The following is a 228,012-nucleotide window of genomic DNA, read 5'->3' as shown; positions in this document are numbered from 1 at the left end:
CCGGATGGGTTCGTTCCGCCGTCGTCACCGTACTGGGAGCGGCTTGGCTGCTGTTTTTCCCGAATGCGCCCTATATCGTTACGGATCTGATCCATTTAACGCTTCAGAAAGCTTGGTATGTCGAGGCCGGCCGGTGGACGTTCCGCTACTGGTATGATTTTCTGGTGATGCTGCTGATCTCATGGAACGGATTTTTGCTTGGCTTCGGCTCTGCCTATTTGGTTCAGTATCAGGTCATGAAGAGGTTTGGGGGCGCCGTTTCGTGGCTGTTTGTGGTTGCGGTGTCCATGCTGGGGGGCTACGGGATCTTGCTCGGACGCGAATACCGGCTGAACAGCTGGGATGCGCTGACCGACGCGAAAGCGCTCTGGAGTCTCATCGGGGAAAGCTTGAACGGGCAGTCCGTGCCGTTCTGCCTACTGTTCGGCGTGGTTATTCTGATCGTTCATGGAACGTTCTATTATGTCATGAATGGGGGCTGGCATACGGAAGACCGCGATTACCCTTCGACCTACCGCTTATGATACCGGCTTGCTGTGGCAAGGCGGTTTTTTTGCATGCGCGGGCGAAGAAGCCGGACGATGGCGCCCGGCCAGGCTGTTGAGAAAGTGGGTTTTTTACGAAAAAAGAGATGTATACGGAGGTGGGGTATCTACTGGAGAAGCGATAGCGCTCGCCTTTGTCTGCGGGAAATACCCGCTGTTAAGCGGCTTCAATTAAAATTTCCCGCTGACAACAGCGATCGGAAGTAGATACCCCACCCCCTCGTACACCTCTATTACTTCAATTCACCACTTTCTCAACAAGCTCCCGGACGATGGCGTCCGGCCTTGGATCGCGGATGGAAAATTCGAGGTGCGTTAGGCCAATGGGCTTGCCGGCTGCCCGGCAGTCTCTTCGAGCGGCATCTCCCACTCCAGCCGGTTCCACAGGCTGTCGGCATTCAGGAGCAGGCTGCGGACATAGCCCGCCATTTTCTGGGCGCTTGCCGCCGTGGGCTGCGCCCACCAAAATTGCCTTCCGGCCAAATAGCCGGTTCCGTACTCGCGCCAGCCGGAATACGATTGCTGGGCAGCGGCAATGATCGGTTTCACAAGCTCCAGCGATTGTTCCTGCGAGATGTAGCCCATGACAGCGCCTTTTCGGCTCAAATACGCATATCTGCCCAAGTCCCAAGCGGCGATCCCCGCAGCCGGGAGCCGGTTCATATACGCTTTTACAATTTGATGCTTTCGGTACCTGTCCGTCGTTTTCGGGATCGATTCGATATATTTCGTTTGTTCGGCTTCAGACAAGGCGGACAGAAAGGACCGGATCTGATTGAACGACTCGCGATGCCCCTCTTCGGCCAGCCACTCAAGATTTCTCCTTAAATCTTCCGCGCTCTCGATCCCCCAATCCCGTTGAAAAGACTGCTTATGCATTTCGATATTTTTTGCGGACTCCCATTCGTCGTCGTCTCCGGGGTCGAGCCCGTTCATTTTGTATAACACGGCGCATAACGAGATACTCCATAGTTCGGTCAGATTGGATTCGCTTTGACGATCTCTATTCATCTTCTTCATCCCCATCCTCATCTTCATCCAGCATAAAATGCAAGGCGTGCACGTCGCCCACATCCTGATGCTTCAGGAAAAGCGTCTTAGGAATGCGGAACTTCTTTTTGATGCCGAAGAGCCCCCAAAGCGACTTTTTATCCGTCTGATCTTGAAGCCGGTTATAAAACAACCGGTACTCCTCGTTATCCGGATCTTCCTGACAAGCCTGCAGGGCGTAGGACAACGCTTCCGCCATCCGTTCCAGCTTGACGTGCGCCATGCTTAAGTAAATGCTGACGCTTTTTCTTTCTCCAAGCTCATGCGCGCGTGTCAAGCTCTCGATGCTTTCCGCGTAGTTTCCCTCGTGGTAATAAGCCACCCCGGAGTACAGCCAAATCAAGGAATCATAAGAAGGGTCGTCGCTGCAATTCGCAAAATAAGTTTTCACCAGTTCGGGGACATGTTCCCATAAATCCGTGTTGATCATAAACTTGAGGCGTTCAAGCTGCACCCATGTATCGTTCGGCCAGCCAGCGGCAAGACGGCGGATAAAGGCAGTCATTTGCTTGCCTGTCACCACTTTCCATTCCTTCAGAAGGTAATACAGCGCCAATTGGGTCGGATAATAATCGTCCTTAAACAATTCCGCCGCCTCGAAATAGATTTCCTTCGCCTTGGCCTCATCGCCCATAGCACGGTAAATATCGCCCTCGATCATATATCCGATTGCATCGTCGGGATGAGCACGTTTGTATTTACGGATTGCCTCAAGAGCGGCCTTGTAATCGCGATTCAGAAAACATGCGCCGGCCACATAATAGTAGGAATCCTCCTCATGATTCCAAGCCATCTCGGTCTCAAAGCATGTAATCGCTTCGGGATATTGGCCCAGACGCAAATGCAGCATCCCTTTCCGGAACCACGCTTCGTCAAAATCATATTCATGCTCCACCACCACGGCATGGTCGTTGAGAGCTTCCCTATTGTTATTCAAATGATAGTGGCAGAGGCCTCTGACGGAATAATAATGCCAGTTGGACGGATCGATGGCGATGGCGCGATCGGCAAACCCGATCCCTTCCTGCCACTGCTTCTCCTTCAGGAAGATGCTCGCCAAATGACCGAGAACGACAGCATTATACTCGTTCATCCGCAGTGCGTCAGACAGGTCGCGGACCGCAAGCTTCGTGTTCTTCGCTTTCAGGTAAGCTATACCTCGATGAACGAGGATTTCGTAGCCGTTGACGCCTTCGTTCTGCGCTGCGCTCCATGCTTTTTCGAATAATTCGAAGGCCTTGTTCTTCAATCGCCGTTTAAATGACGCACGAGCCCACAGCAAATACATGTCGGAGTTCAATGCGGTCAAAGTCTGAATGATGTCAAACACCTTGCAGCAGGGGTCAAACTGTTCCAAATCAAAATAAATTTGGGCCAGCGCAAATTGCAGCTCGGCCTGTTCGGGCGAAAGGATCAAGTCCGTGCGTATTTTGCCGGCCAACTGCTTGTTCACATCCATTAGCCGGATGCGCGAATCGAGGTCGAACGGATACTGAGCGATGATGAGCTCGAGCAGCGACTTGGCTTCGGCTAACTTGTCATAGGCTATGTAACAGCGTGCCAGTCCGCTGAGAGCTTGCAGATCGTCAGGCATGTGCGACAAAACATGCTGGTAGTCGGAGAACGCCTGTCTTAGATTCCCTGCTTCCAGCGACAGGGCGGCACGGTGAATAAATCCGTCGAGATCTGCGGGATGGAGTTCAATCAAGCGACTGTATGCCTGGAGCGCTTGCTCCAAGTCGCCTATGCGTACGTAAAAGTCGCCGGTCAATCTGAGCAGGTCCGGGTCATCCGCAAACAAATCCCGGGCCGCAGCCAGATACGGCCTGGCAGACGTCAGATTGTTGTGCATCAGCGCATGCTGGGCCGCGTTCCGGTATCCGATAAACGCGTCATAATCAATCGTTTCGGGAATAAACTCGTAGCGTAGTTCCCAAGGCTTGGTAATTTCCATCAACAAATAATCGACGAAACTTTCCGGGTAGCGTTTAGTTAATTCCCTTTCTTGGCTTGTCCATAAGAAGTGATCGTCCAGCAGCGCCCAAATCGGCTTGGGCAGATGGCTATGCTCGGCCAGAAACGCTAACAGCCGTTCATGCAAAGCGGCCTTTACATTCATATCCCAAAGCTCTTCTTGAGCAAACAGTTCGTTCCATAAGCCTACGTCGATCCGCGTCGGCAGCTTGGCGTATAAAGCTTCGATCCGCTTCATCGTCTCTTCGACAAATGAGGGAGAGGGAGCTGCGGGATCGGAATCAACCCATGGAGCGGGTTCGCGGTTCGATGCGTCAGGTTGAGGCGGCTGGTCACGCTTATCGCTCGCCGGCCCCACGGAGTCGGAGCGCACCGGCTGCTGCGCTTCCTTGAGATATTTCGCTTCATTTAACGCTTGTTCATACGCTTCCCGCAAACGTTGGAAGCCGTCCGGATCGTCTTCGGGATGGTAGAGCTTTAGCTTCGTGGCGTAGGCGCGTTTAATGGCGCTGACTTCAAGCGTAGGAGGAATTCCTAGTAATTCCCAAATATTCATTTTAAAGCCCTTGACCTTTCCTTGATGTCGAAAACTTTCCAAATGTTTTCAGTTTTAACTATTATAATATCGGCGGGCCAATAAAAAATTTTAGTTTTTTTTACAAAAAAAGTGTCCCGGGCACCGGGACTTGCTGGAGCTGCCTTTATGACCGCTTGCCGGATAAGCTGCGTTTCAGGAAGGAAACGGTTTTCTCCAGCTTTAATAAGTGGGTGCCCTTGACCAGGATTGCGGTATCCGGCTTGATCGTCCCGGCAAGCGCTCGATGAAGCTGATGTCTGGATGCGAAGCTGCGGATGCGGGTTGCAGGGAAGCCCGCTTTTTTGGCGCCCGCCGCGATGTGCCGCGCGAGCTTTCCGACCGTGTAGAGCCGGGTGAGTCTTTTTTGAGCGGCATATTTTCCAACCTCATCGTGACCTCGGATGGCGTATTTTCCCATGTCCTTCATATAGCCGATGATGGCGATTTTGTGCTTTCGGCTTACTGAGGCGAGCGTGTCGAGGGCGGCCTTGGTCGCATCGGGATTGGAGCTGAACGTATCGTCGATCAAGGTGAGTTGCCTCGGCAGCTCCGTTCGGACCAATCGGCGGTACGGAATCGGATACTTCGCCAACCCCTTGCGGATTTCGCCCGCCGTGAATCCCAAGCTGTGCGTAATCGCGATCGCATTCAGCGCATTGTACACGTTATGGACCCCCAAACACGGGATGAAAAATCGCTCCTCTTTCCCGTTCAGCCGAACTCGGAAGGTAACCCCCCGGCCCAAGAACCGGATGCCGTGCGCCTTGTAATGGGCTTTGTTGCGGATGCCGACCTTCAGCAGCTTCCCTTGAAATCCTTTGACGGACAGCAGCTTGGAATTCGCGTTATCCGCATTCAGGACAAGCGTTCCGGTCTTCCGCATATGCCGGATCAGTTCCGATTTCGCGGCCGCGATGCCTTGGACCCGGTGTCCGACATTGCCGATATGCGCCGTTCCGACGTTGGTAATCACGCTGTAGCCCGGTTTGATCAAGCGGCAATGCTCGCGGATATGCCCTTTGCGGAGCATCCCGAATTCAAGGACGGCCGCCTTGTGCCGGGCACGAATCTGCTTGGTGTACTTGCGCGTGCTCGGCGGCAAATTCCAGTTCGACGCCGATTTGAAGATGGTCCAACGTCTTCGCAGGATGGAAGCGATCATTTCTTTCGTGGTCGTTTTTCCCGCACTGCCTGTCACCGCGATGACGGGAATGTTCCGAACCGGCATGCAAATCCCACCTTTTCACAGCGAATGTATGCTTTAGTCTACGCCGGGCGTAAACGGATGGAGTGGGTATATGGGGAAAAATGGGCGTTTGTACGAGTCCGGCAGCAGGGGATTACCCATATGGTGTAAGATGACTAACCCTTGATTCTACAAGTGGAGAGTGAGACAAGTGAAATCATTAATGCGGATGCCGAATCTGACGAGGTATGAATCGATCGGCATCAATCAGCTGTTTAACGTAGCCGATGGCCATGCCCATCAGCCCCAAACGGATACGCAGCGCCAAATTATCGGGCGGCTGCCCGACTTGTTCGATCAGGCCGAAGCGGCAAGGCAGGCGGAGTTGGAGGACGAATTTCGCCGTCTGTTCTACACCTTGGCCGGACAGCAGACCGCCGCCGGACTTACCCGGACGCTGTTCTGTTATTCGGCTTCGCTATCAACCGATTTGATCGCTACTTTTTTGGCTTCGCGGGGGCTGACGACCGCGCTGCTGCATCCCTGCTTCGACAATCTGGCGACGCTGCTGCAGCGAAGAAACGTAGCTTTGACACCGCTGCATGAGGAGGAGCTCAGGCTCGACCGGATGGAAGAGACGTTTGCCGGACTAGCCGCCGATGCGGTGTTCGTTACGCTTCCCAACAACCCGACGGGCTTCGAGCTGTCGCGGGAACAATGGGAAAGGCTTGTTGCGCTGTGTGGTGATTACGGCAAGCTGCTTATCGTTGACTGCACGTTCCGATTTTTTTCAAGAAAGCCTTTATGGGATCAGTACGAGCTGCTGGAGAGGTCAAACATCAGCTATTTGATGGTGGAGGATACGGGGAAGACGTGGCCGACTCAAGATCTAAAATGCAGCATTCTGGCGATGAGCGAAGATTTGGCCGATGACGTGCTTGAGCTTCACAACGATATTTTGCTGAACGTTTCGCCATTTATCCTGCAGCTGCTGATCGAATATTTGAAGGATACCGTGCGGCACGGATTGCAGTCCGTCGTATGGGATACGATTGACCGGAACCGCAAGACGCTGCGGGAAGCTATTCGCTCCTCCGGGCTTCTCTTGAACAATCCGGCTTCGACGATCAGCGTCGAATGGCTTCGCATAACCGACCCCAACATCCGCAGCTTGGATATGGTGGACCGTCTGCAGCGGCTGGGACTCGGGATTTTGCCGGGGGACCATTTCTACTGGCACGACCACGGACAGGGGGAGCGATATATCCGGATCGCGCTTGCCCGATGTCCAGATATGTTCGCCGAGGCCTGCAAAATTTTGCAATCGGCATTCATGACGAACGGGATGGATACGACATGAGAATCATTTATCTGGATCAACCGACTTACCTGCCGGACAATTTCGTGCGGGAGATGGAAAAGCTCGGAGAATTTGAAGTTTATTACGACCGGCCGGACGTAACGACTGCCGTTCTACGATTGTCAAAAGCGGACATTGCGATTGTGGAATGGACGCGGCTTCGGGAATTGGCGTTCGGGAAGCTGCAGAGGCTGAAACATATCGCCCTTGTCATGACCGGATACGATCTGGTCGATATCGAGGCTGCAGGAGCTGCTGGAATTTCCGTGTCGAACTGTCCGACCTATTCGGCGCAAGCGGTGGCGGAGCATGTGTTTGCGCTCCTGCTCGCGGTCAATCGGCGCATCATCCGGGCGGATCGCCTTGTTCGGCAGGGAGAAAGCCATGTATACGGCCCTTTCCTTGCAGGCGAACTGGCAGGCCGAACGTTAGGGCTGATCGGCACGGGCCGGATCGGGCAGGCGGTGGCACGGATCGCTCGAGGCTTCAGGATGCAAGTGATCGGCGCGAACCGGTCCGGAAGGACCGTCCCGGGAGTGGAACCGGCGGATATCCATGAGGTGATGCGCCGAAGCGACGTCATCTCGCTGCATGTGCCGTTCCATGCCAGGACGAAAGGCATGATCACCTCGGAACTGCTGTCTTCGATGAAAAGGACGGCCCTGTTCATCAACACGAGCCGGGGCGGTCTGGTGGACGAGGAAGCGTTGTTCACCCTGCTTCGGGACGGAAAAATCGCCGGTGCGGGCCTTGATGACCTGGCGCAGGTGGCTGGCAACCCCTTGTATAAGCTCGATAACGTTGTATTTACGCCCGGTACGGCGTGGTATACGGATACCGCCCGGGAAGCCAATATGAAGGAATTGCTGGATAACATCCGAGGATATATAAGCGGAAATCCGCGCAATATCGTGAATGAGGAGTTTCTGGCATCGAAGAGGCCGGAAAGCGAATGATCGCGTGTTGTATCGGCTGAACCAATCCGGAGGCATTGCATATAGTGAATGGAGAATAATAAGCCCAGTTATAGTGAGGACGATTGCATGTCGCGCGAGATTATCATTGCCGCTGTTGGCGATATATTGATGAAGCCGCTGCTGGTTCGGCTGATGCGCACAGGAGACGGACAAAGGGACTCCACCGGCCATAAAAGGGGACTTTATGACTTCGGGCAGGCGTTTGAACCGGTTGCCCGCTTTCTGCAGGATGCGCATCTGACGATCGGCAATCTCGAGACCACCTTCGCTGGGGGACCGGACGACGGCTACACGAAGACAAGGCGCAATCCGAAGAACGGCTGTCCGTCCTTCAATTGTCCGGATGCCTTCGCCTCCGCGCTGAAGGCGGCCGGCTTCAATGTGCTTGCTACGGCAAATAACCATTGCATGGACTATGGCCTCCACGGGCTCAGACGGACGCTCGAAGTGCTCGACAAGAACGGGATCGCCCACGTCGGAACGTACCGGAACCGGCAAGAATCCCGATCGCTCTTTGTTCAAGAGGTCGAAGGGGTTCGTATCGGCATTTTAGCCTATACGCGAGATACGAACGGGATACCGGTTCCGAAGAGCCAGCCGGCCGGCGTCAAGAAGATTGTGCGTACAAGCATAGAGAAGGACCTGGAACGGTTGCGGGCCGTCTCGGATTTTATTATTGTGTACGTGCATTGCGGCTACGAATATCATCAAAGTCCGGCTGCTCCCCAGAAAGAGCTGGTCCGGTTTTTGTTTCGTCAGGGGGCCGATGTGGTGCTTGGATCGCATCCGCATGTTCTTCAACCGGCCGTGTGCCGCACGGTGAAAGACATCGACGGCCGGACGCGAGACCGGTTCGCGATCTATTCGCTGGGCAACTTTATTTCCACCCGGTTACACGGCAAGGATGCCGCCTTAACCGGGTTGATCGTCCGTATCAAAATCCGCAAAACATCCCGCGGTTCCGTCCGGCTCACAGGAGTGGAGTACGTCCCGACGTGGGTATGCATTGCGAGGAATGGCCGGCAAAAGATGTGCCGGATTGTGCCGCTTCGGCAGGCCCTCGCCAAGCCCGAGCCCTTTTTTGCCGGGCAGTTGGACCGAATGAAACGGGCCTACCGCAGCACGCTTCGCATGTATAACCCGGAGAAGTGAGCCGCCACCGGGCTCCATTGACCGGCAGTTCGATATGCTCGGCCGTTCTTACCGTTTGACATCCCACTAGCGGCACGCTACCATAAAACAATAAACAACACAAACATTCAACAATAAGCATAAATCAAAGAAGGGCGGGGCGGCGGTGTCATTAACGTTCGAGGAACGCAAAAAAACAATTATGGGGCAGCTGCTGCAGGACGAAAAAGTGCAGGTGCATGCGCTGGCCGAGCAGTTGAACGTGTCGCCGGAAACGATCCGGCGGGATCTGGACAGGCTGGAGAAGGAAGGCCTGCTCAAAAAAGTGTACGGCGGTGCGGTCAAAGCCCGCATGGATAGCTGGGAGCCGCCGTTCATCCAGCGGGAGCAAATGAACAACGGCGCCAAGACGTCCATCGGTAAGCTGGCGGCTTCGCTGATCAAAGAAGGCGAAACGATCATGATCGACAACGGAACGACGACGATGGAGATCGTCCGTTATTTGCAGAACCGGCCCGACGTAACCGTCGTGACCCATTCCGTACCGGTGCTGCTGCTAGCGATGGAGCTGTTCAAGGGCCGAATTATTTTTGCCGGCGGCGCGGTCAACGTGAATCAGCAATCCGTCGGGGGAACGCTGACCGAAGCGATGCTTCAGCAGTTCAAAGTACACAAAGCGTTCATTTCCGTTGGCGGAATTTCGCTCGTCGAAGGGATTACGGACTATGATTTGAACGAAGCGAGCGTCTCACGCAAAATGATCGAGCGGGCCGAAGAATCGATCGTATTGGCCGATCATTCGAAATTCGGCAAAACGACATTCGCCAACATCGCGGCGCTGCAAGATATTTCGATGATTATCACCGACAGGGAATGTCCGGCCGACTGGATCGATCAGCTGAGAGAGAAGGACATCGAGATTCTTATGGCGGAAGACTAAAAAGTAAGATCGTGCTGAACCTGGAGCGAGCGGCCGGCTTGCTCTATTTTTGTTGCGGCAACTTGTTGAACCTGCGTTATGAATGCTTAATCTGCGTTATTTCAACATTGCGTGAAATCGTTTAGGCTTGAGCTATAGCGGGAACAACTTATTATGATAGCGCTTTCGAACGAATCCCGCCGCCATGTACATTATAAGGGAGGTCGAAATATCATGAACCAAACCATGAATCGCGCGCTGAAAACCGGACTTGTCTCCGTCCTGTCGGCGGGTCTGCTTGCCGCCTGCGGTGGCGAGGCGAAGCCGGGCGAAAGCAAGCCGGGACAAAATGCGGACAAGCCTTTCGCAGGGCAAAAGCTGTCGATCGTCACCGCCAACCATCCTTGGGGAGACGCGATCAAGGAGCTGCTTCCGCAATTCGAAGCGAGCACGGGGATGAAGGTGGACGTGCAGAGCTTTTTCGAGGACCAACTGGCGCAAAAGCTGACCGTGCAGCTGACGGCTGCGTCGGAGACGCCGGACGTATTCATGATGAGCCCGCTTCAGCAAGCGCGGATGTTCGTCAAGAACGACTGGATTGCCCCGCTTGACGATTACCTGAAAAAGGATGCCGCCTACGATTTCACCGACTTCTCCAAAGCGTCCGTCAGCTCCAATACGGTGAACGGAAAGCAGTACGGCATCCCGATTATAACGGAGCAGCACATCTTGTACTACCGCAAGGACCTGCTGGAAAAAGCGGGCATCCCCGTTCCGAAAACGATGGACGAGCTGCTCGCCGCCGCCAAGAAGCTTCACGATCCGAAGAACGAATTGTACGGCTTCGCCGCCCGAGGGCAGCGTTCTCCGCTAGTCTCGCAAATCTCGTCGTTCATGTACTCCGAAGGCGGCGACTTTATGAACGGCGACAAGGCGACCGTCAACACGCCGGAAGCGATCAAAGGCATGACCACCTATGCCACGCTGCTGAAAGACTTCGGCCCTCCCGGAGTGCTCAACATGTCGTGGCCGCAAGCGATCGGCGTGTTCGCGCAGGGCAAGGCCGCGTTCTTCGCGGACGCGAATTCGCTCTTCAAGAATACGACCGATCCGGAAAAATCGAAGGTCGCCGACAAGGTCGGCTTCGCCAGCTTCCCGGCGGGCAAGGAAGGTTCGAAGCCGTTCAACGTTACTTCCTGGAGCCTCGCGATGAATGCCAAATCCAAGAAAAAAGACGCTGCATGGGCCTTCATCCAATGGGCGACCAGCAAGGAGACCGTGACAGCCACCCAGAAAAAAGGAAATCCGGGGGCGCGCATGTCGGTATGGAACAGTCCGGAAGGTATCACCGCCTTCCCGAAAGAGCTTGCCGAAGTGACCAAGGAAACACAAAAGGGAGGCGTCGACCATTCCGTACCGTCCGTCGACAAGGTCAGCGAGGCGCGGGACATTATCGGGGCCATCGTTCAGAAGGCGATTACCGGCGAAGACATCAAAGCCGCCGCCGAGCAGGCGAACAAGGAGTTTCAAGCCCTGATCGACAAGGAGAGAGGAAAATAAGCGTGCGGAATGGAGGATGCGCCCATTTGGCGGGCGCATCCTTTTGCATGACAAGTCGAAGCGGAGGAGATGATGCATATGCCGACGAACTGGTTCGACCGGAACCTGAAATGGATTTACACGATGCCCGCCGTTTTGTTCGTCCTGCTGATGATGGTTTTCCCTATTTTGTACACATTCCGCATCAGCTTCTACGAATGGAGCATGTCGTCGGCGACGCCGCCGAAATGGGTGGGACTTGCCAATTATACGACGCTGCTTTCCGACTCCCGGTTCTGGCAGGCGGTCCAAAATACGTTCGTGTTCTCGGCCGGGGCGCTGATTTTGGAAACGGTGCTCGGCGTCGCGATCGCCATGCTGCTGTACCGCGATTTTCGCGGCAAAAATTTCGTCAAAACGTTATTTCTGCTGCCGATGGTGGCAACGCCCGTCGCGATGGGACTCGTCTGGGTGCTGATTTACGAGCCTTCCATCGGCCTCGCCAACCATGTGCTCAAGGCGTTCGGCCTGGAGCCGCAGCTCTGGATCGCTTCGCCGACGCAGGCGATTCCTTCGCTCATCGTGATCGACGTCTGGGAATGGACGCCGATGATCGCGCTCATCGTGATGGCCGGGCTGTCGACGCTCCCGTCGGAGCCTTATGAAGCCGCCGATGTGGACGGGGCGACGCCCTGGCAAAAATTCGTTCATCTCACGCTGCCGATGCTGCGCCCGACGATTATGGTCGCCTTTATGCTGCGTCTGATCGACGTGCTCAAAACGTTCGACATCATTTACTCCACGACGCAGGGCGGCCCGAACATGAAATCCGAGACGCTGAACATTTACGGCTATACGCTCGGCTTTCAGTACTTCAAGCTCGGACTGGCCTCGTCGCTGCTGGTCGTATTTTTCGCGCTTGTGATGGGATTCACGCTGCTGATGATCTGGTTCCGCAAACGTTTGGAGGGAGCGACATGAAAAAGAAAAAACAAAAGATCACCAACGCCATCTTGTCGGGACTGACGCTGCTCGTCGTGCTCGTGTTCTCGTTCCCGTTCATCTGGATGCTGCTCGCTTCCTTCAAGACGCAGTCGCAGATCATGTCGACCGGCCAATTTTTCGTATTCGAGCCTACCGGCAAAAATTATGCAAGCGTATTCGGTCAATACGATTTCCTAATCTTTATCTGGAACAGCTTCTTCGTTGCGGCGGGCTCGACGATCGGCTCGCTTCTTCTGGGACTGCCTGCAGCTTACGCCATCGCCCGCTACCGCCTGCAGGGCCTCGGCCTTGTCATTCTTGTCGCTCGGATCATTCCCGGCATTACGTTTTTGATTCCGTGGTTTATCATTTTTTCGAAGCTGGGGCTCGTCGACAGCTTTACGTCGCTCATTTTAAGCCATATGCTGGTAGGACTGCCCTTTATCATCTGGATCATGATATCATTCTTTGAGGGGCTTCCGACCGAAATCGAGGAGGCCGGGCTGATCGACGGCTGCACCCGTTCCCAAGTATTCCGGCGCGTCGTGCTTCCGATCTCGGGGCCTGGCATTATTACCTCTTCGCTGCTATCCTTTATTTTTTCATGGAACAATTTTATGTTCTCGATCATTTTGGCTGGCGACCGCACGAAAACGCTTCCCGTCGCCGTCTACAACTTCATGTCCTACTCCGAAATCAATTGGGGGGCTCTCATGGCCGCAGCCTGCATCATTACGCTGCCCGTGCTGATTATTGCGCTGCTTGCACAGCGGTATATCGTCAGTGGCCTGTCGGCGGGGGCGGTGAAAGGGTAGTATCTGCGGGGAACGGCCGGGGCGGAGAACGGCGCTTTTATCGTTTATGGTTCGGAATCGGATGGCTGGCGCACACTACAATTCCGCAAGGAGCGGTGACATCATGACGGGAAAGCCAACGATCTTCACCAAGGTATTAGTGCTCATTGCATTGCTGCTCACGCCCGTGCTCTTTCTGTACATTTACACCAATCAAGTCAGCGTGAACGTTGTGCGGGAAGAAATTCAGTCGTCGAGTCTCAACCGGCTGTCCTTTTTCCTGCAGCAGTTTGATTCGACGGTCGAACAGCTTGCGATGCTTCCCGTTATTCTGAATTCGGACCCGTACCTGCGCGAATTTGTCGACCGCAGATCGGATAAGCCGTACGACAAGCTGAAGGAGCAGACCCGCCTGATGCAGAAAATCAGTCTGCAGAGCGTTTCCGCCACCTGGACGAACGATTTGACGGTCTATTTGCCCAAAGACCAGATTGTCATATCTTCCAATATATTCAAGTCCTACGACCCGGAGGATATCGACAAATTCGCACCGCTGAAAAGTTGGACTTACGACGGGACTGTACGGGGTGACGCCCGGACGCCGGGGGCCCGCTTCACCCGCCAGATCGTCGATCCGCTTGGGGCAACCGATCCATCCGCGATCCAAGCGATGATTCAGGTCAGCTTTCCGGTTGCCAACATCTCCGCCATGCTCGATCAGGTAAAAACGGGCGGCAAAGGCGATCCGTTTCTGTACCGGAGCGGCTTTGCCCCGATCGGCAGCGCCACGATGAACGACGGCTCCGTGCAGGCCATCGTTCGTATGCTGGAAGGACAATCGCTGGAGGAAAGCGGTCACTTCGTCGCACCGGTCGCCGGTCGGCAGGTTGCGGTGTACTATGTCAAGTCCAGGCAGTTGAACTGGTATCTGGTCGATTACGTGCCCGTCGACAGCATTTTGGCGCCGATCCGCAAGACGAATCTGCTGTTCTACACAGCGCTCGGCCTGCTGCTAGGCATGAGCTGTTTGGCCGCTTATTTGCTTTACCGCAACGTCCAGAAGCCGATCGGCAAGCTGCTGAACGGCGTGCGGCTGCTCAAGAAGGGAGACTTGTCCGCTCGCATCCGTTACCGGCCGAACAACGAGTTTGACTTCCTGATCGACCGGTTTAACGAGATGGCTGAACAGATCCAAGATTTGGTGCAGCGGGTATACGCCGAGAAAATCCGGCTTCACGAAGCGACGCTCAAGCAGTTGCAGGCGCAGATCAATCCGCATTTTTTGTATAACAGTCTGTTCTTTATCGTCAATACCGCGATGCTGGAGGATACGAGATCGGTCGTGGCGATGGCGCACAATCTCGCCGAATATTACCGTTACACCACGCGTATGGAAAACCGGACGGCGGCGCTTGGCGAAGAAATGAAGCTCGTGGCCAATTACTTGACCATTCATAACCTGCGGCTCGGACGGCTTCGCTGCGAGCTGGATGTCCCGGAGACGATGCTGGAGCTGCCCATCCCTCGCTTGCTGCTGCAGCCGATTGTGGAGAACGCCATCGTTCACGGCATCGAGAACAAGCCGGGCGAAGCCGTCATCCGGGTATCCGGAAGTCTGAGCGAAGGCTTGTGCCGAATCGTCGTGGACGACAACGGCGTCGGCATGACGGATGAGTCGATCGCCGGCATGGAGCAGCAGCTTGCGCTTCCGCAGGAGGCCGCATCGGGCTTCGGGGTGTGGAACGTGCACCAGCGCTTGCGCTACGTCTTCGGCGAAGGAGCAGGACTCAAGCTTTCGCACAGTCCGCTCGGCGGGCTGCGCGTCACGTTGACATGGGGGAGGGATTCGGAGGATGGCGCAGCTATTGATCGTGGATGACGAGGCCCACGTGGTGGAACGTCTCGCCGAGCTCGTCCCGTGGGAGCGAATCGGCATCGCCGCCGTGCATAAGGGTTATTCGGCGTTCGAAGCGCTCGAATTGCTGCATGCGCATGCGATCGACATCGTCATCTCGGATATCCGGATGCCGGGAATGACCGGTCTTGAGCTTTCCTGGCACATCCGGGACAAATGGCCCAAAACGAAATGCATCCTGCTGTCGGGGTACGCCGAGTTCGAATATGCCAAGGAAGCGATTGCCAACGGAACCGCAAGCTATTTGCTGAAGCCGGTAACCGACGAAGAGCTGCTGGACACGGTCTCGGGCGTGCTTGAGACGGTTCGGGAGGAATGGAACGCGGTAATTTCCCAGGAGCGGATCGCCCGGACGCTGCGCGAAAACTTGCCGCAGCTGCGGAGCACGCTGCTTGGCGAACTGCTCCTCGGCAAACGCTACTTCGAAACCGACCTCCGGGATAAAATGGAGATGCTCGGCGTGCCCGATTTGTTCGGGAAGCCGGTTTCGCTGCTGCTCGTCCGCCTCGAAAAGCCGTTCTTCGGCTACGACCCGCGCGGCCTTGCGCTCGTGGAATACGCGGTGGGTAATATCGCCGGGGAGCTGTTCGCGCCGGGTTTTCAGCTTTGGGCGGGCAAAGACACGTACGATTATCTGGTATTCGCGGTATCGTCGGAAGCTACCGGCGAAGGGGAGGAGGAGCGGCAGCAGGCGCTCGAACGTGCCGCCGAGCAATTGCAGGAGGCCATCCACGCCTATTTGAAAGGCGAAGCGACGATTGTCATCAGCCGGGAAGGAACGTTTCCTGGGGATCTGGCAGCGCTGTACGATGGTACGTTGTCTGCTTTGCGGAGAAGGGTCGGGAACGAGCAGGACTTGATTTTGACTGCGGCGGATGGGCTGCCCGAACGGACGGAGCTGCGGTCCCTCGCATCGCTGTACGAGCTTCCGTCGCTCGCGCAGCTGCTTGAGGCTGGCCGATGGGATGCGGCGGACAAGCGGATCGAGCTTATTTTCGGAGAGCTGCAAACGAGGAGCGGCTGCATTCAGGAGCTGCTGCTCGAAGCTTATTTCGCCATCGCCTCGGCGGCGGCGTCTTATGCGCACAAGAACGGCCGGCCGCTCTCCGGGCTGATCGGGCCGGGCTACGACCAATTGCTGCAGGGCGTGCCGTACCGTTCCGTCCGGCATCTGCAGGACTGGTCGGTGGCGCTCATGAACAGCCTGCGCTGCGAAACCGAAAGCGAAACGAAGCATTCTCGGGCGAAGCTGATCGCCGATGTCCGGCAGTTCGTCGAGCGGCGGCTGGCGGAGGACGTTTCCTTGACGGCGATAGCCGAGCATGTTTATATGCATCCGGTCTATATTTCCAAGATTTACAAGCGCGAAACCGGCGAGAACATAAGCGATTACGTCCATCGGCTTCGCATGGAGAAGGCGGCCCATCTGCTGCTCCATACCCCGGGGAAAATTTACGAAATCGCGGCGGACGTCGGCTATCAGCGGGCGCATTCGTTTATCAACGTATTTAAAAAGCATACGGGGCTGACGCCCCAGGAATACCGGGACAAGTATGCTTCCCCACAATCGGAATCCGAGGTGAATCGTCATGACATATCAACCTGAAGCGCTTTATCCTGCTACGCCGTATGCGTTCGTCGATCTCGACACGGTAGAGCGGAATATCCGGCGAATGTCCGACAAGCTGGCGCAATACGGGATCAAGCACCGGCCTCATATCAAAACCCATAAATCACTGCGGTTCGCGGGTATGCAGCTCGCAGCCGGAGCAGTCGGCATTACCGTGGCGAAGCTTTCGGAGGCGGAAACGTTTGCCGAACTAGGCCTGAACGATATTTTGATCGCCTTTCCCGTCATCGGGGAGCGCAACCTCGAACGGCTGGAGCGGTTGCACCGCCGGACTACGGTTGCTATAACCGTCGACAGTTGGGAAGGGGCGCAAGGCCTCTCCGCCGTCGGGGTCCGATCAGGCAAGCCGATGCCCGTCCTGATCGAGCTGGACGGCGGACTGCATCGCGGCGGCCGGCAGCCGGGCAAGGACATTGTCGATTTCGCCGTGCGGCTCCGTGAACTGCCGGGCATCGACATCGAAGGCGTGATGGCTTATTTCGGGCTGATTTACCGGAGCGGGGACCCGGATGCGGTCGCCGCTGCGGTGCAGGCCGAATCGGAAACGCTCGGCCGGGTCGTTACGGATTTGCGCCAAGCGGGCTTTGCGGTCAACACGATCAGCTCAGGCTCCACGCCCACGGCCAAAATGTGCGAGCACGCCGTGGGCGTGACGGAGGTGCGGGCAGGCAACTATATTTTCAACGATGTATCGGCCGTCCAAATGGGGCTTGCGGAGGTAGCGGATTGCGCACTGCGGGTCGCGGCTACCGTCGTCAGCCTGCCGCTGCCGGGCATGGCGACAATCGATGCGGGAACGAAGGCGCTAACGAGCGACCGGGCGCATCATGGCGACGGCTTCGGCATCGTCGTCGGGAAGCCGGACGTTGCGATTGCCGCGCTCAACGAAGAGCACGGCATGCTGCGGTTCGATCCGGCTAAGGTATCCTTGTCCATCGGCGAACGGATCGACATTATACCGAACCATTCGTGCGTCATTCCGAATTTGAACGATGCGATTTACGGCGTGCGCAGCGGTGTCGTGACGGAACGCATCAAGATCGATGCGCGGGGCTGCAATTATTAACGCGAGCGATTGGAGGAAGCCGCAAAATGACGGTAATCATAGATGAGCAGCGCGTTGCCCGTTTGCTGCAGGATTTGGTGCGGATTCCGAGCGTTAATCCGGGCTTCGAAGGCGGGGTGCCGGAGCGGGAGATGGCCGACTATGTCGAGGCTTTCTTGACGCGTCTCGGGTTGAAGGCCGAACGCAGGGAAGTGCGTCCGGACCGGCCGAATGTGATCGGCATCCTGCCCGGGATTGCCGACGATGCGCCCGCTCTTCTGCTGGAGGCCCATATGGATACGGTGCAGACCGCAAACATGACCATCGATCCGTTCGGCGCGGAAATACGCGGGGGCAAGCTTTACGGCCGCGGCGCTTGCGACACGAAGGCGTCGCTCGCGGCGATGCTGGCCGCTATGGAGTGGTTCGTCGAAAACGGCGTCAAGCCACCCGTGTCGGTTCATCTGGCGGCGACTGTCGACGAGGAGGTCAACTTTCTCGGCGTGCTGGACGTGCTGGAGGCGGGACACGATTATGCCGCCGCCATCGTCGGGGAGCCGACCGGTCTTCAGCCGGTTATCGCACACAAGGGCGTCGTCCGCTGCGAGATCGAGACGGTCGGCGTCTCCGCCCATTCCTCGAAGCCCGAGGAAGGCGTCAACGCGATCAGCGGCATGATGAAGGTCGTCGCCCATATCGAAGGGGCGATGCAAGCCCGGCTGCGTCATGCCGCGCACCCGTTTGTCGGTCCGCCGACGTTTGCCGTGACGCAAATTCAAGGCGGCGTGGCACCGAATACGATTCCCGAGCGATGCGTGATCCGGATCGATCGTCGGACGATCCCCGGCGAGGATAGCGAGCAAGTATGGCGCGAGATCCGGGCGGAGATGGACCAGCTGGCGGCGGAGGACGGCGGGCTGAACGTCATTGTTCATCCTCCCTTTGTGCTGGATTACGCGATGGATACGAGCCCCGATAGCGAGATTGTGCGGCTTGTGGCTTCGGCCGCTGCGGGGAAAATCGGCGAAGTGCGCCCACTCGGTGTGCCTTACGGCACGGATGCGAGTAAGCTGGCCCGGGCAGGCATCCCTTCGGTCGTATTCGGACCGGGCTCCATCGAGCAAGCGCACACGAAGGACGAATGGGTGGAGCTGAAGCAGGTGGTGCTGGCGGCGGAAATTATTGCGGAGACGATGCTTGCTTTTGGGAAATAACGCTTGGAAAATAAATTGCCTGAGTCCGGCGTCCGGCTGGATTCAGGCCTTTTTTTTGATGCATCAAGCGCCCGCTAGCGGCCGAAGGGCGTATACCGGATAAACGGACGATCCGCTGCGAACAAAATGACACCCCGGCGTGCTTCAGGGACCGCCTTGCGGAAAAACGCGCAAACAGACACGAAGCAGCGAACAGAAAGCCGTTTTGCGGGAAACGCATTTTATTTATAATTTATGTAAACGCTCTCTTAACTGCGAGAGCCGTTATCCAGACGACGAGGGGGCTATCGGAATCCGCATGTTGTTCGATCTTCATACCGTACCGTTCAGCCGTTTCGGTTCGTATTTTGCCTTTTCGATTCTTCCGGCGCGTCCAGACAGGGAAGCCGGTTTGTACTTAAGGCTTGTGCGGGGCGGGGATAACGATATCGGAGCCGTGTTCCGAATCGAGCTGCTCGCAGATGGCCACGCCGTTCCCTTTACTTGCTCCGCTTCTCCAACGTTATTGCGGCTTGAAGCGGAGGAAGGGACAGTCGAGTGGTGCATACCGGAGCCGGATTTTATACGCGTTCGTTCGCAGGGTGTCGGCGTGCGGTTAACCTGTGCGCCCGGCGTATACGATTATGCGTTTCCGCTTGGGGAGTGGGGCTGGGAGTTCAACAGCTTCGTGCGGGAACGACGCTTTTTGCTTTCCCCTGTGGCCGGGTCGATTCGCGAGGACGTTCGCTGGGACGGGGTGAAAGCGCAGCGGCTTGCGTTCGACGGGGTGCCGGGCGGCGACGGGAAGCTGGAGCTTACACTGGAGGAATACCGCACCGTTCCGCGCCCGCTGCGTCCCGGATCGTTCGAACAAGGGCTTGCGCAGGTGCGCAGCGAGTACGCCGCTTGGCGCAGCCGGATGCCTGCTGTTGCTGCGCTCTGGTCTGAAGCCGAGGAACTGGCCGCTTATATTACTTGGTCCTGCGTCGTGCAGGCCGACGGCTATTTGCCCCGGAGCGCAATGTACATGTCCAAAAACTGGATGACGAACATTTGGAGCTGGGATCACTGCTTCAATGCGATGGCGCTTGCCGCGGCCGATCCCGATTTGGCTTGGGACCAATTTGCAATCTTCTTTGACCGGCAGGACGATAGCGGGATGCTGCCGGATTTCATGAACGACAAATACGCGCTGTGGAACTGCTGCAAGCCGCCGATCCACGGATGGACGCTGCGATGGCTGATGAACCGCTCCGAAGCGGTTACGCCGGAGCGGCTTGCGGAAATTTACGAGCCGCTGTCCCGTTGGACGCAGTGGTGGTTCGATTACCGCGACGACGACCGCGACGGCGTGCCGCAGTACAATCACGGCAACGACTCCGGGTGGGATAACAGTACGGTCTTTTTGGCGGCGATTCCCGTGGAGAGTCCCGATTTGTGCGCCTTTCTTATTTTGCAGATGGAAACGCTTGCCACGGTGGCGGCCAAACTGGGATGCGCCGGGGAAGCGGAGCAGTGGGAGCGCCGGTCGCAGGAGCTGTTGACGCGGATGATCGAGCACTTTTGGATCGGCGACCGCTTCCAAGCCGTACAATCCGGTACGCATGCCGGAGCCGACGAGGGCGACAGCTTGATGGCGTACTTGCCTGTTGTTTTGGGCAAGCGTCTGCCGGAGCCGATTCTGCGCAAGCTCGTCGAAGGGCTGCGGGAGGAAGGGCGCTTTCTGACGGCGCACGGCTTCGCCACCGAAAGCGTCCGAAGCCCGCTGTACGCGCCGGACGGCTATTGGCGGGGGCCGATCTGGGCCCCGGTCATGCTGCTGCTCGTGGAAGGGCTGAAGGAGGCGGGCGAGGAACAGTTCGCGGCCGACGTTGCGAGGCGTTTTTGCCGGATGGCGGCTTCCGCAGGCATGGCCGAAAACTTCGACGCGCTCGAAGGGCGCGGGCTGCGGGACCGGGCGTTCACATGGACGTCCAGCGTCTTTCTGTTGCTGGCCCGGGAATACGGGGCGTAAGTCGATCAAATTGAGCTTGTCCGAGGAGAAGGGGGAACAAGGGAGATGCAAACGACAGAACAATTGCTGGCATTGGATGGAAAAGTGGCTGCGGTCACCGGAGGCGCTTCGGGGATCGGACTCGCTACGGTGTGGAAGCTGGCCCGGCACGGAGCGTCCGTAATCATCCTCGACGTGAACGAAAAGGTCGGTAGCCAAGCCGCAGAAGAGCTTCGGAGTGAAGGGCTTGCGGCCCGCTTCGTCGGCTGCAACGTAACCTCTGCGGCCGATTGCGAAGCGGCGGTGGAAACGATACGCCGGGAATACGGCCGGTTGGATATTTTGTTCAATAACGCCGGGGTGATCCGGCGGCGCACCGTCGTTGAAATGGCGGAGGAAGAGTGGGACGCCGTAGTCGATATTTCGCTGAAGGGCGCTTTCCTGCTCTCCAAATATGCTATCCCGTTAATGGCCGAAGGTGGCGGAGGCAGCATCATCAACACCGGGTCCGGCTGGGGACTGAAGGGAGGCGACCGGGCGGCCGCCTACTGCGCGGCCAAGGCGGGGATCGTCAATTTGACGAAGGCGATGGCGATCGACCATGGCGGACAACAGATCCGGGTCAACTGCGTTTGTCCCGGAGATACGGATACGCCGCTGCTGCGGGACGAAGCGAAGCAGCTCCAGCGGGAAGAGCAGTCGTTCGTGCAGGCGTCGGCCCTCGAACGGCCCTTGAAGCGGATCGGCACGCCGGATGACATCGCCAACGCCGTTCTGTTTCTCGCGAGCGGCATGTCTTCGTGGGTGACAGGCTCGGTGCTTGTCGTTGACGGCGGCGGACTGGCATAACGAAAAAGGAGGAATTGCGAGCATGGCCACGCTAAAAAAAACAACGTCTCATCCGTATATCCCGAACACCGTGCCCGAGGTCCAGCAGGCGATGCTTGACGAAATCGGCGTCTCCGATATCGACGAGCTGTACCGCATGGTGCCTAAGGAGCTTCGGCTAACGGGCCCGCTCAAAGTGGAGCCTGCGCTGTCCGAGTACGAGTTGCAGCGCCATGTCGACCGGCTGCTGGAGCGCAACCGGAGCGCGAAGGAAACGGTCAGCTTCCTTGGAGCGGGCTGCTGGCAGCATTTCGTGCCGGCCGTTTGCGACGAAATCAACCAGCGCTCGGAGTTCGTCACCGCGTATGCGGGGGAGCCTTACGAGGACCATGGCCGCTTCCAGGCGCTGTTCGAGTACCAGAGCCTGCTGGCGGAGCTGGTCGACATGGACGTCGTGAACGTGCCGACGTTCGACTGGGCGCAGGCGGCTTCCACCGCGCTGCGGATGGCGGGCCGAATCACCGGCCGCCGTACGGCGCTGCTTCCGGCGACGATGCATCCCGAACGTCTGCAGGTCATCCGCAATTATTTGTCCCCGCAGATGGACTGCGTGCTCGTCGATTACGTGCCCGGCACCGGACTCCTCGACATGGCGGATCTGCAGGCGAAGCTGTCCTCCGATACGGCCGCCGTGTATATCGAGAATCCGTCCTACATCGGACATATCGAGACGCAGGGCCGCGAAATCGCCGAACTCGCGCATGCGGCAGGCGCACTCTTCGTCGTCGGCGTCGATCCGATCTCGCTCGGACTGCTTGAGCCGCCGTCCCGGTACGGCGCGGACATCGTCTGCGGCGACCTGCAGCCGCTCGGCGTCCGTATGCAGTACGGCGGCGGTCAAGCGGGCTTTATCGCCACGCGCGACGAGGAGCAATTCGTCATGGAATATCCGTCCCGCCTGTTCGGCATTGCTCCGACGGCGGTCGAAGGCGAGTACGGCTTCGGGGACGTCGCTTATGAGCGGACTTCTTTTGCCAAGCGGGAGAAGGGAAAGGAATCGGTCGGGACCCAAACCGCGCTGTGGGGAATCACGGCAGGCGTCTACCTGGCCTTAATGGGGCCTCACGGCATGCGCGAGGTCGGCGAAACGATTATCCGGCAGGCACGCTATGCAGCGGGCAGGCTGGCGGAGCTGGAAGGGGTGCGGATTCGGTTTCAGGCGTCGTCGTTCAAAGAGTTTGTCGTCGATTTCAACGGGACGGGGCGCACGGTGAGCGACATCAACAAGCGGCTGCTGGAGCACGGCATCTTCGGAGGGAAGGATTTGTCCGGGGAATTTCCGGCCTGGGGCCAATGCGCGCTCTACTGCGTCACCGAAATCCATACGAAAGAAGATATCGACGCGCTTGCGGCCGCTCTGAAGGCGGTCCTGTAAGCCCGAGGGCAGAAGGGAGCCATGCGAATACCTATGAAACGGATACCTAGAAACCGGAACTTGCGTCAATTTCATCAGGCCAAATGGGACGAACCGGTCATTTTTGAGCTGCATCAGCCGGGCGAGCGGGGCGTCATCCCGCCGTCCGTCAGCGAAGAAGTGGCAGCGGCCGTGGGGGACGCCGAAGCCTGCGTGCCGAAAGGCATGCTGCGCAGCCAAGCTCCGGCTTTGCCGGAGATCGGGCAAGCCCGGGTGCTGCGTCATTACTTGCGTCTGTCGCAGGAGACGCTGGGCTCGGATTTTAACGTCGAGATCGGGCAGGGCACCTGCACGATGAAATACATTCCGCGGGTCAACGAAATGCTGATCCGCAATCCGAAAATGACTGAGCTGCACCCGCTGCAGGACGAGTCGACCGTGCAGGGGATGCTGGAGGTGTACCACCGCCTAGATCTCGCGATGCGCGAGATTTCGGGCATGGATCGGTTCACGTTCCAGCCGGGGAGCGGGACGCAGGCGCTATTTGCGATGGCATCGATCGTGCGGGCCTATCACGAGGCGAACGGTGAAGGCGACAAACGGGACGAAATCATAACCACCATATTTTCCCACCCATCACAAGCGGCGACCGCTGCCGTGAAGGGGTATAAAATCGTTACGCTATACCCCGACAAAGACGGATTCCCGGATTTGGAAGCGCTGCGGGGGGCAATCTCCGAGCGGACGGCGGGCTTCGTCGTTGCCAATCCGGAGGATACAGGCATCTTTAACCCACGGATTCGCGAGTTTACCGATCTCGTGCACGCCGCAGGCGGGATATGCTATTACGATCAAGCGAACGCGAACGGGCTGCTCGGCATTACCCGGGCGAAGGAAGCGGGCTTTGACATGTGCTTTTTCAACCTGCACAAAACGTTCGCCGCCCCCCATATGTGCGGCGGCCCGGCGACGGGAGCGCTCGGCGTGACGGAGCGGCTGACGCCGTTCCTGCCCGGCCCGCTCGTCGAAACGGACGGAACCCGCTACACGCTGAACCATTCGCCCGCCCAAAGCATCGGCAAAGTCCGCATGTTCCAAGGCGTGGCCCAGACGGTGCTCCGCTCGTACGCATGGATTCGCGCGTTGGGGCCGGAAGGGCTGCTGGACGCGGCGAAGGTGGCGGTGCTGAACAACAACTATTTGTACAGCCGCATCCTGAAAATCCCGGGCGCCAGCGCTCCCTACGTGGAGGGCGGACGGCTGGAGCAGGTGCGCTACAGCTGGGAGCGGCTGACCAAGGAAACAGGAATTACGACGGAAGACGTGCAGCGCCGCATGTGCGACTTCGGTCTCCATTACTGGACCAGCCACCATCCGTACATCGTGCCGCAGCCGTTCACGCTGGAGCCGACCGAGTCGTATTCCAAGGAAGACTTGGACGAATACGTGAACGCCTTGGAGCAGATCGCCAAGGAAGCCTACGAGCAGCCGGACGTCGTCCGCAGCGCCCCGCACAACAGCACCGTGCACCGGATCGACGAATCGAGCTTCGATGACCCGGCGAAGTGGTGCATCACTTGGAGGGCTTATCTCAAAAAGACCGCCCCGGCCGAAGCCGGTATCGAGTCTTGAACAAAATAAAGCCGGGGTGATCCCGACAATGTCAGCAGCAGCCGGAATCCGCCTTGGAGTCCGGCTTTTTGCTTCATGAGACGCGGCCGCAAAGGGTAAAGTTTCCGGCGGATGCAGGTCCTGCGCTTGATGTTGGCGGTCTTGGGGGCGTGGTATAATAAACACGGAAAGCGCTTACGAGATTGCAAAAAACAACTGCTTGTGGGGGATGTCCATGCTATTCATGCTGCTTAGAAAGCTGCCGAGGGGTGTCCGAAGCACCCTGCAGACCAAGCTGGTGCTGCTTATTGCGCTTGCCGCGGCGATTCCGCTGCTGACGCTCGGGTACGTGCTGTATCACAAATCGTCGGGAACGATCAACGAGCAATTCGGCCGCTACGGGGAAAATTCCGCTTCGCAGCTGCAATTTCAGATCGATTCCACCTTGGGGCAAATGAAGTACACGGTCAGCGACATTTTATCGTACTTGCTCGACCCGAAGTTTACGGTGCTGCACGAAGAGGTGCCGACGACGTACAAGGGCTTCCAGGAGGAGCAGCAGCTTGAACAGTATTTGAAAGCCCATAAGTCTTTGGATATGAAAGGCATTTTCCTGATTACAAAATCGGGCTACTATTACGGCGAACGGATCATCCGCTTCGATCTGCTTCAGGCGGAGCCTTGGTACCGGAACGATGCCGACGGCTACCGCTTCGACCTGTACGAGCCGAAGCATTACAATGACACGGCCCGCGTTCCTGGGGAAAAAGTGATCGGCCTGCTGTTCCGCATCCGCAATCAGGTGGGGGTGTTGGAGAACAGCAGCATTTTGATCGAGACGAATGCTGACAAGCTGCTGCGGCTGTTTCACGAATTCGAGGAGGACATCGGCTCGCAGCTGACGATCACCGGCGGCGGCAAAACCGTTTACCAGACGCAGGGCTCGTTTGCGAAACGGGACGACGATGTCGTCTGGACGAAGCATTCGGACGAGACGGACTGGACGATTGAGGTGCGGACGCCGTACGAGCAATTTTATAAGCCGTCGCTGCTGATCCGCACTTTTACGTTCTCCGCGGTCAGTTTGTCGATTGTGCTGGCGTTCGTGCTGGCCTATATGTGCTCGGCCCCGCTGCTGAAGCGGGTCAAAAAAATGAAAGAATCGATCCGCCGCGTCAGTCTCGGGAAGCTCGATACGCGAATCGACGTGGAGTCTGAAGACGAGCTGGGGCTGCTCGGCCACAGCTTCAACCGGATGGTGGGGCAGCTTCAAACGCTGTTTCACGAGGTGAAACAAGTCGAACGCCAGAAAAAAGAAGCCGAGCTCCGCGCGCTGCATCATCAGATTAACCCGCATTTGCTCATCAACACGCTCGCTTCCATTCAATGGAAAGCCAGATTGGCAGGGGCCGCCGACGTCAACAAAATGATTTATCATTTAACCAACGTGCTGGATGGCAATCTGAATGTGGATCGGGAGGTCGTTACGCTGGAGCGGGAGCTTGAGGTGATCGATCATTATTTGAATTTGCAGGAGCTGCGGTACGGCAGTGTGTTCGCCTACCGGATCGAAGCCGCCGGAGTCGATCTGTCCGCCGTGGACATTCCGCGGATGACGCTGCAGCCACTGGTGGAAAATGTCTTTTTTCACGCGTTTGAGGATGGGGAGGGGACGATCGTGCTGCGCATTGAAGCGGACGGCGCGGACGCGCTCGTCTCCGTGATCGACGACGGAAAAGGCATGAGCGAACGCACGCGTCAACAGTTGCTTCAGCCGCAACTGGACGGCGTCCGCAAACGCCGGAGCATCGGCCTGCGCAATGTGGAGGAGCGCATCAAGCTGCATTTTGGCGAAGCTTACGGGCTGTCCGTTCAGTCCGCGCCGGGAGCGGGGACCCGCATCGTTATCCGATTGCCGATCAAAACCAAGGAGGGGATCGCATGAATGCCAAACCGATTAAAGTGCTGATTGCCGACGACGAGGTGATCATTCGCCGGGGGTTGATCTCGACGGTACCATGGGACAAGTACGGGATGACCGTCGTCGCGGACGTGCCCAACGGCAGCCGGGGCTGGGAAGCGTTTCTGGAGCACCGGCCGGATGTGGTCATCACCGACATTGTGATGCCCGAGATGGACGGAATTGAGCTTGCCCGCAAGGTGAAAGCATGCGAGCCCCGGACCAAAATATTGCTGCTTAGCTGCCACCGCGATTTCGAATACGCGCAGCAGGGGATCAAGCTGGGCGCTTCCGGCTATTTGCTGAAGACGTCGTTTAACGATGAGGAGCTGGAGGAATTTCTGGCCGCCTTCCGTCAGGAGTTCATCGTGGGCGGCACCGAGGCTCCACGGCACGCCGCCGCCGAGCTCGCCGCGCCCGCGATCTCCGGGCTGCTGCTCGAATGGCTGTACGGCGTCGGCGACCGGTTTCCGGCCGAGCTGGACCTACTGCTTCAAGGGGCTTGGAGCTGGATGAATGCGCCGACCGCGCTGTATCTGATCTCCGCGCCCGGCAAATGCGGCGGTGGGACGCTGGAGCATGAGCTCCGCGGCTGCGCGCCGGGCGAGCACTGCGAGGTGCTGCCCTTCGGAGACGGGCACCTGCTGCTGTTTGTGCCTGAAGCCGGGCAGCGCGAATGGGACAGTCGTCTGAGCGAGCGGAAGGCCGAGCAGCCGGAGCTGCATTGGTCCCGGCTGGCGCCGCTGGCCGGACGCGAGGCATGGATTGACGCCGTGCGCAAAGCCCGCGGGCAGATGGAGCTGGAGAAGCGGTACCGCATCAGCGTCGGGCAGTGGCCTGCACCGATTGCGGAAGCGGTGCAACTGATCGTCCGGCATACGGATACCCAATTGTCCGTATCCGAAGTGGCGCATGAGGTGGGACTGAGCCGCAGCCATTTCAGCACGCTGTTCAAAAAGACGGTCGGCGAAAGCTTCGTCTCGTTCACGTACCGGGCGAAGCTGAAAATCGCCTGCGAGCTGCTTGGCGCCCAAGGGATTACCGTTCAAGAGATCGCGGATAAAATCGGCATGCCCGACGCCAAATATTTCAGCAAATGGTTCAAGCGCTGCACCGGCAAAACACCGAGCCAATATCGCAGCGAGCGGCGCGAGGAAAGGAACGTCATCTAAAAACACGGCTGGCATCGAACGAAAAGACACCTTTGCCTGGCAGAGGCTGTGCGTGCAGCCGATGATGCACGATTTTCCGAACATCCCTCCGTTTTGTATGCGCTTTACTCCCGTTACAATAAGCATGTAAGCGGTTAACTAACAGACGTTCAGGGGGAATTCGAAATGAAACGAAGGATGCTTCTTGTTACGACAGCGATATTGTCCGCTTCTTTGTTGGCCACCGGGTGCGGCAAGCCGGCAAGCGAGCCTCAAAACGGCGCAGCGGGGGCGGGGACGCCATCGTCCGAACCGGGCAAGCAGGTGACGCTGCGTTTTGCGACGTGGGATACGGGCGATCTGCTCAAAATCCAGGAGACGATCGCGCGGCAATTCGAAGCGAAGCACCCCGGCGTCAAGGTGCAGGTGGAGGCGTACGGGGACGGCTTCGACCAGAAGCTGGCCGCTTCGATCGGAGCGAACAATGCGCCTGACGTGATGTATATGTGGGATTTTCCGACCTACTCCCAGAACCTCGAACCGCTGGATGCGATGATGTCCGCCGATGCCGGCCTCAAGCCGGACGATTTTTATCCCGGGTTGTTCAACTACGTGAAGATCGGCGGCAAGACGTACGGCATGCCAGCCGGGTTTACGACCCGTGTCATGTACTATAACAAGAAGCTGTTCGACGAAGCGAACGTGCCGTATCCAAAAGCGGGCTGGACGTGGGACGACTTCAAGGAAACGGCCAAGAAGCTGACGAACTCCGCCAAGAAGCAGTACGGCTTCGGCGTCCGGGCGGAGAACGATCCGTACGACCTGCAGGGCTTCATCTGGAGCAACGGCGGCAGCTTCATCAGTCCGGACGGCAAATCAATCGAAGGGTTTATGAACGGCAATGAAACGGCCGAAGTGCTGCAAATGTTCGGCAGCCTCGTCAAGGATAAAACGGCCGTCATCGTCGGCGGCAAAAACCAGCAGTCCGGAGACGACGTCTTCAAGGCAGGCAAAATCGCCATGTGGGAAAGCGGCGTATGGCCGCTGGACGGCTTCAAAGAGGCCAAAATCGACGTTGGCACGGTCGTCATGCCGGCCTTCCCGGGCAAGAAGCTCAAGGGCGTCATCGCCGAATCGGCGGTCTCAATCTCCAAATCGTCCAAGAACAAGGAAATGGCTTGGGAATTTGTCAAATACTACGCGTCCGACGAGGCGATCAAGCTGCGGACCTCCGACCTGCCGGTGCGCAAAAGCGTCGTGGCCGAGAAAAAGCTCGACCAAGACCCGCTCTACCAATCGTTCTACAAAATGCTGGAGGCTTGCGACGACACGCCGGCGTTCCTGCTGAATCCGAAATGGAACGAAGTGAACCGCAACCTCACGTCGGCGATCAATACGATTATGCTCGGCCAGAATGCGAAGGATTCGCTTGACAAAGCCGTCAAGGACTCGGAGAAATTTTTCAAATAAAGCCGGCAGGCGAAAAACGGAAGAAGGATGAACCTATGGATACGACCGCCGTTCGACAGGCAGCTAAGCCGGGCATCCGACTGAAACGAAGAGGCTGGCTCACGCCTTACCTCTTCGTCCTTCCCTGGATGATCGGTTTCGTTTCCTTCACGCTGGGGCCGCTGCTGTTCTCGCTGGTGATCAGCTTGTACGATTGGCCGATTGCCGGAGAGCGTACGTTTGTCGGGTTGCAAAATTATACCCGCATGTTCACGGACGACCCGCTTTTCTGGGAGTCGCTCGGCGTCACGCTGAAATTCGCCGCGATTTTTGTGCCGCTGAATTTGTCGGTAGCGCTGTTGCTTGCTGTGCTGCTGAATCAAAAGGTACGAGGAAGCGGCATATTCCGCACGATCTTTTATTTGCCGTCCGTCATCTCCGGAGTCGCGCTCGCGATGATCTGGGCGTGGGTATACAGCGGCGAGTACGGCATCCTGAATTACTTTTTGTCGCTCGTCGGCATTACCGGACCGGATTGGCTGCGGGAGCCGGGCTGGGCGCTGGCGGCTATGGTCGGCGCAAGCCTGTGGGCGCAGGGCTCGATGATGCTGATCTTTTTGGCCGGGCTCAAGAACATCCCGGGAGATCTGTATGAGGCAGCTTCCATCGACGGGGCCGGCGTGTTCACCCGATTTTTCCGAATCACGCTGCCCATGCTCAGCCCGACGCTGCTGTTTAACCTCGTCACCTCGATCATCGGCGCGTTCCAGCAGCTGACGCTGGCGTTGACGCTGACCGGCGGGGGGCCGTCGAACTCGACGTATTTTTACGCGATGTACGTTTATGAAAACGCCTTTAAGTATTTTCATATGGGCTACGCCGCAGCGAATGCGTGGATCATGTTCCTGATCATCTTGACGCTGACGATGCTCGTCTTCCGCTCGACCGGCATGTGGGTGTACTACGAGGGCGAAGTGAAGGCCAAACGTGCGGGCAAACGGCTGCGGAAGGCAGCTTAAGGACTGGGGAAAGGAGAGGGACCGGAGATGAAAAAAACGCTCACGTACGCGCTGCTCGTCTTGTTCTCGCTGCTGTTTCTGATGCCGTTCTTCTGGCTCGTGACGACGGCCGTGAAAGCGCCGGACGAAATCTACATGTACCCGCCCAAATGGATTCCTTCGGAGATTCAGTGGGGCAACTTCGTCAAAGCTTGGACGATTCAGCCGTTCAATACGTTTTTGCAAAATTCGTTGACCGTGACGATTCTGTGCAATATCGGGCAGCTGATTTCCTCCTCCCTGGTGGCGTACGGCTTTGCGCGCTACCGGTTTCCGGGACGCGACGCGCTGTTTCTGATCGTGTTGGCGACGATGATGATTCCGTGGGACGTGACGATGATTCCGCTGTATATGGAATTCAACTTTCTCGGTTGGATTAATACGCTCAAGCCTTTGATCGTCCCGGCCTGGTTCGGATCGGCCTTCTATATTTTTCTGCTGCGGCAGTTTATTATGACGATTCCGACGGAGTTGGAGGAGGCGGCGAAAATCGACGGAGCGAGCGATTTCGGCATTTTCATCCGGGTGATCGTCCCGCTGATGCTGCCCGCGTTGATTCTCGTGAGCGTGTTCAATATGCTCGATACGTGGAACGATTACCTTGGACCGCTGATTTTCCTGAACGACTCCAGCAAATATACGCTGACGCTCGGGCTCGCCCAGTTCAAAGGGGTGCACGGCGTCGATATGACGTCCGTGATGGCGGTGACGTCGATTATCTGCCTGCCGCCGCTGCTCGTATTTTTCGGCGCGCAGCGGTACATCGTAGAAGGAATCGCGCAGACGGGGATTAAATAGCCGGACGGCTGCGAGGAATGCGGCAGGGAAGGAAATAGCTGCGTTCTATACCACAGCGCAAGAAACAACACTGATCCCTGCCGCACAGCTCAATAAAACATAGTAATCAGATGCATATACTAGGAGGTTTATCATGAGCGACCATCTGGCAAGACGGGATTGGCAAAATTTGAACGTGCTGGAGCGGAACCGGCTGCCTGCCCGGGCCTCATTCGTTCCGTACGGCGCTGCGGACGCGGCGTTGACATATGGCCGGGGCAGCTCGGACCGGTTCATGCTGCTAAACGGCGAGTGGGCGTTTCATTACGCCGGACGTCCCGAGGAGGCCCCGGCCTCGTTCTACATGCCGGAATTCGACGACAGCGGCTGGGATCGGCTCGTCGTGCCGAGCCATTGGCAGCTTCACGGATACGGAGCGCCGCATTATACGGATTTGTACTATCCGTTCCCCGTCTGTCCGCCCGAAGTGCCTGCGGACAACCCGACCGGGACGTACCGGCGGACGTTTATGCTGCCGGAGGGCTGGCTGTCCCGGAACGTGTTCTTGCAGTTTCAAGGCGTGGACAGCGCTTTTCATGTCTGGGTGAACGGCAGCTATGTCGGCTACAGTCAAGGCAGCCGCTTGCCATCGGAATTCGCGATCGCCCCGTTTGTGCGCGAGGGCGAGAACGTGCTGGCGGTGCAGGTATACCAATGGTCGGACGGCAGCTATTTGGAGGATCAGGATATGTGGTGGCTGAGCGGCATTTTTCGCGATGTCGTCTTGGTTGCTCAACCGAAGACGTATTTAAGAGATTACACGGTCGTCGCCGATCTGGACGCAGACGGCCGCACCGGATTGCTCCATGTGCGGGTGCAGGTCGCTAAAGAGCAGACGACGATGGGAAACGTCGTGCTGGAGTGGCGGCTGATGGACGGGGAACAAGGAACGGAGGCCGCTTCTGGCGTTTGTTCCGTGGAGAGCTGGGGCGAGGATGGCGGCGCAGCGGAGGTGCACTTCCGGGCACAGCTGAACGACGTCCGCCCGTGGACGGCAGAAACGCCCGCTTTGTACGATCTGCTGCTCACGCTCAAGACGGCGGACGGCGACACGCTCGAAGCCGTGCCGACGTGCGTCGGCTTTCGCCGGGTGGAGGTGCGTAGCGGCAGGCTGCTTGTAAACGGAAAGCTGATCCGGCTGCGCGGCGTGAACCGCCACGATCATCATCCGGAGCGCGGCCGGGCGGTCACGGTAGAGACGATGGAGCAGGACGTCGTCCTGATGAAACGGCACAACATCAACGCGGTGCGGACGGCGCATTACCCGAACGATCCACGGTTCTACGACTTATGCGACCGGTACGGTCTGTACGTCATGGACGAGACCGACCTGGAGACGCACGGCTTCGAGCTTGTAGGGGATGCCGACCGGCTGAGCAACGATTCCGCGTGGGAGGAAGCTTATGTCGAGCGGATGCGGCGGATGGTCGAACGGGACAAAAATCATCCGAGCATCCTGTTCTGGTCGCTCGGCAACGAATCAGGCTTTGGCTGCAATCACGAGGCGATGGCCGCCTGGTGCCGCAGTGCCGATCCGACGCGGCTTATTCATTACGAAGGTGACCGCGAAGCGAAGGTGTGCGACGTATTCAGCACGATGTATTCGACCGTGGAGAAAATGATCGGCTTCGGACAGCGCGAAGACGAGGAAAAGCCGCATGTGCTGTGCGAATACGCGCATGCGATGGGCAACGGCCCCGGCGGGCTGCTCGAATACGAGGAGGCGTTCCGCACCTATCCCCGGCTCGCCGGCGGGTTCGTATGGGAGTGGATCGACCACGGCCTCAGCCGCAAAACCGCGGATGGGCGGACGTACTACGCCTACGGAGGCGATTACGGCGATGAGCCGAACAACGGCAACTTCGTTATCGACGGGCTGATCACGCCGGACCGCACCCCTTCGCCCGGACTGCTGGAATACAAAAAGATTATCGAGCCGGTAACGGTAGAAGTGTTCGATGCCGAGCAAGGGACGGTCACGATCCGTAACCGCTACGATTTCCGCGACCTGAGCCATCTGCAGCTCGTCTGGACCGTCTCGGTGGACGGCGCACCGCTTGCGAGCGGCAGCGCGCCGCTGCCTGACGTGCCGCCGGGCGGCACAGCGCCGCTGACGCTTCCGCTGCACAGACCGGCGCGCCTGCTGCCCGGCGCGGAGTACCGGCTCGAGCTGCGCTTCGTGCTCGCCTCGGACACAAGCTGGGCGCCGTGCGGCCATGAAGTGGCCTGGGCGCAGCTTGAGCTGCCGGGCTGGGCGGCGGCCAGGCTGAGCGCCCAGCCTGCTGCGACGGCGCCGCACCCGCTGCTCGCGGAAGAGCGCGCGGGCGAGCTCGTCCTGCGCGGTGCGGACTTCGCGCTCCGCTTCGACCTCGCACGCGGCGATATCCGCTCGTGGACCGGCGCGGGCCGTCCGCTGCTCCGCCGAAGCCCCGCGCTGACGCTATGGCGGCCGCCGATCGACAACGACATGTATGTCGTGGCGGACTGGCGCAAGGCGTGCCTTCATTTGGCGCGCGACGACGCCCGTTCGTTCGCCTGGGAGCGGCTCGACTCCGGTACGGTGCGCTGCACCCGGCGTATACGCACGGCTCCGCCCGTCTACGACTGGGGCTACGACTCCATGTGGACGTATACGGTCCACGGCAACGGCCTTGTCGAGCTCCGGGTGCAGGGCACACCGTACGGCAAGCCGCCGGAGATGCTTCCGCGCATCGGGCTGCGGATGGAGGTGCCGGGCGACTATGACCGCGTCGTTTGGTACGGCCGGGGGCCGGGGGAATCGTACCCGGACAGCAAGCAAGCAGCCCGGTTCGGCCTGTATGACTGCTCCGTCGCCGGGCTGGCGTTCCCATACGTGTATCCTCAAGAAAACGGCAACCGTTCGGACGTCCGGTGGGCCGCATTTCTGAGCGGCAGTGGCTCGGGGCTGCTGGCTGCCGGGATGCCGCAGTTCGATTTCGGCGCGCACTGGCATACGCCGGAAGACATCGAGCAAGCGAAGCATACGACCGACTTGGTCAAGCGGGATTTCATTACCGTGCACCTCGACTACCGGCACAACGGGCTCGGAAGCGCAAGCTGCGGACAGGGACAGCTTCCGCCTTACCGGCTGGAGCCGCACGAATTTACGTTCGAGGTCCGGCTGATGCCGGTCAATGAACAAGGCACATCTCTGGACACCGCAGCACGGCGGCTCCGTACCTGAGCGGGCGAGTTAAGACAAAGCGAAGGCAAAAAAATCGAAAAGCTCACGCGGGGCATAACCGTCCCGCGTTTTTCTCGCACTAATGGAACCATGGCGATAAATGCAGACAATCGCTGGACAGTTATTACCCTCGACTCTACTTGAAAATAAAGGAACGAGGATGCGCTAAGCCAAGATTTTAAACGTTCCCCAGAACATAGAGGAAGCAAGGTGACTTATTCGTGTCGAAAAATATTCATTCTCCCTGAGATGAGGGTGTTAAGTCATCGCAGTTCCTCTATTTTGCTCAGGCGGACCAATTCGAACACAATAGAGAACATCAGTTCCTCTATTTTTTCGCATGTCTCTGAAACGAATTCTGAGTGCGCTCGCGTATGGGCTCACTCATGAATCGATCCGGCCAATGGGCAAGAAATCCCTATGCCTTGCTGACTATGTCTCCTTTACCCATCCATCACCCCACCCGTTAACACTGCCCTGACAAATGTTTGCTAAGATGAACTCGAGCTGCGCAGAGATGGTCAGCGTATGGCGCAGAACGGACGTTTGGAAAGGGGCAGAGAACGTGAAGCAGGCATTATACGAATACATGGGGGACAAGCGCATCATACCCGCGGTGCGCAAAGCGGAGGATTTGCAGGCGGCGTGCGCCAGCGAATGGCCCGTCGTCTTTTTGCTGATCGGCGATTTGGTCACGGCTGGAGAGTACGTGGAGACGGCGCTCAAAGCAGGCAAAAACGTGTTCCTGCACGTCGATTTTATCGCGGGGCTCGGCAGTGACCCGATCGTCATGAAGTACGTGGCGGAGCGCTGGCGGCCGACGGGCATCATTTCGACGAAGAGCCATTTGGTCAAGCAGGCGAAAAAGAACGGCTTGGCCGCGATTCAGCGGCTGTTTCTGATCGATACGTCGGCGTTGGAGCATGGCATCCACAATATCGGGCAGAGCGAGCCGGACGCCGTGGAGATTATGCCCGGCCTCATTCCCCGGGTTATCACCCAACTTCGCCGGAGCATCTCCATGCCGATCATTGCCGGCGGGCTGATCCACGATCACGCGGAGATCGACATGGCGCTGCAGGCAGGGGCAAGCGCCGTATCGATGGGCAGCCGGAAGCTCTGGGGACCGGGTTCGGGAGCCGCCGACGTGCCTGAAGTCGCGCCTTTACAAAAACTACACAAACCGTTAACATCCCGATGACAAAACACTGTTAGAGTAAGAGTCGAAAGTCCCAATTGTATATTCAAGGGTATGAGACGAGGAGAAAACCCTTATGCAGCTGCAGGAAGCGCCTGAATGACGACGCGCCGCTTCTTTCTGCTGGATAAAGGGTTTTTTTGTGTTTTCATCACGAAGGGAGCTGCGCAGGATTTTGCCGGATTTGAGGGAAGTGGAAGGTTTCTTTTTCGATTTGGATGGAACGATCATGCTCGGCGACAGGCTGCTTCCGGCGGCTGCCGAAACGTTCTCCGTCCTGCGGGAAAAAGGAAAGAGTATTTTGTTTTTGAGCAATACGACGACGCGGACGAGGAGCGACTGTCAGGCCCGTCTGCAGGCGTTCGGGCTAGAAGCGCACGTGCACGAGGTCGTGACGGCCGCCTACGCCGCTGCGGTATATTTCACGGAGCTCCACGACCCGGTCGTGTATCCCGTCGGAGAGCCGGCGCTGATGCGCGAATTGGACGAGCTGAGCGTCAGGCGAACGGAGGACCCGCTTCGCGCGACGCACGTGCTTGTCGGGATGGACATGCATTTCGACTACGGCCGGCTGCATCAAGCAATGAAGGCCGTGCGCGGCGGCGCTGCGTTGATCGCAGCCAATCCCGACCCGTATTGTCCGGTCGACGGTGACGTCATCCCCGACACGTGGGCGATGGTGAAGGCGATCGAAGCGGCGAGCTGCGCCGAAACGCAGGTCGTCATCGGCAAGCCGTCGGACTATTACGCCCGCAAGGCGCTCGAATGGAGCGGTCTTCCGGCGAAGCGCTGCCTGATGGTAGGCGACCGGCTGGATACGGACATTCTGCTGGGACTCGGCAGCGGCATGCGTACGGCTCTGGTGCTGACGGGTGTGACGGTGAGGTCCGATCTGGACACGTCTCCGATCCGGCCCGACTACGTTTGGAATTCCCTGGGAGATCTGCTGGAAGCTCTCCGCCCCGATTTTTAACATTTGCTTTACATTGCTCTAACGAGGGCATCACACACGTTTGCTACAGTACTACATACAACCACCAAAGGAGAGAAAACGATGCGTTCCGTAACTGCAAAAATGGTAAGTCTGGGTCTTTGTATTTCGATGCTCGCCGGGTGCGGCGCCAAAACCGAATCGCCTGCCGCTTCCCCCGCTTCGAATAAGGCGGAGACGAAGGACGAGAAAGTCGAGCTTACGTTCTATTTCCCGATTGCCGTCGGGGGACCGCTGACCGCCACCATCGAAGGGATGGCACAGGAATTTACGAAGCAAAATCCGAACATTACCGTCAAGCCGGTTTATACGGGCAGCTACGCAGATACCGCCGTCAAGACGCAAGCGGGCGTGCAGGGCAAAAATCCGCCGGATGTGGCCGTGATGCAATCGACCGAGCTGTTCAGCCTGCTCGATATGAACGCCATCGTTCCGCTCGACGAGTTCATCGCCAAAGAAGGCGGCGACAAGTATTTGTCGGACTTTTATCCTGCGTTCCTGGCGAACTCGCAAACCGGCGGCAAGACGTACAGCATCCCGTTCCAGCGCAGCACCATCGTGCTGTATTACAACAAGGACCTGTTCAAAGCGGCCGGGCTCGACCCGAACAAACCGCCGCAAACGTGGGACGAAATGAAGGACTACGCCAAAAAGCTGACCAAAGACGGCAAGTGGGGCCTCGAAATTCCAGTTACCGGCTTCGCCTACTGGATGTTCCAGACGTTCGCGCTGCAAAACGGCAAAAACATCATGACCGAGGACGGCAAAAAGGTCATGTTCAACACGCCGGAAAACGTGGAAGGCTTGCAGTATTGGGTGGATTTGGCGAAAAAGGAAAAGGCGATGCCGGAAGGCGTAACCGAGTGGGGCACCGTGCCTTCGGACTTCCTGGAAGGAAAGACGGCCATGATGTACCATACGACGGGTAACCTGTCCAACGTGAAGAAGAACGCCAAGTTCGACTTCGGCGTCAGCTTCCTGCCGAAACAAAAGAGCTTCGGCAGTCCGACAGGCGGCGGCAACTTCTATATCTTTAAAGACATCGACAAGAAAAAGCAGGAAGCGGCTTGGAAGTTCGTGAAGTTCATGACCGAATCCGAACGTGCGGCCCAATGGAGCATTGACACCGGCTATGTCGCCGTCCGCAAATCCGCCTACGAGACCGAGCGGATGAAAAAATACGCCGCCGAATTCCCAGCCGCCGTCGTGGCGCGCGACCAGTTGCAGTATGCGGCCGCCGAGCTGTCCACGCACAACAACGGCAAAGTGATGAAGGCGCTCAGCGACCAGGTGCAGGCGGCGCTGACAGGCGCGATGACGCCGGCGGACGCCTTGAAGAAAGCGCAGGAGGAAGCGGACAAGGCGCTCGCTCCTTTCAATAAGTAATCCGGATACCAACGGCGGCGGCATGCGCTAATCCAGGCAGCCGCCCCGGGGCTCCGGCACGGCTTCATTTTAACGATCGCGGGGAGGCTTCCTTTTGGGCGGCAAAAACTTTAACTTACAATGGAAAACGGACGCATTCGCATGGCTTTTGCTTTTGCCTTCGCTCGTGTTCTTGTTCCTGTTTACGTTTTATCCGATCGCCAAGACGATCCGGCTCAGCTTCTACCAGGCGGATCTGGCGAGCCCGATGCCGATATTCATCGGTCTGGACAATTATGCGCATCTGATGAAAGACGAACTTTTCTGGCAGGTCATGTCCAACAATCTGTGGTTTGCGCTCGGCACGGTGCCGACATCCATGGCGCTGGCGCTGCTGATGGCAGTGTTCGCGAACAAGGCGATTCGCGGCAAAGGCTTTGTGCGGACCGCGTTCTTTTACCCGACCATGATCCCGATGATCGCCATCGCCAACGTGTGGCTGTTCATTTATACGCCGCAGTACGGGCTGCTGAGCAGGCTGACCCAATGGATCGGGCAGGGCGACATCAACTGGCTCGGCACACCGGAACTGGTCATGTACGCGATGATCGTCATGATGATTTGGAAGGAAGCCGGGTATTTTATGATTTTTTACTTGGCCGGGCTGCAAAATATTTCCCGGGACTTGTACGAGTCGGCGCAGGTGGACGGCGTCGGGCGCTGGACTGTGTTCCGCAAAATTACGTTCCCGCTGCTCATGCCGACGACTTTGTTCGTCGCCATCGTGGCGCTGACCAATGCGTTCAAGCTCGTCGATCATTTGCTGATCATGACGAAGGGCGGACCGAACAACGCGAGCAATCTGCTGCTTTATTACATTTACGAAACGGCTTTCAGCTTCTGGGATCAAGGTATGGCCTCGACCTTAACGGTCGTCATGATCGCCGTCCTTCTGCTGGTGGCGGCGCTGCAATTTTTCGGGCTGGACAAAAAAATACATTACCATTGATGCGGAAATGCCCTGTGAAAGAAGGTTGGCGGTTGAAATGCTGCGTAACAAATTGAAAATAAGTCATGCGTTCATATATATGCTCGCTTTGGTCTGGCTCGTTCCACTCGTCTGGGTGATTAGTACGGCCTTTCGTCCGAAGCAGCTTGCGCTGCAGCCGGGTTTGTCCCTGGAGTTCACGCTGGACAACTTCGCCCACGTCTGGGCGGCTGCGCCATTTGCGCAGTACTACGTAAATACGCTGTTGATCGTCGTCTGCGTGTTTGCCGTGCAGATGATCACGGCGACGATGGCGGCGTTTGCTTTTGCCCGGGTCCGCTTTCGCGGCCAAAATCTCGTCTTTCTGCTGTTTCTCGTGCAGATTATGATTCCGGCGGACGTGCTGATTTTTCCGAACTATAACGTCCTGAAGGAACTGTCGCTGCTCGATACGAAGCTCGGCATTATGCTGCCTTACTTCGCGTCGGCCTTCGGCATTTTCCTGCTGCGCCAGATGTTCAAGACGATCCCGCCGGAGCTGGACGAAGCCGCCGTCATGGAAGGCTGCTCTAAGTGGCAGGTGCTGTGGAAAATTTATTTTCCGCTGGCCCGTCCGTCTTACATCGCCTTCGGACTGGTGTCCGTCAGCTACCATTGGAACAACTTTTTGTGGCCGCTCATCATTACCAATTCCGTGGAAAACCGGCCGCTTACGGTAGGGCTCGCCATTTTCGCCCAATCGTTTGAGACTGGCGCGCAGTGGACGGAAGTGAGCGCCGCAACGCTGATGGTCATCGCTCCGCTGCTGGCCGGGTTTCTGCTCTTCCAGCGCCAATTTATGAACAGCTTTATTCAGTCGGGGATCAAGTAACAGACGAAGATGAGGAGGATGGAGCCTATGGAAGCGCTGCGTCAATGCGCCGTTTCGACTTATGCGCTGCAGGAGGAGTCTTTGGAGGCGGCGGTCGTTCGTTTGATCGGAGATGGATGGAAGGAAATCGAGATTATGGGCGAAGGAGCGCACATTGAGCTGCTGGAATGGCCGGAGGAAAAGCTCGACTGGCTTCGGCAGCTTGGGAAGGAGCATGACGTTCGCTGGACGGTCCATGCTCCGATCACGGGTCTGAACCCGGCTGCGTATGAGGAGGAAGCGAGAAAAGTCTCGATGGAGCTGCTGTTGACTACGCTTCGCATCGCGGAGCGGCTGGAATGCGCATATGTCGTGCTGCATCCCGGGGAAGCGGACGGAGCGGAGGAGATCCAAGCCGATTCCGAACGGGAGTCGGAGCTTGCAGAGCGGGTGGCCGAATTTGTCCGGGAAGCGCTGCGTGCAACGGCCGGCTCGGGAGTCGTGATCGGGCTGGAAAACGTACCGCCGTATCCGAACCTGTTAGGTACGGACGTGAAGTTTCTGGAGCGGATCGTCCGCTCAGTCGATTCACCGCGTCTGCGGGTCGTTTTCGATGCGGGACACGCTCATTTGACCGGCACGGGACTCTGCCTGCTGTCGCTCAAGCGCATCATGCCGTACGTTGTCGGACTGCATTTGAGCGACAATGGAGGCGTGCGCGACGATCACTGGGCGTTCGGCGCAGGCTCGGTTCCGCTCGAAGCCGTGACGGTGCTGGCGCAGGATCACGGCTTCGCCGGCTCTTGGGTGCTGGAGCTGCGCAGCGTGCAGGACGCGGTCGCCTCGGCGGAAGCGCTGGCCCGGATGCGGCGCTCTTCGCGGGTGGCCGAGCTGCGGCAGGCGGAGTAGAGTAGAGGCAGACGAGGGGCTGCTTGAAATACGACCGTTTCCCGGTGAGGGTTCAAGCAGGCTCACGCTTTGCCGTTACCTCACATCCAGCACCTTCAGCTTCACGGATGCATATGTCGATACATCCTCCGGCACAACGGCTTCGAACGGTTGAAGGAGGCCGTTCCCCGGATAGGATGCATCAAATGCGAATTCCAGCGGAGCCTTAGCTATCGCTGTACCGTCCGCGTTCAGGAACGACAGCTCCGCTTTCACCTGACGCTCGCCTGCAAGTTTGGAGGCGTATTGGCCGGTCACGATGCTGAACACGCCATCGCGCCTCACTTGAATCGAACCCAATCGCAGATCGTGGTTAGCCGCATCATCTGCGACGGCCATCGGGGCGTCCGGTTGAATCTTGCTTATGGGTTGATCATTGAACATCCCGACTTGAACGGTAGCATACGCAAACGTCCGGATGTTCCGGTCCACCGTCAGCTCGACCGGCGTTGCTTCCCCGCCTTTAAGCCGGACTGCCGCTCCCGAGGAGGCGCCGATTCGTTCGCCCTTTTCGTTGTAAAAGAAGACGGTGAATCCGACCGGGATCGTCTCTCCCGTATCCCGCCACTTCGGCCCGAGCTGCACCGAGGCTCGAAATCGCGTCTGATTCCCGTCGAAATAATGATATCGCAGGCCAACCTCCATGCGATGATCTGCATCCGCCGCATCCAGTTCATGAAGCCGAAACCAAACCGGCCCCAGCCACGAATCGGCCCGATACCAATCGCGCCAAACCGCAGTAACCTGCATCAACTGGGGATTGACGCTCGCTCCGGCATCCTGGTATGGAAAACGAAATAATCTCGTCGGCGCTGTCAGTTGAACGTCCGTCTGAACCAATTTTACGCCAACCGCCGCCCAATTCGGTGCGATCCATCCTTCTCCCTCGGGGGTCGCGATCTTGTAACGTTTGTCCCAGCTGGCAATCGCTTTGACGATTTGTTTGCCGATCTTCCCTTTAGGCGACAATAACCCCGGATCGTTGTATAAGGTTTCTTCGTGGGGGAGCTCGATGTACGCGTCCATCGGTTCTTCTTTTCCTCTCAGTGCGTTGTCGGGAACGATCCATGCGTTGCCCATCCAGGTGGAAATCAAATATCTGGGCACCCGATAGCCTTCCCCATGTCCTCTTCTGATGCTTGACGTCTGCAGCACACGAACTTGCTGGGGTGCGATCATTCCGACTTGTTGATAACGGTCGTCATAGAGCTCCGTCGGCTCGAACAGCGTCAAGGTTTCGGCTGAATCCGCCAGACTCTTGGAGTCACTAGCTAGAGCGGATGGTACCGGTGTTTGGCCATCCAGTGCACCTGCCAACAGTCCGAGGATTAATAAAATCCCGGCTTTTTTTCGCATACGTTCACTTCCTCATCGTTAGGTAGAAACCACCAATTCACCCCTAATTTTACACATGGATTGACGTGATGAAAAGCAGGCGTGCTGTTGTTCTGTTATGTGGTATTCGAACATTGAGAGTAATGAAATATAACAAATATGAAGTTACTGCAAATCCAAACGATTGTGCAAAAAAATCGGTTAATCTGCTAAAGATTTTGCTCCGTCTTCCACGCTATGATTATCGATAAACCCTGCATATCCCCGCATCGTCAAGGAGGGAAGACAAAGGAACGTATGCGGCTGCTAGTGCGAAAAAACGACTGTGTAACGAAATCTTTCATCGCTTTCTATCAGAACCGTCCTATGGAGCCGCAATGTATTTTTTCCCCGCCGATCCTCGATTAATTTATTTGATTCGAATCCAACCCAAAAATCATGCAGACGGCCTGCAGCCTGCCTGCCGACAGAAGCCTGGCCGTACTAGAGGAGGATATGAACGATGTCCGAATTCAAACCCGCCGAGTCCGAGTCCGTATCTGTACCGCAACAGACGTCCCTTCCGCCCGAGCCGAAGCGGCTCAGCCGCCGTTCGGTCATAGCCACGCTCGGCATGGCCGGCGTAGCCGCCGCAGGCGGACTGTTGACCGGAGGCGGACTGAGGTCCGCTTACGCCGGGGAATCGCAGACCGTGACCGACATCGTATACGGAAGCCGGGTCAACCATCCGAGAGATCTGATGAACATGGATTTCTGTACGCCTTCCAGTATAGCGGCATTGCGGGCGGCAAAAGATGCGAGAGACGGATTTTTGTACTATGTGAGGGATCAGGGGCAGGAAGGGTTCTTTTACTATGATCCGAGCGACAGCACGACGGCGGACAATACGGGGCTCGTGCTCGTTTCGACGGTGAGCGGGTACCGGTTTAAGCGGATCGTGGACCGGGACGAGATTAGCGTGAAATGGTTCGGGGCCAAAGGCGACGGCGCAGCGGACGATATGGCGGCCATTCAGGCGACGATCGACGCGGTTTCGGTTCTGGGGGGCGGCACCGTTTATTTTCCGGTCGGCACGTACATCGTATCGCCGCTTCTCCAGACAAAGCGCATCATTCTGAAAAGCAACGTAAATTTGCGTGGCGAGGGAAGCAATTCCGTAATTAAGGTGAAGAACGATGCGGGCGATTATTGGACGATTTTCGGGGGCTTTCAAGGCTCGCCCAAAGTGTCGAACGTCCGCATCAGCCATCTGCGGATCGACCAGAACGTCTTGAACAATACGACATGCAGCATCGATCCCGGCCGGGATACGAACGGCACGAAGGATTATTACTGGCGGCAGTTTTGCATCGCGTTGTTCGACTTCGATAATATTACGATCGAGCATGTCCAGTTCGCTCCGATCTGCGGCGTCAATACGATCACGCTCAATAACCCGGCCTGTAAAAACGTCCGGATCTTGAACTGCTCCTTCGAATTTGTGGAGGCGAGAGCGCCCAAATATTACGATAATTCGGCCGTATATATCAACGCCCGAAGCCATACGATTCAAAACTGCCGGTTTCTCAACACGAATCCGAAAAAATACAAAGCGTTCGGCGCGATGGAAACGCATGCGGGGCAAAGCGTTGTGTCGGGAAACATTACGGACGGTTATTTTACGGGCATTCACATACAATCCAGCGAAATTGCAAACGACCCCGAGCTCCGAAAAACGCTGGATTTCAGCGATATGACGATTTCGGGGAATACGTTCAGCAACGCTTGCCTCGCTGTTCAGCTATGGCCGCGCAAGGAGTTTCCGGTTAAGAACGTGTCGATCACAGGCAATACGATCAGCATCAACAACAAGCATCACAATTTCTCCATGATGCTGGGCATCGGTTCGTTTCCGGGAGTGCTTCCGGACTCCGGCGGCTACGACAATATAACGATCAGCGGCAATACGATCCAGTTTCAAGAAGAGTTCGTCAGACGCAATCCGAACGACCCGAACGAAGCAGGGGTTCCCATTCTCGAAGACCGGGCATTCGGGATCGGTTTCGTGCGGCCGGTCGAAGCGAGCAACATCGTCATCAGCGGCAACGTGATTAAAAACTGCCCGTTTACCGGTATTCGCATCGGCAATGCGGAGAAGCTGGGCAAAGTAACCGGGGTGCAGATCAGCGACAACCTCATTATTAACACCGGCCATTACCCGGCGGCGAACGAAAAGTACAAGTCCGCCATTTTGCTCCAATCTGCGGTTAGCGAGGCGTACATTACGGACAACTATATCCGGGAGACGTACGACACGGCCCGGGGACTCTATTCGATCCGGATTAACGAGGCGGACGGCACGTTCTCGAATATTCGCCTGAAGAACAACTGCATCACCTCGAAGCAGGGCGGGCTGTGGCTCGACCTCGGTCCCGGTGTCCTTTTTGACGAGCGGGACGGTGCCGTTACCAGATTTGTGCAAGCGTTTCCACCGATATCGGGCACATTCGAGACCGGCGCATTCGTCTACGTGGCCGATCCTGCCGTGGAACAAGGCCGGACGCCGGCCGGCTACAAGGTGACCTCGGGCGGAACGGCAGGGGCGGTGACCGGAGTTACGGTCTCGGGAAGCTCCGGGTCGGCAGTGCTGAACGTGAATGATGCTTCCCGGCTTGCCGCAGGTCAATGGATTCGCATCGGAAGCGGCAGCCAGCGGCTGAGGATCGTTGCCATTTCCGGCACGGTCCTGCGCGTGCACGAACCGGTTGCCTCCGGCCAGCCGGTCACCGGCGCGGTCAGCTTCGTCGCGCCTTCGTTCGAGCCGTTCGGTACGATTGGCCGGCTCTCCGCCATCGGCGATACGAACGGCTCCACCTTGGCGCAGCTTGAGTCGGAGGTGAACAAGCTGAAGCAGGCGTTGCGCGATTACGGTGTGCTGTCTCTGTAAAAATCCCCCCACGGACGAAAATGCAAAATTTTCGTACCAACCTGCAAACCGGAGTACAAAAAGTGCGGCGAAACGGGCAAAGCTTTTGCCAAAACCTTCGTTTATCATTAGCAGGGAAGAGACCAAGAAAGCGGGTGAACCCTTTGGAAATTGGTGTCATTAACATTTTGCGGAACGGCGGGGATTGCTTCGGGCATGTCAGCGACTTCGGCTTGTCGGTATGTCAGCTAATGTGCTGGGACCCGGAGCTGGCCACTGCGGAAGTGGCCGATCGCGTCGCAGAATGCGCGGCCCAGGCGGGCGTGCGCATCTGCGCGGTCTGGGGCTGGGTTACCGGCCCCGGGAAGTGGAATTTTACCGAAGGTCCGGTTACCCTCGGCCTGATCCCCGAGGAATACCGCAGCGAGCGGGTTGCGACCCTCAAGCGTTGGGCGGACTTTGCCGAGCGGATCGGCGCCCCGGCGCTCATTACCCACTGCGGCTTCATTCCGGAAAATATGACCGACCCCGCTTATCCGGCGGTAGTGGAGGCGATTCGCGAAGTCGCCGCGTACTGCGAATCGAAGGGTCTCGGCTTCTGGTTCGAGACCGGTCAGGAAACGCCGGTCGTTCTGCTTCGGACGATCGAACGGGTCGGGACGTCCAATCTCGGCATCAATTTGGATCCGGCCAATCTGATTTTGTACGGAAAAGGCAATCCGGTGGATGCGCTCGACGTCATCGGTCCTTACGTGCGCAACGTACATGTGAAGGACGGTTTATATCCAACCGATGGCGATCGTCTCGGCAAGGAAGTGCCCGCCGGAGAAGGAAAAGTGAATTTCCCTGCATTGCTTGCCAAGCTGCAGGAGCTTGGCTACGACGGCGAGCTGATTATCGAACGGGAAATATCCGGCGACGAGCAGGCCCGGGATATACGGGCGACGATCGGGCGGCTGGAGCAGTGGATGAGACGGGAGGAATTCGCATGAACTTGTTCACGACACTACAAGGCTCTTTGATGGAAAGCTTTTTCCCGCCAGGGTGGGACTTGGAGAAAATGGACGTCTGCTGCGGCCTGGGCCCAGAGCGCCTGTTGACACGTCAAAGCCACTGGCATGACCGGTTCGAACCGGTCGCCTGCGAAGATTTGCAGGAATTTAACGCGCTGATGGGCCATGAGATCGCTTTGGCGATCAAACGGGCTCGGGACCGCGGGGAGAAGCTTGCGATTATTTTCCCGGTAGGGCCGATGGGGATGTATAAGTGGACCGCCTACTTTCTCCAAGCGTGGGATGTGAGCGCTTCCCATGTTTACGGCTTCAATATGGACGAATGGAGCGACGCCGAAGGTCGCACGCTGCCGCCGTCCGATCCGGGTGCGTTCCAATACGCGATGGAGCACGGCTTTTACAATCTGCTGGGCGATCGGACCGTGCCGAAGGCGCAGCGGCACTATGCAACGGCAGACAGCTTGCCGAGATATGCGGAGCGCATTGCCATGCTGAAGAAGGAGGGCGCGAAGCTGCTCGTTATTTATGGCATCGGGCGCGTCTGCCACATCGCCTTCTGGGAGCCGCAATATGCCGGCGAATATGCGGACGAAGCGGCTTGGCGGGCCGCCACGCATCGGATTGGGGCGAAGCTGCACCCGCTTACCATTGAGCAAAATGCGATAACGAGCTTTAAGAGCCGAACGACGCGCGTGCCATGCTATGCGAATACGATCGGTCCCGGGCTGTTCCTGCAGGCCGATTATGCGATAGGCGGCGCGGACGGCGCGCTCGGACGCGGCATGATGTGGCAAGGCATGTCGCTGGCCGTTACGCTTCAGCATGGCGCCAACGCCTGGATTCCGTCAACGTATATGCCGACGCTGCCCGGCAAGCTGTTTTTCCTAAGCGAACTGGCCGGACCGCTTGAGCCGGAGCTGAACTAAGGAGGAGCGCTTCATGATCGTACTTGCTATCGGCGCGCACCCCGACGACATCGAAATCTCGTGCGCGGGTACGCTTGCCAAGCTGAAGCAGGCAGGGCACGAGGTCGTGCTGTGTCACGTCTGCAAAGGGGATAAAGGGCATTACCACATTTCGCCGTCCGAACTGACGGACATCCGCCGCAAAGAAGCGGAGGAAGCGGGAGGTGTCATCGGCAGTAGGGTGCTCACGCTCGGCTTCGGCGACGGCGAAGTGATCGCCGACAACCAGGAGAACCGGATGAAGTTCATCGATCTGATTCGCGAGGTGCGCCCGGATCTCGTTATCACGCACGCCCCGAACGATTACATGCCGGATCATATCGCCGTCAGCCACTTGGTGTTTTATGCGACATTTTTTGCTACGCTGCCGCATTTCGTCACGGATCGCCCGGCGGCGGCCAAGGTGCCAGGACTGTATTATATGGACAATTTGTCCGGTCTCGGGTTCGAGCCGACGTTTTACGTTGATGTGAGCGACCATTTTGCCACGAAGCTGGAAATGCTCAAGAAGCACCAAAGCCAGCTTGTCTGGCTTAAAGAGCACGATGGGGTCGATATCGTCGATTTTGTGGATGCTCTGGGAAAGACGAGAGGAATTCAAGCAGGCTGCGCCTACGCCGAGGGGTTCGTCCAGCATTTGGTCTGGACCCGCCCGAACGCCGTCCGCTTCCCGGTCTGACGGGAGGATGTCGCCGGCGGCACGGACATGCCATTATTTCACGGTGGAGGAGAGAGAAACCGGATGCTGAACGTAGGGTTAATCGGAATTGGCTTTATGGGCCGGACTCACATGACCCAATATCTCCGGCTGGAGCGCGAAGGCTTCCCGCTCCGGCTGACTTCGATATGCGATGTCGACGCGAAGAAATTCCAGGGTATCTTTACCGAGGGCAACATTCACAACCCGTCGGCGCAATTTGATTTTAGTTCATACCGGCTGTATAACGAGGTCGACCGGATGCTGGAGGAGGAACGGCTGGATATGGTTGACATCTCGCTGCCGACGTATCTGCATGCCGAAGTGGCGCTCAAGGCGCTGCGCCAAGGCGTCCATGTCCTATGCGAGAAGCCGATGGCTCTCACGACGGGCGAAGGCGAGGCGATGATCGAAGCCGCCCGGGAATATGGCAAGAAGCTGATGATTGCGCAGGTGCTGCGCTTTTGGCCGGAATACGAATATTTGAAGGAGACAGTTGCCAGCGGGCGATACGGTAACGTGCTGTCGGCTTACTTTTTCCGCGGAGGCAATCCGCCGGTATGGACGTACAACGACTGGATGGTGCTTGAGAATACAAGCGGGGGCGGCATGCTCGACCTTCATATTCACGACATCGATATGGTGAACTGGCTGTTCGGCATCCCCGGCTCCGTAGCGACGATTGCCCGCAGCGTTTTGCCGGGAAGCGCATACGATATCATTTCCACGAACTATACGTATCCCGATGGCAAAGTGGTCAATTCGCAAATCGACCGGTCGCTGCAAGGCGATTTCGGCTTCGAAATGGCGTTTCGAGTTAACTTCGAGGGCGGCAATCTGGTATACGACAAGCGGGTGCTCAAGGATAACCCCAAGGACGGCAAGGGCTTCGTGCCGGAGCTGTCCCAGGACAGCGGGTACTACCGCGAGATCAAATATTTCGCGGAAGCGGTGATGCACGACCGCCCGTTGGATCGCTCGGCTCCGGAGGATACGCTTGTCTCGCTGCGAATTGCGGAAGCGGAGAAGCGGTCCGCCGATCAGGAAGGCTCGCCGGTGCGGATCGCGTAAAAGATGCAGTGACTTGAAAGGGGGAAAAGCGAATGCTTTCCGGTATCGGATTATCGGGATTTTTGCTCATTGTTTTGGTGGCGCTCATTTTGTTCGGCCCGTCCAAGCTGCCACAGCTCGGGCGGGCGGTCGGGACTACGCTGAGCGAGTTTCGCCGGGGGAGCCGGGAGCTGGTGGAGGAGATCGGAACGGAGGAACGGCATCAAGCGGAGGAAGGCAGACGATAAGCACTTCCTTTGCTAAACGATGCAGCGGTATCATTCAGAAGAGAATTCGATCGCTTCCACAGGATCGGGTTCTCTCTTTTCGTTCCGGCAACGAGCGAAGGAAGGCGTCGATCTCCCGGGCGCGGCGCTCCCAAGTATGCTCCAGGGCATAGGAGATACGGGCCGCCCCGTCGCCCGGTTCGTCAAGGCGTTCCGCAACCTTCCGAATAAAATCCCCGCGGGATTCGGCAATATCCACATGCGGAGCCATTCTCTGACATTCGGGAAGCGTGGTGGATATTACGGGTTTGCCGGCGGCCAGGTACTCGTACGCTTTGACCGGGTTGGCTGACACCGTGACGGGCGTTATGCGGAAAGGAATGACGCAGACGCTGAAGCTTTGAATATAGTCCCGCAGCTCCTCATGCCGCTTGAGCCCCAAGAACCGTACATTGCCGCCGTAAGCGTCGAGCCGGTGCCTCCTGTCGAACGGGGGCCCGATTACCGTCACTTCGGCTCCGGACAGCTGCGAGCATTGACCGATCAGCCCTTCGTCAATCCAAGGCGCCCACGCTCCGACATAGCCGATCTGTTTTCGCTTCGATGACACGCGGCTTGCAGCGGCTTCTTCGTCCGGAAAGTGAAGCTTCATGCTTGGATCATAGCCATTGCGGATCAAGGCGGCCCGTTGCTCCGGATAGTATCTTCGGATTCGATCGTACAGCCGCTGCGACGAGCATACGATGGCGTCCGCCCGGACGGCCAACTGTTTTTCGGCCCGAAACCATTCGCCGAGCTCGTCCGAACAGTCGTAAACGATCTGATCGGGGGAGTAGGCAGCGGCAACGGACAAGTAGGCGAAGGGCAGCGAGCACCAGACGAGAACCGGAGCGGTTTTGCGGATTTTGGGCCAAGCCGTTTGAAGCCAATGCTCATGATGATGGACGACAAACAGATTCGGCTCGATGCGCTCCACCCGCGGAACGGATCTCGTTCGGTTACAGAAAAAAACCGTGTAGCCCAGTCTTGCCAGCCGGGTCATTAACTGCTGCGGGCGCTGCTTCATCCATGTCCAATCGAGGGTCGGCGGGTAAATAATGATGCTCACCGGACAGTCCCTCCTTCGAAAAATCGATAACAAATTTTAGGTGTTTATCATATAGTAAACAGTGAATCCGAAAGTGCAGATGACAGGAGGCCGTGCCCGAGATGCTGTTTATCGTGCTGGACTCGCGTCAAAGCGGACCTGCGGAGCAAACGCAAGCATCCGTCCGGGCCGTCTTCCCGGATAGCCGGTGCGTACTGCTGGAATCGCATGCTGCGGGCGGCATGAACGAAACTCTTGCCGATGATGATGATGACGAGCCTTGGTTTGCCGTGCTGTATGCGGGCGAGCGGCTGCTCCCGGCGTTTCGCCGCGAGATCGAGACTTGGGTCCGCTCGTTGGAGGAGAGCGATGCCGGTCTGCTGCTGCTCCCGGCGGCTGCGGACGGCCGTCGTCTGCCTGATGCCGGCGTGCCCAGAGGGCCTGTGCTTTGGCGAACCAAAGCGTGGAACAGTGGCCTGTCTTCGGGATTTGCCGGTCCTGAGCTGCTTCCGTTCGAACGGTATACCCTGGTGGAAAAGCAATACCAGTTAAGCGAGACATGGCATTGGCCGGAGCGGCAGTCCTTGGGGTGGCTGCCCGCTGTGCGGAATGTTCCCGTTTCCAAGAGAGCGGCAGACGAATGGCGCGAGGTTGCCCCGATCCTGAAAGGGCGGTATAGCGCGGCGATTCCCGGCAAGTCTCCGTTCGTATCGGTAGTCCTTTGTACATTCAATGATGCGGAATATTTGGTTTGGGCGATCCGAAGCGTTTGCGTACAATCGTACCCGCATTGGGAACTGCTCATCATGGACGACGGATCGACCGACGGCGCCGAGGAGACGCTGAGCGGCTGCCCTTTTTCGGCGGACCCCCGCATACGGTTCGTGCGCTGCGAGCGAAACATGGGGAAGTCCCATGCCTTGAATCGGGCGTTATCGATGGCCCGGGGCCGATGGCTCATTGAGCTTGACGCCGACGATTGGCTGACGCCGGACTGCTTGCATTTACTCGCCGGCAGGGCAGCGCAAGGAAGCGAAGCGGCCTTCCTCTACGGGAGGCACATGCTGTGGCACGAACGCCAGGACAAAAGCTTGATCATGGGACGAATCGGCGAGCGTCCGAAAGAGATGACGGTCGATTCGCTTCTGAAAGACGGGTTTCCGCTGGCTCCCCGCATGTACAACGTCCAAAGGCTGAAGCAACTGGGCGGCTGGCTGACCACGGACCCGTTCGAGGGGCGTTTGTTTGAAGACCTTCAGCTCCTGTCGCGTCTTCTGCCGTTCGGTCCGCCGAAGGAAGTGCCCGAAGTCATGTACCATCGAAGACTGCGAATGTCCAGCATAACCCACCGTGCCCCGGGGCGTTATGCCAAGTGGCTGCAGTGGATGAGGGAAACGCTGCCGGATGTAGGCCCGTCGCAAGATTAAGCCGCAAGAATGCGCACGAATTCTACATTTTGGATAAATACCGTTACTTGAGTCGTCGGAGAAGTGTAAGAAGGATTGGGGACCTGCACCGTAAAAAAGCCGTCTCCAACGCCGAGCAGCGTACCTTGCACGAATTGATTCGTCAAAAATGCTTCGATCTTTCTGCCGATGAAGGCGGCCAGCGCCTGCGTGAAATTCATGTCCTGCAGCCTCCCTTCTCAAGTTGCGGAATTTACTTTGGCATGAGGGATTAAGACAATGTCGCTGGTAGGCTCTTGGATTTGGACAAAATCGTGGCCTACCGCAGTCAGCATACCGGAGATGAAGCCTGCGTTCGATTCGATCGATACCGTCGTGCCGACGCGTCCGTGCAGCATTGTACGAACGGCACGGCTCGGGGCGGTGAGGCTCGCTACTTCCGCTTGCAAGCTGCTGATCTGAGTGGCGAATGTCTCCGTCTGGGCTGCAAACGCGGAGACTTGCCCGCTTAAGCCGTTCAGCGACTGCGTCGTTTGCGCTAACTTCGCGGCCAACTGCTTCTCTTGAGCGGAGACTTCGTTCACCTGTCCGGTAAGCCGGCTTACGTCGCGCGAGATTCGATGAAGGCGCCGGTTCAAGCTGGTAAATAGCCTGAGGAAACGGTGGCGGAGCCTGTTGATCATGTCTAATAAGGCCGGGCGTTTCTTCCGGGGAGCCGCCTTTTTGCGTACCGGAACGTTGGTGCTTTTCACGAAAAGGATTTGCCGTAAGGACACGGTCATCATACACTCCTTCCGAAATAGATACGTTGTACCATATGTCGGTCAAATGCGGATAGGAACTTGTCAGGTCCAAATTGATGAATTGACCCAATTTATGGAAGGGAACGGAACGGACGGTGACCGCCGTTTGATTCGGCAACGAAGGGGAGGTAGAGGAAGGTGACGGCAGAGACGAAACCGCACTTTCGTTCGGAATATCATTACAGGCAGCAGTATTATGCCAGCTTCCTGCATGGTCCGATCGATCCGCATGCAGCGGAAGTGATGAAGTTGATGGGGAACAAAGCATTCAAAGCGATCGTCGTATACCCCGAAGCCGTTCCCTGGGAGCCGCTCCAGCGTCCGCAGCAGCTGCTGAAAGAATTTGCCCGCCGAGGTTATCTTTGTTTCTTTTGCGATCCTACCGGCGAGCCATTTCAGCTTCGCGAAGCCGAGCCGAACCTTTTCGTCGTGAGCGGCGAAGCGTATTTGCTTCCAGCGCTGCGCAGCCAATCCGTTATTGTGTTGTGTACTTGGCTGATGCAGATGGCTTGGGCGGACTTATTGCCGCATAAGGTGCTTTGGTACGATGTGCTCGACTGTCTTGAATTTTTTTCGTTATACGATGAGAACATGCTGGAAAAGCACCGTCAAACGACGGTCCAAGCGGATATCGTGACCTATTCCGCGAAATTGCTGCAGAGCTATATGAAGGAACGGCCCGACGCCTATTATTTGCCCAACGCTGCGAGAATCGAAGATTTCGAAGTGCCACGGGGCTTCATTCCCGGAGATATGGCCCCGTTTGTCGCAGCAGGCTCCCCGGTCATCGGATATTTCGGAGCGGTGGAAGAATGGTTCGACGACGAGCTGGTGCTGGAACTGGCCCGCAGAAAGCCGGAGTGGCAGTTCATCATTATCGGCAAGCCGGGCATTCCCAGGGATAAACTCGATGCGCCCAACGTCCGCCTGCTTGGGATGAAGCCGTACCATCAACTGGTACATTATGGAAAATGGTTCCGTGCGGCCATCATTCCATTCCGCGTCAACGAAACGACCAACAGCGTGTCTCCCGTCAAATTTTTCGAATATGCAGCGCTCGGCCTTCCGGTCGTGTCAACGCCGCTGCTGGAGCTGACGGCGTACCGGACCGACATCCTGCGTCTGGCGGAAGGCGCCGACGAATTCGAAGCGGCGCTCGAATCGGTCCTGGCTCCCGAATTCGCTGCGGTAGCGGCCCGGGAAGGGGGGCGTTTCGCCGCAGGACACCAATGGTCGGAGCGGACGGATCAAGCGGAGCGTCTGCTGGAGGAGCGGCTGGGGGCCTGGAAGGCGTATGCCAATTACGATCCGGCCAGCAAGGCGGCGGTGATGACGGTTACCTTTCTGGATTATGAGGGGGAGAAGTTCTATAACGGCGGAGCGGAGCGGTATTTGACAGATTTGCATCGGCTGATGGAGCAGCAGGGGGTGCCGCTCACCGTCTATCAGTACGGCCATGATGCGTGGCTGCGCCGGGTTCGGGGCATCGACGTCGTGTCTTTATCCAGAGGCGGACAGGACGCGAAGCAATATACGATCCCCGCCGTCAAAACGTACAGCCGGTTGTTTCAGGAGCAAACGGCCGAGCGTTCGGCACTGACGGTCTATTCCGCCTTTTTTAACGCGTGGCCTTATGAAACGAGCGGTTCGGGCATCGGTATTATTCATGGCGTGAGCTGGGATAATCCGGATTGCAGTTATCCGGACGGGACGGTTTTCTGGGAAACGAACCGCCGTTTTATTGAAGGGGCCCGGCTGTGCGGAACGCTGGTGTCGGTAGATACGAATTCGGCGAACTGGCTGCAGACGGTCGATTATGCTTTGGGCCACACGATCAAAGTGATTCCGAACTATGTCGATACGGACGAATTCACGCCAAGACCCGATTACGACAAGCCGGGCGGCCGCATCGTCATCTTGTATCCCCGGAGATTGTACCATGCGAGAGGGCTGTACCTGGTGCTGGAAGTTATTGATCAAATTTTGCTTAAATATCCCAATGTCGATTTTCATTTCGTCGGGCAGGGGCTCGATGACGACCTTCGGCATGTAGATATCAAAATCAAACGGTGGCCCGGCCGCATTAAACGGTACTCTCTTAAGCTTGACGACATGCCGCAGGCTTACCGGCAGGCGGATATCTCGCTGATCCCGACGCTATACAGCGAGGGCACGAGCTTGTCCTGTCTGGAGGCGATGGCTTCCGGGAATGCGGTCATTGCCACCCGGATCGGCGGCTTAACGGACCTCGTCATCGACGGGTATAACGGGCTGCTCATCGAGCCGAACGCCCATGCCCTGAGGCAAGCGATCGGCAGCTTGCTGGACGATCCGGCGAAGCTCGTTTCATTCAAGCGAAAAGCGACCGAGGTCGCCGAGGTGTTCACCAAGAAGCGTTGGACCCGGCAATGGACTGACATTATCGCTTCCCATTGGCGCAGCTGTGCCGAATTGTCCGCCTCGCCCGGGCGCAGCCGGCTAATCGAGATTTGGTTGACCCGGTTCCCGTCGGAACAAAACGCAGGCCAAGCGATCGTGAGCTATTTGGCCGGAGGCGATTTGGTCTATGTCCGGGTAAAGGACGGGAAGGCGTACCGGTCCTGCAGCTTCGGCCGCTTGCAATGGCTGGACTGGGACGATCCGCAGCATGACGAGCCGGATGAGCTTATTGTGGAGCGGGGAATCGATCGGGAGTTCGGTCGTCCGGTCCGAACCTTGGTGATTGAACAAGGGGAATGGAGCATGGAGGCTGGCGGCTAAGGCGCGCCAGCCTTTTTGGGTTAGGCGAAGTTTCCGACAAAATCATCCGACATGCAGGGAATTCCACCATACGCCAAAATATGGTACGATGAACAGGAAGAGGTACGGATGGCGGAGTATAACCGGTGCCCGGCTGGTCAGCGGGAAGCCGCGGCCGAGTGTTTGGCAATCAAGCTACGGTATGTTTCTTTCGGCCTCAAGCCGACCAGCCTTTCGACAGGTTCGCCATCCTTGAGCAGGATGACCGTCGGCATCGACATCACCCCGAAGCGAGCCGCAATGTTCGGCGAAGCATCAACGTCCACCTTCAGAATCGTCACGCTCTCTCCCAGCTCTTGCCCGAGCTCCTCCAGCAGCGGGATCAGCCTTTTGCACGGCGGGCACCAGACGGCGGTAAAATCGACCAAGGTCAGTTCGGATTTGCGGATATCTCCGGAAAATTCGGCATCGTTGCTTGTTTTAAGACTCATCGTTCGTTCCCTCCATAGATTCGTTATCGGTTCGTTCCGATAGAATAGATTCGATGCGCTCCTCCAGATTGGACCTGATCCGGACCAGCGTCTGGATTTGCTCGTCGATTTCCTTCAGCTTCTGCTGATATACGGGCAATACCTCGTTGCAGAACGCTTCTTTGTTCAATAGCACGCAGTGCAGAAAACCGGCAATCTGCTCGGTAGACAAGCCCAGATTCAGATACAACCGGATCGTTTTGACCTGCTCTACGGCGAATTTGTGATATTCCCGGTAGCCGCTTTCGGTGCGGGCCGGCGTGATAAGCCCTTGCTTCTCGTAATAGCGGAGCGATCGGATGCTGGCTCCGGTCGCCTTGGACAGCTCGCCGATTTTCAGGGCCATCCCTCCTTCGGGTGAATTGCGGATCGTAGTTTTATTATAGACCGTGACATTGATGTCAGAGTCAATCGTTTTTTTACATCAATTAAAAAGTGAGGAGAAGTCATGCTACTTCGTAAATTGGAGCCTCAAGACGTGGAGGCATTTTGGAGCTTGCGGTTAAAATCGCTCAAAGAACATCCCGAATCGTTTGGATCGAACTACGAGGACGCGTCGCTTACCGGTATGGATGAGGTTCGCCGCCGTTTTCCGAATTCGGCGGACCAGTTTCTTCTGGGAGCGTTCGGTGAGAACAACGAATTGATGGGCATGATCGGCTTTCGCCGGGAGTCTTCGCGCAACCTGGCTCATAAGGGCATGCTGTGGGGAGTGTATGTGGATAGCGCCCATCAGGGGAAAGGAATCGCCACCGCGCTGCTTCGGCATGTGCTGGAGGAGGTACGCTCGCTGGATGGACTGGAGCAGGTTTATTTGGCTGTGGTAACCGTCAACGAACCGGCGGTTCGATTGTACCGTTCGGCCGGATTCGAAATTTTCGGCACCGAACCGAACGCGTTGAAAATCGGCGACGAGCACTATGACGAATATTGGATGGTATGCAAACTGTAGAACACGGATTCAAGGAGTGAATTGGATGGTTAAAACGATAAGGAACGCCCTTTTGTTCGCAGCGGCGGTTCATATTCTGTATGTTATCGTACAAGTCGTTTGGGGGATGCTTCTCACCATGCGATATGTACCGAAGATTGTCGACGCTTATTCGAGCAAGCAAGGGATGGAATCGCAGGTTTCTTTCGGACTGGCAGCGGGCCCGTCGGGATGGCTTTACGCGCTGACGTTCGCCGGCAGCGCCGCCTTTTACGCCTTCGCCCTGCAGCCGCTGCTGCAGAGATGGGCCAATCGACGGAACCGGCCGTAGCTTCCCGGGCGGCATTAACACTTGGTAGCATGGAGGACACGAAGGTTTCGTATACATGAACAGGAGCAGTTAGCCTTAAGCAAACGATGGACTGGGGGGAGCATGATGGATTTGGTATTCGTCATTCACGGTGAATCGCAGCATTCGCTCGGTTTGCCCGGAAGCCGGGAAATGAAGGACCCGCAGCTCACGGAACGAGGCAGAACGGAAGCGCTTCGGCTTCGAAGCTTGAAGCCGCTCTCGGATACGGACGCGGTCATTGCTGGTCCGACGCTGCGAATGCTCCAAACGGCGGAGCTTTGGTGTGAAGGCATGCCCGTCGACCGGATTGTTCATCCGCTCGCAGGTCCGCGTCAATATCCGTTCCGTTACGATTTTCATACGATGCCTTGTGACATGCCTTTGGAGCTTGGCCGGCTTGCGGGCCGGTTCCCCAAGTGGCAACTGCCGGCCGACTTGCCCGAATATTTGTGGCTGCAGGGCATTCATACGCTGCCGGGCCTGCTCTTCGCCCAACAGGCGGACCGCTTTCTTGCTTGGTGTCGCAATCTAGGCAAAGAACGGGTCTATGTCGTGACCGAGGCGGGAACGAGCCGAGCCTATCGGGCACATTTGGCAGAAGCGCGCTGTGGCAATATGATCAAATTGTTTACAATAATGGAAAAAGACGGAGGTTTCGCGTTATCCGTCTGCTCGGGTTGATATTTTACTATTTCAAGAGAGATAGGGCATATGATATAATAACTCACTAGTTATGTAAAAGTTTGCGTAGGGAGTGAGCAGCTTTGTCTCTGATAGTGATGAAATTCGGCGGGAGCTCCGTAGGTGACGCGGAGCGGATGAAGCGGGTGGCGAACCGCATCGTGGAAAGAAAGCTTGAAGGCCACGATTGTGTCGTCGTCGTTTCGGCCATGGGAGATACAACGGACGATTTGATCGATTTGTCCAAACAACTGTGCCCCGGCACGCCGCCGGCGCGAGAAATGGACATGCTGCTGACGACGGGCGAGCAGGTTTCGGTTGCGCTGCTGGCGATGACGATCCACAGCCTCGGGCACGAAGCCGTTTCGTTTACGGGCTGGCAAGCCGGCATGTACACGGAAGCGCTTCATGGCAAGGCGCGCATTACCGATATTCGCCCGGATCGTATCCGCAATGCGATCGCAGCCGGTAAAATCGTCATCGTTGCGGGCTTCCAGGGCATGACGGAGGAAGGCGAGATTACGACGCTCGGACGCGGCGGGTCGGATACGACGGCCGTAGCGCTGGCGGCCGCCATTGAAGCGGACGTGTGCGAAATTTTCACCGATGTGGACGGCATTTATTCGACCGATCCGCGGATCGTGAAGTGCGCGCGCAAGCTGAACGAAATTTCGTACGACGAAATGCTGGAGCTTGCCAATCTCGGAGCGGCGGTTCTGCATCCGCGCGCCGTGGAATACGCCAAAAATTACAATGTACAGCTGGTCGTCAGATCCAGCTTCAATCATAATGAGGGCACGAAAGTGAAGGAGGAAGCGGCGATGGAACAAGGCATCGTAGTACGCGGCATTGCTTACGACAAAAATGTGGCGAGAATCAGTATTTTGGGAGTGGAAGAAAAGCCGGGGCAATTGGCTAAAGTGTTCTCTGCCTTGGCCAAAGCGCAAATCGATGTGGATATCATCGTCCAAAGCGGCGTACAGAACGGTCTCGCCGATTTCTCCTGCACCGTATCGCTGTCCGATCAAGAGAAGGCGCTTCAAGTCATCGAAGGGATTCGTCCGGAAGTCGGCTTCCGTCAAGTGACCTCCGAAACCAATCTGGTCAAAGTATCCATCGTTGGTGCGGGCATGGTTAGTACGCCGGGCGTAGCTGCGAAAATGTTCGAGGTCATCTCCGAGCTTGGCATCAGCATTCTGCTGGTGAGCACGTCCGAAATCAAGACGTCCTGCGTCATTGAAAACGGCCGTCTGAACGAAGTGATCGCGGCACTGCACAGCGCTTACGGCCTGGATACGGATCAGACCGTATTTGTAGGCGGCCCTTCCGAAAGAAGATAAGCTAACGCAGCTTATCGAAGACGAACGTAAACAGCTTCAACAGAAAAGCGGTAATTCCGGCGGCCATCAGCGGCCCGACCGGAATGCCTTTCAAAAAAACAATCCCGAAAATGGACCCAATGACAAGACCCACAATCAATTGTGGGTCTATTTTTAATAACTCCAAGCCTTTGCCATTCATGTACGTTGCGATTGCGCCCCCGACCAAAGCCAAGATCCCCGGCCAAGTGGTGAACATCGACGTCACGTCTTTAATCGAAATCCGTTCGCTGGCGAACGGAACCAATACCCCCATCGTCAAAAACAGCAGCCCGAGCTCCAGTCCTCTCCGTTCGATGGTAGGCAAATACCGTTCCAAACTGATGAGCTTAATAATCAACAGCACGCACGCCGCTGTTGTAATAATATGGGAGCGACCGATCAGACCGATGATAATCAGCGCCACCAGCAAAATGTCTCCGTTCATGGTCAGGCCCCTTGTCCAATGGTTTCCTTTCCAGTGTATGAACGAGGGCTTGGTTTAGAACTAGAACGGGGCGGAGGCTTGCTCCGGCTCCAGCTTCCCGGCACGCACGACAGGAGCCAAGGGCAATAGGTCGATTTGCGAGCAGTACGTCACATCGTCCCGGAAGCCGAGCTTGGTCAGCCGTCGTCCGCCTGCGCAGGAGAGCAGCATTTCGGTCAGACGGTCCTGTACTTGCCGGTAGGCGTGAAGCATGGCCAGGCCGAAATCGCCGACCGTCTGTGCGGCTGCCGGACTGTCCGGATCGCAGCCCGACAACTGGAGCAACTCGTGCACAAGCAGACCGGCGCACAGGCCGTCTTCCAGCGAGAACACGTCCTGGGCTCCAGAGCAGACCAGCATGATTTCCTGGTCCAGCGAGGCCGCCTTGCGGGCGCAGGCCCCGGCGTTCAGGAAAGCGCCGATCAGCACGTGGTCCGCTTTCCTGGCCTTATGAATCGCCCGGGTGCCGTTTGTCGTCGTCATGATTAACGTTTTGCCGGACACGGCTTCAGGCGTATACTCCAGAGGAGAATTGCCGAAGTCGAAGCCGGGAATTTTTTTGCACGAACGTTCGCCTCCGAGCAAAGTTCCAGGACTTTGCAAGCTCTTTGCCTGGCTCACCGTTTCGACCGGGACAAGCGTCCGGCATCCCCCGGCAAGCGCTGTCAGCATCGTGGAGGTCGCACGAAGCACATCGATGACGATAACGGTTTTGTGCTGTAGATCGTCGGATCTCGCTTCGTTAATGGAGGCGATCACTTGAATATTCATGGAAACCGGACCTCCTTCCGCTTCAAATTTGCCAATCCCATGCATGGCCGACGGCTGCGGATTGCAGCCCTTCGGGAAGCATCGTATCCGAACGGAGCCCCCGGCGGAGCGCTTCGAGCGAGATGACGTCCGAGGGAGCGACGTTGCCCAGATGAACGTCGGCTCCCAGCATTTGCATCAGATGCACCTGCTGCTCCTTTTGCGGCGCTTCCCAGAGCAGAACGTCTGGACTCGGCACCTGCCTGAGCACCTGCGCGATTTCCTTATCCTTGCAAGCGCCTTGAGCGTCGTAGATGCCGACGCCTTTGCCGGATTCCCGGCCTTCGATCGTGACAAGCGCGGCACCAAGCCCGGTATCCACAATCACCGTCTCAATCAATGCGTCCAATTCGATCGTGGAGCCCCAGCCTTTTTTCCCGTATTCGGTGATGACGGTGAGTCCTGCTTCCACACCTCGGGAGATCAGCTCGCTGCGCAAACTCCGGGGTACCTCGATAGTTCCGTCCGACACTTCCACACCGCTGAAGCCCATGTAAGCTGCCATATCAAAGTAGTGGTCGACCGCATTCTGCCGAATCGCCACCTCCAGAAACGTACCTCCAGGGTAGACGATAATGTCGTGGGCTTTGGCCATTTCGATTTTTCGCTTAAGCAACTCCGTCTTATAAAGCGGCGAGGTGCCGAATCCGATTTTCAGCATGTCGATATAGACGCCTGCCGTCTGCAGCAAATCCTCAAGCGCATGAAGCCCAAGGCCTTTGTCGATCACCATCGTTTTGCCTAAGGCTCGCGGCTTCTCCGTACGACGCCCGGTCGGATCGCTGAGCAGGGTGTTCCACTGCAGCGCTGATGTAACCTCCATCTTGTATCGCCTCGCAGTAACTTTAAAGTTGAATTACGGTGTCATCATATGCATTTTGGGCGAATGGTGTGCCCCGCAAGCCTAAAATAAGACGAGCCCGCATAACATGACATAAGGAATGCGAAGGGGGGAAACGCATGTCGGTCATTAATAAAATCGTCCTCAGTATGGCGCTGATCCGAATCTTTTCGGGGAGCATCGAGATCATGGCGGGGCTGCTTATGCTGCGCTACAACCAGATTGAGAAAGCGCTTCTGGTCAATTCTGGCCTAGCGCTGGTCGGGCCTTTCGTGCTGCTTACGACAACGACGATCGGACTCGTGGGGATGGCAGATAAGCTGTCGGCGGGCAAAATGCTTTGGGTGCTTATCGGCGTGAGCTGTATTTTTATTGGAATCTTAAAAAAGTAATCGGTCATAGTTCAGTAGATTGCATCATACATATGATTGTAAAAGATGGACAGCTTGGAGGGATAACCATGATCCGGTCGCTGCTGCCGTTCTTCTCTGCCGCTATGCAGCAGATCCTAGCAACTCTACCAACCCGCACTACCGCCGAGCTGCAAGAAATCCGGATCCGCGAAGAGAGGCCCCTGGAAGTCGTCTGGGCCTCAGGCTGCGGCTTCGTATCGGACAAGGGCGAATTGTGCGCCGATCCCGGGCAAGCCTACCGGCCGACGCGCCGGGACTGTGCGGAGCTGCTGGAGCAGCTAACGCAGCATTCGATGTACACGTTCGAGGAGGAACTGAAGCGGGGATTCATTACCGTTGCCGGCGGACACCGGATCGGCCTCGCCGGACGAACCGTCCTGGAACAAGGAAAAGTGAAATACATCAAGGATGTCAGCGGCTTCAACGTACGGCTGGCGCGGGAATGGAAAAATGCCGCCAAGCCGGTCCTTCCCTATCTGCTCGAACCGGGCGGCGAGCGGGTGTACCGCACGCTGATCGTCTCTCCTCCGCAGCAGGGAAAGACGACGCTCGTCCGCGATCTGGCCCGATTGCTGGGCACGGGAGGAGCGGACAACGGCTTGCGCCGGTCCTTCAAGATTGGCATCGTCGACGAACGGTCCGAGATTGCCGCTTGCGTCAAAGGGGTGCCCCGCTTCGATGTCGGGTACCGGACGGACGTGCTGGACGGCTGTCCGAAGGCGGAAGGCATGATGATGATGATCCGCTCCATGTCGCCGGAGGTGCTGATTGCCGACGAGATCGGTCGGGCCGAGGACGCGCTTGCGATCCACGAAGCGCTGCATGCCGGCGTCGGCGTCATCGCTACCGCCCACGGCCGGGACGCCGCAGAGCTCAGGCGTCGCCCGATCCTGCGCGAGCTGCTCGAAGACGGCGTGTTCGACCGCTTTGTTGTACTGACCAGACCGCCGGGAGCGGGCCCGGAAACGGCCGTTTATGACAAGCAGAACAAACGGCTGGACGACAGGCTGGCTTGGAGAGGGGGGCTGAGCTGATGAAACGAACCGGCGAAGAAGACGAGGACCCCGCATGCTGAAGCTGCTTGGCGCCATGCTGATTTTGCTGGCAGGCACACTGTTCGGCTTTTACCAAGCTTCCCAATTGTCGCGCCGGCCGAGGCAAATCGCCGATCTGATCCGCATGCTGCAGCGGCTGGAAACGGAAATCGTCTACGGCTTCACGCCGCTGTCGGACGCGCTCCGGCGCGCCGCAAGAGCGGACGACTCCCCGGCGGGCGCTTTGTTTACAGCCGCTGCGGAGGAACTCGGCAAGCCCGGCGGCCTTTCCGTACAGGCCGTCTGGGAACAGGCGGTCAGCCGGGGATGGAAAACGACGTCGATGAAAGCGGCGGAGCGGGACATTTTGCTGCAGCTTGGCTCTACACTGGGGCTGACGGACCGCGATGACCAGGTGAAGCACCTGAGGCTCACCGTCAGCAGTTTGCAAGGGGAAGCGGACATTGCGCGGGACGAGCGGGAGCGGTACGAGCGGATGTGGAAAAGCCTCGGCCTGCTGATGGGCGCGTTAGTCGTCATTTTAATGTATTAGAAGCAGAGCCAGGCTTAAGGGTGAGGTGCCGCCAATGAACGTGGACGTAAACGCGATATTCCAGATCGCCGGCATCGGCATCATTATCGCAATGATTCATACCGTGCTGAAGCAGATGGGCAAAGAAGATATGGCGCATTGGGTCACCGTGATCGGCTTCGTCGTCGTGCTGTTTATGGTGGTCCGGCTGCTGGACAGCTTGTTTAAAGAGATCAAGACGATTTTTCTCTTCCAATAAAAGCAGGTGAAGCCCGTGGAGATCATTCAAATCGTAGGGCTCGGGTTGGTGACAACCGTGCTGGTGCTGATCATCAAGGAACAAAAGCCGATGTTCGCCTTTCTGCTGACGGCCTTCACCGGCATTACGATCTTTCTCTTTCTGATCGGCAAAATAACCGCCGTGATCGGAGTGCTGGAGGAGCTGGCCAACAAGGCGAACATCAACCTGATTTTTCTCAAAACGATTCTGAAAATCATCGGCATCGCCTACATTGCCGAATTCGGCGCCCAGATCGTGCGGGATGCCGGCCAGGAAGCGATCGCCTCCAAAATCGAGCTGTCCGGCAAAGTTCTCATTATGGTGATGGCGATTCCGATCGTCTCGGCCATCATCGAAACGGTCGTCAAGCTGCTTCCCGCGTAGCTCCGGAGATAGGCAGCACGGCATGAAAAAGCGGGTGGAGGCGAAGCGATGAGGCGGCGCTGGATGCAAGGGTTACGACATTCATGCGGGAGACTGGCTGCCTGCGGCGCGCTCCGGCTTAGACTGCTGCTAGGCGCGGCGTTCCTCACGGCGCTCCTGTTGGACGGAGGCGCTGGCTGCTGCGGCACCGCTTATGCCGCCGTACCGGCGGAAGAGCTGATCCGGGAGCAGGCGCAGCGGCTGCCGCTCGATCAGGTCGAGCAATTCTGGAGCCGGCTGACCCGGCAGTACGGCGGATATTTTCCGGACAGCCGGGCCCCGAGCTTCATGGAGCTGCTGCTCGGAGCCAAGGATTTCGGCCTCGGCTCGGTTTTCTCGGGACTGTTCAAATATTTGTTTCACGAGCTTCTCTACAATGGCAAGCTGCTCGTTTCCATCGTCATTCTTACCGTGTTCAGCATGCTGCTGGAAACGCTGCAAAGCTCCTTCGAGAAAAATAACGTCAGCAAAATCGCCTACGCCATTTCGTTTCTGGTCCTGATGATTATGGCGGTCAACAGCTTCAGCGTCGCGATCGGCTATGCGAAATCGGCGATCACCGATATGATCCACTTCATGATCGCCGTTGTGCCGCTGCTGCTCACGCTGCTCGCCTCCATGGGCAACGTGGTGACGGTCACCGTCATGCACCCGCTGATCGTGTTCATGATCCACGCCGTCGGGACAGCGATCTACTTCATCGTATTTCCGCTGCTGTTTTTCTCGGCGGTGCTGCATATCGTCAGCTCGCTGTCGGACAAATACAAGGTGACCCAGCTTGCCAATTTGCTGCGGAATATCAGCGTAGGGTGTCTTGGAGTTTTCGTTACGGTATTTTTGGGGGTCGTTTCGGTACAAGGCATCGGCAGCGCTGCGGCGGACGGGGTGACGATCCGGACGGCCAAGTACATTGCCGGCAACTTCGTGCCAGTGGTCGGGCGGTTGTTCTCGGACGCCTCGGAGACCGTGATCGGTGCTTCGCTGCTGGTGAAAAATGCGGTAGGGCTGGCGGGGGTTGTCATTCTTCTGGTGCTCTGCGCCTTCCCGGCGCTCAAAATATTAACGCTTGCCTTCATCTATAATGTATCGGCTGCGGTGATGCAGCCCTTGGGAGATAACCCGATGATCACGTGCTTGGAAACGATTGGTAAAAGTTTGATATTCGTATTTGCAGCGCTCGCCGTCGTCGGTCTCATGTTTTTCCTGGCGATCACCATCGTGATTGCCGCTGGCAACGTATCCGTCATGATGCGCTGAATCGCGCCCCGCGAAGGAGAGGATGACGATTGGACTTCCTGAGCGGGTGGCTCAAGTCGATCGTCATGGTCATCTTGCTCGCCACCTTCGTCGACCTGCTGCTGCCGAACCAGTCGATGCAGCGCTACGTCAAAACCGTGATCGGCCTGTTCCTGCTGCTCACGCTGCTGCAGCCGCTTTTCTCGCTGCTTGGCCAACGGTCGCAATTGGATGAGCGAGTCAAGGATGCGCTGTTCAAAAGCGGCGCGACGAGCCCGGAACGGCCGGCGGGCGGGGCAAGCGGAGAGGTCGAGTCGCTGCCCGTCACCCTGCAGCGGGCTGAAGCGCTGAAAACCAAGCAACAGGAGCAATCGCGCAAGCTGGTGGAGGCGCAGGCTGCCGATCTGATGAAGCGAAGCATCGAGCGGAAGGCCGAGGTGAAGGTGCGAAGCATTCAGGTCGAGACCGCCGCCGACAGCGAAGGCCGGCTTGTCATCCGCAGCGTCTCTCTCGCCTTGGAACCGCAATCGCCGGTTGCGTCCGTTACGGATACGGCTTCAAGTCCGGGTACAGGGATCGAGCCGGTTAAACCGGTGGAGCCCGTTGCAGGTGTCGATATCCGCATCGGAGAGCCGCAATCGAGGCCTGTTTCCCGGATAAGCAGCAGGGAATCGGATGAAAATAAGCTATCGCCTGAATGGTTGCAGAAAAAGACGCAAATATTACTGATGTTGGAGCAGGATTGGCAGGTGGGCGAAGACCAAATCCGGCTGGAGCTGGCGGCGGGGAGGTGATGCGGATGGGAGAGATACGGAGAAGGATGCAATCGTGGCTTGGCGGCGGCCCGGGAGGTCCGAAGCGGGCGCAAACGTTTCGATGGGTGCTGCTGCTCGGGCTCGTAGGCGCCGCGCTTATGATTCTGAACTCGTTTATCACCGTGAAGGAGGTGGATCCCATCGGCACGGGACGGGCATCTCCTCCCGATCAGACCAAGCCGGCCTTCGGTCAGGGAAGCAAAGAGCGAAGCCTGTTCAAAGATTATGAGGAAGCGTATGAAACCGAACTCAGAGACATCTTGTCGAAAATTGTCGGAGTAGGCGATGTGGAAGTGCTGGTGACCATTGAGTCGACGGAGGAACTGAACGTCGAGCGCAACACCAAGGAAACGCAGCAAATTACCAATGAGAAAGATCCGCAGGGGGCCACGAGACATATCACCGACGTAACCCGAAACGGCGAAGTAGTGCTGTACGAAGTTTCGGGCGGCAAGCAGCCGCTCGTCGTCAAGACGATTAAGCCGAAAATCCGTGGCGTGCTCGTCGTCGCCAAGGGCGCAGAAAATCTGACGGTGAAAAAAATGATTACCGAAGCAGTAGAACGCGGGCTGGATGTGCCTGCCCACCGGATATCGATCCAGCCTCGGAAGCAGTGAGCCGTACGAGGCCGGTGCGATACATTCAATTTTAACAAGGATAAACGTTAAGGAGGATATGCAATGAATTCGAAAAGACAAACCATTTGGCTTGTATCCATGCTTAGTTTGATGGTGGTGCTGTCCGCCTACTACTTGTTTACGGAAGACGTGGGCAATGTGGAAGTGACGGGAACGACGCCGAAGGAAATGACGATCAGCGCCGGACAAACGGATGCCATGCATCCGACAGCGACAGATGCGAACGCCGGTCCGAGAGGCGAGCAAAAGCCGGGGCAAAAACCGGAAGTGAAGCCCGAACAAAAGCCTGAGGTGAAGCCGGAACAAAAACCGGAAATAAAACCGGAGCAAAAGCCGGAGATCAAACCCGAGCAGAAGCCTGAGGTGAAGCCCGAGCAAAAACCGGAAATGAAGCCCGAGATGAAGCCGGAGCAAAAACCGGAAATGAAACCTGAGCAGAAGCCTGAGATGAAGCCGGAACAAAAGCCGGAAGGCAAACCGGAGCAAAAGCCCGGTAAGGGTGAAAAACCCAGCAGCACGGGAGCGGAGACGTCGTCGATCGCCGCTCAGCCGGTCTCCAAAAACGAAACGGAAGCCAAAGTGCTGCAGCAGGTGCAAGCGCAGGCGACTGCCCAATCGGGGAAAGACTATTTTGTAAACCTTCAGCTTAAGCGCAACGAGGAGATGGCTAAGAAGGCCGAGCAGCTCCTGACAATTATCGCAGACCCGAAACAAACGGCCGAAGCTGCTGTTAAGGCGCAGGAAGAGCTGCGGAAAATCGAAGATATGGAAGCTAAAGTTACGAATCTCGAAGAAAGCTTGACGAAAGATTTCCCGCAAGCCGTTGTAACACAAGATTCCAACAAATGGAAGGTTACCGTCCAAGCAAGCAAGCTGGAGAAAAGCCAAGCGCTCAGCATCATCGATAAAACGATCAAAGAATTGAGCGTCGGCCCTGACACCGTATCGGTACAAATGATTCCTTAAGCCGGTACTGTGAAGCCGGTGGCATGAAGAATATTCAGGCAAGGAGAGTCCGGAAAACCCGGCTCTCCTTTTTTATGTCACCGTTCGACGATATTCGTCATATTCTTTTCTTATTCGCGGCGGCTTTTCGGGACGGCCGGTGGAGCTGAGAAGTTCGCGCTATTCCCGGAACAAGGAAACTCTTTTCTTACCGAAAGATTGTGATATAATAACAACGTCGTTTGTTTTACGGTGTTGACCGCTGCCGCGGGACAAGCCGTCGGTGTGCCTGCCGTTTGGTCGGGGGCGTGCCGCAGCTTGCGGAGCGGCCGTCAACAAGATGCCCAAAGGAGTGAATTCCGTGTTTAAGTTAAGCGAAATTAAAGAATTGATCAAGCTGGTGGATCAAACATCTTTGCATGAACTAGAGATCGAAAACGAAGGCTCCCGCCTTTTAATCCGTAAACCGAATAAAACCGAGCAAGTCGTCGTCGCCGCCGCACAGCCTGCGGCCAGCCTCGTTGCCCAGCAGCCTGCGCCTCAAGCTGTCGTTCAGACATCTGCGGCAGTCAACATACCTGCAGCCGAAGCTCCGGCAGCAATCCCATCCAATTTACATACGATTGTTTCCCCTATGGTCGGCACGTTCTACGAAGCTCCGGCACCGGGAGCGGCGCCGTTCGTTTCCAAGGGCAGCAGCGTGAAGGAAACGACGATCGTCTGCATCATCGAAGCGATGAAGCTGATGAACGAGATCGAAGCCGAAGTCAAAGGCCAGATCGTCGAAGTGCTTGTCGAGAACGGCCAGTTGGTAGAGTACGGCCAACCGCTGTTCCTGGTGAAACCGGAATAATCCGCTAGGAGGAGAACCCATTGAAGTTTCAAAAAGTATTGATCGCCAACCGTGGGGAAATCGCCGTGCGCATTATTCGCGCATGCCGTGAGCTCGGAATTTCTACGGTCGCGGTCTACTCGGAAGCGGACCGCGAAGCGCTGCATGTCCGTTTGGCGGACGAAGCCTATTGTATCGGACCGACAGCTTCCAAAGACAGCTATTTGAATTATACGAATCTGATGAGCGTCGCGACGTTGACGGAGACCGACGCGATTCATCCGGGATACGGCTTTTTGGCGGAGAACGCTGACTTTGCCGAAATTTGCGAGAGCTGCAACATTACGTTCATCGGTCCTTCGCCGGAAGCGATCAGCAAGATGGGCGACAAATCCGTCGCGAAGCAGACGATGAAGGAAGCGGGGGTTCCCGTTATCCCCGGCTCCGACGGCCTTGTCGAGGATATGGACGAAGCGATCCGTCTGGGCCGCGAGATCGGCTATCCGATCATTATTAAAGCTACGGCCGGAGGCGGAGGCAAAGGCATTCGTCTGGCCGAAAACGAAGAAATGCTGATTCAGCAAATTACGACCGCCCAGCAGGAAGCACAAAAAGCATTCGGCAATGCGGGCGTTTATTTGGAGAAATATTTGACGGGGATGAAGCACGTCGAAATTCAGGTGCTGGCCGACAAGCACGGCAACGTGGTGCATCTGGGCGAGCGCGATTGCTCGGTGCAACGCCGCCGCCAGAAGCTGGTGGAGGAAGCGCCTTGTCCGATTCTGACCGAGGAGATTCGCGAACGAATGGGCGAAGCGGCCGTTCGTGCGGCCAAAGCCGTCAATTATTCCGGCGCCGGTACGCTGGAGTTTTTGCTCGGACCGGACGGACAGTTTTACTTTATGGAAATGAACACCCGGATTCAGGTGGAGCACCCGGTTACGGAGCTGATCACGGGCATCGATATTATTAAAGAAATGATCCGTGTCGCGGAAGGCGAGCCGCTTTCGTTCACTCAGGACGAGGTGCGCATCAACGGCTGGGCGATCGAATGCCGGATCAACGCGGAAGACCCGGAGCGCAACTTCATGCCGTCCGCGGGTCAAATCAAATTTTATTTGCCGCCTGGCGGCTTCGGCGTCCGCGTCGACAGCGCCGCATACCCGGGCTACACGATTCCGCCTCACTACGATTCGATGATCGCGAAGCTGATCGTGTGGGGAGAGGACCGCGACGAAGCGATCCAGCGAATGAAGCGCGCTTTGGCCGAATTTACGATCGAAGGCATACATTCGACGATTCCATTCCATCTTAAGCTGCTGGAGCATAAAAAGTTTTTGGCCGGCGACTTCGATATCAAGTTTTTGGAAGAGCATGACGTGAACGATCCGGACTCTTAAGCACACCGTTCACTTCGTTGTCATATTTTTAAGGGAATGGTATAGTATACAATAAGTTTAGGTGTGGGCAAGCCAAATGTTTAGGAGGTCCTGACCATGAGTACACTGGCAGCGGATTATGAGAAGACCGAGATGGGCACGATTCAGATTGCTCCGGAGGTGATCGAGATCATCGCCGGTATGGCAACTGTAGAAGTGCCCGGCGTTGCGGGCATGAGCGGCGGATTTGCCGGAGATATCGCCGAGTTTCTCGGACGTAAAAATATGTCCAAAGGCGTAAAGGTCGAAGTGGGTCAGCGCGAAGCGGCGATTGACGTGTCTGTCATCATCGAATTCGGCACGCGGATTCCGGAGGTTGCAAGCGCGGTTCAGCACAATGTCAAGCAAGCCATCGAATCGATGACCGGACTTAGCGTCGTTCAAGTGAACGTTCATATTCATGACGTTATTTTTAAAGGTGCGGACAAAGTCGAAGAGCCGGAAACGCCCGCACAGCGCGTAAAATAATTAATAAATACCCCGGTTGAACCCCCATCCTTCACCGTTTGGGGGTTTCCTCCATCTTAGGAAGGAGTCAGGATTCGTGGTAAAAGTTCTTGACAGACTGCTGCTCTTTATTTTCAGCTTGGCCGTGCTGATCGCAACGTTCATTTTGCTGTTCGCTGCATTCGGCCTGATTTCCTTCAATACGGCGGGCAATTTCGCTCACGATGTGTATTACGATTTAAGAACGGCGATTATTTTCATCAGCTCCACAGTGGTGGCTGCGCTGTTAAGCCTTCGCTTCCTGTACTTGTCCGTCAGACGCGGCAAATCTTCGTCACCGTCGATCGATCAGCGGACCGAATTCGGGGACATCCGCATTTCGCTCGATACGGTGGAGAATTTGTCGTTGAAAGCGGCAGGCCGGACGCGTGGGGTTCAAGATTTGCGCGCCCGTGTCAAAGTGAATCAATCCGGACTTGAAATCGTCATTCGCGCCATCGTGGACGGCGAAAATTCCATTCCGGCGATGACCGAAGAGATGCAGGCGAACGTGAAGCGGCATATTGAGGAAATTACCGGGATTCCCGTAGCTTTCGTCACGGTATTTATCGCGAATATTCAACAATCGTCCCCGACATTTAAAAGTCGAGTGGAATAGAGGTGAGCCCCCGGATGTGGATGCGAATTTGGGAGCAGCTGTGGGAACAGCACAGGGGTAAGACGATCGGCGTTCTGGCCGGGAGTGCCCTTGGCCTCATTTATTTGTTCTTCGGCTTCTGGCGTATGTTAATCTTTATCCTGATCGTATATACTGGATACTACATAGGGAAAAGGTTGGACCGGAACGAGCCGGTGTTTCCCGCAGAAGACACTTGGCGCCGGCTAATGGACAAATGGAGACTGTTCCGCTAAAATCCTTGGATGACGCCCAAGGATTTTTTTCGGTTAATAACAAGTTATAAGTCTTCAACTTAAGACACGGAAGACACAGCCGGTTTATTCCGGTGAAGCAAGTGCAAACCCACAGGAGGATTTGATCGGATGAGACGAAGATTGGCAAGGGAGCTTGCGGTGCAAAGCTTATATCAGATCGAAATGAACGAAGCGACAGCGGCCGATGCCATCGCGCACGTAATCGAAGAAGCGCGGACGGAGGACGAGGCGCAGCTTACGCGGGAGCGCGATCAGATTGTGCCTCATGAGGTGCTTGAGCTCGTGGAAGGCACGATGCAGCACAAGCGGCAAATCGACGGCCTGCTTTCCGATTATTTGAAGGGCTGGCAGATGGACAGGCTGTCCAAGGTGGACCGGGAAATTATGCGGCTTGCCACATACGAAATGGTGTTTCGGGAAGATGTACCGCCGAAGGTTGTCGTGAACGAAGCGATCGAAATGGCCAAAAATTTTGGCACGGAGGAATCGGGGAAGTTCGTCAACGGCGTACTCGGCAAAATGATCAAAGACCTGGAGACGATCCGCAGCCGTTCGTCCGAAGCGTAAAAGCGACCTAGCGAAAGGGGAAAACAAGCATGTCCGCGCAAATCATTAACGGCAAAGAAATCGTCAGCGCTTACCGCGCCGATATTAAGCAGCAAGTCGAGCAGTTGAAGCAGCAAGGGGTACAGCCAGGACTTGCGGTGGTCATCGTCGGTGACGACCCGGCCTCGCACGTCTACGTGCGCAATAAAGCGAAAGCCTGTGAAGAAGCGGGCATGCATTCCGAAGTGTACAAGCTTCCGGAACATACGCCGGAGGCCGATGTGCTGGCCCTTATCTCCAAGCTGAACGGCGATAAGGCGATTCACGGCATTCTTGTCCAGTCGCCGCTGCCGGGACATATCTCGGAGGAACGGGTAGTCGAAGCGATTGCGATCGAAAAGGACGTCGACTGCTTCCATCCGGTCAATGTAGGCAACCTGATGATCGGCAAGGAAGGACCGGCTCCTTGCACGCCGGCGGGCGTCATTGAGATTCTCAAGAAAGTCGGCGTTGAAATCGCCGGCAAGCATGCCGTCGTGATCGGACGCAGCAACATCGTCGGCAAGCCAATGGCCATTCTGCTGCTTCGCGAGAATGCAACCGTAACGGTGTGTCACTCGCGCACGAAAAATATGGAAGAAATTACGCGGCAGGCGGATATTTTGATCGCGGCGGTCGGCAAAGCGAAGATGATCAACCGCAGCCACATCAAGCCGGGAGCCGTTGTCGTCGACGTGGGCATCAACCGGCTCGATACCGGCAAGCTGGCGGGAGACGTCGATTTTGACGACGTTCTGGAGACGGCGAGCTATGTAACGCCGGTGCCGGGCTGCGTCGGTCCGATGACGATTACGATTCTGCTTCGCAATACGCTTGAAGCGGCACAGCGTGCGGCTTCTGCAACCAACTAGCGGTAACGGGCGTAGTTATGAAAGAAAAACAAATTTTATCGATCAAAGAGCTGAATCGATACATTAAAATGCTGCTTGAGGGCACCGACCGGCTGCAGGACGTTTGGGTGCGGGGTGAAATTTCAAATTTTACCCATCATTCCAGCGGACATATGTATTTTACGTTAAAAGATGCGGACAGCCGGTTAAAAAGTATTATGTTCGCCTCCTACAACCAACGGCTTCCGTTCCTTCCCCGAGAAGGGACGAAGGTGATCGCCTGCGGGAACATCTCGGTGTACGAACGGGACGGGCAGTATCAATTCTATGTCACGCAAATGCAGCCGGATGGCATCGGAAGCTTGTATCTGGCATTCGAACAGTTGAAGAAAAAGCTGGAGTCCGAAGGTCTGTTCGCTCCGGCGATAAAGAAGCCGATTCCGCGCTTTCCGCGCGCGATCGGGGTCATTACGTCGCCGACGGGCGCGGCGGTTCGGGATATTATCATCACGCTGCAGCGCCGTCATCCGACCGTGCCCATCCTGCTGTATCCGGCGCTTGTGCAGGGGAAGCAGGCGGCTCCTTCGATTGTGAGAGCGATCGAGGAGATGAACGCGAGGAACGAAGTCGATGTGCTGATCGTCGGCCGCGGCGGCGGATCGCTTGAGGAGCTGTGGGCCTTCAACGAAGAGGCGGTGGCCCGGGCGATCTTCGCTTCGAGTCTGCCGATCATTTCGGCCGTCGGCCATGAAACGGATTTCACGATCGCGGATTTCGTCGCCGACCTGCGCGCTCCGACGCCGACGGCAGCTGCCGAGCTGGCCGTTCCGCATCATCAGGAGCTGAAGCAGCAGATCGGCTACTTGCGCCAGCAATTGTACGGCGGACTGACCCAGCAGTTGGAGCGGAGCAAAGAGCGACTGAAGCGGCTCCAACGGTCGCCATACCTTACGAATCCCCGCAGGCAGCTGCTTTTGCAGCCCGCGGAACGTCTCGACCGCATGCGCGAGCAGCTCGGCTACAAAATGCGCAGCCGCTTGACGAAAAGTCACGAGCGGCTGATGAAGGCCGACCGGCAGCTCGCTTCGTTTAATCCGAAGGAGCAGGTCGTGTACTCCCGGAAGCGGCTGGACTCGTCCGCCCGTTTGCTTCGCCAGACGATGCAGGCGGTGCTGAGACGAAAGCAGCAGGAGCTCGTATCGTCCATGCGCCAGCTGGATGCGCTCAGCCCGCTCAAGATCATGCAGCGGGGGTACGGCCTCGTATACGACGAGAAAGAGAAACAGCTCGTGAAATCGATTCAGCAGGTGCAAATTGGGGATGTTTTGAAGCTGCGCCTGATGGACGGACGGATCGATTGTCATGTTTGGTCTATGGAGGAGAAGACGGAGGAGAAAAGCGATGTCAAATCAGGAAGCGACGCCTAGCTTCGAGCAGGCGATGGACCAGCTTGAGCGCATTGTGGCACAGCTCGAAAGCGGCGATATTCCTCTGGAGAAGGCGATAGAGCTGTTTCAAGAGGGCATGAAGCTGTCTCAATTGTGCGGGCAGAAGCTGGAGCAGGTGGAACGCAAAATCGAAATTTTGCTGGAAGAAGAAGGCGGTCTGACAAAAAAGCCGTTTCAGCCGCAGGAAACCGATAAAGGGGATAACCGATGAACGAGTCATCCGGCATCCGAGAATACATTCGAGATATGGCTTCGCTCATAGAGCGGGAGATGCAGCAGTCGATTCCGTCGTCGTGGGCGATTCCCGCCCCGCTTCGCGAATCGATGATGTACTCCTTGATGGCCGGCGGCAAGCGGCTACGGCCGATTCTGGTGCTGGCAGCGGCGGAAGCGCTGGGCGGTAGCCCGGAAGCGGCCGTTCCCGCAGCGTTGGCCGTGGAGATGATCCACACGTATTCGCTTATTCATGACGATCTTCCCGCTATGGACAACGACGATTTTCGCCGGGGTAAACCGACGAATCATAAGGTTTACGGCGAAGCCATGGCGATTTTGGCCGGGGACGCCTTGCTGACGCATGCGTTCTATTCGGTCGTTCAATCTGCAAGGAAGCATAACATTCCGGCCGATCGTGTGATCGACATCGTCGAAGAGCTATCCCGGCTTTCCGGAGCCCCCGGCATGGTCGGCGGTCAAGCGGCGGACATGCTGGGAGAGCAGGGAGTCACGAAGCTGGAAGAGCTGGAGTACATCCATCTGCACAAGACGAGCGACTTGATCGTATTCTCCTTGAAAGCCGGCGGCCGAATCGCAGGAGCGACGGAAGCCCAGCTTGCCGCATTGGAGCGGTTCGGCACATCCATCGGACTGGCGTTTCAAATCCAGGACGACGTGCTCGATCTGATCGGGGACGAAAGCAAGCTCGGCAAACCTGTACAGAGCGACGTTAAACAGCAGAAAGTGACCTACCCTTATTTTATCGGGATTGAAGCGTCGATTGCGAAGGCCGGGGAGTTGACGCGCGAGGCGAAGCAAGCGATTTTGGCGGCGGATTTCCCTTGCCCGGAGCGGTTGCTGGAGCTTGCGGATTATTTAATGAAGCGCGACCATTAGCGCTTGGACCGGTTCTGCCGCCCGTAGTGCGGCTGCTTTCGCACCGGTCCCGTTTGAGCGCGTGACGGTCCTGTGCTATAATGGCATCGTATTCAAACACATTACATAGCCTATGCAATGAAGCAGATCGTTACCGACTCTTACCTGCCATTCGTTAGGCATACTCCAACTATGGAAAGCGAGGGAACAAGCGTGCTGCTCGATCACATTCATCAGCCTGAGGACTTGAAACGTCTGACTGTGGAACAGCTGGAGCAAGTGGCTGCGGAAACGAGACATTTCCTTGTCGAGAAGCTTTCGGTCACCGGCGGTCACCTCGCGCCCAACCTTGGCGTTGTCGAGTTAACGATTGCTATGCACTATTTGTTCGACAGTCCGAAGGATAAATTTATTTTCGATGTCGGTCACCAGTCGTATGTTCACAAGATTCTGACCGGTCGAAAAGACAAGTTCGATACATTGCGCAAATATAAAGGCCTGTGCGGCTTCGTGAAACGTTCCGAAAGCGAGCATGACGTCTGGGAGGCCGGCCACAGCAGCACTTCGCTGTCCGCAGCGATGGGGATGGCTGCCGCCCGCGATTTGAAGGGCGAGAAGAACCGGATCGTTGCCATGATCGGTGACGGAGCGCTTACCGGCGGTATGGCTCTGGAGGCTCTGAACCACATCGGCCACGAGAAGCGGAAGCTGATGGTCATTCTGAACGATAACGAAATGTCCATCGCCCCGAACGTCGGAGCGCTCAGCCATTATTTGGCGCGCATCCGTTCGGACCGGCACTATGTGAAGGCCAAGGAAGAATTCGAGCACCTGATCAAAAAGATTCCGGCCATCGGAGGCACGTTGGCGAAGACGGCGGAACGGGTGAAGGATTCGTTCAAATATTTGGTTGTCCCCGGCGTTTGGTTCGAGGAGCTCGGCCTGACGTATCTGGGGCCTGTGGACGGCCACAACTTGCCGCTGCTGCTTGAAACCATGAAGCAAGCGGATAAAGTAAACGGGCCTGTCCTTGTGCATGTGATCACAACCAAAGGCAAGGGCTATTCGCCGGCCGAGGCGGATTCCCATAAATGGCACGGCATCAGCCCGTACAAAATCGAATCCGGTCAAGTCCTGAAGACGGTCGGCCCTCCGATGTATACGGAAGTGTTCGGAAGCACGCTAATTGAACTGGCAAAGCAGGACGAGCGAATTGTGGCGATTACCCCGGCAATGCCCGGCGGTTCGGGTCTGCTCGGCTTTGCCAAGGAATTTCCCGGCCGGATGTTTGACGTAGGGATTGCGGAGCAGCATGCCGCTACATTTTCCGCCGGTCTGGCCGAGGAAGGGTTGAAGCCCGTATTCGCCGTTTACTCGACGTTCCTGCAGCGGGCTTATGATCAGGTCGTACACGATATTTGCCGCGCTAACCTGAACGTTGTATTCGCCATCGATCGTGCGGGCTTTGTCGGTCCGGACGGCGAGACGCATCAAGGGGTATACGATATGGCGTACTTGCGCAGTATCCCGAATATGGTGCTGATGATGCCGAAGGACGAGAACGAGCTGCGGCATATGATGAAGACGGCTTTTGAGTATAACGAAGGCCCGATTGCTTACCGTTATCCGCGGGAAAGCGGACTCGGGGTGCCGATGGACGAGACGCTCCAGCCGATTCCGATCGGCACCTGGGAAGTACTTCGTCCGGGAAGCGATGCGGCGATTCTGGCCGTCGGCCCGATGATTCCGCTTGCTCTGGAAGCAGCCGAGGCGATGAGCAAGGAAGGCGTGCAAGTTCGCGTCATCAACGCGCGGTTTATCAAGCCGATGGACGAGGCGATGCTTCTCCAGCTCGCGAAAGAAGACATCCCGATCCTGACCCTGGAGGAAGGGGCGGAGCTCGGTGGCTTCGGCAGCGGCGTGCTGGAGCATTACTCGCAGCACAATGTATACGGCCTGCGAATCAAAATTATCGGCGTGCCGGATTATTTCGTCGAGCACGGCTCCGTCAAGGAACAGCGTAAAGAGGTCGGATTCACAGCCGAGCGGCTCGTATCGGAACTGCAGGCGCTCGTTCCGCGCAGACGGCAGCGGGCCTAACAATATGAGGTAGGAGCAATTCATGGCTGCGGACAAAGCGGAAAAAGAACGACTCGATGTCCTGCTCGTCGAGCAGGGTTATTATGAAACAAGAGAAAAGGCCAAGGCGGCCATTATGGCCGGATTGGTGTTGGTGGACGACGTTCCGGTCGACAAGGCCGGAACGAAGATTGCCCGCACGTCCCGGCTGATTGTCAAGGGTGCGGTGCATCCTTACGTCAGCCGCGGCGGGCTGAAGCTGGAGAAGGCGCTCAACGTGTTCGGTATCGACCTGAGTGGCGTTACGATGCTGGACATTGGCGCCTCGACCGGCGGATTTACCGATTGCGCGCTGCAGAACGGGGCGGTTCACGTCTATGCGGTTGATGTCGGTTACAACCAGCTGGATTGGTCGCTGCGCAAGGACCCCAGAGTCAGCGTGATGGAGCGGACCAATTTTCGCTACATGCAGCCGGGCGACTTGCAGGGACCGGAACCGGCATTTGCCTCGATCGACGTTTCCTTCATTTCTTTAAAACTTATTTTGCCGCCGCTGAAGCACCTGCTTGCACCGCAAGGGCAAGTCGTTGCCTTGATTAAGCCGCAATTCGAGGCGGGCCGGGAGAAAGTAGGCAAATCCGGCGTCGTCCGTGACCCCCGGGTCCATCAAGAGGTGCTGGAAGACATCCTCCGGTTTGCCCAGGATATTGGTTACGCGATTCGAGGATTGACTTACTCTCCGATCAAGGGCGGCGAGGGCAACATTGAATTTTTAGTACATCTTCTCCATACGGACGAGCCCGGGTTGTCCGGTCCCGAACTGGACCGGTTGATCCGAGAGGTCACCCAAGAGTCGCAAAGCATGCAGAGCTCATCTTGACGGATGAGTTTTTTTGCCTTTACACAGGAATTTGGATACGGTTTCTCGAATATTCCTTCGAGGTGATTCCATGCAAAGCGGGGACGGCTTGATCGTGTTTTTGGTGGCGCTGGCACTGGGGGCATGGGTGTATTTTTACGCCCGGAGCAAGCTGAAGGAAGCCGTGGAGGACGAGCCTCCGTTCGAATTTCTCGCCGACGCGGAGGTGCCGGAGGATGAAGCGACGGAGCTTCTCGAGGCGCACGGTTACTCGGTCCTTAGCGGTAAGAAACGCATTCCTGTACACATCAAAGTCAACCGCAGCGAAACGCTTCAAAGCCGGCTGTTCGTCGATTACACGGCGGAGAAGAACGGCCGGTATTACATCGTCAAAACTGCAAAAGAGCGTAAACCGATGGAGAGGACCGGAAGCGGCGTCCGCGACCATCTGCTCGTGTATCAACTGCTATACCCGAAAACGGCAGGAGTATTATACGTAAATGTGCCTGAACAAACGGTGGACTGCTATGTGTTCGAACTGCAAGCCGAAGATGACGACGATACCGAGACCCCATAACCAGGGAGGAAGCCATGAAGGGCCAACGACATGTTAGAATACGAGAAATCATCACCAACAACGAAATCGAAACGCAGGACGAGCTCGTCGAGCAGCTTCGCAAAGCGGGCTTCCATGTCACGCAGGCGACCATTTCCAGAGACATCAAAGAAATGCATCTGATCAAAGCGCCATTAGACGACGGAAGGTATAAATATTCCATGCCGGCCGATCAGCGCTACAATCCGCTGCAGCGTTTGCGGCGGGCGCTCAACGATCATTTTGTGCATATTGACCATACGGAGAATTTGGTGGTGCTCAAAAGCTTGCCGGGGACGGCCAATGCGATTGCGGCGCTCATTGACAGTCTGGAATGGAACGAGATTATGGGAACGATCAGCGGCGACGACACGATTCTGATCATTTGCCGAACCAAGGATCACAGCTCACATATCGTTAATCAAGTCTTGGGAATGCTCAGTTAATGTCAGAGAGGTGTAGCTTATGCTGCTGGAACTATCCATTCGCCATCTGGCGGTTATCGAACATGTTGAATTGCATTGCAAAACCGGATTCCACGTCTTGACGGGGGAAACGGGGGCGGGCAAATCGATCATCATCGACGCGCTCGGTCTGATTGCCGGGGGCCGAAGCTCTTCGGATCTGGTCCGCTACGGAAGCGATAAAGCGTCGATCGAAGCGCTGTATCAGATCGGAAAGGATCATCCCGTTTGGAACATTTTGTCCGGTGTGGGAATAGAAGCCGACCCGGAGGAGCATCTTATTATTCGCAGAGAAATTACGGCTCAAGGCAAAAGCACCAGCCGTGTGAACGGACAGTTGGTCAACCGCGCCGTGCTTAGGGAAATCGGCGATTATCTGGTCAATATTCACGGACAGCACGAGCATCAATCATTGTTTCGGGTAGAGGAGCATATCCGGTGGCTCGACATGTTCGGCGAGCCGCAGATTTTGCCCGCCAAGCTTGCTTATCAGGAAGCTTACGATGGATACCAGGGAATCCGCAAGCAGCTTAAGGAGCTACAGGAAACGAGCAAACAAGCGCTACAAATGATGGATTTGTACCGGTTTCAGGTGGAGGAGATCCGTTCGGCCAAGCTGAAAGCGGGAGAAGACGAGGCGCTGGCCGATGAGAAACGAAAGCTGGTCAATGCGGAACGGCTGTTCCAGAACGCCTCCGACGCTTACGATCTATTGTATGGGGGAAGCAAGGGACTGGATGCCCTCGGCCGCGCCGTCCAGAAACTTCAGGATATCGCCGCACTCGATCCCGCCAAGCTTCAGCCGCTGCTGGAGCAGGTGCAAGGTGCGTTCTACCAGTTGGAAGATGCGGCGTATCAAGTTCGCGATTATCGCGACGAAGTGGAGTTCAACCCTTCGAGGCTTGATTTCATCGAGCAAAGGCTGGATACGATATCGTCGCTTCGCAGAAAATATGGAGAATCCGTTTCGGATATCCTTGCATATGTTGAAAAGATTGAAAAGGAACTGGACCTGATCGAGAACAAGGACGAAAAGCTTCAGCAGCTGCAAAAAGAGGAAGCGGCCGCCCTCGAACAGGTCCAACGGCTGGCTTCGGTTCTGACCGAGCAGCGTATGATCGTAGCGGACAAGCTCGCGGCGGAAATCGTGGCGGAGCTCCGCGAGCTGCAGATGGAGCGGACGCAATTCCGGGTCCATTTTGCCGTGAATGGGGAGAAGAAGCTGACGCGCGAAGGCGCCGATCAAGTCGAGTTTCTCATTTCGGCCAACCCTGGAGAACCGATGCGCGCACTCAGCAAAATCGCCTCCGGCGGAGAAATTTCCCGCGTGATGCTGGCGCTTAAATCGATTTTTGCCCGGGTGGACAGCATTCCGGTAATGGTCTTCGACGAAGTGGATACCGGGGTAAGCGGGCGCGCCGCACAGGCGATAGCCGAGAAAATGTCCAGGCTGTCCCGGAGCTGCCAAATCTTCTCCATTACGCATCTGCCGCAGGTCGCCTGCATGGCGGACGTGCATTACCGCATTCATAAAACGACGGATGGAGACCGCACTTATACAAATATTGACGACTTGAGTACGGAGGAACGCATTCACGAGCTGGCCCGGATGCTGGGAGGCGTTGAAGTGACCGACAAAACGCTCCAGCACGCGCAGGAAATGATCGCGCTTGCCGATAACATGAAAGCGAAAATGAGCTAGCCAAGGGAGCATTTTGGAGTTATAAAAGAAAAGGGCGGGGGTTACCTTAAAGGTACACAAACGGCGGTGCAGCCAGCTTTGAAGCCGGAAGTCGCAAGCCGCGTGCCGCAAAGCAAAGGAAGCAAGGGAGCGTGAGCGAATTGGGTTCCAACCATAGAAAAAGATTGATTGGATTACTGCTCGTCCTCTTCGTTTGTTTGGGTAGCCTCACCACCCCTTTCCGCAGTTTTGCCTCATTCCCCGAGGAGCTCCGGCTTTTCACCGGACAGCAAACCCAGTTAAAGCTGGCGATGCCGGTCAGCGCGCAAGTGACGGTCAACCATCCGGAAGTGCTCAAAGTCAACGGCTCGGCAAGGCACTCATTCCAAGTGGATCTTCATCATCCTATTGCACTTGAATCTTATCAAGCCGGACAAGCTGAAATGAAGCTGAAGCTATTCGGTAAAATTCCTTTTAAGACGGTGAAAGTCAATGTCGTCCCTGATCTGAAAGTAATTCCCGGCGGCCAGACGATCGGTGTGAAGCTGAAGTCCGCTGGAATTATGATCGTCGGGCATCATTTGGTGGCGATCGCGGATGACCGCAAATCATCGCCCGGCGAAGAGGCCAAGGTCCAGCTCGGCGATCTCATCGTCAAAATGAACGGCAAAACCGTAAGCGACGTAAGCCGGGTAGCGGATCTCGTTAAATCGGCTGGCGAGGACAAGAAACCGATTATGTTGACGATCCGCCGTGGAAACGAAACGCTCGACATTCCGATTACTCCTGCGTACGATATCGTGGACAAGTCGTACAGGCTCGGGCTGTATATTCGCGATTCGGCCGCCGGGGTCGGAACGCTGACCTTTTATGCCCCCGATCAACGCGTATACGGAGCGCTGGGCCACGTCATTACGGATATGGATACCCAAGTGCCGATCATGGTAGGCAACGGTGAGATCGTGCATTCGAACGTCACTTCGATATCGAAGAGCCAGAACGGCGAGCCGGGGGAGAAGCGAGCCCAGTTTTCCAAGGAAAGCAGAGCCATTGGTAATATCGAGAAAAATACGCAGTTCGGCATTTTCGGTAAAATGTTTGATACGCCAGGACACAGCTACAGCGACAAGGCACTGCCCGTCGCCTTTGCGGAAGAGGTCAAGGAAGGTCCTGCGCAGATTTATACCGTGGTCAACGGTCAGAAGGTCGAGAAATTTGATATCGAGGTCGTTCATGTGGCGAAGCAGGAATATCCGGCTACGAAAGGGATGGTAATCAAAATTACCGACTCCCGCTTGTTGGACAAGACCGGAGGCATCGTACAAGGCATGAGCGGAAGTCCGATTATCCAAAACGGAAAAGTGATCGGAGCGGTGACTCACGTCTTCGTCAATGACCCGACGAGCGGCTACGGATGCTTTATCGAATGGATGCTGCAGGATGCAGGTATTATGCTTCGTCCTTCCAATACGGAAACAACGGAACTGAAGGCCAGTTAATGGTCTTCGGTTTTTTTTGTTCGAAGTACGTAAAACGTTGCTCCGTTTCGAATCGTTTGTGGGCGGACGTTTTATTATTGCAAGATATCAGATACGATATGTAGCATTTAATCGTTCTTTGTCGAATGATGTATAACGGTGAAGTAAATTATTAATTATAAAATAAAAATCAGAAAAAATCCAGAAAAATAATATTCGACAGAAGGAATTTTAAAGTGCATGTCGAAATTGTATTACAGGTAAATAATGCTAAAGCGATTGCCGCAAATGAAGGAGGCGCTTACCGTTGCAAACCATTGAAGTTCTTTTAGCAGACGACAACCGAGAGTTTACAAATCTTCTTTCCGAATTCATCGATGATCAGGCCGATATGCAAGTGACCGGCGTTGCTTACAATGGAAATGATGTGCTTCGTCTAATCGAGCAAGGCCCGCGGGTGCCGGACGTATTGATTTTGGACATTATTATGCCTCATCTGGACGGTCTTGGCGTGCTCGAGAAGCTGCGGGAAATGGATTTGAATCCGCAGCCGAAAATCATCATGCTCACTGCTTTCGGTCAAGAAAACATTACCCAAAAAGCTGTCCAGCTCGGCGCCTCGTATTACATTTTGAAACCGTTCGATATGGAAATTTTGACGAACCGGATTCGGCAGTTGATCGGCACAAGCCCAGCCGTACCTGTGTCCTCTTCGTCGTCGCAGAAAGCGAACGTCGTTCAATTGCCGAAAGGCAAAAATCTGGATGCCAACATCACGACCATCATTCACGAAATCGGCGTGCCTGCTCATATCAAAGGCTACCAATATTTACGTGAAGCGATCACGATGGTATATAACAACATCGAAATTCTGGGAGCGATTACGAAGACGTTGTATCCGGCGATTGCCGAAAAGTACAAAACTACGCCAAGTCGCGTCGAACGGGCGATCCGCCATGCAATCGAAGTCGCTTGGACGCGAGGCAATATCGACAGCATCTCGCATTTGTTCGGCTATACGATCAATATCAGCAAAGCGAAGCCGACGAACTCTGAGTTTATTGCGATGGTGGCGGACAAGCTGCGGATTGAGCATAAAGTTTCGTGAAATAAGTGAGCGTTCCTACGTCGGGTCCTAACGGGCTCGGCGTTTTCTTTTCATGGAGTTCTGTCTATATGCGAACAAATATTCTCTAGTGCGTCTCACATTCCCAGTGTAGAATTACGGTATATACTGGAAAGGGGTCATGGCGTGAAACATCTACTGACTTTTACCGCGGCGCTTATGATTGTTGTGATTAGTGGTTGCGGAGCGGCACCTGCCAAGGAAGCAAGCAACCATTACGAAAGAGGAATTCGATAAGATCGAAAATGGGCAGACCTACGAGGAAGTTTCCAAGATTATCGGCGGTCCGGGTGAATTGGTAGCTGAAGTCGGAACGAAAGGCGAGAAGTCTCATACCGTCGGCTATATGTATAAAGGCGAAGGTTCACCCGGAGCAAACGCTAATTTTGCATTCCAAGACGGCAAACTTGTGACAAAAGCACAATTCGGCTTGAAATAGCGTAATTCGTCAAAACGATAAATGAATGTCACATAAACAAAAGATGGCAGCTTTTCGGTGCATTAGTCCGATCGGCTGCCATCGTTTTCTATTACTAGAAACTCGTTAATGTCATCAATGTTAAGAGCATCTGCTAATTTCGCAAGATGAATGAGACTTATTTGTTCGCGAATATTACGAGACATCTCGCTTATTGCAGATTGTCTAACCCCCGATAATTCCGAAAGCTGTATCTGGGTTAGTCCTCGTTGTTCCATAATTTCTTTTAATCTTAAGCGAACTCTGCGCAACTGTTAATCACCCACCTATAGAGCTATTATAACTTATCCAAAAATTAACGTAAATAAAGCATTGACAATATACGCAATAACGTTTAAACCGATATACATATAATACGCTTATACGTTTAAGGGGTTATTCCTTTTCGCAGATCTCCCACGAATCCTTAGCGATTATCCTCCGAAATTCCCCCGAAAATTTCAAACGAAAGGGGCTGCATGCCGTGTTAAAAAGAATCAAGCTCGTTATTGATTCGGGCAACGGTAACTTTGAAATCGTTGACGCTTTTGTGACGCTCGATAAGAACCATGCCTACTTTATTTCCAATGGTATCGTCAACTATACGATGGCTGCTCGCACTCAAGTTGAACGTGTTTATGTGGAATGCAACGTATCGATCAAGCTGGGCGAAACTGCACGCGGCGATGTTGCGATTTACGATTTGCATGAAAAACTAAACGCGATGACAGCCTATCAACTATTGAACTTCCATGTCATTCATAGTTTGAGCGACATCGGACTGCTTCGCGAAGACTAAAAACACAGCGGTACACAGTCGTTTTCCCTCCCTCAAATGCAAACAAGCCAGCCGTGGACGATATCCGAAGGGCTGGCTTTTCTCTTCAAAAGCTCAGATTAAGGACGAATGTCGCATTTGTTCTTGATGAACCGGATCTGGTTCTCCAGACGGTTGACCGTTTGCTGGGATTGTTCGTCCAGCTCGGTAGTTTGCATCCCGGCCAGCTGCTGCTGCAGCTCTTGAAGATCGCCGCCTGCATTGGAGCAGTCATAATTGCTTTCGAGATTGTCAACCATTTCAAGAAGCACCTCCGCCTAAGTGAGTTCAAGCTTAGTATGGAACGCGCTTATCCAAGTATGCGGCTGACGTCAGGCAATTATAGGATCGACTGCGTGATGGGCAGCATGGCCTTATTTTCGGCGTTATTGTCGGAATACAAATCGTGTGCCCAATCCAGCCAGCCTTCGGGCAGACGCTTCATGATGGAGGAACGGAGTTCCGAACTGGAGCATGCTAACTCGTAAATGAGCTGCTCGTAAGTATGGAGTACGGAATCAAAATCCAGACCGATATCGTCCATCAGCAATTCCTTCAATGCGCTTTCATTGTCACTGAAGTCTCGGTAAACCAAGCCATCATAAATTTCCGTAATCAGACCATCCTGAACACGAACAATTTTCTGACATGTTTTTTGCATTGAATCTACTCCTTACCCTAGGATAGAACTAATTATACCATACGATAAAATCGATTTTTGTAGAATATTGTAAGTGTTTTTGTTAATTTTTGATTTTTTTTGGGCACGATAGTCGTTCTTTTTGCATATGCCTTTGGAACGAGGGGAAGCTAAACCAAGGAAAATCGGAAGGAGGCGCCGCGATGCATCAAGCGGACAGCTTGCAAAAAGTCGACTCTTATAAGGTCGGTGTCGGCCACATGAAAGAGCTTATGCCGACGATGGTGGAAGCATACCACCATTTTACAGCCGCTTGTTTTGCCCCCGGAGCACTGGATGAAAAGCAAAAGCAGTTGATTGCCCTGGGCATCGGCTTGTTTGCCAATAACGAGGTATGCACGCTGTATCACGTGCAAGAAGCGCTGGCGAAAGGAGCATCCCGGCAAGAAATTCTCGAGGCGACGGCCGTAGCGTCGGCGGTGGCCAGTGGACATGCGATGTCTCAAGGGGTAACGAGAGTGGAGCAGGCACTGGATTCCTTGACGTGATTGGGGATGAAGCTATGAGATGGAGATCGAAAATGGGACTTTTGCCCGTCACTGGCATAACGGAAAGCGACCGAAGCACTAAGCGGCTGCTTCAACGATTGGGACCAGGGCAAATCGCCGTGCTGGCGCACGATGATTTGGACGAGCTGGCCGTACGCGGCCTGCTCAAGGCCCGGGTATCCGCCGTCGTGAACACGGGCCGGACGATGACCGGGACGATTGCCTCCCGGGCGGTTTTGGAGCTTCTGGAGGCCGGTACGCCGCTTGTGGAGACGTCTCCGGACGCTTTTGAGCTACTGCAGACCTCCCGGACCGTTACCGTCACCGACCACGGGATCGATATAGGAACGTCATGGGTGCCTTGCCGCCGGTTTACCCGGCAAAGCTGGCTCACCGGATACCGGGCCGCACAAGCTTCGGAGCCGAAGCAGCTCGCCAGGTTTATTGAGAATACGCTGAAATACGCGGCCGAGGAAAAGGAGCAACTGCTCGAACCGTTTCCGCACGTTTCGCTGCGGACTGAGCTGCCTGGAAGGCATGCGCTGGTCGTGGTGCGGGGAAGCGGGTACCGGGAAGATTTTGCCGCTCTGAAACGTTACATACGGAAAGTCCGTCCCGTGCTGATTGGTGTGGACGGAGGAGCTGATGCCATCCTCGAAGAGGGGTACAATCCCGACATCATTATAGGGGATATGGACAGCGTATCGGATCTTGCTTTATTCAGCGGGGCCGAACTGATCGTACATAGCTATCGGAACGGAGCGGCTCCGGGGATGGAACGCCTTCGGCGGCTCGGGCTTGCGGCGGCTTCGCTGCCGACGGGAGGGACGAGCGAGGATGCGGCGCTCCTGTTGGCTTACGAACAAGGCTGCGAGCAGATTGTCACCGTTGGGCTGCACAGCCATATGCAGGATTTTATGGAAAAAGGACGTAAAGGCATGGGCAGCACATGGCTGGTGCGGATGAAGATCGGGAGCAGACTTGTCGATGCACGGGGGATCAGCCGCTTATACCCTGCAACCGAACGACGTAAGTCGGCAAGCCCGGGGGCAGCGTGGTTATCATTTGTCCGTTTTTTGCATTGAGAGAAGGGAGAGAACGCCAATGGTTCCGCTTATATCCGTCATTATTCCTGCGTGGAACGAGTCCCGGCTGCTGGCTTCGACGCTGGAAGCGGTCTCGAAGGCGCACGCGTCAGCGGAATTTTCATTCGATATGCAGCTCATCGTGGTGGATGACGGAAGCCGCGACGGTACGGGAGACGTTGCTTGCGCCTGGGCTGACGTCGTGTTGCGTTTTCCCGTGAATTCGGGCAAAGGAGCGGCGATGTTCGCGGGCTGGCAAGCGGCGTCCGGGGAGATTGTCGTGTTTCTGGACGCCGATCTCGGCAGTACCGCCGAAAAATTCCCTCTGCTTCTTGAGCCAGTGCTGCGAGGGGAGGCAGATTTGACCGTAGCGAAGCTTCCGCCAGCAAGCATCCCGGGTGGCTTCGGGCTGGTCAGAGGCTTGGCCGGCCGCGGCGTCCGTCTGCTTAGCGGCTACGACTCGGGGGCTCCGTTATCCGGCCAGCGGGCCATGCGAAGCGAAGTGCTGCAGCGCTGCGAAAGGAAATACCAAGGATTCGGCGCCGAGGTCGGCATGATGGTCGATGCCGTCAAGCTCGGTTTTCGGATCGTCGAACTGGAAGTTCCTTTCCGGCACCGGGAAACCGGGCGGACCTGGCAGGGATGGCTCCATCGCGGCAAGCAGCTCTGCGAGGTCGGGCTTACTCTGTGGCAGTGCTGGCGGAAACCGGCATGCTGAACGTAGCCGGTTGGCTGTGGGGATGGGCGGTTCCATCGGGCTTGCTGATCGCGGCAGGAGCCGTTTTGCTGCCGGGAACGATTCGTTTTCTACAGGAGCACGGGCTCTCGGAAACGAATTACCGGGAACGTCTTGTTCCGACGGCCGGAGGCGTGCTTCTGTGGCTGTTGCTTCTGCTGTGGTATCTGTATGGGATGTGCGTAGTGCCTTCCTCCTGGCCCGATGCGGACCGATGGATGCTGGCGGTCACGTTGGTCGGTTTTGCGGGACTGCTTGACGATCTGCTCGGGGAGCGGGAGGTCAAAGGGCTGCGCAACCATTGGAAGACCTGGATCGAGCAGCGGAGGATAACGACCGGGATCGTCAAAGCGGGAACGACGTTAGTGGCCGGAATGCTTATCCTGCTGTCGGATGCGGAACAGCTTTGCAGCGTGACGGGAGCAACCATAATGGCAGATAGCCGTACGCTGTGGTTTTTGCCTTTCAAGCTGCTGCTTATTCTGCTCGCCACCAATGCGGTAAATTTGCTTGACGTCCGGCCCGGACGAGCATTGAAGGGCTTTTTTGTTTCGCTGCTTCTGCTCGTATGGCTTGCTTCTTGGAAGGAGAGCGGAACGGAAGCCGGTTGGAACGTATGGCGATTGCTGGTTCCGCTTACGATCGGAGCGGGAGTGTTCGCAGGCGCGGACCTGCGCGGCAAGGCTATGCTGGGCGATACCGGAGCCAATGTGCTGGGGTTTGCGCTCGGCGTCGGGTTTGCGTTGCTGACACCGGTTACGGTGCAGGCCGCCGTATTGACGGCACTCGCCGTTTTGCACGCGATTACATGGCGGCGGTCATTGAGCGTCATCATCGAGCGTTATGCGCTTCTCCGCTGGTTGGATCAAGCCGGCCGCGGACGAGGCTGAACGACAAAAAAAGGGACAGGCTGCGATTGCTGGCCTATCCCTTTTTGCGTTTCTTTCGAAAGCGCGGTGCGACATAATTGCGTTTGCGGTCCCGGAAAAAAATCCATCCCCCGATAAAAGCGACTCCCGCGGCAAACAGCAGCAGGCCCAGCGCAAACTTCCACCAAAGGAAGCCGAGCGCCGGATCGAATTGGGCGAACCAGGCGTCCTTCATTGCCAAAAATCCGTAAGTTGCCATGAGTCCCGGCACGACCAGCAGCAGCATGGCGATGAAACGAGAAATAACGGCCATCATGCTTGGCTCCTTCTGTTGCTTCAAAATCGTCAATCTCTACGTTATCATAAATTTATCAAGAATTCATGTCATTTCACAAATTGGACTATATTTCTGCCGCAGAATAGAGTTACAATAAGAGAATCTTGAGATTCAGGAGGAATCATGAATGACGCATACTTTTGATATGGTTGTTCTTGGCGGAGGCATCGGCGGTTATACGGCGGCCATTCGGGCCGCTCAGCTTGGAAAAAGCGTGGCCATTGTCGAGCAGGATAAGCTCGGAGGAACTTGTCTGCACCGCGGCTGCATTCCAAGCAAGGCGCTGCTGCGAAGCGCGGAAGTATTCGCCCTCATGAAAGACAGCGACAGATTCGGCATCGGAGCCGAGGCGGTCACCCTAGATTTTTCTAAAGTCGCAAGCCGCAAAGACGCGGTGGTCGAGCAACTATACAGCGGGCTGCAATTTTTGATGAAAAAACATAAAATTACCGTATTCCAGGGGAAGGGCAGATTAATCGGTCCTTCCATCTTTTCGCCGCGGAGCGGTACGGTATCCGTCGATCAAGGCGATGACGAGATCTTGACGCTGGTGCCGGAGAAGGTGGTCATCGCGACGGGCTCCCGTCCGAGAAGCCTGCCGGGTCTGGAAACCGACGGCGTGACGATCCTGAATAGCGACGAGGCGCTTCGTCTAGAGAAGCTTCCGGCTTCTGCGGTCATCATCGGAGGCGGCGTCATCGGCGTCGAATGGGCTTCGTTGCTAAGCGATTTTGGCGTGCAGGTGACCGTTGTGGAATTTGCGCCCAGACTGCTTCCGAGCGAGGATGAAGACGTATCGCGCGAGCTGGAGCGGCTGCTGAAAAAACGCGGAGTTAGCGTGCGTACAGGCACCAAGGTGCTCACGGAATCCGTCCGCAAGCATGAGGGCGGCGTGACGCTGAATGTGGAGCATCGCGAGGAACAAGCCGAACTGTCTGCCGAAATCGCGCTTGTGTGCGTAGGGCGTCAAGCCAACGTTGAAGGCATCGGTTTGGAAAATACCGATGTCAAGGTTGAAGGCGGCTTCGTCCGTGTCAACGATTCGATGCAGACGGCCGAGCTGCACATTTATGCGGTTGGGGACTGCATCGGCGGACTTCAGCTTGCGCACGCAGCCGCCCACGAAGGGTTGACTGCGGCCGAGCATGCCTGGGGCTTGCAGCCGCACAAGGTGGAGCCGCATCGAGTGCCGCGGTGCGTCTATTCCCGTCCGGAGACGGCAAGCATCGGCTGGACGGAACGGGAAGCCAAGGAACAGGGAAGCGATGTCAAGGTGTCCAAGGTTCATTTCCGGGCACTGGGCAAGGCGATCGTGCTCGGAGAGACCGACGGATTTATCAAAGTGGTGGCCGATAAAGAAACGAACGATTTGCTCGGCGTCCATATGATCGGACCGCACGTGACCGATTATATTTCCGAAGCGGCGTTAGCTCAGCTTCTTGATGCGACTCCATGGGAAATCGGGCAAACGATTCATCCGCATCCGACCCTCTCCGAGCTGTTGGGTGAGGCAATGCTGGCTGTGGACGGACGGTCCATCAATACGTAATTTGCTGCCGGAAGGCCGGGAGAGCGCCTCTTTATCTAATAAAATTGTATTCGTAAACCAAACGGTTTATAATATAGTTATAGTGTCTGGTATTAGCACCAGGTATTAAAAACTACAACTCACTTGCTTTTGTAAAAGGAGGCGTCTATAACTCCATGTCCATCGGTCAAATGACAAAACACCGGCAGCTCGGATTGACGGACGGTCAGGCTCTGGAAATGTATACATACATGTTGAAAGCCCGCATGTTTGACGAGCGGTGCTTCCTGCTGCAGCGTTCGGGCAAAATTGCGTTCCACGTGTCCGGCATCGGCCAAGAAACGGCGCAAGTGGCCGCAGCTTTCGCGCTTTCGCGAGGGGAAGACTACTTTTTACCGTATTACCGGGATTACGGCTTCGTGCTTTCGGTCGGGATGACGTTAAAAGAATTGATGTTGTCCGTCTTCGCCAAGGCGGAGGACCCGAACAGCGGCGGACGTCAAATGCCAGGCCATTTCAGCCATAAAAAGCTGAATATCGTGACCGGCTCTTCTCCGGTAACGACTCAAGTGCCTCACGCGGTCGGATTTGCGCTGGCTGCCAAGATGAAACGGAAAAACTTCGTGGCGTTCACGACCTTCGGCGACGGATCGAGCAATCAGGGCGATTTCCACGAAGGCTGCAACTTTGCGGGCGTTCACAAGCTTCCGGTTATTTTCATGTGCGAAAATAACCAGTACGCGATTTCCATCCCGCTGCACAAGCAGGTGGGCGGCAGCATCGCCGAGCGCGCCCACGGCTACGGCTTCCCGGGCGTTAAGGTAGATGGCCGGGACGCGCTTGAAGTGTACCGTGTCGTGAAGGAAGCGCGTGAGCGCGCCCTTCGCGGTGAAGGTCCGACCTTGATCGAAGCGGTCATGTACCGGATTTCTCCGCATTCGACGTCCGACAACGACCTGCTCTACCGCACACCGGAGGAAGTCGAAGAGAACCGCGCGAAGGACGGATTGCCGCGGTTCAAGCAGTATTTGATCGACTGCGGCCTCTGGAGTGAAACGCAGGACGCCGAGCTTGCGGCGGCCATCAAGCAGGAATTGGTTGAAGCGACGAATTACGCGGACGATGCGCCTTTTCCGAAGCCGGAAGATACGCTCAAGCATGTGTACGCGGAACAGAGGGAGGGCTAATTCGTGGCGGTCATTACGTATTTGGAAGCCATTCGCACGGCAATGAAGGAAGAGCTGGAGCGGGACGAGAACGTGTTCGTCCTGGGTGAGGACGTCGGCAAGGGCGGCGTCATGAATGCGACGAAAGGGCTGAAGGAGCAGTTCGGGGAAGAGCGGATCATGGATACGCCGCTCGCCGAATCGGCGATTGCGGGCGTAGCGATCGGCGCCGCTATGTACGGGATGAAGCCGGTGGCGGAGATGCAGTACGCGGACTTTATTTTTCCGGCGACGAACCAGATCATTAGCGAGGCGGCCCTCATCCGGTACCGTTCGAACAACGACTGGAGCTGTCCCATCGTGATTCGCGCTCCGTACGGGGCGACCGGTGGAGGCGCGCTATATCATTCCCAATGTCCGGAATCCGTCTTTTTCGGCAGGCCGGGGCTTGTCATCGTCGCCCCTTCGGACCCGTACGATGCGAAAGGGCTTTTAAAAGCTGCGATACGCAATCCGGATCCGGTGCTGTACTTCGAGCATAAGAAATGCTATTTGTCTGTTACGGGCGAAGTGCCCGAGGACGATTATATCGTGCCGATCGGCGAAGCTGCCGTGAAGCGGGAAGGCTCCGACATCACCGTCATCACGTACGGCATCACCGTGCAATATGCGCTGCGTGCGGCGGAAGAGCTGGCCAAAGAAGGCATTCAGGCTCATGTGCTCGATCTGAGAACGCTGCAGCCTTTGGATACGGAAGCGATTCTCAAAGCGGCAGCCAAAACTGGCAAAGTGCTGATCATCCACGAGGATAACAAGACCGGAGGCGTCGGGGCGGAAGTGTCCGCGATCATTGCCGAGGAGCTGCTGTTCGAGCTGGACGCGCCGATTATGCGGCTCTGCGCGCCGGACGTTCCCGCTGTCGGAATGAACCCGCCGATGGAGAAGTTTTTCCTTCTCAATACGGATAAGATCATGGAAGCCATGCGGAAGCTGGCTTTGTTCTAGGAGGACCGTTACATGAACGATCAAGCGACGAAAGGAACCGGCGTCAAGGTTCCTCATCTGGCCGAGAGTTTGGTATCGGCAACGATCGGTAAATGGCTTAAGCAGCCTGGGGATTATATCGAACAATACGATGTATTGTGCGAGCTGATCACGGACAAGGTGACGGTGGAGATGCCGTCGCCGATCGAAGGCCGGCTGGTCAAGCTGCTGGCGGAAGAAGGATATACGGCTGCGGTCGGAGAAGAGATTTGTTTGATCGAGGAGCCGCATCAGGCAGCGGGCAGTACGGCGGAAGCCGCAGAAGCCGTTTCTCAGCCGCAGCGCGCTCAAGGCGGACAAGCCCGTCGCGAAGCACAAGCTGCCGGCGCTGAAGCGGGCATGAGCGGGCGTTATTCGCCTGCGGTGCTCAAGCTTGCCGCAGAACACGGGATCGCGCTGTCGGAAGTGAAGGGCACGGGCCTTGGCGGCCGCATTACGCGCAAAGACGTGGAAGCTTACGTCGCGAGCGGCAAGCCTGCAGCGGTCGAAGAAGGAAAAACGGTGGCTGCCGTCAATGCGGAAGCCACTGCAGAAGCTGCGACCGCCGGCGTATTCCTCCCGGTGCCGCCGAAGGGGCCGGTACGTTCAACCGGCATCCATTTGTCGGAAAACCCGCCGCTGCCGAAAATCGAAGTGGAAGGTCAGCCGCTTGATGGCCGGGGCGAGTATTTGATCGACGTGACGCCGATTCGCAATACGATTGCCAGCCGCATGCGTCAGAGCGTGACGGAAATTCCGCATGCCTGGACGATGATCGAGGTGGACGTGACGAACCTTGTGCTGCTGCGGAACAAAGTGAAGGGCGAATTCATGAAACAGGAAGGGATCAATATTACGTATCTGGCCTTCCTGCTCAAAGCGGTCGTCGGCGCGATCAAGGATTATCCGATCATGAACTCGGTCTGGGCGGTTGACAAAATTATCGTCAAGCGGGACATCAACCTCGCGCTGGCCGTAGGTACCGAGGATTTCGTCGTCACTCCGGTCATCCAGAAGGCCGACCAAATGAATATTGCCGGCCTCGCCCGGGAGATCGATTCTTTAACCCGGAAAGCAAGAGCCGGCAAGCTGACGCTTAGCGATATGCAAGGCGGGACGTTTACCGTGAACAATACGGGCTCGTTCGGATCAATTTTGTCGTATCCGATCATCAACTACCCGCAAGCCGCCATTCTGACCTTCGAATCGATCGTGAAAAAGCCGGTCGTCATTCAGGACATGATTGCCGTCCGTTCGATGGTCAACCTGTGCTTGTCCTTGGACCACCGCATTTTGGACGGGGTCATCTGCGGACGCTTCCTGCAGCGGGTGAAAGAGAACCTGGAAGCGTACAATCAGGACACGAAGCTGTACTAAAGGTCGGCGGCAGCCGGGGGAGGCTTGTCCCTAACCCGTCCCCCGCCGGCCAACTAGAAGAAATTGCTTACGGTAAACAACAGCGTGGATAACAGCATCGAGACGATCATCGTGTAAACGACGATTTTGAAAATCAATTTATTTCGCAACGATTTCAGCTCCTTATCAAGGGAATACTATCCCTATAATAACCCAAGCGGCCTAATGGAGGAAAGCTATGATTCAGCAAAAGCGATTGGTAGACGAATTTATCGAGTTGGTTCAAATCGACAGCGAAACGAAGCACGAGCAGGAAATCAGCCGCGTGCTGAAGGCAAAATTCACTGAGCTGGGCTTGAAGGTGGAGGAGGACGATTCCGCGGCGAAAACCGGCCACGGCTCGGGCAATCTCATCTGCACGCTGCCGGCGACATCCGCGAAGCCGCTGCCGAAGCTGTTCTTCACTTCGCATATGGACACGGTTACTCCGGGCAAAGGCATCAAGCCGCAAATCGGCGAAGACGGTTACATCCGCAGCGACGGAACGACGATTCTCGGGGCGGACGACAAAGCGGGCCTTGCCGCCATGTTCGAAGCGATTCGCGTCCTGAAAGAGAAGAACATCGAGCACGGGCAGATTCAGTTTATTATTACGGCGGGCGAGGAATCCGGTTTGAAGGGCTCCCGCGCGATGGAAGCCAAATGGGTCGATGCGGATCTCGGCTTCGCGCTGGACTCGAACGGCACGATCGGAGACATTGCTGTAGCCGCTCCGACGCAGGCGAAGGTATACATCACGTTCTGGGGCCGCTCGGCTCATGCGGGCGTAAATCCGGAAGCGGGCGTAAGCGCGATTACCGTGGCGAGCAAAGCGATTGCGCGCATGCCGCTCGGCCGCATCGACAAAGAAACGACCGCGAACATCGGACGCTTCGAAGGCGGCGTGGAAGGCGCGACGAACATCGTCGTCGAGCGCGTAACGCTCGAAGGCGAGGCGCGCAGCATCACACAGGCCAAAATGTACGAGCAGGTCGAGAAAATGCGTCAGGCGTGCGAGGAAGCGGCGGAGGAAATGGGCGCGAAGCTAGACTTCAAAAGTGAAGTCATCTACCCGGCGTTTATGTACGACGAGTCCGCTCCAGTCGTGAAGCTTGCGATGAGCGCGCTGACGAACGTCGGCTGCACACCTCGCACCTTCCATTCCGGCGGGGGCAGCGACGCCAATATGTTCAACGGTATGGGCGTACCGACCGTCAATCTGGCTATCGGCTATCTGGACATTCACACGACGAAAGAACGGATCGCGATCTCGGACCTTGTCAAAACGGCCGAAGTGGTCGTCTCGATCGTCAATGAAGTTGCCAAGGCATAATGCTTGACCTTCCGGCATAAAGTAATAACATACAGGTTGTTTAATCGCTGCTTATCTCTTTTGGGTAAGCGGCGATTTTTTTGTGCGAAAACGGGAGGAAACGGAATATGAGGATCCACTGGGAAACGGCTGTCGTTACGGAAACGGTGGGGGAACCTTGCTCGTCGCATGATTTGCAGGAGGTCCGGGTGCGGCTTGGAAACGGAGAAACGGCCGCTGCGCTGCACGATCTTGCCGTAGAGACGCCGCTTCAGCCAGGGGACGAGGTGCTGCTGAATACGACCGCCGTTCGTTTGGGGCTCGGTACGGGAGGCGTGCATTTTGTCCACGCGAGACTTGGCAAGTTGGACGAGACCACCGACCGCCCGGAAGTTCCAGCAGGTACGAACTCGCGGGAGCCGGAGACGCCAGATAGGCTCCAGTCCTCCGGACCGCAGGAAGGGCACATTATGAAGCTACGTTACACGTCATTGCAGCGGGCCGTGCTTTCGGTGGAGGAGCCGTCAAGTCCGCATCACGCTCTGTTTGCCGACTCGCGTACGCTCAGCGGGATGCCGGTGCTCATTGGCGAGCTCCACAGCATGCTGCCTGCTGCCGTTTGCTGGCTCCGCGAGCTTGCGCGTGAGAAGGGAGCGCCGGTACCGCGCATCGCTTACATCATGACCGACGGGGGTGCCCTGCCTCTGGCGATAAGCGGACATGTACGTCGGCTAAGGGAGCTCGGCTGGCTGGCTGGTGCGGTCACGTACGGCCACGCCTACGGCGGCGATATCGAAGCCGTCAACAAATACACGGCGCTCCTCGCCGCGAGGCATGTGCTGAAAGCCGACATAGCCATCGTCTGCATGGGCCCCGGCATCGTAGGCACCGGCACGCTATACGGCTTCAGCGGCATCGAGGCGGGCGAGCTTGTGGGCGCGGTGCATGCCCTCGGGGGCGTGCCCGTGGCGATGGCGCGCATCAGCTTCGCCGACCCACGGCCGCAGCATCGCGGGCTCAGCCGCCATACGGCGGTCGCGCTGGGCCAAGCCGCGCTCGCGCCGGCCTGCCTCCCACTGCCGCTGCTGCCCGCCGAAGCGGACACCGCGCTGCTGCGCGAGCAGGTCCGGCAGAGTGGGCTCGCCCGGCGTCACCGGCTACGGTGGGAGGCGCCGCCACCCTTGGAGCACATAGCGGCCGCGCTGGAAGCATACGGGCAGCCGATTACTTCCATGGGGCGAGCCTTGCCGGACGATCCGGCGTTTTTTGCGGCCGTTTGTACGGCGGCAGGAGCGGCGTACCGGCTCCTTCGGAACGAGGGGCCGGATAAGCCGTAGCTGCACTTCCGGTCTGCGTCCCGTCCAGAAAAACCGCAAGCGGCACATCGGGCGAGACGCGGTCCAGCGCCATTTTCAAATAGTTGCGGATTTCCCAGCCTTTACCTACCAGACGAAGCTGTCCTGCATTGACATACGTTTTCATAGAGTACCCCTCCTGCTTCGATAGGTTTATATAATCCACCTTATGCGGGAGACGACACGATTATGTCCTGCTGCGGTCGGCTTTCGGCCGCCGGATATGATATAATGAGCTTTGGTCTTAATGTTACAATACCCGTAAAGAGAAGAGAGGAATCTTCCATGCCGCATAAGACGCATAAAAAATTCGAAGAAGTGACCGTCTCCACCCAGCCGATTTTTCAGGGTAAAATCATTTCCTTGCAAGTGGACACCGTAAAGCTGCCGAATGGCGCGGAAGCGACGCGCGAGATCGTCAAGCATCCCGGTGCGGTCGCGGTTCTGGCCCTTACCCCGGATGACCGGATGATTGTCGTCGAGCAATACCGCAAGCCGCTGGAAAAAAGCCAAGTGGAAATTCCGGCAGGGAAGCTGGACGCCGGCGAGAATCCGCTGGATGCCGCCAAGCGCGAGCTGGAGGAGGAAACCGGCTATACCGCGGGCTCGATCCGCCATATCAGCTCTTTCTATACATCACCCGGCTTCGCCGACGAAATTCTTCATCTGTATGCCGCCGAGCAGTTGGTGAAGGGGCAAGCCAACCCTGACGAGGACGAGTTCCTCGAAATCGAAGAGCTTACGCTGGAACAGGCGCAAGCGTATATCCGGGAGCAGCGGATCAGCGACGCCAAAACAATCATGGCCGTTTACGCCTGGCAGCTGTACAAGCTTACCGGCTCGTTCCCGACATGAGCACGAACGCGTACTACGCCGACCTGCATATCCACATCGGGAGAACGGAAGCGGGCGAAGCGGTCAAAATCAGCGCCGCGAACAACCTGACGTTCTACAACATCGCGCAGGAAGCGTCAGAGCGCAAAGGGATCGACATGATCGGCATCATCGACTGCCATTCCCCAGGCGTGCAGCGGGAAATGCTGCATTATTTGGAAACGGGCGAGATGGAAGAACTGGAAGGCGGAGGCATACGCTTCCACCGGACGACCGTCCTGCTGGGCTGCGAGATTGAGGTGCGCGACCCCGGCTTGGGAACGGCCCATTTGCTCGCATATTTGCCCAAGCTTGGCGACATGCAGAGCTTCACGGAGTGGCTGCGCAAGCATATGAAAAATGTGCAGCTCAGCTCGCAGCGCATCTATGTCACGGCCCGGGAGCTTCAGCGGGAGGTGATTGCACGCGGAGGCATTCTGATTCCCGCACATATCTTCACGCCGCATAAAAGCGTCTACGGGAGCTGCTCGACGCGGATGGAGCATCTGCTCAACTTGGACGGAATTGCGGCCGTAGAGCTCGGTCTCAGCGCCGACACCGTCATGGCCGGGTATATCAGCGAGCTGGACCGCTATACGTTTCTGACCAACTCCGATGCCCATTCGCTCCCGAAGATCGGGCGCGAATACAATAAGCTGGCGCTTGAGGCGCCGACGTTCGAGGAGCTGCGGAAGGCTTTGTCACAGAAGGACGGACGCCGCGTGCTTGCCAACTACGGACTCAATCCGCGGCTCGGCAAATACCACCGCACGTACTGCGGCGATTGCAGCTCGATACTCGACGAGCAAGGCCAGACAGCGGTGGAGCGCTGCTTGTACTGCGGCAGCCTGCGGATTGTCCGCGGCGTCATGGACCGGATTTTGAGCCTTGCGGACCGGGAGGAGCCTCGGGTTTCCCCGGACCGACCGCCTTATTGTTACCAAGTGCCGCTGGAGTACATTCCGGGCCTCGGGCCGAAAACATTCAACCGTCTCATCGAGCGGTTCGGCTCCGAAATGAACCTGCTGCACCGCGTATCGTTCGAAGAGCTCGCGGATGCGGCGGGCGAAACGATAGCCGGCTATATTATGGAAGCACGCGCGGGCACGCTGCGGCTCGATACGGGCGGCGGCGGCAAATACGGCAAAGTGTCCGCACGGCAAGAATAACGCGATCATCGGACGGAGTCATAAACCTGTGCGCCCCCTCATATTCTGTACTATTCGGACAAGGGGGGCGCACCGGCATGATGCGGAACCGTACGCTGGAGCAGTATATGAAGGAGCATTTGTCGTTCTATTTATTCGTCGGCGTCGTCTTTGTCACGGGCGTCGTTTTTGGTGCGGTTATGGTGAACGCCCTGTCGCTGGAGCAGAAGCAGGAGCTGAGCCGGTATTTGGGAAGCTTTTTTGCGTCCGTCCATCAAGGCGGCCTGGAAGGCGATGTGACGGGTTCGTTCAAGGATTCGTTTTCCATGCATATCAAATGGTTTTTAATTATTTGGGTGCTGGGCCTGTCCGTCATCGGGCTGCCGCTCATCCTTATTCTGGATTTTTTGAAAGGCGTGCTGGTTGGCTTCACCGTCGGTTATCTGGTCGGCACCTTATCCTGGAAAGGGCTGCTGTTTGCGCTCGTTTCGGTTGTGCCGCCGAACCTGGTGGTCATCCCTCTACTGCTCGTATGCAGCGTCACGGCTATGGCTTTCACGATTCATCTGGTCAAAAACCGGTTTATCAGCCGCAAAGGCGCTCTATACGAGCCATTTATGCGATTTTCAGGCGTCATTCTGGCCTCCGGGGCGCTGCTGCTTGGCGTGGCGATATTCGAGGCTTATGTCTCGCCAGCCATGATGAAATGGGTAACACCTATGCTGGTAACGATGTCCGGGTCTTAAAAGGTTTGACTTTCCCTAAGTCCTCCTCCTATAATGTAAGCATGAAGAAAGCTTAAGCTTACGAGAAAGGTTTTGCTTCGGTGCAAAACCCGTGGGGGAGAAGCATGGAATCTCGCATCGAAAAAATCAAACAACAGCTGCAATCGCAAGGCTATAAGCTGACGCCTCAACGGGAAGCGACCGTCAGGGTTTTGCTGGAGAACGAAGAGGATCATCTGAGCGCGGAAGACGTTTTTATGCTCGTCAAAGATAAAGCGCCAGAAATCGGCCTTGCCACCGTCTATCGTACGTTGGAATTGCTCAGCGAGCTGCATGTCCTCGAGAAAATGAATTTCGGCGATGGCGTAGCCCGCTACGACTTGCGCAACGACAGCTCTCATCACCATCATCATCACCTCATCTGCGTGCAGTGCGGTGCCGTCGACGAAATTATGGAAGACTGGCTGGGTGCGCTGGAAGAACGACTGGAGCGGGAATACCGGTTTCAGGTGCTCGATCACCGGCTCGATTTTCAGGGCATTTGCCACCGCTGCCGCGACAAGAACAAAACGTAAACACGAAACCTTCGGCTTGACGCTAGATCAAGTATGAAGGTTTTTTGCATTTTGCCACATATTCGCACCGAAAAGGCAAACGCTATATCATATCATACGCTTTGGTTGAAAAATGGGAACAGGAGGCATGAAGCGATGATCATTGGGATACCGAAAGAAATCAAAAACAACGAAAACCGCGTTGCCTTAACCCCCGGCGGCGCTGCGGTCCTGAGAGAAGCCGGGCATAGCGTTATTGTGGAAGCGGGGGCCGGTGCGGGCAGTGGGTTTTCCGACGACGAGTATGCCAAGGAAGGCGCCGAGCTGCTTCCTACGGCTGCCGAGGTTTGGGGCAGGGCCGAGATGATTATGAAGGTGAAGGAGCCGCTTCCTGCAGAATTCGGCTATTTCCGCGAAGGGCTGACGTTGTTTACCTACCTCCATTTGGCGGCCGAGCCGAAGCTGACCGAGGCGCTGGTGCAGCATAAAGTAACCGCCATCGCGTATGAAACGATTCAGCTTCCGAGCGGGGGACTGCCGCTGCTTACTCCAATGAGCGAAGTGGCCGGACGCATGTCCGTTCAGGTCGGTGCACAGTTTCTGGAAAAAAATTATGGCGGGCGCGGCATTCTGCTCGGTGGCGTACCCGGCGTGCCTCCGGCGGACGTAATCATTTTGGGCGGAGGCATCGTCGGAACCAACGCCGCGAAAATGGCGCTCGGACTCGGCGCCAACGTCGTAGTCATCGAACGCAGCGCGGAACGGCTCCGGTATTTGGACGACGTGTTCCACGGCCGCATCCGTACGTTGATGTCCAATCCCTACAACATTGCCAATGCGGTACAAAAGGCGGATCTGCTGATCGGGGCCGTCCTTATTCCCGGAGCGAAAGCGCCGAAGCTCGTCAGCGAAGACATGGTGCGGCAGATGAAGCCCGGGGCCGTGATCGTGGATGTGGCCGTCGATCAGGGCGGATCGATTGCGACGGTGGATCGCGTGACGACGCACAGCGCGCCGACGTACGAGAAGTACGGCGTCCTTCATTATGCGGTCGCCAACATGCCGGGAGCCGTACCGCGGACCTCTACGCTGGCGCTCACGAACGTGACCATCGGCTACGCCCTCGAATTGGCCGGCAAAGGGGTCACCCGTGCGCTCTACGGCAATCCGCCGCTGAAGCTCGGCGTGAACACCTATCAGGGCCACGTCACGTATCCCGCGGTAGCCGAAGCCGTCGGTCTGCCTTATGCGGGCCTGGATTCGCTGCTGCCGATCAGTTGATTAAGGCAGCGGCGCATGCCGGCGGTACATTTCGTCCGTCCCGTCCTTCGTTCGAATACGCATAATTTGGCCGGTCCGGTCATAGTGTACTCTTAGAACCTGTCTGAACCCCCGCAGTCCGGCGCCAAGCCGGCGGCAGGGGGCAGGGGAGGAGGGGGACAAGCCGTGATTGTTCATGTTCGAGTGCGAAAATGGCTCGGCCGCTTTCGCTTCGCGCTCTTGTTCGTGGTGTTTACGTTCGCGCTTTATCATATGCTGCTCGCCGTTACGCGATGGCTGGAACCGGAGCCGAAGTACAAGGAGCCTGCAGGCCGCGCCGTCAAAGCGTTCCAGAACGACCGGGTGGCCGCGGCTTCGGACAAGATCACGATGAGCGAACGGCTGAAGCTTTTTTACCGAATCGGCGAATAAAAAAGCTTCCGGATTCGGAAGGAATATTGATCCTTTATGTGGAATTATTTTAAAAGCGCCGATGCAAGACATAAAAGGGGATCAATTGCGCATGAAACAGGAACTTAACTCGTTTATCCGTTTTTTGGCGGAGGATCGGGGCCTTGCTCAGAATACGCTGGACTCGTACCGACGCGATTTGTCTCAGTATATAGATTATTTGGAAAGCTCCGGCATCTCATCGCTGAGTGACAGCGGGAAGCTGAACATTTCCGGCTATATGCTGGACCTGAAGCAGCGGGGGAGGGCTACGGCCACGCTTTCCCGAAGTATGGTTTCCATCCGCGCCTTTTACCAATTCCTCGTGAAGGAGCGTCTGCTGGACAGCGATCCGTCGCTGCACATGGAGACGCCGAGACTCGAGAAACGGATTCCGAAGGTGTTGTCGGTTCAAGAGGTGGGCAAGCTGCTCCAAGCCCCCCTAACGACGACGCCCAACGGGATGCGGGATAAGGCGATGCTGGAGGTGCTGTACGCGACGGGAATCCGGGTATCGGAGCTCATCTCGCTTGACGTGGACAGCGTCAATCCGAGTATGGGCTTTATCCGTTGTGTCGGCAAAGGCAAAGAACGGATCGTCCCGCTCGGGAGAATCGCTTCGGAGTACGTGGAGGCCTACATCCAAACGATGCGTCCGAAATTGCTCAAGCCGTCCAAAGCCGAGGAGGCGCTGTTTGTCAGCCATTTGGGGACCCGGATGACGCGTCAAGGCTTCTGGAAAATCATTAAACGTTACGCTGCGGAATCCGACATTCGGATGGAAATCACCCCGCACACGCTCCGGCACTCGTTTGCCGCGCACCTGCTGGAGAACGGAGCCGACCTCCGGTCCGTGCAGGAAATGCTCGGTCATGCGGACATCTCGACGACGCAGATCTATACGCAAGTCACCCGGAGCAAAATGAAAGAGGTTTATGATCGGACCCATCCCCGGGCCAAAATCGAATAGTCTTCCGGCGAGCCCGTTCCTCTGCGCCTGAGAGACCGGGTTTTTCGTATTGCGGCTTTTGCAAACCATGTCCGCATTTGCGATAATAATGGTAGGCTTGTCGAAAAAACGGCCTGTGAGGATGGCATTGCCTCACCATGCTCAAGTTTACGCTTTCGCTGTAGCGTTGCCGCGCACTGCCCGAATCGGCGCTTACGAAGAAAGCATTGCTGCGCAATGCCAAGCCTGTGCTTACGAAGATGGCATTGCTGCGCAAACCCAAGCCTGTGCTTACGAAGAAAGTATTGCTTCGCAATACTCTGAGGAGGGACATCCATGAAATTTAAACGAGTATGCTTGATTGTGCTGGATAGCGTGGGGATCGGCGAGCTGCCGGATGCCGCGCGTTTTAACGATACCGGAGCCCATACGCTCGGCCACATCGCAGAGCGCGTGCCGTCGCTGCGCGTGCCCCATATGCAGCAGCTCGGCCTCGGAAATATCGCCGGGCTGCAGGGCGTTGATCCGGTTGAACGCCCAGGCGCATATTACGGCAAAATGGCCGAGGTATCGGTCGGCAAAGATACGATGACTGGACATTGGGAAATTATGGGTCTGAATGTGACCGTTCCCTTCAATGTATTTCCAGACGGCTTCCCGCCGGAGCTGATCGCCCGTTTCGAGCAGGAAACCGGGCGCAAGGTCATTGGCAACAAGCCGGCCTCTGGAACGGAAATATTGGATGAGCTGGGCGAGGAACAGATGAAGACCGGGGCCTGGATCGTCTACACTTCGGCGGACAGCGTGTTCCAGCTTGCGGCGCATGAAGAGATTATTCCGCTGGAGGAGCTGTACCGCGCCTGCGAGATTGCCCGCAAGCTGACGCTCGAAGATCCGTATACGGTCGGTCGCGTCATTGCGCGTCCTTACGTCGGAACGCCTGGCGCGTTCAAACGCACGCCGAACCGTCACGATTATGCGGTGAAGCCGCCCGCTCCGACGGTCATGAACCAGCTGAAGGATGCGGGACTCGATTGCATCGCCGTCGGGAAGATCAACGATATTTTTGACGGCGAAGGCGTAACCAAAGCGCTTCCTACCAAAAGCAATCTCGACGGGATTCACAAGACGATTGACGCGATGGGAGAATCGTTCCAAGGACTGCTGTTTACGAACCTCGTCGATTTCGACTCGCTGTACGGGCATCGTCGTGACCCGGAAGGGTACGCCATGGCGCTGAACGAATTCGACGAATGGCTGCCCAAGCTGATGGAACGGGTCGGCAAGGACGACCTGTTGATTCTGACTGCCGATCACGGCAACGATCCGATTCATCACGGGACGGACCACACCCGCGAGTATGTGCCGCTTCTGATGTACAGCCCGGCGTTCGAAACGACGGGGACGGTCGGAGTCCGCAGCACGTTTTCGGATCTTGGCGCGACGGTTGCCGAAAACTTCGGCGTGAAGGGCACAGGCAACGGCACCAGCTTTTTGGACGAATTGAAATAACAAGTACATATTGCCGGGGAGGACGAATCGAATGAGCGATCAAACGACGCTGTTGAAGAACATTAAGGAAGCCGCGGAATATATCCGCGGGAAATATCCGGAGAAGCCGGAAATCAGCCTGATCCTGGGCTCCGGTCTCGGCGTGCTGGCCGATTTGGTGGAAGGCGGTGTAACGATTCCGTATGAGGATATTCCGCATTTTCCGGTATCTACGGTGGAGGGGCATGCCGGCGAGCTGCTGCTCGGTAAGGTGGAAGGCAAGCATGTGCTGATGATGAAAGGCCGTTTTCATATGTATGAAGGATACGGCGTCGAAACGGTATCGTTTCCGGTCCGTGTCATGAAGGAGCTCGGCGTGGAGAAGCTGCTGGTGACCAATGCTGCCGGCGGTATCAACACGTCGTACGAAGTCGGGGACCTGATGCTGATCCGCGATCATATTAACTTTACGTTCCGCAACCCGCTCATCGGACCGAACAACAGCGAGCTGGGCGTTCGTTTCCCGGACATGTCTGAAGCGTACAGCCGCCGTCTTCGCGAGGCAGCGAAGGAGGTAGCGGCAGAGCAGGGGCTGAAACTGCAGGAGGGGGTATACCTGGGACTGCTCGGACCGTCGTACGAAACGCCGGCGGAAATCCGCATGATGCGGACGCTCGGCGGCGACGCGGTGGGCATGTCCACCGTGCCGGAAGTGCTTGTTGCGCGGCATGCGGGTATCGAAGTGCTCGGTTTTTCCTGCATCAGCAATATGGCGGCGGGCATCCTGGATCAGCCGTTGTCCCATGCGGAGGTTATGGAAACGACGGAGCGTGCAAAGCCGAAATTTCTTAAGCTGGTGCTCGGAATCATCTCGCGAATCTAGAACGTCATGGTGATTGGCACGGCGTCCGCCTTCAAGCGGCTGCCGAATTCGATTCGAAAGAGGGAGAAGAGATGGAACCGAACTACGTTGAACATATTCAAGAAGCGGCTCAATGGATCAGTGACCGCATCGACCGAAGATCTTTAGATATGGGCTTGGTGCTTGGCTCCGGCCTTGGCGATATGGCCGCTCAGGTGGAAGATGCGATCGCCATTCCTTACGATAGAATTCCGCATTTTCCGGTATCTACGGTGGAAGGCCATGCCGGGCAATTTGTCATCGGCAAGCTCGAAGGTAAAAATGTCATCGTCATGCAGGGCCGTTTTCACTACTACGAAGGCTACTCCATGAAAAAAGTCGTCTTCCCGATCTACGTCATGAAGCAGCTCGGCGTTCGGTCGCTTGTTATTACGAACGCGGCGGGCGGTATGAACCGCGGCTTTCAGGCGGGCGATTTGATGCTGATCTCAGACCAGCTCAACCTGACAGGAGACAACCCGCTCATTGGAATCAATCATCCGGAGCTCGGTCCCCGTTTTCCGGACATGTCGCAGGCGTATACGCCGCAATTCCGGGATCTGGCCAAGCGGATTGCTGCCCAAATGGGACAGGAGCGCGGAGAAGCGATCCGCCTGCAGGAAGGCGTATACGCGGGCATTAGCGGTCCGAACTACTTGCCTCCGGCCGAGCTGACCATGCTCGCGAACCTCGGCGGCGACGCCGTAGGTATGTCTACGGTAGGAGAAGTGATCGCGGCAAGCCACGCCGGCCTTAAGGTGCTCGGCATCTCCTGCATCACCGACATGGCAATCGGCGAGGAGCTGGAGCCGCTCACGCATGAGCAGGTAGTGGCAGTGGCGAACCGCACGAAGCCGATTTTCATCGAGCTGGTGCGCCGTTTTGTGAAAGAAGCGTAGGCTTGACGTTTAAATATAACGAACTAAAGAACCGCTTTCCTTCGATTTTCACGGGGGAAGCGGTTTTTTAGCATAAAAAAGGCACATGAAAACTTGACAGCGGGAGGTGTAATATGATAAATTTTAAACAATTAAATTGTATACAAATTAATTTTGGTTTCTTTAACTCACATGAAAACCAAATCAAACGATAATGGAGGAGTTATCATGTCTATCTATTCATTCCAAGCGAACAATATTCGGGGCCAGGAAGTCAGTCTGGAGCAATATGAGGGTAAGGTGGTGCTGATCGTCAATACGGCCAGCAAATGCGGCTTCACCTCGCAGTATGCCGATCTGCAAAAGCTGTATGAAAAATACCGCGACCAAGGGCTGGTCATTCTAGGCTTCCCTTGCAATCAATTCGGAGAGCAGGAGCCGGGGAGCAGTGAAGACGTCCATACCTTCTGCCAGTTGAACTACGGGGTCTCGTTTCCATTGTTTGAGAAAGTGGACGTCCGCGGCTCGGAGAAACATCCGCTGTTTGCATATGTGACGGAGCAAGCTCCGTTCGAGGGATTCGATCTCAATCAGTCGGCCGGGAAAACGCTGAATGCTTTTCTGCAGGAGAAGCAGCCTGAGCTGTTGCCCGGCGACGACATTAAATGGAACTTCACCAAGTTTCTCGTCAACCGCGAAGGCAAGGTCGTTAAGCGCTTTGAATCAACAGTCGACCCGCTCGATCTTGAACCGGCGGTCGAAGCATTACTATAACGGTACGATAAATAAGTCCCTGAGAGCCTTCACTTCTAGGCTTTTGGGGATTTTTTTCATTTTTGCTCAAAGACGATTGACAAAGAAGTTGGTTGGATATATAGTTAGTTACATAAGTAATTAACCAGTTTGGTGGTGAACAAATGACCTTAATAGACGACAGCCGTCCGATTTTTGTTCAGATCGCCGAACGGATTGAAAATGACATCATCGAAGGCGGCATGCCCGAAGAATCGCAGGTTCCTTCGACGAATCAATTCGCGGCATTTTATCAGATCAACCCGGCAACGGCGGCCAAGGGAGTCAATCTGTTGGTGGACCAAGGCATATTGTACAAGAAGCGGGGGATAGGCATGTTTGTGGCGACCGGCGCGCGCGCGCAATTGATGGAGAAGCGAAGAGAGCAGTTTTTTGAGCAATATGTGGTAACGATGATCCGGGAAGCCGAGAAGCTCGGCATTACATCGGAGCAACTGATGGATATGATCCGGAGAGGGGATGGAGGCAAATGAATCCGATCGTCGAAGTGACTCGGCTGACGAAGTCGTACGGCAATGTGAAGGCGGTGGATGGCATCAGCTTTTCCATAGAGCCGAACAAAATTTACGGGCTTCTTGGGAGAAACGGAGCGGGCAAGACGACGGTCATGCATATGATCACCGCTCAAATTTTTCCTACCAGTGGAGAAATTGAAGTGTTCGGTGAAAAACCGTACGAGAACAATAGCGTACTAAGCAAAATGTGCTTTATCAAGGAAAGCCAAAAGTACCCGGACAACTTCCAGGTTATCGATGTGTTGGAGGTGGCGGAATCGCTGTTTCCGCAGTGGGATCGGGAGTACGCCTACGAGCTGATCGAGACGTTCGGGCTTCCGCTGAAAAGGAAAATGAAGAAGCTGTCCCGGGGCATGCTGTCTGCTGCAGGAATCGTTGTCGGTCTTGCCAGCCGAGCGCCGCTTACGATATTCGACGAGCCGTATTTGGGCCTCGATGCGGTAGCCAGAGGGTTATTCTACGAAAAGCTGCTTGAGGATTACTCGGTCCATCCGAGAACCGTCATTTTGTCAACGCACTTGATCGATGAAGTCAGCCGGCTTCTGGAGCATGTAATTATGATCGATGGCGGCAAGCTGATTTTGAACGAGGATACGGAGGCACTTCGGGGGCGGGCGTTTGCTGTCATAGGAACGGCCCGTACCGTGGAAAAATTTATTCGAGCCCGGGAAATCATCCATCAGGAAGCGTTCGGCGGACTGATTTCGGCGACGGTAATGGATGAGCTGAGCGAGAAAGAGCGGAAGGAAGGGGAAGCGCTAGGGCTTGAATTCTCCCCCGTTTCCTTACAGCAGTTAGTTATCCATTTAACGAAGCATAAATCGGATAGAAAGGCGGGAAATGCTCTATGAACCGCATTGCGAGCGTAACAAAAATGCATTTGAGAGATAAGCTCTCCTGGATATACATGCCTTGGATCATTCTCTTACTCAATCTCATCATACATCTTACCATCCGGTTTTCCATCGGCGGGAAAGACGGAATGTATACCGGCGGCATTACTTCCCTTTACGTATATATGCTTGTTATCGGGATGGTTGCTCTGCCTCAAACGTTCGTCTTTGCACTTGGCATGGGTGTCCGGAGAAAAGATTATTTTGCCGGAACGGTTATGAATTTCGCTCTGATCAGCCTGAGTACATCCATCCTGATACTGCTTTTCTCCCTGCTTGAAGGCTGGAGCGGCGGCTGGGGAGTGGGGCTCCACTTCTTCCGTATGCCCTATTGGGGCGACGGTACGGCGATTGGGCAAGTAACGAGAAACTTCGTGCTGCTGCTGCATCTGTTCTTCCTTGGATTTGCTATTTCGAGCGTCCAGCGGCGATATGGCTGGTTCGGGATGATCGTGTTTTCGGGTGTTATCGCAGCGGTTGTCAGTGTCCTCGTCATTTCTTCAAACTATTACCAATGGTGGGGCATTTTGTTTCAATGGATAGCGGGTATAACCGTATCCGAATGGGCAGGCTGGTTGTTTGCACTAATAGTCGTCTATGCGCTTGCGTCGTATGCCATGCTTCGCAAGGCGACTGTATGATGAACCCAAATGGTAAAATATCGATATAACGAAACGGTTCGTTGCTTTGTCCCTCTGTGCTGCGCTATCATGGTTACTAAAGAATCACTTCGGGAGGAAGCGGAATGGAAGCAACGATCGACGATTTTCATAAGCTGGACCTGCGGATCGGAACGGTGATTGCCGCCGAGCCTTTCCCGGAAGCGCGGGTTCCGGCCATCAAGCTGCAGATAGATTTCGGAGAGCTGGGAATCAAGCGCTCCAGCGCGCAGATTACGAAGCGGTATGTGCCGGAAGAACTTATCGGCAGACAGGTTGTTGCGATTGTTAATTTTCCGCCCAGACGCATTGCCGGATATGTATCCGAGGTGTTGGTGCTCGGCGGGGTGCCGGAGCACGGAGATGTCATTTTGCTTGCGCCGGACCAGACGGCTCCGAACGGGACGCCGATCGCATAGTTATGCAAAAAGTACTCCACCTTCCTCGGAAGCGGGAGTACTTTTTTTGTTGCGGCTCGTTATTTCGATTTCTTCGCGCCTTTGTCACTGGTACGGGTCGTCGTGTTCTGATTCCCGTGGCCTTGCTGTTTGTCGGACATGTGCGGCACCTCCTGTTCCTTGTTTCCCGAAGGAATGGGTCCTTTATAGTATGACACTTCGGGATCGGGTTATTCGGGCATATGACTTTAGGGGCAGATCCAAAAAAATTGAGGTGTCCCTCTGTTCGGGCCGAAGTAACTGTGCTACAATTGGGCATATAGGACTACTTTGGTAATTCGTTAGAACCATGCTCTAACGATGCGAAGTAGGAAAAAGAGGGGCGTGCCCGCCATGACGATGCTTAAAGTAGCCAACTGCCCGAATTGTGGAAAAGTATTTCAAAAAAATTTGCGCAATCTATGTCAAGATTGTATTGATGAGGTTCACGACGATTTCGACCGCTGCGAAAGTTATTTGCGCGGGAACCGGAAGGCAAGTACCGAAGAGCTGAGCAAGGCTACGGGGATCTCCGCTAGACGAATCGCCGAATTCATCGTATCGAACCGGCTGCCGGTCGCCTATTATCCCGGATTGACCTACTCGTGCAACAGCTGCGGTTCCCCGATCAGACAGCACCATTTATGCAGCTCGTGCCGGATTCGAATCGTGAACGATATTAATAAGATGAACCAGCAGGAAGCGAAGCGGAAAGAACGGGGCATCGGTTTCCAAATTCGCGATCGGCTCAGCCGTTGAATCAATGATCAATACTCTGCCTCTATGGCGGAGTTTTTTTGCGGGCGGAGGAAGTCCACGTATTTTGGCTTAAAGGTTGTCTCATGCTAAGAGTAAATCTCGTGTCATGCCGTACCAAATTTGTTCACAAATTTTTCACGGGAATGGCATGAAAGGGCATGTGTAAAGTCGCTCGTATTTTGTACAATAAGACTATACGTCTTTACGGCCGAACAGTAAGGGGGGGATTATCTATGCAAAAGTGGGCTATGTTTTCATTGTTCATCATCGCCTGTCTCCTCGGCGCGGGCGTTTTATTCCAAAACATCTCTGCCCGTCAGGCAGAAATGGCGAAAGAGGAATCGGCAGGTCCTTCGATCAAGTTCGTAGCGACGAACTATCAGTTCGATAAGCCGGAATACACGGCGAAAGCCGGTGAGAAAATGACCGTTTCCCTGATGAACAAGGAAGGGCTTCATGCGCTTGAGATCATTGGCACCAATGTGAAGCTGGACAACAACACCAAGTCGATGGATGTTACGTTCGACAAACCGGGTACGTATGAAGTGCATTGCGTGCTGCCTTGCGGTCCGGGACATGCGGATATGAAAACGAAGATCGTCGTATCCTAAAAAAGCAATATACCGTTTTACATGTGCCAAGGAAGTCTCGGGAGCCGTCTCCCGGGGCTTTCTTTTCTTTTTGCCGCGGAGGGAATATAATACGGGGGAGACTACGTGACAAGGGAGTTGGCCCGGATGAGAACGGTCGATATCATACATAGCAAACGGGACGGCAAGGAGCTGTCCTCTGAAGAAATCGCTTTTTTGGTCGAAGGCTACACGAAAGGGGAAATTCCGGATTACCAGATGTCCGCTTGGGCGATGGCGGTATATTTCAACGGCATGTCCGCGCGGGAAACGGCCGATCTAACGCTGGCGATGGCGCGTTCGGGAGATCAGGTCGATCTAAGTTCCATTCCCGGCATCAAGGTCGATAAGCACAGCACAGGCGGTGTCGGGGATACGACTACGCTGATCGTAGGGCCGTTGGTGGCGGCTGCCGGTATTCCTGTGGCGAAAATGTCCGGCCGGGGCCTCGGCCATACGGGCGGGACGATCGATAAGCTGGAGGCGATTCCCGGTTTTGCCGTCGAGCGGACCACAGAGCAGTTTTTGGCGCAGGTGCGGGAGATCGGGCTCGCGGTGGTCGGTCAGACCGGCAACCTGACGCCGGCGGACAAGAAGCTGTACGGCTTGCGCGACGTGACGGCGACGGTGGAATCAATTCCCTTGATTGCCAGCTCGATCATGAGCAAAAAAATCGCTTCCGGCGCGGACGCCATCGTCCTCGATGTCAAGACCGGACGCGGCGCGTTTATGAAATCGTTGGACGATTCCATCAAGCTGGCTCAAGCGATGGTCGATATCGGAACGGAGGTCGGCCGGGAGACGGTTGCGGTGATTACGAACATGGATGAGCCGCTCGGCCCTTCGATCGGTAACTCGCTCGAGGTGCTGGAGGCGATCGATACGCTCAGCGGCCGGGGTCCGGCCGAGCTGACGGAGATTTGTCTCGAACTGGCGGCGCACATGGTGCGCCTTGGGGGCAAAGCGGACAGTGAAGCCGAAGCGAAGGAGCTCGTCACCCGCTTGCTTGAAAACGGCGAGGCGCTCGCGAAGCTGAAGCAGTTCATTGCTGCGCAAGGAGGCGACGCCCATGTTGCGGAAGATCCCGCCCGGCTTCCCCAAGCCGCCCGTCGTGTGGACGTTCCGGCGCCAGAAGAAGGCTATGTCGCTGCGATCGATGCGGAAGCGCTAGGGATTACCGCCATGCTGCTTGGTGCGGGCCGCGCGACCAAAGAAGACAAGATCGATCTGGCCGTGGGTATCAAGCTGTTCAAGCGTGTCGGCGATCCGGTGAAGAAGGGCGAGCCGCTTGCCGAGCTGTATATCAACCGCGAGGATTCGGCAGAAACGGCGGAAATGATGCGGCGGACGGCTGCCGCTTTCACAATCGCTTCGGCGCCTGCCGAAAAGTTGAAGTTGATTTATGCTGTTATCACGAAGGACGGCATTCGCAAGTTATAATTAGCTGGTGACCGATACATGAAAGCCCGGGATTTTCGTCCCGGGCTTCTTTGCGTGCATGCCAAACGATGGGAGTAAGCATACTAAGACGGACAATCATCCATAGGGAGGCTGAAACAACGATGCATCACGTAAAAGTATGGGTCCGCGCCACAATCGTGCTTGGCTGCGTCGTCGCCCTGGCTGCCGGCTGCACGAACAGGCAGCAGGCGCGTATGCAGCAGCAGGCTGCCCAACCCCAGCAGCAGACCCAGACGCATTACACACAGCAGGGAACGAATCCGGGGGCTCAACCGTATCAAAACATCGCCAGAAAAATCGATATCGCGGATGTGGCAGCAAACAAAATTGTCTCCGAGGTACCGGAAGTTCATTCGGCGAATGTGCTTGTTACCGACCGTACCGCTTATGTGGCATCCGTGCTGAAATCTAACCAGACCCTGACGCAGGATGTCGAAAATCGCATCGCCGGGAAAATCCGGGCGACGGATGCGAACGTACAGCGCGTCTACGTATCTGTCAATCCAGATTTTGTCGGACGCGTCAATACGTATATAGCGGATGTGCGAGCGGGACGTCCGGTCGGCGGATTCGTACAAGGGTTTGCCGATTTGGTGCGCCGCGTGTTCCCGACCGCACATTAGAGCCGAATCCCCAGCGCGAATGGGAATACCGGCCAGGGATCGGGCCTGCTTCCCTGCTGTTTGTTTTCCTGTTTTGGAATATTTTGTTCGGGATTCGTCAACACTGAATACCAGTACCTACAATCGAGCTCCGACAGGAGGGGAGAATAGGGTTATGCTCAGGAAAGTGATCAAGTGGTCGATTTGTATCCAGCTTCTGCTGCTGGTTACGCTGCCGCCCGCGATGGCGGAGGAGGCGAAAAGGGCGCAGCCGGTTGAGCTGGCTCCGAATGCCGTATCTTCCGTTATCGTCGATGCGGATTCCGGCACGGTCATTCACGACAAAAACAAAGATGCCAGGCTTCCCCCGGCCAGCATCACGAAAATTATGACGATGCTGCTTATTATGGAAGCGCTGGACCAAGGCAAAATCAAGCTGGACGAGAAGGTGCGGACAAGCGAATACGCCGCTTCCATGGGCGGATCGCAGATTTTTCTGGAAGTCGGCGAGGAAATGACGGTACGCGATATGCTGAAAGGCATCGCCATGGCCTCAGGCAACGACGCATCGGTAGCGATGGCGGAGAAAATTGCAGGTACGGAACAAGGGTTCGTTCGAATGATGAACGAGCGTGCCGCGCAGCTGGGGATGAAAAATACCCATTTTGCCAATCCGAACGGACTGCCTGCCGAAAATCATTACTCTTCCGCCTACGATATTGCGCTGATGTCCAAAGAATTGCTTAAGCACGAAGAGATTACCAAGTATACTGGCTTGTACCAAGACTATTTGCGCAAGGAATCGCCCAAGCCTTTTTGGCTCGTCAATACGAACAAGCTCGTGCGCTTTTATTCGGGGGCGGACGGCTTGAAAACCGGTTACACGAGTGAAGCGAAATTTTGTCTGTCCGCAACAGCGAAGCGCGACAATCTGCGCGTCATTTCCGTAGTCATGGGCGAACCGGATACCAAAACGCGTAATGCAGAAGTCACGCGGATGTTCGATTATGCGTTCTCGCAATATACGAATCTTCCGATCTACAAGACCGGCGATTCGCTTGGCGAATTGAGAATCGGCAAAGGCGAGGTGCCGGTCGTCCCGTTGACGGCCACCCATCCGTACAGCCTGCTGCTCAAAAAAGGGGAAGCGGCCGACGGAATCCGCCACGAAGTGCAGCTGCGGACGGATTTGAAAGCGCCGGTTGCAGCCGGGGATTCGATTGGGAAAATCGTCGTGTACAAAGGCGATCAAGTATTAACCGAATTCGCATTGGAAGCGCCCGTGAATGTGAAAAAAGCCGGCTGGTGGACCTTGACGAAACGAACGGCGAAGCGGATGTTTTTCTTGGATTGACGAACAGCCGCAGCCTGACATACACAGCATGATCCCCGCAGATACAGCTTACGCCGCCGCGGGGATTTTGCGCTATTCCGCTGCGCTTTCTGTCGCTTTTGTTCTAGTTATAGCGCATTTCTTCTAGTTTTGTCGGGGGGCAGGAAAAGGATTCCTTCACGTAGAAATGAGTGTGCATGAACGGGAAGGAGTGAGCAGCTTGAGTCTGCAAATCGAACTCGAACATTACCGCCAAACGCTGATCGTCAGGCTTCAGGGAGAGCTGGACCATCATACGGCAGACACGGTCAAAACGCGGATGGAAGAGGCGGTCATGCGTGGAAACGTCAACCACATCATTATGAGCTTCAAAGAGCTGACCTTCATGGACAGCTCCGGCCTCGGCGTCATTCTGGGCCGCTACAAGCAGATTACGGCGCGCGGCGGCAAAATGGTCGTCTGCGACCTGAATCCCGCCGTGTACCGGCTTCTTGAAATGTCCGGGCTGTTCAAAATTTTATCGATTCAGGACAACGAAACAAAAGCGCTGCAAAGTCTGGAGGTCGCCCTATGAGTGAACGAAACTTTATGACGCTGAAGTTTGCGAGCCGCTCCGAGAACGAATCGTTCGCCCGTGTCACCGTCGCCGCTTTCGTATCGCAGCTGGACCCGACGCTGGATGAGCTGACGGATATCAAGACGGTCGTGTCCGAAGCGGTAACGAACTCCATCATTCACGGCTACGACAACCGCCCGGATGGGATTGTAACGATTACAGCCGAGCTCGAAGGGGACACGGTCTTTATTACCGTGACGGACGAAGGAGCGGGGATCGAGGATCTGGATCTGGCCAAGCAGCCGCTTTATACGTCGAAGCCGGAGCTGGAGCGGTCCGGCATGGGCTTCACGATTATGGAAAATTTCATGGATGCGATCGAAGTGACGACAGCCTTAGGCACAGGCACCACGATTAGAATGAAGAAGCGAATCGAATCGAAAAAAGCTCTTTTCAATTAGGGGTCTGATCTCATGGATGTAGATTTGAAGCACGCCTCACACAGCTATTTGGACGATAGCGAAGTCAAACGATTGATCGCGCTCAGTCAGTCCGGCGACACCGTGGCCAGAGATACGCTGGTGCAATGCAACATCCGTCTGGTCTGGTCGGTGGTGCAGCGGTTTCTTAACCGGGGCTACGAGGCCGAGGACTTGTTTCAGATCGGCTGCATCGGACTGCTCAAGTCGGTGGATAAGTTTGACTTGTCGTATGATGTGAAGTTTTCAACGTATGCGGTCCCGATGATCATCGGGGAGATCCAGCGTTTTCTGCGCGACGACGGAACGCTGAAGGTCAGCCGTTCGCTCAAGGAGCTGGCCAACAAAATCCGCAAGACGAAGGACGAGCTTTCGAAACGGAACGGCCGGCTGCCGACGATCAAGGAAGTGGCGGAGGAGCTTCAAATCACGCCGGAGGAGGTCGTCTTCGCTCAAGAAGCGAATAAGCCTTTGTCCTCGATCCATGAAACCGTTTTTGAAAACGATGGCGACCCGATCACCTTGATGGACCAGATCGCGGACGAGGGCGGAGACAAGTGGTTCGACAAACTGGCACTCAATGAGGCGATCGGCGCGTTGAACGAACGGGAACGTTTGATCGTATACCTCCGTTATTTCCGGGATCAGACGCAGTCTGAGGTGGCCAGCAGGCTTGGCATTTCACAGGTCCAGGTCTCGCGGCTCGAGAAAAAAATATTACAGTCGATCAAGGATCAAATTGCCCAATAACGATCCTGCTTAAATAAGCTCTCCGAGGTTCCTCTTCCGGAATCGACGGGGAGCTGTTTTTTTATTGCCGCTTAAAAAGAGAACGAGCGAACGCTCTCGTCCTCTTGCGCAATCTTGAGGACGGCTTGCCGTTACCGGGCCCGGGCTCTGTCGTCGTCGCGGAACAGCAGGGCGATGCAATACAACCCCGCCAAACCGACCAATGTATAAATAATTCGGCTTAAGCCCGAAGATACCCGATGGGCGTCGCCTCCGAACAAGGCGGCAACCAAGTCCCATTGAAACAATCCGACCAACAGCCAGTTTAAAGCCCCGATGATTACGAGTGTTAAAGCCGTTCTTCTCATATGCTCGACACCTTCCTCAAAGAAAAGTTAGGGTGATCTTTGTTCTTGCCCTTACTGTTTGTCACGCCGCTTTCCTTTATACTTCGGCTCCCAGTGAAATTTTTGCCAAAGTCCGGGATGTTTACCGCCATGCGTAACTATTCATACTACCGTTAAATGCATGGTAAGGGAGGATTCGGAGATGAACCGTGCTTCCGCTCCGTCCCTGTACATCCGATTGCGCAAACGGATGCGGGCCAGCCGCGGCGATCCAATTCGGCTTGGGCATATTGCCGTCTTTTTGACGGAACCCGAGTATGAGGCCGAGCTGCTCGAGCTGGAATTGTACCGCCCCGAGGAACATGATGGCAACTTGCTGCTTATCGATATGATGCTGGTCGTGCGCAAAATCAAAGAGCGGTTTCCGTTCATGACCATCGAGCATTTCGGCGAACCGCACACGCTGGTTGAAATTTCGGGAAAAACGCGCCCTCCCAGTAGGTTTCTCATCGTTTTGGTGTGGCTGCTGCTTTTTATCGGATCGGGTCTGGCCATTATGAACTTTCACGCCGACGTCAGCATGGCCGAAGTCCACCGGAACCTCTATAAGCTGCTCACCGGCAAACAGACCGAACGTCCGCTGCTGCTGCAAATTCCATATTCGTTCGGCATCGGCATCGGGATGATCGTCTTTTTTAATCACCTGTTCAAGAAAAAGTTCAACGAGGAGCCGAGCCCGCTGGAGGTGGAAATGTTCATGTACCAGGAAAACGTCAACCAATATGTCATCGCCGAGGAATACGCCAAAATCAATCGTTCGCCGGACCGGGAGCCACCGCCACCTTGACTGGACTGCTGAGCGGATTACTGCTTGCCTTTGTCGGGTTGGCCGGCGGCCTTGCGGCAGGCAGCGGCATGGTTGCTTTTCTGGTGGTGCTGGACATCATTCCGAGGCTGGCGCAAATCAGCAGATCGTACCGGTCGATCCGCTTATACGAAGGCGCAGTCGTACTCGGTGCGGTTTTTTTTACGGTGACGGATCTCTTTCAATGGAAGTTCCGGCTGTTTCCGTTGTCCGCCTCGGTGCTAGGCCTGTTCGCCGGCTGCTTTGTCGGCATGCTTGCGGCAGCGCTGACCGAGGTCATCAACGTGCTGCCGATTTTGGCCAAAAGAATTCGGATGGAAGAATATATGATCTGGCTGTTGATGGCGATGATTTTCGGGAAGGTGCTCGGCTCGCTGATCGACTGGCTCGGGCTGGTTCAGTAATGTCCGAACCTGTGCCGCAACAAAATTTCACTGGGAGGTGAAGGGCGTGAACAAGCAAATCAAACGTGCGAAATTAATAGGCGGAAAACCGAAAAAGCTCCGCAACCTCAAGCCGCCGGAGGAAGACAAGCTGATCGTTGACCGGGAAGGCAATATTATCGGCAGCCTGTCGGCGGACGAACCGGAGGAGCGATCCGCGAAGGATGGAAGGGAGCGCGATACCGAATCAGGCGATTCTGAAAAGGGAATGTCGCGCAAGATGCGCCAGGAGACGCAATTGACGGCGGAAGAGCGGGAGCTTAAGGAGAGCACGGAAATTTCCGAGGATTTCGACCGTCTGAAGCGGCAGTTGGAAGAGCAAGTAGGCTTGAATAAAAGCTTCGACGTCATCTTTCGCGAAATGGTGTTCGGCGGGCAAAAAACGGGGATTTTCTACTATAACGGGTTCATTAAAGATTATGTGCTGACCGAAGTTCTTGAACGGCTTTCTTATGCCGATCCGGTGCATAGAGAAACGGAGCACAGAAAACCGGTGGAGGAGCACCGGAGACCGTACCGGAACTGGAGAACGGACCGTGCGGAAGAACCGCCAGAGCGTCAGATAGAGGGCCAGCGCCGCAATATCATCGGCTTGTTCGAAGAGGCGCTGATTCCTCACGTGCAGGTGAAGCGGGCCTGCAAGCTGAAGGAAGCGATCGATAATGTGGCGATGGGTGGAACGGCCTTTTTCTTCGAGGGCGAACGCGAAGCCGTTCTGGTTGACGCCAAGAGCTTTCCGGCCCGTACGACCGAAGAGCCCGAGCTCGAACGGGTCGTGCGGGGCTCTCGCGACGGTTTTGTCGAGACGCTGCTTACCAATGTTACGTTGGTACGTCGCAGAGTACGGGACCCGCGGTTGAAGCTGGAAATTACGCAGGTCGGCAAACGAACGCAGACCGACGTTTGCATAGGGTACATTCAGGATATTTGCGACATGAAGCTGGTGGAATCGATCCGCGATAAAATCAAAGAAGTGAAAGTGGACGGGGTACCACTCGCCGAAAAACAGCTGGAAGAAGCGATTGTCGGGAATAGTTGGAATCCGTACCCGTCGGTCCGGTATTCGGAGCGTCCCGATGTGGTGGCGGCTCACCTGCTGGAAGGCCATGTTATCGTGTTTGTCGATACGTCCCCCTCGGTTATGATTTTGCCGACGACGTTTTTCCACCATGTGCAGCATGCGGAAGAATACCGTCAAACGCCGATTGTGGGCACCTATCTCCGATGGGTGCGGTTTATCGGCATCGCCGCGTCGATCTTTCTGCTGCCGCTATGGCTGCTTATCGTGACTTCACCGGAGCTTAAGCCGGCGGGACTCGAATTTCTGGGACCGCAGAAGCCGGGAAAAATTCCGATCCTCGGCCAGTTTCTTATCGCGGAGCTCGGTATCGATTTGATGCGGATGGCCGCCGTACATACGCCTTCGCCGCTCGCGATCGCAATGGGCTTGGTGGCGGCAATATTGGTAGGAGAAGTAGCCGTCAAGGCGGGATTGTTTTCAAATGAAATCATTCTGTACTTGTCGGTTGCTGCGGTCGGTACGTTTGCCACTCCCAGCTACGAGCTCAGCTTGGCGAACCGTATTTCCCGACTCGTCCTGCTCGTGCTTGCGGCGGTTTTCAAAGTGCCGGGGTTTGTCATCGGCTCTACCTTTCTGCTGCTTATGCTGGCGCTGCAGCGCTCGTACAATACCCCGTATTTGTGGCCGTTTATTCCGTTCAATGTAAATGCGATGAGGAGTATTTTGGTGAGAGCGCCGTTTCTGTCCATGAAAACGCGCTTAAGTTTGACAAGGCCGAAAGACAGAACCCGGCAGCCGCAGCGCTAATCATTCTGAACGCAGTGTCAAGAGCAGTTTCGCTCCCCGCACCCCTTCGAATCCCACTTCGGAGGGGTGTTTTGCATATTGTATTTTGGCGTATGTCTGTGGTACTTTAAAAGTAATGTCTTTTCATGGGGAGAAGGAGTCGAACAAGATGTATCTACACGGCACCAGCAAGATTAACGACAGGGGACATCTGGAAATCGGCGGCTGCGACACAGTCGATTTAGCCGGGCGCTACGGAACACCGCTGTATGTAATGGACGAACAATTGATCCGCCAGCGCTGCCGCGAATTTGTGCAAGCTTTTCGCGCTACGGGCCTCCGGTTTCAGGTAGCATATGCCAGCAAAGCGTTCTGCGTTATGGCTATGTGTCGTATTGTGGAGGAAGAAGGCATGTCGCTGGACGTCGTATCGGACGGCGAATTGTATACCGCACTGGAAGCCGGTTTCCCGGCCGAGCGGATTCATTTTCACGGCAATAACAAAACGCCGCAGGAGCTTGAGATGGCGGTTAACGCCAAGATCGGCTGCTTCGTCGTCGATAACTTCGTCGAGCTTCACATGCTGAATGCCATTGCGGGAGAGAAACGGCAAAAAGTAAATGTTCTGCTGCGCATCACCCCAGGGGTGGATGCTCACACGCATGAATATATATCGACAGGTCAGACCGATTCGAAGTTCGGCTTCGATCTGGCCAACGGCGCGGCTGAGCAAGCGGTCAAGGAAGCGTCGGAGCTGCCGAATATCGAGCTGCTCGGCGTTCATTCGCACATCGGCTCACAAATTTTCGAGGTCGGCGGCTTCCGGCTTGCGGTCGATAAAGTAGCCGATTTCGCGGTCCATATTCGGGAACAGCTAGGTCTGACGTTCCCTGTCATCAATCTGGGCGGGGGCTTCGGCATCCGTTATATCGATGGCGATTCGCCGCTGCCTGTCGCCGAGTACGTAAATTCGATCGCCGAAGCGATCCAGACAAAATTCGGCCAAAACGGCTATCCGCTGCCCGAGATCTGGACCGAGCCGGGCCGCAGCATCGTCGGAGACGCAGGGACGACGCTGTACACGATCGGCACGTACAAGGATATTCCCGGCGTGCGCAAATACGTGGCCGTCGACGGCGGGATGACCGACAATCCGCGTCCGGCGCTGTACGAAGCGCAGTATGAGGCCATGCTCGCGAACCGGGCGTCCGAAGCGGATGAGGAGGTCGTATCCATCGCGGGCAAGTGCTGCGAAAGCGGCGACATGCTCATTTGGGACGTCAGCCTGCCGCAGGCGCACACGGGCGATCTGCTCGCTGTAGCTTGCACAGGGGCGTACAATTACGCGATGTCGAGCAACTACAACCGGATTCGCCGGCCGGCGGTCGTGTTCGTGAAGGACGGCGAGGCCGATATCGTGGTAAAACGCGAATCGTTCGAGCATTTGCTCGGCAACGATGTCGTACCCGAACGGATGCGGCAGCAAGTGACGGCCAAAACGTTATAATCAAGCGAGAGAGAACGTCCGGTCCCTGTGACCGGCGTTTTTTTATCGTTGTATGAGCGATAAGGGCGGATGCTGATTTGTGCGAAGCCGCTTTTCATAGTAAAATAGGAAGGGTTGTCCGGGAGCGTCGCGAAAGGATGCGTCTGGCAGAACAAGCAATTAAAGGAGTGTACGTCCTATGGCAAAACAGGCGATTATTAAAATGACCGACGGCAACGAAATCGTGCTCGATTTGTTCGAGAAAGATGCGCCGAATACGGTAGCAAACTTCGAAAAGCTTGCAAACGAAGGCTTCTACAACGGAGTCGTGTTTCACCGTGTCATTCCGGGCTTCGTAGCGCAAGGCGGCTGCCCGCACGGGACTCCAATACAGAGTAAAATACACCTGTAATTTGCTTGTATTTGCCTAGTTATGATACACTCTTTTCAAAACAATACTCTATAAGGAGCAACAGTCATGGCTAAAAAAGGAAGCATTGAATTAGAAAAAGGCGGAAAAATTTTAATTGACTTCGTTCCAGAAGAAGCGCCGAATACGGTAGCGAACTTTGAAAAACTTGCAAACGAAGGCTTCTACAATGGACTTACATTCCACCGCGTCATTCCGGGTTTCGTAGCTCAGGGTGGTTGTCCAAATGGAAACGGTATGGGTGGACCCGGTTACACCATTAAATGTGAAACTGAAACAAATACAAGCAAGCATGAGCGCGGAACTCTTGCCATGGCGCATGCCGGGAAAGATACAGGAGGAAGTCAGTTCTACATCTGCTATGAACCACAACCGCACTTAAACAAGAAACATACCGTTTTCGGTAAGGTAACTGAAGGTATGGATCTTCTTGATCAAGTAAGACAAGGTGATAAAATGAAAGAAGTTAAGGTTTGGGAAGAATAATGACACTCTAGAGGCCATTGTGCCTCTTTTTTATTTTGCTGTAGTTTCGGAACACTTTAAGCGAGTTTTCACACCAATAAGGAGGAATTAATCGCAAATTTCTGTTATACTTCTATTGGTAATCATTGTTGTGTTAACAACGATATTAGAGAAACATTTTCGCTTCATGGGAAGGATGAAATTTTCCCATTTGAGTAATTGACTAGGATCTCATTTGGCTGAAGCTCAGTTCTTCGTCTGTCGAATACTTCTTGATCGATTTCTGTGAAACCAGCATAGGGATCAGTATCATCACCTTCCGATGAAAGTGATATTTTATTGCAAAATAAAAAGAAGCCCCCAAAAAATAATTAGAGTCCTCTTTCTTATGTGTAACTTAAAGTTTCAAAAATTCATATCAATACTGATAAGGCTTTACGCTATTGGGCGTTTCAATATTTCATCTCTAAACCAATGTTTGGTATTCCTTATTTTGTAAATAAATCCCTCTATTCTATGTTTGAACTGGCATAAAAAATCAACTTTTTAATCAGTTCAGGGAACAAACACTTTATGATAAATAATAATTGTGATAAAATACCAGTAAGAAGCGTAAAATAAAAGAGAGCCGTGCTAGCAACACGACTCCCGCACAATAGCCGCTTTTAAGGGCGGTTGGCTTCAAGGTAACTGGAAGTGAAATAGACCGCAGTCCTCGTCACAAGGGCGGTCTATTTCTTTTTGTTTTGGATAAGAGCGACGATGATATTAACTATCAGTGCGAGTAGCGCAATAAGCAGCATCCCGAAGCCGATCATCAAAGTCAAAGTGTCCTTAACCTCCACAGGCATCACCTCCCTTCCGGGAGACTAGCCGACCGCCCATAAAGCCGAATCTATTGTGATTGGATTATTATACCATGTTCTTAATAGGAAAGGTAGATTTTGTTACTTTGTGTAAGGCTCTAAACTATCATATATGCTTGAATTTTTTCCACCAAATCATTTGGTAGTTTCCTATTAACATCAACAACATTAGCATTTACTCTAAAATGAGAAGTTAATTCGCTCGATAAAAAAATCTATTTTTCTTAATCACAGCAATATGAAGGGGTGGTAGGGTACGATTTACGATTAACTTTATTGTCCTTCAGAATTAGATACCCAGCAAAGTTGTTTTCCTAAATTGCAAGAATCAACAAACTGTCGCCACAAGACTCATCTTGAGCATTCACAGAAAGCTCTTTGGACAAAATTCCCGTTTCTCGGCCCTCCCGGCGAATGCTATAAAGCGAGCGAAAACGGCCTCAGCTGAAAATTTGAAACTTAACAAGGAAAAAGCCCCAGGAAAGGGGCCTGCTTACTTAATTCTGTTGAAAGATGTAAGCTCCGTTTGTCGGACCCTTAGTTCTAATTGCGATTTTTGTAGAAAAACCGCCGCTTGAAGAACCAATTCTAGCAATACTGTAAGGTTTTACATGAATGGTCACCGTATTATTCAATAGCAAAACAAAAGATTTATTGCTGTTGTTGGAAATCGCCAAAGTTCCATTAATTCCATTAGGTACGGTAAACAATGTTTTCGTGCCTGCGCAGGTAAAATGAAACGATCCGGTATTGGCGTATTTTGCCACCCATTTTCACCTCCAATTTAAGTTATTCAAAATGGCGTAGGGGTGTTTGGATGCTTAAATAATTTTGAGTGCCAAACAACATGGTATGGGGAGTTGTACCAAATGTACAACTTCCGATTTAACCGGCGATGAGCAGCAAAAGCAGTTGCTTTTTTCATTTTGTAGTGGTAGTATTTCATTCAAGTTACATGATTTTCTTAGGTGATTTTTCGGTTTACCGTGAAATCGAGACAAGCCTTGTGGGTACTGGTATGATCGGCGCTACAAGGAACCCAAGAACTATCGTAGGTAACAAACTAAATAATTCGTTTCCTTCGGGGCAGGGTGAAATTCCCTACCGGCGGTGATGTTCGGCTGGTTTGTTATAGGCCGAACTCAGTCCGTGACCCGTGCAGCCAATTTCGGTTGCCGGTGGACTCGGTGCAATTCCGAGACCGACAGTATAGTCTGGATGGGAGAAGGGAAAGCGGAATCGGCGATAGACTGTCAGCGTGCGTATGTGCGTTATTTCACATACTCAACATGCCACAGGTGTATCTGTTCGAGCATGTCTTCTTGCCATGTGTTTTTGGACATGGGCAAGGTTTATTTAGGCATGCATCGACGCGGCCTTAGTAGCATGCATGGCATTGCAATCTGTCGCTGCAAGGGATTCCGCTGCGTTTTTTTTACCTAAACGCGACACTTCTCACAAGCCCCTTTTTGCTAGGCAAAAAGAGGGCTTTTTCGCATTTTCCGGCAAGCTAATCGGGAGAAGGAGGTGCGTCAATTGACTGTGAGGTTACTGAACGACGAGTATTACATGAATCTGGCTTTACAACTGGCCGCTTCGGCGGCCGGACAGACGGGCATTAATCCGGTCGTCGGCTGCGTCATCGTCAAGGAAGGACGCATTGTCGGCATGGGTGCCCACTTGAAGCGGGGTGAAGCGCATGCCGAAATTCATGCGCTGAACATGGCAGGTAGCGAAGCGGCGGGCGCCACGGCCTACGTGACGCTGGAGCCGTGCAGCCACTTCGGCAAGACGCCGCCGTGCAGCGACAGGCTGATTCGCGAAGGGGTCGCGAGGGTCGTCGTTGCGGCGACCGACCCGAATCCGCTTGTGGCCGGCAGCGGAATCGCCCGGCTTCGGGCGAGCGGCATTGAGGTGACGGTAGGGGTGCTGGAACGGGAGGCGAACGCTATGAACGAAGCGTTCAATACGTTCATCGTCACCCGGCGGCCGTTCGTCACCGTCAAATCGGCCAGCACGCTGGATGGCAAAATTGCCGCCAGGACGGGCGACAGCAAGTGGATTACGGGCGAGGCCTCCCGCGCCTACGTTCATACGCTGCGGCATCGCCACCAGGCGATTATGGTCGGCATCGGCACCGTGCTGGCCGACGACCCGTCCCTGACGACCCGGCTGCCCGTGCCGGGTCTGCACCCCATCCGCGTCGTCGTCGACTCGACGCTGCGGCTGCCGCACGAGGCGAAGCTCGTGCGGGACGGGATTGCGCCGACGGTCGTGCTCACGACCGAACAGGCGCCGGCAGCACGCCGCCGTGAGCTCGAAGCGAGCGGCGTAGAGATCGTCGACTGCGGGCCGGGACCCGCTGTCGATCTGGACGCCGCCATGGCGCGGCTCGGCGAGCGAGAGATCGGCTCGCTGCTCGTGGAGGGCGGCGGCAAGTTGAGCGGCGCGCTGCTGGAGCACAGACTCGCCCACAAGCTCGTGTTTTTCCTCGCGCCGAAGATCATCGGCGGGGGCGGGTTGGCGCCGGCGAACTTCGATTTCGCCGGCTTCGGGCAAATGCGCGAAGCGATTCAGCTGGAGCGCATGCAGGTCGAGACGTTCGGCGACGATCTGTGTCTGATCGGGTACCCGAAGTATGCGGAGCCAAGCGAATAGACAAGCTGCTTCCGAGAAGACGGAAAGCGATGACAAGGAGGGATATTCCGTGTTCACTGGAATTATCGAGGAAATCGGCACGCTGCGCCGCATAGCCAAGCAAGGTCAGGCGATGGTGCTGACGATCGGGGCGAAGCGTATCCTGGACGATGTGAAGATTGGCGACAGCATTGCGGTGAACGGCGTCTGCTTGACCGTCATCGCTTATGACGAGGCGTCTTTCACCGTCGACGTGATGCCGGAAACGTTCCGGCGGACGAACTTGTCCCGCCTGTCGAGCGCGTCTCCTGTAAATCTGGAGCGGGCGATGACGGCAGGCGGCCGGTTCGGCGGTCACATCGTGCAGGGACACGTCGATTCGACCGGCATTATCCGGGGTCGCACACCGGAAGAAAACGCCGTTGTCTTCCGCGTAGAGCCGCGCGAACCGGGTATTTTAAAATATATCATCCCGCATGGCTCGATCACGATCGACGGGATCAGCCTGACGGTCGTCGAGCTGGGAGAAACGTCGTTTACCGTATCCATCATCCCGCATACGCTCGCGGAAACGGTACTGCAGCATAAGAAGCAAGGGGATGAAGTCAATCTCGAAGCCGACGTTCTCGGCAAATACATCGAGCGGCTGCTGACCTTCCGGACAGGAGAAGGAGCTGCCGTAACCCAAAGGACAACCCCCGGCGGTCTAAGCGCCGCATTTCTAACGGAGCACGGGTTCCTGTAATCCGGTTCCAGATTCACATAGACCTAAGGAGGAGAGAGGAATGGACGAAACGATCCGGTTTCATCCGATTGAAGAAGCGATATACGATCTGATGCTGGGCAAAGTCATTATCGTCGTGGACGACGAAGACCGCGAGAACGAAGGCGACTTCATCGCCCTGGCCGAGAAAGCGACGCCGGAGGTCATCAACTTCATGATCAAGGAGGGACGCGGCCTCGTCTGCGCCCCGATTACCGAAGAGCGGGCCCAGGAACTGGACCTGCCGCAGATGGTATCGCGCAACACGGATTACCACGGCACCGCCTTCACGGTTTCGATCGATCACGTCGAAACGTCGACCGGCATTTCCGCATCGGAGCGTTCCCGGACCGTGCAGGCGCTGATCGATCCGCAGACGAAGCCGCAGAGCTTCCGCCGCCCGGGACATATTTTTCCGCTCACGGCCAAGAAAGGCGGCGTGCTGCGCCGCGCCGGACATACGGAAGCGGCGGTCGACCTGGCTCGCATGTGCGGCGCTTACCCGGCAGCCGTCATCTGCGAAGTGATCAAGGAAGACGGCGAAATGGCCCGCGTCCCGGATCTGATGGAGATCAGCCGCAAGCATGATTTGAAGATCATCACGATTCAGGACCTGATCCGCTACCGCAATCAGAAGGAGAAGCTGGTGCAGCGCGAGGTCGAGGTGCGGATGCCGACGGATTTCGGCGTATTTACCGCCATCGCCTACTCGAATGATGTTGACCGCAAAGAGCATGTCGCGCTGGTCAAAGGCAAGATCGACAGCGATCGCCCGACGCTCGTACGCGTCCATTCCGAATGCTTGACCGGCGACGTCTTCCACTCTCACCGCTGCGATTGCGGCCCGCAGCTTGCGGCGGCGCTGAAGCAGATCGACGAGGCGGGCTCCGGCGTGCTGCTGTACATGCGGCAGGAAGGACGCGGCATCGGCTTGATCAACAAGCTGAAGGCGTACAAGCTGCAGGAGCAGGGGCTCGATACCGTCGATGCGAACCTGAAGCTGGGCTTCGCCCCCGACCTGCGGGATTATGGGATCGGCGCGCAAATCCTGAAGGATCTCGGCATCGGACGCATCAGGCTTATGACGAACAATCCGCGCAAAATTCGCGGTCTGGAAGGCTACGGACTTGAGGTAGTCGAGCGCGTACCGCTGCAAATGGAAGAAAACGAGGACAATACGAACTACCTGCATACGAAGCAGGCGAAGCTGGGGCACCTGCTTGATTTTACCATCTAAAAAAATATTTCATCAAATGAAGGGAAGTTGAAGGGACATGGCGAAAGTATACGAAGGACATCTGGTCTCGCAAGGATTAAAATACGGGATCGTGGTCGGACGGTTCAACGAATTTATTACGAACAAGCTGCTGGGCGGCGCGCTGGATGCGCTGAAGCGGCACGGCGTACACGAAGACGAGGTCGAGATTGCCTGGGTTCCGGGCGCTTTCGAAATTCCGTTGATCGCCCAGAAAATGGCCGAGAGCGGCAAGTACGACGCCGTCATCACGCTCGGTGCGGTCATCCGCGGGTCCACTCCGCATTTCGACTATGTTTGCAATGAAACGGCCAAAGGCGTGGCTGCCATTTCGCTCAAAACCGGCATTCCCGTTATTTTCGGCGTGCTGACGACCGACTCGATCGAGCAGGCGGTAGAGCGTGCGGGGACCAAGGCCGGCAACAAAGGCTGGGAAGCGGCTGCGAGCGCCATTGAGATGGCCAATTTGACGAAACAGCTGACTACCTGACGAAAGCTGCATGAGGATTAAGGGGGAACGAGAGGAAAGTGAAAGTCACAGTAAAGCTGGAAACCTTTGAAGGCCCCCTTGATTTGCTGCTGCACTTGATCGATAAAGCGGAAGTCGATATTTACGACATTCCGATCAAAGAAATTACGGATCAATACATGGAATACCTGGACGCCATGCAGGAACTGGAGCTCGAAGTGACGAGCGAGTTCCTCGTCATGGCCGCGACGCTGCTTTCCATTAAGAGCAAGATGCTTTTACCGAAGCCGCCTGTCGTGGATATGGAATTCGACGATTACATGATGGACGAGGAGTACGACCCCCGCGCCGAGCTCGTAGCGAAGCTGATCGAATACCGCAAATATAAAGCGATTGCGGATCATCTGCGGGACAAGGAGATGGAGCGCAGTCTCATTTATACGAGAGAGCCTGAGGACTTGACCCCGTATGTGCCTGTGGTGCAGGAAAACCCGGTCAAAGGTCTGCATGTGGCCGACCTCGTGAACGCGTTTCGCAAGGCGATGCGGCGGATGCAGAGCCGACAGGCGATTGCCAAGATCCGTAAGGACGAAATCTCGGTGAAGGATCGCATGTACGAGGTGGTCGACACGCTCGAGAAGTGCGGGGGCAAAGTCATGTTTTCGAAGCTGCTGAGCGACGATGCGACGAAAGATGCGATTGTCGTGACGTTTTTGGCGCTGCTGGAGCTGATGAAAGTCAAGAGGATCGTCTGCTTCCAGCATAAGCTTTTTGACGATATTGTGATTCAGGCAAGAGAGGAAGGAACGGCGGATGGATTTTGGGCAGATGAAATCAGTTATTGAAGGCTTGTTGTTTGTGGCGGGAGACGAGGGATTGGACGCCAAACAGCTCGCCGATGTGCTGGAGCTCAGCGCCGAGTTCGTGACCGACCTTGTGCTGGATCTGCAGGAGGACATGAAGCGCCAGGGCCGCGGGATTCAAATTGTCGAGCTGGCGGGTACCTTTCAGCTGACGACCGTGCCGGAGCACGCGCCGTATCTTGAGCGGCTGGCCTACTCTCCTTCGCGGACGTCGCTTTCTCAAGCGGCACTGGAGACACTCGCGATCGTAGCGTACAAGCAGCCGATCACGCGGGTGGAGATTGAAGAGATCCGCGGGGTGAAGTCGGAGCGCGCGCTGCAGACGCTGGTGGCGAAAGATTTGATTCAAGAGGTAGACCGTGCGGACGCGCCGGGAAGGCCGATTCTGTACGGAACGACCAAATCGTTTCTCGATTATTTTGCGCTTAGTACGATTGAGGATCTTCCGGAGACGTCGATGTTCGAAAATGACGACAATTTGGAAGAAGAGACAAGGCTACTTTTCGAGAAGCTGGACGGCAAACAGATCACGTTCGAGGACGTGACGGAGCCGAACGGTATGTAACGTACGCATGTTTTTCCAATGCTGGGCTATACTAACTCCTGAGGAAACGAAGCAAAAGGCTTCCGGCTCAGGAGTATTTGTGCTGCCCGCAGCGTCTCGGGCCGAAGAGGAGGAGCATCGCATGATATGGGCTTGGATCGCCGGAGCGGTCGCGGTCTTGATTTTTGCTGTAGCGCAAAGCAAGATCAAAGTTTGCCTGTCTTTCGTTCATATGGAACAAAATGACGAAATTCGAATCGATGTCCGCTCCTTATTCGGACTTATTCGCTATAGGTACATCGTGCCGCTGCTCCGCTTCCAGGGATGGCTGGAAGGGTTGGAACTGAAATCGGAGAAGACGAATCCGAACAAGGGTCAATATCAGGACGAGCCCAAACGTAAAATCGACTTCGATAAAATTAAAGAGGCGATTGATAACTACCGTGTATTGCTTCACAACTGTTTTAAGTTTAACCAATGGCTTCGTCGACTGCTCAGCCGTTTTCATTGTACCGAGCTGAACTGGAAAACGTCGGCCGGCATCGGGGACGCGGCGGAGACGGCCGTTGTCGTAGGCACCATATGGGGACTCAAAACGTCGCTTCTGGGGTATATTTTCCGGACGGTTCGGCTTGAGGCGAAGCCGGAGCTTCAAGTCATGCCGGTGTTTAATCAGAACGTGTTTATGACCGAAGGCATATGCCGCCTGCATATCCGCTTCTGGCATCTTGCCGCGGCGGGTCTCCAGCTGCTTTTCCGGATTTTAAAAATAAAAGGCGGCCTGCGCGCCTGGAAGAAAGTGCTGCTGCGTACCTGACAAAGCTGTCGTGAACTGCGTTACGCAGAAGCGGCGGCTTTTCGGTATTTACGGACCGATCCCGCATACCGTTTTCGGCTTTGGGCAATGCTAAAAACGCAATCGAAAATTGTAGCGTTCAACCCTTTTCGAAAAGGAGGATCTTCATTCATGTCTGAGCATCCGATTCAAGGACTCATGAAAACGGCCATGGAAAACATCAAAGAAATGGTCGACGTCAATACGATTGTGGGCGACCCGGTCGAAACCCCGGATGGCAGCGTCATTATGCCGATCAGCAAAGTAGGCTTCGGGTTTGCGGCTGGCGGCAGCGAGTTTGTCACCGACGAATCCTCGGCTGCCGGCATCAGCCGCAACGATGCGCATAACGCCAATGTGGCCCTGCCGTTCGGCGGCGGCAGCGGTGGCGGCGTGTCCATTACGCCGATCGCTTTTCTGGTCGTAGGCAAGCATGGCGTTAAGGTCGTGCCGCTCGATAACCAAACCCACCTGCTGGAGCGCCTGATCGATTCGGCGCCGCATGTCGTCGACCGCATTCAAACGATGATCAAAAACGGCGTAAAATCGGGCGCGGGGGCGATGACGGAAGGAACCGGGGCAACTACCGTCACGAACAACATCGAGAATCAGAACTTTATTGTCTGATTTGTAGGCGTTTGGAAAGAGTTGCTTAGCTTTCCAGCAACACTTCCTTTTCACCCGACCCTTTTTTGGTCATAATAAACCTGTAGACAAAGACATAATTGATATGAAAAAGGTTAGATCGTATCATTCGGCGAGCTGCTCTCAGGAGCAGCTTTACATATTTTTTACTGTTCTTTGATTAATTAACATGAGACATATTGCTCTTTCCCTGTAGTTGCACTATAGTTATTTTGTAACCGTAGGACCGAAGACATGGGGAAAGAGGTATACGTTCATGCGGCTGTTGCCCACCAGATCGTGCGAACCGGGTATGCGCCTCGGGAAGTGCATTTATAACGAAGAAGGCGTCATTTTACTGAATGAAGGAGTGGAATTGACGGGAGGATTACTCGGGCGTTTGGAGAGGCTCGGCATCGATTATCTATATATCGCCGATAAGGCGACGGAGGACCTTAAGATTGAGGAACCGCTTGCAGATGAAACAAGAATCAGAGCGCTAACCGAAATCCGCACTCATTTCCGCAGCTTCATGGAAAACGAGAGCCGATCCAAATTTTCTAAAAACCACGTGCTCGGACGTTCGTTCGGCAATGTCATGAAGATGATTATCGACGACCTGAGCGAAAAGCAGGGTACTGCCATTATGCTGCTAAATATGAACGTTCTGAACAACTATTTGTATCAGCACTCGCTGAATGTTTGTATTTATACGACCATGCTCGGCATGGTTAGCGGGTACAACAAGGACGAGCTGATGGCGCTAGGACTGGGCGCGCTGCTGCATGACATCGGTAAGACCAAGATCAATCTGGACATTATTAAGAAGCCCGGACCGCTCACGGCGGAGGAATTCGAAGAGGTGAAGAAGCATACGGAGATCGGCTTCCGCTTGCTCAAGGACGAGCCGAATATGCCCCTGCTTTCCGCCCACTGCGCCTTTCAGCATCACGAACGGGAAAATGGCAGCGGATACCCGAGAGGGATCACGGGAAAAGACATTCACGAATACGCCAAGTGGATTGCCGTCGCAGACAGCTATGACGCGATGACGACGCACCGGCCGCACCGGCTCGCGATGCTTCCGCATCAGGCGATGGAAGTGCTGTTTGCGGGCGTCGGAACGCTGTACGATCAGCGTAAAGTTGCGATATTCCGGGATAACGTCGCCATCTATCCGCTCGGCTTGACCGTCACGCTAAGTACGGGAGAGCAGGGGGTTGTCGTTAATATTAACCCTGCGGTGCCGCAGCGTCCCGTCGTCCGGGTGCTGATCGATGCTTATGGCCAAGTGCTGAGTCAGCCTTACGAAATCGATTTGGCCGAGAAGCTGACGGTATTTATTAACCATGCGGATAATATATCTCAAGCGCACCAAGCTTGAAAGGGGGACGCTCCGGCATGTGCGGACGCTATACCGTTACCGTCAGTTTCGAAGAGCTGGTGCTGCATTTTATGCTGGACCGTCGTCCGGTGCCTTTTCAGCCGCGCTATAATGCGGCGCCGGGTCAATGGATTCCCGCGATTATCGGGGGTGCAGACGGCGGGGCAAACCGGCTTGGCGAGCTTCGCTGGGGCCTGGTCCCCTCCTGGGCACAGGATGACAAATCCGGCGCGCGCATGATGAACGCACGGGCCGAAACCGCCGCCGAGAAGCCAGCCTTCCGCGGCCTGCTGAAGCGGAAGCGCTGCCTTATTCCGGCCGGCGGCTTTTACGAATGGAAACGGATCGGCTCGCGGAAGCAACCGGTCCGTTTCATGCTGGCAGACGGAGGATTGTTCGGCATGGCTGCACTATATGACACTTGGCTGGCAGAGGACGGAACGAAGCTGCACACTTGCACAATCCTTACGACAGCCGCGAACGAACTGGTAGCCGAGGTCCACGAGCGGATGCCCGTCATTTTGCCGCGAGAGCAAGAAAGCTTGTGGCTGAACCGGACCGTGCAGGACGAAAGGGAACTGCTGCCTGTTTTGCAGCCGTATCCTGCCGAGCGGATGAGGTATTACGAGGTCGATCCGAAGGTCGGCCGCGTTTCCTATAATGAGCCCGATTGCATAGAGCCTTTAGCCTTGTAGTTTGTGGGGATGCCCGCAGACGCAAGGTTTTTTTTGTTTGGATTATTTTCCTATATGCTTCAAAGTGCGGCTTGTCATGGGCCGTTCATAACCTTGAGTGACAAGCATATACTTGTACAAAGACATGGAGTTGTCCGATCGAGACTAGTCGGCCTTTCCTGTAGGATGGCGTGTGGGAGGATAAAGATGAGAAAAGGATGTTTGCTTTTGCTCACTTTGCTGTTGGTTTATATGGGCGCGCTTCCGCCGGCGGGAGTCAGCGCCGCTCCGGGCGTATCGACCGGCGCGGCGGCTGCGGCATTGATCGACGTCGCTTCCGGTCGGCTGCTTTACAGCTCCAGGGGAGACACACCGATGCGCATCGCCAGCCTGACCAAAATCATGACGGCGATTGTCGCGATTGAGCATGGGCGTTTGACTGATCGGGCGAAAGTGAGCAAGAACGCTTTCGGCAAAGAAGGGTCGTCGATTTACCTGAAGCTGAACGAGGAAATGAATCTCAAAGATTTGCTGTACGGTTTGATGCTCCGTTCCGGGAATGATGCGGCGGTTACGATCGCCGAGCATGTGGGCGGCAGCAAGGAAGGCTTCGTCTTCTTGATGAACGAGAAGGCGAAGATCGTCGGGATGACGAATTCCAGCTTTAAAAATCCTTCCGGCCTGGACGAGCAAGGGCATTATTCGACTGCGAACGATATGGCCAAGCTGACCGCTTATGCGCTCAAAAACCCTGTGTTTCGGGAGATTGTGAAAACAAAGGTAAAGAAGGTGCCAAATCCGAACGAATCCTGGGATTACAGCTGGGTCAATAAAAATAAAATGCTATCGCTCTACGAGGGGGCGGATGGGGTAAAAACCGGCTATACGAAGCTGGCCAAGCGGTGCCTGGTCTCTTCGGCGACCCGCGGCGGGCAGCAGCTCGCTGTCGTGACTTTGAACGATCCCGATGATTGGATCGACCACTCTCGGCTGCTCGACTTCGGCTTCAAGCATTATCCCCTGCTTTCTTTGGTCCAGAAGGGGGAGGCGATTGACGGGACCGGGCTTGTCGCCGGGGCATCGTTTTCGTATCCGGCGGAACAGGCGGAACGCGGGAGACTGGCGCGTCAGCCGATTTTATACGATGCGGCTTCCGTCGAGAGTCGGCTCGGGGAAGCCGGTCGGCTGCAGTTTCTGCTGGACGGTAAGCCGGTCGGCTCGGTCCCTTTGGTTGCCAAGGATAGCCCCCGGCTGGAGCAGAAAGAACGGTCCGCCTATTCGTTCGCGGATACGGAAAAGCTTGGCGGCGGCAGTTCGCGCAAATGGCTCTACATCTTGACCGAGCTGACCCGGGTACTGTTTACCGGGCAAGCGGATTAAGCGGAAGGAGCGGCGGGCATGGTCAACTGGATATGGTTGTTTTTCATTGTTGCGGGGTTTGTCGTCGCTGCTTTTCAGGGCAGAATCGAATTGGTCACGGAGGCGGTATTTGACGGCGCCAAGAGCGGAGTGACGGTCTGTTTCGGGCTCATCAGCATTATGGTGTTCTGGCTCGGCATCATGCGGATCGCCGAGGACGCGGGCTTGCTGCAGAAGCTGGCGAAATTGCTCTCGCCAATCGTGCGCGCGCTCTTCCCCAGCGTGCCCAAAAATCATCCGGCGCTCGGATACATTATGTCGAACATGAGCGCCAACATCCTGGGACTGGGCAATGCCGCCACGCCGATGGGCATTAAAGCGATGCAGGAGCTGCAGCTCCTGAACAAGCATAAAGACATAGCGAGCCCCGCCATGTGCACGCTCCTTGCGCTCAATACGGCCAGTATCACCCTGATTCCGACAACGCTGATCGCCATTCGAATGAATTACAATTCGGCGAATCCGGCCGAAATTGTCGGTACGACGCTGCTGGCGACCTTTATCTCGACCTTGGCGGCCATCATGGTTGACCGGTGGTACCGCAAGCGATCAACGCCGCCCGGACAGGGGAAAGGATGAACCCGCGTGTATAACTTGGTCAATTGGATATCGGCATGGGCCATCCCTGTCGTGATCGTCTTCATTCCTCTTTATGCCGCTTATCGGAAAGTTCCCGTCTACGAATCGTTTGTGGAAGGGGCTAAAGAAGGCTTCGATACGACGATCCGGATTATACCGCATCTGGTCGGTATGATGGTGGCGATCAGCGTGTTCCGCGCATCCGGGGCGATGGATTTGATGATCGGCTGGCTGAAGCCGATTTGCGAGCGGCTTGGCATTCCGGGCGATATTATTCCGCTCGCTTTTTTACGCCCGATTACGGGCGCCGGCTCGCTTGCCTTTACGACAGACCTGATCTCCGAGTTCGGCCCCGATTCGATGATTGGACGGATCGCTTCCACGATTCAAGGAAGCACGGATACGACGCTGTACGTCATCACGGTTTATTTCGGCGCCATCGGCATCCGCAAGGCCGGCTACGCCCTCAAGGTCGGCCTTATTTCCGACGCCGTCGGATTTATCGCTTCGATTGCGATCTGCTCGTTGGTATTTGCCTGAACGCAGCAGGTGAATCGCAGGCCGCAAGCGAGCGGACCCGTCATCCGCCCGCTCCGGCTTATTCGCCGAGCCCCGCATCACCCCCCATCCTCTCCGCACATATACTGTGAGCAGTCCAGCCTTAACGAGGTGAACCGCATGCAGTATTACGGCATTGTCATCCACCATTCTGCCTGTTCCTCCATTAACGGAAAAGGGTATGATTATTTCATCGCCAAAAACGGCGACATCATCCCTTCTTCCGAGCAAACCGATCCGCTTTACATCCACCTGTGTCTCGAAGGGGACTTCTCCGGACCGCGCACCGTCCGCACTCCCGCAGAGAAAGAACAGCTGTTTTTGATGAATAAACTGATCCTCCGGCTGGCGGAAACGTACGGTTTTCAGCCCGACGACATTTTTCCGCATTCGATTACGTGCCCGGGCGGCGATTTTCCGTGGGCGCAACTTGTGATTTCACCCGAGGATAGGTATCATTAGTTTGAGGTGAATCCACAGATGGATAGATTGCAAAAAGTGTTGGCCGAAGCGGGTGTGGCCTCCCGCCGTAAGTGTGAAGAATTGATAACCGCAGGACGTGTGGAAGTCAATGACAAAGTAGTAACAACCCTGGGGGTGAAGGTTGACCCTTCCCAGGATTTTATTAAAGTCGACGGCAAGCCGATCCGCCGGCAATCCAAAGTGTATGTGATCTTTAATAAGCCGAAAGGCGTCATCACAAGCGCTCAAGATCCCGAAGGACGCAAAACGGTAACGGAGTTTTTCAAAAACATCAAGCAGCGCATATACCCGATCGGCAGGCTCGATTACGATACGGAAGGCTTGCTGCTGCTCACCAATGACGGCGAATTCGCCCATTTGCTGACGCACCCGAAGCATCACGTGCCGCGCACCTATTTGGCCACGGTCAAAGGTGTGCCTCATGGCAGCTTGCTGGACAAGCTGAAGAACGGGATTGAGCTGGAGGACGGGATGACCGCGCCCGCCGAGGTGGAATACCAGGACGTCCGTCCGGAAACCAATGAAGCTGTCGTGAAAATTACGATTTACGAAGGACGCAACCGGCAGGTGCGGCGGATGTTCGATGCGATTCATCATCCGGTCATTAAACTGAAACGGATTCAATTCGGGCCGCTTCAGCTATCCGGTATCCCACGGGGCAAGTTTCGCCATCTGACCCCGCAGGAGGTCAACGAGCTTCGCCAGGAAGCGCTTAAAGCGGGAGAAAGCAAGTCACATAAAGTTCAAAAAGGCGAATAATTACATGGACCATTTTCGATATAATGGAAATGTGATATTTGTCAGTCAACTCTCGTTTTAAAGGTGTGAGAATATGGGAAAGCATAGACGATGGGTCCAAATTTCCATTTTTGCCGTCATTATCGTTATCGGCGCGCTTACGCTCGCGAGCAATCTGTTCGGAAGCGACAAGAAACCGACGCAAGGCTCGGAGGCGCCGGATTTTAAGCTGCTCGGCCTGGACGGCACCACCCGCAAGCTATCCGATTACCGCGGCAAAGTCGTCGTCGTCAACTTCTGGGGAACGTTCTGCGAGCCCTGCCGCAACGAGATGCCGGCGCTCGAAAGACAGCGCGCCAAGTGGGCGGATAAAAATGTCGAGATTCTCGGCCTCAATCTGGACGAGCCCAGAGTCGCCGTCGAAAACTTCGTCAGCCAATATAAGGTTACGTTCCCGATTTTGCTCGACAAGAACGAAGAAACCCGCAAGCGTTACGGCGTTTCCCAGTATCCGACCACGTTCTTCGTCGGCCCGGAAGGGAAGGTCGACGTCATCCGGATCGGCGAAATGGATGAGGCATACATTGAGAAAACCATCACATCGCTATTAACGCAGAAGCAAGGGTGGAAGTAGGCATGATTCAAAACACGAAATGCGAATGCGGACACCAGAATCATGTCGGCACCCTGCTGTGCGAGTCCTGTGGCAAGCCGCTTTCGGACGAAGGCGGCAGCGAGCCGCTTGAGATGCGGTACGACGGGGTCGCCCGGCGATCCCAGCGTGCCAATCCCGGCGTGCTGGACCGGGTGTGGAATTTTTTCTCGTCTGTCAAAATCGCCGTTTATCTCATAGCGATTACCCTGCTGGGCTCGATTCTGGGGACCGTATATCCGCAGGAAAATACGTTTCTGAACATCGATCCTGCGGTGTATTATAAAGAAACGTACGGAACGATCGGATACATTTATTATTTGCTGGGGCTATCGCATACGTTCGAATCCTGGTGGTTCATTACACTGCTGTTCATGATCGGCACGTCGCTCGTCGTCTGCAGTCTGGACCGCGTGCTGCCTTTGTACCGGGCGCTAAGCAAGCAGCAGATCCGCAAACATTTAAGCTTTATCACGCGTCAAAAAGTAACTTTTACCGGACCGCTTCCATCCGCTGCCGAGGGCTCGGTACAGACACCGGAAGCTTGGACGGATCAGGCGGCGGAAGTACTCCGCAAGCAGCGCTACCGCGTACATATGGACGGCACGGCGCTGCTGGCGGAGAAAAACCGCTTCAGCCGCTGGGGACCTTATATCAATCATATCGGGTTGATTATTTTTCTGGGCGCCGTATTGATGCGCAGCATTCCGGGGTGGCATATGGATCAGCATATCGCTTTTCCGGAAGGTAAGCTTGTCAAAATTCCCGAGACTTCATATTATTTGAAGAACGAGAAGTTTACGTTGGAGTTTTACAAGCCGGAAGAGATGTCGGAGAGCTTCCGATCCAAAGGACAGGACGTCCCGAAGGTATTCGAAACGAAAGCGGTGCTCTACCAGTGCAAGGCGGACTGCGACGATCCGGCGAAGGAGCCGGTGCTTGAAGAAGTACACCGCCAGGATATTGTCGTGAACAAGCCGTTGGAGTACAAAGGGCTTCTCGCTTATCAATTCGATTTCAAGCCGTCTCCGACGCTCATATCTGTGAAACCGACGCTTAAAAACAAACAAACCGGCGAGACGTACGGAAGCTTCGAGCTGCCGATGAACAAGCCTGCGGAATCGTACAGCGCAGGTCCTTACCAATTGAAGCTGAAGGCGTATTTCCCCGAATTTGCTTTGGACGACAAAGGTGTGCCGCTGACCAAGTCCAATGAACCGAAAGCTCCGGCGTTCGTATTCGCCATTTTGGGACCGGGCTTGAAGCCGGAAGGGGAGCCTTATATGTACTTCCCGCGTCAGGTGGATAAAGTCAATTTCCGTCAAGACGAAATCAACGGAGCGCTTGGCGCCAAGCTGGAGCTGTCCGTTGGTTCGATGGCCGACGTAGCCATTTCGGAGTATGTCAGTTACTTGAATATCCGGGTCGACCGGGCCATGCCGTATATCTGGGTCGGCGCAGCCATTTCGATGATCGGCTTGATCATGGGCTTTTATTGGCACCATCGCCGGATCTGGCTTCGCATCGATAACGGACAGCTTGCGCTCGGCGCTCATACGAACAAGAACTGGTACGGTATCCGGAAGGAAGTGGCCCAGGTCTTGATAAAAACGGGAATCGACATCGATCCGAAGACGCTGGAAAGAAAGGTGATTGAAACGTGAGCAGCACGTTTTTGCTGATTGCTTTTATCGTGTACGCCCTGGCACTGCTCGGCTTCGTCATAGCCGTTACCGGGAAAAAATCGGTTCAGGAGGCGGACCCCGAAGGGTTCGCCAAGCGGTGGGGCTTCATCGGCTTCATTCTGACCGTGATCGGATTTTTGTGTCACGTGACGTTTTTCTTTACCCGCTGGGCGGAAGGCGGGCATATTCCGACGAGCAACATGTACGAGTTCATGACGTTCCTCGGGATGATGATCGTGTTCGCGTTTATCGTCGTCTACTTGATTTATCGTACGCCTGCACTCGGCGTATTCGCGATGCCCGTATCGATCATCATCATCGCATACGCTTCGGTGTTTCCGCGCGAAGTGCAGCCGCTTATTCCGGCGCTGCAAAGCTACTGGCTCAAAATCCACGTGACGACCGCGGCGCTCGGCGAAGCGTTCTTCGCCGTCGGGTTTGCCGCAGGCTTGATGTATCTGCTCCAGAACGTCAACTTCGGCGGAACGTCCAAAGCGGACCGCAGGGAGCAGCGCGGCGTCGAATTTACCATTTTCACCCTGCTCATGATTATCTCGTTTGTCGTTGCCATCTTCGGCTTTAATGCAGCAGGGTATAAAGCGACGTTCGTCAGCGACGTCAAGATGACCGATATCAATAATGTCGAGCAAGTCGTGAAGCAAAATGTCGAGTATGTACTGCCGCCGATCGTGAAACCGTATCAGAGCGAGCAGTTGGAAATGAAGCCCTTTCTCGGGATGACCGAGCCGCTGTTCGAAGCTCCGTCCTGGATGGAGGGGGCGAATGCCGGGCGGAAGTTCAATACGGTCATTTGGTCGGTCCTTCTGGGCACCTTGCTGTACGCGCTGGTTCGTCTTGTGATCCGCAAGCCGTTAGGCCGGGCGCTTCAGCCTGCGATGCGAGGGATTGACTCGGAGGATGTCGATGAGATCGGCTACCGGGCGATTGCCATCGGCTACCCGATCTTCACGCTCGGAGCACTCATCTTTGCAATGATTTGGGCGCATGAAGCATGGGGACGTTTCTGGGGTTGGGACCCGAAGGAAGTATGGGCGCTGATTGTCTGGTTGTTTTATGCGGTGTACCTGCATCTTCGTCTTTCCCGCGGCTGGCAGGGCAAAAAATCCGCCTGGCTGTCCGTGATCGGGTTTCTCGTCGTCATGTTTACGCTCATCGGCGTAAACCTGGTGATCGCCGGCTTGCATTCGTATTCCGGCACGTAAACCGGCACAGTGACAGCATGCCGTGTTTCAAATAACGGTCGTTAATCTCAATTGAAAAGAGGTTCAGCCATGAGCGAGACGAAGTTGAACATATTGGTTGTAGATGATGAGGAACGGATTCGGCGCCTGCTGCGGATGTATTTGGAGAAAGAAAATTACAGCATTGACGAAGCCGAGGACGGCGAATCGGCACTGCGCAAAGCGCTGGATCAGGATTACGACCTGATTCTGCTCGACGTGATGCTGCCGGGCATCGACGGCAACGAGGTGTGCGCCCGGCTGCGTCAGGTGAAATCGACGCCGGTCATTATGCTGACGGCCAAAGGCGAAGAAACGAACCGTGTCCAAGGCTTCGAATCGGGAGCGGACGACTATGTGGTGAAGCCATTCAGTCCTCGCGAGGTCATTTACCGCGTCAAGGCGATTTTGCGGAGATCTTCGGTCACCGCGTATTTATCCAAAGAAGTGAATTCGAGCAATAATATCGTATTCCCGAATCTGGTGATCGAGCACGACGCTCACCGCGTCACGGCCGGAGGACAGGAAGTGGCATTGACTCCGAAAGAATACGAGCTGCTTCATTATTTGGCGGTGTCGCCGGATAAGGTGTTTTCCCGGGAGGAGCTGCTCAAAGATGTATGGAACTACGAGTTTTTCGGTGATTTGCGCACGGTCGACACCCACGTGAAACGGCTGCGCGAGAAGCTGAATAAAGTGTCGCCGGACGCCGCTTCCATGATTACGACCGTTTGGGGCGTAGGCTACAAGCTCGAGGTCCCGAAATAACGTGTTTATTCTAAAAAGCGTTGTCGGTAAACTGTGGATTACGATTATCGGGCTGGTTGTTGTCGTTTTATTGACGCTCAGCCTTTTTTTGTTCCGATATATCGAAACGTCGTTCCCCAAGTCCAAGGATCAGGCGGAAACGCTCACGAGGCTGGCAGTCAAGGTAGCCAATGAAATCTCCCTGCATAAGGAAGAACGGCGGTATTTACAGGTTGTCAACGAGTTGCTCAGCGCCCAAGGGGCGAGCATCCTGATGGTGACTGCCAATTTCGAGCAGATCGATCCGCCGTTTGCGCAAACGCCAGATAAGACGTTCCGCTATACCGATTTCTTCACGAAGGCGGATTTGCAGAAAGCGTTCGCCGGGAAGTCGGTCGATAACCGCAATACGAGCTCGGGTACGCGCGCGCCTTTGAGCAATCAATACACGGCTGTAGCCGTGCCCTATATGAATGAAGGCCAGACGCAAACCGCCGGAGCGCTGATCCTGTATCAGCTCACGCAGTCTGCGGAGGAGACGCAGGCTTATGTCAAAAAGCTGTTCGTCGTCGTTGGCGTCGCCGGCTTCCTGATGACGACGTTCTTTGCCTTCTTCCTGCTGACCAAAATTACGCAGCCGCTGCTCCAGCTCAAGAAGGCGGCCGATCTGATCTCGAAGGGTGAATACAATACCCGTGTGCCGATCACGTCTTCCGACGAACTGGGCGAGCTGGGCAAAACGTTCAACCATATGGGAGAGAAGCTGTCGGATACGATCAAAGCGTTAAGTCACGAAAAGGAGCACTTGGCCAGCGTGCTGCGAAGCATGGGGGATGCGGTGATTACGTTCGACGCCGACGGGAAAGTCATTCTGACCAATCCTCCGGGAGATAAGGTTGTTCGGGATTGGAACGAGATTCATTGGACGGACGACTGGTCCGGCGAGGAAGAAAGACAGATGCAGAGGAAGCCGGAAACGGTTCCTGAGCCGCTTCAGCCGTTATTCCAAGGGGTTATCTCCGAGGCGAAAGAAATGACGGCGAAGCTGCATGTTCAGAGCGAGGTATGGTCCGTCGTGATGGCGCCGTTGTATTCGCATGAGATTGTGCGCGGGGTCGTCGCCGTTATGCGGGATGTCACGGAGGAATTCCGGCTCGACAAGCTGCGTAAAGATTTTGTCGCTAATGTATCGCACGAGCTGCGCACGCCGCTATCGATGCTGCAGGGCTACAGCGAGGCGTTGATCGACGATATCGCAGCTACGCCCGAGGAACGCAAGGATCTGGCGCAGGTCATTCACGACGAGTCGCTTCGCATGGGCAGGCTGGTGAAGGATTTGCTCGACCTCGCGAAGATGGAGACGGGCAATATGGAATTGAACTTCCGCGAGCTGGAAGTGAACACGTTCTTAAAGCGGGTACACCGCAAATTCGCCGGTTTGTCCAAAGAGCACGGCATTACGATGACCTGCATCCTGCCTGAGGAAGAGCTGGTATTGTGCCAGGCCGACGAAGACCGGATGGAGCAGGTGCTGACCAATCTGCTGGACAATGCGATCCGACATACGCCTTCACAATCGCTTATTCAGCTGAGCGCGGCGCAGACGCGCTACAAAGGGGAAGACGCGGTATTGATCGAGGTGGTCGACCAAGGCTATGGCATTCCGGCAGAAGACCTGCCGTACATCTTCGAGCGTTTCTACAAAGCGGATAAAGCCCGTACGCGCGGAGCTACCGGCGGAACGGGATTGGGACTGTCCATCGTAAAAAATATTATCGAAGCCCACGAGGGCACCGTACATGTCAAAAGCCAGCCGGGGCAGGGGACGACATTTTCCATCACACTTCCCTGCAAAGCGGTGTAAAACCAGACAAAAGCCTCCGATTCGTCATCGGAGGCTTCTTTCTTTTTGTAGAACGAACGTCTTTTTTCTTGTTGTTCGTGAAACAATCGTGGAACGTTCGATATTCGATTAGAGCGTCAGCTCGCGCGCATTGGTCAATTCCGGAAGCTGAATGAGACGGTCGAGCACTTCCTTCGGCGTTTCTTTATCGGTAGTCAGCACCATGATCGCGGAACCGCCGACCACTTTACGTCCGACCTGCATCGTCGCGATATTGACGCCGTTGTCGCCAAGCAGCGTTCCGACTTTACCGATGATGCCCGGCTTATCGTTATGCGAGATCAGAAGCAGATGACCGGACGGCGCGATATCGACAGGATATTGGTCGATTTGAACGATCCGCTCGCCATAGCCGGAAAGCAGGGTGCCGGCAAGCACGCGCTCTTCTTGCTTCGTTTTCAGCGTAACGGAAACGAGGTTCGTAAAGCTCTTCGCTGTGGACGATTTTTGAACGACGACATTGAGTCCGCGCGTTTTGGCCAGATGCATCGCATTGACGATATTCACGCCTTCCAATTGGTTGGCGAGGATGCCTTTGACGATGTAGCGGGTGAGCGGCGTCGTATCGACGTCGGTCAAATCGCCGGAATAGTTGACCACGATTTCGCTGACCGGTCCGTCGATCGTCTGACCGAGGAAGACGCCGAGCTTCTCGCCGAGATTGAAATAAGGCTGCAGAGCATTGAGCACGTTAGCCGGTACCGGCGGCATGTTGACGGCGTTCTTGAACGGCTGGTCGCGCAGAATGTGAAGCACTTCCTCGGATACGTCGATCGCGACGTTCTCCTGCGCTTCCACCGTCGATGCGCCGAGGTGCGGCGTGACGACAATTTTCGGATGGTTCAGGAACGGGTGATCGGCAGCCGGCGGTTCCTTCTCGAACACGTCGAACGCTGCTCCGGCGACGATACCGGCATCGATCGCTTCGACAAGCGCCATTTCGTCGATAATGCCGCCGCGTGCACAGTTGATGATGCGCGCGCCTTTTTTCATCAGCTCAAATTGCGGCTTGCTGATCATATGGCGGGTTTCGTTGGTCAGCGGCGTATGAACCGTAATGAAGTCCGCTGCGGCACAAATTTCGTTCACGGTACCGAGCTTCACGCCGAGCTTTTCCGCACGCTCTTCGGTCAGGAAAGGGTCATAGCCGAGCACTTCCATCCCGAACGCTTTCGCCCGTTTGGCGACTTCGCTGCCGATGCGACCCATGCCGAGCACGCCGAGCACCTTATTGCGCAGTTCCACGCCGACAAACGTTTTGCGGTCCCATTCGCTGCCGACCGTTTTCTTGTATGCTTGCGGAATCATACGAGCGACGGACATCATCATCGCAAAAGTCAGTTCGCAAGTGGCGATCGTATTGCCGTCCGGAGCATTGATTACGACGATTCCGCGCTTCGTCGCTGCTTCCAGATCGATATTGTCGACGCCGACACCGGCGCGTCCGACAACTTTCAATTTGCTGCCGGCGCCCATAATGCGTTCAGTTACCTTCGTGGCGCTGCGCACCAATAAAGCGTCATAGTCTGCAATAATCGCCATAAGCTCGTCTTCGGACAATCCGTTCTTCTTTTCCACCTCAACATCCGTTGCATCATACAACAGTTGAATCCCCATGTCGCTGATTCCATCCATCACTAGCACTTTGTACATTTTTCCCAGACCTCCATGAAGTTAATTACGAAAAAAACACAAAAAACTCCCCGCCCCGACACGACTAGCGTATACAAGGGACGAGGAGCTGATTCTCGTGGTACCACCCTACTTCGCTGTGCGCTCGCGCGCCACAGCCTCATGAGGTCTGCTATGAACAGACCGGGAAAAATAACGGTTTCCAGCCGGCTGCGCCTACTGTAATGTTCGGCACAACAACTCAGGAGTGCTCCGCATATCGAATTCGTCCGGTTCGCACCGACCACCGGCTCTCTGATCGATTCGGGTTATGCTTGGCTCCGTCAAAGTTTGTTGCAGGTGAAATTTTTCATTAGCGTAACATGACTATTTCGACATTGTCAATAGGCAGCCCGTCGATTAGCAAATCCGAAATATTTGTGAAAAATAAATTCGCCGTGCTAAAATAAACCGTGTGACTTGCATGAAATTATCGTACAGCGAAAGGGGCATTCATGATGTTCGAAAGTATAGAGCCCGAAGCGTTCCGGGCAAAAACGGACAACGGAGAGCTGGGGGACGCGCTGGTGCTGGATGTTCGGGAACCGTATGAATGGGAATATTATCATTGGGAAGAAGCGCAGCTGATGCCGATGAACAGCATACCAGGAAGGCTGGCCGACCTTCCGAAGGATCGGACGATTTATGTCGTTTGCGCCCACGGCGTGCGAAGTGCCAACGTGTGCTACTACTTGAAGCAGAACGGCTTCGACGATGTGATTAATGTCGAGGGCGGCATGGCTGCGCTCGCAGCCCTTCGCGGGTTCCAATACGATTAATAGGCGCGCGGCACGGCAAAAAGCCACGAGTACGGAAACCGGACATCGTGGCTATCGGAAGTCTGCGTATTAATTGGCAGTGAAAAATGGAAGCTGCGGGAGCGTTTCCTTGCCGTAATATTTGTCTTTGTTGTGGATAAAATCGCTTTTGCGAACGGCATCGGTAGCCATCAGCACATCGACGACTTGCCCCACATCGTTCAAATTCATTTTTTGCGCTTGACCGGACTGAATCATTTCGTCGATCCGGCTGGTCAAATCTTGCGGGGTGAACGGTTTAAACAGCTTATTGCCGAGCATCAGCTGGGCGACGTATTCGTTCTTCATATTCAGGCTTTGGCTCTTCCAATCGTTCAGAGAGAGCGGCTTGGTCACATCGACAGGCTTAAATTGCGGGTTGATCGTAGCATACCATTTGTCGATCGATTCGTAGTAGCTTTTTTCAGCCTTGAGCGCAAACGTCTTCGCTTCGCCAAGATAAGGATCTGCTTGAAGCTGCGCAATCAGCTCGGCCGCCGGAATGCCGTTTGCCTTGGCCGAATAGCTTTTCAGGCCCTCGCCGAACAGCTTTAAGCTTTTCATGTAATCCTTGTGTGCTTCCTGCAGGAGCGGAGAGGAGTCCGGCATCGATTTCGAACCGAGACTGTCGTAGCTTTCCTGCGCGAGCTTGCTCAAGTCCTTGAGAATCAAGGAAGCGTCGGCCGTACGATTCGTCATCAACTCGTCGGTTTTCTCAAACCACTTTTTATGAAATTCCCTGTATGGCTGATAAATGGTATGATAGAAAGACACCAAGTACTGCTGATGGTAAGCGGTAAAGCTCTTGGCCGCTTCATTTTGCTTGTTGAGCAGATCTTCGTATTTCAGCGAAGAACGGTCCTGTCCCATTTTTAAACCGAAGAAGAAGGCCCCCATAGCCACGACAAGCATGAAAATGAAGGTAACGGCGAATAAGTAGTCCGTTCGGGTAAGCCGTTTTTCCATGATCGAGCACCTCAAATTCTTGTTCTATGCAGATAGTATAGGTGAAATTGTCGAAAAAGGGAATCAGAATGAAAAAATTTGACTTTAAACGGATCAAGCTGCGAAAAATCAATCCGGACGAAATCGACGAGCGCTTTCTGATCGCGAACTTGTATGTGACGCAGCTTATCGTCTTCCTTGCAGCGGTCGTTCTGATGCTCTTTCAGAAGCCGGACCTGCGGGCGATGTTTTCCCCGGGATCGGGCTATACGATCCTGCTATGGGGAGCGGGCTTTGCCGTCGCCGTTCTGCTCGTCGATCTGCTCGTTTCCAGATGGGTGCCTCCCGAAGTGACGGACGACGGGGGCATCAACGAAATGCTGTTTAAAAACAGGCCTCTTTGGCATATTGCACTCATCTCGCTCATTGTCGCATTTTGCGAAGAACTGCTGTTCCGTGGTACGATCCAAGCCTGGTGGGGACCGTACTGGACCAGCATCCTGTTCGCGGCCATTCATGTCCGCTATTTGCAGCACTGGCTGATGACGGGACTTGTCTTCAGCATCAGCTATGGGCTCGGCAGGATTTATATTCAGACCGGGTCGCTGTTAACACCGATTATCGCCCATTTCCTGATTGATTTCGTCATGGGCTGCATTCTTCGTTACAGGAGAGAAGAATCATGAACAACAAGTATCTGCAACCTCCGTACCGACCGAAGGAAGAGGCCGATCATCAACCCGACCCGGCGAAGGAAGAGGGACCCGACGATCATTATCTGCCTCCCCGCAAAACCGTGCATCCGACAGAGAAAGAAAAGTGGCTGCCTTATTTTTATCGGTCGTTGCTATGGATTTTTATACTCCTTGTTGCAGGTCTTTCCGTTTGGGGCTGGAAACTCGTTATGATGTAGTTTCAATTTCTTCCGGATCCACGAATCCGTAGCCTTTTTCCTCGAGTTGTGTCAAAAGTTTGTCCAACGCCTCCACGGTCCACGGCAATTCGTGCATCAAAATATTGCTCCCCGGGTGAAGCTGACTCAGCACGTTGCTGATCACTTGCTCGGGGTTGTTTTTCTTTACCGTCATTTCCCAATCCTTCGATCCGTTGGACCAGGTCATGAACAGCAGCCCCTCTTCCTTGGCCTTAGCCCGAACGTCGTCGCTGCCGGAGCCGAACGGCGGACGGAAGAAGACTGGCGCTTTGCCCGTCAACTCTTTGATCGCTTTTTGCACATCTCCGATTTGTTGGTTTACCTTTTCTTTAGCTTCCTTTTTCAAATCGATATGATCCCAGGAATGATTGCCGATCGTTTGGCCGCTGGAGGCAAGCAGCTTGACGAGCTCGGGCTTCTGCTTGACGCGGTAGCCGTTCAGGAAAAAGATCGCCTTCGCCTTATGCTTCTGCAGCGTTTCGAGCAGCGCTTGATTCATCTCAAGGTCCTTCGGACCGTCATCGAACGTCAGCAGAACGACTTTTTTGGGCGCCCCGTTCGGATCGATCGGCACAATATCGTAAGTTTTCGGATTCATCGTATAGCGCTTCGAAACTTGCTGATCTTGTTTTTTGACGCCGTCCGCAGGCGCAGATTCTTTGCCGTCCTTGGCGGGAGCCGATGCAGGCTGATTCGAAGCGGAGCCGCCGTCCGCGGATTTCGGTTTCTCGCCCCCCGAGACTGTCTGCGAAGCAGGTGGCTCCGTTTTGGCCGAGGCGTCAGGCGACGCGTCAGGTTTGGACCCACAGGAAGTCAGAAGCAGAAGCGCGGCCAGAATAGCAATCCATTGTTTAGACATGTGTAATCCCCTCGTTACGTTTGGTATGAATCTTTTGGCTTTCCTTATTTTATCATGCATGATTCATAGGATATAGCGAAAAATAGTAACGAATTAGAAAACAATACGGGAGGGATTGGCATGAGATGGGGTGCTTTTCTGCTTGGCGGGCTTGTCGGGGCGACCGCAGCGGTCGTACTAACGGGCAAAAGAAGGCCGATGCTGTTCTCCGCAATGACGAATAGCGACGCCATTGGAGGTTTTCTGAACCAGGTCATGGATCGATCTGACAAAAAAGAAAAGATTTTGACGGATTCGGCCGAGCCGAACGGCGATTACGGCAAAAGCGCCGCCGATGTAGCGACTTCCGCAGCAGGCCTCGGCAAGGTTCAGGAGTTGATAAATCAGGATTCGGGGCTTAAGGCAGCGGTGAACGATATTTTGGCCAGCAACGGGGAAAAATCCGGAGTTCGGGCGCATTAAGCGTCCGGATTGCGCGTGAAGACACAGCTCCGCCTTCTTAAAAGGGCGGCGTATGTGTCTTTTTGTATGAAAAGGGCATTTTTTCAGGTGAGAACCGTTCTTTTCTTCGCGGTTTGTGATATAATAGACGTAGCATGGCAAACAAGCTGTACCGTTTCCGAGGGGAAAGGCTGGAGGACGCAATTTCGAACGCGTTTTCGAATCCTTTATATAGCGGAACGAACACGGCTCACCTTTGTTTACCAAACTTCATAAGCTGTTTATTATTAGTCGGCAAGGGAGGAATCCAGTATGAAAATGGAGCGTTTAAGTCAAGACAAGATACGGATTTTCCTCACATTCGATGACTTAACGGAGCGCGGGATTCACAAGGATGACATGTGGAGAGAAATCCCCAAGGTTCACGAGCTGTTCAGCGAGATGATGGACCAAGCCTATACCGAGCTTGGCTTCGACGCAACCGGACCGCTTGCCGTGGAAGTCCTCGCCATGCCGGCGCAAGGGATGATGGTGATCGTCACACGCGGCCGAATGAATTTCAGCCAGGGAGACGACACGCTAGAGGACGAAATGGAAGAAGTGTACGAGCTTGAAGTGACGATGGATGAGACCGATGAAATCATTTACGCTTTCCATGATTTCGAGGACCTCCTTCGGCTTGCCAAAGTCATCAATCCGCTCCTGACGGACGGAGGAACGTTGTATTCCTATAAAAATAAATGGGTCCTGCTGCTGGATGCCGTCGATATGGAAGAAAAGCGGCTTCAATCGGTCGTGGCCGTCTTGTCCGAGTTCGGAGAAGCCACATCCGTCACGCAAGCCGTTCTAGAGGAATACGGCAAGGTCGTGATTGAATCCGATGCCGTGAAGGTGCTTTGTTCCAAGTTTTAATGAGGCTTATTCAGCTTAAAGAATCGTAAGCATTCTCAAAAACAGCGTTGTTTTTGCGGAATGCTTTTTTTGCGGGGGGAAGAACGTCATGAGCGAAGTTCAACACATTGGCGCAGCCAAGACCGCGTTTGATTTGGAGGAGCTTGTCACCCATTACCACAAACAGCTTCGGGAAGAAGCCTATGCTTATTTGGAGCGGCGGGGTATCCATCAGGAGACGGCGGAGGATTATCGAATCGGCTTTGAGCCGGGCAAGTTCGGGTTTTACATCAATTCGGACAAGCTGGGGGATTTTTTTGAGAACCGCATTATTATTCCGATTACGAACGCGGATGGCGTCACGGTCGATTTAGTCGGACGATCGGTCGACCAACGCGAGCCGAAATACAAACTGTTGCTCGGAGAGGGCGATTATTTATTCAACGAGCAGATACTGGAGCAGACGGAGGACGTCATCGTGTGCGGCGGGGTGTTCGACGTGCTCAGCTTGGCTCAGGCGCATCTGCCGGCAGTATGTGTGCCGATATGGATGTCCTTTAAAGAAATCCATGCGGACAAGCTGCGGGACAAGCGGGTGTTCATCTGTCTGGGCAACGATGAAGCGGGGCGTCGCGAAAGCGTCAGAATCCAAGCGCTGCTGCAATCGACGGCCAAGCAAACGTTTGTCATGCAGCTGCCCGAGTCGATCCGCGACGTTAACGATTTCTTCGTGCGGGTGCAAAATCCGCTGGATTCGTTCATGCGGCTGTTGAACGAAACGATGGAAGAGACAATGCTGCTTCCGATTGCTTCCGATACGAAAAATATTACCATATATACCGAAGAATTCATGAAGCGGCATCGCGGACAAGCGTCCGGCGTGCCGACCGGTTTACCCACACTGGACGAAGCGTTGTTCGGCGGGCTTCGGAGCGGGCTGTATTTGCTGGCCGGAGCCGCTTCTTCGGGCAAAACGATGCTCATGAAGCAAATGGCAGACCATATCGCCCTGCACCAGACGCCGGTCGTTTACGTATCCTGGGACATGACGGGATTCGAGCTCTGGGCGCGCAGCATAGCCAGACTCATCGGCACCGAGCCGCAAAACGTGCTCAGCGGGAAGATGGAGCCGCGGCAAGTGGCCGAAGCCAATAAACGCTATATGCCCATCAGCAATATGCTTTGGACGATCGAATGCTCGCTCGATTCCACGATTGATCGCGTCATGACCAATGTCGAGCGGATTGCGGGGATGTCCGGCAGAACGCCCGTCGTATTCATTGATCATATTAACCGTATCCCGGCAGGCGGATTGCCCAATCCGCCCCGCTCGTCCGCCGAGCATCAGACATTAATCGCTTATATGCTCAAGCATTGGTCCAAGGAATGGGGAGGCCCGGTTATTGCGGCCGTTCCTTCGGATATCGGAGACGAGCGTCTGCCGGAAGGGGCGGAAGCGTCAGCTGACGTCATTATGCGGCTGAAGCCGGAGCCGGAGGGAACGTCCGTTAACGGGATACGCTCGAGCCTGCAGCTTCTGAAACACCGAAATGGGACGCTGGCGACTATTCCGCTCCGGTTTTACGACCAGCAGGCGCGTTTTGCGGAAGAATGAAGCGTCTGATGCCGGGTAAAAGCGGATGTGTATGCCAGATTCCAAGAAATGATGGAAAAAGCCATTCAAAATGTCTATAATATTCATAGATAAGAAATATCGACAAGCGCCTGCCCGTATTACGGTCGGCATCCGCGAAAGTTGCGGGGGCCGGCCGTTGCTGCGGGCGGGTTTATCCTATTATGACGGAGGGGAGACACTTTGAGCGTCTTAACTGTCCTGACGGCGGCTATCGCGCCGGGTGTCGCTCTGCTGGCCTATTTTTATTTAAAAGACCGATACGATACGGAGCCGATCTCCTTAGTAATCAAGCTGTTTTTGTTCGGCGTTCTGATCGTTTTCCCGATCATGGTGCTGCAGCGGGCTTTGGTGCACGGACTCGGCGAGGATCCGTTCGTTTTTTCGTTCCTCATCTCTTCGCTGCCGGAAGAATTTTTTAAGTGGTTTCTGGTTTATTTCATTACCTTCAAGCATGCTTCGTTCGACGAACCGTACGACGGCATTGTGTACGCGGTAGCGGTGTCGCTCGGATTCGCCACGCTCGAAAACGTATTTTATGCGTTCTTGAATGGCTCCAGCTTTTCGTCGCTAATGATTAGGGCCTTCCTGCCGGTGTCCGGTCACGCCATGTTCGGCGTCATGATGGGCTACCATCTCGGAAAAGCCAAGTTTACGCCGGAGCATACCCGCAAGCATCTGCTTTTGTCGTTGGCTCTGCCGGTATTTTGGCACGGGGTGTTTGACTATACGCTGCTCCTTAGCAAAGCGTACTGGGTCTGGTTCATGGTGCCGCTCATGAGCTTCTTGTGGCTGCGCAGCCTGCGCAAAGTGAACCGGGCCAACGCGAAATCGCCGCTCAGGGTCGCCACGCGGGAGGATCAGGTTAAAATTTAGCCGGAATGACCATAATGGATATATAAAACCATAGGTCGTACCGGAGGGATATGATGAATGTCGTTAGTCCGCGGGTGAAAGTCGCCATCCGCTGCAAGCATTGCGGCGAGAAATTCATCTTGAAGGGCAGGAAAGAAAAGGAAAAGATCGATACCGGGTTCAAGCAGTGCATATGCAACAATGAAAAAGAATTCGATATCGAAACCCTTGATTTCTAGTCCGGGATAAGAGTCGGCCAAGCGCCGGCTTTTTCTTTTTTTTGAACGGCTTGATTGCGATGTCTGCGCTTCGTGAATAATCCGTCTCGCTTCAGGCGAAAACTAAGCCCAAGTTTTGCTGATGAAGGGAGATTTCTCGAACATGTACAAAAGATTGAGCATGGTCATGTTTCCGATTCTTTTGGTGGCGCTCATCGGCACCGGGGTCTGGGGCTACTTGGAGCATCAAGAGAAAAATGCCGTCTTGATCAAGGCAGAAAACCATTATCAACGGGCGTTCCACGATTTGTCGTTTCACGTGGACAAGCTTCATACGGAGCTTGGCAATACGCTCGCGGTGAATTCGACATCCCAGGACGCCTACAAAAAAGGGCTGATCAACGTTTGGCGAATCACGAGCGAAGCGCAGAACGAAATCAGTCAACTGCCGCTGGCTATGCTGCCTTTCAACAAAACCGAGGAGTTTTTAGCTAATATTTCGAATTTTGCTTATCGGGCGGCAGTCCGGGACCTTTCCAAAAGTCCGCTGGACGGAAACGAAATGAAGACGCTCAATACGCTGCATGAGCGCGCGGCGGAAATTTCCAAAGAATTGCGCGGGGTTCAAAGCAAGGTCATCCAGAACAACTTGCGCTGGATGGATGTCGAGCTGGCGCTGGCAACGCAGAAGGAACCGCATGACAACGTCATCGTCGACGGGTTCACTACGGTAGATAAGAAGGTGCGCGAATATCCGGAAATCAACTGGAGCCCGGCGGTCATGAGCATGTATCAGAAGCGGGATATGCACATGCTTTCCGGCCCGGAGGTGAGCGCCGACGAAATTAAGCAAAAAGCTGCTCAGTTCCTGGGCATCCAGGACCCGTCCGGTCTCCAGGTCGTGGAAAACGGCCCCGGGACCGAGTATCAGTCCTTTAGCGTCACGGCTCCTAAACAGGGCACGGCGGATGGCGCTCATTTGGACTATTCGAAAAAAGGCGGTCAGCTGCTGTGGTTCGCGGCTTCCCGCAATGTGCCCGAGAAGAAGCTTGACTTGCGGCAGGCACGCGACATCGGGGCGCAGTTCCTGGATGAGCACGGCTACAAGAATATGACCGCGGTCAGCTACGACGATTACGGCAACGTCGCCCATATGACGTATGCGGTGCGCACGAACAACGTGATCAATTACGTGGAAAAGGTCGCGGTTCAGGTGGCGCTCGACAACGGGGAAGTGACGGGGCTGGAAGCGACTGATTACGTGTACGGCAAGAAGGACCGTCAGATCAAAGCGCCGAAGCTGACGGCGGACGAAGCCCGCAAAACGCTCAATGCCGATTTTAAAGCAGATAGCGTCAATCAGGCGCTGATCAAGAACGACATCGACGAAGAGGTGCTCTGCTACCAGTTTATCGGCCGCGTCAACGGCGGCTTGTACCGGATCTACGTTAATGCCGAGAGCGGCGCGCAAGAGAAGATCGACCGCTTGGGCGCGGAAGAAGCCGCCGCCGTCACCCCAACCTGATGTTTCATTTTTTTAGTCCTCTCCCAAGCCCGATGCGTTCGGGCTTTTTCGTATTTTTGCTTCTTTTTGGGGTGGTACTTGGTGATGAGCCGAAGGCGAAATCGCGATTGGCGGCGAGTTTTTTGATCTGGTCCCAATTCCATAAAAAATTGTTCCATGGGACCGGGTCAAAACGTGTCTGAGCATTAGCCAATCGCGATTTCGCCGCAGGCCGCTCCACCGTTCATTCCGCCATTCCCCAACAATCCAAAGAAGCATCCAACAAAACTCCGAACGCTGTGCGCTCACCCCTTCCCATATTCGCTTCACGTGCTATAATAAAGCTTGGACTTATCGAAGTTTACACTCCGGGGAGGTGAGCCGATTGCTGCCGAAAGTAAACCAGACGCTTTTTATCCAAATCAATTCCATCGATGAAGAAGAGGCGAAGCAGGAATATAAATCCAGAATTGCCGACGTCTCGGATGCGTATATCAGCATGGAAGTACCAATGAACGACAAATCGGGGAAGCTGAAGCGTTTGTATCCGGGCGACGAGCTTTCCGTTTATTTTATAACCGAGGGCGGTGTCAAGAACTACTTCAACTCGTCCGTACTCGGATTTTCCGATGATGTGATCCGGCTTGTCTTGATCAAAAAACCGGACCCCGAATCGATTACGAAAGTGCAACGGCGCAACTTTTTGCGCGTGCCGGCCATACTCGAAATCGCCGTGAAATTCTCGGAGCAGCTGCAGTTCGTAGCGCTGACCGACGATGTCGGGGGCGGAGGCATATCGTTTCTATGCGAAGGCTACGTGCCGGTGGAGTCCGGCCATACGGTCGAGTGCTGGCTGCTTGTCCCGTTCAAGAACGGCCAGATCGAGCATGTGCCGTTCAAGAGCGAGATCGTACGCGTCAAAGAGTTGGAGACGGGCAAAAAGCAGGTCATGATGCGATTTTCGGAGATCACGGACCGCGACCGCCAAAAAATTATCCGGTACTGCTTTGAGCGGCAGCTTGATTTCCGCAAAAGATAATACATAATAGCTTGACATGACGGGTACACTATCCCCCAAATATTGGATGGGACGGGGTGGCCGCGGATGAATACAAAGAATCAAAATGAATCGGACGATAGGTACGAAGAATTATTTTTGCAGTTTGCCGAACGGGCGGAACGATGGATTGCCTGGGCATTGGCGGGGTGCGCCATTGCTTTGGTCGCTTCCCAGTTGCTGCTTCTTAACCCGCGAATCCGCTATGTTTTAGTCAAGGTGGAGCAGTTGGAGGGACTTCCTTATTCGGTGTCCCGGCTTCAGGCCGTGGAAGGAAAATAATGGAGGGTGCGCGAGTTTTGCAATCCACGGTAAAACTATGGTATAATTTTCTTCGTTCGAGGCTTCGGCCTGTTTTTTTTTCAGGCTGCTCGTCCGCTTCATTTTGTAAGGAGGCCGCATCTTGGAAAAGTTTAACATCGCAATCGACGGTCCGGCAGGAGCGGGGAAAAGCACGATCGCTCGTCTGGTCGCCGGTGCGCTCGGCTTCGTTTATGTCGATACGGGAGCCATGTACCGAGCCGTGACTTGGAAGATTTTACGGGAAGGCCTTCAAGCGGAACAGATCTCGGACATGGTTGCGCTCACAGGCCGTATGGACATTCGCTTAGTTCCGGGCAGCGATGGCCAAATGGTCTTTGTCGATGGCGAAGACGTGACGGGCATGATTCGCCTTGCGGAGGTGACCGGAAACGTCTCCAGAATTGCTTCCATCGCTGAAATTCGCAGTATCCTTACCGCCAAACAGCAGGAAATGGCCCAAAGCAAAGGAATCGTCATGGACGGCCGGGATATCGGCAGTCACGTGTTGCCGGACGCCGAGGTCAAGGTGTTTTTGACCGCAAGTGTCAGTGTCCGCGCCCAGCGCCGGTTCAAGGAAATTTGCGATTCGCAGCCGGATATCACGCTTGAGAGATTGGAGCGCGATATTGCGGAGCGGGACCGGATGGACGAGCAGCGCGAGGCTTCGCCGCTTGTGAAAGCGCCGGATGCCGTGCTGCTGGATACGACCGAGATGACGATACCGCAAGTGGTGGATCGCATTTTGGAGCTTTGCAAGCTCCGGGTCGGTGGGGGGCAATAGCATGTTGTACGTCTTTTTTCGAGGGATTTTTCGAGTCTTGTTCCGCTCCGTGTTTTTTTTGCGGGCAGAAGGGCTTGAGAACATTCCCGCCGAAGGCGCCGTCGTTCTTTGCGGCAACCACACCAGCAACTGGGACCCGCCGCTGATGGGCAGCCCACTGAAGCGAAAGGTGCATTACATGGCCAAGGCCGAGCTGTTCGACGTTCCCGTTTTGGGATATGTTTTGCCGAGAATAGCGGCATTTCCCGTCAAGCGCGGCGGTGTCAGCAAAGAGTCGATCCGCTTGTCGTTGCAACTGCTCAAAGACGGCGAGGTTATGGGCATTTTCCCGGAAGGGACGCGCAGCAACGCGGGAGGCATGGGTAAAAAGGGAGCGGCTAGTCTGGCATTGAAATCCGGGGCTGTAGTCATTCCGGCAGCCATTATCGGCAATTATAAGCCGTTTCGGCAAATGAAGGTCGTGTATGGTCCGCCAGTCGATTTGAGCGAATTTGAGAACAGCGGTTCGGAAGGCTTGGAACAGGCGACCGACAAAATCATGAGCACGATCCGAAGCATGGTCAAGCAGCACGAATCGAAATGATAAATTGTGGCATACTTAAGAAAATGATGAAGTAAAATTTTTATCCAAATACATTACACGTTGTCAGGTTGTTTAAGGAGGGTAATTGGACATGTCAGAAGAAACAAAATTCGATCAAGAAGTTCAATCCGCAGAGGTATCTCAGGAAGAGTCCATGGCGAATGTCAACATTATCAAAAAAGGCGACATCGTTACTGGCAAAGTCATTAAAGTGGATGCGGATCAAGCGGTTGTCGACGTAGGCTACAAATACGACGGCATCGTGCCAGTGCGCGAGCTTTCGTCCGTCCAACTGGATAATGCGGAAGAGATCGTACAAGTCGGTCAAGACATCGAGCTGAAAGTTGTTACTATCGATGACAACAAGGAAAAGCTCGTGCTTTCCAAACGCGCTATCGACAGCGAGAAATCGTGGGAGAAGCTTGCAGCCGATATGGAAAACAAAACGATCCTCGAAGCGAAAGTGGCCGAAGTGGTTAAAGGCGGTCTTGTCGTTGACGTAGGTCTGCGCGGATTCGTTCCGGCTTCCATGGTTGAGCGCACGTTCGTCGAAGATTTCAGCGATTACAAAGGCCGCACGCTGCGTCTGCGCGTGAAAGAAATGGACCGCGAGAAAAACAAAGTCATTCTTTCTCAAAAAGACGTGCTGGATGAAGAGTTCGAAGCGAAAAAGCAAGAAACGATCTCCAAACTGTCGGTCGGTCAAGAGCTGACGGGTACGGTTCAACGCTTGACGCAATTCGGCGCATTTGTCGATATCGGCGGCGTAGACGGACTCGTTCATATTTCCGAGATGGCTTGGCATCATGTCGAGCACGCGTCCGAAGTCGTGAAGGAAGGCGACCAAGTTCGCGTTCAAGTTCTGAAATTGGATCCGGCCAACGAGCGCATCTCCTTGAGCATCAAAGCTACGCAACCGGGACCTTGGGAATCCGTAACGAACAAGATCAATATCGGGGATATCGTCACCGGTACCGTTAAACGGCTCGTTCAATTCGGCGCGTTCATCGAAGTGGCTCCTGGCGTTGAGGGCTTGGTTCATATTTCCCAAATCGCACACCGTCACATTGCAACGCCGTTCGAAGTGCTGAAGGAAGGTCAAGAGGTTCAAGTGAAAGTGTTGGACATGAACCCAGGCGAAAAGCGCATCTCGCTCAGCATCAAAGAGACGGAAGAAGCGCCTGCCCGCGAACCAAGACCTGAAAGAGAACGTGCGCCGAAACGGGAATCCGTTTCCCACGAAGAGCTTCAAGGCCTGAACCTGACACTCGGAGAGCGTTTTGGCGACAAGCTGAGCAAATTCAAGTAAACCGCTGTCTATAGACGAAAAGAGGAATCAGGGGTGCGCATACCGCGAAAAATGGAGCATGTTCATCATGCGCTCCGGCTCGGGCAAATCGGCGAGCAGGGGTTCCGCGATATCAAGCTGGTCCATAATTGTCTCCCCGGTATTTCTTCGGAATCCATAGCATTGCATACCCGAATCGGCGAACTCTTATTGAGCTCGCCGATTGTTATTAATGCCATGACCGGAGGAGCCCGCGAGACCGAAGAAATTAACCGAGAGCTTGCCGTTGCCGCTCGAGAGACGGGACTTGCCATGGCGGTAGGCTCGCAGATGGCCGCCATCAAAAACCCGGAGACGGCTGAAAGCTACCGTATCGTAAGAAAGATAAACCCGCGCGGCATCGTATTTGGCAATCTTGGCAGCGAAGCGACGTTGGAGCAAGCGCTAAGAGCGGTGGATATGCTGCAAGCCGACGGGCTTCAAATCCACCTGAATGTAATGCAGGAGCTGATCATGCCCGAAGGGGACAGAGATTTCCGGGGAATGCTGGAGCGGATCCGGACGATCGTCGAACGGGCGGGCGTTCCCGTTATCGTCAAGGAGGTCGGCTTCGGCATGGTGCGGGAGAGTGCCGAGAAGTTGATTGGCTGTGGAGTCGGATGTATCGATGTCGGCGGATCGGGAGGCACCAATTTCGCCGCAATCGAGAATGCCCGACGTGATCTGCCGATGGATTGGTTGAACGATTGGGGCTGCAAGACCAGCATCGCGCTATTGGAAGTATTGGAGGCTAAGCGTCGCCTGAACCGATCGGACGTTGCGATCGTGGCGACAGGCGGCATTACAAGCGCGCTTGAGATTTGCAAAGCATTAACGCTTGGAGCCTCAGCGGTCGGTATGGCTGGAGCCATGCTGCGAGTGCTGCGAACATCGGGAACCGAAGCGCTGATCGGACAAATCACGTCATGGCATCAAGAGCTCCGGCTGCTGATGACGGCGTTGGGCGCATCCCGTATTGAAGCTCTGCATGAGCTTCCGATCGTTATTACGTCGGAAACGGCAGAGTGGTGCTCGGTTCGGGGAATCGATATCTCCACCTACGCAAGGCGATCGGGCTACGCTAAGTAATTGACTAAAACTAAATAAAGAAAGCCATACTAAGGAAAAAGAGGAACAAGCTTTTTCTGCGGGTGAGAGCGAATGAATGCGGGTTACGTGTCCTTATTGCTAATCGTCGTTGCGCTGATTTTGTTCGCCAGTGGCTGGAAGAACGTCATATTAAGAGGTATTACTCCTACGAGTCTACTTCTTTTTTTTATGCTTTGGATATTGTTTATGCGGTGGAGCACAGATTGGGGCGGGATTCGGGTTTTCGGCTGCACGCTGCTGCTGCTGGCTGGTTCGCTCTGGGTCATGGTTCGCACGCCGAGCTTTTTGTATCGCTTCCATTTACTTTCCATCGCCCTGCTGCTCGGTTCGGTTTATTTCTTCATGAGAGAGACGCTGCATCTGATGCCCGCGGTCATCTGGTTCAGCTCGGAGTGGACCGTTGCCGCAAGCGTCGGTTTTTTGGCTGCGGCTCTGCTGCGGTGGCCGCCACTGCAGATCGCGGGGCTGTCGCTCGGACTGTTGATCGGCGACGTAATGTCAGCCTGCGCGCACCGGGAACAGATGGCGATGACGCTGGGGCAAACGGAATTTCAGGATGTATGGTGGCTGACGGCCTTTGCGGCCCGAGGCTGCTCTCTGCTGCTGGAAGGGACGGTCGCGGGGACGAAGCTGGTATTTAATCGTATGCGGCAAATGGTTAGGTCGGGCAGAGAGCCCGAGAACGATTGATTGGCAGAAGCGGTTGCCCAAGAAGGAAGGAGACGTGATCGACGTGTGGGCTTGGCTGGTGGAGCAAAAATATACCGTAGGAATCATATTGGGCGTAGTGTTCGGTGTGCTGGCCCGGCTGACGATGCTGCGGACCGATTACCGGCAATATCCGACTTATCCTCACGGCAAAATCATTCATCTTTCCTTGGGTGTCATCGCAGCAGGGCTTGGCTCGGTTGCCGTCCCTTCGCTGCTGGATAAGAACTATACGGCCATGACGTTTTTGGCGATGGCGGCGCAGCAGTTCCGGGACGTCCGCAATATGGAGCGCCAAACGCTGAGCAAGATCGACAGCCTGGAGCTGGTACCGCGGGGAGCAACCTATATCGAAGGAATAGCGATGGTATTTGAAGGACGCAACTATTTAGTCATTTTTACCGCGTTTGCCACGGCGTTCTTCGGTATCGTGTTCCCCTGGTATTGGGGGATTGTGGCCGGCATTGCGGCAATTCTGATTACCAATATGTTCAAGACGGGCAAAACGTTGTCCCGCATTGCAAATGTAAACATCGGCCAAGTGCGGCTCGACGGACCGAATCTGTTCGTAGACGACATTTATATCATGAACGTAGGATTAAGCGATACGCAAAACATCATCCGGAAAAAAGCGATCGGTATTGTGCTTGTGCCCAAAAACAAAAATGCAAGAGTCACCCTGGCTAACCCGGGACAGCGGCAGGCGCTGCTGCATGACGTGTCAACGATTATGGGCGTCCATCGTGACGAAGGCGAACCGGCGCTCGTTCCGTTGGCCAAGCTGGATATGGATGACGGGCGGCTGGCTGTGCTGCTGCTTCCGCAGGAGCAAGATCCGGAGAAAGCCCGGCAAGTCGCGATGAACTCGCCGGTGCTGGAAAGCGCAGTGCGGATGCCGAGCGAAGCGCATGTGCAAGCCGGCGGAAAAGCGGGAGGATAGAGCTATGGGACAAATTATGGCGGTGGTGGCTACGGAAGCAAACCGGCAAACGGTGGCCGGCGGAGCTCCCATCTTTATTGCAGACGATACCAATCATCAGCAGAAAGTAGCCTTCAAGCTGGAAAAAATTTTGGATGCGGCGGCCCACGATTTGGAGAACGGAATCGTTATTTTGGTGAAGCATTAGCGGTTAGAAGGCTGCCCGCTAACGTTTCGTTCATTTACTTGTGAATTCGATTTTGATATAATATCAGAGCTTGCAAGCCTTGAAATAAGGCTTGTCTTTGTACATAACGTCACATGAAGCAACATTGCGGTAGTCGAAGAAGGGAATGAAGTGCATGGCAAGACCAATCGTAGCGATTGTCGGCCGTCCGAATGTGGGCAAATCTACGGTGTTTAACCGTATTATCGGCGATAAGTTGGCTATTGTGGAAGATAAACCGGGGGTTACCCGGGACCGGCTGTACGGCAGGGGGGAGTGGCTGGACACCGAGTTCAGCGTCATCGACACCGGCGGGATTGAGATCGAAGGGGAAGATCAGATCATGAAGTCCGTACGCATGCAAGCGGAGCTTGCCATTGAGGAAGCGGACGTCATCGTGTTTATGGTGGATGCCAAAGCAGGCATTACACCGGCTGACAGCGAAGTTGCGGAAATGCTGTTCCGGGCGAAAAAGCCGGTTATCGTTGCCGTTAACAAAGTGGACAATCTGAAGCGGATGGACGATATTTACGAGTTCTACAGCCTCGGCTTCGGCGACGTGGTCGGCATCTCCGGCTCTCACGGCACGGGAATTGGCGACCTGCTTGACGAGGTGATCAAGCATTTTCCGGACACGAGCGAGGAAGAGTACGGCGAGGATGTGATCAAGGTCGCATTGATCGGCCGGCCGAACGTCGGGAAATCGTCGCTCGTCAACGCGATCCTGGGAGAAGAGCGCGTCATCGTCAGCAATGTCGCCGGAACAACGCGTGATGCGATCGATACGCCTTTTGAGAAGGACGGCCAAAAGTATGTCATTATCGATACGGCGGGGATGCGAAAGCGCGGCAAAGTATACGAGACGACGGAGAAGTACAGCGTGATGCGCGCTATGAAGGCGATCGAGCGGGCGGACGTCGTGCTGGTCGTTATCGATGGCGAGGAAGGCATTATCGAGCAGGATAAGCACGTAGCCGGATATGCGCACGAGGCTGGCAAGGCGGCGATCTTCGTCGTGAATAAATGGGATATTGTGGAAAAAGACGACAAAACGATGCATCAGTTCACTCAGAAAATCCGCGACCATTTTTTGTTTATGACCTATGCTCCTGTCGTGTATTTGTCTGCCAAAACGAAGCAGCGGCTGCATAAGCTGTTCCCGGTCGTGACCAATGTTGCCGAGCAGCATGCGGCGCGTGTGGCGACGCACGTGCTGAACGACGTCGTGTCCGATGCTGTAGCCATCAACCCTCCGCCGACGGATAAAGGGAAACGGCTGCGTATCAATTATGCAACGCAGGTGGCGGTCAAGCCTCCGACCATCATCTTCTTCGTCAACGATCCAGAGCTGATGCATTTCTCCTATCAGAGATATTTGGAAAACAAAATTCGCGGCGCGTTCGGTTTCGAGGGGACGCCTCTACGCATGTTCACGCGTCGCAAATCGGACGACGAATAGGAGAGAACCGCGGTGACTAACTTGCTCTCACTTTTGATCGGTTATTTGCTCGGCTCGATCAGCTTTAGTTATTTGGCAGGCAAAGTGCTGAAAGGCATCGATATACGTGAACACGGTAGCGGGAACGCAGGGGCTACGAATACGCTGCGGGTGCTCGGCAAAGGGCCGGGCATCGCAGTGCTTCTCTTGGATGTATTGAAGGGCGTGGCGGCCGTCTGGATCGGCACATGGCTGAGCGGGAGCGATCCGCTGTTTGAAGTGCTCGCGGGGATCAGTGTCATCGTCGGACATAATTGGCCCGTGTTTTTTGGGTTTCGGGGAGGCAAAGGCATAGCTACGACGATCGGAGTGATGGCGACGCTAGCCTTTCTGCCTGCGCTTATCGCCGGGATTGTTGCTTTTGTTTCCATTGCTATTACGCGTTACGTTTCTCTGGGATCTCTATTGTTTACCGCACTTTTGCCGATCTTAATATGGTTTATGGTCGATTCCCGGGAGATTTTCGCGCTCAGCCTGCTTCTATTCGTATTCGCTTGGGTCAAGCATCGGAGCAATATCGTGAAGCTGTTAAAAGGACAAGAGAACAAGCTTGGTGCCAAAAAACAAGTTTGACGAAATAGACGGAGGTGTTCGTTCATGCCGGTTTCCGGTAAAACTGCCGTGCTGGTAGCGGGAAGTTGGGGAACGGCCATTGCCTCGGTACTGGCGGATAACGGCCGCGACGTGCTGTTGTGGTCGCGCAACCGCGATCAGGTACGGGAAATTAACGAGGAGCACCGCAACAGCCGGTTTCTGCCCGAGGTTTTGTTATCTTCGCGGATTCGGGCGACCGATTCGATGGAGGAAGCCGTGAAAGATGCGGAAGCCGTCGTGGTTGTAGCGCCGTCCTCGGCCATGCGGGATATCGCCGGTCAGCTTAAGCCGCATTTGAGCTCCGATTCGCTTTTGGTCCATGCGACCAAAGGATTCGAAGCCGGCAGCTTAAAGCGCATGAGCGAAGTGTTGGCGGAAGAGCTGCCGTCGTACGATTCGAACCGGCTGGTCGTACTATCCGGACCAAGCCATGCGGAAGAGGTTATCCGGCAATGCCCGACAACGGTTGTCGTGGCTTCGCTGGACAAAGAAGCCGCCGAGCAAGCGCAGGATCTGTTGATTAACTCCTATTTTCGCGTATATACGAACCCCGACGTCATTGGTGTGGAGGTTGGCGGCGCGCTTAAAAATATTATCGCGCTCGGCGCAGGTCTCAGCGACGGGCTGGATTTCGGAGATAACGCCAAGGCTGCTCTGCTTACCCGGGGATTGGCCGAAATCGCCAGACTTGGGACGGCGATGGGGGCGAGTCCGTTGACGTTCGCGGGATTGGCCGGAATCGGAGATTTGGTGGTTACGTGCACGAGCAGGCACAGCCGCAACTGGCGGGCCGGGTCGATGCTTGCGCAGGGACATTCGCTGGAAGAAGTGCTTCAGCGGATGGGAATGGTCGTAGAAGGCGTCAAAACGACGCAGGCCGCCTATCAGTTGTCCCTCCGCTATGAGATTTCTATGCCGATTACGGAACAGCTGTACCACGTTCTGTTTAACGGGAAAAACCCGAAAACGGCCGTAGAGCATTTGATGGGACGGGGACCCCGCCACGAAACCGAAGAAATCGCCGACGATTCTCAAAACGGATGGCTTCGTTAAGGCAATCGCCTATACCGATGGCAACTTTTCCACATATACTACCTCAGGCTTTATTGCATAACCAGTCTGAGGAGGGACAACGATGGCAGATAAAAATATGCCGAAAGACGTGCTCAATGTGGTTAAGAAAAAAACCGGTAAAAGCGTCTCCGAGAAAGATATATACAAGCTTGCGAGCGGGGTAAAGCCGTCCACGCTGCAGAGCGATACGCAGCTGCGGCAGCTGATTAAGCAAGTTGCGGGCCTTGTGAAAGTTCCCGTTTCGGATCAAACGACAAACGAGCTGATCCAAGCCATCAAAAGCAGCAAAGTGAGCACGGACAATTTGGAACAGCTCATGAAGATGATCATGAAGAAGTAAGGTGACATTTTTAACAGTTTTATGGCATGAGCCGCCGGTCAAGCGCGCTTATGCTTTTTTTATGTTATGATGGAGTCAATTACGTTACCAAGCTAGGGGTTGGAAAATTTATTATGTCGCCGTTGGACAAAATGTGGGCATCTTTTATTGCGATCGGTCTCATGGTTCTCGCTTCGCTGTTGATCACATTTGCGAGAAATAAAACGACGGGCATTGTCCGATTTGTGCTTTCGTTGGTCGCGTTCTTGATGTTTATCCCGATCTTTATTTATATGGTCGTATCCCTATTGTAAGGAGTCTGGCAGCTTATGATAACTTTAAAAGGACGCAGAGTAACGAAATCGATTGAACCGGTGACCGGGTTCACGATCTTGGATTTGGCGCTGAAGGCGGAAGTGGACTGGGGTTTCTCCTGCATGCGGGGCACTTGCTCCCGTTGCCGCTGTCAAGTAAGCGAGGGCATGGAGCATTTGAACGCTCCGACGGACGAGGAGCTGGACAATTTGGAGCCGGACGAGCTGGAGCAAGGCTTTCGGTTAGGCTGTCAGGCGAAAGTAAAAAGCGAGGGCGCGATCGCGGTTGCGCATAAGCCTTATTTTTGACTATTTTGCTTAGCATAGGATGATAAGATGAATACTCAACAACTTGGCACGGTGCCGGAACCGCTTAAGGAGATTTTTTTCGAGCTTGAAGTACATACACGGGGATCTGACTCCACATGGCTGGTCGGCGGCAGCACCGGACTGCTGCTGCAAGGCGTGCAGCTTGCCGCGCAACCCCGGGACTTGGATTTATACGCTGACCAGCGTGCTGCGGAGGATTTGCACATGGCACTCCGGCGGTACGCGACTGATGAGCAGACGGAGAGCGAAACGCCCATTTACCGGTCGATGCTAAGCCATTATGAGATGAACGGTGTCAAGGTGGAGCTGGTCGGGGCCTTCGAGGTACGGGCGATGGACAGCGAATATCGCGTGGAAGCGGAGTATTTGGCACGGACGCATGCGCTTGCTGTTCCGTATAGCGAGGGAAAGACCGTCCGGCTAATGCCGCTGGCCCACGAACTGGTGTTTAACGTACTGAGGGACCGCCCGGACCGTTACGAAGCGATTGCAAGAGTGTGCCAAGCCCAGGAGCCGGAGCGTCACAGGCTGGCTCTCGATGATTTGATGGCCCGCAACCGCTTTAGCGGGGAGCTCTCCGACAGGCTGCGTACGCTGCTCGACCCGAAAGCGACTAGGTAACCGGAAGGAGGGCGCGTATGGCTGCGAAAGTCACTTTTTTACCTGACAACAAAACGTTTGAAGCAAGACCCGGCACGACGCTTCTGGACGCGGCACGGCGCGCCCGCGTGCATATCCGTACCCGGTGCGGGGGCAAGGCGGCTTGTCTGATGTGCAAGGTTCGCGTGACGGAGAATGCCGGCACGGGGCTGGCTGAGCCGAACCGCAACGAGGAGCTGAAGCTTGGCGGCTTGCAGCAGGACGGCTATCGTCTCGCTTGTCAGGCGAAAATCACCGGGCCTGTTACCGTGCTCGTGCCGGAGGATCCGTTAAAGAGCGCTATACGAAAGCAGTTGGAAAAGCAGGAGGAGGAATGGTGATGAAGCGTTGGCTGCAGGCGGCGTCTTTGCTGCTGGTCTGCACGCTGCTCGGCGGCTGCATGTATCCGAAGGAGATGCGCAAGGAGAACCAGATCGCGAGCGGCGAGTATGTGATCGTCGTTCAGAACGCGATCGATCAATATAAGGCGAAAACCGGTGTGCTGCCAATCAAAAACTTCGAGGCGACCACGCCGCTGTATGAACAAAATCCGATCGATTTCAAAAAGCTGAAAGGGCGTTACCTTAGCGAAGTGCCGGCCAATGCGTTCGAGAACGGCGGGACGGCGACCTACGTTCTGATCGATGCGGAGACGAAGCCGACGGTCAAGATGATGGATTTGCCTTCGTTCCAGCAGACGGTCGAACTGCAGCAGGAGGTGGATCGTTACAAATCGAAGACGGGCACGCTGCCGACGGGAGAAGCGGTCGCTCCCGGCTTTTTCGCCATCGATTACGCCAAGCTGAATCGGAAGCCTCTGGAAGTGACCAGCATGTATACGCGCTCGGTAAAGCTTCCGTTCCTGATGAGCGAATCGGGGCAGGTCGCCATCGATTATGCGCCTGAAATAATGCGGCTTATCGATAAGAAACAGCTTCAAAGCAAGCTTGATGCCAAACAGGATTTGCGCGCGCTGCTTGTTCAGGAATCGTATTTCATCCCTGCGCGCTCGTTTGCTTACATGTGGAAAGACAATAAGCCGGTTCCCGTTCCGGAATCGTTCTAATCTAGCCTCTATCAACCTTCTAGCCAAGGTGATAGAGGTTTTTTTCTTGCCATAGCTAGAATAATCGTAGAATCTCCTACATATATTTGTCAGGGATGAAGTTAAGGACGCAAGCGGCGAACACGGTAAAGCCGGATTTCCGGCGAAAATTATTTCTGCGCCTGTCATCATATTTTGAACCGCCGTACATATATTTGTACTAGTCCAAAGCGTGTACGAGTTTCGTCTTAAACAACCTGTAGGAGGGATTCTCATTGGAAAAAGTGGATATCTTTAAGGACATTGCAGAGCGTACTGGCGGGGATATTTACCTGGGGGTCGTTGGAGCGGTCCGTACGGGAAAATCAACGTTCATCAAGCGCTTTATGGAGTCGATCGTGCTGCCGAACATCCAGAATGAAGCCGACCGGATCCGGGCAACCGACGAATTGCCGCAAAGCGCCGCCGGACGGACGATTATGACGACGGAGCCGAAATTCGTACCGAATAATGCCGTGCAGCTGCATGTTGCTGAAGGACTGAATGTCAACGTTCGACTGGTCGACTGCGTCGGGTATGTTGTCGAAGGCGCCAAAGGATATGAGGATGAGAACGGCCCGAGGATGATCAATACGCCGTGGTTCGATGAAGCGATTCCGTTCCAGGAGGCCGCGGAAATTGGCACGCGAAAGGTGATTCAAGAGCATGCGACGCTTGGTGTCGTCATTACGACAGACGGGTCGATCGCCGAAATTCCGCGTACCTCCTACGTTGATGCGGAGGAGCGCATCATTAACGAACTGAAAGAAGTCGGAAAGCCGTTCATCGTCATCGTGAACTCTACCCGTCCGCAGAGCGATGCCGTGATTGAACTGCGCAACGAGCTGCAGGCGAAGCACGACGTGCCGGTCGTGGCGATGAGCGTTGCCAATATGAGCGAGGACGACATGATGTCCGTGCTTCGCGAAGTGCTGTACGAATTCCCGGTTCACGAGGTCAATGTGAACCTGCCAAGCTGGGTCATGGTGCTGGAGGAAAACCACTGGCTCCGTTCCAGCTTCGAGAACTCCGTCCGCGAGACGGTACAGGATATTCGCAGGCTCCGTGACGTGGATCGGGTCGTCAGTCATTTCGAGGAATACGAGTTTATCGATAAAGCGGCGCTGGCCGGAATGAATATGGGGCAAGGGGTTGCGGAAATCGATCTGTACGCGCCCGACGAGCTGTATGACCGCATTCTTATGGAGGTCGTCGGCGTGGAAATCCGCGGCAAGGATCACCTGCTGCAGCTCATGCAGGATTTTACGCATGCCAAGCGGGAGTACGATCACTTCGCCGAAGCGCTCGAAATGGTTAAGACGACCGGCTACGGGATTGCTCCTCCGACGCTCGCGGAGATGGCGCTCGACGAACCGGAGCTCATCCGGCAAGGCTCCCGCTTCGGCGTGCGGCTTAAGGCGACGGCACCGTCGATTCATATGATCCGCGTCGACGTAGAGTCGGAATTCTCGCCAATTATCGGGACAGAGAAACAAAGCGAGGAGCTCGTTCGCTACCTGATGCAGGATTTCGAGGACAACCCGCTCAAAATCTGGGAGTCCGATATTTTCGGACGGTCGCTGCACTCGATCGTGCGCGAAGGCATTCAAGGCAAGCTGGCCATGATGCCGGACAACGCGCGCTACAAGCTCCAGGAAACGCTTGGACGGATTATAAACGAAGGCTCCGGCGGCCTCATTGCGATTATTTTGTGAGATGCTTCTCATTTTTCGTGAAAAATGCACTCCGAAGGGTGCATTTTTTGTGTTTGCACTTGAAAATGGTTAACGCGTGTATTACTATAATGTTGTTTCTTTCACCTTTGCATCGTTCCGAATGTATATTTTTCGGCGAAACGGTTAACAAAGAAAGTAACAGGACTCGTTTGTTTCGGGGGGAGGTGAATCGCATGAATAAATCCGATTTGATCAATAAGGTAGCGGAATCTACGGAACTCTCCAAAAAGGACGCAACCAAAGCGGTTGAAGCCGTATTCGAAGCTATTTCCGAGGCGCTTCAAAGCGGAGATAAGGTACAATTGGTCGGATTCGGCAACTTCGAAGTTCGTGAGCGTTCCGCCCGCAAAGGCCGCAACCCGCAAACCGGCGAAGAAATCGAAATTCCTTCCAGCAAAATCCCGGCCTTCAGACCTGGCAAAGCGCTGAGAGACGGAATCCAGTAAGCTCTTGTGGCTTTAAGGCTTTCTACATAATTTGAGCCGGTCGTCGGCTCGAAAAGGCGCTCGAATGCAGTTCGGGCGTTTTTTTCTTTTCTTTGGAAAAATCCTTTACAATCGATAGAGCATAAGATATAATACTCTTTGCCGGATTTTTTTACCGGATCATTTTCGGGGTATGGCGCAGTCTGGTAGCGCGCACCCTTGGGGTGGGTGAGGCCGTGGGTTCGAATCCCGCTACTCCGATAGCACGTTACGACCGAATCGCTTTCTTGACGGATACATCCGCCGGAGGAAGCGGTTTTTATTTTCTCCAAATCTAATCATACGTCGGGGACACCGAAGAGGGAAACGCTGTCTTGTGTAGAATTAGTTAGCAGATTCCGTTTGGCATAGTTGTAGAAGGCGAAGGGGGATGAACGGGTGAAATCTGTAACAGTAGAAGATTTGGTAAAACGATTTTCATTGGAGGTACTGGCCGGGGCCACGCAGCTCCATCGAACGATTCCCAAGACCAGAGTCCACCGTCCGGGGCTGGAATTCGTCGGGTATTTCGATTTTTTCTCGCAGTCCCACCTGCAGGTGCTCGGTAGCAAAGAAATCACTTATTTACATACGCTCACGGAAGAGGAACGCAATGAGCGGATCGGAAACATCGTGAAGTATCATCCGCCGTGTTTTGTCGTAACCCGCAATCAGGAAGGGCTTAAATATTTGATGAAATATTGTGAGGAAGAGGGCATTCCCTTACTGCGGACGCCACAGCCGACGAACAAATTTATCGAGCTGGTGGACGTTTTCTTGACGAAATCGATGGCGCAGGAGATTGCCGTGCACGGGGTTTGCGTCAACGTATCAGGGATCGGCATTCTGCTCCGGGGCAAATCCGGGGTAGGCAAAAGCGAAACGGCGCATACGCTCATACGGCGGGGCCACCGGCTGGTAGCGGACGATATCGTGGTTCTTAAAAAGATCAGCCCGGAGACGCTTCTCGGCACGCATAACGGTAAGACAAAAGAGTTTCTCGCCCTTCGCAGCATCGGACTCATCAATGTTTCCCGCTTATACGGCCGAAAGGCGTTTCAGGACGAGACGAGGATCGTTCTCGATATCGAGTTGACAAAGTGGCAGGACAATGCGCTCAATAACGAATTGGAGCTGGTTCCGAAGTTTTCGGATTATATGGATATCAAGATTCCGCATATCGAAATCCAGCTGCAACCCGGCCGGGACGTGGCCGGCTTGGTAGAAGCGGCAGCCAACAACTGGTATCTCCGGCAGCAAGGCTACAGCGCGGCAGAGGACTTTATGAAGCGTCTGCAAGAGGAATAAAAGAGCGAAACAGTACGAAACGCAATCGACACGGGACTTTGCCCCGTGTTTTTTAATTCTGAAGCTTTTCTTAAATGTAAAAAAATTATGAAGCAAAATCCTCGTTTTTTTGTTATACTTAGTTGACCTTATTTCACGAAATGGGCAGGCGACAAGCGGGTTAGGTACAGTATTTAGGGGGAGTTACCGAAAATGTCAGAGAAACTTAGACGATGGTCGAACGCAAACGATTGGACGATGTACGGCATACTGGCATCGATCTTTTTGATATGGCGTATCGGCGTGGTCGGGAATTGGAGCTTGGAATGCTGGGTCTTGCTTTTAATATGTCTGATGGGCGTCCGCAAAGATCAGATTGACGTCGATTGGAAACGTTTTTTTGTGGTAGGTATCCCACTTCTTGGCGTCTTCTATTACTTCTATGGCTCCGGCAACGAATTGTGGTGGAAAATTGCCAATTGGATGTTCGAAAACAATCGTCATGTATGGAAATGGGATGACATGATGAACAGCATCCCCTTTAACGATGCGGCATGGGCCCGGGCGATCAACCATCCGGTGTTCGACCGAATCATGGCTTGGATCTATAACTACGGTTTCGTGCTTTCGCTCTGGATCTGCATTCTCCGAAGCTATTGGACCAAGAGCGTAAAAAAGATGATGTCCTACGCCTTATCCGGACATTTGATGCAGTTTCCACTCATCATGCCGTTTTACAACTTGATTTTGCTTCGCGAGGTTTGGTGGGTCAAGGGGCAGCCTGACCTGCTCGCGCGCAAATTTGCTACGGAAAACGATATGCTGGTCAATGTCATGAACTGCTTTCCGAGCATGCATACGTCGATTTCGTTCGCTATGCTGCTGTTGGCGCTTCGGGAGAAAGACCGGATCTTCAAATATATGATGGTTACTTACTGCTCCGCGATTATTTTCTCGACGATGTATTTGCAGATTCACTGGGTGCTCGACGTTATTGCAGGCATGCTGTTTGCTTACGGTGTCGTTAAGCTTGCTGATTTGATCATCCATTTGGCTTCCAAGCTCGTACCGAGCCGTTTCAAAGGGTTCTACAACAAAAAAGATCAAGCCTACGCGACAGAGAAAACGGTAGCCGCCTAAGAGGGCGGCTTTTCTCTTGAGTTGACAGCACGAGTATTTTTCTGCATGATAAAGGTAATTGGACAGATTAGCCCCGGGGGGATTAAGGATGGACGCGAGTCAGAGTGAATATTTTGTGGTAAAAGCCAAGGAAAACGGAGTACAAGTCATCGGATTGACGAGAGGACAGGATACCAGGTTTCATCACACGGAAAAGTTGGATAAAGGCGAAGTTATGATCGCTCAATTTACCGAACATACATCAGCTATCAAAATCCGTGGGAAAGCGGTTGTGGTCACGAAATTCGGCATGATCGATACGGAGGAATAATTTTTCGGATAGCAGCAGGCATAGCCTGCTTTTTTTCGTTGTACAATGTAACAGACAGGGCATAAGCCAAGCATTCGGACCCCGTCAAAAGGAGGAAGCGGTTCGGGATGAAATGGGCACCTCGTTTGTTAATCATTACAGCCTTATCGATTGCGGTAGCGTCGGCTTTGTCTTATTTGTCACAGCTGGATGAGAGCCTTAGCGTGTTTCGAACCGTTAAAGCGCATCCCGTATCCGAAAACAATATTGTCGACGTCGTATCGAAAATGCAGCTTCATTTAAGAATTCGCCGGGTGGAAGTTAATCATGCCGTTGTGTCGATCGATTTGCTGGCTGTAAAAACAAGCGACAAATCCGACATGCTCAGCGATATGTACGAAGTGCCGACAATGATGTTCGCTTCGTCTACGAATATTAATCAGGTGTTGGTCCGCGTGCTGGATGCCTCCGGGGACCGGGAAGGGAATCCCCAGCCTTTGGCAGCGGTAGACGCCAGGCGGGAGAAATGGCTTCCGAACGAAGCGGGACTCCGCTCCAGAAACGCGGAAGAACTGCAGCAATATTTGGATACCCGTTTCCGGATGACGTATACCTCGAAATGGCAGGAGCGTTTTACTCCGAAAAGCTGATCCGGGTACATGCGAAAATAATTCGATTATGCTATAATAGTTTAGATTGCGAGTGAAGAGATTTTTCTTATCGGTTCGGAGGCTTACATATGAACACTTATCGGATTCCGGAGATGGCCAAGAAGTACACGGAGCATGACATGATTCAAAAGCATACGGATCTGCCGCTCTTTCCCGAATTCCGCACCCGGCTTCTGTATGCTTTTTTAAATAAACACAGCACATTAGCCGGCTACAGCGAACTTTATACGCTTGTGACATCCCTTGTACAGCTTGGCTTGGATACGCATGACATGGTCAGCGTAACCAACGACGCCAAGGAGCAGAAATCCGCCCGCTCCCGGCAGCTCAAGGTGCTTGCGGGAGACTACTTCAGCAGTCGCTTTTACTACCTGCTGTCTCATTCCGGACATATTGATTTGATCGGAATACTGTCCGCAGCGATATGCGAAGCCAACCGCCTCAAAATGAACCTGTACCTCAAGATGAAGCAGCTGAAGCTTACGGCGGATGAATACATTGGGCAGTCGGTCGAAGTGAAGACGCAATTGTTTCTTTCCTTCGCCAATCTGCTCGAGGAGCGTTTTTACGTCGTTTGGCCCGAGGTGCTTCGCCTGTTTACCCGCTGCGAGGTGCTGCTTCAGGAAATCGTCCGGTCCGAGTCGTCTCAGCCGTATCGGGATAGCTGGGGCTTTTGGCATGTTCTGCAGCAGGCGACACGGGAAGAAAAGAAGCTGCTGCAAATCGAGGAGCCGGACCCGACAAAATGGCGCCCACTGTGGTTGAAGTACAAGGTAACGCCGCAACTGCACCAAATGCTCGACGCCTGCATGAAGGAGCTTCAGGACAAGCTGCAGTCGCTCGAACCGGAGAAATTAGGCAAAGAGCTTCTGTCGATCGGTGAACCGTTCCGCCGGTATTTATCGGCCCCGCAGGCGACACAAGAAGTTTGAGGTGATACTTATGGAAATGAAGTCAACCAAGGAACAGTTCGTTCACTCCGTCTTCGAAAGCATCGCGCCGAAGTACGATTTGATGAACGACATTTTGAGTTTCCGCCGGCATAAAGCTTGGAGAAACTTTACGATGAAGAAAATGGACGTGAAGCCGGGAGCAACGGCGATCGACCTGTGCTGCGGTACTGGTGATTGGACGATCAGTCTCGCTAAAGCGAGCGGCGCCGGTAAGATCGTAGGCCTCGACTTTAGCCAGAACATGCTGGATGTAGGTGAGGAAAAAGTCAGGCGGCTCGGAATGGACGAGCAGATCAAGCTTGTGCAAGGCAACGCCATGGCGCTTCCGTTCGAGGATAATTCGTTCGATTATGCGACGATCGGCTTTGCGCTTCGCAATGTGCCTGATCTGGTCAAGGTCATCGAAGAAATGCAGCGGGTGGTGAAGCCTGGGGGAATGGTTGTCTCGCTGGAGCTTTCCAAACCGACCTGGAAGCCGTTTAAAGCGATTTACTTTTTTTATTTTCAAAAGGTTCTGCCGCTGCTCGGCAAACTGATCGTCAAACGGTACGAGCAGTACAAATGGTTGCCGGAATCGCTCAAGAACTTCCCGGACCATAAGGAGCTCGCCGACATTTTCCGAAAGACCGGTTTGACCCGCGTCGAGGCTTACCCACTGACCGGCGGGATCGCGGCGCTTCACATCGGCATTAAGCCGCAAGCGGCAAATGGATCTAAGGGAGATGTCTGACAACATGGTATGGAGAAAGACCAAAATCTTTTTGGAAATGATCAAAATCGAGCATACGCTCTTCGCGCTTCCATTTGCTTTCATGGGAGCGCTCCTCGGTTCGGTAGTAAGCTTTAACCATCTTCCGTCATGGGGGCAGATTGGCTGGATTCTGCTGGCGATGATTGGGGCGCGGAGCGCAGCTATGGGGTTGAATCGGGTCATCGACAAAGTGTTCGATGCCAAAAATCCGCGGACGGCGATGCGGGCCATACCGGCCGGCTTGATTTCTTCAAAAGAAGCTATCATTTTTATTATTATTTCGTTCGTATGCTTGTTCTGGGCGGCCTATCACTTAAGCCCGCTGGCGATGAAGCTGCTGCCGGTTGCCGTATTTTTTCTGGTGTTTTATTCTTACACGAAACGATTCACGTGGACATGCCACTTGATTCTGGGGATGACGGTCGCGCTTGCGCCGCTGGGCGGCTGGATCGCCGTGACAGGGGAGTTTTCGCTGGCGGCGCTTGTGTTTTACGTAGCCATCGTCTTTTGGCTGGCCGGCTTCGATACCATCTATGCGACGCAAGACGTCGAGTTTGACAGAAAAGAAGGGCTGCATTCGATACCGGCCCGATTCGGCATTCCTAAGGCGCTGCTCATCGCTCGCTGGTTTCATATCGTCACTGCGGCAGGTTTGATCAGCCTGTTTTTTTTAACGGATTTGAGCTGGGTCTACTTGGCCGGGGTGCTTGTCTCCTACGCTCTGCTGATGTATGAGCATCTGATTGTAAAGCCGACGGACCTCACCAAATTGAATACGGCCTTCTTTACGATGAACAGTACGCTTAGCATCTCGCTGTTCGTATTCACCCTGATCGATTTGGTGGTGTTTACCGGGTGAAAAGACCGTGGGTAATCGGCATTACCGGGGCGAGCGGTGCAGCGTATGGCGTGCGGCTTTGCCGCTTTTTGCTGTCGGCAGGGGAAGACGTTCATCTGATCGTAACCGATGCAGGTTGGCGCGTGCTAAAGGAAGAGCTCGGCTGGGACGCCTCGAAGCGGCAGGAAAGCGTTCGTCTGCACTTCGAGTCGGATAACTGGCCGGGGAAGCTCGAATACGTGCCTGTGCAGGATATCGGCGCGAAGACGGCCAGCGGCTCGTTCCGGACGCAGGGCATGGTGGTTGTGCCGTGCTCGATGGGCACCTTGTCCGGCATCGCGAACGGCGCCTCGGATAACCTGCTTGAGCGAACCGCGGACGTGATGCTGAAAGAAGGGCGCAAGCTGATTATCGTGCCGCGGGAAACGCCGCTGCATGCGATTCATCTCGAAAACATGCTGAAGCTGGCAAGGCTTGGCGTACGTATCCTGCCGGCGATGCCGGCGTTTTATCAAGGTCCGCAGACATTAGACGATATGATCGATTTTGTGGTCGGGAAAATATTGGACTGCATGGAGATCGAACATCAATTGTATAAAAGATGGGGTATGCCAAATGACTAACAACCAGGCGTCCGTGCGCATCGGCCGTATCGACTTCACCAATGTGTGGCCGCTCTTCTATTACTTTCCTTTCTCTTCCTTCGGCAGCGATCTGGAGGTAACGCAACAGGTGCCGTCGGGGTTGAACCGCGCCATGGCCGAAGGACGAATCGATATCGGAGCCATTTCGTCATTTGCGTACGGAGAAAATTTTGACGAGTATTTAGTATTTCCCGACATGTCGGTCAGCGCTTTCGGACAGGTCAATTCGATTCTTCTGTTTCACCGAAAACCGCTCGAGGAGCTGGGAGATGCGAAAATTGCGCTGCCGACGACTTCCGCCACCTCGATCAATTTGCTGAAAATTATTTTAACCAAGTTTTACGGGCTTCAGCCCGAGTACGAGTACGCGGCTCCGGAGCTTGAACCGATGATGAAGAGCGCAGATGCCGCGCTGTTGATTGGCGATCATGCGATTCGGGCAAGCTGGGAAAAGAACGGATATCTCGTTACCGATCTCGCGACGGAATGGACACGTTTAACCGGCCAGTGGATAACGTTTGCCGTCTGCACCATTCGGAAGCAAACCGTGGAACGGTACCCGGAGCTTGTCAGCCGTATCTATGAGGCTTTTCTCGAGAGCAAGAGCAAGTCGCTTGACGATCCGGCAGCCTTGGTTCGTGACGCGCAAAAGCTGATTGGCGGGACGGAAGCCTATTGGCAGCGTTATTTCTCCGAACTGTGCTACGAATTCGGTCCGAAGCAATGGGCCGGGCTCTCGTTATATTATCAGTATGCCGCAGAGCTCGGCTTTCTGGAGCGGAACGTTCCTCTGCAAATATGGAAAGACAATTCTGTAGTACGGGTGACGGAATGAAACTGTTGGATTTATATGCTAAATTAAAAAAAGATATCAATTTGATTGAGAAAGAGCTGGAGCGAAGCATCGATGTCGATCATCCGGTGCTTCGCGAAGCTTCCCTGCACTTGCTGAAAGCAGGCGGTAAGCGGATTCGTCCGGTATTCGTACTGCTTGGCGCCAAGTTCGGGCAGTACGATCTGGGGCGGGTCAAGTACGTAGCCGTGCCTTTGGAGCTGATTCACATGGCTTCGCTTGTGCACGACGACGTCATCGACGATGCGAACACGCGGCGCGGTCAATTGACGGTCCGCTCCAAATGGGACAACCGGGTTGCCATGTACGCTGGGGATTATATTTTTGCCAAAGCGCTCAGCATTGTCACCCAATTGCCGGACCCGTCCATCCATCGGATCATGTCCAATGCGTTGGTCGAGATGTCAATCGGAGAAATGGAACAAATCCGCTTCTTCTTCCATACGGGGCAGACCGTTCGCGACTACATGCTGCGCATTAAGCGCAAGACGGCACTGCTGCTTGCGATCAGCTGCCAATTGGGAGCGATTGCGGCTGGTGCTCCGGAGCAGACGGCCAGACGGCTGTACGATTTCGGGTATTATACCGGGATGGCGTTCCAAATCCGGGACGATTTACTGGATCTGTGCGGAACGGAGAAAGAGATCGGCAAGCCGCCGGGCAGCGACATTAAGCAAGGAAATATTACGATTCCCGTCATCTTTGCGCTTCAGAATCCGCAGCTTCGTCCGGCTCTCCTGGAAGAAATCTCGCGCATCGAGGCCTGTGACGGGCAAACCGACATCACTTCGTTTTTGAATATGATCCGGCGCAGCGAGGGAATCTCCCGCGCCGAAGCGATGGCGTCGGCATACATAGATAAAGCGATTCGTTCCCTGGAGGGCTTGCCCAATATCCAGGCGAAAAAAGATTTGGTCAGTATTGCTCATTTTGTGGGGAACCGTTCTTATTAGGAGCTTGGTTTGACACCGTGAAGAACTGCATTCATCTGTAAGTTAGTCGGGTAAACATTGTCACTCCACCGCTCTTGAAATTCAAGTTGTCATCAATTTACCTTGCGGTAACAACTTGATTTCAAAGGCGGCCGTAAACTTTCCGTGACAATCTTTACCCTATGCGGATGATGAATGCCTAAAACTAACTCCAAAACCAATCTCCTAATAAACTTTATTATAGTGGTAGGAGGAGAAACACATGGAAAAAACGTTTTTGATGGTCAAGCCTGACGGGGTGCAAAGAGGGCTCATTGGGGAAATCGTGCGCCGCTTCGAACAAAAGGGGCTGCAATTGGTTGCGGCCAAGCTGGTGCAGGTCAGCCGTGAGCAAGCGGAAAGGCATTATGCGGAGCATGTGGGCAAGCCTTTTTTCGATAACTTGATCAATTTTATTACTTCTGGGCCCGTATTTGCAATGGTTTGGCAGGGGGATCAAGTGATTGCGCTGTCCCGGACGATGATCGGTAAGACGAATTCTTTGGAAGCGCTGCCCGGTACGATCCGTGGCGACTATGCGGTCCATACGAATTTGAACTTGATTCACGGATCCGATTCCCCAGAAAGCGCCGAACGGGAAATTGCAAACTTTTTCCACCCGGAAGAAGTGCTCGATTACAGCAAAGCGATACAAACTTGGATCTGATAAGGCGGGGATGGCGGCATGGAGGATAAAGATTTCCTGTTATTCATCAAGAAAGTCAAGGACTACACGTCCATCGACTTGTCCCAGTATAAGGAAGCGCAGATGAAACGCCGTCTGACTACGCTGCGGATGAAAAAGGGATACACGACGTTCGCTTCGTTTTTCGAGGCGATGACGAAGGACAAGGAGCTGTTTTACGAGTTTCTGGATCGGATGACGATTAACGTCTCTGAATTTTGGCGCAATCCGAACCGTTGGGAAGTGCTGGAACAGAAGTTTTTGCCGGACATGCTCCGCAAATCGCGCAAGGTCAAATGCTGGAGCGCCGCATGTTCCACAGGGGAGGAGCCTTATACGCTGGCTATGATCTTGGCGGAGCTGAACGCGCAGGACAGCGTGGTGCTGGCGACCGATATCGATGATGGCGCTTTGGAAAAAGCGAAGAAGGCGGTTTATTCGGACCGTTCGGTGCGGGACGTGCCGGCCAAGTATTTGCAAAAATATTACCGTCAGGAAAATTTGACTTACCATATTGCGGATCCGCTTAAAAAATCGATTCGCTTTCAAAAGCAAAACTTGCTGGTCGATACGTTCGATACGGGGTTCGATTTAATCGTGTGCCGCAATGTGATGATCTATTTTACAGAAGAAGCCAAGCACTTATTGTATCATAAATTTGCCAATGCGTTGAAGCCGGGCGGCATCTTGTTCGTCGGCAGCACCGAGCAGATTTTCAGCCCGGCCCAGTACGGACTTGAATCTGCCGAAACGTTTTTTTACCGTAAAACGGAAGCGTAATGAATAAACGTTTCCATACGATCCCATACTATGAATAAAATGTAGAAGATCCTTTATGCCTGAAAAGCAGCAGGAGGAATCGCATGGATAAACGTAAAGTCATCAACGCTTACCGTCGGGGCTTCATCTCGGTACAGGAATGCGCCCAAATTCTCGGGATCGATTCGCTGCAAATTATGGGGTTGGTTCATGATCCGCAGACTCAAGAACGCCCTCAAGTGTTAAAAAAACAACCGGCCGGAGGCTGACGTACCTTCGTCCGACACGGAAAGAAGCGCAGTCATCGGCTACATGCCTTTGGCCGGCGCTTCTTTTTGTTGTTGCATATTCTTGTCAAAGCCGCAGGCCTATACTATAATTAGCACATGACTCAGCACATAAAAGCGCTAAAGCGTTTTGAAAGAAAGAAAGCTTACGCTTTTCATGGGATAGGATGAAAGGAGAAAAATCAGGTGAGATATTTAACCGCAGGGGAAACGCACGGACCACAATTAACAACTATTATTGAGGGATTTCCAAGCAACGTAACGATCGATTTCGAAGCGGTGAACGAACAGCTCGCGAGACGGCAGAAGGGCTATGGGCGGGGACGCCGCATGCAGATTGAGAAGGATACCGTCAACATTGTCGGCGGCGTGCGCCACGGCAAAACGACCGGCGCCCCGATTGCACTTGTGGTGGAGAACAACGATTGGAAGCATTGGACTTCCATCATGAACATCGAGCCGATCGAAGGCAATGACGAGTCGAAGCGCCGGGTGAATCGCCCGCGTCCGGGGCATGCCGATTTGAACGGCGGTTTGAAATACAATCAGCGCGATTTGCGCAACATTCTCGAGCGCTCCAGCGCGCGGGAAACGACGATGCGCGTAGCTGTCGGCGGCATGGCTCGCGAGCTGCTGAAAGAATTCGGCATCAAAGTCGCCGGTCAGGTGATTCGCATCGGGGAAGTGGAAGTAGAGCGGCAGGAGCTGCCGATCGATGAGTTGATCCGCATTACGGAGGAATCCCCGGTGCGGGTGACGGATAAAGAGGCGGAAGCGAAAATGATTGCAGCCATCGACGCGGCCAAGGACGACGGCGATACGCTTGGCGGGGTCGTCGAGTGCATCATCGAAGGCGTGCCTACGGGTCTCGGCAGTCATGTGCAATGGGACCGCAAGCTGGACGGACGCATTGCGCAGGCGGTGCTGTCGATTCAAGCGTTCAAGGGCGTAGAATTCGGGATCGGGTTCGAAGCGGCCAAACGCAGAGGTTCGTCCGTCCACGACGAAATCATGCACGACGAGGAGCGCGGGTTTTATCGTGCGACGAACCGGGCAGGCGGCTTTGAGGGCGGTATGACGACCGGCGAGCCGATCGTCGTACGCGGCGTCATGAAGCCGATCTCGACCCTCTATAAAGCGCTGCAAAGCGTAGATATCGATACGAAGGAAGCGTTCACGGCACAGGTGGAGCGCTCCGATACGTGCGCGGTGCCGGCGGCCGGCGTCATCATGGAGAACGTCATTGCTTGGGAAGTGGCGAGAGCGTTTATGGAAAAATTCGGCGGCGATTCGCTGGAGGAAATCCGCAGAAATTACGAGAGCTACTTGGAGCAAATCAAAACTTACTAAGCGGGAGAGCCGGATTTATGGTCAGAGAGCTAACGGTAGACCTTGGTACGAGGTCCTACCCGATTTATATCGGAGAGGGCCTGCTCGCGGATATCGCCGCGTACTTCGAGAAGCACAGGATTAGCAAAGCCTCTCCGCTGCTTGTCGTAACCGACGATCATGTGGCGAAGCACCATCTGAAGCCGGTCCTGGACCGGTTGGCGGAAGGCGGCTTTACAGCAGTATCCTACACCGTTGCGGCAGGCGAGAAGTCCAAATCGCTCGCAGTGTTGGAGGACGTCGTCGGCGCCTGCTTGCAGGCAGGACTGGACCGCAAATCGACGGTCGTTGCGCTTGGCGGAGGCGTTGTCGGGGATTTGGCCGGGTTTGTGGCGGCTAGTTACATGCGCGGCATCCGGTTTGTGCAGATCCCGACGACGATTCTGGCTCATGACAGCAGCGTAGGCGGCAAGGTCGCCGTCAACCATCCGCTGGCAAAGAACATTATCGGCGCATTCCATCAGCCGGAGATGGTATTGTATGACACGTCTACGCTGCTCACTTTGCCAGATCGGGACGTACGCGCTGGATTGTCGGAAATGATCAAGCACGGGCTGATCTGGGATGCGGAATTTACCGCGTGGTGCGAAGCGAATGCGGAGAAGCTCATCGGGCTTGACCCGGAAGCGCTCCAATATGGTCTGTACAAAGGCTGCGCCGTCAAAGCGGCGGTCGTGTCGAAGGACGAGCGGGAAAACGATCTTCGCGCTATCCTGAACCTTGGGCATACGATCGGTCACGCGCTGGAGGCGGTGGCCGGCTACAACGAGCTGCAGCATGGCGAAGCGATCTCCATCGGCATGGTTGGCGCGGCGATGCTGTCGGTACGTATGGGCAATCCGGAAGAGATTCTTAAGGTAACCGAACGCATTTTTAAGAAGTTCGGCCTTCCTACGCGCATTCCGGCGCACTTCGATACCGAGGCGATCATGCGTGCGATGATGCACGACAAAAAATTCAGCGAAGGCCGCATGGTTTATATCATTCCGACGGCCATCGGCAAAGTCGAAATTAACAAGAACGTATCCGCGGAATGGGTCAAAGAGATCGTGGATCGGTTAAAACGGGAGGACTGACCGATGTTCGTAAGAGGAATCCGCGGAGCAACGACCGTGGAGCGCAACGAAGAGAATGACATTTTAACGGCAACAACAGAACTGCTCAATCAAATTATCGCGGAAAACGGGATCATTCCGGAGGAAATTGCCAGTGTATTCGTTACGGTGACGCCGGATTTGACAGCGACGTTCCCGGCACGGGCCATTCGCCAGATGCAGGGCTGGGACCTAGTCCCGCTGATGTGTTCGCTCGAAATTCCGGTAGAGGGCGGCTTGCCCCGCTGTATTCGTTTAATGGTGATGGTCAATACGGACAAACAGCAAAATGAAATCATCCATGTTTATCAAAGAGAAGCGATGCGGCTTCGTCCCGATTTGTCCAAATTGACAAAAGCATAATTGAGGTAGTATAGTTGATACAACGAGTTTAGCAGATAAGAGTGAGTAAGCAGTAACAGAGCAGAGTAGAGAGTTAGCCTAGTTCAGTTTGAGATGAGAAGAGAGAAGATTACCCGTTCATGGAAAGAACCGTCAGGATGCGTGCGGCGCACTATCGGCAGGTTTATTTTAACCTACCCTAGGGCGGCTTGACGTACTTTGGACATACTTTCTGTTTGGACGAATCCTTCATCCGCTGAATACCGCCTCTACGATGCGTAGAGGCTTTTTTACGTTTGCAGAGCCTAGTTATTTTTGAGTTGAGAAGAGGAGAGATGACGATGCACACACCGGAAGCAAAAGAAGTCGTTAAGCTTGCCAGCCAGTATAACCTGATCCCCGTCGTCCGCCATCTGATGGCCGATACGGAGACGCCGATCCGCGTATTTCAGCATTTTTACGAAGAGAAGCGTGCCTTCTTGCTGGAAAGCGTGGAGGGCGGGATCAAATGGGCGCGATATTCGTTTATCGGAACCGACCCGTTTATGTTTATTCAGGCCAAAAACGGCGTGACTCGCATCGAAGGTCCGGAAGGAACGACGACCTCGAAGGAAAAGCCGGTGGATGTGCTTAAAGCGCATTTAAGCGCGTATACGAGCCCTTCGCTGCCGGACTTGCCGCGTTTTACGGGCGGGGCCGTCGGATTTTTCGGTTATGATCTGCTGCAGTATTACGAGAAGCTGCCGGCGCATCGGCAGGACGATCTGCAGATGAACGATTTGGATTTTATGTTTTGCGATCAAGTGATCGTGTTCGATCATTTTAAACAGCAGCTGAAAGTCATCGCCAATGTGCATGTGCCTCCCCACGGTACAGAAGCGGACATCGTCGCCGCTTACGAAAAAACATGCGCCAAAATCGATGCGACCATCGAACGTCTGAAGCGCCCGTTGCCGGCGCTTAAGATGAATCACCAGTCTATCCCCGACGATGTTGATCTGGGAGAAGTTCGCTCGAACGTGACGAAGGAGCAGTTTCTGGCGAACGTCGATCAAGCGAAGGAATATATCCGGGCAGGCGATATTTTTCAAGTGGTCCTGTCCCAACGTTTCGAGATCGAAACGGACATTTCGCCGCTGTACGTGTACCGCATCTTAAGAACGATGAATCCGTCGCCGTACATGTACTGCCTCAAAATGGATGAGGAGGTCATCGTCGGGACATCTCCCGAGCTACTCGTCCGCGTTGAAGACGAGAAGGTGGAGACCCGGCCGATCGCCGGTACCCGTCCCCGCGGGCTGACGATCGAGGAAGACCTGGCGCTCGAACAGGAGCTGCTGGCCGACGAGAAAGAGCGTGCCGAGCATTTGATGCTCGTCGATCTTGGCCGCAACGACCTCGGGCGCGTCTCCGAATTCGGTACCGTTCAATGCGACACGTTCATGCAAATCGAGCGGTACTCTCACGTCATGCATATCGTGTCCAACGTTTCAGGCAAGCTGGCGAAGGACAAAGATTTCTTCGACGCTTTCATTTCGTGCCTGCCAGCCGGTACTGTCTCGGGCGCTCCGAAGCTCAGAGCGATGGAGATCATTGCCGAGCTGGAGAACGAAGCGCGCGGTCCTTACGCCGGAGCCATCGGTTATTTCGGCTTCTCGGGCAACCTCGATACATGCATTACGATCCGCACCATCGTATTCAAGAATGGCAAAGCTTATGTCCAAGCAGGCGCCGGAATCGTCTGGGACTCCGTTCCGGAGAACGAGTACCAGGAAACGATCAACAAAGCCAAGGGCATGCTTAAATCGATCCGCATGGCGGAAGCCGTTTTTGCAACGAAAACGCCGGAGTATGCATTGATCAATCACGATTATTATCAGTAATAACATCGGGATAATGGGGAGGCACGGACAATGGAGCAAACGACGTTGACGGTTCAACAGGCGATTGGGAAAATTATCGGGCTGCAGCATTTGACGCGCTCCGAGGCGCGTGATGTGATGTCCGACATTATGGAAGGCGGGGCGACGCCTTCACAGATCGGAGCTTTGCTTACAGGACTCCGCATAAAAGGGGAAACGATCGAGGAAATCGCCGGCTTTGCCGAGACGATGCGGATGAAAGCAAGCCGGGTCCGCACCAGACAGACGAATCTGCTTGATACGTGCGGCACCGGAGGAGATGGCGCAGATACGTTCAACATTTCGACGACAGCGGCCATCGTAGCGGCGGCGGGCGGCATTCGCGTGGCGAAGCATGGGAACCGGGCGATGTCCAGCAAAAGCGGCAGCGCTGACGTGCTCGAAGCGCTTGGCGTCAATATTCAATTGAATCAGCAGCAGGCGGCGCGCTGCCTGGAGCAGGTCGGAATCTGCTTCATGTTTGCGCAGTTGTATCATCAGTCGATGCGGCATGTTGCCGCCCCACGCAGGGAGCTCGGCGTCCGCACGGTGTTTAACTTGCTGGGCCCCCTCACGAACCCGGCCGGAGCCGACCGCCAGGTACTCGGCATCTTCGACCGTGGCAAAACGGAAACGATCGCCCATGTGATGCAGGCGCTCGGCGTAAAGCGTGCGCTCGTTGTTGCCAGTCTCGACGGGCTGGACGAAATCAGCATCTCTGCCGGCACGCAGGTGACCGAGCTGAAGGACGGGAACATTCGTACTTTTGAAATTACGCCGGATGAGTTGGGGCTTCGTACTTACAGCATCAAGGATGTCATCGGAGGAGACGCCCACGTGAACGCGGGCATTATTCGCCGGATTTTCGCCGGTGAGACGGGCGCTTGCCGCGACATCGTGCTGGCCAATGCCGGAGCGTGCTTCTACGTTACCGGAATGGCCGGAACGCTGCAGGAAGGCGTAAAGCTTGCCGCAACGGTTATCGATTCAGGCCGGGCCCAGGCGAAGCTGGAGCAATTAGTCCAATGTACGGGAGAAGAGAGCTATGTTTCTTGATCGCATTGTTGCCACCAAACGGCAGGAAGTAGCGTCGCTAAAAGAGCGAATTACAATCGCCGAAATGGAAAAAACGATCGCCGGACTGACGCCGTGCCTCGGGTTCGAGCGCGCGCTCAGCGCAGGACGGAAGCGTCCGATGGGACTGATCGCGGAGGTGAAGAAGGCTTCGCCTTCCAAGGGCTTGATCCGGGAAGATTTCGAGCCTGTCCGGTTGGCGAAGGCTTATGAAGAGGCCGGGGCAGATTGCTTATCGGTGCTGACCGACGCTCCGTATTTTCAAGGCTCCAACGATTATTTAAGCCGGGTGAGACAGGCCGTCGGCGTGCCGCTTCTGCGCAAAGATTTTACGATCGATCCACATCAAATCTACGAGGCGCGCTGCATCGGAGCCGACGCCATTCTGCTGATCGCCGCCATCCTGACGACCGAGCAGATGCGGCAATTCCAATCAATCGCCCGAAGCATCGGTCTCGATGTGCTGATTGAAGTGCACGATCAGGAGGAGCTGGCCCGCGTGCTGGAGCTTAGCCCGACGATGGTCGGCATCAATAACCGCAATCTTCAAACGTTCGTGACCGATCTTCACACGACGGAACAGCTTGTGAACTCCATTCCGAAAGGGACGACCGTCGTTAGCGAAAGCGGCATCTCGAAGCCGGAGGAGATCGAATGGCTCCGTTCGGTCGGAGCTCATGCGGTGCTCGTCGGCGAGCATTTTATGCGGCAGCCGGACGTATCCGAAGCCGTGCATTTCTTGATGGGCTCCTACTCCGAAGCGGGTGCCGGTAAGGAGTGAGCAGCGGATGACAGCGCGGGTGAGCGTGAAAATATGCGGTCTGCGGACCGTAGAAATGGCGGAGCAGGTCGCCGTACTTCCGGTAGATTACGTTGGCTTCGTCTTTGCCCCGAGCAAGCGGCAGGTGACGCCACAGCAGGCCGGCGAGATGATCCGCAGCATGAAGTCGGCTGCCGGGGCGAAGGCGCCTGCAGCCGTCGGCGTCTTCGTTAATCCGACGATGGAAGAGCTTGAGGCAGTGCTGCGGGAGGCGGCGCTGGACGTCGTGCAGCTTCATGGGGAAGAGAGCGCCGAGTTCTGTCGCGCTGTGAAGCATGCTTTTCCGGGGACGCTCGTATTTAAGGTATTTACCGTGAAGGCCGGTGAAACGAAGGCGGGGAATGAGTCCACAGGCACAAGCAGGCTGGAGCCGTACCGCCATGCCGTAGACGGCATGCTGCTGGATACGCACGATCCGGTGTACGGCGGGGGGGCGGGCAAAACGTTTGCTTGGGATACGATTCCGCCTTATCTCGCCTGGTGCCGGGAGGCCGGCATTCCGCTGCTCGTGGCCGGTGGGCTGCAGCCGGATAATGTGCGGGACCTGCTCGATGCGTATATGCCCGATGGCGTAGATGTGTCCAGCGGCGTTGAAACGGAAGGCGTCAAAGATATCGTGAAAATAAAAAAATTCGTCGAGAGGGTGCAGACCATTGTATAACGGACCGGATATTCACGGCCGATTCGGCAAGTTCGGCGGGCGTTACGTGCCGGAAACGCTGATGAACGCTTTGATCGAGCTGGAAGAATCGTTCAAAAAATACGCAAAAGACGCTCGGTTTCAGGAGGAGCTGAACTACTGGCTGCACCGTTATTCGGGACGTCCGACTTCCTTGTATTACGCAGGAAGACTGACCGAGCATTTGGGCGGCGCAAAAATCTACTTGAAGCGTGAGGATTTAAACCATACGGGCGCCCATAAAATCAACAACGCGCTCGGCCAAGGGTTGCTCGCCAAGTGGATGGGCAAAACGAAAATTATCGCCGAAACCGGTGCTGGCCAGCATGGGGTCGCTACAGCCACGGTCGCCGCGCTGCTCGGCTTTGAGTGCAAAGTGTTCATGGGCGAAGAAGATATGAAGCGTCAGCAGCTCAACGTGTTCCGGATGAACCTGCTCGGCACGGAAGTGGTTCCGGTGCTTTCCGGTACCCGGACGCTGAAGGACGCCTGCAACGAGACGCTGCGTTATTGGGTGAGCCACGTGGACGATACGTTCTATATCCTCGGTTCAGCTACCGGGCCACATCCGTACCCGATGATGGTGCGGGATTTTCAACGCATTATCGGCGACGAATCCCGCAAGCAAATTCTTGAGCTGGAAGGGCGGCTGCCGAATGCGGTTATTGCGGCCGTAGGCGGGGGCAGCAATGCGATCGGGATGTTCTATCCGTTCGTGCAGGACGAGAACGTGTGTTTGATCGGTGTAGAGGCCGCCGGACGAGGCGTCGATACGGATAAGCATGCCGCGACGATGACGAAAGGCAGCCAAGGGGTGTTCCAAGGCTCTTACAGCTACTTGCTGCAGGACGAATTCGGCCAAGTGCAGGAAGCGCACTCGATATCCGCAGGTCTTGACTATCCGGGCGTTGGGCCGGAGCATGCTCATTTGAAAGATACCGGCCGGGCGGAATACGTCCCGATTACGGATAAAGAAGCGCTGGACGCGCTGCAACTGCTAAGCCGCAAGGAAGGGATCATCCCGGCGCTCGAAAGCGCGCACGCCATCGCCGAGACGATCAAGCGGGCGCCTGCGATGAGCAAAGACGATATCATTGTTGTCAGTCTCTCCGGACGCGGCGACAAGGACGTGGAAGCGATTATGAGTTATTTGGGAGGAACTGCCGATGAATCGCATTGACCGGAAATTTGCCGAGCTGCGTGAACAAAAACAGCCGGCTTTCATCCCGTTTTTGACGATCGGAGACCCGGACGTGCGGACCTCGGTCGACATCATAAAAGAGCTTGAGAAAGCCGGAGCGGCGATGATCGAGCTGGGCGTTCCGTATTCAGACCCGCTGGCGGACGGCCCGGTCATTCAACGCTCGTCCATGCGTGCGCTCAAAGCGAACCGCATCTCGATTCTCGATTGCATCGGAGCGGCCCGTGAGGCGCGCAGTGAAGGCTGCGAAATCCCGTTTATTTTATTTACTTATTATAATCCTGTGCTGCAAACGGGGCTTGACCGTATATTCAAGCTTCTGCAAGAAAATGGAATTGACGGACTTATTATTCCCGATCTCCCGATGGAGGAGGATGAAGAGGTACGAGTGCTGGCGCAGCAGCACGGCCTTCATCTCATCCCGCTTGTCGCCCCGACGTCCAAAGAACGCGTGCAGCGAATCGCTTCGCGTGCCAGCGGCTTCGTTTACTGCGTATCGTCGCTCGGCGTTACGGGGACGCGGACTGAGTTCCACAGCGGCATCGACGAATTTTTGACCACTGTTAAATCGTCGACCGATCTGCCGATCGCCATCGGCTTCGGCATCTCTACGCCGGAGCAGTTTGCGCGGTTCGCGGGGACGTGCGACGGGATCGTGGTGGGCAGCGCTTTGGTGCGCACGGTGGAAGAAACGCTGCCGCTCCTCACGAATGAGTCGACAAAATCGCAAGGGCTCTTGCAAATTCATGAATTTGTGCGAAAATTAATGGGGAACTGATTCCGGTATTGGAGCTACTAATTCATGTGACGAGGTGACCTTTGTCGTGCAGCCTAAACAAAATATCGTACATCTCCCGGTCTACCAGCCGGGAAAACCGATCGACGAAGTCAAGCGCGAGCTTGGTCTGACGGAAGTGATCAAGCTTGCTTCCAATGAAAATCCTTTCGGGTGCTCGCCCAAAGCGAAAGAAGCGATTGCCGCGATGCTCGACCAAGTCAGCATCTATCCGGACGGCGGCGCCGTTGAGCTGACGAATGCCGTTGCCGGCAAACTGGGGGTACAGCCGAATCAAATTATTTTTGGACTCGGGTCGGATGAAGTGATCTTGATGATCGCCCGCGCCTTCCTGACCCCGGAAGACGAGACCATTACCGCCTATCCGACGTTTCCGCAGTATAAGCACAACGCCGAGGTCGAAGGGGCCAAGGTGATCGAGGTGCCCGTGGATGCGAACGGAAAGCATGATCTGCAAGCGATGCTGGGCAAAGTAAATTCCCGGACGAAGATTGTCTGGATCTGCAACCCGAACAACCCGACAGGGACGATGCTGAACGAAGCGGAAATTACGGCGTTCCTGGAGGCCGTGCCAAAGAACGTTATGGTCGTGCTGGACGAAGCTTACGCGGAATACAACGTGAGCGGGCAATATCCCGACAGCGTCAAGCTGCTGGAGAAGCACAATAATGTTGTCGTGCTGCGCACGTTTTCCAAAATCTACGGCTTGGCGTCTTTGCGCATCGGTTACGGCGTAGGCCATCCCGATGTCGTTCGCTCGATCAATCAGGTGCGCGAGCCGTTCAATACGACGAGCTTCGCCCAAAAAGCGGCGCTGGCAGCGGTAAACGACGATGCGTTTATCGAGTCTTGCCGCGAGGCAAACGCCCAAGGTATCCGGAAGCTGACAGCGAAATTCGCCGAGCTGGGACTGCCGTACTTCGATGCGCACGGCAACTTCATTATGGTTGACGTGAAGCGGGACGGAGGCGCGGTGTTCCAAGGGCTGCTGCGCAAAGGAATTATCGTCCGTCACGATCCGAGCTGGGGCTATCCGACCATGATCCGGGTAACGGTAGGCAGCGAAGAGCAGAACAACAAATTCCTTGGAGCGCTGGAGCAAGTTCTGAGCGAAGTGGCCGTCTCATGACAAAGGTTGCCATATTCGGAGTCGGATTAATCGGCGGCTCGTTGGCCCTGTGCTTCAAGGGGAAGCCGGGACTGACGGTCGTCGGCCATTCCAATAATCCGAAATCCGTAGAGAAATATTTGAAGCGCGAAGTCGTGGATCATGCAACCACTTCGATTGAGGAAGCAGCGGCGGAAGCGGATTTTATATTTTTGTGCGTTCCGGTTGGTAACCTTGATGAGTATTTGCACAAATTGTCCGTGCTCCCGTTGAAACCGGGCTGCGTCATCACCGATGTTGGAAGCACGAAAGCAAGCGTAACTGCTTGCGCTTCGCGCCTTCAACTGTCGGGTGTTCATTTTATCGGAGGGCATCCGATGGCTGGCAAGGAAAAGTCGGGCGTTGAGGCAGCAAGCTCCCGATTGTTCGAGAACGCCTTCTACGTGCTGACGCCGGATGCCGGAACGCCGAAGGGAGCTTATGACCGGCTTGCGGAGCTGCTTCAGCATACTCGGGCGCATCTGGTGAAGGTAGACCCGGTCCTGCATGACGAGATTGTCGGCGCAATCAGCCATCTGCCGCATATTATTGCCGTGGCGCTCGTGAACCAAATCGCTCGTTATAACGAATCGAACGAGCTGTATCAGAATTTGGCGGCGGGCGGCTTCCGCGACATTACGCGCATCGCTTCCAGCGACCCGGTCATCTGGCGGGACATTCTGATCAACAACCGAGAGGTGGTCCTGAAGCTGCTTCGGGATTGGAATGACGAAATTGCCGGGTTTATCGGTCGGTTGGAGGCGGAGGACGGTCCTGGCATCGAACGAGAGTTTCAGAAGGCCAACGAGTTCCGCAGCGGGTTGCCGGAGCGGCGCAAGGGCGTCATTCATTCGTTCTACGATATTTATGTGGACGTGCCTGACCATCCGGGGATCATCGCGCAGATTACGACGCTGCTCGGCAGTCACCGGATTAACCTCAGCAACATTCAGATCATCGAAAGCCGGGAAGATGTCCCCGGGGTTTTGCGCTTGTCGTTCCGGGAGGAAGGACAAATGGACAAAGCGCTGGAATTGCTTAAAAAAGACTACGCGGTTCACGTGTAGTCTTTTTTTTAAAAAAAATCGAAACCGTTTTCAAAAAAACCATTGACATTTTGTAAACGTATACATATAATAAAAGTACAGTATGGTTTCTCTCCACTCCTATCCGAATAATGGCACACTGTGCAACCGCCTGAATTTCAGGCGGTCTTTTTTTTGCCGGTGTGCATATACAGAAAATGGGTCGATAAAGAAGTAAAAGTGCACACCTGTTTTTGGAAAAAGTTATGAATCTTGTCGGAAAAGCAGGATTTTTGGCTAGTTACCTCGAATCTTATATGATCGTCCCCAATTCTAAAAAAAATTTTAAAATCGACCGCAACTTTTTTACTCCCCAATAGTACAACAAAGTAGCATCGCTGGGAGTAAGCAGGAATCACAAGGAGGGTCGCACTCGCATGACCGATTCCCAGTTGATCAGAGAAATCAAGGACGGCAACGTCCAACTATACGACGAATTAATGCGCCGCTACGAACGTAAAATATTGGCATTCATCTTTCATATGCTGAAAAGCGCACAAATGGAATCGCTGGCGGAGGACTTGTGCAACGAGACCTTTTACAAGGCTTATCGCAGCCTGCATTCGTTCCGCGAGGTAGAGGCGACCTTCTCCACTTGGCTCTACACCATTGCGCGCAATACGGTTCTTAGCGAGCTGCGTAAACATAAGAACACCCAGGTTTCATTGGAGCAAAGCGGATACACGCCTCAAACCGCAGTGGAAACATTACCGGAACAAACGGTGCTTCGCAACGAAAAGGTGACTATGGTTCGCGATGCGATCAACAATTTGCCTGAGAAGCAGCGTTCCGCGCTTATATTGCGAGAGTATGACCAGCTTGACTATCAAGAGATAGCGAATATCCTCGGACAAACGGTGAGTTCGGTCAAGTCTTTGTTGTTCAGAGCAAGGGCCAGTGTAAAGCTTCAACTGGAGCCATACTTTCTTGAACCGATCTTTGAGGAGTATGAGGAGATGAATCGACGATGAAATGCGATGACGTTTATGATTTTTTCGGCATATACTGGGACCTGCCGGAAGACGATCCGAACCGGCTGGCGGTGGATGAGCATATCCAGAATTGCCCGGCATGCGCTGAAGAATTTCAAATATGGCAAGAGAGCACGGAATTAATCCGCACGGCCGGGGGGGAAACGACGTTCGACAGCGGCGAGGTTTCCGTATCCACCAGCGTAATGAAGCGAATCTATGCGGATGAGTCGTGGCGCACTCCCGTGGGCGACCGTCTGTATCAGTTCTCTTTTAAGCTGCGGCGGAACCTGACTGCGGTGATCGCTTGCTTTATCGCTTTGTTTATGGTCACCTTTTACTTTTCGTTTATGAACGACGGTCGGTACGAAGCCGGCTCGGCGCACGAATCCGCGGTTTTCGGGCGGATGAACGATCCCGTCGTTGCCGTAGCCGGGCAATCGGATTCGATGAACGTGCATGCGATGCCTACAGCCGTAGCAAGCCTTCGTGGGTTTAGCGATCCGTTCATGTACCAGGTCGGACCGATTCGTACGGTCAACGATTATATGCTTTTCGTTTCGTTATTCGGATTGACCGGCACGCTCCTGATCATGAATTGGTTTTCGCGCACGCGTCAGTAACGAGAAGCCCCGTTTCCGGGGCTTTTGTCTTTTGCATCAGACAGAAAAGGAGAGTCGGCGAACGAATGTTAACGCTTGGGTTTATACGTCATGGGACAACGGAATGGAATTTGGCTGGACGCATGCAGGGGCAGATGGACACGCCCTTGGCAGAAGTCGGCAGGGTACAGGCCGAGTTGCTGGCAAAGCGGCTTGCGGGAGAGGCATGGGACGGCGTTATTGCCAGCGATCTGCTTCGGGCTAAAGAAACGGCTCTTACAATATCCCGTCTTACCGGAACTCCGCTTCTTGGGTTGGATGCCAGGCTGAGGGAGCGGGCATTTGGCGAGCTGGAAGGGACCACGCTGCAGGAGCGCACTGATCGTTGGGGCGAGGGTTGGAGAGATTTGGATCTCGGCGTGGAGAGCGATGAGAAGCTGCTGGCGCGCTGGGCGTCCTTTCTCGTCGATGTGGACCGCGAGCATCAGGGCAAACGGATCTTGCTCGTCAGCCATGGCGGATACATCGCACCGGTGCTGGCACAGTTTATCGGAAGAAAGATTGAAGAGCATCTGAGCAATACGTCGCTCACGGTCATGGAACGGACGCCGGGCGGCTGGCAGTGCCGTCTGCTAAACTGTACCGTCCATCTTGCGGAGCTTGGGCAAGGAGCTTGACAGTAATACCATACTTAGCCGAAATGAAGCGGCTTTGCACGCATTTCTATTTTTAGAAGCGCGTGCAAAGCCGCTTTTTTACATGGAACGGAAATAAACTTTTAAACGACCGCGTTTAAATTTAGAACATTTTCCCATACTGGGTACTAAGAAAGTTTGGAGGGAAGTTCTGGAGGGACGAACGGATGAATTTAGCCGACATGTTAAGCTATGCCGACATTCACCAGTTGAGCCGCATCGCAGGTACGTACAACTGCGAGTGCAACGGACATTCGAAGAACGAGCTGATTCAATCGATTTTGTCGACCGTAGGACGAAGAGACATTTTCGACAGTCAGATCGGAGCGTTGTCCACCCAGGATATCCGGTTTCTTAATTCGCTGCTGTTCGACCAGCGGGGATCGTTCAGTCTCGAAGAGCTTGTCGCCCGGGTGCAGCAGAGCCGGTTCGAGAAAGAAGAAACGGATGCGGCTTGGAATCCGCGAGATACGATTACCCGCTTCAAGCAGCTAGGCTGGCTGTTTAACGGCCATTCGCAGCAGACGAAATATTTGTTTCAAGTGCCTGCGGATCTGAAACGCCGGTTTGTTACCGCCCTAGCCAAGCGATTCGAGCAGCAGCTGGACGCCGCCGAAGAGCCCCCGGTCTACCGGGACGAGCAAAAGCTGATCCTGGACGACATCGCGAATTTCCTGCTCTTTCTGCGCGATCAGGAAGTCATGCTGACGAGCGATAACGCGATGTACAAAAGGAGTCTTCAGCAGGTGCTGGAACGGATGGCTGTGCGGGAAGAGTCGGTAGGGAAGACGGCCTGGCGTTTCGGCTACGGACGGATGTTCCGCGAATATCCGAACCGCTTCTCCTTCATCTACGACTATTGCTACTATAACGATCTCGTCACCGAGCATCATCAGGTGCTTGCGCTGACGGAGCAAGGGCTCGCCCGGGTTAACGAAGGAGGGAAGGAAGACCCGGTTCAGGTGTACCGTTTCTGGTTAAGGCTTTATAAAGGCCCTGTTCCTCACCTGCAATCGATCGCCCAATGGTTGAACCGTCTGTGCAAAGACTGGGTGACGTTCGATTCCGTGAAACGGGCGTTCGTACCGCTGATCCGTCCCTTTTATTACGATACGCCCGATTCCATCCTGGAACTGCGTATCGTCCAAATGATGATGCATCTGGGACTGCTGCGGATCGGAGAAGAGGAACGGTGCGGCCGTGTCATTCAGGTGACGAAGCTTGGCAGCAGCATTATCGAGGGCACCTATGTGCCGGATGAAGAGAAGATTGTGCTGCCATTTGACAACAGGTAATCCCCTTGCTACAATCACTCCATTTAATTCGTCTGATCCGTTCCGATCGAATGAAGAGCGGATGCCCAGGCTTCCAAAAGGAGTGGCGATAATTATGCTTCACAGCTATAACGGCATTACCCCTACGGTTCATCCTACCGCTTTTCTTGCAGCGGGCGTGCAGATCATTGGCGACGTGGAAATCGGCGAGGGCGCAACGATCTGGTACAATACGGTGCTGCGCGGCGACTTGGCCCCGATCCGAATCGGAAAAAGGAGCAACATTCAAGACGGATGCATCGGTCACGTCAATACGGACCAACCGCTCATCGTCGAAGACGAGGTTTCCGTTGGACACGGCGCGATTATTCACGGGTGCCGCGTAGGCAAAGGCACATTAATCGGCATGGGGGCGATTGTACTTAACGGCGCCGTGATCGGTGAATATGCTTTAATAGGAGCGGGTTCGCTCGTGACCGAAAACAAAACGATCCCCCCGTTTACCCTGTCGCTCGGATCCCCGGCTAAAGTGGTGCGCGAGCTGAAGGAGTCGGACCTTGCACGAATGAAACGGACAATGGAAAGCTACTGCTTAAAGGGCGAGGAATATCGGAAGGAACGGAAGTAAGGGAATGCTGGAATGAATCGAAATAATCATGACCCGGTTTGGAGGTAGGTTCTCATGGGCAAAATGAATGTGACGAACGAAATGATGCTGAGTTTGTTTGCTGAAATGTTGCTTGATGAAGCACTGCGTAACTACAAAGAGCAGGTTCTATATAAAGAGATCGATCAAGCTCTGGCCAAGGGAGACGAACAATCCTTCATTGCCCTAACGACCGAACTCAATGCGCTGCGCTCTCTGGGGAAATGACGATTTCAAGTCAGTCCGGAACACAAACGTGTCATTTTTGCGAAAAGACATATGAAGCCCGTTCATATGTCTTTTTTCTATGTTAAAGTAAAGATCAGGAAAGAAGGTGATACATATGAAATTCAGCGAAATTCAAGAAACGCAGTGGGAGGAGCTTCGTCCTTACTTGGACACGTGCCTGTTACCGGTAACCGGACTGCGGGGAACCGAAGCGCCGTGGCAGGCGGCAAGCGAGCTTGAGCGGCTGCGCGACGCTCTCGATTTATTGGAGATCCCGTTTAAAGGCCGAACCGTTACCTACCCGGCCATTCACTTCGTTCCGTCGAGTTCGGGAGAGGCGTTCCTTGGAGAAACCTGTGGTAAGCTTAAAGAAGCCGGTTTCCGGTATGTGGTGATCGTGACGGCCAAATCGGGGGAAGAGCTTGTTCTAAACCCGGAAGAGCTGGGGGGAAAAGCGGATCTTTTGCTTCGATTTACACCGGAGGAGCTGCGCCAATCCGCCTCGGACGCGAAAAGACGGGCTACCGAAGAGGTAATGGCTTTATGGAGCGGAAGGCAAACGTTGTGAAGCATGTATGATCTGTGGGAACTATGCAAATTCTATGCAAGAGCCCTCGTTTTCAGGGTGTTCCGGCAGTTGTGACAATTTCGTTAACACTGTTATCAGCGGCCAGAATTACACGCCGGAATGGCCTGTCTTCATTCTTGACGCACCCAGAGACGTAAGCTATTATTAGTTATGTCCTAGTATATGGTGTAAAGTTATGTCGAACGACTGATATATGTTGCAAAAGGGGGTAGAACGAAAATGAACGATCACTCGAATCAAGAGTCGCAGCATCACGGTGAGAAGCCAGTGGCGCGTCGTGAAATGTCCAGACGCCAGTTTCTTAACTACACCCTTGGCGGAGCTGGAGCTTTCATGGGGGCCGGGATGCTGGTTCCGATGATTCGGTTTGCGGTGGATCCGGTTCTTCAGCCTAAAGCTCAGGCTCAATGGGTTAAGGTTGTAGAAGAATCGAAGGTAACGAACGAGCCGAAATCCTTTAAATTTAAAGTACATCAAGTGGATGGCTGGTACGAAAGCGAACCGGAGCTTGAGGCGTGGATTTCCAAAGGGAAGGACGGCAAGGTCTTCGCGCTCAATCCGACGTGTAAGCACCTAGGCTGTACGGTCAACTGGAACGGCAGTCCGGAGTATAAGGATCAATATTACTGTCCTTGCCACGGCGCCCACTATACCGCAGACGGCAAAAACTTGGCCGTCGCACCGCTGCCGCTCGACGAATACGAAGTGAAGATCGAACAGGGTTTTGTGTACCTGGGTCAGCTCGGTCCGAACAAACGGGTGTAATAAGGAGGCGTAACATCAGATGTTTAAAAGTGTCTATAACTGGATTGATGAACGTCTGGATATCACGCCGATGTGGAGGGACGTAGCGGACCATGAGGTACCGGAGCACGTAAACCCGGCGCACCACTTCTCCGCATTCGTCTATTGCTTTGGCGGGTTGACATTCTTTATCACAGTTATACAAATCTTGTCCGGTATGTTCCTTACCATGTATTACGTGCCGGATATTATCAATGCCTATGCGAGCGTCGATTACCTGCAGCATAAAGTGGCATTCGGCGTTATTGTCCGCGGCATGCATCACTGGGGAGCCAGCTTGGTTATCGTGATGATGTTCTTACATACGCTCCGCGTTTTCTTTACGGGTTCTTACAAGGCGCCTCGGGAGATGAACTGGGTTGTAGGTATGCTCATCTTCTTCGTCATGTTGGGACTTGGTTTGACGGGTTACCTGTTGCCTTGGGATAACAAAGCCTATTTCGCAACAAGCGTTACGCTCAAGATCGTTGAGTCGGCGCCGTTCATCGGTCCGTATGCCAAGACGCTTCTGCAGGGCGGCGAGATCGTAGGCGCTCAGACGCTGACCAGATTCTTTGCTCTGCACGTGTTCTTCCTGCCGGGAGCCTTGCTTGCCCTGCTCGCCGGACACTTCTTCATGATCCGCAAGCAAGGGATTTCCGGTCCGCTGTAAGAACCGGTGAGGCCTGCTGAGCCGGTATTCATGAGAAAATGAGAAGGAGGGCGAATCGTGGCTCACGGTCATAAAACTGACGAAAAAATCGTTTACGTCGGGGATTCGCGCGTTCGTGCCAAGTCGTCACGGATGATTCCCCAAGATTATTCCGCTTATCCCGGAAAATCGGAAGTATTTATTCCGAACTTTCTATTAAAAGAATGGATGGTTGGCGTTGTCGTTCTGGTCGGGATTCTGACCTTGGTTATGTCCGAAGCGGCTCCGCTCGGTTATCCTGCTGATCCGACGAACACGCAATTTATCCCGATGCCGGACTGGTACTTCTTGTTTATGTACCAGCTGCTGAAATACCCGTACACTTCGAACCAATTTGTGGTGCTCGGTACGGTAGGCGTTCCAGGTATCCTCTTCGGCGGGCTGTTGCTGGCGCCGTTCCTGGATACGGGGAAAGAAAGACGCTTTTATAAGCGTCCGATCGCTTCTTCTCTGATGTTCTTGAGCCTGATTGCCGTCACTTATCTGACGTATACATCCTGGCATCACTATCAATTGGAACTGAAAGAGAAAAACGTGATTCCCGAGCATATCAAGCGGGAAGAGGAAATGCATGCCAACAAAGGGAAAGCTGGCGGAGAAGGCGGCGGCGGAGCCAAGAAACCGGCTGCGCAAGCTGCGGCAATCGTTGCTCCGGATGACCCGGCGGCAGCGATCTACCAAAAATCCACTTGTCTTTCTTGCCATGGCGGCGAACTAAAAGGAATGCCTTCCGCCAAAATTCCGGCGCTTCGCGGAGTAGGCGACAAGCATTCGAAGGACGAGATACTCGGCATCATCAAGAAGGGCCAAGGCAGCATGCCAGCCCAATATGATGCGAACATCTCAAAAGGTTTGACGGAAGCTGACATCGACAAACTGGCCGATTGGCTCTCCAAGCAAAAAGCAAGTAAATAAACCAACCGAACCTGACCGTTAAGCGCGGTCAGGTTTTTTTAAAATCGAGGGAGCTATGGATCAGCGGGGTTGAACACATAAGGAGCTGGAGGGAAACGTTTTGTTGGGAAGGAGCTTGTCATACTGGTTTTCGCGCGAATTTTTGAGCAGCCGGTTCATGCTATGGAGTTTGTTCTGGATTAATCTGCTTGGAACAATATACGGCTATATATGGTATGGCAATCAGTTAGTCTATACGGCTGTTGAAATGTCGCCGCTTTATTTGCCATTTGTGCCGGATAGCCCTACCGCCAGTTTGTTTTTTACTTGGGCGGTAGCCTATTGGCTTCTGGACCATTATCGTTCGCCGGTCGGCACTTTGAATCCACCAAAGAAAAGCGGCTGGAGATGCTTTGTTGAAGCGTTCGCTGTCGTGACTTCGTTTAAATATGGGATTTGGGCCGTTGCGATCATTTTTGCCGGGGCTTATAAGGGAGATAGTCTTGTGTGGCAGGATTGGATGCTGGTATGCTCCCATCTTGGTATGGCAGCAGAAGCGGTTCTGTACTTTCGCTTGTACCGATACCGTTGGCTATCCGTTATTCTTGTCGCATGCTGGGTATTGTTGAATGATATGATGGATTACGGGCAAGGGGTTTATCCGTGGTTGCCGAAAGTGCTGGAGGACAACTTATCTGAAATTGCCACGTTTACTTTGGCATTGAGTATATTTAGCGTTGCTGTAGCGCTCGTGTTGTGGCTCGTTAGAGAGCTTCGGCCGGCAAGAACCTCGTCCAAATAGTCGGTCTAATCGGCACTTTCTCTCCATAGGATGAACTTAGGAGGGGATGTCCCAATGGTCGGAAAGGCTCGAAGATGGCGCAGGTTCGGGGTTTGGCTGACCCTGTCCGTCAGCTTAATGCTGGTTGCAACAGGGTGCGGGGAGGGAAAAAGCACAAAAGAAACGTCGGCGTCCAAGCCCTCGGCGGAGCAGGTGCAGAAGATAGAGCTGCTGGGCCAGACGGCGGAAGAGCTGTATCAAAAAGCAAAGCAAGGTGACGTTCCGGGAAGTCTGATGGCGCTTCAGCAGCTAAGCGATCAAATACCGAAAATACGCTTTGAAGGCCTCACATCAATCGAAGGGATGAACGCGCTGACGAGGGCCGTTACGGATGCTAAGCGGGTGTTCAATGCGACAAGCTTCAAGCCGGAGGAAGGATTGATGGCGGCAGGCAAAATTCGTCTCGCAGCGGATGCGTTGACGCACCCTCATACGCCATTATGGCTGCAGTATGACAAGCTGCTCTCCGACGACGTGAGCTTGCTCGAAAAGGCCGCTACCGATAAAAATAGAGCTGAGGTGCGAAAAGGGGCGGCATTGCTGGATCAGCATATCGGCCTGATCCGCCCGAGCTTGCTTATCAGTCGCAGTCCCACCGACGTCGAGAAGCTCGATTCGCTTGCAACTTTCATTAAGCTCCAGGCTCAAGGGGAAGGCGAACTGTACCGCAACGTGCTCAATGCGGTTCCTCCGATCCGCGGCCTGCTGGATAAGCTGTTTCTAAAACGGGAAACGACCGCCTATTTGCCTTACCCCGAACAGCAGAACCCGATTCTATGGATTGTGACGATCGGTTCCGTCATCTTGGCATCGCTCGCCTTTGCCGGCTGGCGGTTATCCCAAAAAAACGGCGGCCTTGTTCCGGTCCGCCGTCCTGACCAAGAAAAGCCGGGAAGCTAAATAAGGTTTAGTTTGGCTTAAAGCCTTCACCGACAACGTCGTGAACCTCCGTAATAATGAGAAATGCGAGGGGATCGATGGAGCGGACAAGGTCTTTAAGCCTTTTCATTTCGCTCCGGGCTACGACGCAGTAGACGACGTTTTTGGGCTGCTTGGAATAGGCTCCGATCGCAGGGAACAAGGTCGCGCCCCGGTCCAATTCCTTCGCAATGGCCGCGGAGACCGCATCCGCGTGATCGGTGATGATCATGAACGATTTGGCGGCGTACGCCCCTTCAATAAGAATGTCAATCATCTTCGAAGCGATGAACACAGCGACAAAGGTATATAGGATTTTTTCCTTCGGGAGAAAGAAGAGCGAGGCGCCGATGACGACGACGTCCATGATCAAGATTACTTGCCCGATGCTCCAGCCCTTCAGTTTGTGCGCGACTCTCGCCAGAATGTCCGAACCGCCGGTCGTTCCACCGTACCGAAAAACGATACCTAGACCGAGACCGAGCGTAAACCCGGCATACGCCGTTGCCAGAAAGAAATCGTGCTCCGTCCGGAACGGAACCAACCATCCCGCCTGAATGAGCCGCTCCATTACCCATAGAAAGAACGATACGGATAAAGTGCCCAGCACTGTATACCCCATCGATGCTTTGCCCAGAATGCGCCATCCCAAATAAAAAAGCGGAATATTCAGAACTAAAGTCGTCAAGGACGGCGGCAGCCCGAAAATATAAGAGAGCAGCAGGGCGACCCCGGTCACTCCGCCTTCCATCAATTCGTTTGAGATCACAAAATAATGAAGTCCGAACGCGTAAATTGCTGTTCCGAGTATGATGGGAACGATGTTTTTCAGATGTGCTTTAAGGGATTCCGGCATAAATCCACCTCGATTCGAAAAGATGTTTATAGTAACATTCTCTTAGGTTATCGCGTTGCCCTTTTTTTCATGATAAAGTAAATGAAAAAGTTTTAAGAAGCAAAAAAAATTTGTCATTCCCCCTCACTTTGCGTTAACATGGTACTGATACGGTTGTCTCGCACAACCGTAAGTCATCTGATAATAAGGTGGGTGAACATCTCCCGGTATGTCCGAGAAAACATTAAAGGACCTCCAAGGCGAGGTGCACGAATACATATCGCAGTTTAAGGAAGGATACTTCAAACCGCTGACGATGCTGGCCCGGATGTCGGAAGAGGTAGGGGAGCTGGCGCGGGAAGTAAACCATCATTATGGCGAGAAGCCCAAAAAAGCGACGGAGGAAGAAAATTCCATCGAGCTTGAGCTTGGCGACATTTTGTTCATTACCATTTGCTTTGCGAATTCGCTAGGCATCGATTTGACGGAAGCGCATGATAAAGTCATGCACAAATTCCGGACGCGCGACGCGGACCGTTGGACGAAAATTAACACGGACGCTTGATCTTTTTCATATACTGTATCATCACCTTGCACTTCTCATGTCGGCTGGGAAGGCTTGCTTCCGGCTTGGCTGAGGAAGGAGATGATGGAGTTGAAAGGCGAAGAGGCAATCAAGAAAGCGTACGAATCGATTCTTAATCACGACTTCGAACAGGCCATTACCTGGTTCGAACGTGCGATTGCGACGAATCCCGAATGCGCGGCGTACCATTACAAGTTGTCCATTACGTACGCACGCAGCGGCAAGCTGGATAAAGCGGCGGCGCATGCAAGCCAAGCGGTACGGCTTGAGCCGGAGGATGAGCATTACACGTTCCATCTACAGCATCTGCAGGCGCGGCAAATGACCCTTCAAGCAGAGAAGCTGTTCGAGGAATCGGACGAACGGCTGTGGCTGGCGGTGTCGCTGCTGCAGCAAGCGGTGAAGCTTGATCCGCTTTCGCAGGAAGCTTTTTTACTATTGGGTGTCGCTTATTCCCGGCTTCGGGAGTTCGCTCCGGCCGTGCAGGCCATTCAGGAACTGCTCAGGCTGGATCCGCAGCATTCCATCGGCTTGCGGCTGCTCGCGGACTACCGGCAAAAGTGGAAGGAATATATGAGCGTTACCTTATAAGTGCCAATGATCGACACCTAAGCGGAGAGGACAATGAAATCATATGAAACCAATCATCAAAGTAGCGGTTGCCGGAGCGGGAGGCCGTATGGGGCGCGAGGTCGTCAAGCTGGTTTTGGGCGATCCGGAGCTGGAGCTGGCCGCTGCGGTTAACCGTTCCGCTGTAGGAACGGATGCAGGCAGACTGGTCGGCCTGGATGCTTGCGGCATTGCGGTTACGGACGATTTGGAGCTTGCTCTCGCGGAAACGAAACCCGACGTGCTGGTTGATTTTACGGCTCCGCACTCGGCGGTAGAGCATACCCGACTGGCTATAAAGCATAAGGTTCGCCCCGTCATGGGGACGACCGGCTTTACGCCGGAAGATATTGCCGAGCTGGACAGGCAGTGCAAGGAAGCGGGGATCGGCGGATTGATCGCTCCGAACTTCTCGATCGGCGCCATTCTGATGATGAAATTCGCTGCTCAAGCTGCTAAATATTTTCCTCATCTGGAAATTATCGAGTATCATGGCGACCAGAAGCTGGACGCGCCTTCGGGCACGTCCGTGAAGACGGCGGAGCTGATCTCCGAAGCGCGTCAGGAGCTGCGTCAAGGCAATCCGAACGAAGTGGAGACAATCGAAGGCTCGCGCGGAGGATACTACAACGGTTTCCGGATTCATAGCGTTCGGCTGCCGGGCATCTTCGCCCAGCAGGAGGTCATCTTCGGTGCGTTCGGACAATCCTTGAAGATCCGTCACGACTCTTATGACCGGGCCGGTTATATGCCTGGCGTGAAGGTAGCCGTTCAGAAAGTCATGGAATATACCGGTATGGTTTACGGCTTCGAACATTTTATCGATTAAAAACGAAAGAGGACATGGGGCCGGGCCGAAGAGGACCGCTCGAGTGTCCTCGTTTTATAGGAGTTTAGAGAGGAGCTGCCATCCTATGGCATTGAAAATCGCACTTATCGCACACGACCGCAAGAAGGAAGAAATGGTAAATTTCGTTACGGCTTATGAGAATGTGTTTCAAGACCATACGTTGTATGCGACCGGAACGACAGGCACGCGAATTATGGAAAATACGAACCTGCAGGTAAACCGCTTTATGTCCGGTCCGCTAGGTGGTGACCAACAGATCGGGGCATTGGTGGCGACCAATGAAATCGATTTGATTATCTTTTTGCGCGACCCGCTGATGGCGCAGCCGCACGAGCCCGATATTATCGCATTGCTTCGTCTGTGCGACGTTCAAGGGATTCCTTGCGCGACCAATATCGCGACAGCAGAAATTTTGGTTAAAGCGCTCGACCGGGGGGACTTCGCCTGGCGGGAGCTGGTACATAAATACAAGCCGGGAATCGACCAATGAACGAGTCGCTAGATTTGCTCATTTTCGGTGCTCACCCGGACGATGCGGAAATCGGTATGGGCGGTACGATTGCGAAGCATACGGCAGCCGGGCTTAAGGTCGGCATTTGCGATTTGACTTTGGCGGAAATGTCCTCCAACGGTACCATCGAAACGCGTCAACAAGAAGCCAAGGCGGCATCGGAGGCGCTTGGCTTGACCGTGCGCACCAATTTGCAGCTGCCGGACCGCGGACTTTATCTGCTGCCGGAGTATGTGGAGCGCATTGCTCTGGAGATCCGCACATGGAAGCCGCGCGTCGTATTCGCCCCGTATTGGGAGGACCGACATCCGGACCATATTGCCTGCAGCAAGCTGGTACAGGAAGCGTTGTTCAATGCCAAGCTGAGACGGTACTTGCCCGATCACCCGGCGCATACGGTAGAAGAAAGCTACTTTTATTTTATTAACGATGTGATAGAACCGGACGTGATGGTTGACGTGACCGCCCACTATGAGAGCAAGCGTTTGTCGCTGCTGGCATACCGGAGCCAATTCGAAACTTCGGGCTCGGGTGCCGGGAACGAAATCGTACGCACACCACTGAACCAGGGCTATCTGGAGCGGGTGGAAGCCCGGGACTCACTGCTTGGGCAAAAACGGGGGGTCCGTTATGCGGAAGGCTTTATCAGCAAGCTGCCTTACTTGACAGAACTGTTCTAAAAAAGCGTGACCATATTCAAGAGCAAGAGGAGGCGGCTCGAAAACAATGAACCGGTTAAAAATCGGAATTACATGCTATCCCACGCTAGGGGGTTCGGGCGTCGTCGCCACCGAGCTCGGCAAGCTGCTTGCGGAAAAAGGGCACGAGGTTCATTTTATTACGCACAGCATGCCTTTTCGACTTGGAAAGTTCGATCGCAACATCTTCTATCACGAAGTCGAAGTGAACGACTACTACGTGTTTAAATATCCGCCATACGATTTGTCTCTGGCGAGTAAGCTTGCACAGGTGGTGAAGCTGGAAGGGCTGGATTTGCTTCATGTCCATTACGCCATTCCGCACGCCGTTTGCGCCCTGCTTGCCAAGCAGATGGTCGGGCCGGAGCTGAAAGTGGTGACGACTTTGCATGGCACCGATATTACAGTGCTGGCGCAGGACGAATCGCTAAGCGACCTGATCCGCTATGCAATCAACCAAAGCGATGCGGTGACGGCCGTATCCCAGGACTTGATCCAGGAGACGCGGCAGCTGCTTGGCATCGAGAAGCCGATCGATTTGGCTTACAATTTCGTGGACAAACGGGTATATTATCCGCGTGAAGTGGCATCGCTCCGCAAGGAGTTTGCGCATCCCGACGAGAAGATTCTGATTCACATTTCCAACTTCCGTCCGGTCAAGCGGGTAACGGATGTTGTGGACATTTTCGACCGTGTCCGTAAAGAAGTGCCTTCCCGCCTGCTGTTTGTAGGCGAAGGCCCGGAGCTGTCCAAGGTGCTCTGCAAGGTAAAGGAGCTCGGACTATTGGATCGGGTGACGTTCTGCGGCAAGCAGGACGACGTCGCCCAACTGTTGTCGTTAGCCGACCTGATGCTGCTTCCGTCCGAGAAGGAAAGCTTCGGCTTGGTTGCGCTGGAGGCGATGGCCTGCGGCGTGCCGACGATCGCATCGAATGCCGGCGGTATTCCTGAGCTGATTACTCATGGGGAAACCGGTTACTTAGCCGACATCGGCGATGTGGAGCAAATGGCGGCATATGCGATTGCGCTGCTGAAGGACGAAAGCTTGTACAAAAAGACGGTGGATGCTTGTTTGTACCGGGCGCGCTACACGTTCTGCAACGATCTGATTACGCGGCAGTATGAAGAGTTGTATTATCGGGTGCTTGAGCGGCCGATCCCGGAATCGATTCGGGAAAATCCGCTTAATTGCTGACAAAGGAAGCGGGATTACATACATGAGCGATACTTTAAAGCAGGGGGCCATGCAGATTGTCCGGCGCTTGTGCGAGGCGGGCTTCGGGGCTTATTTGGTTGGTGGATGCGTTCGGGACGAACAGCTCGGGCGTCCCGTAAAGGATTACGATATTGCCACCTCCGCTCATCCTGACCAGGTGCAGGGGCTCTTTGAGCGTACCGTGCCCACCGGCTTGCAGCATGGGACGGTCACGGTCGTTATCGGCAAGAAGCCCTACGAAGTGACTACGTTTCGGCGAGAAGGCGGTTACGAAGCGTTCCGCCGCCCGACCGAGGTGGAGTATATCGACAGCTTGACCGAGGATTTGCAACGGCGTGATTTCACGATGAATGCGATGGCTATCGATCAAAGCGGCGATCTGATCGATCCGTTCGATGGCCTGAAGGATTTGGAACGCGGCGTGCTTCGATGCGTTGGTCAAGCGGAAGAGCGGTTCGGGGAAGATGCGCTGCGAATGATGCGGTGCCTCCGTTTTGCGTCGGAATACGGCCTGAGGGTGGAACAAGCGACCTGGGACGCTCTGAACTCCGGCATTTCGCTGCTGCGGCATATCGCCATGGAACGTATCCGGGCGGAGCTGGAGCGCATGGTTGGGGGCAGCGATCCGAACCGGGCCCTGGAGTTGCTCGCGGAAAGCCGGGCGTTGCGTCACGTGAAGCAGGAGCTGCTGCTGTCCGGGCTGGACAAGGAGACGGAGTGGCCGCCTCTCTCTCGGTTAACGGAAATGGAGCAGCGGCTCGCTTTGATCTACATTCGACTGGGAGCCGATCCGGCAGGTGTTGAAGAGGATATGATCAAGCTAACCTTCTCCAGACAGCAGATGGAGACGGTCAAACGAATCGTTGGCGCGCACGCTGCTCTTGTATCCCGATTAGATGATGCGACGGAATGGGACGAAGAATCCTACTTGAGACGAGGATGGATCGCCGCCGCGCTTACCTATGGCGTTTCTGCGCTCCGTACGTTAAGGGAGATTTACCTGCTGGAGTCCGTCCCGATTCGGACTAACAACGTCGAGGTAGGCAGGGCCGTGGATGTGTGGAGAAGATTGGGCTCTGTATGGCTGGAACAGATGCCCGTTTCGGCTCTTGCAGAGCTGGCTGTTGGAGGGAAGGAGCTTATGGGCTATCTGGGAGTCAAAGGTGGTCCGTGGACCGGCCAGCTGCTGCACCGATTGCTTGAAGCTGCTGCGCTCGGCGAACTCCGCAACGACAAAGAAACGCTGCTTTCAGCAGCCCGGGAGCAATACGATAAAATGCAGGAGAACGATGAATGATGACGGATCGACTGATCGGACTGTTCGAGCAATCGGACGGCAAATTTTTGTCTGGCGAACAGTTGAGCGAGGAGCTTGGCGTCAGCCGGACGGCCGTTTGGAAGCAGATCGAGCGTTTGCGGCAGCAAGGATATCGCTTCGAAGCGGTATCGCGCAAAGGCTACCGGCTGTTATCCAAGCCGGACAGGCTAGATATGAGCCGCCTGCAATTGAAGCTGGAAACGGAACGGTTCGGCCGGTTCGTGAAATATTACGACCAAGTGGAGTCGACGCAAATCGTCGCGGCGCGCTGTGTCGCGGAAGGTGCGGAGGAAGGCACGCTTATTTTGACGGAAGAGCAAACTGCCGGGAAAGGCCGGATGGGACGCCAGTGGCATTCTCCGGTCGGAAAAGGCATTTGGATGAGCCTAGTGTTGAAGCCGGTTTGGATTCCTTTGTTATTCACTCCTCAATTGACTTTGCTCGTTGCCGTCGCTTTATGCCGGGCCATCCGCAGCGCGACAGGTGTGGAGGCGGGGATCAAATGGCCTAACGATCTGCTTGTCGGCGGCAAGAAAGTCGCCGGCATTTTGCTCGAATCGAGCGCCGAGGATGAGCGGCTGCAGCACATTATCGCCGGAGTCGGCATCAGTGTGAATCTGCAATCGGACGATTTTCCTCCAGAGCTGCGGGATACGACCACATCGCTTGCCGTTGAGGCAGGCCGTCAGGTGGACCGAATCGAAGTGCTCAGCCGGTTTTTGCTGGAGTGGGAGCAGTTGTACGATTTGTACCGACGGGAAGGCTTTGCTCCCATCAAATTGTTATGGGAAGCGCTGAACGTATCGCTTCACCGGAATATCCGCTGCCGGACGCCTCAAGGAGAATTCGAAGGATTTGCCGAGGGTATCGATGAGCATGGCGCTCTACAGCTTCGCCTAGCAGACGGATCGGTAAAAAAGCTGTATTCCGCCGATATCAGTTTTGGATGACACAAGTTGAAAACTTTGGTATAATGTACGGTACGAAGACGGTATCCGCAAGGAGCTGTACTTCAACCGTATGTTTTTTTGCTTGAACAACTGAATAGCTTTACCCAAGCAATATGTCGGATTCTGCTCTGAGCCTAACCGGACCGAGACAGAAGGATCATATGAGAAGGACATGTGAACCTTTTAGCCTCCGTATGGGCTGAAAGGTTTTTTTGCTCTTTGCAACAATCCGGCCGATTATCGCAATACTATCAGGAGGAAGGACGGCAGAGGGAAATGCTCCCCGAGCGTGCGGAACCCTGAACCATTCTAACCCGGAAGGCAAGGTGTTAATCATGGACATGCGTAAACCGGTAACGACGGCCAAACTGAGAAAAATGAAAGAAGACGGGATTCCGATCAGCGTGATGACGGCCTACGATTACCCGACGGCTATGCTGGCGGAGGAAGCCGGCATCGATGTGATTCTTGTGGGAGATTCGCTGGGCAATGTCGTGCTCGGCTACGATTCGACGGTCCCCGTCACGCTGGACGATATGATCTATCACTCGCGTGCGGTAACGCGTGCGGCTCGGACCAGCTTTGTGGTGACAGATCTTCCGTTTAATACGTATCACGGCAGCATCGACGCGTCGCTGCGGAATGCGGGACGGATTATGCAGGAAGGGCTGGCCAAAGCGGTGAAGATGGAGGGTGGAGCGGAGATTGCGCCGACGGTCGAAGCGCTTGTGCAAGCCGGCATTCCTGTGATGGCCCATCTCGGTCTGACCCCTCAGTCGATTCATCAGATTGGCGGTTATAAAATCCAGGGCAAGACAGCCGCTCAAGCGCAAAAATTGCTCGACGACGCCAAAGCCTTGGAACAGGCTGGAGCATTCTCCATCGTGCTGGAACTGGTGACCGACCAAGTGGCCGCAAATCTGACGAGCAAGCTGTCCATTCCGACCATCGGGATTGGCGCCGGCAAAAATTGCGACGGTCAGGTGCTCGTATTTCACGACGCGCTCGGCTACGGATCGGACATTCATCCGAAGCGTTTTGTGAAGACCTACGGGAATGTCGGCGAAATGATCCGCAGCGGGCTTCGCCAGTATGTGGACGACGTGAAGCAGCGCAGCTTCCCGGGGCCGGAGCATTCGTTCCGTATGGACGACGAAGTGGCGGAGTCCTTGTACGGTGGCGGGAAACCGGTAGCAGCACATAGAGAATAAGAAACGGAGCTTTGATTACCGATGCAGATTGTTCATCAGATTGAATTATTACGACAGTTGGTTAAAGCAAAACGGGCTGCCAACCCGGCCGTACGCATCGGCTTCGTGCCGACGATGGGCTTCCTGCACCGAGGCCATGCCTCGCTGCTCGACGCTGCGCGCAAAGAGTGCGACGTAGTTATCCTGAGCATTTTCGTCAATCCGCTGCAATTCGGACCGAACGAAGATTTGGAACGGTATCCGCGGGATGAGGAAAGGGATATGGCCATCGCGCGTGAGACTGGGACAGATATCGTATTTTTCCCGCAGATAAGCGAGATGTACCCGAAGCCGACCCGAACGATGGTCTCTGTCTCCGGAGTAACCGAGCGTCTGTGCGGAGCTTCCCGGCCCGGGCATTTTGACGGCGTTGCGACGGTCGTTACCAAGCTGCTGAATATCGTTCAGCCTGATAAAGCTTATTTCGGGATGAAGGACGCCCAGCAGGTAGCGGTCATCGAGCAAATGGTGTACGATCTGAACATCCCTGTCACCATCGTTCCTTGTCCGATCGTCCGGGAAGAAGACGGACTCGCGATGAGCTCGCGCAATGTGTATTTAAGCGAGGAAGAGAGAAAACAGGCCCTTGTCCTTTCCGCAGCCCTGGAAGAGGCGGAATCGCAGCTCGCGGCTCGTCAAAAAGCGATCTCCCCGGAGGAGCTGCGGCAGACGGTCGTTCGGCATGTTCAGTCCGCGCCTTTGGCCGATATCGATTATGTGGAGCTGCTGTCTTATCCGGATCTGTCTCCAGTGGATTTTTGGAACAGCGACGAGAGAATTATTATCGCCGTGGCCGTCCGTTTCGGGGCAACGCGCTTGATTGATAATCGGATACTTCATGCTCCCGTTGCTTCATTGAGCCATTCGTAACCCGACAGCTTAAGGGACAGTGTTCCGAGAGTGCAAAAACGTAGGAGGCGTCAGCCATGTTTCGTACCATGTTAAAATCAAAAATTCACCGTGCGACCGTAACGGAAGCCAATTTAAACTATGTCGGGAGCATTACGATCGATCAGGATTTGCTGGACTTGGTCGACATGCTGCCTAACGAAAAAGTCCAAATTGTCAATAATAATAACGGCGCCAGATTCGAGACCTATATTATTCCCGGACCGCGGGGCTCGGGCGTCGTTTGCTTGAACGGTGCTGCGGCCAGAATGGTCCACCCCGGAGATATTGTCATTATTTTATCGTATGTCATGTTATCGGACGAAGAAGCCCGTAAGCATACCCCGAGCATTGCCATTATGGGCGAGAACAATCAAGTCGTCGGCGTGTTGAAGGAAGAAATTCATTCCACGGTCCTTTAAACGAGAATGAAACGGGACGGGTAGACGCACAATGTAGATACGATCACAGCGGGCGCCACAGCTGCGGCGAAGACGTTTAAAGCTGCTGTGGGAAAAGAAGCAAAGGTGGGATACGGCCGATGTTTAATCATCTTTTTGCTTCCATGAACGAAATGCTGGATGAAGTCATCTCGCAATACCCGTCCTCCCAAGGCGCCGCACGCAGGGAGCTGCAGGAAAAGCTGCGGGCTCTGAAGGCGATGAGCGACGCCTGCATTGAAGAATGGCTGCAGTTCGAAGAGAAATGGAGCAAGCTGATAAGCATAGCCGGCATTTCATTGAACGGTACGGGAGCCGATCCGCTCGATCCCGAATTTTCAGGCAAACGAACCGATTTGTTTATCCGGGGACAAGGATACTACAAGCTCCATATGTTCGACCGGGCGATTGCCGAATTCGACGAGTTGATCCGGCTCCAACCCGATTTTAATTTGGCACGGATTTATTTGGCCATGTCTTACTTGCGTAAGGGGGAAGCCGGAGAAAGCTACCTGCATTTTCAATTTTTATCTCGGCTAACCGAAAACATGCAACTCAAAGCGATCTCCTTTAATGCCATGGGGTGCATCCAAGCGCAGCTGCACAATATGGACAAAGCGTGCGAATTGTTCAATATGGCTTACCGAACCGATCCTTCCAGTGTTCAGCCTTTGCTCGATTTGGGCGTTTGCTGCGAGAAAAAGGGCGGGCTTCAGTTTGTGTTCGATATGTCGCGGCCTACGGATTAACCGAATGTTCGTTCCTGTTTTTTTGTAAAAAGGGTAAGTTTGCTATTCCCTTTTTCCCTCAGTATTGGTATGCTTATGAGAAGAGTGGGAATGAAGGGATTGACACGACTCCGATGAAATTTGCAGTTTTAGACTTTGAAACGACGGGGAGCACGGCGACGGATCGCATTATCCAAGTCGGGCTCTTTCTTATAAACGACCATGAAATGACCGACAGGTATACTTCTCTCGTCAATCCGGGCATAAGTATACCTTCTTCAATTACAACGCTTACCGGAATCGACGACGAAATGGTTAAGGATGCTCCCGCGATAGAAGAGGTTATTGCCGAGATGGTTCCTCTCCTCCAAGACGCAGTTCTGGTGGGTCATAATATTGCCTTTGACCTTGCTTTTCTGCAGCGGGCGCTGGACGATAACGGTTACTTCCCGTTCGACGGACGCGTATTGGACACGATGGACGCGCTGCGCGTTTTGTTTCCCGGCTTGTCGAGTCTGCAGCTTTCGATGGTTTGCCACGCCTTCGGTATCGAACATGAACGGCCGCATCAGGCGGATAGCGATGCCGAGGTCACAGCACTGATCTGGCTCCGTTGCATGGAACGGTTTCAATCGCTTCCGCTGCTTACTCTGCAAAGGCTGGAGCTGATATTTGCCGATTCGGCGGGAGATTTCGGCTGGTTTGTGAGCGAAATGCGGCAATATAAAGAGCTGCATCAGCCGCTTGATCCGGATCTGGATCGTTATTTCCGCCAATTTGCGTTGAACGTTGGAGAATGGGGAGAAGAAGAGCCGGTGCGGGAGGAGGAAGATATCCTGCGGCTGCCGGATGATTTTCCTGCATTCTACGATCAGCTTAAGCGAGAGCTTCAGCAGCGTTTTGCCGCTTACGAGGATAGAGAATCTCAGGTGCAAATGCTCAGCGAGGTAGAGACCGCCTTCGAAGACGGCAAGCACCTGATGATCGAAGCGGGCACAGGCACGGGGAAATCGCTCGGCTATCTGATTCCTTCGCTATATTACGGGCTCAAGCAGGACAAGAAAGTGCTGGTCAGCACGCATACGATCAATCTTCAAGAGCAGCTCAGAGAACGGGATGTGCCACTGCTGCACGAGCTGTTCCCGGTAGGCTTCCGGGCGGCCGTTCTGAAGGGGCGGAGCCACTACTTGTGCCTGCGCAAATTCGAGCACAAAATGAATATACTGGACTTCGAACACGGCAAGGAAGACCGGATTACGGCCGGGCAAATGCTTGTCTGGCTGGGAGAAACGAAGCATGGGGATGAAGAAGAGCTTCATTTCGCCAATAAAGGAAAACAATTTTGGCAATCGGTGGAAAGCGATACGGATTCTTGCTTGAACCGCGCCTGCCCGTGGTTTAAAAAATGCTTCTATCACCGCGCCCGTCACGAGGCGAACACCGCAGATGTTATCATTACCAACCACTCGCTGCTGTTCACCGATATGAAAGCGGAAAACCGGTTGCTGCCGGGATACAAGCATTTGGTTATCGACGAAGCCCATCACTTCGAGGAAGTGGCCGGTAAGCATCTGGGGATCGAGCTGCATTATCACGGTTTGTCCAACACGCTCCTCTGGCTTTATAAAGATGCGCGTTCAGGACAATTGTCCAATCTGCGGATTCGGCTGCAGCGGTTCGAGGACGAGCGTGCTCAAGGCTGGTGCATATCGATTGACCGCGTTGTCGAGAAGCTTCTGCAGTTGAAGGAAGAATGGGATCAACTGACGGAGCTGCTGTACCAGCTTCTGGCTTCGCGAAGCGACCCGTCCCAATCGGAAGGGAATGGCCTTGTCTATCGGGTCAAAAAAGACTCACTACCCACGGGATGGGATAAGCTCGAAGTGCTCGAAGAGAACATGCAGCTGAACTTCGGGGAAGCTCTGAAGCCGCTCGACAAGCTGATCTCGGAGATCAAAGAGGTGCAGGACGAATACGATGTCCAAAGTTTGATTACGGACCTTAGCGGGACCGTCAAGGAGTTGTACCGGCACAGGGATTCGCTTCATTTCTTCATGACGATGCCGGATGCGAACTATGTCTATTGGCTTGAAGCCGGGACGTACAGCAGAAACCGGTCGCTCCAGCTGTTCTGCGTGCCGATTGACGTCAGCGAGATGCTGAAGCAGCATTTCTTCGGACCGAAGGATAGTGTCATTCTGACTTCGGCGACGCTATCCGTCGGCAAATCGTTCGATTATACGTGCGATCAGTTGGGCTTAAGAGAAAACGGGGCGGATGGCAAACTGAAAACCGTTCAGCTTCCTTCGCCGTTTAATTACCGCGATCAGGCACTCGTGGCCATCCCTCGGGATTTCCCTACGCTGCGTGGAGCCAGCAGCGAGAAGGAGTTCGTCGATCGGCTCGTGCCGTCGCTTGCCGAGGTGGCGCTGGAAACGCGGGGCCGGATGCTGGTATTGTTTACGTCCAATCGGATGCTCAAGCTGGTTCATGGCGCGTTGAAAGAGATGTTAAGCCCTTTCGGTATTGGCGTGCTGGGCCAAGGTGTGGACAGCAGCAACCGGAGCAAGCTGACGCGACTGTTTCAGAACAGTCCGAACTGCGTTCTGCTGGGCACAAGCAGTTTCTGGGAAGGTGTCGATATTCCTGGAAATGCGCTTACCTGTTTGGCGATCGTCAGGCTGCCGTTTCAACCGCCGAACCATCCGTTGATCGAAGCAAAGACGGAGATGATCAAGCAGCGAAACCAGAATCCGTTCATGAAGCTGTCGGTACCGCAGGCGGTTATCAGGTTCAAGCAAGGCTTCGGCAGGCTGGTGCGCACGGCTACGGATAAAGGCATCGTCATCATATACGATACCCGGGTGATCGACACGAATTACGGCAAATATTTCTTGTATTCGCTGCCGGGCCCCAAAATCGAGCATATGAATTCGAATCAGCTCGTACCAAGAATAAAGCAGTGGATGGGTGAGAACCAAGCATGAAGACGATGAAAATTTCCGAGGCCGTCGTGCGCCGGCTTCCGGTGTACCTCCGGTTTTTGAACGAACTCAGCAAAAAGAACGTACAGACGGTTTCCTCTCAGGATCTTGGGCAAAAGCTGGACTTGAATCCGGCGCAAATCCGTAAAGATCTGGCTTATTTTGGGGAATTCGGCAAGAAGGGAATCGGCTACGACGTCGATTATTTGATCGAAAAAATCCGTCAAATTCTAAAGCTCGATAAAATCATTCCCGTAGCGCTGGTAGGCGCGGGTAATCTGGGCCGCGCCTTATGCAATTATAATGCCTATCTGAAGGATAATATGAAAATCGTAGCTGTCTTCGATTCGCACGAATCGAAGATCGGGGATACGATCAACAATTTGAAGGTCAAGTCGACGAGCGAAATGAAGGCGACCATCCAAGAGCTAAAAGTACGCATTGGGATTATTACCGTCCCGGCGGCAGAAGCGCAGCAGGTGGCGAATCAGTTTGTGGAGGCTGGTGTCGAGGCGATTTTGAACTTTGCACCGATGATTATTAAAGTGCCGAGTGAAATGCGGGTACATCATGCCGATTTTACAACGGAGCTGCAAAGCCTGGCTTATTATCTGGATTAACCGGAATTTTATAATCGGTTTATTGCCGAACATGAGAAAAGGATAGAGCTTGACAGAACGTTGTTCTGAAGCTCTATCCTTTTTATATTTGCCGGATTGCCCGGGCTTGTCCGTTCTTATGCTACAAGCGCGAACAAAATTTTATAAATGATAAAAGCAAGAACCATACTGATCGGAATGGTAATCACCCACGTCAGGACCATACGGGTGACCGTCCCCCATTTTACATCATGAAACCGCATCACAGAACCCGTTCCGATAATGGAAGACGAGATGACATGTGTCGTCGAGAGCGGCATGCCAAGATGCGTAGATATCTGAATAACGATAGACGAGTTCAAGTCCGAGGCGAAGCCGTTGATCGGTTCGATTTTCAGCAGCTTTTTGCTCATCGTCTTGATAATTCTCCAACCACCGATGGAGGTTCCCAGCCCCATGGCTGTCGCAGCAGCTATTTTAACCCACATCGGAACATCTAAATTGTTTTGATATCCTAATGCGACGAGACCGAAGACGATAATCCCCATCGCTTTTTGCGCGTCGTTACCTCCGTGGGAGAAAGACAGCAGGCCTGCTGAAAGCACTTGGAAGCTCTTGAAGGTACGATTCATCTTCGAACGGGATTGGTTGCCGCTAACCAAGATAAGCTTACGGATGATCCACATGACGACGAAGCCCGTTGCGAAAGCGATAATCGGCGAAAGGACAAGAATCAGCACGATTTCTTTAAATCCGGACCAATTGAGCGCCCCGACTCCCGCTCCCGCAATGACCGCTCCGGCGAGAGAACCGATCAGCGTATGGGAGGAAGACGAAGGGATGCCATAGTACCAAGTCAGCAAATTCCAGATAATGGCAGACAACAGCGCGGCAATAACGATATATACGCCGTTGTCGATCGTAGCGGGATTGGCGACCTTACCTCCGACCGTTTTGGCGACCTCCGAGGAAAAGACCGCACCGATGAAGTTCAATATCGCAGCATAAAATACGGCAAAACGGGGCGATAACGCCCGGGTTGAAATCGATGTAGCGATGGCGTTGGCCGTATCATGGAAACCGTTAATAAAATCGAAGAGCAGCGCCAGAGCTACGATGATTATGATAGTGGTTAACATAGTTTCCTCCTAGGCAGGCTGAGTCGTACCCATGTTCCGAATTGTAAAACGGTCCTGTTAAGAATACCGCAGGACTACGCTATCCAAAATGTTGGCTACGTCTTCGCATGCGTCGGTCGTTTGCTCCAGGCGCTCGTAAAGTTCTTTTAATTTAAAATCGTGATAAGGATCTTTAGGGTGGGTGAATATCTCGCGAATGCCTTCTCTCATAAGGCGGTCGGCTTCATTTTCCAAACTGTTGATCTGTACGGTGTGCTCGGTAATTTGCATATATTTTTTCTTGGACAGCAGCTTGAAGGAGTCCAGAATATGCTGACAGCTTGCAACGAGCACGGCGGAAAATTCTTTCATATATTTATCCGAGGCGGTTATGTTCAAGTAATCGAAACGGGCGATCGTAGCTTCGATCCCGTCGAGCACGTCATCCACTTTGGAAGCCAGCTCCAAAATATCTTCGCGGTCCAGCGGCGTGATGAACACTTTGTTCAATCCTTTGAAGATTTGGTGTGTGATTTGGTCTCCTTTGTTTTCGAGTTCTTTCAGCTGCGGGTAAAACGTAGCCGGCGGCTCGCTACCCATGACGGCGTTCCGAAACATCTGTGCGGCGTCAAGCGTATTTTCCGACGCTTTAATGAGCAGCAGCAGAAAATCGGTGTCATTCTTTTTTGTAAACAACATACAGTTTTGGCCTCCCAGGTAATTGAAGATTTACAAGAAATTAAAATTAAAAGAAAGAAATATGTAGAAAAAACGCGCCAATTCACACAAAATTAAAAATAACATAATCAAACAACGGAATGCAATTCTTAGTTTATCCATTTTACCATATGTTCATGAATCTTTAGCTATGTAAGCGTATTACCCCTGGAGGGTATAGTCAGCTTGATTTTTGTACTCCGCAGGGTGTACATTGAAAACGAGATTGTATTTGAATTGGGAGGGGATTGTGTCCGGTGAAGAAAACAATTATTGAAAACGGAACGTTTCTAACGATGAATGAAGAGGCGCCTATCATCCAAGGGTGCATGGTCATTGAAGGAAACCGCATTACATATATCGGAGAACAGGCGCCGCTTCCTGCGGATTCATACGACGAGCGTATCGACGGCTCGGGCAAGCTGTTCATGCCGGGGCTCGTCAATACGCACGGGCATGCCGCGATGTCGCTGCTTCGCGGTTACGGCGACGATATGGCCCTTCAAGTGTGGCTTCAGGAGAAAATGTGGCCGATGGAAGGCAAGTTCACGGCCCAGGATGTACGTGCAGGCACCCGTTTGTCCGTGCTGGAAATGCTGAAAGGCGGAACGACGACCTTCGTCGATATGTATGATCATATGAACGAAGTCGCGAATGCGGCGGTCGAGAGCGGCATCCGCGCCTGCCTTACGCGCGGCGTGATCGGGCTGTGCTCGCGGGAGGTACAGGACGCGAAGCTGGCCGAGGCGATTGCTTTTGCAAAAGATTGGCACGGCCAAGCGGACGGCCGCATCACGACGATGATGTCGCCGCATTCTCCTTATACCTGCCCTCCGGATTATATCGAACGTATTGTGCAGGCGGCGCACGACTTGAATTTGCCGATCCACACCCACATGTCGGAGACGGCCAGAGAAGTGCAGGAAAACGTCGATCAATACGGATTGCGTCCGGTAGCGCATTTGGAGAAGCTCGGCGTATTTTCCCGTCCGACTCTCGTAGCTCATGGCGTACACTTGACAGACGAAGAGATCGAAGTGCTGAAACGGTACGACGTGCGTATTTCGCACAACCCCGGCAGCAACCTGAAGCTGGCTAGCGGCGTAGCCCGCGTGCCGGAGCTGCTCAAAGCGGGCGTTCTCGTATCCCTGGGTACGGACGGAGCCGCCAGCAATAACAATCTGGACATGCTCGAAGAGGTGCGGCTGGCCGCCCTGATTCATAAAGGCGTATCCGGCGATCCGGTTGCGGTATCCGCTTCGGAGGCTTTGAAGCTTGGCACGCTCGACGGCGCCCGTTCGATCTGGCTAAACGACGTCGGTGCGCTTCAGCAAGGAATGAAGGCCGACTTTATCGCGCTTGATATCGATCAGCCGCATTTCTACCCACGGACCAATTTCATCTCGCACGTCGTTTATTCTGCCGTTTCCAAGGATGTAACGGATGTTTGCATCGACGGACGTTGGGTTGTCCGAAAAGGCGAATGCCTGACGATGGACGAAGAAAAGGTCAAATTCGAGGCGCAGCAAAGCTTCGAGCGTTTGACGGCACTATAAGCGTCTCAACACGACAAGGCAGAAAGGAGGCCGCCGGTGCGCAAAGCATGGAAGATCACAATCATTGCCGGGGCCGCGGCAGTTGTGATTGTGACCGGAATGAGTATGGCTTTTAACTTTATTATGGATAAGGAATGGACGGAGCAGCGCGCTGCCGTCCTTACCGCTTACGAGAAAACGATATTGACCAAAGCGGATAAGGTCGAACGGTTCGTTGCTGAGAAGCCGTATACGGTTATCACCGGGGAAGATAAAATCGGGCAGCCGGTGTATGTATGGGTAGGTCAAGACGAGATCCATACGGAAATGGGCAGTGCAGGAATCGATGCGGAACAGGCTGAATCGAAAGTGAAAGCGGCGCATCCGGAAGCAAAGGTACTCCGGACGACTACGGGAATCCGCAACGGCCAGCTGGTCTGGGAAGTATTTTACAAGCTGAAGCCGGAAGGAAAAGTGGAACAGCACTTTTACGATTATTACGCTTTTAAGGACGGCCAACCGATCGATACGCTGCGCTTGACTATTCAGTAGCACGATCCGGCGATCAAACGCTAAAATCAGCCGCGGAAAACGCCGAACGAAGCGGCATCCTCCGCGGCTGTTCTTTATGGTTCGCTTGCAAGCGGAGTCCAAAGAGCAGTGAAGGCACACAGGGCCATTCATTCAATTGCCACACATTGCATCAACATTCGTATATACGATGTGATATACTTACGTTATGGCTAAAACGTATAGATGGGAAACTTCGTCGGAAGCTTTTTCACATGAATTTATAGAAAGGGGGACGTATAGTTGATGAATATGAAACTACGTCTCTTGCCTGTCGTATTGAGTGTTCTTGTGTCGGCAACGCTGCTGTTCGGCGGTTATTTTGCTTACCGGACATTGGCGATGGAAAGTCCGCTGCAGAAGGTCGTCTCCGGCATTTCCGGGGTTGAGCTGGTTTCTATGGACTTAAGCGGGCCGGATGCCCGGATGGAATTGAAACTCGCACCGGGTACGAACCTGCGTGAAGTATATAGCAAGATCCAAACCGATGGTCGTTCGACGCTTGGAACCAAGGAATTGAAGCTCAAAATCGTGAACGATCCGTCACCGAAGTTGGAGCAATGGTGGTCTTCCGCTTTGTTCGAGGTGGCTCAAGCCATGGAAACGAAGCAGTATGCGCAAATCCCGAAAACGCTGCAGGCTCAGGGCGGCGAGGGGATAAAAGCGTCCACCGAGATGGACGATAAATACGTGTACGTTACGCTATCGGACGGCACGACAAGCAAATATGTCATGCTGCCGAGAACGCCTGCCAAACTGGGGGTGTGGCCGAATGAGTAAGTACGGCAAAGAGATTTTGCTGGGCTTTATCCCGGTACTTGTAATTTTCCTGCTTTATATCGGAGTCAATCTGTTTCCTATCGTATTTATGGCCGCGATCTTGGGTACCTTTTTGTATATGGCCCGCGCTCGCGGAGGGCTAAACGTAGGCTCGGAGCGCAAATCGCGCGGTAAAACGCCGGGTTTCCTGACGTTCGACGATATCGGCGGACAGGATCGGGCAAAGGGCGAGCTGAAAGAGGCGCTTGATTTTCTGATCCGTTACGACGATATTAAAAAGCTCGGTATTCGCCCGCTGAAGGGCATTTTGCTGACCGGTCCTCCAGGAACCGGGAAAACGTTGATGGCAAAGGCTGCGGCGCATTACACGAATTCCGTGTTTTTGGCGGCATCCGGCAGTGAGTTCGTTGAAATGTATGTCGGCGTCGGGGCGAGCCGTATCCGCGACTTGTTCAAGGAAGCCCGCTCGCGCGCCGCGAAGGAAAATAAAGAGAGCGCCATTGTATTTATCGATGAGATTGACGTGATCGGCGGCAAACGGGACGGCGGCCAGCACCGGGAGTATGACCAGACGCTGAACCAGCTGCTCACCGAGATGGACGGGATTCATACGAGCGATACGCCTCGCGTATTGATCATTGCGGCCACGAACCGCAAGGAAATGCTGGACGGCGCGCTGCTGCGACCGGGACGGTTCGACCGTCATATCGAAGTCGATTTGCCGGACAAGAAGGGCCGGCTGCACATCTTGAACATTCATGCTAAAAACAAGCCGCTGGCCGAAGGGGTTGACCTGGACGCCATCGCGCGGGAAACGTTCCATTTCTCCGGCGCACAGCTGGAAAGCGTTATGAACGAAGCGGCAATATATGCTATGCGCGACGAATCGGATGCAATCGGACAGCAGCACTTGTCGCTGGCCGTCGATAAGGTCATGCTCGGCGAGAAGACGGACCGTGAATCGAATAAGGAAGAGCGGGAACGCGTCGCGCTTCATGAGCTTGGACACGCTATTGCCGCCGAGCTGGTACGTCCTGGCTCCGTCTCTCAGGTGTCGCTCAGCCCTCGCGGGAAAGCGCTCGGTTTTGTGCGTCATAATCCGCAGCAAGATCAGTATTTGTACACGAAAGCGGAGATCGAGCAGCAGATTATGGTTGCACTAGGCGGCGCCGTAGCGGAGGAAATGTTCTACGGCGGACGAAGCACCGGCTCGCGCAACGATTTCGAACAGGCGCTGAATATGGTGCGTACCATGATGGACTCAGGGCTTACAAGGCTCGGAATCATTGACCGCGAGATGGTCACGAAGCAGGAGCTTATGAAGGAAAATGCCGCGATTTTGGACGAGCTGACGGAGGCGACCCGGCGCATGCTGGAAAGCCATAGAACCGTATTCGAACAATCGCTTGATATTTTGATTGCTGAAGAAGTGCTTTCCGGGGACCAGTTCCGCGAGCTCCTTAAGCAATCGTCGCAAGTTCAAATTGCCTGAAAATCATCGAGAACCGAAGCCGAAGGCGAGAAGCCTTCGGTTTTTCGTATTTCCTCACGAATTCTACGAAATTTGCCGAACGTGCAACTTTTTTGATAGAATTTAGTCTAATATATTGGTAGTTTTCGTCACGGTATTCTTTTTGTTTGCTGGAAATTGCAATCACTTCCAGCTTTCTACATAAAGCAAAAAAATTAAAAGATTTTGAGGTGCAAAATGAAAATTTTAACGGCTTGGTTCACCCTATCGATCGCGTCGCTCCTGTTGCTGCCGGCCGTAGGCTCGGCTGCCGCTCCGTCCAAGTCACCTACGCCGAAGTCGTCTAAGCCGCCCGCGCCGCCAATTCAGTTGGTTTTAAATGGAAAAAAACTCGCGCCGGAAGTTGCTCCGCGCAACGTGGACGGGAATGTCATCGTGCCCGTTCGTATCATTGCGGAAGAGCTCGGTTCCAAGGTTACATGGGACGAGAAGCAGCGAAAGGTTACGGTAGTTAAAGACGAAACCAGTATACAGCTGTTTATTGACAAAAAGAACGCAACGGCAGGGGGGAAATCGTTTCAGCTTGAGGCGGCGCCCACGATCATCGAGGGCAATACGATGCTGCCCGTACGATTCGTAAGCGAGCAGTTAGGGGTAAAAGTATCATGGGAGGAACCCACCCAGTCGGTTATTCTGGCAACGCCGGAAAAGAGTAAAGACGATAAGGCTCCTTCAAAAACGGACAAGCCAGGGGTAAAAGAACCCAGCGTACCGGCCGACGGCAAGCCCGCTTCCTCGTTCGATCCGGACGCTACGGTGAAGGCAGGGGATAAGCCGGACAGCGAAAAGAAAGCTGGGAAGGACAACGGCACCTCACCTGGCAGTACCCCCGCAACGGGAGGCACGTCGCCAGGGAAAGGCGGTTCCGGGCCGATGCTGGCCTGCGTTCCCACGGCCGGGGGCATGCAATCGACTAGCGGCGGTACAACAGCGGCCGCAGGAAGTCAACAGGCAGCGACCGGTGGCACGCAAACGGCTGCTGGAGGCAATCAGCCGGCGAACGGCGCTGCGCAGACGGTGTCTGGCGGCGCTCAAGCCTCTAGCGGAGCTGTGCAAGGGGCTGCAAACGGAGCGGATCAGCCGGGAAGCGGGGCCCAGCAGACAACGAGCGGGACGCAGCCGCCGGTCGCGGGCAAGCCGGAGACGGATGGCGACAAGAAAGCGACGAACGGCGTGGTTACCGTACAGTCGATTTCGCTGCAAGGCGACACGTTGACCATCAAAACGTCGGATTGCGCCAGAAAGCCAAGTATATTCCGTTTGGCCAATCCGGACCGGGTCGTTCTTGACCTGCCTAACGCGCAGCTTGATCCGGCGCTTATGGCCAAGCTCAATCCGCAAGGCGAAGGAACTTTGCCGGATAAGAGCGAATTTGTCACACAAATTCGTTATTCGCTATTTTCAAAAGAAGCATCTATCGTTAGAATGGTATTAGATTTGCCGCAAAAGGGAGAGCTTCGCTTAGCCTCCGTGCAGCAAAACGGGGAAATTACCGGAAAAGTATCTTTCGGTAAAACCCGCTACCGGGTCTACATCGATCCCGGACATGGCGGCAAGGATAACGGCGCCAGCTCGCTGAATAAGCGACACGAGAAAGATTTCGTTCTGTCGCTCGGCCAGAAGGTGACGGCATTACTGGAGAAAGAACCGAAGATCGAAGTGACGATGACCCGCTCGAACGACACGTTCATCGAACTGGACGAACGCCCGAACATGGCAAACAATGCCGATGCCGATTTGTTCGTCTCGATTCATGCCAATTCCGCGGGGAGTGAAACCGTCGGCGGGACAGAAACGTATTATTGGACGGAGCAAAGTCTCGATTTTGCCAAGCTGATGCATAAGTATCTTGTCGAGGCTACCGGTTTTCCGGACCGCAAAGTGAAGCAGGAGCGTTTTGTCGTTATCAAAAAATCCACCATGCCGGCCGTGCTGCTGGAGGTCGGCTTCTTGACGAATCGATCGGAAGAGGAACTGATGTATCAGGATGCATTTCAAAACAAGGTCGCCGCATCCATCGTGACTGCCATCAAGAAGCAGTTGAATCTCGAGTAAGGAGTGGGTGACAATGCACAAGACATGGCAAAAAGGAATGGCTGCTGCGGCAATCGCAGCCCTGCTGCTGGCAGGCTGCGGAACAAGCAAAGCGCCGTTACAAGGCACCGCAGAAACACCGCCCTCCAAGAGCGGACAAACTGCACAGGCTGGGACGGATGGAGATAAGACGACAACTCAGACGACCCCGTCGGAGACGTCGACCCCGAAGGTGGACCCGGAAAAGAAAGAGCTGAAGATTAAAGCGTATTACAGCGATGCCCAGCTTGAAAAACTGGTTCAAAAAGATGTGACGATCAATTTTAAACAAGATCAGGACAAATATTTGGCCGCGCTTAACCAGTTGAAGAAAAGCCCTGACGACAAAACGATTCCGTTATTTAAAGGGTTTACGTACAAAAGTGTCGCGTTGAAAGACGGTCAACTGAACCTTGACGTATCCATCGCAGATGATGGAAGGTTAGGATCCGGAGGAGAAGAGATGCTGCTGGATGCGCTGCAAAAGACGATGTTCCAGTTTTCCGAAGTCAAATCCATCGAAGTGCTGGTAGACGGAAAGCAGGTCGAAAGCCTGATGGGACATATGGATCTGCCGCATCCGATCAAACGCAGCCAAAGTTAACGTACATCATGAACTAACATAAGTCGATCGAGAGGAGCTATTTCATGAAAAGCATCAATTCCAGACAAGCACGCAGATTGGCGGCAGCCGTTTTGGCGCTGTCGCTGGCGTTCGGAAGCCCGGTCTTTGCCGCCGCGGCTGAAACCAAAAGCAACATTTCGACGGGAAGCTCCGTAAATTCGCAGCGCTTTACCGACGTCGGGGACCAGCACTGGGCGATCAAGCATGTCACCAAGCTGGCTTCTCTCGGGGTGATCGAAGGATATGAAAAAGGGGAATATCGTCCGGAAAACTCCGTATCCCAGCAGGAAGTCATCGTTATGGCACTGCGGTTTATGGGCCTCGAATCGGAGGTAGCGAAGAGCAAGGCGGGAACAGCGCTGCCTTTCGCTGTAGACAATTTCTTCAAGCCGTATGTTGCCTATGCAATTGACCACGGCTTAATTAATATTCAAGAGGAAACGGCAGACGGCTCAAATGCCAAGACGGCTTGGGGAGCTAAGGAAGCGTCCCGCGAATGGGTGGCCAAGCTGGTCATCCGCGCCATTGGGAAACAGGAGCTGGCCAATCAGCAGGCGCAATCCTCTTCGTCATTTACGGACAGCAAGAATTTCTCGTCGTGGGCGTCCGGTTATATCAACGCGGCGGTATCGCTCAAGATCGTACAAGGCTTTGAGGATAACAGCTTCAAGCCGAAGGATAAAGTTACTCGCGCCCAAATGGCGACGTTCCTAAGCCGGGCGGATAAAGAAGCGACCTCCCGCTCCTCCCGGGTTGTTTCGGGATATGTGATGGAAGTAACCGACCGCAAAATTAGCATACTGAATGCCAAAGGGGAAACGACGGAATACACGCTGTCTTCCGATACGGCCCTCTATAGCGGCAAAGACGACAGCCGGATTTCGCTGTCCAACATTAAGCTTACAAACGAAGTGTACCTTGTGCAAAATCAAGGCGCGGCACTGTACATAGAACTCACCAACGATCAGCAGAAGATGGAAACCTACGAAGGAACGCTGGCGGAAATATTCACCGACCGGATGATGGCCTCGATTCAGCGGAACGGAAAGAACGAGCTGTACGATTTGTTCCCGACCGTCACGGTGATGGATAAAGACGGCCGCGGCCTGAGCTTGAGCTCTTTGACGCCGGGAAGCATCGTCGAATTGAAGAAGAACACGCTGCTGAAAGAATCGAAGATCTCGCAAATCGTACTAAAGCAGACCCCGGTCAGCAAAACGTCTGAAGGTACGGTGCTCAGTCTGAACAAAGATTCAAACCAAGTGACATTCTTGGAGCAGGGGACCGGGCAGAACGAATCGTTTACGCTCACCGCGCGTACGGTCGTGAAGCTGCAGGACGGCACGACGACCGACCTTTCGAAGCTGCGCGTCGGCGACGCGGTCAGTTACGAGGTGAAAGCGAACGAGCTTCAAGTTGTTTCCGTGAAGAAGCCGGCTGATTTTAGCCAATCCGTCGAAGGAACGATGGCGAGCTTAAGCAGCGACAAACGGATCTTGACGATTAATAAAGCAGGCGGTTCGCTAGGAGCCTATCATATCGCTGACAATGCGATTATAACGATTGACGGGTTGACGAATCCAAGCTTGTTCGACATTGAATCCGGTGACCAGTTGAAGATGGATCTGGTAAACGATAAAATCGTCAAAATTTCCGTTACCAGCCGTTCGGTCAAGCAATTCGTATATGCGACGATCCTTAGTTATGACGCCAATTCCAAAGTGGTGACGATCAGCACCGAGAGCGACGGAGTAGGGGCATACCGGCTGACGGATAATACGACCATCCGCTTTATGGGCGGTCCGGTACAGCAATCAAACTTCCAGAGTACGTTTATAGGCAACGGCAACGACAAGAAAAGAGTGGACCTGAAAGTATCCAAAGATAAAATCGTGCAAATCGAATCGACAATGAATGTGGAAGGCACGATCGCTCAAATCAATACGAGCAATATTACAAACGACTTGACTATTCGTACCGCCGGGGGGCAGAACTTAACGTTCAAAGTCAATTATGGCGCGCCGGTGGAAATGTTTAACAAAACGAACGGCACCATTACGGACCTGAAAGTCGGCGATGCGATCCGTTTGACGCTTACAGGGAATCAGGATTTCGTAACAAACCTGATGGCTAAGAAAAAGGGCGTATACAAAGTGCTGGTCACCAACTCTAGCACGAACCAAGTCACCGCGAAAGACGAGACAGGCTCGCAGCTAACGTTTAAAGTGGAAAACAACGATCAAATTATTAACCCGGGCAAGCAATCCCATGCCTTCTCGGATATTTTGATCGACGAGTATGTCAAAGCCAGCTTTAGCGGTACCAAGCTCGATAATCTTCAATTGCTCAATTCGGTGCGCGGCAAAGTAACGAATGTGGACGTAGCGGCAGGCACATTGACCGTTCAGGACTTCCAAGGCAACATCCAGGTGATCACGGTCGGACAGCAGTTCACCATCAGGCAGAATGCCAATACGTCCGCCGCGTTGAATACGATCAAGCAAAATGACCGGGTGGAGATTATCCGGGACGCGAACGATAAGGCGATCATTCAAGTGGCGACCGCGACGAAGCGGACGGTATCCTCTTACGATACGGTGCTGAATCAGTTGCTTCTGAAGCCGACGGCGAATAACGATAAAACATCGTACAATTTATTCGCCAAAGCGTATTTGCACAAAGGCACGCAAACGGTGGCCCCAAGCACGTTTATGGAGAACGAAGAAGTCATGGTTTACGTGATCGACGATAAAATTTTCGAAATTGAAAAGCCCTAATCGGTTTATTTGAAACTTTTATCCGGTTTGAGCCGTCTGTGTAGTGAGAACTTCTCGCTGCATAGGCGGTTTTTTCGTAAAAAGTTCGCATTTTGTCGGCATTAGTCATTGATTCGAATGCTGTGTTTCGGTAAACTGTAAGAAACAGGCGAAAGAAAGGACAGGGAGCATGAATCAGACGCAAGCGAGAACCATACTGGATACGATTGCCGATATGTTCCCGGATGCCCATTGCGAGCTTAACCACTCGAATGCGTTCGAGTTGACGATCGCCGTCCTGTTGTCGGCCCAATGTACGGACGAGACGGTCAACAAAGTAACCGCCACGTTGTTTCAGAAGTACAAGAGGCCGGAAGACTATTTGGCCGTACCGCTCGAAGAACTGGAGCAGGATATTCGGCGGATCGGTTTGTTCCGGAACAAAGCCAAAAATATTCAGGCTTTGTGCGCAATGCTTTTGGACAAGTATAACGGGGAAGTACCCCGAGAACACGAGAAGCTGGTGGAATTGCCAGGCGTCGGACGAAAAACGGCGAACGTCGTCGTTTCCAATGCTTTCGATGTGCCTGCGATAGCCGTCGATACGCATGTGGAACGGGTATCCAAACGGCTCGGGCTTGCCGGGGTTAACGATTCGGTGCTCGAAGTGGAAAAAAAGCTGATGAAACGGGTGCCGCGCGAAGAATGGACGCAGACGCATCACCGGCTTATTTTTTTCGGACGCTATCACTGTAAAGCGCAAAACCCCAAATGCGAGGTTTGCCCGCTGATCGATCTTTGCCGAGAAGGTAAAAAACGAATGAAATCGAACTCGAATAGGAAGCCTATACCAAAAGCGAAAGCGGCTGTCAAAGCTGCAAAAACTAAAGAGGCGTAATACGAAAGGATAGGATTAGAGATGAAATGCATATCGGTTTACACCAGCGATTTTGAACTGTTTTCGGATATTTACGAGAAAGTGCTTGAGACTCCTTTGCAGGAAAACGAAGAGAAGCAGGTTGAAGGCGTCGTTGTAACGGAGTCGGGCAGCGTACCGGAAAATTACTTGAACCGCATGAAGCAGCGTCCGGAAGTTGTCGTTATGAAAGTGAAGGATAAAGACATTACGATTTTGCAGCATCGCGATGTTTTCGAAATATTTATCCCGGAGACGGAAAATATGGTACACTAAAAACCGAAGCGATTCGGTTTTTTCTTTTTGTGGAGAAAACAAAAGCTAGCCGAGAAGCGCTTCGTTTTAGACAGAAGGATGAACAGGGGCAGGAGAAACGATGAAAAGCGAATTGACTATAGCAGAAGCAATGTCTGTAGAAACAGGGAACGAAGAGGGGCTGCAAGGCGGGGCTCCGCAGGATGAAATGCTTGCCGCCGTTCAAGGGCTGCTAGCGAAGGTAGAGCAAACGGGGGACGGAGAGCACGGAAAGAAGCTGCGGCAGCTGTTGGCGAAAGCGCAGAGCGAGCGGCTTTATTTGGCGTTTTGCGGGCACTTCTCGGCTGGGAAGTCGAGTCTGATCAACCGGCTGTGCGGTCATATGCTGCTGCCGTCGAGTCCGATTCCGACGAGCGCGAACATTGTGAGTATCGTGAACGGGGAAGCCGGGGCGCGGGTCATTTACCGCGACGATGAGGCCGGCAATCAAGCTCACGGGATGGGCGAACCGCGGTCCGAAACAGTGCCGTTGGACGAGTTGGCGGAGCATTGCCGTAACGGTGAAGCGATTGAAACGGTGGAAATCCGCTATCCGATCCCGTTTCTGGGAGAGCATGCGGCGCTGCTGGATACGCCGGGCATCGATTCGACGGATGACGCGCATCAGCTGGCGACGGAATCGGCGCTGCATTTGGCTGACGTTGTGTTCTATGTCATGGATTATAACCATGTGCAATCGGAAATTAATTTGGCGTTTGCGAAAAAAATGATAGAGTGGGGCAAGCCGCTCTATTTGATTGTGAACATGATCGATAAGCACCGGGAGCAGGAGCTGTCGTTCGCCGCATATCAGGAAGGCGTGCGCGAAGCGTTCGCCAGTTGGGGCGTGCGTCCGAACGGAATCGTCTATACGTCGGTCAAAGTGCCGAATCATCCGTCCAGCGAGTGGAGCAAGCTGGATGGGCTGCTCGGGCAGTTGATCGAGCTGCGGCAGCCGCTCGTGCGGCTCAGCCTCGAGAAGTCGGCGCGGGCGCTGGCAACCGCGCACGCAGAGAAGATGGCCGAGCGCAATGAGCCGGCAAAAGAAGCGCTGCGGGAGCAGCTCGCTGCCTCCGGCGAGGATCTAGACGCCGTCCAGGCGGAATATGCGGAGGCAGGCGCCGAGCTGGCGCGGCTCGAATCGCTGCCTGCGGAGCTTCAGGCAGCTGTGCGCAAAGACGTGGCGGCGGTGTTGGACAACGCCAACGTCATTCCTGCCGTGACGCGGGACTTCGCGCACGTGTATTTGGAAAGCCGCCGACCCGGCTTCAAGGTAGGCTGGTTTGGCGCCGCCGCGAAGACGGCGGCGGAACGGGAGCAGCGGCTTGCTGCGCTGCATAAGGATTTTGCGTCGCAAGTGGAGACGCAGGTGGCCAGACACGTGCAGCAGACGGTCAAAGCGAAGCTGGAAGGCCACGGCCTGCCGGCCGGGGCCATTACCGAGGCGGCCGACCGGATCAACGTGGAGCTTACGCCGGAATGGCTGGCCGGTCAGGTGAACGAGGCCGCGGTGTTCGGAAACGAGTATACGTTGACGTACTCGAAGCAGATTGCCGCGGAAGCGAAAAGCTTGTACCGCAGGGAGGCGTACGCCATCAGCGACGAAGTGATCGCGGCGCTGGCGGCAGCCCTGCAGCCGCGCCTCGCGGCGCTGCGCGAGCAGCTCGCCGAGCTCGACGCGCGGCTCGCGGGCCTGCGCGAGCTGGAGCGCCTCGCGCAGGCCGAGGCCGCCTACGGCGCCGCGCTGCTCGCGCAGCTGCCGGCCGCGGCTGCGCCGGCGC

General features: G+C 54.7%; 244 protein-coding genes, 1 tRNA gene, 1 riboswitch and 1 other annotated feature (1 of these 247 only partly in view). Of the genes, 217 read left to right on the top strand and 28 right to left on the bottom strand.

Annotation, left to right across the window (positions count from 1 at the left end; all coding sequences use genetic code 11):
* Positions 1–524, top strand: partial view of a DUF1361 domain-containing protein gene (locus QMG93_RS17230; protein ID WP_281938522.1) — the 3' portion only. 184 nt of this gene lie to the left of the window's left edge; the window shows 524 of its 708 coding nt (coding positions 185–708); its start codon lies off the left edge, out of view; its stop codon occupies positions 522–524.
* 336 nt (positions 525–860) lie between these two features.
* Here the strand turns inward: QMG93_RS17230 and QMG93_RS17225 are convergent, their stop codons facing one another.
* The 3 genes from QMG93_RS17225 to QMG93_RS17215 form a co-directional block, all read right to left on the bottom strand.
* Positions 861–1,565 carry a DUF1266 domain-containing protein gene (locus QMG93_RS17225; RefSeq protein WP_281938520.1) on the bottom strand — a complete coding sequence of 235 codons (705 nt, stop codon included), beginning with the start codon at positions 1,563–1,565 and terminating at the stop codon, positions 861–863.
* Positions 1,549–4,125: a J domain-containing protein gene (locus tag QMG93_RS17220; protein WP_281938518.1), complete on the bottom strand. Its 2,577-nt coding sequence runs from the start codon at positions 4,123–4,125 to the stop codon at positions 1,549–1,551. The genes QMG93_RS17225 and QMG93_RS17220 overlap by 17 nt, the downstream gene beginning before the upstream one ends.
* Before the next feature lie 145 nt (positions 4,126–4,270).
* Positions 4,271–5,374: a UDP-N-acetylmuramoyl-tripeptide--D-alanyl-D-alanine ligase gene (locus QMG93_RS17215; RefSeq protein ID WP_281938516.1), complete on the bottom strand. Its 1,104-nt coding sequence runs from the start codon at positions 5,372–5,374 to the stop codon at positions 4,271–4,273.
* Between the two features lie 169 nt (positions 5,375–5,543).
* On the opposite strand from QMG93_RS17215, the gene QMG93_RS17210 reads away from it, so the two are divergent.
* The 27 genes from QMG93_RS17210 (at position 5,544) to QMG93_RS17080 (ending at position 40,626) form a co-directional block, all read left to right on the top strand.
* Positions 5,544–6,692, top strand: a complete 1,149-nt coding sequence (locus QMG93_RS17210) for a pyridoxal phosphate-dependent aminotransferase (RefSeq protein WP_281938514.1) — start codon at positions 5,544–5,546, stop codon at positions 6,690–6,692.
* Positions 6,689–7,648 carry an NAD(P)-dependent oxidoreductase gene (locus QMG93_RS17205; protein ID WP_281938512.1) on the top strand — a complete coding sequence of 320 codons (960 nt, stop codon included), beginning with the start codon at positions 6,689–6,691 and terminating at the stop codon, positions 7,646–7,648. Before QMG93_RS17210 ends, QMG93_RS17205 begins: the two co-directional genes overlap by 4 nt.
* 87 nt (positions 7,649–7,735) lie before the next feature.
* On the top strand, positions 7,736–8,821 hold the full coding sequence (locus tag QMG93_RS17200) for a CapA family protein (protein WP_281938510.1): 1,086 nt from the start codon (positions 7,736–7,738) through the stop codon (positions 8,819–8,821).
* Positions 8,822–8,966: 145 nt separating this feature from the next.
* Positions 8,967–9,740, top strand: a complete 774-nt coding sequence (locus QMG93_RS17195; RefSeq protein ID WP_281938508.1) for a DeoR/GlpR family DNA-binding transcription regulator — start codon at positions 8,967–8,969, stop codon at positions 9,738–9,740.
* 213 nt (positions 9,741–9,953) lie between these two features.
* Positions 9,954–11,279 carry an ABC transporter substrate-binding protein gene (locus tag QMG93_RS17190; protein WP_281938506.1) on the top strand — a complete coding sequence of 442 codons (1,326 nt, stop codon included), beginning with the start codon at positions 9,954–9,956 and terminating at the stop codon, positions 11,277–11,279.
* A gap of 78 nt (positions 11,280–11,357) precedes the next feature.
* Positions 11,358–12,239: a carbohydrate ABC transporter permease gene (locus QMG93_RS17185; protein ID WP_281938504.1), complete on the top strand. Its 882-nt coding sequence runs from the start codon at positions 11,358–11,360 to the stop codon at positions 12,237–12,239.
* Positions 12,236–13,057 carry a carbohydrate ABC transporter permease gene (locus QMG93_RS17180; protein ID WP_281938501.1) on the top strand — a complete coding sequence of 274 codons (822 nt, stop codon included), beginning with the start codon at positions 12,236–12,238 and terminating at the stop codon, positions 13,055–13,057. The genes QMG93_RS17185 and QMG93_RS17180 overlap by 4 nt, the downstream gene beginning before the upstream one ends.
* Positions 13,058–13,160: 103 nt before the next feature.
* On the top strand, positions 13,161–14,915 hold the full coding sequence (locus QMG93_RS17175) for a sensor histidine kinase (protein ID WP_281938500.1): 1,755 nt from the start codon (positions 13,161–13,163) through the stop codon (positions 14,913–14,915).
* Positions 14,890–16,557 carry a response regulator transcription factor gene (locus tag QMG93_RS17170; protein ID WP_281938497.1) on the top strand — a complete coding sequence of 556 codons (1,668 nt, stop codon included), beginning with the start codon at positions 14,890–14,892 and terminating at the stop codon, positions 16,555–16,557. Before QMG93_RS17175 ends, QMG93_RS17170 begins: the two co-directional genes overlap by 26 nt.
* Positions 16,541–17,647 (top strand): alanine racemase, encoded by a 1,107-nt coding sequence (locus tag QMG93_RS17165; RefSeq protein WP_281938495.1) that lies wholly within the window; start codon positions 16,541–16,543, stop codon positions 17,645–17,647. Before QMG93_RS17170 ends, QMG93_RS17165 begins: the two co-directional genes overlap by 17 nt.
* Positions 17,648–17,673: 26 nt before the next feature.
* Positions 17,674–18,840, top strand: coding sequence for a M20 family metallopeptidase (locus QMG93_RS17160; RefSeq protein ID WP_281938493.1), 1,167 nt, complete (start codon positions 17,674–17,676; stop codon positions 18,838–18,840).
* 298 nt (positions 18,841–19,138) lie between these two features.
* Positions 19,139–20,833, top strand: a complete 1,695-nt coding sequence (locus QMG93_RS17155; protein WP_281938491.1) for an amylo-alpha-1,6-glucosidase — start codon at positions 19,139–19,141, stop codon at positions 20,831–20,833.
* A 45-nt stretch (positions 20,834–20,878) separates the two neighbouring features.
* Positions 20,879–21,661 carry an SDR family NAD(P)-dependent oxidoreductase gene (locus QMG93_RS17150; protein ID WP_281938489.1) on the top strand — a complete coding sequence of 261 codons (783 nt, stop codon included), beginning with the start codon at positions 20,879–20,881 and terminating at the stop codon, positions 21,659–21,661.
* A gap of 22 nt (positions 21,662–21,683) precedes the next feature.
* Positions 21,684–23,075: an aminomethyl-transferring glycine dehydrogenase subunit GcvPA gene (gene gcvPA / locus QMG93_RS17145; RefSeq protein ID WP_281938487.1), complete on the top strand. Its 1,392-nt coding sequence runs from the start codon at positions 21,684–21,686 to the stop codon at positions 23,073–23,075.
* 33 nt (positions 23,076–23,108) lie between these two features.
* Positions 23,109–24,686 carry an aminomethyl-transferring glycine dehydrogenase subunit GcvPB gene (gene gcvPB / locus QMG93_RS17140; protein WP_281938485.1) on the top strand — a complete coding sequence of 526 codons (1,578 nt, stop codon included), beginning with the start codon at positions 23,109–23,111 and terminating at the stop codon, positions 24,684–24,686.
* A 214-nt stretch (positions 24,687–24,900) separates the two neighbouring features.
* Positions 24,901–26,610, top strand: coding sequence for a sensor histidine kinase (locus QMG93_RS17135; RefSeq protein ID WP_281938483.1), 1,710 nt, complete (start codon positions 24,901–24,903; stop codon positions 26,608–26,610).
* Positions 26,607–27,797, top strand: a complete 1,191-nt coding sequence (locus QMG93_RS17130; RefSeq protein WP_281938481.1) for a response regulator — start codon at positions 26,607–26,609, stop codon at positions 27,795–27,797. Before QMG93_RS17135 ends, QMG93_RS17130 begins: the two co-directional genes overlap by 4 nt.
* Positions 27,798–27,962: 165 nt before the next feature.
* Positions 27,963–29,246, top strand: a complete 1,284-nt coding sequence (locus tag QMG93_RS17125) for an ABC transporter substrate-binding protein (RefSeq protein ID WP_281938479.1) — start codon at positions 27,963–27,965, stop codon at positions 29,244–29,246.
* A 35-nt stretch (positions 29,247–29,281) separates the two neighbouring features.
* Positions 29,282–30,244 carry a carbohydrate ABC transporter permease gene (locus QMG93_RS17120; RefSeq protein ID WP_281938477.1) on the top strand — a complete coding sequence of 321 codons (963 nt, stop codon included), beginning with the start codon at positions 29,282–29,284 and terminating at the stop codon, positions 30,242–30,244.
* A gap of 27 nt (positions 30,245–30,271) precedes the next feature.
* On the top strand, positions 30,272–31,081 hold the full coding sequence (locus tag QMG93_RS17115; RefSeq protein WP_054971762.1) for a carbohydrate ABC transporter permease: 810 nt from the start codon (positions 30,272–30,274) through the stop codon (positions 31,079–31,081).
* 133 nt (positions 31,082–31,214) lie between these two features.
* Positions 31,215–34,325 carry a glycoside hydrolase family 2 TIM barrel-domain containing protein gene (locus tag QMG93_RS17110; protein ID WP_281938471.1) on the top strand — a complete coding sequence of 1,037 codons (3,111 nt, stop codon included), beginning with the start codon at positions 31,215–31,217 and terminating at the stop codon, positions 34,323–34,325.
* A 565-nt stretch (positions 34,326–34,890) separates the two neighbouring features.
* Positions 34,891–35,526 (top strand): glycerol-3-phosphate responsive antiterminator, encoded by a 636-nt coding sequence (locus tag QMG93_RS17105; protein ID WP_281938469.1) that lies wholly within the window; start codon positions 34,891–34,893, stop codon positions 35,524–35,526.
* A 172-nt stretch (positions 35,527–35,698) separates the two neighbouring features.
* Positions 35,699–36,496 carry an HAD-IIA family hydrolase gene (locus tag QMG93_RS17100; protein WP_281938468.1) on the top strand — a complete coding sequence of 266 codons (798 nt, stop codon included), beginning with the start codon at positions 35,699–35,701 and terminating at the stop codon, positions 36,494–36,496.
* A gap of 81 nt (positions 36,497–36,577) precedes the next feature.
* A complete protein-coding gene (locus QMG93_RS17095; protein WP_281938466.1) occupies positions 36,578–37,900 on the top strand; it encodes an ABC transporter substrate-binding protein in 1,323 nt (440 codons plus the stop codon).
* A gap of 94 nt (positions 37,901–37,994) precedes the next feature.
* Positions 37,995–38,888 carry a carbohydrate ABC transporter permease gene (locus tag QMG93_RS17090; RefSeq protein WP_281938464.1) on the top strand — a complete coding sequence of 298 codons (894 nt, stop codon included), beginning with the start codon at positions 37,995–37,997 and terminating at the stop codon, positions 38,886–38,888.
* Between the two features lie 37 nt (positions 38,889–38,925).
* Entirely contained in the window at positions 38,926–39,738 is an 813-nt protein-coding gene (locus tag QMG93_RS17085) for a carbohydrate ABC transporter permease (RefSeq protein WP_281938462.1), read from the top strand.
* Between the two features lie 27 nt (positions 39,739–39,765).
* Positions 39,766–40,626 carry a sugar phosphate isomerase/epimerase family protein gene (locus QMG93_RS17080; protein WP_281938459.1) on the top strand — a complete coding sequence of 287 codons (861 nt, stop codon included), beginning with the start codon at positions 39,766–39,768 and terminating at the stop codon, positions 40,624–40,626.
* A gap of 75 nt (positions 40,627–40,701) precedes the next feature.
* On the opposite strand, the gene QMG93_RS17075 is transcribed toward QMG93_RS17080, so the two are convergent.
* The gene (locus QMG93_RS17075) at positions 40,702–42,021 is read right to left on the bottom strand and encodes a hypothetical protein (RefSeq protein ID WP_281938457.1); all 1,320 of its coding nucleotides are present in this window, start codon (positions 42,019–42,021) and stop codon (positions 40,702–40,704) included.
* Between the two features lie 481 nt (positions 42,022–42,502).
* On the opposite strand from QMG93_RS17075, the gene QMG93_RS17070 reads away from it, so the two are divergent.
* From QMG93_RS17070 to tatA, 6 genes are all read left to right on the top strand, one after another.
* Positions 42,503–44,926 carry a glycosyl hydrolase family 28-related protein gene (locus QMG93_RS17070; RefSeq protein WP_281938456.1) on the top strand — a complete coding sequence of 808 codons (2,424 nt, stop codon included), beginning with the start codon at positions 42,503–42,505 and terminating at the stop codon, positions 44,924–44,926.
* Positions 44,927–45,060: 134 nt separating this feature from the next.
* The gene (locus tag QMG93_RS17065; RefSeq protein WP_281938454.1) at positions 45,061–45,897 is read left to right on the top strand and encodes a sugar phosphate isomerase/epimerase family protein; all 837 of its coding nucleotides are present in this window, start codon (positions 45,061–45,063) and stop codon (positions 45,895–45,897) included.
* Positions 45,894–46,844: a 6-phosphogluconolactonase gene (locus tag QMG93_RS17060; protein WP_281938452.1), complete on the top strand. Its 951-nt coding sequence runs from the start codon at positions 45,894–45,896 to the stop codon at positions 46,842–46,844. The genes QMG93_RS17065 and QMG93_RS17060 overlap by 4 nt, the downstream gene beginning before the upstream one ends.
* A gap of 13 nt (positions 46,845–46,857) precedes the next feature.
* Positions 46,858–47,562, top strand: a complete 705-nt coding sequence (locus QMG93_RS17055; RefSeq protein WP_281938450.1) for a PIG-L deacetylase family protein — start codon at positions 46,858–46,860, stop codon at positions 47,560–47,562.
* A 63-nt stretch (positions 47,563–47,625) separates the two neighbouring features.
* Complete coding sequence (locus tag QMG93_RS17050) at positions 47,626–48,651, top strand: Gfo/Idh/MocA family protein (protein WP_281938448.1); 1,026 nt, start codon at positions 47,626–47,628, stop codon at positions 48,649–48,651.
* Between the two features lie 32 nt (positions 48,652–48,683).
* Complete coding sequence (gene tatA, locus QMG93_RS17045; protein ID WP_281938446.1) at positions 48,684–48,878, top strand: twin-arginine translocase TatA/TatE family subunit; 195 nt, start codon at positions 48,684–48,686, stop codon at positions 48,876–48,878.
* Positions 48,879–48,912: 34 nt separating this feature from the next.
* Here the strand turns inward: tatA and QMG93_RS17040 are convergent, their stop codons facing one another.
* Positions 48,913–49,965, bottom strand: a complete 1,053-nt coding sequence (locus QMG93_RS17040) for a glycosyltransferase (RefSeq protein WP_281938444.1) — start codon at positions 49,963–49,965, stop codon at positions 48,913–48,915.
* A gap of 101 nt (positions 49,966–50,066) precedes the next feature.
* On the opposite strand from QMG93_RS17040, the gene QMG93_RS17035 reads away from it, so the two are divergent.
* Positions 50,067–51,371 (top strand): glycosyltransferase family 2 protein, encoded by a 1,305-nt coding sequence (locus QMG93_RS17035; protein ID WP_281938442.1) that lies wholly within the window; start codon positions 50,067–50,069, stop codon positions 51,369–51,371.
* Here QMG93_RS17035 and QMG93_RS17030 read toward each other — a convergent pair.
* Positions 51,368–51,571: a hypothetical protein gene (locus QMG93_RS17030; protein WP_281938440.1), complete on the bottom strand. Its 204-nt coding sequence runs from the start codon at positions 51,569–51,571 to the stop codon at positions 51,368–51,370. The genes QMG93_RS17035 and QMG93_RS17030 overlap by 4 nt on opposite strands.
* Positions 51,572–51,589: 18 nt before the next feature.
* Positions 51,590–52,126, bottom strand: a complete 537-nt coding sequence (locus QMG93_RS17025; RefSeq protein WP_281938438.1) for a hypothetical protein — start codon at positions 52,124–52,126, stop codon at positions 51,590–51,592.
* Positions 52,127–52,291: 165 nt separating this feature from the next.
* Between QMG93_RS17025 and QMG93_RS17020 the strand changes: the two genes are divergently transcribed.
* Entirely contained in the window at positions 52,292–54,913 is a 2,622-nt protein-coding gene (locus QMG93_RS17020; protein WP_281938436.1) for a glycosyltransferase, read from the top strand.
* A gap of 137 nt (positions 54,914–55,050) precedes the next feature.
* On the opposite strand, the gene trxA is transcribed toward QMG93_RS17020, so the two are convergent.
* Both trxA and QMG93_RS17010 read right to left on the bottom strand, forming a co-directional pair.
* Positions 55,051–55,383: a thioredoxin gene (trxA, locus tag QMG93_RS17015; RefSeq protein WP_281938435.1), complete on the bottom strand. Its 333-nt coding sequence runs from the start codon at positions 55,381–55,383 to the stop codon at positions 55,051–55,053.
* Positions 55,373–55,762 carry a MerR family transcriptional regulator gene (locus QMG93_RS17010; protein WP_281938547.1) on the bottom strand — a complete coding sequence of 130 codons (390 nt, stop codon included), beginning with the start codon at positions 55,760–55,762 and terminating at the stop codon, positions 55,373–55,375. The genes trxA and QMG93_RS17010 overlap by 11 nt, the downstream gene beginning before the upstream one ends.
* A 108-nt stretch (positions 55,763–55,870) precedes the next feature.
* Between QMG93_RS17010 and QMG93_RS17005 the strand changes: the two genes are divergently transcribed.
* From QMG93_RS17005 to QMG93_RS16990, 4 genes are all read left to right on the top strand, one after another.
* Complete coding sequence (locus tag QMG93_RS17005) at positions 55,871–56,374, top strand: GNAT family N-acetyltransferase (RefSeq protein WP_281938434.1); 504 nt, start codon at positions 55,871–55,873, stop codon at positions 56,372–56,374.
* Between the two features lie 25 nt (positions 56,375–56,399).
* Positions 56,400–56,684 carry a hypothetical protein gene (locus QMG93_RS17000; RefSeq protein WP_281938433.1) on the top strand — a complete coding sequence of 95 codons (285 nt, stop codon included), beginning with the start codon at positions 56,400–56,402 and terminating at the stop codon, positions 56,682–56,684.
* A 102-nt stretch (positions 56,685–56,786) separates the two neighbouring features.
* Positions 56,787–57,386 carry a histidine phosphatase family protein gene (locus tag QMG93_RS16995; protein ID WP_281938432.1) on the top strand — a complete coding sequence of 200 codons (600 nt, stop codon included), beginning with the start codon at positions 56,787–56,789 and terminating at the stop codon, positions 57,384–57,386.
* An 83-nt stretch (positions 57,387–57,469) separates the two neighbouring features.
* Positions 57,470–58,726, top strand: a complete 1,257-nt coding sequence (locus QMG93_RS16990; protein WP_281938431.1) for an aspartate kinase — start codon at positions 57,470–57,472, stop codon at positions 58,724–58,726.
* Position 58,727: 1 nt separating this feature from the next.
* Here the strand turns inward: QMG93_RS16990 and QMG93_RS16985 are convergent, their stop codons facing one another.
* Genes QMG93_RS16985 through QMG93_RS16975 form a run of 3 tightly spaced genes read right to left on the bottom strand, consistent with a single transcriptional unit; the run spans position 58,728 to position 60,864 of the window.
* A complete protein-coding gene (locus QMG93_RS16985; RefSeq protein ID WP_281938430.1) occupies positions 58,728–59,192 on the bottom strand; it encodes a DUF441 domain-containing protein in 465 nt (154 codons plus the stop codon).
* Positions 59,193–59,252: 60 nt separating this feature from the next.
* Complete coding sequence (locus tag QMG93_RS16980; RefSeq protein ID WP_281938429.1) at positions 59,253–60,002, bottom strand: 2-phosphosulfolactate phosphatase; 750 nt, start codon at positions 60,000–60,002, stop codon at positions 59,253–59,255.
* 22 nt (positions 60,003–60,024) lie between these two features.
* Positions 60,025–60,864 (bottom strand): phosphosulfolactate synthase, encoded by an 840-nt coding sequence (locus QMG93_RS16975; protein ID WP_281938428.1) that lies wholly within the window; start codon positions 60,862–60,864, stop codon positions 60,025–60,027.
* A 137-nt stretch (positions 60,865–61,001) separates the two neighbouring features.
* Here QMG93_RS16975 and QMG93_RS16970 point away from each other — a divergent pair, with 137 nt between their 5' ends.
* From QMG93_RS16970 to QMG93_RS16840, 27 genes are all read left to right on the top strand, one after another.
* On the top strand, positions 61,002–61,274 hold the full coding sequence (locus QMG93_RS16970; protein WP_090665576.1) for a YqhV family protein: 273 nt from the start codon (positions 61,002–61,004) through the stop codon (positions 61,272–61,274).
* A gap of 68 nt (positions 61,275–61,342) precedes the next feature.
* On the top strand, positions 61,343–62,329 hold the full coding sequence (spoIIIAA, locus tag QMG93_RS16965) for a stage III sporulation protein AA (RefSeq protein ID WP_281938427.1): 987 nt from the start codon (positions 61,343–61,345) through the stop codon (positions 62,327–62,329).
* A gap of 34 nt (positions 62,330–62,363) precedes the next feature.
* Entirely contained in the window at positions 62,364–62,882 is a 519-nt protein-coding gene (gene spoIIIAB / locus QMG93_RS16960; RefSeq protein WP_281938425.1) for a stage III sporulation protein SpoIIIAB, read from the top strand.
* Positions 62,883–62,916: 34 nt separating this feature from the next.
* Entirely contained in the window at positions 62,917–63,120 is a 204-nt protein-coding gene (gene spoIIIAC / locus QMG93_RS16955) for a stage III sporulation protein AC (RefSeq protein WP_010499062.1), read from the top strand.
* Positions 63,121–63,135: 15 nt separating this feature from the next.
* Positions 63,136–63,525: a stage III sporulation protein AD gene (gene spoIIIAD / locus QMG93_RS16950; RefSeq protein WP_010499064.1), complete on the top strand. Its 390-nt coding sequence runs from the start codon at positions 63,136–63,138 to the stop codon at positions 63,523–63,525.
* Positions 63,526–63,588: 63 nt separating this feature from the next.
* The gene (gene spoIIIAE / locus QMG93_RS16945) at positions 63,589–64,821 is read left to right on the top strand and encodes a stage III sporulation protein AE (RefSeq protein WP_281938421.1); all 1,233 of its coding nucleotides are present in this window, start codon (positions 63,589–63,591) and stop codon (positions 64,819–64,821) included.
* Between the two features lie 29 nt (positions 64,822–64,850).
* Positions 64,851–65,594, top strand: coding sequence for a stage III sporulation protein AF (gene spoIIIAF / locus QMG93_RS16940; RefSeq protein ID WP_281938420.1), 744 nt, complete (start codon positions 64,851–64,853; stop codon positions 65,592–65,594).
* A gap of 5 nt (positions 65,595–65,599) precedes the next feature.
* Entirely contained in the window at positions 65,600–66,232 is a 633-nt protein-coding gene (gene spoIIIAG / locus QMG93_RS16935; protein WP_216793912.1) for a stage III sporulation protein AG, read from the top strand.
* 63 nt (positions 66,233–66,295) lie between these two features.
* Positions 66,296–67,219 (top strand): SpoIIIAH-like family protein, encoded by a 924-nt coding sequence (locus tag QMG93_RS16930; protein ID WP_281938417.1) that lies wholly within the window; start codon positions 66,296–66,298, stop codon positions 67,217–67,219.
* A 340-nt stretch (positions 67,220–67,559) separates the two neighbouring features.
* Positions 67,560–68,051 carry an acetyl-CoA carboxylase biotin carboxyl carrier protein gene (gene accB, locus QMG93_RS16925; RefSeq protein ID WP_281938415.1) on the top strand — a complete coding sequence of 164 codons (492 nt, stop codon included), beginning with the start codon at positions 67,560–67,562 and terminating at the stop codon, positions 68,049–68,051.
* A gap of 20 nt (positions 68,052–68,071) precedes the next feature.
* Positions 68,072–69,430: an acetyl-CoA carboxylase biotin carboxylase subunit gene (gene accC, locus QMG93_RS16920; RefSeq protein ID WP_281938413.1), complete on the top strand. Its 1,359-nt coding sequence runs from the start codon at positions 68,072–68,074 to the stop codon at positions 69,428–69,430.
* Positions 69,431–69,526: 96 nt separating this feature from the next.
* On the top strand, positions 69,527–69,937 hold the full coding sequence (locus QMG93_RS16915; RefSeq protein WP_281938411.1) for an Asp23/Gls24 family envelope stress response protein: 411 nt from the start codon (positions 69,527–69,529) through the stop codon (positions 69,935–69,937).
* Positions 69,938–70,013: 76 nt separating this feature from the next.
* Complete coding sequence (gene amaP / locus QMG93_RS16910) at positions 70,014–70,574, top strand: alkaline shock response membrane anchor protein AmaP (protein ID WP_216793917.1); 561 nt, start codon at positions 70,014–70,016, stop codon at positions 70,572–70,574.
* Positions 70,575–70,588: 14 nt separating this feature from the next.
* Positions 70,589–70,828 carry a DUF2273 domain-containing protein gene (locus QMG93_RS16905; protein WP_054976928.1) on the top strand — a complete coding sequence of 80 codons (240 nt, stop codon included), beginning with the start codon at positions 70,589–70,591 and terminating at the stop codon, positions 70,826–70,828.
* A gap of 129 nt (positions 70,829–70,957) precedes the next feature.
* Positions 70,958–71,416, top strand: a complete 459-nt coding sequence (nusB, locus tag QMG93_RS16900; protein WP_127460141.1) for a transcription antitermination factor NusB — start codon at positions 70,958–70,960, stop codon at positions 71,414–71,416.
* 29 nt (positions 71,417–71,445) lie between these two features.
* On the top strand, positions 71,446–72,306 hold the full coding sequence (gene folD / locus QMG93_RS16895) for a bifunctional methylenetetrahydrofolate dehydrogenase/methenyltetrahydrofolate cyclohydrolase FolD (RefSeq protein ID WP_281938406.1): 861 nt from the start codon (positions 71,446–71,448) through the stop codon (positions 72,304–72,306).
* A 17-nt stretch (positions 72,307–72,323) separates the two neighbouring features.
* Positions 72,324–73,712 (top strand): exodeoxyribonuclease VII large subunit, encoded by a 1,389-nt coding sequence (gene xseA / locus QMG93_RS16890; protein WP_281938405.1) that lies wholly within the window; start codon positions 72,324–72,326, stop codon positions 73,710–73,712.
* Positions 73,687–73,944, top strand: a complete 258-nt coding sequence (gene xseB, locus QMG93_RS16885) for an exodeoxyribonuclease VII small subunit (protein WP_010499089.1) — start codon at positions 73,687–73,689, stop codon at positions 73,942–73,944. Before xseA ends, xseB begins: the two co-directional genes overlap by 26 nt.
* Positions 73,941–74,846: a polyprenyl synthetase family protein gene (locus tag QMG93_RS16880; RefSeq protein ID WP_281938402.1), complete on the top strand. Its 906-nt coding sequence runs from the start codon at positions 73,941–73,943 to the stop codon at positions 74,844–74,846. The genes xseB and QMG93_RS16880 overlap by 4 nt, the downstream gene beginning before the upstream one ends.
* 171 nt (positions 74,847–75,017) lie before the next feature.
* Entirely contained in the window at positions 75,018–76,925 is a 1,908-nt protein-coding gene (gene dxs / locus QMG93_RS16875; RefSeq protein WP_281938400.1) for a 1-deoxy-D-xylulose-5-phosphate synthase, read from the top strand.
* Positions 76,926–76,947: 22 nt separating this feature from the next.
* Entirely contained in the window at positions 76,948–77,784 is an 837-nt protein-coding gene (locus QMG93_RS16870) for a TlyA family RNA methyltransferase (RefSeq protein ID WP_281938398.1), read from the top strand.
* A gap of 70 nt (positions 77,785–77,854) precedes the next feature.
* A complete protein-coding gene (locus tag QMG93_RS16865; RefSeq protein WP_281938396.1) occupies positions 77,855–78,340 on the top strand; it encodes a hypothetical protein in 486 nt (161 codons plus the stop codon).
* A gap of 14 nt (positions 78,341–78,354) precedes the next feature.
* Entirely contained in the window at positions 78,355–78,804 is a 450-nt protein-coding gene (ahrC, locus tag QMG93_RS16860) for a transcriptional regulator AhrC/ArgR (protein WP_281938394.1), read from the top strand.
* A gap of 19 nt (positions 78,805–78,823) precedes the next feature.
* The gene (gene recN, locus QMG93_RS16855; protein ID WP_281938392.1) at positions 78,824–80,524 is read left to right on the top strand and encodes a DNA repair protein RecN; all 1,701 of its coding nucleotides are present in this window, start codon (positions 78,824–78,826) and stop codon (positions 80,522–80,524) included.
* Between the two features lie 140 nt (positions 80,525–80,664).
* The gene (spoIVB, locus tag QMG93_RS16850) at positions 80,665–82,002 is read left to right on the top strand and encodes a SpoIVB peptidase (protein WP_281938546.1); all 1,338 of its coding nucleotides are present in this window, start codon (positions 80,665–80,667) and stop codon (positions 82,000–82,002) included.
* Between the two features lie 286 nt (positions 82,003–82,288).
* The gene (gene spo0A / locus QMG93_RS16845; protein ID WP_010499100.1) at positions 82,289–83,089 is read left to right on the top strand and encodes a sporulation transcription factor Spo0A; all 801 of its coding nucleotides are present in this window, start codon (positions 82,289–82,291) and stop codon (positions 83,087–83,089) included.
* 193 nt (positions 83,090–83,282) lie between these two features.
* Complete coding sequence (locus tag QMG93_RS16840; RefSeq protein WP_281938389.1) at positions 83,283–83,546, top strand: DUF3862 domain-containing protein; 264 nt, start codon at positions 83,283–83,285, stop codon at positions 83,544–83,546.
* Between the two features lie 62 nt (positions 83,547–83,608).
* Here the strand turns inward: QMG93_RS16840 and QMG93_RS16835 are convergent, their stop codons facing one another.
* Complete coding sequence (locus tag QMG93_RS16835) at positions 83,609–83,836, bottom strand: helix-turn-helix domain-containing protein (protein ID WP_281938387.1); 228 nt, start codon at positions 83,834–83,836, stop codon at positions 83,609–83,611.
* Between the two features lie 212 nt (positions 83,837–84,048).
* Here QMG93_RS16835 and QMG93_RS16830 point away from each other — a divergent pair, with 212 nt between their 5' ends.
* A complete protein-coding gene (locus tag QMG93_RS16830; RefSeq protein WP_281938385.1) occupies positions 84,049–84,363 on the top strand; it encodes a hypothetical protein in 315 nt (104 codons plus the stop codon).
* Between the two features lie 98 nt (positions 84,364–84,461).
* Here the strand turns inward: QMG93_RS16830 and QMG93_RS16825 are convergent, their stop codons facing one another.
* Together QMG93_RS16825 and QMG93_RS16820 are read right to left on the bottom strand one after the other, a co-directional pair.
* Positions 84,462–84,641: a DUF2524 domain-containing protein gene (locus QMG93_RS16825; protein WP_090665633.1), complete on the bottom strand. Its 180-nt coding sequence runs from the start codon at positions 84,639–84,641 to the stop codon at positions 84,462–84,464.
* An 80-nt stretch (positions 84,642–84,721) separates the two neighbouring features.
* A complete protein-coding gene (locus QMG93_RS16820) occupies positions 84,722–85,042 on the bottom strand; it encodes a hypothetical protein (protein ID WP_163855623.1) in 321 nt (106 codons plus the stop codon).
* A 182-nt stretch (positions 85,043–85,224) separates the two neighbouring features.
* On the opposite strand from QMG93_RS16820, the gene QMG93_RS16815 reads away from it, so the two are divergent.
* The 4 genes from QMG93_RS16815 to QMG93_RS16800 are packed head-to-tail and all read left to right on the top strand — an operon-like array spanning position 85,225 to position 88,280.
* A complete protein-coding gene (locus QMG93_RS16815) occupies positions 85,225–85,569 on the top strand; it encodes a carboxymuconolactone decarboxylase family protein (RefSeq protein ID WP_253409380.1) in 345 nt (114 codons plus the stop codon).
* Between the two features lie 14 nt (positions 85,570–85,583).
* The gene (steA, locus tag QMG93_RS16810; protein WP_281938378.1) at positions 85,584–86,654 is read left to right on the top strand and encodes a putative cytokinetic ring protein SteA; all 1,071 of its coding nucleotides are present in this window, start codon (positions 85,584–85,586) and stop codon (positions 86,652–86,654) included.
* A 19-nt stretch (positions 86,655–86,673) separates the two neighbouring features.
* Positions 86,674–87,372 (top strand): glycosyltransferase family 2 protein, encoded by a 699-nt coding sequence (locus QMG93_RS16805; RefSeq protein ID WP_281938376.1) that lies wholly within the window; start codon positions 86,674–86,676, stop codon positions 87,370–87,372.
* Positions 87,342–88,280, top strand: a complete 939-nt coding sequence (locus tag QMG93_RS16800) for a hypothetical protein (protein WP_281938374.1) — start codon at positions 87,342–87,344, stop codon at positions 88,278–88,280. The genes QMG93_RS16805 and QMG93_RS16800 overlap by 31 nt, the downstream gene beginning before the upstream one ends.
* A 34-nt stretch (positions 88,281–88,314) precedes the next feature.
* Here the strand turns inward: QMG93_RS16800 and QMG93_RS16795 are convergent, their stop codons facing one another.
* Positions 88,315–88,575 carry a DUF2627 domain-containing protein gene (locus tag QMG93_RS16795; protein ID WP_029191794.1) on the bottom strand — a complete coding sequence of 87 codons (261 nt, stop codon included), beginning with the start codon at positions 88,573–88,575 and terminating at the stop codon, positions 88,315–88,317.
* A 148-nt stretch (positions 88,576–88,723) separates the two neighbouring features.
* On the opposite strand from QMG93_RS16795, the gene lpdA reads away from it, so the two are divergent.
* From lpdA to QMG93_RS16775, 4 genes are all read left to right on the top strand, one after another.
* Complete coding sequence (gene lpdA, locus QMG93_RS16790) at positions 88,724–90,145, top strand: dihydrolipoyl dehydrogenase (protein WP_281938372.1); 1,422 nt, start codon at positions 88,724–88,726, stop codon at positions 90,143–90,145.
* A gap of 155 nt (positions 90,146–90,300) precedes the next feature.
* Positions 90,301–91,311: a thiamine pyrophosphate-dependent dehydrogenase E1 component subunit alpha gene (locus tag QMG93_RS16785; RefSeq protein WP_281938370.1), complete on the top strand. Its 1,011-nt coding sequence runs from the start codon at positions 90,301–90,303 to the stop codon at positions 91,309–91,311.
* Positions 91,312–91,314: 3 nt separating this feature from the next.
* A complete protein-coding gene (locus tag QMG93_RS16780; protein WP_054974899.1) occupies positions 91,315–92,295 on the top strand; it encodes an alpha-ketoacid dehydrogenase subunit beta in 981 nt (326 codons plus the stop codon).
* A 12-nt stretch (positions 92,296–92,307) separates the two neighbouring features.
* Positions 92,308–93,690, top strand: a complete 1,383-nt coding sequence (locus QMG93_RS16775) for a dihydrolipoamide acetyltransferase family protein (protein WP_281938367.1) — start codon at positions 92,308–92,310, stop codon at positions 93,688–93,690.
* Positions 93,691–93,743: 53 nt separating this feature from the next.
* On the opposite strand, the gene prli42 is transcribed toward QMG93_RS16775, so the two are convergent.
* Positions 93,744–93,839, bottom strand: a complete 96-nt coding sequence (gene prli42 / locus QMG93_RS16770; protein WP_157261672.1) for a stressosome-associated protein Prli42 — start codon at positions 93,837–93,839, stop codon at positions 93,744–93,746.
* 68 nt (positions 93,840–93,907) lie between these two features.
* Between prli42 and QMG93_RS16765 the strand changes: the two genes are divergently transcribed.
* A complete protein-coding gene (locus tag QMG93_RS16765; protein WP_281938363.1) occupies positions 93,908–95,041 on the top strand; it encodes a M20/M25/M40 family metallo-hydrolase in 1,134 nt (377 codons plus the stop codon).
* Between the two features lie 107 nt (positions 95,042–95,148).
* Positions 95,149–96,357: a DUF3866 family protein gene (locus tag QMG93_RS16760; RefSeq protein ID WP_281938361.1), complete on the top strand. Its 1,209-nt coding sequence runs from the start codon at positions 95,149–95,151 to the stop codon at positions 96,355–96,357.
* On the opposite strand, the gene mciZ is transcribed toward QMG93_RS16760, so the two are convergent.
* Entirely contained in the window at positions 96,245–96,502 is a 258-nt protein-coding gene (gene mciZ, locus QMG93_RS16755) for a Z-ring formation inhibitor MciZ (protein WP_281938360.1), read from the bottom strand. The two genes, QMG93_RS16760 and mciZ, sit on opposite strands and share 113 nt — an antisense overlap.
* Positions 96,503–96,660: 158 nt before the next feature.
* Here mciZ and QMG93_RS16750 point away from each other — a divergent pair, with 158 nt between their 5' ends.
* The 23 genes from QMG93_RS16750 to sigF all read left to right on the top strand — a co-directional run bounded on the left by QMG93_RS16750 (position 96,661) and on the right by sigF (position 115,490).
* A complete protein-coding gene (locus QMG93_RS16750) occupies positions 96,661–97,230 on the top strand; it encodes an NUDIX hydrolase (protein WP_010499016.1) in 570 nt (189 codons plus the stop codon).
* Entirely contained in the window at positions 97,227–98,417 is a 1,191-nt protein-coding gene (locus QMG93_RS16745) for an endonuclease Q family protein (protein WP_281938356.1), read from the top strand. Before QMG93_RS16750 ends, QMG93_RS16745 begins: the two co-directional genes overlap by 4 nt.
* Before the next feature lie 77 nt (positions 98,418–98,494).
* Positions 98,495–99,142 carry a stage II sporulation protein M gene (spoIIM, locus tag QMG93_RS16740; RefSeq protein WP_281938354.1) on the top strand — a complete coding sequence of 216 codons (648 nt, stop codon included), beginning with the start codon at positions 98,495–98,497 and terminating at the stop codon, positions 99,140–99,142.
* 104 nt (positions 99,143–99,246) lie between these two features.
* On the top strand, positions 99,247–99,696 hold the full coding sequence (locus tag QMG93_RS16735) for a Fur family transcriptional regulator (RefSeq protein ID WP_010499013.1): 450 nt from the start codon (positions 99,247–99,249) through the stop codon (positions 99,694–99,696).
* Positions 99,697–99,831: 135 nt separating this feature from the next.
* Positions 99,832–100,956, top strand: coding sequence for an alanine dehydrogenase (gene ald, locus QMG93_RS16730; RefSeq protein WP_281938351.1), 1,125 nt, complete (start codon positions 99,832–99,834; stop codon positions 100,954–100,956).
* 165 nt (positions 100,957–101,121) lie between these two features.
* Positions 101,122–101,367, top strand: coding sequence for a DUF4227 family protein (locus tag QMG93_RS16725; protein WP_063185895.1), 246 nt, complete (start codon positions 101,122–101,124; stop codon positions 101,365–101,367).
* A 91-nt stretch (positions 101,368–101,458) separates the two neighbouring features.
* Positions 101,459–102,355: a site-specific tyrosine recombinase XerD gene (gene xerD / locus QMG93_RS16720; protein WP_281938348.1), complete on the top strand. Its 897-nt coding sequence runs from the start codon at positions 101,459–101,461 to the stop codon at positions 102,353–102,355.
* A 315-nt stretch (positions 102,356–102,670) separates the two neighbouring features.
* Positions 102,671–103,846: a phosphopentomutase gene (gene deoB / locus QMG93_RS16715; protein WP_281938346.1), complete on the top strand. Its 1,176-nt coding sequence runs from the start codon at positions 102,671–102,673 to the stop codon at positions 103,844–103,846.
* 31 nt (positions 103,847–103,877) lie between these two features.
* Entirely contained in the window at positions 103,878–104,708 is an 831-nt protein-coding gene (locus QMG93_RS16710) for a purine-nucleoside phosphorylase (RefSeq protein WP_281938344.1), read from the top strand.
* 71 nt (positions 104,709–104,779) lie between these two features.
* A complete protein-coding gene (locus tag QMG93_RS16705; RefSeq protein ID WP_281938342.1) occupies positions 104,780–105,625 on the top strand; it encodes a purine-nucleoside phosphorylase in 846 nt (281 codons plus the stop codon).
* Positions 105,626–105,832: 207 nt separating this feature from the next.
* Positions 105,833–106,378, top strand: a complete 546-nt coding sequence (locus tag QMG93_RS16700) for a glutathione peroxidase (RefSeq protein ID WP_108531797.1) — start codon at positions 105,833–105,835, stop codon at positions 106,376–106,378.
* 143 nt (positions 106,379–106,521) lie between these two features.
* The gene (locus QMG93_RS16695; RefSeq protein ID WP_054976409.1) at positions 106,522–106,890 is read left to right on the top strand and encodes a GntR family transcriptional regulator; all 369 of its coding nucleotides are present in this window, start codon (positions 106,522–106,524) and stop codon (positions 106,888–106,890) included.
* On the top strand, positions 106,887–107,783 hold the full coding sequence (locus tag QMG93_RS16690) for an ABC transporter ATP-binding protein (RefSeq protein WP_281938337.1): 897 nt from the start codon (positions 106,887–106,889) through the stop codon (positions 107,781–107,783). Before QMG93_RS16695 ends, QMG93_RS16690 begins: the two co-directional genes overlap by 4 nt.
* Positions 107,780–108,466 (top strand): hypothetical protein, encoded by a 687-nt coding sequence (locus QMG93_RS16685; protein ID WP_281938335.1) that lies wholly within the window; start codon positions 107,780–107,782, stop codon positions 108,464–108,466. The genes QMG93_RS16690 and QMG93_RS16685 overlap by 4 nt, the downstream gene beginning before the upstream one ends.
* Before the next feature lie 104 nt (positions 108,467–108,570).
* Positions 108,571–108,903 (top strand): chaperone CsaA, encoded by a 333-nt coding sequence (gene csaA / locus QMG93_RS16680; RefSeq protein ID WP_281938333.1) that lies wholly within the window; start codon positions 108,571–108,573, stop codon positions 108,901–108,903.
* A 372-nt stretch (positions 108,904–109,275) separates the two neighbouring features.
* Positions 109,276–109,680: a flagellar protein gene (locus tag QMG93_RS16675; protein WP_281938331.1), complete on the top strand. Its 405-nt coding sequence runs from the start codon at positions 109,276–109,278 to the stop codon at positions 109,678–109,680.
* A gap of 233 nt (positions 109,681–109,913) precedes the next feature.
* Entirely contained in the window at positions 109,914–110,291 is a 378-nt protein-coding gene (locus QMG93_RS16670) for a hypothetical protein (protein WP_281938329.1), read from the top strand.
* Positions 110,292–110,417: 126 nt separating this feature from the next.
* A complete protein-coding gene (locus QMG93_RS16665) occupies positions 110,418–111,749 on the top strand; it encodes a pyrimidine-nucleoside phosphorylase (RefSeq protein WP_281938327.1) in 1,332 nt (443 codons plus the stop codon).
* 122 nt (positions 111,750–111,871) lie between these two features.
* Positions 111,872–112,393, top strand: a complete 522-nt coding sequence (locus QMG93_RS16660) for a YhcN/YlaJ family sporulation lipoprotein (RefSeq protein WP_281938325.1) — start codon at positions 111,872–111,874, stop codon at positions 112,391–112,393.
* A 154-nt stretch (positions 112,394–112,547) separates the two neighbouring features.
* The gene (locus QMG93_RS16655) at positions 112,548–113,726 is read left to right on the top strand and encodes a D-alanyl-D-alanine carboxypeptidase family protein (RefSeq protein ID WP_281938323.1); all 1,179 of its coding nucleotides are present in this window, start codon (positions 112,548–112,550) and stop codon (positions 113,724–113,726) included.
* A 199-nt stretch (positions 113,727–113,925) separates the two neighbouring features.
* Positions 113,926–114,279 (top strand): anti-sigma F factor antagonist, encoded by a 354-nt coding sequence (gene spoIIAA, locus QMG93_RS16650; protein ID WP_216792483.1) that lies wholly within the window; start codon positions 113,926–113,928, stop codon positions 114,277–114,279.
* Positions 114,276–114,722 carry an anti-sigma F factor gene (gene spoIIAB / locus QMG93_RS16645; protein WP_025846481.1) on the top strand — a complete coding sequence of 149 codons (447 nt, stop codon included), beginning with the start codon at positions 114,276–114,278 and terminating at the stop codon, positions 114,720–114,722. Before spoIIAA ends, spoIIAB begins: the two co-directional genes overlap by 4 nt.
* Positions 114,723–114,734: 12 nt before the next feature.
* Positions 114,735–115,490: an RNA polymerase sporulation sigma factor SigF gene (sigF, locus tag QMG93_RS16640; RefSeq protein WP_025846479.1), complete on the top strand. Its 756-nt coding sequence runs from the start codon at positions 114,735–114,737 to the stop codon at positions 115,488–115,490.
* Positions 115,491–115,621: 131 nt separating this feature from the next.
* Here sigF and QMG93_RS16635 read toward each other — a convergent pair whose 3' ends face one another.
* On the bottom strand, positions 115,622–115,837 hold the full coding sequence (locus tag QMG93_RS16635) for a DUF378 domain-containing protein (protein WP_010498984.1): 216 nt from the start codon (positions 115,835–115,837) through the stop codon (positions 115,622–115,624).
* A gap of 181 nt (positions 115,838–116,018) precedes the next feature.
* Here QMG93_RS16635 and QMG93_RS16630 point away from each other — a divergent pair, with 181 nt between their 5' ends.
* The 6 genes from QMG93_RS16630 to QMG93_RS16605 all read left to right on the top strand — a co-directional run bounded on the left by QMG93_RS16630 (position 116,019) and on the right by QMG93_RS16605 (position 121,333).
* A complete protein-coding gene (locus QMG93_RS16630; RefSeq protein ID WP_281938319.1) occupies positions 116,019–116,663 on the top strand; it encodes a stage V sporulation protein AA in 645 nt (214 codons plus the stop codon).
* Complete coding sequence (locus QMG93_RS16625; RefSeq protein ID WP_281938317.1) at positions 116,660–117,085, top strand: stage V sporulation protein AB; 426 nt, start codon at positions 116,660–116,662, stop codon at positions 117,083–117,085. The genes QMG93_RS16630 and QMG93_RS16625 overlap by 4 nt, the downstream gene beginning before the upstream one ends.
* Positions 117,086–117,131: 46 nt before the next feature.
* Positions 117,132–118,952, top strand: a complete 1,821-nt coding sequence (locus tag QMG93_RS16620; RefSeq protein WP_281938314.1) for a spore germination protein — start codon at positions 117,132–117,134, stop codon at positions 118,950–118,952.
* A gap of 148 nt (positions 118,953–119,100) precedes the next feature.
* Complete coding sequence (gene lysA / locus QMG93_RS16615; RefSeq protein WP_281938312.1) at positions 119,101–120,438, top strand: diaminopimelate decarboxylase; 1,338 nt, start codon at positions 119,101–119,103, stop codon at positions 120,436–120,438.
* A gap of 178 nt (positions 120,439–120,616) precedes the next feature.
* Complete coding sequence (locus tag QMG93_RS16610) at positions 120,617–120,829, top strand: peptidylprolyl isomerase (protein ID WP_413789301.1); 213 nt, start codon at positions 120,617–120,619, stop codon at positions 120,827–120,829.
* 66 nt (positions 120,830–120,895) lie between these two features.
* Entirely contained in the window at positions 120,896–121,333 is a 438-nt protein-coding gene (locus tag QMG93_RS16605) for a peptidylprolyl isomerase (protein WP_281938310.1), read from the top strand.
* Positions 121,334–122,043: 710 nt separating this feature from the next.
* Here the strand turns inward: QMG93_RS16605 and QMG93_RS16600 are convergent.
* Together QMG93_RS16600 and QMG93_RS16595 are read right to left on the bottom strand one after the other, a co-directional pair.
* Positions 122,044–122,163, bottom strand: coding sequence for a putative holin-like toxin (locus QMG93_RS16600; protein WP_275452177.1), 120 nt, complete (start codon positions 122,161–122,163; stop codon positions 122,044–122,046).
* Between the two features lie 512 nt (positions 122,164–122,675).
* The gene (locus QMG93_RS16595; protein ID WP_281938307.1) at positions 122,676–122,945 is read right to left on the bottom strand and encodes a hypothetical protein; all 270 of its coding nucleotides are present in this window, start codon (positions 122,943–122,945) and stop codon (positions 122,676–122,678) included.
* A 306-nt stretch (positions 122,946–123,251) separates the two neighbouring features.
* A riboswitch (FMN riboswitch) is annotated at positions 123,252–123,412 on the top strand.
* A gap of 308 nt (positions 123,413–123,720) precedes the next feature.
* Between QMG93_RS16595 and ribD the strand changes: the two genes are divergently transcribed.
* The 20 genes from ribD (at position 123,721) to QMG93_RS16495 (ending at position 142,192) form a co-directional block, all read left to right on the top strand.
* Entirely contained in the window at positions 123,721–124,836 is a 1,116-nt protein-coding gene (ribD, locus tag QMG93_RS16590; protein WP_281938544.1) for a bifunctional diaminohydroxyphosphoribosylaminopyrimidine deaminase/5-amino-6-(5-phosphoribosylamino)uracil reductase RibD, read from the top strand.
* Positions 124,837–124,885: 49 nt separating this feature from the next.
* Positions 124,886–125,560: a riboflavin synthase gene (gene ribE / locus QMG93_RS16585; RefSeq protein WP_281938305.1), complete on the top strand. Its 675-nt coding sequence runs from the start codon at positions 124,886–124,888 to the stop codon at positions 125,558–125,560.
* A gap of 40 nt (positions 125,561–125,600) precedes the next feature.
* Positions 125,601–126,815: a bifunctional 3,4-dihydroxy-2-butanone-4-phosphate synthase/GTP cyclohydrolase II gene (locus QMG93_RS16580; RefSeq protein ID WP_281938303.1), complete on the top strand. Its 1,215-nt coding sequence runs from the start codon at positions 125,601–125,603 to the stop codon at positions 126,813–126,815.
* Between the two features lie 37 nt (positions 126,816–126,852).
* Entirely contained in the window at positions 126,853–127,323 is a 471-nt protein-coding gene (ribE, locus tag QMG93_RS16575; protein ID WP_036680785.1) for a 6,7-dimethyl-8-ribityllumazine synthase, read from the top strand.
* Between the two features lie 38 nt (positions 127,324–127,361).
* Entirely contained in the window at positions 127,362–128,147 is a 786-nt protein-coding gene (locus QMG93_RS16570; RefSeq protein ID WP_281938300.1) for a segregation and condensation protein A, read from the top strand.
* The gene (scpB, locus tag QMG93_RS16565; RefSeq protein ID WP_281938299.1) at positions 128,116–128,730 is read left to right on the top strand and encodes an SMC-Scp complex subunit ScpB; all 615 of its coding nucleotides are present in this window, start codon (positions 128,116–128,118) and stop codon (positions 128,728–128,730) included. Before QMG93_RS16570 ends, scpB begins: the two co-directional genes overlap by 32 nt.
* 121 nt (positions 128,731–128,851) lie before the next feature.
* Positions 128,852–129,526, top strand: coding sequence for a DUF2953 domain-containing protein (locus QMG93_RS16560; protein ID WP_281938296.1), 675 nt, complete (start codon positions 128,852–128,854; stop codon positions 129,524–129,526).
* Positions 129,527–129,676: 150 nt separating this feature from the next.
* Positions 129,677–130,171: a GerW family sporulation protein gene (ytfJ, locus tag QMG93_RS16555; protein WP_281938294.1), complete on the top strand. Its 495-nt coding sequence runs from the start codon at positions 129,677–129,679 to the stop codon at positions 130,169–130,171.
* A gap of 274 nt (positions 130,172–130,445) precedes the next feature.
* Entirely contained in the window at positions 130,446–131,552 is a 1,107-nt protein-coding gene (locus QMG93_RS16550) for an HD-GYP domain-containing protein (RefSeq protein ID WP_281938292.1), read from the top strand.
* 17 nt (positions 131,553–131,569) lie between these two features.
* On the top strand, positions 131,570–132,247 hold the full coding sequence (locus tag QMG93_RS16545) for an SOS response-associated peptidase (RefSeq protein ID WP_281938290.1): 678 nt from the start codon (positions 131,570–131,572) through the stop codon (positions 132,245–132,247).
* Between the two features lie 186 nt (positions 132,248–132,433).
* The gene (locus QMG93_RS16540; RefSeq protein WP_413789300.1) at positions 132,434–133,606 is read left to right on the top strand and encodes a D-alanyl-D-alanine carboxypeptidase family protein; all 1,173 of its coding nucleotides are present in this window, start codon (positions 132,434–132,436) and stop codon (positions 133,604–133,606) included.
* Between the two features lie 18 nt (positions 133,607–133,624).
* Positions 133,625–134,224, top strand: a complete 600-nt coding sequence (locus QMG93_RS16535; protein WP_281938288.1) for a nucleoside recognition domain-containing protein — start codon at positions 133,625–133,627, stop codon at positions 134,222–134,224.
* Positions 134,225–134,230: 6 nt separating this feature from the next.
* The gene (locus QMG93_RS16530) at positions 134,231–134,764 is read left to right on the top strand and encodes a spore maturation protein (RefSeq protein WP_054977572.1); all 534 of its coding nucleotides are present in this window, start codon (positions 134,231–134,233) and stop codon (positions 134,762–134,764) included.
* Between the two features lie 138 nt (positions 134,765–134,902).
* Complete coding sequence (locus QMG93_RS16525; RefSeq protein ID WP_281938285.1) at positions 134,903–135,244, top strand: N-acetylmuramoyl-L-alanine amidase; 342 nt, start codon at positions 134,903–134,905, stop codon at positions 135,242–135,244.
* An 18-nt stretch (positions 135,245–135,262) separates the two neighbouring features.
* Complete coding sequence (locus tag QMG93_RS16520) at positions 135,263–136,024, top strand: pseudouridine synthase (RefSeq protein ID WP_281938283.1); 762 nt, start codon at positions 135,263–135,265, stop codon at positions 136,022–136,024.
* Between the two features lie 73 nt (positions 136,025–136,097).
* On the top strand, positions 136,098–136,637 hold the full coding sequence (locus QMG93_RS16515) for a redoxin domain-containing protein (protein WP_281938281.1): 540 nt from the start codon (positions 136,098–136,100) through the stop codon (positions 136,635–136,637).
* 2 nt (positions 136,638–136,639) lie between these two features.
* On the top strand, positions 136,640–138,319 hold the full coding sequence (locus QMG93_RS16510) for a cytochrome c biogenesis protein ResB (RefSeq protein ID WP_281938279.1): 1,680 nt from the start codon (positions 136,640–136,642) through the stop codon (positions 138,317–138,319).
* Entirely contained in the window at positions 138,316–139,563 is a 1,248-nt protein-coding gene (ccsA, locus tag QMG93_RS16505) for a cytochrome c biogenesis protein CcsA (protein WP_281938277.1), read from the top strand. The genes QMG93_RS16510 and ccsA overlap by 4 nt, the downstream gene beginning before the upstream one ends.
* A 69-nt stretch (positions 139,564–139,632) precedes the next feature.
* Positions 139,633–140,349 (top strand): response regulator transcription factor, encoded by a 717-nt coding sequence (locus QMG93_RS16500; protein ID WP_025846431.1) that lies wholly within the window; start codon positions 139,633–139,635, stop codon positions 140,347–140,349.
* A 1-nt stretch (position 140,350) separates the two neighbouring features.
* Positions 140,351–142,192 (top strand): ATP-binding protein, encoded by a 1,842-nt coding sequence (locus QMG93_RS16495; RefSeq protein ID WP_281938274.1) that lies wholly within the window; start codon positions 140,351–140,353, stop codon positions 142,190–142,192.
* 108 nt (positions 142,193–142,300) lie between these two features.
* Here the strand turns inward: QMG93_RS16495 and serA are convergent, their stop codons facing one another.
* Positions 142,301–143,884, bottom strand: coding sequence for a phosphoglycerate dehydrogenase (gene serA, locus QMG93_RS16490; protein WP_281938273.1), 1,584 nt, complete (start codon positions 143,882–143,884; stop codon positions 142,301–142,303).
* A 73-nt stretch (positions 143,885–143,957) separates the two neighbouring features.
* Positions 143,958–144,199 (bottom strand) — a binding site (T-box leader).
* A 158-nt stretch (positions 144,200–144,357) separates the two neighbouring features.
* Here serA and QMG93_RS16485 point away from each other — a divergent pair.
* Positions 144,358–144,681, top strand: a complete 324-nt coding sequence (locus tag QMG93_RS16485; protein WP_281938270.1) for a rhodanese-like domain-containing protein — start codon at positions 144,358–144,360, stop codon at positions 144,679–144,681.
* Between the two features lie 69 nt (positions 144,682–144,750).
* Here QMG93_RS16485 and QMG93_RS16480 read toward each other — a convergent pair whose 3' ends face one another.
* Positions 144,751–145,665, bottom strand: coding sequence for a hypothetical protein (locus QMG93_RS16480; protein WP_281938269.1), 915 nt, complete (start codon positions 145,663–145,665; stop codon positions 144,751–144,753).
* A gap of 68 nt (positions 145,666–145,733) precedes the next feature.
* On the opposite strand from QMG93_RS16480, the gene QMG93_RS16475 reads away from it, so the two are divergent.
* Positions 145,734–146,330 carry a CPBP family intramembrane glutamic endopeptidase gene (locus QMG93_RS16475; RefSeq protein ID WP_281938267.1) on the top strand — a complete coding sequence of 199 codons (597 nt, stop codon included), beginning with the start codon at positions 145,734–145,736 and terminating at the stop codon, positions 146,328–146,330.
* Entirely contained in the window at positions 146,327–146,557 is a 231-nt protein-coding gene (locus QMG93_RS16470) for a hypothetical protein (RefSeq protein ID WP_281938265.1), read from the top strand. Before QMG93_RS16475 ends, QMG93_RS16470 begins: the two co-directional genes overlap by 4 nt.
* On the opposite strand, the gene QMG93_RS16465 is transcribed toward QMG93_RS16470, so the two are convergent.
* Positions 146,547–147,437: a polysaccharide deacetylase family protein gene (locus QMG93_RS16465; protein WP_281938263.1), complete on the bottom strand. Its 891-nt coding sequence runs from the start codon at positions 147,435–147,437 to the stop codon at positions 146,547–146,549. The two genes, QMG93_RS16470 and QMG93_RS16465, sit on opposite strands and share 11 nt — an antisense overlap.
* Before the next feature lie 120 nt (positions 147,438–147,557).
* Between QMG93_RS16465 and QMG93_RS16460 the strand changes: the two genes are divergently transcribed.
* The 6 genes from QMG93_RS16460 (at position 147,558) to ypeB (ending at position 153,000) form a co-directional block, all read left to right on the top strand.
* A complete protein-coding gene (locus QMG93_RS16460; protein ID WP_281938261.1) occupies positions 147,558–147,899 on the top strand; it encodes a hypothetical protein in 342 nt (113 codons plus the stop codon).
* A 291-nt stretch (positions 147,900–148,190) separates the two neighbouring features.
* Positions 148,191–148,790, top strand: coding sequence for a genetic competence negative regulator (locus tag QMG93_RS16455; RefSeq protein ID WP_216792235.1), 600 nt, complete (start codon positions 148,191–148,193; stop codon positions 148,788–148,790).
* A gap of 88 nt (positions 148,791–148,878) precedes the next feature.
* Positions 148,879–150,384 carry a DnaB-like helicase C-terminal domain-containing protein gene (locus tag QMG93_RS16450; protein WP_281938259.1) on the top strand — a complete coding sequence of 502 codons (1,506 nt, stop codon included), beginning with the start codon at positions 148,879–148,881 and terminating at the stop codon, positions 150,382–150,384.
* A gap of 201 nt (positions 150,385–150,585) precedes the next feature.
* The gene (prsW, locus tag QMG93_RS16445) at positions 150,586–151,278 is read left to right on the top strand and encodes a glutamic-type intramembrane protease PrsW (protein WP_281938257.1); all 693 of its coding nucleotides are present in this window, start codon (positions 150,586–150,588) and stop codon (positions 151,276–151,278) included.
* Between the two features lie 50 nt (positions 151,279–151,328).
* Positions 151,329–151,496: a hypothetical protein gene (locus QMG93_RS16440; RefSeq protein ID WP_281938551.1), complete on the top strand. Its 168-nt coding sequence runs from the start codon at positions 151,329–151,331 to the stop codon at positions 151,494–151,496.
* 142 nt (positions 151,497–151,638) lie between these two features.
* Positions 151,639–153,000: a germination protein YpeB gene (gene ypeB / locus QMG93_RS16435; RefSeq protein ID WP_281938255.1), complete on the top strand. Its 1,362-nt coding sequence runs from the start codon at positions 151,639–151,641 to the stop codon at positions 152,998–153,000.
* 4 nt (positions 153,001–153,004) lie between these two features.
* Here the strand turns inward: ypeB and QMG93_RS16430 are convergent, their stop codons facing one another.
* The gene (locus QMG93_RS16430; RefSeq protein WP_281938253.1) at positions 153,005–153,220 is read right to left on the bottom strand and encodes a hypothetical protein; all 216 of its coding nucleotides are present in this window, start codon (positions 153,218–153,220) and stop codon (positions 153,005–153,007) included.
* A 144-nt stretch (positions 153,221–153,364) separates the two neighbouring features.
* Here QMG93_RS16430 and QMG93_RS16425 point away from each other — a divergent pair, with 144 nt between their 5' ends.
* The 57 genes from QMG93_RS16425 (at position 153,365) to QMG93_RS16145 (ending at position 198,836) form a co-directional block, all read left to right on the top strand.
* Positions 153,365–154,018: a flagellar brake protein gene (locus QMG93_RS16425; RefSeq protein ID WP_281938251.1), complete on the top strand. Its 654-nt coding sequence runs from the start codon at positions 153,365–153,367 to the stop codon at positions 154,016–154,018.
* Between the two features lie 66 nt (positions 154,019–154,084).
* On the top strand, positions 154,085–154,318 hold the full coding sequence (locus QMG93_RS16420) for a hypothetical protein (protein ID WP_281938249.1): 234 nt from the start codon (positions 154,085–154,087) through the stop codon (positions 154,316–154,318).
* A gap of 121 nt (positions 154,319–154,439) precedes the next feature.
* Positions 154,440–155,120 (top strand): (d)CMP kinase, encoded by a 681-nt coding sequence (gene cmk / locus QMG93_RS16415; RefSeq protein WP_281938248.1) that lies wholly within the window; start codon positions 154,440–154,442, stop codon positions 155,118–155,120.
* 1 nt (position 155,121) lies between these two features.
* Positions 155,122–155,703: a lysophospholipid acyltransferase family protein gene (locus QMG93_RS16410; protein WP_281938246.1), complete on the top strand. Its 582-nt coding sequence runs from the start codon at positions 155,122–155,124 to the stop codon at positions 155,701–155,703.
* A gap of 91 nt (positions 155,704–155,794) precedes the next feature.
* Positions 155,795–157,012, top strand: a complete 1,218-nt coding sequence (rpsA, locus tag QMG93_RS16405) for a 30S ribosomal protein S1 (RefSeq protein ID WP_281938245.1) — start codon at positions 155,795–155,797, stop codon at positions 157,010–157,012.
* 51 nt (positions 157,013–157,063) lie between these two features.
* Positions 157,064–158,119: a type 2 isopentenyl-diphosphate Delta-isomerase gene (gene fni / locus QMG93_RS16400; protein ID WP_281938542.1), complete on the top strand. Its 1,056-nt coding sequence runs from the start codon at positions 157,064–157,066 to the stop codon at positions 158,117–158,119.
* 207 nt (positions 158,120–158,326) lie between these two features.
* Complete coding sequence (locus QMG93_RS16395; protein ID WP_281938244.1) at positions 158,327–158,830, top strand: hypothetical protein; 504 nt, start codon at positions 158,327–158,329, stop codon at positions 158,828–158,830.
* 43 nt (positions 158,831–158,873) lie between these two features.
* On the top strand, positions 158,874–159,788 hold the full coding sequence (locus tag QMG93_RS16390) for a YIEGIA family protein (protein ID WP_281938540.1): 915 nt from the start codon (positions 158,874–158,876) through the stop codon (positions 159,786–159,788).
* 4 nt (positions 159,789–159,792) lie between these two features.
* Positions 159,793–159,975 carry a capping complex subunit for YIEGIA gene (locus QMG93_RS16385; protein ID WP_281938243.1) on the top strand — a complete coding sequence of 61 codons (183 nt, stop codon included), beginning with the start codon at positions 159,793–159,795 and terminating at the stop codon, positions 159,973–159,975.
* Between the two features lie 154 nt (positions 159,976–160,129).
* Entirely contained in the window at positions 160,130–161,452 is a 1,323-nt protein-coding gene (gene der, locus QMG93_RS16380) for a ribosome biogenesis GTPase Der (RefSeq protein WP_281938241.1), read from the top strand.
* 12 nt (positions 161,453–161,464) lie between these two features.
* The gene (gene plsY, locus QMG93_RS16375) at positions 161,465–162,064 is read left to right on the top strand and encodes a glycerol-3-phosphate 1-O-acyltransferase PlsY (RefSeq protein ID WP_281938239.1); all 600 of its coding nucleotides are present in this window, start codon (positions 161,465–161,467) and stop codon (positions 162,062–162,064) included.
* A 24-nt stretch (positions 162,065–162,088) separates the two neighbouring features.
* Positions 162,089–163,138: an NAD(P)H-dependent glycerol-3-phosphate dehydrogenase gene (locus tag QMG93_RS16370; RefSeq protein WP_281938237.1), complete on the top strand. Its 1,050-nt coding sequence runs from the start codon at positions 162,089–162,091 to the stop codon at positions 163,136–163,138.
* 82 nt (positions 163,139–163,220) lie between these two features.
* The gene (locus tag QMG93_RS16365; RefSeq protein WP_281938235.1) at positions 163,221–163,499 is read left to right on the top strand and encodes a stage VI sporulation protein F; all 279 of its coding nucleotides are present in this window, start codon (positions 163,221–163,223) and stop codon (positions 163,497–163,499) included.
* 113 nt (positions 163,500–163,612) lie between these two features.
* Positions 163,613–163,792 (top strand): DUF2768 family protein, encoded by a 180-nt coding sequence (locus tag QMG93_RS16360; RefSeq protein WP_054977389.1) that lies wholly within the window; start codon positions 163,613–163,615, stop codon positions 163,790–163,792.
* Positions 163,793–163,807: 15 nt separating this feature from the next.
* The gene (locus tag QMG93_RS16355) at positions 163,808–164,101 is read left to right on the top strand and encodes a 2Fe-2S iron-sulfur cluster-binding protein (protein ID WP_036680700.1); all 294 of its coding nucleotides are present in this window, start codon (positions 163,808–163,810) and stop codon (positions 164,099–164,101) included.
* Positions 164,102–164,128: 27 nt separating this feature from the next.
* On the top strand, positions 164,129–164,743 hold the full coding sequence (locus tag QMG93_RS16350; protein ID WP_281938231.1) for a nucleotidyltransferase domain-containing protein: 615 nt from the start codon (positions 164,129–164,131) through the stop codon (positions 164,741–164,743).
* Positions 164,744–164,760: 17 nt separating this feature from the next.
* Positions 164,761–165,102: a 2Fe-2S iron-sulfur cluster-binding protein gene (locus QMG93_RS16345; protein WP_216792217.1), complete on the top strand. Its 342-nt coding sequence runs from the start codon at positions 164,761–164,763 to the stop codon at positions 165,100–165,102.
* On the top strand, positions 165,102–165,827 hold the full coding sequence (locus QMG93_RS16340; RefSeq protein WP_281938228.1) for a hypothetical protein: 726 nt from the start codon (positions 165,102–165,104) through the stop codon (positions 165,825–165,827). Before QMG93_RS16345 ends, QMG93_RS16340 begins: the two co-directional genes overlap by 1 nt.
* Before the next feature lie 254 nt (positions 165,828–166,081).
* Positions 166,082–167,560 (top strand): stage IV sporulation protein A, encoded by a 1,479-nt coding sequence (spoIVA, locus tag QMG93_RS16335; protein ID WP_063183861.1) that lies wholly within the window; start codon positions 166,082–166,084, stop codon positions 167,558–167,560.
* Between the two features lie 194 nt (positions 167,561–167,754).
* Positions 167,755–168,027 carry an HU family DNA-binding protein gene (locus QMG93_RS16330; protein ID WP_010494971.1) on the top strand — a complete coding sequence of 91 codons (273 nt, stop codon included), beginning with the start codon at positions 167,755–167,757 and terminating at the stop codon, positions 168,025–168,027.
* A 166-nt stretch (positions 168,028–168,193) separates the two neighbouring features.
* Positions 168,194–168,267: transfer RNA gene (locus tag QMG93_RS16325), tRNA-Pro, on the top strand.
* Positions 168,268–168,444: 177 nt separating this feature from the next.
* Positions 168,445–169,353, top strand: a complete 909-nt coding sequence (gene hprK / locus QMG93_RS16320) for an HPr(Ser) kinase/phosphatase (protein ID WP_281938224.1) — start codon at positions 168,445–168,447, stop codon at positions 169,351–169,353.
* Positions 169,354–169,545: 192 nt separating this feature from the next.
* Positions 169,546–170,472 (top strand): phosphatase PAP2 family protein, encoded by a 927-nt coding sequence (locus QMG93_RS16315; protein ID WP_281938222.1) that lies wholly within the window; start codon positions 169,546–169,548, stop codon positions 170,470–170,472.
* An 88-nt stretch (positions 170,473–170,560) separates the two neighbouring features.
* On the top strand, positions 170,561–170,782 hold the full coding sequence (mtrB, locus tag QMG93_RS16310) for a trp RNA-binding attenuation protein MtrB (protein WP_216792213.1): 222 nt from the start codon (positions 170,561–170,563) through the stop codon (positions 170,780–170,782).
* 107 nt (positions 170,783–170,889) lie between these two features.
* Complete coding sequence (locus QMG93_RS16305) at positions 170,890–171,411, top strand: hypothetical protein (RefSeq protein WP_281938219.1); 522 nt, start codon at positions 170,890–170,892, stop codon at positions 171,409–171,411.
* Positions 171,412–171,500: 89 nt separating this feature from the next.
* On the top strand, positions 171,501–172,364 hold the full coding sequence (locus QMG93_RS16300) for a heptaprenyl diphosphate synthase component 1 (RefSeq protein ID WP_281938217.1): 864 nt from the start codon (positions 171,501–171,503) through the stop codon (positions 172,362–172,364).
* A 10-nt stretch (positions 172,365–172,374) separates the two neighbouring features.
* Positions 172,375–173,115 (top strand): demethylmenaquinone methyltransferase, encoded by a 741-nt coding sequence (locus tag QMG93_RS16295; RefSeq protein WP_281938215.1) that lies wholly within the window; start codon positions 172,375–172,377, stop codon positions 173,113–173,115.
* A gap of 4 nt (positions 173,116–173,119) precedes the next feature.
* Positions 173,120–173,995 carry a UbiA-like polyprenyltransferase gene (locus tag QMG93_RS16290; RefSeq protein ID WP_281938213.1) on the top strand — a complete coding sequence of 292 codons (876 nt, stop codon included), beginning with the start codon at positions 173,120–173,122 and terminating at the stop codon, positions 173,993–173,995.
* The gene (locus tag QMG93_RS16285) at positions 173,992–174,597 is read left to right on the top strand and encodes a UbiX family flavin prenyltransferase (protein WP_281938211.1); all 606 of its coding nucleotides are present in this window, start codon (positions 173,992–173,994) and stop codon (positions 174,595–174,597) included. The genes QMG93_RS16290 and QMG93_RS16285 overlap by 4 nt, the downstream gene beginning before the upstream one ends.
* On the top strand, positions 174,590–175,453 hold the full coding sequence (locus QMG93_RS16280) for a menaquinone biosynthetic enzyme MqnA/MqnD family protein (protein WP_281938210.1): 864 nt from the start codon (positions 174,590–174,592) through the stop codon (positions 175,451–175,453). The genes QMG93_RS16285 and QMG93_RS16280 overlap by 8 nt, the downstream gene beginning before the upstream one ends.
* Positions 175,450–176,424, top strand: a complete 975-nt coding sequence (locus tag QMG93_RS16275; RefSeq protein ID WP_281938208.1) for a polyprenyl synthetase family protein — start codon at positions 175,450–175,452, stop codon at positions 176,422–176,424. The genes QMG93_RS16280 and QMG93_RS16275 overlap by 4 nt, the downstream gene beginning before the upstream one ends.
* Before the next feature lie 241 nt (positions 176,425–176,665).
* On the top strand, positions 176,666–177,109 hold the full coding sequence (gene ndk, locus QMG93_RS16270) for a nucleoside-diphosphate kinase (RefSeq protein ID WP_281938207.1): 444 nt from the start codon (positions 176,666–176,668) through the stop codon (positions 177,107–177,109).
* Positions 177,110–177,127: 18 nt separating this feature from the next.
* Complete coding sequence (locus tag QMG93_RS16265) at positions 177,128–177,907, top strand: CheR family methyltransferase (protein ID WP_281938205.1); 780 nt, start codon at positions 177,128–177,130, stop codon at positions 177,905–177,907.
* An 83-nt stretch (positions 177,908–177,990) separates the two neighbouring features.
* Entirely contained in the window at positions 177,991–178,155 is a 165-nt protein-coding gene (locus QMG93_RS16260) for a hypothetical protein (protein WP_167336427.1), read from the top strand.
* Between the two features lie 204 nt (positions 178,156–178,359).
* The gene (aroC, locus tag QMG93_RS16255) at positions 178,360–179,523 is read left to right on the top strand and encodes a chorismate synthase (protein WP_281938201.1); all 1,164 of its coding nucleotides are present in this window, start codon (positions 178,360–178,362) and stop codon (positions 179,521–179,523) included.
* Positions 179,524–179,540: 17 nt separating this feature from the next.
* Positions 179,541–180,638 (top strand): 3-dehydroquinate synthase, encoded by a 1,098-nt coding sequence (aroB, locus tag QMG93_RS16250; protein WP_281938200.1) that lies wholly within the window; start codon positions 179,541–179,543, stop codon positions 180,636–180,638.
* A 3-nt stretch (positions 180,639–180,641) separates the two neighbouring features.
* The gene (aroH, locus tag QMG93_RS16245; protein WP_216792201.1) at positions 180,642–181,019 is read left to right on the top strand and encodes a chorismate mutase; all 378 of its coding nucleotides are present in this window, start codon (positions 180,642–180,644) and stop codon (positions 181,017–181,019) included.
* Between the two features lie 320 nt (positions 181,020–181,339).
* Positions 181,340–182,881, top strand: a complete 1,542-nt coding sequence (gene trpE, locus QMG93_RS16240) for an anthranilate synthase component I (protein ID WP_281938198.1) — start codon at positions 181,340–181,342, stop codon at positions 182,879–182,881.
* A gap of 30 nt (positions 182,882–182,911) precedes the next feature.
* Entirely contained in the window at positions 182,912–183,955 is a 1,044-nt protein-coding gene (gene trpD, locus QMG93_RS16235) for an anthranilate phosphoribosyltransferase (RefSeq protein ID WP_281938196.1), read from the top strand.
* Positions 183,945–184,754, top strand: coding sequence for an indole-3-glycerol phosphate synthase TrpC (trpC, locus tag QMG93_RS16230; protein ID WP_281938194.1), 810 nt, complete (start codon positions 183,945–183,947; stop codon positions 184,752–184,754). Before trpD ends, trpC begins: the two co-directional genes overlap by 11 nt.
* Positions 184,755–184,761: 7 nt before the next feature.
* Positions 184,762–185,454, top strand: a complete 693-nt coding sequence (locus tag QMG93_RS16225) for a phosphoribosylanthranilate isomerase (protein ID WP_281938192.1) — start codon at positions 184,762–184,764, stop codon at positions 185,452–185,454.
* Positions 185,447–186,652 carry a tryptophan synthase subunit beta gene (gene trpB, locus QMG93_RS16220; protein WP_281938190.1) on the top strand — a complete coding sequence of 402 codons (1,206 nt, stop codon included), beginning with the start codon at positions 185,447–185,449 and terminating at the stop codon, positions 186,650–186,652. Before QMG93_RS16225 ends, trpB begins: the two co-directional genes overlap by 8 nt.
* Positions 186,639–187,451 carry a tryptophan synthase subunit alpha gene (trpA, locus tag QMG93_RS16215; RefSeq protein ID WP_216792195.1) on the top strand — a complete coding sequence of 271 codons (813 nt, stop codon included), beginning with the start codon at positions 186,639–186,641 and terminating at the stop codon, positions 187,449–187,451. The genes trpB and trpA overlap by 14 nt, the downstream gene beginning before the upstream one ends.
* Positions 187,452–187,497: 46 nt before the next feature.
* Positions 187,498–188,598, top strand: coding sequence for a histidinol-phosphate transaminase (gene hisC / locus QMG93_RS16210; protein ID WP_216792194.1), 1,101 nt, complete (start codon positions 187,498–187,500; stop codon positions 188,596–188,598).
* Positions 188,595–189,683: a prephenate dehydrogenase gene (locus tag QMG93_RS16205; protein WP_216792193.1), complete on the top strand. Its 1,089-nt coding sequence runs from the start codon at positions 188,595–188,597 to the stop codon at positions 189,681–189,683. The genes hisC and QMG93_RS16205 overlap by 4 nt, the downstream gene beginning before the upstream one ends.
* A gap of 395 nt (positions 189,684–190,078) precedes the next feature.
* Positions 190,079–190,672, top strand: coding sequence for an RNA polymerase sigma factor (locus QMG93_RS16200; RefSeq protein ID WP_025846334.1), 594 nt, complete (start codon positions 190,079–190,081; stop codon positions 190,670–190,672).
* A complete protein-coding gene (locus tag QMG93_RS16195) occupies positions 190,669–191,295 on the top strand; it encodes an anti-sigma factor family protein (protein ID WP_216792192.1) in 627 nt (208 codons plus the stop codon). Before QMG93_RS16200 ends, QMG93_RS16195 begins: the two co-directional genes overlap by 4 nt.
* Before the next feature lie 65 nt (positions 191,296–191,360).
* Entirely contained in the window at positions 191,361–191,951 is a 591-nt protein-coding gene (locus tag QMG93_RS16190; RefSeq protein WP_216792191.1) for a histidine phosphatase family protein, read from the top strand.
* A gap of 185 nt (positions 191,952–192,136) precedes the next feature.
* Complete coding sequence (locus QMG93_RS16185; RefSeq protein ID WP_281938184.1) at positions 192,137–193,264, top strand: hypothetical protein; 1,128 nt, start codon at positions 192,137–192,139, stop codon at positions 193,262–193,264.
* Positions 193,265–193,358: 94 nt separating this feature from the next.
* Entirely contained in the window at positions 193,359–193,871 is a 513-nt protein-coding gene (locus tag QMG93_RS16180) for a gamma carbonic anhydrase family protein (RefSeq protein WP_281938182.1), read from the top strand.
* A 54-nt stretch (positions 193,872–193,925) separates the two neighbouring features.
* Positions 193,926–194,117, top strand: coding sequence for an IDEAL domain-containing protein (locus tag QMG93_RS16175; protein ID WP_025846329.1), 192 nt, complete (start codon positions 193,926–193,928; stop codon positions 194,115–194,117).
* A gap of 115 nt (positions 194,118–194,232) precedes the next feature.
* Positions 194,233–194,685: a DUF2487 family protein gene (locus QMG93_RS16170; protein WP_281938178.1), complete on the top strand. Its 453-nt coding sequence runs from the start codon at positions 194,233–194,235 to the stop codon at positions 194,683–194,685.
* A 240-nt stretch (positions 194,686–194,925) separates the two neighbouring features.
* Positions 194,926–195,471 (top strand): ubiquinol-cytochrome c reductase iron-sulfur subunit, encoded by a 546-nt coding sequence (locus QMG93_RS16165; protein ID WP_010501010.1) that lies wholly within the window; start codon positions 194,926–194,928, stop codon positions 195,469–195,471.
* A 19-nt stretch (positions 195,472–195,490) separates the two neighbouring features.
* On the top strand, positions 195,491–196,162 hold the full coding sequence (gene qcrB, locus QMG93_RS16160) for a menaquinol-cytochrome c reductase cytochrome b subunit (RefSeq protein ID WP_054977352.1): 672 nt from the start codon (positions 195,491–195,493) through the stop codon (positions 196,160–196,162).
* Between the two features lie 57 nt (positions 196,163–196,219).
* The gene (locus QMG93_RS16155) at positions 196,220–197,116 is read left to right on the top strand and encodes a menaquinol-cytochrome c reductase cytochrome b/c subunit (protein ID WP_216792188.1); all 897 of its coding nucleotides are present in this window, start codon (positions 196,220–196,222) and stop codon (positions 197,114–197,116) included.
* Between the two features lie 157 nt (positions 197,117–197,273).
* Complete coding sequence (locus QMG93_RS16150; protein WP_281938173.1) at positions 197,274–197,897, top strand: DUF1405 domain-containing protein; 624 nt, start codon at positions 197,274–197,276, stop codon at positions 197,895–197,897.
* A 54-nt stretch (positions 197,898–197,951) separates the two neighbouring features.
* Positions 197,952–198,836 carry a sporulation protein YpjB gene (locus tag QMG93_RS16145; protein WP_281938171.1) on the top strand — a complete coding sequence of 295 codons (885 nt, stop codon included), beginning with the start codon at positions 197,952–197,954 and terminating at the stop codon, positions 198,834–198,836.
* A 7-nt stretch (positions 198,837–198,843) separates the two neighbouring features.
* Here the strand turns inward: QMG93_RS16145 and QMG93_RS16140 are convergent, their stop codons facing one another.
* Positions 198,844–199,710, bottom strand: coding sequence for a YitT family protein (locus tag QMG93_RS16140; protein ID WP_108531733.1), 867 nt, complete (start codon positions 199,708–199,710; stop codon positions 198,844–198,846).
* 208 nt (positions 199,711–199,918) lie between these two features.
* Here QMG93_RS16140 and QMG93_RS16135 point away from each other — a divergent pair, with 208 nt between their 5' ends.
* The 14 genes from QMG93_RS16135 to QMG93_RS16070 all read left to right on the top strand — a co-directional run bounded on the left by QMG93_RS16135 (position 199,919) and on the right by QMG93_RS16070 (position 213,337).
* On the top strand, positions 199,919–200,254 hold the full coding sequence (locus QMG93_RS16135) for a nucleotide pyrophosphohydrolase (RefSeq protein WP_281938168.1): 336 nt from the start codon (positions 199,919–199,921) through the stop codon (positions 200,252–200,254).
* Positions 200,255–200,344: 90 nt separating this feature from the next.
* On the top strand, positions 200,345–200,866 hold the full coding sequence (locus QMG93_RS16130; protein WP_281938167.1) for a tetratricopeptide repeat protein: 522 nt from the start codon (positions 200,345–200,347) through the stop codon (positions 200,864–200,866).
* Positions 200,867–200,909: 43 nt separating this feature from the next.
* Complete coding sequence (gene dapB, locus QMG93_RS16125; RefSeq protein ID WP_281938165.1) at positions 200,910–201,713, top strand: 4-hydroxy-tetrahydrodipicolinate reductase; 804 nt, start codon at positions 200,910–200,912, stop codon at positions 201,711–201,713.
* Between the two features lie 85 nt (positions 201,714–201,798).
* Positions 201,799–202,224: a methylglyoxal synthase gene (mgsA, locus tag QMG93_RS16120; RefSeq protein ID WP_029191964.1), complete on the top strand. Its 426-nt coding sequence runs from the start codon at positions 201,799–201,801 to the stop codon at positions 202,222–202,224.
* Entirely contained in the window at positions 202,221–202,925 is a 705-nt protein-coding gene (bshB1, locus tag QMG93_RS16115; RefSeq protein WP_281938162.1) for a bacillithiol biosynthesis deacetylase BshB1, read from the top strand. The genes mgsA and bshB1 overlap by 4 nt, the downstream gene beginning before the upstream one ends.
* Positions 202,926–202,971: 46 nt before the next feature.
* Positions 202,972–204,138, top strand: a complete 1,167-nt coding sequence (gene bshA / locus QMG93_RS16110) for an N-acetyl-alpha-D-glucosaminyl L-malate synthase BshA (protein ID WP_281938160.1) — start codon at positions 202,972–202,974, stop codon at positions 204,136–204,138.
* A 22-nt stretch (positions 204,139–204,160) separates the two neighbouring features.
* Positions 204,161–205,456, top strand: coding sequence for a CCA tRNA nucleotidyltransferase (locus QMG93_RS16105; protein WP_281938158.1), 1,296 nt, complete (start codon positions 204,161–204,163; stop codon positions 205,454–205,456).
* Positions 205,453–206,427 (top strand): biotin--[acetyl-CoA-carboxylase] ligase, encoded by a 975-nt coding sequence (locus QMG93_RS16100; RefSeq protein WP_281938156.1) that lies wholly within the window; start codon positions 205,453–205,455, stop codon positions 206,425–206,427. The genes QMG93_RS16105 and QMG93_RS16100 overlap by 4 nt, the downstream gene beginning before the upstream one ends.
* Before the next feature lie 335 nt (positions 206,428–206,762).
* Positions 206,763–207,638 (top strand): 3-methyl-2-oxobutanoate hydroxymethyltransferase, encoded by an 876-nt coding sequence (gene panB, locus QMG93_RS16095; protein ID WP_281938154.1) that lies wholly within the window; start codon positions 206,763–206,765, stop codon positions 207,636–207,638.
* A 21-nt stretch (positions 207,639–207,659) separates the two neighbouring features.
* A complete protein-coding gene (gene panC, locus QMG93_RS16090) occupies positions 207,660–208,547 on the top strand; it encodes a pantoate--beta-alanine ligase (RefSeq protein ID WP_281938152.1) in 888 nt (295 codons plus the stop codon).
* 56 nt (positions 208,548–208,603) lie between these two features.
* On the top strand, positions 208,604–208,987 hold the full coding sequence (panD, locus tag QMG93_RS16085) for an aspartate 1-decarboxylase (RefSeq protein ID WP_010501035.1): 384 nt from the start codon (positions 208,604–208,606) through the stop codon (positions 208,985–208,987).
* Between the two features lie 119 nt (positions 208,988–209,106).
* Positions 209,107–209,754, top strand: a complete 648-nt coding sequence (locus tag QMG93_RS16080) for a tetratricopeptide repeat protein (protein WP_281938149.1) — start codon at positions 209,107–209,109, stop codon at positions 209,752–209,754.
* 113 nt (positions 209,755–209,867) lie between these two features.
* A complete protein-coding gene (gene dinG / locus QMG93_RS16075) occupies positions 209,868–212,720 on the top strand; it encodes an ATP-dependent DNA helicase DinG (RefSeq protein ID WP_281938147.1) in 2,853 nt (950 codons plus the stop codon).
* The gene (locus tag QMG93_RS16070; RefSeq protein WP_010501041.1) at positions 212,717–213,337 is read left to right on the top strand and encodes a redox-sensing transcriptional repressor Rex; all 621 of its coding nucleotides are present in this window, start codon (positions 212,717–212,719) and stop codon (positions 213,335–213,337) included. The genes dinG and QMG93_RS16070 overlap by 4 nt, the downstream gene beginning before the upstream one ends.
* Positions 213,338–213,453: 116 nt before the next feature.
* Here QMG93_RS16070 and QMG93_RS16065 read toward each other — a convergent pair whose 3' ends face one another.
* Positions 213,454–214,455 (bottom strand): inorganic phosphate transporter, encoded by a 1,002-nt coding sequence (locus QMG93_RS16065; RefSeq protein ID WP_281938144.1) that lies wholly within the window; start codon positions 214,453–214,455, stop codon positions 213,454–213,456.
* 57 nt (positions 214,456–214,512) lie between these two features.
* Positions 214,513–215,133 carry a DUF47 domain-containing protein gene (locus tag QMG93_RS16060; RefSeq protein ID WP_281938142.1) on the bottom strand — a complete coding sequence of 207 codons (621 nt, stop codon included), beginning with the start codon at positions 215,131–215,133 and terminating at the stop codon, positions 214,513–214,515.
* Between the two features lie 314 nt (positions 215,134–215,447).
* On the opposite strand from QMG93_RS16060, the gene QMG93_RS16055 reads away from it, so the two are divergent.
* The 10 genes from QMG93_RS16055 to QMG93_RS16010 all read left to right on the top strand — a co-directional run.
* Positions 215,448–216,707, top strand: a complete 1,260-nt coding sequence (locus QMG93_RS16055) for an amidohydrolase (RefSeq protein ID WP_413789302.1) — start codon at positions 215,448–215,450, stop codon at positions 216,705–216,707.
* Positions 216,708–216,743: 36 nt separating this feature from the next.
* A complete protein-coding gene (locus QMG93_RS16050; RefSeq protein WP_281938138.1) occupies positions 216,744–217,238 on the top strand; it encodes a DUF5590 domain-containing protein in 495 nt (164 codons plus the stop codon).
* Positions 217,239–217,502: 264 nt separating this feature from the next.
* Positions 217,503–218,036, top strand: a complete 534-nt coding sequence (locus QMG93_RS16045; protein WP_281938136.1) for a hypothetical protein — start codon at positions 217,503–217,505, stop codon at positions 218,034–218,036.
* A complete protein-coding gene (locus QMG93_RS16040) occupies positions 218,029–219,528 on the top strand; it encodes an AAA family ATPase (protein WP_281938134.1) in 1,500 nt (499 codons plus the stop codon). Before QMG93_RS16045 ends, QMG93_RS16040 begins: the two co-directional genes overlap by 8 nt.
* Before the next feature lie 216 nt (positions 219,529–219,744).
* Entirely contained in the window at positions 219,745–221,622 is a 1,878-nt protein-coding gene (locus QMG93_RS16035; protein WP_281938132.1) for an N-acetylmuramoyl-L-alanine amidase, read from the top strand.
* Positions 221,623–221,635: 13 nt separating this feature from the next.
* Positions 221,636–222,244 (top strand): GerMN domain-containing protein, encoded by a 609-nt coding sequence (locus QMG93_RS16030; protein ID WP_281938130.1) that lies wholly within the window; start codon positions 221,636–221,638, stop codon positions 222,242–222,244.
* A gap of 44 nt (positions 222,245–222,288) precedes the next feature.
* Positions 222,289–225,042 (top strand): S-layer homology domain-containing protein, encoded by a 2,754-nt coding sequence (locus QMG93_RS16025; RefSeq protein WP_281938129.1) that lies wholly within the window; start codon positions 222,289–222,291, stop codon positions 225,040–225,042.
* A gap of 169 nt (positions 225,043–225,211) precedes the next feature.
* Positions 225,212–225,919 (top strand): endonuclease III, encoded by a 708-nt coding sequence (gene nth, locus QMG93_RS16020; protein WP_216792168.1) that lies wholly within the window; start codon positions 225,212–225,214, stop codon positions 225,917–225,919.
* 21 nt (positions 225,920–225,940) lie between these two features.
* Positions 225,941–226,213 (top strand): hypothetical protein, encoded by a 273-nt coding sequence (locus QMG93_RS16015; protein ID WP_010501064.1) that lies wholly within the window; start codon positions 225,941–225,943, stop codon positions 226,211–226,213.
* Between the two features lie 100 nt (positions 226,214–226,313).
* On the top strand, positions 226,314–228,012 hold a 1,699-nt coding region (locus QMG93_RS16010), incomplete at its 3' end, for a dynamin family protein (RefSeq protein WP_281938126.1).

It is taken from the genome of Paenibacillus tyrphae (genome assembly GCF_027925525.1).
Taxonomy (GTDB): Bacteria; Bacillota; Bacilli; order Paenibacillales; family NBRC-103111; genus Paenibacillus_G; species Paenibacillus_G tyrfis_B.
The sequence above is the reverse complement of the archived record's forward strand: the minus strand, read 5'-3'. Positions and strand labels throughout refer to the sequence as shown.

What these genes read in the sequence shown, in the direction of transcription:
- ribE (WP_036680785.1), top strand. Translation starts at nt 126,853, where the DNA reads ATGGCGAAAGTATACGAAGGACATCTGGTCTCGCAAGGATTAAAATAC.
- QMG93_RS17205 (WP_281938512.1), top strand. Translation starts at nt 6,689, where the DNA reads ATGAGAATCATTTATCTGGATCAACCGACTTACCTGCCGGACAATTTC.
- QMG93_RS17080 (WP_281938459.1), top strand. Translation starts at nt 39,766, where the DNA reads ATGGAAGCGCTGCGTCAATGCGCCGTTTCGACTTATGCGCTGCAGGAG.
- gcvPA (WP_281938487.1), top strand. Translation starts at nt 21,684, where the DNA reads ATGGCCACGCTAAAAAAAACAACGTCTCATCCGTATATCCCGAACACC.
- QMG93_RS16560 (WP_281938296.1), top strand. Translation starts at nt 128,852, where the DNA reads ATGATATGGGCTTGGATCGCCGGAGCGGTCGCGGTCTTGATTTTTGCT.
- QMG93_RS16365 (WP_281938235.1), top strand. Translation starts at nt 163,221, where the DNA reads ATGGCAGATAAAAATATGCCGAAAGACGTGCTCAATGTGGTTAAGAAA.
- aroH (WP_216792201.1), top strand. Translation starts at nt 180,642, where the DNA reads ATGTTCGTAAGAGGAATCCGCGGAGCAACGACCGTGGAGCGCAACGAA.
- QMG93_RS16485 (WP_281938270.1), top strand. Translation starts at nt 144,358, where the DNA reads ATGATGTTCGAAAGTATAGAGCCCGAAGCGTTCCGGGCAAAAACGGAC.
- steA (WP_281938378.1), top strand. Translation starts at nt 85,584, where the DNA reads ATGAGATGGAGATCGAAAATGGGACTTTTGCCCGTCACTGGCATAACG.
- QMG93_RS16300 (WP_281938217.1), top strand. Translation starts at nt 171,501, where the DNA reads ATGAACACTTATCGGATTCCGGAGATGGCCAAGAAGTACACGGAGCAT.
- QMG93_RS17215 (WP_281938516.1), bottom strand. Translation starts at nt 5,374, where the DNA reads ATGCCGGTTCGGAACATTCCCGTCATCGCGGTGACAGGCAGTGCGGGA.
- trpD (WP_281938196.1), top strand. Translation starts at nt 182,912, where the DNA reads ATGGAGCAAACGACGTTGACGGTTCAACAGGCGATTGGGAAAATTATC.
- spoIIIAA (WP_281938427.1), top strand. Translation starts at nt 61,343, where the DNA reads ATGATCCGGTCGCTGCTGCCGTTCTTCTCTGCCGCTATGCAGCAGATC.
- QMG93_RS16355 (WP_036680700.1), top strand. Translation starts at nt 163,808, where the DNA reads ATGATAACTTTAAAAGGACGCAGAGTAACGAAATCGATTGAACCGGTG.
- QMG93_RS16315 (WP_281938222.1), top strand. Translation starts at nt 169,546, where the DNA reads ATGTCAGAGAAACTTAGACGATGGTCGAACGCAAACGATTGGACGATG.
- QMG93_RS16825 (WP_090665633.1), bottom strand. Translation starts at nt 84,641, where the DNA reads ATGGTTGACAATCTCGAAAGCAATTATGACTGCTCCAATGCAGGCGGC.
- QMG93_RS16470 (WP_281938265.1), top strand. Translation starts at nt 146,327, where the DNA reads ATGAACAACAAGTATCTGCAACCTCCGTACCGACCGAAGGAAGAGGCC.
- QMG93_RS17095 (WP_281938466.1), top strand. Translation starts at nt 36,578, where the DNA reads ATGCGTTCCGTAACTGCAAAAATGGTAAGTCTGGGTCTTTGTATTTCG.
- QMG93_RS16880 (WP_281938402.1), top strand. Translation starts at nt 73,941, where the DNA reads ATGAACGAGTCATCCGGCATCCGAGAATACATTCGAGATATGGCTTCG.
- QMG93_RS16520 (WP_281938283.1), top strand. Translation starts at nt 135,263, where the DNA reads ATGGATAGATTGCAAAAAGTGTTGGCCGAAGCGGGTGTGGCCTCCCGC.
- QMG93_RS16705 (WP_281938342.1), top strand. Translation starts at nt 104,780, where the DNA reads ATGGAACCGAACTACGTTGAACATATTCAAGAAGCGGCTCAATGGATC.
- QMG93_RS16930 (WP_281938417.1), top strand. Translation starts at nt 66,296, where the DNA reads ATGAATTCGAAAAGACAAACCATTTGGCTTGTATCCATGCTTAGTTTG.
- QMG93_RS16045 (WP_281938136.1), top strand. Translation starts at nt 217,503, where the DNA reads ATGAATATGAAACTACGTCTCTTGCCTGTCGTATTGAGTGTTCTTGTG.
- QMG93_RS17060 (WP_281938452.1), top strand. Translation starts at nt 45,894, where the DNA reads ATGAACTTGTTCACGACACTACAAGGCTCTTTGATGGAAAGCTTTTTC.
- dinG (WP_281938147.1), top strand. Translation starts at nt 209,868, where the DNA reads ATGAAATTTGCAGTTTTAGACTTTGAAACGACGGGGAGCACGGCGACG.
- QMG93_RS16580 (WP_281938303.1), top strand. Translation starts at nt 125,601, where the DNA reads ATGGACGAAACGATCCGGTTTCATCCGATTGAAGAAGCGATATACGAT.
- QMG93_RS16170 (WP_281938178.1), top strand. Translation starts at nt 194,233, where the DNA reads ATGAAATTCAGCGAAATTCAAGAAACGCAGTGGGAGGAGCTTCGTCCT.
- nth (WP_216792168.1), top strand. Translation starts at nt 225,212, where the DNA reads ATGAATCAGACGCAAGCGAGAACCATACTGGATACGATTGCCGATATG.
- QMG93_RS16670 (WP_281938329.1), top strand. Translation starts at nt 109,914, where the DNA reads ATGCAAAAGTGGGCTATGTTTTCATTGTTCATCATCGCCTGTCTCCTC.
- QMG93_RS16180 (WP_281938182.1), top strand. Translation starts at nt 193,359, where the DNA reads ATGCTTCACAGCTATAACGGCATTACCCCTACGGTTCATCCTACCGCT.
- QMG93_RS17180 (WP_281938501.1), top strand. Translation starts at nt 12,236, where the DNA reads ATGAAAAAGAAAAAACAAAAGATCACCAACGCCATCTTGTCGGGACTG.
- QMG93_RS16440 (WP_281938551.1), top strand. Translation starts at nt 151,329, where the DNA reads ATGATGAATGTCGTTAGTCCGCGGGTGAAAGTCGCCATCCGCTGCAAG.
- QMG93_RS17070 (WP_281938456.1), top strand. Translation starts at nt 42,503, where the DNA reads ATGTCCGAATTCAAACCCGCCGAGTCCGAGTCCGTATCTGTACCGCAA.
- QMG93_RS16465 (WP_281938263.1), bottom strand. Translation starts at nt 147,437, where the DNA reads ATGTCTAAACAATGGATTGCTATTCTGGCCGCGCTTCTGCTTCTGACT.
- QMG93_RS16865 (WP_281938396.1), top strand. Translation starts at nt 77,855, where the DNA reads ATGCAAAGCGGGGACGGCTTGATCGTGTTTTTGGTGGCGCTGGCACTG.
- QMG93_RS17225 (WP_281938520.1), bottom strand. Translation starts at nt 1,565, where the DNA reads ATGAAGAAGATGAATAGAGATCGTCAAAGCGAATCCAATCTGACCGAA.
- QMG93_RS16980 (WP_281938429.1), bottom strand. Translation starts at nt 60,002, where the DNA reads ATGAATATTCAAGTGATCGCCTCCATTAACGAAGCGAGATCCGACGAT.
- QMG93_RS16450 (WP_281938259.1), top strand. Translation starts at nt 148,879, where the DNA reads ATGAGCGAAGTTCAACACATTGGCGCAGCCAAGACCGCGTTTGATTTG.
- QMG93_RS17055 (WP_281938450.1), top strand. Translation starts at nt 46,858, where the DNA reads ATGATCGTACTTGCTATCGGCGCGCACCCCGACGACATCGAAATCTCG.
- QMG93_RS16795 (WP_029191794.1), bottom strand. Translation starts at nt 88,575, where the DNA reads ATGATGGCCGTTATTTCTCGTTTCATCGCCATGCTGCTGCTGGTCGTG.
- QMG93_RS16600 (WP_275452177.1), bottom strand. Translation starts at nt 122,163, where the DNA reads ATGCCTGTGGAGGTTAAGGACACTTTGACTTTGATGATCGGCTTCGGG.
- QMG93_RS16420 (WP_281938249.1), top strand. Translation starts at nt 154,085, where the DNA reads ATGAATACAAAGAATCAAAATGAATCGGACGATAGGTACGAAGAATTA.
- QMG93_RS16540 (WP_413789300.1), top strand. Translation starts at nt 132,434, where the DNA reads ATGAGAAAAGGATGTTTGCTTTTGCTCACTTTGCTGTTGGTTTATATG.
- mtrB (WP_216792213.1), top strand. Translation starts at nt 170,561, where the DNA reads ATGGACGCGAGTCAGAGTGAATATTTTGTGGTAAAAGCCAAGGAAAAC.
- rpsA (WP_281938245.1), top strand. Translation starts at nt 155,795, where the DNA reads ATGTCAGAAGAAACAAAATTCGATCAAGAAGTTCAATCCGCAGAGGTA.
- recN (WP_281938392.1), top strand. Translation starts at nt 78,824, where the DNA reads ATGCTGCTGGAACTATCCATTCGCCATCTGGCGGTTATCGAACATGTT.
- QMG93_RS16665 (WP_281938327.1), top strand. Translation starts at nt 110,418, where the DNA reads ATGAGAACGGTCGATATCATACATAGCAAACGGGACGGCAAGGAGCTG.
- QMG93_RS16550 (WP_281938292.1), top strand. Translation starts at nt 130,446, where the DNA reads ATGCGGCTGTTGCCCACCAGATCGTGCGAACCGGGTATGCGCCTCGGG.
- trpA (WP_216792195.1), top strand. Translation starts at nt 186,639, where the DNA reads ATGAATCGCATTGACCGGAAATTTGCCGAGCTGCGTGAACAAAAACAG.
- QMG93_RS16905 (WP_054976928.1), top strand. Translation starts at nt 70,589, where the DNA reads ATGTGGATGCGAATTTGGGAGCAGCTGTGGGAACAGCACAGGGGTAAG.
- QMG93_RS16610 (WP_413789301.1), top strand. Translation starts at nt 120,617, where the DNA reads ATGGCAAAACAGGCGATTATTAAAATGACCGACGGCAACGAAATCGTG.
- QMG93_RS17155 (WP_281938491.1), top strand. Translation starts at nt 19,139, where the DNA reads ATGTTGTTCGATCTTCATACCGTACCGTTCAGCCGTTTCGGTTCGTAT.
- QMG93_RS16735 (WP_010499013.1), top strand. Translation starts at nt 99,247, where the DNA reads ATGGAATCTCGCATCGAAAAAATCAAACAACAGCTGCAATCGCAAGGC.
- QMG93_RS16695 (WP_054976409.1), top strand. Translation starts at nt 106,522, where the DNA reads ATGACCTTAATAGACGACAGCCGTCCGATTTTTGTTCAGATCGCCGAA.
- QMG93_RS17085 (WP_281938462.1), top strand. Translation starts at nt 38,926, where the DNA reads ATGCTGCGTAACAAATTGAAAATAAGTCATGCGTTCATATATATGCTC.
- qcrB (WP_054977352.1), top strand. Translation starts at nt 195,491, where the DNA reads ATGTTTAAAAGTGTCTATAACTGGATTGATGAACGTCTGGATATCACG.
- QMG93_RS16480 (WP_281938269.1), bottom strand. Translation starts at nt 145,665, where the DNA reads ATGGAAAAACGGCTTACCCGAACGGACTACTTATTCGCCGTTACCTTC.
- ald (WP_281938351.1), top strand. Translation starts at nt 99,832, where the DNA reads ATGATCATTGGGATACCGAAAGAAATCAAAAACAACGAAAACCGCGTT.
- serA (WP_281938273.1), bottom strand. Translation starts at nt 143,884, where the DNA reads ATGTACAAAGTGCTAGTGATGGATGGAATCAGCGACATGGGGATTCAA.
- xseA (WP_281938405.1), top strand. Translation starts at nt 72,324, where the DNA reads ATGAAAGAAAAACAAATTTTATCGATCAAAGAGCTGAATCGATACATT.
- QMG93_RS16775 (WP_281938367.1), top strand. Translation starts at nt 92,308, where the DNA reads ATGAACGATCAAGCGACGAAAGGAACCGGCGTCAAGGTTCCTCATCTG.
- QMG93_RS16970 (WP_090665576.1), top strand. Translation starts at nt 61,002, where the DNA reads ATGTCGGTCATTAATAAAATCGTCCTCAGTATGGCGCTGATCCGAATC.
- QMG93_RS16340 (WP_281938228.1), top strand. Translation starts at nt 165,102, where the DNA reads ATGAAGCGTTGGCTGCAGGCGGCGTCTTTGCTGCTGGTCTGCACGCTG.
- trpC (WP_281938194.1), top strand. Translation starts at nt 183,945, where the DNA reads ATGTTTCTTGATCGCATTGTTGCCACCAAACGGCAGGAAGTAGCGTCG.
- QMG93_RS16685 (WP_281938335.1), top strand. Translation starts at nt 107,780, where the DNA reads ATGAACCGCATTGCGAGCGTAACAAAAATGCATTTGAGAGATAAGCTC.
- QMG93_RS16185 (WP_281938184.1), top strand. Translation starts at nt 192,137, where the DNA reads ATGAATTTAGCCGACATGTTAAGCTATGCCGACATTCACCAGTTGAGC.
- QMG93_RS17000 (WP_281938433.1), top strand. Translation starts at nt 56,400, where the DNA reads ATGGTTAAAACGATAAGGAACGCCCTTTTGTTCGCAGCGGCGGTTCAT.
- panC (WP_281938152.1), top strand. Translation starts at nt 207,660, where the DNA reads ATGCAGATTGTTCATCAGATTGAATTATTACGACAGTTGGTTAAAGCA.
- QMG93_RS16510 (WP_281938279.1), top strand. Translation starts at nt 136,640, where the DNA reads ATGATTCAAAACACGAAATGCGAATGCGGACACCAGAATCATGTCGGC.
- QMG93_RS16080 (WP_281938149.1), top strand. Translation starts at nt 209,107, where the DNA reads ATGTTTAATCATCTTTTTGCTTCCATGAACGAAATGCTGGATGAAGTC.
- QMG93_RS16290 (WP_281938213.1), top strand. Translation starts at nt 173,120, where the DNA reads ATGGTATGGAGAAAGACCAAAATCTTTTTGGAAATGATCAAAATCGAG.
- der (WP_281938241.1), top strand. Translation starts at nt 160,130, where the DNA reads ATGGCAAGACCAATCGTAGCGATTGTCGGCCGTCCGAATGTGGGCAAA.
- ytfJ (WP_281938294.1), top strand. Translation starts at nt 129,677, where the DNA reads ATGTCTGAGCATCCGATTCAAGGACTCATGAAAACGGCCATGGAAAAC.
- QMG93_RS16200 (WP_025846334.1), top strand. Translation starts at nt 190,079, where the DNA reads ATGACCGATTCCCAGTTGATCAGAGAAATCAAGGACGGCAACGTCCAA.
- QMG93_RS17110 (WP_281938471.1), top strand. Translation starts at nt 31,215, where the DNA reads ATGAGCGACCATCTGGCAAGACGGGATTGGCAAAATTTGAACGTGCTG.
- QMG93_RS16305 (WP_281938219.1), top strand. Translation starts at nt 170,890, where the DNA reads ATGAAATGGGCACCTCGTTTGTTAATCATTACAGCCTTATCGATTGCG.
- QMG93_RS17050 (WP_281938448.1), top strand. Translation starts at nt 47,626, where the DNA reads ATGCTGAACGTAGGGTTAATCGGAATTGGCTTTATGGGCCGGACTCAC.
- QMG93_RS16525 (WP_281938285.1), top strand. Translation starts at nt 134,903, where the DNA reads ATGCAGTATTACGGCATTGTCATCCACCATTCTGCCTGTTCCTCCATT.
- trxA (WP_281938435.1), bottom strand. Translation starts at nt 55,383, where the DNA reads ATGAGTCTTAAAACAAGCAACGATGCCGAATTTTCCGGAGATATCCGC.
- QMG93_RS17130 (WP_281938481.1), top strand. Translation starts at nt 26,607, where the DNA reads ATGAATGCCAAACCGATTAAAGTGCTGATTGCCGACGACGAGGTGATC.
- QMG93_RS16225 (WP_281938192.1), top strand. Translation starts at nt 184,762, where the DNA reads ATGACAGCGCGGGTGAGCGTGAAAATATGCGGTCTGCGGACCGTAGAA.
- QMG93_RS17190 (WP_281938506.1), top strand. Translation starts at nt 9,954, where the DNA reads ATGAACCAAACCATGAATCGCGCGCTGAAAACCGGACTTGTCTCCGTC.
- dxs (WP_281938400.1), top strand. Translation starts at nt 75,018, where the DNA reads ATGGAAAGCGAGGGAACAAGCGTGCTGCTCGATCACATTCATCAGCCT.
- QMG93_RS16175 (WP_025846329.1), top strand. Translation starts at nt 193,926, where the DNA reads ATGGGCAAAATGAATGTGACGAACGAAATGATGCTGAGTTTGTTTGCT.
- folD (WP_281938406.1), top strand. Translation starts at nt 71,446, where the DNA reads ATGTCCGCGCAAATCATTAACGGCAAAGAAATCGTCAGCGCTTACCGC.
- QMG93_RS17200 (WP_281938510.1), top strand. Translation starts at nt 7,736, where the DNA reads ATGTCGCGCGAGATTATCATTGCCGCTGTTGGCGATATATTGATGAAG.
- QMG93_RS16475 (WP_281938267.1), top strand. Translation starts at nt 145,734, where the DNA reads ATGAAAAAATTTGACTTTAAACGGATCAAGCTGCGAAAAATCAATCCG.
- nusB (WP_127460141.1), top strand. Translation starts at nt 70,958, where the DNA reads ATGAGACGAAGATTGGCAAGGGAGCTTGCGGTGCAAAGCTTATATCAG.
- QMG93_RS16785 (WP_281938370.1), top strand. Translation starts at nt 90,301, where the DNA reads ATGTCCATCGGTCAAATGACAAAACACCGGCAGCTCGGATTGACGGAC.
- QMG93_RS16025 (WP_281938129.1), top strand. Translation starts at nt 222,289, where the DNA reads ATGAAAAGCATCAATTCCAGACAAGCACGCAGATTGGCGGCAGCCGTT.
- trpE (WP_281938198.1), top strand. Translation starts at nt 181,340, where the DNA reads ATGCACACACCGGAAGCAAAAGAAGTCGTTAAGCTTGCCAGCCAGTAT.
- QMG93_RS16385 (WP_281938243.1), top strand. Translation starts at nt 159,793, where the DNA reads ATGGGACAAATTATGGCGGTGGTGGCTACGGAAGCAAACCGGCAAACG.
- QMG93_RS16100 (WP_281938156.1), top strand. Translation starts at nt 205,453, where the DNA reads ATGATGACGGATCGACTGATCGGACTGTTCGAGCAATCGGACGGCAAA.
- QMG93_RS16205 (WP_216792193.1), top strand. Translation starts at nt 188,595, where the DNA reads ATGACAAAGGTTGCCATATTCGGAGTCGGATTAATCGGCGGCTCGTTG.
- QMG93_RS16630 (WP_281938319.1), top strand. Translation starts at nt 116,019, where the DNA reads ATGAACCGTGCTTCCGCTCCGTCCCTGTACATCCGATTGCGCAAACGG.
- QMG93_RS16165 (WP_010501010.1), top strand. Translation starts at nt 194,926, where the DNA reads ATGAACGATCACTCGAATCAAGAGTCGCAGCATCACGGTGAGAAGCCA.
- lysA (WP_281938312.1), top strand. Translation starts at nt 119,101, where the DNA reads ATGTATCTACACGGCACCAGCAAGATTAACGACAGGGGACATCTGGAA.
- QMG93_RS16915 (WP_281938411.1), top strand. Translation starts at nt 69,527, where the DNA reads ATGAGTACACTGGCAGCGGATTATGAGAAGACCGAGATGGGCACGATT.
- QMG93_RS16370 (WP_281938237.1), top strand. Translation starts at nt 162,089, where the DNA reads ATGCCGGTTTCCGGTAAAACTGCCGTGCTGGTAGCGGGAAGTTGGGGA.
- QMG93_RS17030 (WP_281938440.1), bottom strand. Translation starts at nt 51,571, where the DNA reads ATGAATTTCACGCAGGCGCTGGCCGCCTTCATCGGCAGAAAGATCGAA.
- xseB (WP_010499089.1), top strand. Translation starts at nt 73,687, where the DNA reads ATGTCAAATCAGGAAGCGACGCCTAGCTTCGAGCAGGCGATGGACCAG.
- QMG93_RS16350 (WP_281938231.1), top strand. Translation starts at nt 164,129, where the DNA reads ATGAATACTCAACAACTTGGCACGGTGCCGGAACCGCTTAAGGAGATT.
- QMG93_RS17220 (WP_281938518.1), bottom strand. Translation starts at nt 4,125, where the DNA reads ATGAATATTTGGGAATTACTAGGAATTCCTCCTACGCTTGAAGTCAGC.
- QMG93_RS16675 (WP_281938331.1), top strand. Translation starts at nt 109,276, where the DNA reads ATGACGATGCTTAAAGTAGCCAACTGCCCGAATTGTGGAAAAGTATTT.
- spoIIIAG (WP_216793912.1), top strand. Translation starts at nt 65,600, where the DNA reads ATGGGAGAGATACGGAGAAGGATGCAATCGTGGCTTGGCGGCGGCCCG.
- QMG93_RS16150 (WP_281938173.1), top strand. Translation starts at nt 197,274, where the DNA reads ATGCTATGGAGTTTGTTCTGGATTAATCTGCTTGGAACAATATACGGC.
- QMG93_RS17115 (WP_054971762.1), top strand. Translation starts at nt 30,272, where the DNA reads ATGAAAAAAACGCTCACGTACGCGCTGCTCGTCTTGTTCTCGCTGCTG.
- QMG93_RS17035 (WP_281938442.1), top strand. Translation starts at nt 50,067, where the DNA reads ATGCTGTTTATCGTGCTGGACTCGCGTCAAAGCGGACCTGCGGAGCAA.
- QMG93_RS16360 (WP_054977389.1), top strand. Translation starts at nt 163,613, where the DNA reads ATGTCGCCGTTGGACAAAATGTGGGCATCTTTTATTGCGATCGGTCTC.
- QMG93_RS16820 (WP_163855623.1), bottom strand. Translation starts at nt 85,042, where the DNA reads ATGCAAAAAACATGTCAGAAAATTGTTCGTGTTCAGGATGGTCTGATT.
- QMG93_RS16535 (WP_281938288.1), top strand. Translation starts at nt 133,625, where the DNA reads ATGGTCAACTGGATATGGTTGTTTTTCATTGTTGCGGGGTTTGTCGTC.
- QMG93_RS17075 (WP_281938457.1), bottom strand. Translation starts at nt 42,021, where the DNA reads ATGCGAAAAAAAGCCGGGATTTTATTAATCCTCGGACTGTTGGCAGGT.
- ndk (WP_281938207.1), top strand. Translation starts at nt 176,666, where the DNA reads ATGGAAAAAACGTTTTTGATGGTCAAGCCTGACGGGGTGCAAAGAGGG.
- QMG93_RS16280 (WP_281938210.1), top strand. Translation starts at nt 174,590, where the DNA reads ATGACTAACAACCAGGCGTCCGTGCGCATCGGCCGTATCGACTTCACC.
- QMG93_RS17125 (WP_281938479.1), top strand. Translation starts at nt 27,963, where the DNA reads ATGAAACGAAGGATGCTTCTTGTTACGACAGCGATATTGTCCGCTTCT.
- QMG93_RS16295 (WP_281938215.1), top strand. Translation starts at nt 172,375, where the DNA reads ATGGAAATGAAGTCAACCAAGGAACAGTTCGTTCACTCCGTCTTCGAA.
- QMG93_RS16260 (WP_167336427.1), top strand. Translation starts at nt 177,991, where the DNA reads ATGGATAAACGTAAAGTCATCAACGCTTACCGTCGGGGCTTCATCTCG.
- QMG93_RS16605 (WP_281938310.1), top strand. Translation starts at nt 120,896, where the DNA reads ATGGCTAAAAAAGGAAGCATTGAATTAGAAAAAGGCGGAAAAATTTTA.
- QMG93_RS16975 (WP_281938428.1), bottom strand. Translation starts at nt 60,864, where the DNA reads ATGGAGGTTACATCAGCGCTGCAGTGGAACACCCTGCTCAGCGATCCG.
- scpB (WP_281938299.1), top strand. Translation starts at nt 128,116, where the DNA reads ATGGATTTTGGGCAGATGAAATCAGTTATTGAAGGCTTGTTGTTTGTG.
- QMG93_RS16765 (WP_281938363.1), top strand. Translation starts at nt 93,908, where the DNA reads ATGATTCAGCAAAAGCGATTGGTAGACGAATTTATCGAGTTGGTTCAA.
- QMG93_RS16815 (WP_253409380.1), top strand. Translation starts at nt 85,225, where the DNA reads ATGCATCAAGCGGACAGCTTGCAAAAAGTCGACTCTTATAAGGTCGGT.
- mgsA (WP_029191964.1), top strand. Translation starts at nt 201,799, where the DNA reads ATGGCATTGAAAATCGCACTTATCGCACACGACCGCAAGAAGGAAGAA.
- tatA (WP_281938446.1), top strand. Translation starts at nt 48,684, where the DNA reads ATGCTTTCCGGTATCGGATTATCGGGATTTTTGCTCATTGTTTTGGTG.
- spoIIIAC (WP_010499062.1), top strand. Translation starts at nt 62,917, where the DNA reads ATGAACGTGGACGTAAACGCGATATTCCAGATCGCCGGCATCGGCATC.
- panD (WP_010501035.1), top strand. Translation starts at nt 208,604, where the DNA reads ATGTTTCGTACCATGTTAAAATCAAAAATTCACCGTGCGACCGTAACG.
- QMG93_RS16655 (WP_281938323.1), top strand. Translation starts at nt 112,548, where the DNA reads ATGCTCAGGAAAGTGATCAAGTGGTCGATTTGTATCCAGCTTCTGCTG.
- QMG93_RS16985 (WP_281938430.1), bottom strand. Translation starts at nt 59,192, where the DNA reads ATGAACGGAGACATTTTGCTGGTGGCGCTGATTATCATCGGTCTGATC.
- lpdA (WP_281938372.1), top strand. Translation starts at nt 88,724, where the DNA reads ATGACGCATACTTTTGATATGGTTGTTCTTGGCGGAGGCATCGGCGGT.
- mciZ (WP_281938360.1), bottom strand. Translation starts at nt 96,502, where the DNA reads ATGAAAACGTATGTCAATGCAGGACAGCTTCGTCTGGTAGGTAAAGGC.
- QMG93_RS16995 (WP_281938432.1), top strand. Translation starts at nt 56,787, where the DNA reads ATGATGGATTTGGTATTCGTCATTCACGGTGAATCGCAGCATTCGCTC.
- QMG93_RS16035 (WP_281938132.1), top strand. Translation starts at nt 219,745, where the DNA reads ATGAAAATTTTAACGGCTTGGTTCACCCTATCGATCGCGTCGCTCCTG.
- aroB (WP_281938200.1), top strand. Translation starts at nt 179,541, where the DNA reads ATGGTCAGAGAGCTAACGGTAGACCTTGGTACGAGGTCCTACCCGATT.
- QMG93_RS16700 (WP_108531797.1), top strand. Translation starts at nt 105,833, where the DNA reads ATGTCTATCTATTCATTCCAAGCGAACAATATTCGGGGCCAGGAAGTC.
- QMG93_RS16060 (WP_281938142.1), bottom strand. Translation starts at nt 215,133, where the DNA reads ATGTTGTTTACAAAAAAGAATGACACCGATTTTCTGCTGCTGCTCATT.
- QMG93_RS16135 (WP_281938168.1), top strand. Translation starts at nt 199,919, where the DNA reads ATGTCCGAGAAAACATTAAAGGACCTCCAAGGCGAGGTGCACGAATAC.
- fni (WP_281938542.1), top strand. Translation starts at nt 157,064, where the DNA reads ATGGAGCATGTTCATCATGCGCTCCGGCTCGGGCAAATCGGCGAGCAG.
- spoIIIAE (WP_281938421.1), top strand. Translation starts at nt 63,589, where the DNA reads ATGCAAGGGTTACGACATTCATGCGGGAGACTGGCTGCCTGCGGCGCG.
- QMG93_RS17170 (WP_281938497.1), top strand. Translation starts at nt 14,890, where the DNA reads ATGGCGCAGCTATTGATCGTGGATGACGAGGCCCACGTGGTGGAACGT.
- csaA (WP_281938333.1), top strand. Translation starts at nt 108,571, where the DNA reads ATGGAAGCAACGATCGACGATTTTCATAAGCTGGACCTGCGGATCGGA.
- QMG93_RS16040 (WP_281938134.1), top strand. Translation starts at nt 218,029, where the DNA reads ATGAGTAAGTACGGCAAAGAGATTTTGCTGGGCTTTATCCCGGTACTT.
- QMG93_RS16710 (WP_281938344.1), top strand. Translation starts at nt 103,878, where the DNA reads ATGAGCGATCAAACGACGCTGTTGAAGAACATTAAGGAAGCCGCGGAA.
- QMG93_RS16105 (WP_281938158.1), top strand. Translation starts at nt 204,161, where the DNA reads ATGAGCGATACTTTAAAGCAGGGGGCCATGCAGATTGTCCGGCGCTTG.
- QMG93_RS16140 (WP_108531733.1), bottom strand. Translation starts at nt 199,710, where the DNA reads ATGCCGGAATCCCTTAAAGCACATCTGAAAAACATCGTTCCCATCATA.
- QMG93_RS17160 (WP_281938493.1), top strand. Translation starts at nt 17,674, where the DNA reads ATGACGGTAATCATAGATGAGCAGCGCGTTGCCCGTTTGCTGCAGGAT.
- QMG93_RS17175 (WP_281938500.1), top strand. Translation starts at nt 13,161, where the DNA reads ATGACGGGAAAGCCAACGATCTTCACCAAGGTATTAGTGCTCATTGCA.
- QMG93_RS16070 (WP_010501041.1), top strand. Translation starts at nt 212,717, where the DNA reads ATGAAGACGATGAAAATTTCCGAGGCCGTCGTGCGCCGGCTTCCGGTG.
- spoIIIAB (WP_281938425.1), top strand. Translation starts at nt 62,364, where the DNA reads ATGCTGAAGCTGCTTGGCGCCATGCTGATTTTGCTGGCAGGCACACTG.
- QMG93_RS16745 (WP_281938356.1), top strand. Translation starts at nt 97,227, where the DNA reads ATGAGCACGAACGCGTACTACGCCGACCTGCATATCCACATCGGGAGA.
- QMG93_RS16515 (WP_281938281.1), top strand. Translation starts at nt 136,098, where the DNA reads ATGGGAAAGCATAGACGATGGGTCCAAATTTCCATTTTTGCCGTCATT.
- xerD (WP_281938348.1), top strand. Translation starts at nt 101,459, where the DNA reads ATGAAACAGGAACTTAACTCGTTTATCCGTTTTTTGGCGGAGGATCGG.
- QMG93_RS16760 (WP_281938361.1), top strand. Translation starts at nt 95,149, where the DNA reads ATGAGGATCCACTGGGAAACGGCTGTCGTTACGGAAACGGTGGGGGAA.
- QMG93_RS16870 (WP_281938398.1), top strand. Translation starts at nt 76,948, where the DNA reads ATGGCTGCGGACAAAGCGGAAAAAGAACGACTCGATGTCCTGCTCGTC.
- QMG93_RS16065 (WP_281938144.1), bottom strand. Translation starts at nt 214,455, where the DNA reads ATGTTAACCACTATCATAATCATCGTAGCTCTGGCGCTGCTCTTCGAT.
- ahrC (WP_281938394.1), top strand. Translation starts at nt 78,355, where the DNA reads ATGAAGGGCCAACGACATGTTAGAATACGAGAAATCATCACCAACAAC.
- QMG93_RS16275 (WP_281938208.1), top strand. Translation starts at nt 175,450, where the DNA reads ATGAAACTGTTGGATTTATATGCTAAATTAAAAAAAGATATCAATTTG.
- QMG93_RS16500 (WP_025846431.1), top strand. Translation starts at nt 139,633, where the DNA reads ATGAGCGAGACGAAGTTGAACATATTGGTTGTAGATGATGAGGAACGG.
- spoIIAB (WP_025846481.1), top strand. Translation starts at nt 114,276, where the DNA reads ATGAGTGAACGAAACTTTATGACGCTGAAGTTTGCGAGCCGCTCCGAG.
- QMG93_RS16805 (WP_281938376.1), top strand. Translation starts at nt 86,674, where the DNA reads ATGGTTCCGCTTATATCCGTCATTATTCCTGCGTGGAACGAGTCCCGG.
- QMG93_RS16635 (WP_010498984.1), bottom strand. Translation starts at nt 115,837, where the DNA reads ATGAGAAGAACGGCTTTAACACTCGTAATCATCGGGGCTTTAAACTGG.
- dapB (WP_281938165.1), top strand. Translation starts at nt 200,910, where the DNA reads ATGAAACCAATCATCAAAGTAGCGGTTGCCGGAGCGGGAGGCCGTATG.
- QMG93_RS16195 (WP_216792192.1), top strand. Translation starts at nt 190,669, where the DNA reads ATGAAATGCGATGACGTTTATGATTTTTTCGGCATATACTGGGACCTG.
- gcvPB (WP_281938485.1), top strand. Translation starts at nt 23,109, where the DNA reads ATGAAACGGATACCTAGAAACCGGAACTTGCGTCAATTTCATCAGGCC.
- QMG93_RS16455 (WP_216792235.1), top strand. Translation starts at nt 148,191, where the DNA reads ATGAAAATGGAGCGTTTAAGTCAAGACAAGATACGGATTTTCCTCACA.
- deoB (WP_281938346.1), top strand. Translation starts at nt 102,671, where the DNA reads ATGAAATTTAAACGAGTATGCTTGATTGTGCTGGATAGCGTGGGGATC.
- QMG93_RS16460 (WP_281938261.1), top strand. Translation starts at nt 147,558, where the DNA reads ATGAGATGGGGTGCTTTTCTGCTTGGCGGGCTTGTCGGGGCGACCGCA.
- QMG93_RS17005 (WP_281938434.1), top strand. Translation starts at nt 55,871, where the DNA reads ATGCTACTTCGTAAATTGGAGCCTCAAGACGTGGAGGCATTTTGGAGC.
- QMG93_RS16410 (WP_281938246.1), top strand. Translation starts at nt 155,122, where the DNA reads ATGTTGTACGTCTTTTTTCGAGGGATTTTTCGAGTCTTGTTCCGCTCC.
- QMG93_RS16265 (WP_281938205.1), top strand. Translation starts at nt 177,128, where the DNA reads ATGGAGGATAAAGATTTCCTGTTATTCATCAAGAAAGTCAAGGACTAC.
- QMG93_RS17150 (WP_281938489.1), top strand. Translation starts at nt 20,879, where the DNA reads ATGCAAACGACAGAACAATTGCTGGCATTGGATGGAAAAGTGGCTGCG.
- QMG93_RS16395 (WP_281938244.1), top strand. Translation starts at nt 158,327, where the DNA reads ATGCGGTGGAGCACAGATTGGGGCGGGATTCGGGTTTTCGGCTGCACG.
- ypeB (WP_281938255.1), top strand. Translation starts at nt 151,639, where the DNA reads ATGTACAAAAGATTGAGCATGGTCATGTTTCCGATTCTTTTGGTGGCG.
- QMG93_RS16690 (WP_281938337.1), top strand. Translation starts at nt 106,887, where the DNA reads ATGAATCCGATCGTCGAAGTGACTCGGCTGACGAAGTCGTACGGCAAT.
- QMG93_RS16545 (WP_281938290.1), top strand. Translation starts at nt 131,570, where the DNA reads ATGTGCGGACGCTATACCGTTACCGTCAGTTTCGAAGAGCTGGTGCTG.
- QMG93_RS17165 (WP_281938495.1), top strand. Translation starts at nt 16,541, where the DNA reads ATGACATATCAACCTGAAGCGCTTTATCCTGCTACGCCGTATGCGTTC.
- sigF (WP_025846479.1), top strand. Translation starts at nt 114,735, where the DNA reads ATGGATGTAGATTTGAAGCACGCCTCACACAGCTATTTGGACGATAGC.
- QMG93_RS16330 (WP_010494971.1), top strand. Translation starts at nt 167,755, where the DNA reads ATGAATAAATCCGATTTGATCAATAAGGTAGCGGAATCTACGGAACTC.
- QMG93_RS16660 (WP_281938325.1), top strand. Translation starts at nt 111,872, where the DNA reads ATGCATCACGTAAAAGTATGGGTCCGCGCCACAATCGTGCTTGGCTGC.
- spoIIM (WP_281938354.1), top strand. Translation starts at nt 98,495, where the DNA reads ATGATGCGGAACCGTACGCTGGAGCAGTATATGAAGGAGCATTTGTCG.
- QMG93_RS16030 (WP_281938130.1), top strand. Translation starts at nt 221,636, where the DNA reads ATGCACAAGACATGGCAAAAAGGAATGGCTGCTGCGGCAATCGCAGCC.
- QMG93_RS17120 (WP_281938477.1), top strand. Translation starts at nt 29,282, where the DNA reads ATGGATACGACCGCCGTTCGACAGGCAGCTAAGCCGGGCATCCGACTG.
- QMG93_RS16015 (WP_010501064.1), top strand. Translation starts at nt 225,941, where the DNA reads ATGAAATGCATATCGGTTTACACCAGCGATTTTGAACTGTTTTCGGAT.
- QMG93_RS16055 (WP_413789302.1), top strand. Translation starts at nt 215,448, where the DNA reads ATGAATGAAGAGGCGCCTATCATCCAAGGGTGCATGGTCATTGAAGGA.
- QMG93_RS16190 (WP_216792191.1), top strand. Translation starts at nt 191,361, where the DNA reads ATGTTAACGCTTGGGTTTATACGTCATGGGACAACGGAATGGAATTTG.
- QMG93_RS16145 (WP_281938171.1), top strand. Translation starts at nt 197,952, where the DNA reads ATGGTCGGAAAGGCTCGAAGATGGCGCAGGTTCGGGGTTTGGCTGACC.
- QMG93_RS17185 (WP_281938504.1), top strand. Translation starts at nt 11,358, where the DNA reads ATGCCGACGAACTGGTTCGACCGGAACCTGAAATGGATTTACACGATG.
- QMG93_RS17135 (WP_281938483.1), top strand. Translation starts at nt 24,901, where the DNA reads ATGCTATTCATGCTGCTTAGAAAGCTGCCGAGGGGTGTCCGAAGCACC.
- QMG93_RS16345 (WP_216792217.1), top strand. Translation starts at nt 164,761, where the DNA reads ATGGCTGCGAAAGTCACTTTTTTACCTGACAACAAAACGTTTGAAGCA.
- bshA (WP_281938160.1), top strand. Translation starts at nt 202,972, where the DNA reads ATGAACCGGTTAAAAATCGGAATTACATGCTATCCCACGCTAGGGGGT.
- bshB1 (WP_281938162.1), top strand. Translation starts at nt 202,221, where the DNA reads ATGAACGAGTCGCTAGATTTGCTCATTTTCGGTGCTCACCCGGACGAT.
- QMG93_RS16750 (WP_010499016.1), top strand. Translation starts at nt 96,661, where the DNA reads ATGCCGCATAAGACGCATAAAAAATTCGAAGAAGTGACCGTCTCCACC.
- panB (WP_281938154.1), top strand. Translation starts at nt 206,763, where the DNA reads ATGGACATGCGTAAACCGGTAACGACGGCCAAACTGAGAAAAATGAAA.